The sequence below is a fragment of the Dermacoccus barathri genome (genome assembly GCF_015070805.1).
Lineage (GTDB): Bacteria > Actinomycetota > Actinomycetes > Actinomycetales > Dermatophilaceae > Dermacoccus > Dermacoccus abyssi.
In genome coordinates this window covers 171223-396511 of record NZ_JADCTK010000003.1, presented here as the reverse complement: position 1 = coordinate 396511, position 225289 = coordinate 171223, and the positions used below count along the sequence as shown (strand labels likewise).

Here is a 225289-nt window from a genome sequence, read left to right as displayed (position 1 = left end):
GAACGCGAAGGGTCCGATCCCGGACGACGCGCTGACCGCGAGCGGCAGCGGCGTCGACCCGGACATCAGCGTCGTCTACGCCCGCTGGCAGGCACCACGGATCGCCGAGGCCCGCGGGATGAGCGTCGCCGACGTCGAGAAGATCATCGACGCCCACATCGAGAAGCCGGCCCTGGGCTACCTCGGCGGCAAACGGGTGAACGTGCTCGACCTGAACGTCGGACTCGCGCAACGCGCCGCTCGCTGAGCGGGCGGAAACCGCGACGGCAGAAGAAGATGGACGCATGACACGAGGCACGCTGCGCATCTACCTCGGCGCGGCCCCCGGCGTCGGCAAGACCATGGCGATGCTCGCCGAGGGCCGACGCCGGGCCGAGCGGGGGACGGACGTCGTCGTCGGTTTCTGCGAGAACCACGGGCGCACCGCGACGGCCGCCGCGCTCGAGGGCCTCGAGGTCATGCCGCGACTGCGGCGCGAATTCCGGGGCGCGATGCTCGAGGAGATGGACCTCGACGCCGTGCTCCGGCGCGCGCCGCAGGTCGCGCTCGTCGACGAACTCGCGCACACCAACGTGCCGGGCGGGCGCCACGAGAAGCGGTGGCAGGACGTCGAGGACCTGCTCGCGGCGGGCATCGACGTCGTCTCCACCGTCAACATCCAGCACCTCGAATCGCTCAACGACGCGGCGTTCGCCATCACCGGCGTGCTGCAGCGCGAGACGGTGCCGGACGTCGTCGTCCGGCGCGCCGAGCAGGTCGAACTCATCGACATGGCGCCCGAGGCGCTGCGACGACGGATGGCGCACGGCAACGTCTACAAGCCGGAGAAGGTCGACGCGGCGCTCGCCAACTACTTCCGCCAGGGCAACCTGACGGCGCTGCGTGAACTGGCCCTGCTGTGGCTCGCCGACCGCGTCGAGGAGAGCCTGACGGCCTACCGCAGCGACCACGACATCGTCGGTACGTGGCCGACACGTCACCGCGTCGTCGTCGCCCTCTCCGGTGGGCGCGAGGGCGCGACGCTGCTGCGCCGCGCCGCCCGCATGGCCGCGCGCGGCAGCGGCGGCGAGATGCACGCCGTCTTCGTCGTGCGCGACGACGGCCTGCGCACCGCCGAGGCCGACGTCGTCAGCGGTCTGCGACGCCTCACCGAGGAACTCGGCGGGACGTTCCACACCGTCAGCGGGCCGGACGCGGCCGAGGCCGTCCTGCACTACGCGCGCGGCGTCAACGCCGACCAGATCGTCGTCGGCCTCAGCCGGCGCTCGCGGGCCCAGGCGATGCTGCGACCCGGCACGGGTGAGCGCATCATCGCCGGCTCGGGCGAGGACATCGACGTCCACGTCGTCACGCACGAGCTCGCGCACGTGGGCTCGTCGCCGACCGAACGTGAGGGGTTGTCGACGCGCCGCGTCCGGCTCGGCTTCCTCACCTCGGTGACCGCCCCTGCGCTGTTGAGCGCCCTGCTCGTGCCGCTGCGCTCCGGCGTCGGGTTGCCGCTCATCGTGCAGCTGTACCTGCTGCTCACCGTTGTCGTCGCGCTCATCGGCGGGATGGCGCCCGCGATCACGGCCGGCGTGCTGTCGTCCCTGCTCATCAACTGGTTCTTCACCCCACCCATCGGCACGCTGACGATCTCCGACCCGCAGAACGTCGTCGCGCTCGTGCTCTTCGTCGTCATCGGCGCCGCCGTCTCGCTCGTCGTCCACGCGAGCGCCCGCCGGGCCGCCGACGTCAGCGCCTCGCACCAGGAGGCGACGGCGCTCGCCGAACTCAGCCACACGATGCTGTCCTCCGCCGACCAGTTCGCGCTGCTGCTCACGCGCTCGCTCGAGATGTTCGACCAGGACGCGGCGGCCGTAGTGCGCACCCGCGGGCCGGGTCGCAGCGTCATCGCCTCGACGGACGGCTACAGCGACGTCGCCGCGCAGGCGCTACCGCGCGAGAAGACGACGGTCGAGCGCATCGACGACGAGCACGACCTCGTCCTCGTGGGGCGCCCCGTCCCCGCCGAGCGGCAGCGGCTGCTGGGGGCGTACGCGATGCACGCGGCGGCCGTGCTGCACCGTCGAGCGCTGCTCGACCTCGCCGAGTCGGCCGACACCCTCGCGCGCGACAACAAGGCGCGCACCGCGCTGCTGTCCGCCGTCTCCCACGATTTGCGCACGCCCCTGGCCGGCATCAAGGCCGCCGTCGGCAGCCTGCGCAGCGGCGAGGTGACGTTCTCGCCGGAGGACCAGGCGGAACTGCTCGAAGCCGTCGAGACGTCGGCCGATCGCCTCGATGCGCTCATCGGCAACCTGCTCGACGCCTCACGGCTGCAGACCGGCGCGCTCGTCGCGAACCCGCGCGAGATCGACCTCGCCGAGGTCGTCACACCCGCGGTGCGCGCCCTCGAGACACCCGATCGCGTCACCTGGCACCTCGACGACGCCGCGCGCCACGTCGTCGCCGACCCCGGCCTGCTCGACCGCGTCCTCGCGAACGTCCTCGAGAACGCCCTGCGTCACGGCGGCAGCGACGGCGTCGTCGTGACGACGAGTGCGCTCGGCCCGCGCGTCGAACTACGCGTCGCCGACCACGGCCCCGGCATCCCCGACGAGGCGCGCGAAGAGATATTCCGGCCTTTCCAGCGCTACGGCGACGCACCCGCGGGTGACGGCATCGGGCTCGGTCTCGCCGTCGCGCGCGGCCTGACGGAGGCAATGGGCGGCATGCTGGAGGCGGAGACCACTCCCGGTGGAGGTGTCACGATGGTCATCGTCCTGCCGGCCGTGGCGAACGCAGCGGGTGCGACGAGCGAGGCCGAGCCCGGCGCTGAATCGGAACCCGAGTCGGCGCCCGAGGCCCGGCCCCAGGACGCTGAGGCCGACCAGCCGGTCGATACCCGGTTCGCAGACGCAACCACGCGCGGTGACTCATGAATGAACGAGTGCTCGTCGTCGACGACGACCCGACGATCGCGCGGACGCTGCGCATCAACCTCAAGGCGCGCGGCTTGGACGTCGAGACCGTCGGGTGCGGCCTCGATGCGCTCAGCACGTGCGCAGACGCGATGCCCGACCTCGTCGTCCTCGACCTCGGCCTGCCCGACCTCGACGGCGTCGAGGTGCTGCGCCGACTGCGTCAGAGCTCGAGCGTGCCTGTCATCGTGCTGTCGGCTCGTCAGGAAGCCGATGACAAGGTCGAGGCGCTCGACGAGGGTGCCGACGACTACGTGACGAAACCGTTCGGCATCGAGGAGCTCATGGCGCGCGTGCGGGCCGCGCTGCGGCGAGGCGGCGCCGAACCGTCCGGCCCGGCGCCCGTCGTCACCGCGGACTTCTCGCTCGACTTCACGACGTACGAGGCGAGCGGGCCGACGGGGGCCGTCCACCTCACGCCGACGGAATGGCGCCTGCTCGCCGAACTCGCGCGCCACCGCGGGCGCGTCGTGCCGCACGAGCAACTGCTGCGCGCCGTGTGGGGGCCGCAGTACGGGCGCGAGTCGAACTACCTGCGCGTCTACTGCGGGCAGCTGCGTCGCAAGCTCGAACCCGAACCGTCCCGCCCGCGCTGGATCGTCACCGAACCCGGCATCGGCTATGTGCTGCGCTGACGCGCCGCGCAGGGCTCGTCAGTGCGCCTTCGCCGTCAGCGTGATGAGTGTCGCCTCGGGACGGCAGGCGAAGCGCACGGGCGTGTACTTGTTGTGTCCGAGCCCGGCGGAGACGTGCAGCCACGCCGCGTCGTCGGGCGCGGCGGACGACGGCAGCGCGGTGCGGCGCCGTTCGCGCGCCGTAGCCTCCGAGCGCGAGACCGAGTCGTTGTGCACGCGGTGGGCGTCGAGGACGTCGAAGCGCTCGCCGATCTCGGCGGCGGAGTCGAGGGGCGAGCCGCCCGGTGCGAGCGCACCCGGCCCGATCGGCACGGCCCGCGTCGAGTCGACGCCGGACGCGCCGGGCCACCAGCGCGAGACGCCCTTGACGCGCGAGGTGTCGAGGTCGCAGTTCGTCACGAGCGCGCCGTGGAACGGCACGCACAGCTGCCCGCCGTGCGTGTGACCGGCGATGACGGCGTCCGCGCCGTCGGCCGTCATCGCGTCGAGCACGCGCGTGTACGGCGCGTGGACGACGCCGATCGTCGCGGCCACCTCACCTCGGCGCGACGCGGCCTCGTCGGCGACCTGCGCGTAGTCGTCGTACTCAAGATGCGGATCGTCGACGCCGACGAGTTCGAGCGGAACCCCCGCCACCTCGACTCGCTCGCGTCGATGGGTGAGGTCGAGCCATCCGCCCCCGGTGAACCCGGAACGCAGCGGCTCGACATCGAACCTGCCCACGCCCATCTCCTCGCCCTTCGCGTGCGAGTCGTCGAAGTAGCGCAGCGGGTTCTTCAGCTTCGGGTAGAAGTAGTCGTTCGAGCCGAAGACGAACGCGCCGGGGAACGCCATGAGCGGTTCCATCGCGCGCAGCGCCGATGGGATGGCGTCCTCGTCACTGAGGTTGTCACCGGTGTTGATGACGAAGTCGGGCTCCAGACGGGCCAGCTCGCGCACCCACTGAATACGTCGCTCCTGACGCGGCACGATGTGAAGGTCGCTCACGTGCAGCACCCGTAGCGGAGCACTGCCGGGCGCGAGCACCGGCATCTCGAACCGGCGCAACGCGTACCAGTTGCGCTCGACGAGCGTGCCCCACGCGAGTGCCCCGACGCCTGCGGCCACCGCGCCTGCGGCGGTGCGGAGGGCGGCGTTCGAGGTCGAGGGGCGGTGAAAACTCATGCCGGGATTCTCTCACCGGGGTGAAAGAATGGCCCCATGAGCGAATCCTTCAAGGCCCGACTGCAGAGCGACCTCACCGACGCGATCCGTGAGCGGGACGGCGTGCGCAGCTCCACCCTGCGGATGGTGCTCACGGCCGTCTCGAACGCGGAGGTGGCCGGCAAGGAGCACCGCGACCTCACCGACGACGAGGTCATGGCCGTCGTCGTCAAGGAGGCGAAGAAGCGCCGCGAGGCCGCCGACGCGTTCATCGGCGCCGGGCGCACCGAGCTCGCCGAGAAGGAGCAGGCCGAGCTCGCCTGCCTTGAGGGCTACCTGCCCAAGCAGCTGTCCGACGAGGAGATCGACGCCGTCGTGGCCGAGGCCGTCGCCGCCACCGGAGCGTCCGGCATGAAGGACATGGGCAAGGTCATGGGCGTCGTGAAGCCCAAGATCGGCGACCAGGCCGAGGGTGGTCGCGTCGCTGCCGCCGTCAAGAAGGCTCTTGCCTGACGCACGCTCCTGGATACGCGCGAAGGCCCCGCACCGATCGGTGCGGGGCCTTCGTGGTTTCGGCCGGTCAGGCGCTGCGGTTGATGCCGGCAGCGACCTCGTCGGCGCGAGCCATCTTGAAGAGCGTGGTCCACGACTTCACGTCAGGGCGACGGCGCAGCAACGCGCGACGCTCACGTTCCGTCATGCCGCCCCAGACGCCGTACTCGGTGCGGTTGTCGAGCGCGTCCGCGAGGCATTCCGCGACGACCGGGCAACGCTGGCAGATCACCTTCGCCGTCTGCTGAGCAGCCCCCTTGGCGAAGAGATCGTCCGGCGCGGTGGCCGCGCACTGGGCGCGAGCCGCCCAGTTCTCGTCCCAGACGGGCGTCTGGGTTTCCTCGGTCATGATCGTCATCTGTGCCTCCCCTGTTGGTGCGGATGACGCTGTGGCGTAGACCACGTCGTTGTTGAGCTATACGCAGACTAGGCAAAGTTACTGACGAGTTTCCATATCCTCGGTGTGCTAAATCGAAGTAGTACATCCGTGACGGGCCCCCTGGGATCGGGTCGGGCACGCCGCACCTGCCTCGCCGAGATTCTCAGGTGACCCCGATACTCTGGCCAGTATGCGTGGAAAGCCCTCTGCCGCAGCGGTCCGTCCGGCTGCGAAGAAGAAGCGCCGGAGCAATTCGACGACGAGCAACGTCCTCAGTCTGCTCGGCGCCTTCGTCGCGACCTCTGTGGCCCTCGGTCTGCTCCTGGCAGGCGTTCTCCTGCCGGTCACCGGCATGGGTGGCGCGGGCGTCAAGAGCGGCGTCAAGATGTTCAACAACATCCCGTCCGAGTTCGCCGAGAACGCTCTGAGCCAGCAGTCCAAGATCCTGGCGAAGGACGGCAGCGTCATCGCGACCCCGTACGACGAGAACCGCATCGTCGTCGCGAGCAGTGCCATCCCGAAGGTCATGAAAGACGCCCAGGTGGCCATCGAGGACGAACGCTTCTACCAGCACGGGGCCCTCGACAAGCGGGGCATCGCGCGAGCCATCGCGTCGAACCTGTTCTCCTCGAGCACCCAGGGCGCCTCGACCCTGACGCAGCAGTACGTCAAGGTGGCTGCCCAGCGTCAGGCGCTGGAAAGTGGTGACAAGGAGGCCGCCAAGGAGGCGGTCGCCCAGAGCGGTGCGAAGGCTTACATTCGCAAGCTCAAGCAGCTCAAGTACGCCGTCGACCTCGAGAAGACGCACACCAAGGACCAGATCCTCACGAGCTACCTCAACCTCGTCTACTTCGGTCAGCTCCAGTACGGCGTCGAAGCGGCATCGCGCCACTACTTCGGGCACCCGGCCAAGGACCTGACGATCGCCGAAGCGGCCACGCTCGCCGGTGTCGTCAACCTGCCGGACGCCACCAACCCCGTGAAGAACCCCGAGGCGGCCGTCAAGCGTCGCAACATCGGTATCCAGAAGATGATCGACCAGGGCTTCATCACGGAGGCACAGGGCCGCAAGGCGATCAACTCGCCGCTCAACCTCAAGCTCGAGGAGAACTCCTCGGGTGGTTGCGCCACGAGCAAGTACCCCTACTACTGCGACTACGTGACGCAGTGGATTGCGCAGCAGCCTGCCCTCGGCAAGACGCGCAAGGAGCGCCTCGGCAAGCTTCGTACCGGCGGCCTCGTCATTCAGACGTCGCTCGACCCGAAGAAGATGGCCGCGCTCGATGCGAACCTCAAGAAGCGCGTGCCCGTCGAGAACGGCGCCGACGTCCAGGCCGCCGGCGTCATCATCGAACCCGGCACGGGCTACGTCGAGGCCATGGCGCAGAACACGAAGTACTCCGTCGCGGGTACGGATTCGTTCAACACCTCGGTCAACTATCCGCGCTCCGGGTTCCCGATCGGATCGACGGCGAAGATCTTCGCCATCGTCGAGGCCATGCACCAGGGCCGCGCGGTCGACTCGACGGTCAACGTTCCTCGCATGAACAGCACCAAGGAAGGGCGCCCGGTCTACAACTTCACCTCGCAGAACTTCCCGGGCAAGTGCGGTCAGGGCCGCGGCGTGTGGTCGGTCGGCAACGACCACCAGGTGCCCGCCGGTCCGATGTCCTTGTCCAAGGCCACGGCTGAGTCGGTGAACACGGCGTTCGGTGTGCTCGTCGCTCAGCTCGGTCCGTGCAATGTCCGCGACGCCTACAAGCGTCTCGGCGTCTATGCGTCCGACTTCAAGAGCGGCGGCTGGTCCGAGATCAACCCCGACCCCTCCTCGATCGTGCTCGGCTCCGGTTCGTCGAGCCCGGTCATGATGGCGAACGCCTTCGCCACTGTCGCGGCCGACGGCAAGTACTGCGCACCGCGCCCGGTCATCTCGATCAAGCAGGCGAACGGTCGCCCGGTGAAGCTCGCGCCGAACCCGTGCAAGCAGGCCATGCCGGCCGAAGAGTCGCGCGGAGTCGCCAAGATCTTCAAGTCGGTTCTCGGCCAGGACGGTACGGCCAAGTCGGCTGCTCTTGCCGAGGGGCGTCAGGCCTTCGGCAAGACGGGTACCGTCGACGGCTCGTTGCACACCTGGTTCGTCGGTTCGACCCCGCAGTACTCGACGGCGATCTGGGTCGGACGCGGTGGCGAGAACACCAACCCGATCAAGAACGTCACCATCGGCCCCAAGCACGTCGGTAACTTCCTCTACGGTGGCGACATCGCCGCGCCGGTGTGGAAGGAAACGATGGACGCCATCAGCAAGGGTCTTCCGAAGAAGGCGTTCCCCGAGCCGGGCTCGGGCGTCATCAAGGGCGATCAGATCACCGTCCCGCAGCTCAAGGGTCGCAGCGAGGCGGATGCGAAGGCCGAACTTGCGCGTCTGAAGCTGCAGGCCACGGTGGTCAAGCAGGACTCGGGCGAGGTCTCCTCCGGCCAGGTCTGGAAGACCGATCCCGCAGCTGGTCAGAAGATTGGCGAGGGCAAGAAGGTCACTCTGTACATCAAGCCCTGACCGGCACGAGCGAAGCCCGCTCCACACGAGATGTGGGGCGGGCTTCGTCGTCCCCGAACAGGGTCTGCGGGCTACGGTGGGGGCATGCAGAAATGGGAATACTTCACCGCGCCGATCATGATTCACGCGACGCAGCAGATCCTCAACAACTTCGGTGAGGACGGCTGGGAGCTCGTTCAGATCGTTCCCGGCCCCGACGGCAACGGCCTCGTCGGCTACTTCAAGCGTCCGAAGGCCTGATCGGCGATGGCTCAGGTCGAGCAGAACCTCGCGAAGCTCGGGCTGGAGGTGCCCGAGGTTGCCAAGCCGGTGGCTGCCTACGTCCCCGCGCTGCGTGAGGGCAACCTCGTCTACACCTCGGGTCAGCTGCCGATGGTGGCGGGTAACCTCGCCGCCACGGGCAAGGTCGGTGCCGACGTCACGCCTGAGCAGGCGGCCGAACTCGCGCGGACATGTGCCCTCAACGCCATCGCCGCCGTCAAGAGTGTCGTCGGTGACCTCGACACGGTGACGCGCGTCGTCAAGGTCGTCGGCTTCGTGGCCAGCGACCCGGCCTTCACCGGTCAGCCCGGCGTCATCAACGGCGCCTCCGAGCTGCTCGGTGCGGCCTTCGGTGACGCCGGTGTCCACGCCCGTTCGGCTGTGGGCGTCGCGGTGCTCCCGCTCGACGCTCCGGTCGAGGTCGAGATCACGGTCGCCGTCGCCGACTGATGAGCGACATCCCGAGGCAGCCTCGCGACTTCCCGATCGGCCCCTTCGCCAAGGCAGCCGAGCGCTGGTTCGACGACACGCAACCGCGCCCGGAGCCGACGGTTCCGGCGCAGGCCGCCACCGTCCTGTTGGTGCGCGGTGAGCCCGTCGAGGTGTTCATGATCGAACGCGCCGCGACGATGGATTTCGCGCCGTCCACCTGGGTCTTCCCGGGTGGACGCGTCGACCCCGCCGACCTCGGCGTCGACGACGCTCCGGCGCACCGCCTGCGCAGCCCCGCGGGTGGCGAGCAGGCGTGGGCCGATCGGCTCGGCGTCGGGCACGACGAGGCGCTCAGTGTGCTCGTGTGCGCGTTGCGCGAGCTGTTCGAGGAGGCCGGAGTGCTTCTCGCGTCCGAGGGGGACGGCGACGCGATCGTCGACGTCGCCACCGACGAGTGGAGGGCGCGCCGCACTCAGGTCGAGGCTCACGAGGTCTCGTTCACCGAGGCTGCTGCAGGCCTGACGCTGCGTGGAGACCTCGTCGAGGCCGTCGACCGGTGGATCACGCCCGCGTTCGAGAGCCGCCGCTTCGACACCTGGTTCCTCACGGCGCTGCTGCCGGACGGTGCCACTGCCGATGCCGTGTCGCGTGAGTCGCAGCGAGGTCAGTGGGTTCGGCCCGAAGCCATGCTGGCAGAAGCCGAGGCTGGGCGAGCCCGCCTCCTGCCCCCGACGCGCACGGCGCTCGAGCGCCTCTCCCGGGCGACGAGTGCCACCGAGGCGCTCGAGCAGGCACGCGGCTTCCACTTCCTCCCCACGCGCCCCGAACTGCTGAAGGGCCCCGACGGGCCCTACCTTCACGCGGAGGTGAACCTGTGACCGATCAACTCGACCGACTCCCCAGCGGCGTGCGACACCTGCGCTGCGACAACCCCGGCCCGATGACGCTCACCGGCACGAACACGTACGTCATCGCCCTGGAGGAAGCTTCGGGCGGAGACGGCTCGCTCGTCGCCGTCGTCGACCCGGGGCCCGAGGACGCCGGCCACCGTGACGCGATCATGGACGCCGTGCGGGGCGCCGAGGCCACGCGTGTCGTCGTGCTGCTCACCCATCACCACGACGACCACGAGGGCGGTGCGAGTGCGCTCGTCGAGGCGCTTCGTGGGCACGGCCTCGCGGTCGCGTTGCGTGGCGGCTCGGGTGGCGACGCCTTCGCCGACGGCGAGATGATCGGCGACCTCCAGGTTCTGCTCGCGCCGGGCCACACGCGCGATTCAGCCGCCTTCGTCCTCCAGCGCGACGGCGTCGACGTCCTCTTCAGCGGCGACACGATTCTCGGCGAGGGCAGCAGCTTCGTCGCCTACCCCGACGGCGACCTCACGGCCTATCTCGCGACGCTCGACGCCCTCATCGCGCTCGTCGCGCAGGCGGGGGAGCGAGTCGTCGTCCTGGCGCCGGGGCACGGACCTGTCGGAGCCGACGCCGCTCCCGTCGTCGAGCGGTACCGCGCCCACCGCCAGGAGCGCCTCGACGAGGTGCGGACCGTGCTGGCCGACGTCGACTCCGAGAATGGCGACTCGCCGGCGCAGGGTGACGAGCTCGTCGGCGCCGTCGTGGACGGCGTCTACAGCGACATCGGCCCGCAGCTGCGCCCGGCGGTGGAGGCCGTCGTCAAGGCGCAGCTGGCCCATCTCGGCCGCCTCTGAGAACAGCCCGACGACACAGCGAAGCGCCCGTCCCCCGCAAGGGACGGGCGCTTCGCTGTCAACCGAGGTGAGTGCGGCCTCAGCGGGCGCGGCGCTGAAGGCGCTCGACGTCGAGCAACGTCACGGCGCGGGCCTCGAGCTTGAGCCAGCCGCGGCTGGCGAAGTCGGCCAGAGCCTTGTTCACGGTCTCGCGGGAGGCGCCGACGAGCTGAGCCAGCTCCTCCTGCGTGAGGTCGTGCGCGACGAGGACGCCGTCGTCGACCTGACGGCCGAAGCGGCTCGCGAGGTCGAGCAGAGCCTTGGCGACACGGCCGGGAACGTCGGTGAAGACGAGATCGCCGAGCGCTTCGTTCGTGCGACGCAGGCGGCGAGCGATGGAGCCGAGCATCTTGACGGCCACGTCGGGGCGCGACGAGACGAACTCGGTGAGTTCGGTGTGACCCAGCGCTACGAGGTCGGTGCCGGCGACGGCCGTGGCCGTGGTCGTGCGGGCGCCCGGATCGAAGAGGCTGAGCTCGCCGAACATCTCACCCGGGCCGAGGATCGCGAGCAGGTTCTCGCGACCGTCGGGGGAGCGGCGGCCGAGCTTCACCTTGCCGGAGGTGATGATGTACAGGCGGTCGCCCTCCTCCCCTTCTTCGAAGAGGATGTCGCCGCGCTCGATACGGGCGCGCGACATGCGCTGCAGAAGGGCCTGGGCGTCTTCGTCCGTCAGCGCGGCGAAGAGGGGAGCTTGACGCACTACTTCAATGTCCACGCCTCCATCCTGCCACGTTTCGGGTGACGCTCCACACAGTTCACTTCCAGGAAAGCGCGGAAAAAGGCGCTCGTTCGTCCAGCAGATGAGGTGCTCGGTGGTGTCGGTGGGGCGTTCTAGGGTGTGGGCATGACCTCCGAAACCGTGACGCCGCCGAAGCGGGCCGCGCGCGTGCCCGAGACCGCCACGGGGCGGGTGCGTCAGGCACGCCGCATCTACCGCAGACTCGTGGAGCAGTACCCGTACGCGCGAGCCGAACTCGACTTCGAGTCGCCGCTCGAACTCCTTGTGGCCACCATCCTCTCGGCGCAGACCACAGACGTCGGGGTCAACAAGGTCACGCCGGTGCTCTTCCGTCGCTACCCGGACGCTGCGGCACTGGCGTCGGCGGAGCCGAGCGAGATGGAGGAGATCCTGCGTCCCACCGGCTTCTACCGGGCGAAGACGCGCTCGGTCATCAAGCTCGGTCAGGAACTCGTCGAACGTTTCGACGGCGAGGTGCCGGGCAAGCTCGCCGACCTCGTGACGCTGCCGGGCGTCGGACGCAAGACCGCCAACGTCGTGCTTGGCAACGCGTTCGGTGTTGCGGGCATCACGGTCGACACCCACTTCGGGCGCCTCGCGCGCCGCTTCGGCTGGACGACGTCGACCGACCCGGTCGCTGTCGAGGCCGAGGTGGGCGAGATGTTCCCGCGCAAGGACTGGACAATGCTCAGCCACGTCGTCGTCTTCCACGGCCGACGGATCTGCCACGCCCGCAAGCCCGCATGCGGCGTTTGCCCGGTGGCGCAGTGGTGCCCGTCCTTCGGTGACGGCGAGACCGACCCGGACAAGGCGCGCGCCCTGCTCAAGTACGAACTCGCGGCCCCGAAGGGTGGTGAGGCGCCGGTGCCGCTGCTCGTCGACGGGGGAGTGCCCGACGCCTCCTTCTCGACCGGGCATCGAGGAACGCCGGTCGTGCCACGTCACTCCGGTGCAGGGGCGCAGGGCGAGGCCCGATGAGCGTGCCGGTGGGCGACGCCACGCCTCCGCCCTGGCTGGACACGGTGCTCGACGCCGGTCGCCGCGGCGACCTGTGCGCGGGGTGGCCGCGTCCCGAGCAGGGCTCCAAGGCCTCTGCCATCCTCATGCTCTTCGGCCCGAACGACGACGGCGGGGAAGACGTGGTGCTCACCGAGCGAGCCACCAACCTGCGCAAGCACGCGGGGCAGGTGTCCTTTCCCGGTGGTGGGGTCGAACCGCAGGACGTCACGTTCACCGACACCGCGCTGCGTGAGGCCAACGAGGAGATCGGGCTCGTGCCCGAGGGCGTCCACGTCATGGGTGAACTGCAGCCGGTCGCGTTGCCCGTGACGAACTACGAGGTCTGCCCCGTGCTCGCCTGGTGGAACGTACCGTCCGACATCTCGGTGCTCGACCCCGTCGAGGTCGCTCGCGTCGCGCGCATCTCCGTCCGCGATCTCGTTGACCCGGCGAACCGCCACACGGTCACACACCCGCGCGGCTTCAAGGGGCCGGGGTTCGAGGTCGACGGTTTCTACATCTGGGGCTTCACGGCGTTCGTGCTCGACGCGGTCCTGACCACCGGGGGCGTCGCGCGCTCGTGGAACCGCGACGACGAGCGTCAGGTGCCCGATCGCTTCCTCAGCTGAACGCCCGGCCGGGAACATGAGGAAGGCGAACATGACGAAGGCGGCCCACCCTCGAGGGTGAGCCGCCTTCGTGCGGCAGGTCAGAACGTCACTTGGCGGGCTTGATGGCCGCGACGGTCTTCTGCGCGTTGTCGATCGTCTTGACCGGCTTGCCCTTGACCTTCTTGATCGACTTGATACCGACGAGGGCGAGGATTCCGGCGACGAGCGCGAGGATGCCCGCGACGATGAGGAAGCCGGCCCAGTTCGGCCAGTCGAGAACCTCCGAGATGGCCCAGGCGAGGGCCGTCAGGAGGAAGCCGACGAAGAACAGGGCGACGACACCGGCGGCAGCGAGCATGCCGCCACCCTTGCCGGCCTTCTGCACGTCAGCCTTGATCTCAATCTTCGCCAGGTCGATCTCGCCCTTGACGATGTTCGAGAGGTCAGCGGAAGCGTCCGAAACGAGCTGACCGAGCGTGCGCTCGGAGCCCCGGGGGGTGTTGAGGGCCATGGTTATCTCCTGTTCAGCAGGCGGCGTCACCTCGTCGAGGTGGCGGCCGTCCGTCGCATCACACGTTTTCTATTCGATGGACACACTACCGATATCGGCCGATTCGCGCCTACCGGCTCCTCGGTTCGGTGCGGTTCAGGCCGGTTCGGGCCGCTGGTAGACGTCCGGCACACCGTCTCGGTCGGCGTCGCGCGTCTCCTCTTCCTCGATGCGGCGGTAGATGCGGTTGCGGCGTCCGAGCACGATGCTCGCGAGGAGCGCGGACAGGAGGCTGCCGAGCAGCACGCCGACCTTGACGTGGTCGTCCTTGACGCTTCCGGTGCCGAACGCGAGCTCGCCGATGAGGAGGCTGACGGTGAAGCCGATGCCGCCGAGGAGGCTGAGGCCGAACACGTCGGCCCACGAGAGGTTCTCGTCGAGCTTGGCCTTCGTGAACTTGCTGACGAGGAACGTGCTGCCGAAGATGCCGACGACCTTGCCGAGCACGAGGCCGGCGATGACGCCGAGCGTGACGGCGTCCGCAAGCGTCTCGGTGATGCTCGTGCCGACGACGGTGACGCCGGCGGAGAAGAACGCGAAGACCGGCACGGCGAACCCTGCCGAATAGGGGCGCAGACGGTGTTCGATGCGGTGGGCGAGGGCGTGCTTGCCCTTGACCGGAACGACGAGGCCGAGCAGCACGCCGGCGATCGTGGCGTGAACGCCGGACTTGTACATGAAGACCCACGCCACGATCGCGAGCGGCGCGAGGAGCGCCCAGTGCTTGATGCCGCGCTGGGTGAGGAAGCCGAAGACTGCCACAACCGCGATCGAGGCGAGCAGCCAGCCGAGCGAGAAGCCCTTGCTGTAGAAGATCGCGATGATCGTGATGGCGATGAGGTCGTCGACGACGGCGAGCGTCAGGAGGAACGAACGCAGCGCCGTGGGCAGGTGCGAACCGATGACGGCGAGCACCGCGAGGGCGAACGCGATGTCCGTGGCGGCCGGGATGGCCCACCCCTTGAGCCCTTCGCCGCCGGCTGCGGCGTTGATCGCGACGTAGACGAGCGCAGGCATTGCGACACCACACGCGGCAGCGATGACGGGCACTGCGGCGGCTGCCGGGTTGCGCAGGTCGCCGGCGACGAACTCGTGCTTGAGTTCGAGCCCGACGACGAGGAAGAACACGGCGAGCAGGCCGTCGGCGGCCCAGTGCGCCACCGACATGTTGAGCCCGAGGAAGTCGGGGCCGATGTGCGCGTCCCGCAGGGCCTCATAACCGTCACGCCAGGGCGAGTTCGCCCAGACGATCGCGGCGACCGCAGCGGCGAGCAGGATGAGGCCGCCGATGGTCTCGGTGCGCAGCAGTTCCTTGACGCGCTGGGCCTCGGGCCACGTGCCGCGGGTGAAGAGGCGGCGGGTCAGCCGTCCTGCGACGGCGACGGGGGCGACGTGCGCGGCTTCCTTGAACTCTTCGAAGCTCGGCTGTTCGTCCTTCATCGGCGGAAGGCTGTTCTTGTGGCGCTTGGCCATGGTGAATCTCCTCGGGCAGGGGTGGTCGTCGTCATCCGCGCCTCACGCGAACGGCCGACCAGACTTCCCGGCACACCGTCCACGATTTTACCGGCTGTCGTCGTTCTCGCGAAAAGATGCGCGGGCGGGGCGCCTGCCCCACCCGCGCATCGTCGGATCGCTCTGCGGCTTACTTCTTCAGACCTGCCTGGATCTTCTCCATGACGCTCGGGTCGGCGAGCGTCGTCGCGTCACCGGCCTCGCGGCCCTCGGCGACGTCCTTGAGCAGGCGGCGCATGATCTTGCCCGAACGTGTCTTCGGCAGCTCGTCGACGACGAGGATCGTCTTCGGCTTCGCGATGGCGCCGATCTGCTTGCCGACGTGCGTACGCATCGCCTGGACGAGCTCCTCGCGCTTGTCGTCGTCAGCGGCCTGGTCGCGAGCCTCCTCGCGCAGGATGACGAAGGCGCACACGGCCTGACCGGTCGTCTCGTCGGCGGCACCGACGACTGCGGCCTCCGCGACGGCGTCGTGCGAGACGAGCGCCGACTCGATCTCCGACGTCGACAGGCGGTGGCCCGAGACGTTCATGACGTCGTCGACACGACCGAGCACCCAGATGTTGCCGTCCTCGTCACGCTTCGCGCCGTCACCGGCAAAGTACATGTCCTCGAAGCGCGACCAGTAGGTGTCCTTGTAGCGTTGCAGGTCGCCCCAGATGCCGCGCAGCATCGACGGCCACGGGTCGCGGATGACGAGGTAGCCGGTCTCGCCGTTGCCGACGGACTTGCCCTCCTCGTCGACGACGTCGGCCGTGATGCCGGGCACCGGCGCCTGGGCCGAACCGGGCACGAGCGACGTGACGCCGGGCAGGGCCGACATCATGATGGCGCCCGTCTCCGTCTGCCACCACGTGTCGACGATCGGCGCCGAACCCCCGCCGATGTTGTCGCGGAACCACATCCACGCCTCGGGGTTGATCGGCTCACCGACGCTGCCGAGCACACGGACCGACGACAGGTCGTACTCGGCGGGGATCTCCTTGCCCCACTTCATGCACGTGCGGATGGCCGTGGGCGCCGTGTAGAAGATCGAGACCTTCTTGTTCTGCACGATCTCCCACCAGCGGCCCTGGTGCGGGCTGTCCGGCGTGCCTTCGTAGAGCACCTGCGTGACGCCGTTGGCCAGCGGGCCGTAGACGATGTAGCTGTGGCCGGTGACCCAGCCCACGTCGGCGGTGCACCAGTAGACGTCCTCGCCCGGGTGCACATCGTGAACGACGGCGTTCGTGTAAGCCGCCTGCGTGAGGTAGCCACCTGTCGTGTGGAAGATGCCCTTCGGCTTACCTGTGGTGCCGGAGGTGTAGAGGATGAAGAGCGGGTGCTCCGAATCAAAGGCCTCGTACTCGGTGGCGGGCTCGGCGGCCTCGAGGGCGTCGTCCCACCAGACGTCCTTGTCGGTCATCTCCGTCTCTTCGCCGGTGCGCTTGACGACGATGACCTTCTGCACCGTCGTCTCGCCGCTGACGGCCTCGTCGACGGCGGGCTTGAGAGCGCTCGGCTTGCCGCGGCGGTAGCCACCGTCGGCCGTGATGACGACCTTGGCTTCGCCGTCGGCGATGCGCGTGCGCAGCGCGTCGGAGGAGAAGCCGCCGAAGACGACGGAGTGCACGGCGCCGAGGCGTGCGCAGGCCAGCATCGAGATGACGGCCTCGGGGATCATCGGCAGGTAGAGGGCGACGCGGTCGCCCTTCTCGACGCCCGCCGCCTTGAGCGCGCCGGCAGCCTTCTGCACGAGTTCGGTGAGTTCGGCGTACGTGATGTCGCGCTCGTCGCCGGGCTCACCGACGAAGTGCAGCGCCACGCGGTCACCGTTGCCGGCCTCGACGTGACGGTCGGCGCAGTTGTAGGCCACGTTGAGCTCGCCGCCCACGAACCACTTGGCGACGGGGGCCTCGCTCCAGTCGAGCACCTCGTCGAAATCCTTGGCCCAGGTGAGGCGCTCGCGCGCCTGCTTGGCCCAGAACGCCTCGCGGTCGGCGTCGGCCTCTTCGTAGAGCGACTTCTGCCCGACGGCCTGCTCGCTGAACTCCGGGCTCGGAGGGAAGGGGCCGTACTCTTCGGCGGTCTCGGACATGTCTTGTCTTCCTTCCGTCGGCTTCGACCACGCCGAAACGAGGCGTAGGTCACAACACTTGGCTGCTTTTCTACCCCATCGTCGCGTGGGGTTGGGAAGTCGGGGGTGGATACTCGCCGGTAGTTTCCGTCGGCGTCCAAGTACGCTGATGCCCATGCCCGGCACCCTCGAAGCTCTGCAATCGCTCGCGACGATCCCCGAGGTCGAGGCAGGCCTCACGCGAGCCCGCGAGGCGTGCACCCAACTGCGCTGGCACAACGCGTTGCGCCGGCGTACGGCGCAGGCCGCCGCCGAGTCGCGCGTGCGTGGCGCCCGGGCCGGCGCGGCGCTGGAGGGCGCCGAGGTCTCCGTCGATGTCGTGCGTGAACTCGTCATGGGGATGACCGAGTGGCCGCCCGAGCCGGACCCGCTCGAGCGAGTGCTTCGTGCGAGTGTTCAGGGGACGCTCGAGAGTGAGCACGTTCGTTCGATCATCCTGTCGTCGCCCGCGCAGGCGTTGGCGCGTCTGCACGTGGCCGCCGGTTCGCAACTGCTCTCCGCCGACGAGGTGGGGCGTCCGCGGTCGCCGGGGGAGACGTGCGAGGAACTCGTCGAGGCCGGCCCGGCGTGCGACCCGCTCGACCTGCCGGGGCGTCTGGCCGGGCTGTACGAGGTGGTGGCGTGTCACGAAAAGGTGCCGGCCCTCGTCGTCGGGGCCATTGCGCATGCGGAGATCGCCGTGATGCGTCCGTTCGTGCGCGGAAACGGTGTGGTGGCACGGGCTTTCGAGCGCGCACTTGTGCAGGCGTGTGGGCTCGACCCGACAGGTGTGGCCGTGCCCGAGGTGGGCTACCTGCGTGAAGCGAGCGCGGGATATGCGGGTGCCCTGGCCGCCTATGCCTCGGGAACGCGCGACGGTGTGGCCCTGTGGCTGCAGTTCAGCGCGGGGGCACTGGAGCGGGGCGCCGCCGAAGGAGGCGCCATTTCGGACGCCGTTTTGGCCGGCCGTCTGCGATAAGAACAAATAAAAAACGTCCGGCGAGTCGGTTTCTCATTTATCGAACCGTTGATACTGTATTGGCCGGGTATGTGCGGGCCGGTTGCAACGCGTGGCCACTCATGGCACATTAGGAGCGTGCGCTCCCTCCGGGTCGAGCGCTGACGTGCATACCGCACCCCCAAGGGTATGCACGTAAAGACAGCCCCCACCGTCCCCCCGGTGGGGGTTGTCGTATGTCCTGCCTCTACTCCCGTGCGGCCGCGTGGCCTCCGGACGGGTCCGTCGTCCACATCTGCGACGCGGTGAGCGCCGTTTCAGTAGTTCAGGCGGCCTCGTCCACAAGATCGTCCGACGCGTCATGGACGGTGTCGAGGTGGTGGGCCGACGCTGGCGTGCATGGACGAGTTCGACGCCGACTTCTTCGGCCCATCAGCCCCCGACGAGGTGGGCAGCGAGCGCGGCGAACTGCGCCGGATCGGGGTGGTCTGCCCTGACTCAGCTGCCGACGCCGCCTACTTCGCCTGTGCCGTGGCACGGCATCTCGCACGGTCTCGAGGCACGGATCGAACGGCGCGGGACCACGGCCCGGTCGTCCTCGTCGACGGCCAACCGGGCACTGGTGGTCTCGACGTCGTTCTCGACCTCGACCGTGAGGCGGGCGCACGCTGGGACGCGCTGCGAGGCGCAGGCCCCGACATCAACGCGCAGAAGCTCCTCGCCGCACTGCCGGAACGTGACGGGGTCCGGGTGCTCTCGCACGGACGAGGTGCACCCCGTCTTCACGATCGCCTCGTGCGGAGCGCGGTGCTGGGGGCGCTCGCGGGCGAAGCGGCGTGGTCGGTCGTCACGTTGGCGCCCCACGAGCCCGCAGAACCGACGGAGTGCGACGTCATCGTCCTCCTCGTGCGCGGAACCGTGTGCTCTATGGCAGCCGCCCAGCAGTACGTCGACAAGCTGGACGGAGAGCTCATGCCGGTGCTCGTCACGCTCGAGGCCGACGCTCGGGCCCGTGTGGCACTCGGCGAGTCGCTCGATCTGGAGGTCGTGACGTCCGGGCCCACCCGGTGGCGTCTGGGGCACCGAGCAGCCGACGACGTGCTTGCCGGTCGCTGGCCGGGCGAGGACGAGCGGACGATGACTCGCCTCGTTCAGGATGTGGTCATCTATGTCCGCTCGCGTGGTCGGAGCATGGCATGGGCGTAGCAGAAGGCATGTGGAAGGAGATCTACGCCGGACGGGCACCGAGTGCTGCGGCGCTCGAGGCGATCGTCGATGCGGACGCTCCCGTGTACTCACGAGCGCAGACCTCGGTGCTGGGGGAGCGCCTCGGAGCTGACGTGCTCGGGGCCGGCCCGCTCCAGGGTGTCATCGAGATCGAGGGAGTCACCGACGTCCTCGTCAACGGTTGTGACGGGGTGTGGATCGACCGCGGAGAAGGCCTCGAGGAAGTCGGGGTCGACCTCGGGGACGCGGAGGCGGTGAGGCGTCTCGCGGTACGGCTCGCCGCCGTGGCCGGGCGGCGGCTCGACGACGCGAGCCCGTTCGTCGACGCCGTACTGCCCGGCGGTGCTCGGTTGCACGCGCTGCTGCCACCGCTCGTCGAAGGTGCCGCCCACCTCAGCCTGCGTGTGCCGGCGAAGGAACGACCGCTGCTCGAGGACCTCGTGCGGCTCGGGAGCGTTTCCTCCGAGGTCGAGAGCCTGCTCACGCGACTTGTGACGAGCCGAACGGCCTTCGTCGTGAGCGGAGGCACGGGAACCGGCAAGACGACACTGCTGGGCGCAATGTTGGCCCGCGTGCCGATCTCGGAGCGCATTCTGCTCGTCGAGGACGTCCGTGAACTGTCGGTGGCTCACCCTCACGTGGTGCGGCTCGAAGCACGACGTCCGAACGTCGAGGGCGTCGGCGAGGTCAGCCTCACCACGCTCGTGCGCCAGTCGTTGCGGATGCGCCCGGATCGCATCGTCGTCGGCGAGGTACGTGGCGCGGAGGTGCGCGAACTCATGTCTGCGCTCAACACCGGCCACCAGGGTGGATGCGGCACCGTGCACGCCAACGCGCCACGTGACGTCCCCGCCCGGTTCGAAGCGCTCGGCGCGCTGGCCGGGTTGAGCCCCGAGGCCGTGCGTACGCAGTTGCGCTCCGCGCTCCGGGTCGTGGTGCACCTCGAGCGATCCGGCGGGCTACGTCGGGTGGGGAGCATCGGGGTCCTCGACGGCGATCACCGCGGCCTCACGGTGCGCAGCGCCTGGAGAGGTGGGCGCCGTGGTGAGGCGTGGGACGAACTCGGCGCGCTCATGGACGGAGCGGCGTCATGACGTGGCCGTCCGACACCGCCCTGTGGTGGTGCGCGCTCGCGCTCGCAGTCGCCGTTGGGCTGTGGCCCGCCCCGAGATGGCTCGCGCTGACGCCCACCCCGCGAACCGGGTCGCGCTTCGGTCTGCTCGCTCGTAGTGATCCCCAGGCCGAATGTCTCGCCGTTCTGGATGCGCTCGGTGCCGTTCTGCGAGCCGGTGCTCCTACGTCGAATGCTGTCGAGCTCGTTGTCGCCCCCTACGCAGACGGGGGCACCCACTCGAGCCAGGGGTGGCAGCGGTTGCGTCACGCGGTCCGCTCCGGTGGAGATCTCGCGGACACCTGGCGCGGACTGGGCGTCATGTGGAGGCTGCCGGCGTGCGCTGACATTGCGGCGGCGTGGGAGATGTCCGATCGACACGGGTGTCCGCTGGCCGACGCCGTGACGAGTGCGGCAGCGGACCTACGGGCACGCCGTCGCCACGATCGAGCCCTGGAGGCAGCGACCGCGGGCGCTAAGGCCACGATGGGTGTCCTCGTCCTCCTGCCAGTTCTGGGCATGGCGCTCGCGTGGATGCTCGGCGTGGATGTCTTCGAGATCTACAGCGGCACATCGGGCCTGCTCACCCTGTGGCCCGGGTTGGCCCTCTTGTGGGCCGGCGCCACCTGGTCGCAGCGCATGGTTGCCTCGGCTCTCAAGCCTCCGGCGGTGACGCCGTGATCGCCCTCACACTGGTTCTTCTCGCCGTTGGCGTCTGGCCCGCTCGGCCCCTGACCGAACGTGCCTTCGGTGCATCCCGGCGGGAGGCGAAGCAACGCGACACGGTCGAGGAGTCGCCGATGGTCGTCGCCCACGCGATGGACCTGCTCGCCCTGGCGCTCGCGGGTGGAGCCCCCACCGTCGCAGCCCTCGAAGCCGTGTCCGCGGCAACCGGACCGGGCGTCCGCGAGCCGCTGGCCCGTGTCGCTGCCGCGATGCGCTGGGGCGTCGACGGAGACGGTGCCTGGGCCGGCGCCTCCTCGGCCTGGCGTCCGGCCGCAGGAGCCTTCGCGCTCGCTGCTCGGGCGGGAGCTCCGCCGTCCACCCTTCTGCGGCGGGCCGCTGATGACCTGCGCGTCGGCGAGAGCGAGCGCATCGCTGTCGCCGGAGCTAAGGCCGGAGTCCGCATCGTCCTGCCGCTCGGTTTGTGTTTCCTGCCCGCCTTCGTCCTGCTCACCGTCGTCCCCCTCGTCATGGGTCTCGTCGAACCCCTCGGCTGACACCTGGCATCGGGCACCCCCGAACCCCGCCGGAACCCCGGCGGCGCGCCCTCCGGCGCACCACTCGAAAGAACTCAACCCCTGAGGAGATCGCCATGATCGCTGTGACCCGTCGTACCCGTAACGCCCTGCTGCGCCGCTGGCAAGCGGCCGCCGAACGCGCCGAGGCCGGCATGTCCACGGCCGAGTACGCGGTGGGCACCATCGCCGCGGTTGCTTTCGCGGCCGTGCTCATCGCCGTCGTGAAGTCCGCGACCGTGCGCTCGGCCCTCGAGGGCATCATCTCGTCGGCTCTCTCGACCCGCTGACGTGACGATGACACGAGCGCGCCGCAGGCACGGAACGCACGAACGTGACGGCGAATCGGGCATGGCAACAGCCGAATTCGCCGTGGCCTTGCCTGCGGTTGCGCTCGTGCTCGCCTTCGTCGTCGGTCTTGCCCAGTTGCTGCTGCTGCACCATCGGGCGTGGCATGCCGCGTCCGTGGGCGCGAGGGTTGCCGCCCGGGCCGAGAGCGACGATGCCGTGCGCGCGGCCGTCCGCCAGAGCGGTGTCTCCGGAGCCACGTCGATCACGCGGAGCTCGCAATGGGTGCGCGTGGCCGTCTCCGTTCCCGCTCCACGCGGGTTCGGGTGGGCGCTCGGCGACATCACCGCCGGCGCGGTGGCTGCCGCAGAACGCGGGGACGAGGGTGACGCTGCGAACAGCTCGGGAGGCTCGCCGTGACCGGGCGGTCCGCGCGGGGTCGCACGCGTCCACTGCGGGCTCGTGAACGCTGGTTGAGCCGACTCGGCCGGGTGCGAGACGGTCACGTCGGGGGAGGTCAGGGATCTCCGAAGGCCCGGAACGACAGCGGCTCGGTCACGGTGACGATGCTTGGCGTCATCGTCGTGCTCGTCCTGCTCGCCGGTGTGATCGTCACGTACGCGCGCACCGCGATCGACACCGAGCGCACCCGCCTCGCGGCCGATCAGGCAGCACTCGCCGCGGCCAGTGTGCTGCTCGGCTCGTCGGCGCAACCGGGGTCGTCGCCCTGCGCCCTGGCCGCCACGACGGCCGAGCGCAACGGTGCGCGCGTCACGTCGTGTGTCGTGCGCTCGACGTCGGTGCAGGTCGCGGTCACGCGCGCCGCGCCGCTCGGACGCGAAGCACGCGGTCTCGCCCGCGCCGGCGCCCCCGAGGGGCGTGGACCATGACGCGCGCAGCGAATCGCCGCCAAGGTGTGAGTTCGGCCCGGTGTGTGACCGGCGCCGCTCACAGATCGGACCAGAGCTCACATCCTGCGTCGAGCACGGGGCCAGCCACGCGTCAGTTGGCCGGGTCGTCGTAGGCGTCGCGCAACAACAGGTTGAGCAGCGCGATCGCACCCTGCTTGTCGAGTGGGCTGTTGCCGTTGCCGCACTTCGGCGACTGGATGCACGCCGGGCAGCCCGACTCGCACCCGCACGTCTCGATCGCTTCCTTCGTCGCCGTCAGCCACTCCGTAGCTCGCGCGTAGGCGCGCTCGGCAAACCCCGACCCGCCGGGCAGAGCGTCGTAGACGACGACCGTCGGCATGTCCGTGTCGGGATGCAGCGCCGTCGAGACGCCGCCGATATCCCACCGATCACCCTGCGCCACGAGCGAGATGAGGCCGATCGAGCAGTGCTCGGCGGCGTGAAGGGCCCCCGGGGCCACGTCGGGGGTGATGCCTGCATCGGCGAGCTCGTCCTCGGGCAGGGTCCACCACACGCCCTTCGTCACGAGGGTGCGCTCCGGCAGGTCGAGCGGGTGCTCGCCGATCACCTCCCCCGACGGCAGACGCCGAAGGAAGGACGTGACGCGTGTCGTCACCCGGATATCGCCGTAGTGCAGCGTCGCAGCGCCCCACTCACGGCTGGCGCTCGAGCCGATGATGTCGAACGCGCTGACGGAGCGAGCGGCCGTCGACCACCCGGGGTTGCCGCGCACGACGTGCGCGCTGCCGTCCTCGAGGTCCAACTCCGTGGAGACGTACGAGACGCCCTGGTGCACGTAGACCGCGCCCTTGAAGACGCTCGAGTGCGCCCGTTCGCCGTCGACCGTTCCGAGCACTCGGCCGGTGCGCGATTCGACGATGCGCACGTCGTCGCCACCCTCGCCGCGCAGCGACACGTGGTCGCCGGGGCGGTCGTCGCGGGCCCAGTACCAACCGGTCGGGCGCCGCCGCAGGACGGCGCGCTCCACGAGCGAGTCGACGAGCGGCCACATACCCGGCCCGAAGAGGGCCTCGTCGTCCTCGGTGAGAGGCAACTCGGCGGCCGCGCACGCGAGTTGCGGAGCGAGGACGTACGGGTTCGTCGGGTCCATCACGGTGGCCTCCACCGGACGGCCGAAGAACACGTCGGGGTGGTGGACGAGGTAGGTGTCGAGCGGGTCGTCGGCGGCCACGAACAGGGCCAGGGCGTCGCGCCCCGACCGTCCGGCCCGGCCCGCCTGCTGGTGCAGTGACGCCACGGTGCCCGGCCAGCCGGCGAGGAGCACGGCGTCCAGTCCACTGACGTCGATGCCGAGTTCGAGCGCGCTCGTCGCGGCGATGCCCCGCAACGTTCCCGTGCGCAGTCCGCGCTCGAGGGCGCGGCGCTCCTCGGGCAGGTATCCGCCGCGGTACGCGGCCACGAGGGATTCGTCGAGCCCCTCGTTCCACAGCCGCTGACGGGCCATGTCGGCCACCACCTCGACGCCGACCCGCGAGCGCGCGAAGGCGAGCGTCTGTACCCCGGAACCGGCGAGTGCGCCGAAGAGGTCACCGGTCTCTGCCACGGCGCTGCGGCGGCCGAGATCGTCCGTGACGTCGGCTGAGGAATCGGCGGGGTCATCCGAGCCGCGAGCTCCGTCGAGCGCTGCCGAACCCTCGTGCTCGGCCTCCGCGCCGGGCGGAGGCCCGGGCTCCCACAGGCCGAACGTCAGCGCCGGGCGCGGCGAGCCGTCGTCCGTGACGGCGGTGACGTCGAGCCCCGTGAGCGCGCGAGCGTGCCTGGCAGGGTCGGCTGCTGTCGCCGAGGCGAGCACGAACGTCGGCTCGGCCCCGTAGCGGGCCGCGATACGCCGCAGCCGTCGCAGCACGCCGGCCGTGTGCGCCCCGAAGACACCTCGGTAGATGTGGCACTCGTCGATGACGACGAGTCGCAACGAGCGCCAGAACATCGACCACCGTTCGTGCGCGGGCAGCATCGAGTGATGGAGCAGGTCGGGGTTGGTGAGGATGACGTTGGCGTGGTCGCGGATCCAGCGTCGTTCGTCGGGCGGGGTGTCACCGTCGAGGGTGGCCAGGCGCGCGCCCGGCACGGCGAGGGCTTCGAGGCGGGTGCGCTGATCGGCCGCGAGCGCCTTCGTCGGCGACAGGTAGAGACTCGTCGCGCCGCGCAGGGAGGCGAACATCGAGGGGGTAGCCGGGTCGAGCGCTCCGGTCGCCGCGGACAGCATCGGCACCTGGTAGGCGAGGGACTTTCCCGACGCAGTGCCCGTCGCGACGACGACGTGCTCGCCGGCCATCACCCGAGCGATGGCCTCACTCTGGTGCGACCAGAGTTCGTGGATTCCGGTGCCCTCGAAAGTCGACCGCACGAGAGCCGGAACAGAGTCCGGCCACGGCGCCGTTACGGCCTCGCGAGCGGGCCGTCGACGTACGTGACGCAACTCCCCGGTGCCCTGCCCGGCGAGGATGTCGAGCATCTGATCCGGGGAGCGACGGGCGTCGTACGTCATCGCGAGCGTCCCTCCCCAGAGCCCAGAAGCGGTGCCGGGCGTTGACTTTCGGTGGCCAGATGACAAACTAACGCTCGACGCACCCCTGCCAGACCACGACCGAACAGGAGGGTCGCGCACGTGGACCTCAAGGTGAACATGCATCGCGAAGGTGACGTGGTCGTCGTTGCCTTCGACGGTGAGGTCGACGTGTACACGGCACCCACGGTGCGTGACGCGATCTCGAAGGTACTCGCGGCCGGGCACCACAACATCGTGGCCGACCTGCGTGACGTGGGCTTCCTCGACTCCACCGGTCTCGGCGTCCTCGTGGGACGCCTCAAGGCCGTCCGCCTGCTCGAGGGACAGATGCGCGTCGTCATCACCAACCCCCACGTGCTGCGCAACTTCAAGATCACCGGCCTCGACAACATCTTCGCCATCGACACGGACGTCGATTCGTCGGTCGCCGCCATCTCGGCCTGAGCCGCGCCGCGTTCGACCGGAGACGGCAACGCCATACTGGGGGGCATGTCTTCCCGGATGCCCGTCCCCGACGCAGAAGCCACCGACCTCGTCGAAGCGCTGAGAGACGACCTCGTCGTCGCCGACTACACCGTCGAGCACGTCGCAGAGCTTCTCGGCCCGGGCGCGTCCGCCGCGTTGCACCGGGAGCAGCCTCTCCCCGCGCGTCGTGCCCTCGCAAGCAGCGACGACCCGGTGGCCACGATGGTCCGCTTCTTCACCCTCGGCGAGACCCACACCCTCGACGCTCTCGACGCGGCCTTCCCGTCGCTACGGGCCAAGGGACTCGAACGTCTCGGTCTCGCGGTTCCGGCCGACTCCGGGCTGCGCTCGGCCGTCGACCTGCGCCCCTACGGCGACGAGAACTCCTCGTGGTGGCTCGCGTCCGACCTGTCGGAGCTCGCGACGGGCAGCGTCCTCGCCACCGATCACGTGCTCGGCATCGGCGGTGCGTCCACGACGCTCGCGCGGTGGACCCCGCGCCGTGAGGTGGCCTCTGCTCTCGACCTCGGCACTGGCTGCGGCGTCCAGGCCGTTCACCTCGCGGGGCACGTGCAGCACATCGTGGCCACCGACCTCGCGACGCGTGCCCTCGACTTCGTTCGTTTCAACGCCGCCCTCAACCGTCTGCCGCTCGAAGTGCTCGCCGGCTCGATGCTGGAGCCCGTCGCAGGTCGCCGCTTCGACCTCGTCGTGAGCAACCCGCCCTTCGTCATCACGCCACGCGCCGAGGGTATGCCCGGCTACGAGTACCGCGACGGTGGCGCTGTGGGTGACGCCGTCATCCGCGACCTCGTGCGTTCCGTGGGTGATCACCTCGAGCCCGGCGGTATCGCACAATTCCTCGGTAACTGGGAGATGAGCGAAGGTCACGGGTTCGAGCAGGTCTGGACCGAGTGGCTCGAGGGCACCGGGCTCGACGCGTGGGTCGTCCAGCGCGAGGTTCAGGATCCGTTCGAGTACGCCGAACTGTGGGCTCGTGACGGCGGCGCCGGCGTCAACTCACCCGAGTACGGTGCGATGTACGCGGCGTGGCTCGACGACTTCGCCGCGCGGGGTGTCGAGAGCATCGGCTTCGGCATCGTGACGCTGCAGCGGCCCGAGACCGAGCGCGATCCCTTCGTCGACCTCATGGACGAGCGCGGCCCGGTGGCATCGGCCATGGGTCCGACGATCGACGCCGGGCTGCGAGCCCGCTCCTGGCTGGCCCAGACGAGCGACGATGACCTCCTCGACGGCACGTGGCAGGCCGCACCCGACGTCACCGAGGAGCGCCACACGAAACCGGGCGCGGACGACCCGAGCGTCATCATGATCCGTCAGGGCGGTGGGCTGGGCCTTGCGATTCAGGCCGACACCGTGCTCGCGGCGTTCCTGTCGGTCTGTGACGGCTCGATGAGTGCCCGCACCGCGCTCGTCGCCATCGCCTCGCTCGTCGGTGTGCCGGACGACGAGGTCATCGCCGGGACGCTGCCGTTGCTGCGCCGGCTCATCGCCAACGGGATGCTCGAACGCGTGCAAGGCTGACCGGCGGCGCCGAGAGCCCGCAGGACGAGCGACGGCCCCGCCCTCGATGTGAGGAGCGGGGCCGTCGGCCGTGCTTGAGGTGATCAGTCGACCGAGACCTTGACCGACTTCTCGGCGATCTGGGTGCCGTTCTTCTTGTAGGTCACCTTGTAGTCACCCGAGACGCGCATCGGGACGTAGACGGCGACCGTGGCGCTGTCTCCGTCGTTGAGGTTGCTCGACGGGAGCGACTTCGTCTGCGACTGCTGACCGTTCGAGACGGTGTAGCTGTACGTGGCGCCCTTCTCGTACTTCGTGGCCAACGTGACCCACAGCTGCTGACCCTTGTAATCGGCCGTGATCTCCTCGTGGTCGGAGCCGCAGAAGCGGGCCGTGCCGTTGTAGGCGATGTCCTTGATGGCGCAGGCGCGGACGGCGTTCGTCGAGGCGTAGTTGCCGAGCTCGCTCGACGAGAGACGCTTTGACGACGAGGAGCCGTCAGAGCTCGGGCTGTCAGAGGAGCTGGGGCTCTCGGACGACTCTTCCGACGACTCCTCGGAGCTCGGGCTCTCGGTGGAGCTGGGGCTCTCCGACGACTCTTCCGACGACTGCTCCGACGAGCTGGGCGACTCGCTCGACGACTGGGACTGAGTGGACGAGCCGGAGCTCGACTCGCCCTCGGAACCGACGTTCATCGTGCAGCCTGAAAGGCCGACTGCAGCAGCGAAGGTGAGCGGCAGTGCCTTGCGAATGAGTGACATGGGATTCCTCCTTGTGGGCGGTGTCAACTGCTCTTGTGACGGAGCCCAGAGGCGTTCGGTTCCATGTTTTTTCGAGGCGTTCACCCTACACCTCGGAAAAAGTTCTGAATCCCCTGGGCATCTGAGAAGCACAGTACGTCCTCGCGGGTGCCCCTGGTGTGGTTTGCCACCCAATGTTCTTGCGGAAGTTCGAGGTTCGTCGCCCACCCGCCGCACCTCAGTCGAGCTGCCAGCTCCGCTTGCTCAGCCCGTGCCAGAAGCCGTCGATGCTCGTGCGTGATACGGCGCTCGCGGCTCCGTCGGGGTTCGCCGCGCCGAGGGCGACGTAGAGCGGAGCCCAGTGCTCGGTGCGCGGGTGCGCCTCGTGAGCAGCCGGGGCCTTGTGGATGAAGTCGAACAACGCGTCGAGGTCGCCGCTCGCCATCGTCTCCGCAGCCCAGTGGTCGAACTCGACGGACGGCGACGGGGCGGGCGAATCCGTCACGGGGTTGAACCACGACAGGTTGTGCGTCGTGAACCCCGAACCGACGACCAGGGTGCCCTCGTCACGCAGCGGCGCGAGCTTGCGCCCGAGCTCGAACAGCTCACGCGGGTCGAGCGTCGGCATCGACATCTGCAGGACGGGAACGTCGACGTCTGGGAACATCTCGACGAGCGGCACGTAGGCGCCGTGGTCGAGGCCGCGCGAGGTGTCCTGGTAGATCGGGGTGTCGGGCGTGCCGAGGAGGCGCGCCACGGATTCGGCGAGCTCCGGCGCCGCAGGCGCGTCGTAGGTGACCTCGTAGTACTTCTGCGGAAAGCCCCAGAAGTCGTAGACGAGGGGTGCACCGGTCGTCGAGGAGACGGTGACGGGGGCGTTCTCCCAGTGCGCCGACACCATGAGGATCTGCTTCGGCTTGGTGAACGTGCCTGACCACGAAGCCAGTTCGCGAGTCCACGTCGCGTCGTCGGCGAGCGGCGGAGCACCGTGGCTCAGGTAGAGAACGGGCGGTCGCGAGTCGTGCGAGGGCGGCGTGGCCACGGGCGATGTCATGACGGTGCAACACCGTTGAGCGTTCAACTGTTCCACCCTCAGGCAGGGACGGCGTGTCGTCCGGGCGGTCGGCCTGTTTGGGCACTCGGGGGCGTCGGGTACGGTCATAGCGATCGCACTGGGGCGGCGCCGACGAATCCGGCGCCCGCGCGATCGACAGCAAAGGAGTAACACGTGTCGTCAGGCCGCAAACTCGTCATCGTCGAGTCGCCGAACAAGGTCAAGAACATCGCCGCGTACCTGGGGGACGAGTACGTCGTCGACGCCAGCGCCGGCCACATTCGTGATCTGCCCACGCCGAGCGAACTCCCGGCCGACATGAAGAAGGGGCCGTACGGCAAGTTCGCCGTCGACGTCGACAACGGCTTCGACGCGTATTACGTCGTCGACGCGGACAAGAAGAAGAAGGTGGCCGAGCTCAAGCGGGCCCTCAAGGACGCCGACGAGCTCTACCTCGCCACCGATGAGGACCGCGAGGGCGAGGCCATCGCGTGGCACCTGTACGAGACGCTGAAGCCGAAGGTGCCCGTCAAGCGCATGGTGTTCCACGAGATCACCAAGGAAGCCATCCAGCGCGCCGCGAACAACACGCGCGACCTCGACATGCAGATGGTCAACGCGCAGGAGACGCGCCGCATCCTCGACCGCCTCTACGGCTACGAGGTCTCGCCGGTGCTGTGGCGCAAGGTGCGCCGCGGGCTGTCGGCCGGTCGTGTGCAGTCGGTCGCGACGCGCATGGTCGTCGAGCGTGAGCGCGAGCGCATGGCGTTCCGCGCAGCGTCCTACTGGGACGTCGAGGGCGAGTTCGAGGCCAAGGCCGGCCAGTCGTTCGTCGCCAAGCTCAGCTCCGTCGACGGCGAGCGCGTGGCCTCCGGCCGCGACTTCGGTGACGACGGTGTGCTCAAGAGCAAGGGCGTGCGCCACCTCGACGGCGCTGCCGCCGAGAAGATCGCAGAGTCGACGCGTTCGTCGCACGCGAGCGTTTCCGCCGTCAGCGAGAAGCCGTACTCACGCAAGCCGAGCGCGCCGTTCATCACCTCGACGCTGCAGCAGGAGGCGAGCCGCAAGCTGCGCCTCGGCTCGAAGGACACGATGCGTGTCGCGCAGCGCCTCTACGAGAACGGCTACATCACCTATATGCGTACCGACTCGGTGACGCTGTCGGAGTCGGCCATCAGCGCTGCGCGCCAGCAGGCACGCGACCTGTACGGCGCCGAGTACGTGCCGGACGCGCCGCGTCGCTACGCGGGCAAGGCAAAGAACGCGCAGGAGGCCCACGAGGCGATCCGTCCCGCGGGTGACCGCTTCCGCACGCCGGCGCAGGTGGCCGGCCAGCTGCGCGGCACCGAGTTCGCGCTCTACGAACTCATCTGGAAGCGCACCGTCGCCTCGCAGATGGCTGACGCCAAGGGCTCGACGGCTTCGGTGAAGCTCACCGTGCCGGTCGAGAGCTCCGGCGTGGCCAAGCAGGCCGAGTACTCGGCCAGCGGCACCGTCATCACCTTCCGCGGCTTCCTCGCCGCGTACGAGGAGGGTCGCGACGCCGACCGTTACTCCAACGACGACTCGGAGCGTCGCCTGCCGAAGCTCTCCGAGGGCGTTTCCCTCGACGTGCTGCGCGCCGAAGCGCTCGGCCACGAGACGTCACCGCCGGCCCGCTTCACCGAGGCCACCCTCGTCAAGGCGCTCGAGGAGCGCGGCATCGGCCGCCCCTCGACGTACGCCGCCACCGTCGGCACGATCCAGGACCGTGGTTACGTGCGAACGCGCGGCAGTGCGCTCATCCCGACGTGGCTCGCGTTCGCCGTCACGAACCTGCTCGAGACGCACTTCCCGAGCCTCGTCGACTACGACTTCACCGCATCCATGGAGGAGGGCCTCGACCGGATCGCCGCCGGTGACGAGGAGCGCGCCCGCTGGCTGTCGCGCTTCTACTTCGGTGACGAAGGCGCATCGGCCGAGGGCCTGCGTCAGCTCGTCGACGACCTCGGCGAGATCGACGCCCGCGGTATCTCGACCATTCCGATCGGTGAGGGCTACGTCGTGCGCGTCGGCCGTTACGGGCCGTACGTCGAGCAGGACGTGCCCGAGGGCGTCGACCCGGCCACGGGCGAGGTCAAGGACGGTGCGGACGCGCAGGCCGCTGCGTCGGCGACGCCGCGCCGCGCGTCGATCACCGACGAGATCGCGCCGGACGAGATGACGCCGGCGAAGATCCGTGAACTGCTCGAAGCGGCCGACGACGACGGACGTGTGCTCGGACAGGACCCGGAGACGGGCCGCGACATCGTCGCGAAGGCCGGTCGTTACGGCCCGTACGTCACGGAGGTGCTGGCCGACGAGGCCCCCGCCGCCGACGAGAAGCCGAAGAAGAAGGCTGCCAAACCGAAGCCGCGCACGGCGTCGCTGTTCAAGGACATGGACCTCGCGACGATCGACCTCGAGACCGCGCTCAAGCTGCTCTCGCTGCCGCGCGTCGTCGGCGTCGTCGAGGAGAAGAAGACGGCTGACGACGGCACGGAGAAGACCGAGAAGGTCGAGATCACCGCGCAGAACGGCCGGTACGGCCCCTACCTCAAGAAGGGCACCGACAGCCGCTCGCTCGAGACGGAGTCGCAGCTGTTCTCCATCACGCTCGAGGAGGCCGAGGCGATCTACGCCCAGCCGAAGCAGCGTGGGCGTGCGGCCGCGAAGCCGCCGCTCAAGGAGTTCGGCGCCGACCCTGCGTCGGGCAAGCCGGTCGTCGTCAAGGACGGTCGCTTCGGTGAGTACGTCACCGACGGCGAGACCAACGCGACGCTGCGCAAGGACGACGACGTCGAGACCCTGACGGCCGAGCGCGCGTTCGAACTGCTCGCCGAGAAGCGTGCCAAGGGGCCGACGACGCGCAAGAAGGCAGCGAAGAAGTCGACCAAGAAGACCGCCAAGAAGACGACGGCGAAGACAGCCACGAAGAAGACCGCTGCCAAGAGCGCGGCGAAGACGGCCGCCAAGAGCACGTCGAAGACGGCCAAGAAGGCCTGAACCGAACGTCACGACGAAGAGGTCGCCTCCCCACTCGGAGAGGCGACCTCTTCGTTCGCTCTGACGGAAGGTTCAGCCGTTGAGCAGCGCGGCGATGCGTTCGAGCGAGGTACGGGTGGCGTCAGCGTCGCCGTCCGGGGTGCCGGCGTCGGTGAACAAGTGACCGCGGCCGGGCACAACGATGTCCTCGAAGGACGCCCCCGAGGCCTCCACCGCGTCACGCAGCGCCGCAACGTCGGGTTCGTCGATCCAGTGGTCCTCGGCGTAGCGGTGCACCTGCACGGGCACACCGTTCCACTCACCCTGGGGCGGAGCCACGCTGTGCAGGAGGAGAGTGGCGCGGGCGTCGGGCCGTTTCGCGGCGAAAGCCTGTGCGAAGAACGCGCCGAGGGAGAAGCCGCCGAGAACGGCGTCCTCAGGCAGCCCATCGAGGTAGCCCTTTGCGCGCTTCATCAGCGTGGGAACACCGACCTCGTCGCGGTAGGCAATGCCGTCGCGTTCGGAGTCGAAGACGTGGCCGTCGTAGTAATCGGGGGTCTCGACGGTGTGCCCGAGGTCGCGCAGGTCGGCAGCGAACTCGTGGACGGCCGGGCGCAAGCCGAGTGCGGAGTGCAGGAGCAGGACGTGTGCCATGTGTTCACCGTGGCACATTCGGGCACCGCACAGGCAGATGTGACAGAACGAGGCGCATGGACACCGGGGAACGAACCGAGACGGCGGGCGCCACGCGCAGGGCCGATCTTCTGCTCGCCGGAGCGGCTGCCGTCGCTGCGGCCGGGTGGGGCGTCGTGGCCGTGACGGTCGTGGGCTTCACCCTCGGCACGGACTTCGGCCTCGGCACTCAGGCTGACGGGCGCTTTTCCGGGGGTGAACTCGCCCGCTCGGCGCTGTGGGTCGCCGTGCCTTGCGCACTGGTGGCGTGGGTTCTCGGATTCGTGTCGCTCCGCTCCACCCGCGGTGCGAGCGCGGGCGGACGCGTGCTGTCGATGGTGCTCTGGACGGCGGCGAGCCCGGTCATCTGCGCGCTCGTGTTCACCGGGTGGCTCGCGACCGGATCGTCAGACGGAGGAGGCCTCACGGCGATCGGTCTCGGGATCGGAATGAGTGCTGCTGGGGTGGCGATGTGGTGCGTCACCCTCGCACCGCTCGTCGTCGCGTTGGTGGTCCGGGGATCGCTGCGTCGTCACCCCGTCACGCAGGAGGAACCCGGTGCCGACCCGTCATCTCCCCAGACAACCGGGGCGACAGCAGGCCCCTGAGCGTCCGGTCGGATGGCTCGGCTGCACCCGGGGCGGACGGTTGCGTCCCCTCCGACGTGCGTGTCTGAACGAGCCGCGGCGGCTGTTCGTCACCGAACCGTTGTGGAAACGCACTCGTTCGGCCTTCGTCGCCGGTGAACAATGTCGCCGTGGGAACGGGAACGAAGACCGAGCAGCAGACTGCTCGCACGGCGCCGCTGAGCGCCGACCTGACGAAGGCCGCCGCCATCGGTGTCGGCACCGTGGCGGCGAGCAGCGTCGTCGGGGTGCTGTGGCTCCTCGTCGTCCTCCTGGCGGGGCAAGCGGGTGCGTTCGGCGACGGCCCGTCGGGTGACGGCTGGAGCGCCGGCGCGGTCTTCATCGCTGCGGCCTGGATCGTCGGCGTGCATGCCCTCGCCGCAACGGGCCTGGCGCTGGTGGCGCTTCGGCGTTCGGCCGGGTTGTCGCTCGGCGACCGTGTCACGGCGTGCCAGCTGTGGTGCGCGCTGAGTCCCGTCGTCTGGACGCTCGTGTCGGTGGTTCGCCTCGGCCTCCGAGACGGCGCGTGGTCCGCGGCCCTCATGTTCGGTGTCATCGGAACGATCGGCAGCATCATGCTGTGGTTCTTCGTGCTCGCACCGATCTTTCTTCACGCCATCGCCAAGCCACTCCTGCGGCGCGATGCCGCGACCGGCGTGACGCCTCCCAGCTACCGGGGGTCGGTCTACGGCCTCGACGAGGAGGCCGAGGACGCCGAGATCGGCTACGCGCAGTGACTTTCCGCGCCCGTGTTTGACCCTCACGCTGCGTGAGGCGGTGGGGTGGTGACATGACCGACGACCTGTTGACGGTGGGCCAAGTGGCCGAACGCTTCGGCGTCACGGTGCGCACCCTGCACCACTACGACGCGATCGGCCTCGTCACGCCGAGCGAGCGCAGTTGGGCCGACTACCGGCTGTACTCGCCGGGCGACGTGCAACGTCTCGCCCGCGTCGTTTTGCTGCGGCGTCTCGAGATGCCACTGGCGGACATCGGCGCCGTGTTGGCGGACGACGATGCGCTCACCGAGCAGCTTCGCCGACGCAGGGAGGCGGTCATCGCCAGGCTCGACGAGCTGAACGGGCTCGTGCGGGCCATCGACACCGCATTGACGAAGGAGGAACCGATGAGTGACTACGCCATCACCGAAGCCGAGATGAAGGAGATCTTCGGCACCGGCTACGACGAGAGCTACGACGCGGAAGCCGAGGTCCGCTGGGGCGAGACCGACGCGTACAAGGAGTCGCAGCGCCGCGCGAAGTCGTACACGAAGGAGCAATGGGTCCGCATCAAGGCCGAGGGCGACGCCGTCATGGAGCGGTTCGCGCAGGCCAAGCGTGACGGCGCGGAACCGGGCTCCGAGCAGGCGGACGCCGCGGTCCAGGCGCACCGCGACCACATCGAGACGTGGTTCAACGACGTCCCGCTGCCGATGCTGCGCGGCATGGGTGAGATGTTCAGCGCTGACCCGCGGTTCGCGAAGACCTACGACGACGTCGAGCCCGACCTCGCGCCGTACGTCACCTCGGTGATCACGGCCTACTGCGCCAAGCGGGGTGTGGACGAGAACTGCGGTTCGTGAATTTCTCGGGCGCGGGGTGAGGGCGGACCTCCGCAGGCGTCGGGTGCGGGAGGGCGCGGCGGCGCCTTGCGTCGCGAAGCGGGGTGGTTGAGGTGCCGACGAGGCGGTCAGGAACGGTGTGTCCTGACGTGTCGGGCCGCCGCGACCGAGCGGCGATCCGGCGTTGTCCGTGCGCCTCGGTAGGGTGTGCGCATGGCTGACGACGTGCGTGACGAGGAACTGCTCGCTTCCGTGCCCGGCGCGGCCTGCGATGGTGTCAGTGGCAGCGCACGCGCAGGTCTTTTCGTCACGTTCGAAGGCGGTGACGGCGCTGGCAAGACGACGCAGATCACGCTCGCCCAGGCCTGGCTCGAGGAGCAGGGCCACGCCGTCGTCACGACGCGCGAGCCGGGCGGCACCGAACTCGGTGTCGCGATCCGGCAGCTCATCCTCCACGGCGACCACGTCGCGCCCCGCGCCGAGGCGCTGCTCTACGCGGCCGATCGGGCTCACCACGTCGAGACACTCGTGCGCCCGGCGCTCGAACGCGGCGACGTCGTCCTGCAGGATCGCTACATCGACTCGTCCATCGCCTACCAGGGCGCGGGCCGCGCGCTCGACGCCGCCGACATCGAGTCCATCTCACGCTGGGCCACCACCGGCCTCACACCCGACCTCACGGTGCTGCTCGACGTCGACCCGGCTGACGGCCGCGCCCGCCGTGGTGGCCGCGGCGGCGAAGACCGGCTCGAACGCGAGGCTGACGACTTTCACGCGCGCGTGCGCGAACACTTCCTCGCACTCGCCGCTCGCGACGGGGAGCGTTACCTCGTCCTCGACGCTTCGCTGCCGCGTGAGGACATCGCAGCTGCGGTTCTCACCCGACTCGAACAGACCTTGGCGGCGCGTCGATGAGCGTGCAGGCGCCCGAGGTGCGCTCCGTTCCCGGCATTGGCGAAGGCGTGTGGCGTGACCTCGTCGGTCAAGACGACGCCGTCCGCACACTCTCGGAGGCTATCGCCGACCCCCGCCGCATGACGCACGCGTGGCTCCTCACCGGCCCGCCCGGCTCGGGGCGCTCCAACGCGGCCCGCGCGTTCGCCGCCGCGCTCGAGTGCCGACAGGGCGGGTGTGGTGAATGCCGCGAATGCCGCACCACGTTCGACGGTTCTCACGCCGACGTCCAGATCGTCTCGACGAAGGGTCTGACGATCCAGGTCCGCGAGGCCCGCGATCTGGCGCTCGCGGCACAGTCGTCGCCGTCGGTGGGGCGCTGGCGCGTCATCGTCATCGAGGACGCCGACCGCCTCACCGAACGCGCCGCCGACGCCCTGCTCAAGGCCCTCGAGGAGCCTGTGCCGCGCACCGTCTGGCTGCTGTGTGCGCCGAGCGTCGAGGACGTCATCGTCACGATCCGCAGCCGGTCTCGTCACGTGCGCCTGCGCATCCCTCCGGTCGAGGCGGTGGCCGAACTTCTCGTGCGCCGCGACGGAGTCGACGTGGCCATGGCCACGTACGCGGCCCGCGCCGCGCAGTCGCACATCGGCATCGCCCGCCGACTCGCGCGTGACGAAGGCGCTCGGATCCGCCGACGGGAGACCCTCCTGCTCGCCCTGTCCATCCGCGGGCTCGGTGACGCACTCAAGGCCGCCGCCGACCTCGCGTCGATCGCCGAGGACGAATCCGGCGCGTCGTCGGGGGAGCGCAACGCCCAGGAGAAAGCGAAGCTGCTCGAGCAGTTGGGCGCCGACACGTCGGCGAGAACCCAACCCCCGCACGTGCGTTCGGCGATCAATCAGCTCGAGAAGGAGCAGAAGACGCGGGCCACGCGATTCGCGCGTGACGTCGTCGACCGTGCCCTCATCGACCTCGCCTCGATGTACCGCGACGCCATGGTCGTGCGCTGGGGCAAGCCGGTCGACCTCGTCAACGCCGACATCGTCGGTGAGGTCGAACAGCTCGCGCGGGCGCTGACACCCGAGCAACTTCTGCTCGCCCTCGACGCCATCGCCACCGCACGCGAACGCATCGCCGCCAACGTGCCGCCTCTGCTCGCGCTCGAAGCCATGTGCATCGCGCTCGAACTTCCCCTGTGATGCCCCAAGGAGACCCCATGACCCGACGCGCCACCCCCCGCTCGCTGCGCACGGCCCTCGTGGCGGCTGCTGCACTGACGCTGGTGGCCGGCTGCAGCTCGTCGTCGTCGCACTCCGAGGCAACCGGGGCGGGCAGTGCCACCACGTCGGCGTCGAAGGCTGGGCCCGCTCCGTCGGGTCTGCAGTCGTTCTACTCCCAGAAGCTCGAGTGGGAGAAGTGCGACGAGGGTGAGTGCGCGAAGCTGCGCGTGCCCATCGACTACGCCAAGCCGAGCGGTGCCACGATCGAGATCGCGGTCAACCGCCAGAAAGCCACCGGCACGAAGAAGGGGTCGCTCGTCGTCAACCCGGGTGGACCCGGCGCCTCGGGTGTCGACTATGCCGCGGCCGCCGACAGCATCGTCAGTTCGGGCGTGCGCGAGAGCTTCGACGTCGTGGGCTTCGACCCGCGAGGCGTTCAGCGTTCGGCGGCCATCACGTGCGTCGGCGACGCCGAGCTCGACGATCTTCTCGGTGCCGATCCGTCACCCGACAACGCGGCAGAGCAGAAGGAATTGCTCGCCGCCGACAAGTCCTTCGCCGACGCCTGCAAGAAGAACGCCGGCCCGCTGCTCGGCCACGTCTCCACCGAGGAGGCGGCCAAGGACATGGACGTTCTGCGCGCGGCCCTCGGCGAGGACAAGCTCGACTACCTCGGAAAGTCGTACGGAACGTTCCTCGGAGCTTCCTACGCCGAGCAGTTCCCGAAGAAGGTCGGGCGCATGGTGCTCGACGGCGTGCTGCCGCCCGACCTCACGATGGCCGAGCTCAACGCCGGACAGGCCAAGGGATTCGAAACGGCACTGGACGCCTACCTCGCCTCCTGCACGAAGGAATCCGACTGCCCCCTCGGTTCGGAACCGGCGGCCGGCAAGAAGAAGCTCCAGGAGTTCCTCGCGGGCCTCGACGACAAGACCGTTCGCGCCGAGGGTGACTCGCGCATCGATCGACTCACCGAGGGGTGGGCCGTCAACGGCATCGCCGCGGGCCTCTACGACGAGGCCAGCTGGCCGGGCCTCACGGATGCGTTGCGCGGGGCGATGAACGGTGACGGGACGCTCTTACTCGCCTCGGGCAAGCAGTACGCCGAGCGCAACGACGACGGCACCTACAACGGCAACATCATGCAGGTCATCAACGCCGTCACCTGCCTCGACCGCCCGGCCCCGACGGGCGGCGTCGCGACGTACGAAAAGGAAACGAAGGCGCTCGCCAAGGACGCCCCGACCTGGGGCTCGCAGCTCGCCTGGGCCGGCGCCATCTGCGCGGACTGGCCGGTCAAGGCCACGGGTGAGGCCAAGTCGGTCAAGGCGGCGGGCTCCGGACCGATCGTCGTCGTCGGCACGACCCGCGACCCGGCCACGCCGTACGAGTGGAGCGAGCGCCTCGAGAAGCAGCTCGAGAACGGGCGTCTCGTGAGCTACGACGGTGACGGTCACACGGCCTACGGCCGCGGCTCCGAGTGCGTCGACTCGGCCATCGACTCCTACCTGCTCGAAGGCAAGAACCTTCCGGAGAAGACCACCTGCTGAGGGCCGTCCTCCGGCTCTTTTCGCGACACCCGTTCGACGGGTGGGCGAGCGCGTGGAGGGCCCCCGCAATTCGCGTTCGCCTTCGTCCTCGTGTAATGTTTAGCCTCGCTGCCGGAGATCCTCCGAGCCCCAGCGGTGCCGCTTTAGCTCAGTCGGCCAGAGCGTCTCACTCGTAATGAGAAGGTCGTCGGTTCGATTCCGACAAGCGGCTCAGCGCACGAAAGCCCCCAGGTCTCACCTGGGGGCTTTCGTCATGTCGGGGCAACCGCCTCCGTCCCTGCGGCGAAGCTCACGCCTTCGCGGCGAGCGAGACGCCGATGACGGTGAACACGCCACCCACCGCGCCGTCGATACGGCGGGCTGCGCGGCGATAGCCGTTCGCGACGCGTTCGCCGGACGCAATCCACGCGAGGCTCGCGAACCACGCGAACGCGACGCCGACGATGGTGGCGAAGACCTCGAGCTGGGCGAGCAACGGCGAACCGTGCGGCACGATCGAGGCGAGCAGGGCGCCGAAGAAGACGAGGGCCTTCGGGTTGGCGACGTTCGTCACGAGGCCGATGCGGTACGCCTTCCACACGCTGCGGGTCGCGAGGGGTGCTGACGCAGCGGCCGCATTGGCTGCGGGAGTCTCGCCGTCGTCATTGTTGCTGCTGCGGCGCAGGCTCCACAGGATGCGCAGGCCGTACCCGATGAGGAACGCCGCGCCCAGGTAACGCACGACCTTGTAGGCGGCCTCGTACTGGGCGAAGACCACGGCGAGGCCGGTGAGGGCGAGCACGACCCACAGGGCGATGCCGGTCGTCACGCCGGCGGCGACGAACAAACCTTTACGGCGACCCGAGATTGCCGAGGTGCGCATGACGGCGAGGAAGTCGGGCCCGGGGGAGGCGACGGCGACGATCCAGGCCGACAGCAGGGTGAGCCAGGTGGCGAGGGACAAGGGTGCTCCTTCTGGGTGATCAGCCGAGCGTGGGCGTGGCGAAGACGAAGTGCATGTCGGCACCCTCGGGGCCGGCGATGTAGCGGTGGGGGGCGTCCCCGGGGAACGCGACGAGGTCGCCGGGCTCCAGATCAACGGGGGCGTCCGTGGGGCCGGCCTGCAGCGAGCCGCTCACGAGGACGATGTGTTCGACCGTGCCGGGGGTGTGCGGCACGCCGTCGAATACGTCGCCGGGCGGCATGTGCAGACGCCAGATCTCGAGGCTGCGGCCTCCGCCGACGCGCGCGAGGAACTGACGGGTGAACTCGTCGTGCGGTGCGGGTTCGGCCCGCACCACGGTGACCTGGCCGGTGGGCTGAACCGTCAGCAGGTCGGTGAGCGGGATGCCGAGGGCTCGCGCCAGGGCGTCGAGTGTGTCGAGCGTGGGGTTGCCGCGCCCCGCCTCGAGGTTCGACAGGGTGCCCTTGCCGAGGTCAGCGCGTCGCGCGAGCTCGGTGAGGGAGAACCCTCGCTGCTCGCGGCGCAGCTTGATCTGCGCTCCGACGCGTTCGCTGAGGTAGGCCATGCGTTCACTGTAGCGAACGTTAAGTTCGACGAATAGTGCGATTTGTGTGTGATGGATCTTGTCGCGGGGCGTGTTGGCACCTCAGTCGGCGCCCGACATGAAGCGGCCCTCCCACGAGCCGTCTTCGTGGCCCGGGGAGGGTCGCCGCAGCGCCGTCAGCCGCGCAGGCTGGGGAAATCCTCGTCGCGGAACTCGCCCTCGGGCCGCTCGTCGGCGTCGGCCAGCTCGTTCTCGCGACCGCGCAGTTCGACGCGTCGAATCTTGCCCGAGATCGTCTTCGGCAGTTCGGCGAACTCGAGGCGACGCACCCGTTGCCACGGTGCGAGGCGCTCGCGCGCGAACGCGAAGATGCTCTCCGCCGTGGCCTCGTCACCCTCCTGCCCGTCGACGAGGACGAGGTAAGCCTTCGGTACGGCGAGGCGGACGGCGTCGGGGGCCGGCACGATGGCTGCCTCGGCGACGGCCGGGTGTTCGATGAGCACCGACTCCAACTCGAACGGGCTGATCTTGTAGTCGCTCGCCTTGAACACGTCGTCGGTGCGCCCGACGTAGCTGATGTAGCCCTCGTCGTCGATCGTCGCCACATCACCCGTGTGGTAGAAACCGCCCTCCATCGCCTCGGCGTTGCGCTTCTCGTCGCCGAGGTAGCCGGTCATGAGCGAGAGCGGCCGGTCGGACAGGTCGAGGCAGATCTCACCCTCGCCGGCGCCTTCGACGCGCTCACCCGTCATTGGGTCGACGATGACGACCGGGATGCCCGGCAGCGCCCGGCCCATGGACGCCGGCTTCACCGTGGAGCCGGGGGTGTTGCCGACGGACGCCGTCATCTCGGTCTGGCCGTAGCCGTCGCGGATCGTGAGACCCCACGCCTTCTCCACGCGGGAGATGACCTCCGGGTTGAGCGGCTCGCCCGCGCCGATGAGTTCGCGCAGCGATCCCTTGCCGCCCGAGAGGTCGGCGTTGATGAGCATGCGCCACACCGTCGGCGGGGCGCAGAACGTCGTCACCTCGCGGCTGCTCAGCTGCTCCAGCAGGGCGCCAGGGGAGAAGCGCGTGTAGTTGTAGACGAAGATCGTCGCCTCCGCGATCCACGGCGCGAAGAAGCACGACCACGCGTGCTTGGCCCACCCGGGGCTGGAGATGTTGAGGTGCACGTCGCCCGGTTCGAGACCGAGCCAGTACATCGTCGACAGGTGGCCCAGCGGGTACGAGGACTGCGTGTGCTCGACGAGCTTCGGCCGGCTCGTCGTGCCGGACGTGAAGTAGTAGAGCAGCGGGTCGCTCGGCGCGGTGCCCGGGTGATCGAGCGGGGTGGCGCCCTCGACGTTCGCGTAAGCGGCGCGCATGTCCTGCCAGCCCTCGCTCTCGCCAACGGAAATGCGCGTGTACGTGCCGGGCACGGAGGAGAACTTGTCGGTGTCCGCAGCGTTCGCGATGACGTGCTTGACGCCGCCGCGCTCGATGCGGTCGACGAGATCGTTCGGCCCGACGGCCGTCGTCGTCGGCATGATGATGGCGCCGAGCTTCATCGTGGCGATCATGATGTCCCACAACTCCACCTGGTTGCCCAGCATGACGATGACGGGATCGCCGCGCGTGACGCCCTGCTCGGCGAGCCACGCACCCACCGCGTCGGAGCGGCGCGCCATCTCGTCGAACGTCACCTGCTGTGAGGAGCCGTCCTCCTCGACGATGACGAGCGCCTTCGCGTCCTTGCCGCGCGCAACGACGTCGAACCAGTCGTGGGCCCAGTTGAACCGGTCGCCCAGGTCGGGCCACGTGAAGGAGGCGACGGCCTCCTCGTGCTTGCCGCGCAGGGCGAGTAGCTCGTCGCGAGCCTGGCGGTAACGGGTGGTGGCTACGTTCTCGCTCATGTGCGGCACCTTGCCAAAGCGGGCGGGGGTTACGGGCGAGTACGAGTCAGTGCGCGTGAGGTGGGTCACAGCGCTAGGCGCTCAGAGCCAGCCGTTCTCGTCGGCGATGCGCAGGGCGTCGGCTCGCGTGCGCCCACCGGTCTTGCCGATGATCGACGACAGGTGGTTGCGCACCGTTCCCTCGGAGAGGTGGACGCTTCGCGCAATGTCGGCCACCGTGCCACCGTCCGAGGCCGCCTTGAGGACCTCCGCCTCACGAGCGGTCAGCGGCGACTCGCCGAAGGCCAGGCTGTCCGCCGCGAGCTGCGGATCGACGACGCGCAACCCTTCGTTGACGCGGCGCACAGCGTCGGCGAGCTGCGTAGCCGGGGTGTCCTTGACGACGAAGCCCTGCACGCCGGCCTGCATGGCGCGGCGCAGGAACCCCGGCCGTCCGAACGTCGTCACGACGAGAACCCGCACCTCGGGCATGGCCCGGCGCAGCGCGGCGCTCGCGGCGATGCCGTCCATGCCAGGCATCTCGACGTCCATGAGGACGACCTCGGGTCGGTGCTCCCGGCAGGCGTCCACGACCTCGTCACCGCGTCCGACCTGCCCGACGACCTCGAGGTCGTTCTCGAGGTCGAGCAGGGCGGCGAGTGCGCCGCGCACCATGGCCTGGTCGGCGATGAGCAGGCGAATCGTCATCGGGTCTCTCCGTTGTTGCGGGGTGGGGCGCCGACGGTGAGTCGGAACCCGTCGGACGTGTCGACGGCGACGCTCGCGCCGACGGCCTCGGCGCGTTCGCGCAGCCCGGCGAGGCCGTTGCCCGAGCCGGCAGCAGTGCCGGGTGTCGCGTCGGAACCGCGTCCGTCGTCGGCGACGACGAGTCGGGTCGGTTCGATCGTCATCGTGCACCGACTCGCGCCGGAGTGGCGGATGACGTTCGTCGTCGCCTCCCGAACCGCCCAGGCGAACAGTTCACGCAGGTCGGGGGAGACGGCGTCGACGCTCATGGGCATGTCGGCGCGAACTCCGGCGTCGGTGAGTGCCGTTCGGGCGCGGGCGATCTCACCCGAGAGAGACATCTCCCGGTAGCCCGAGACGGTGGTGCGCACGTCGGCCAGAGCGCTGCGCGAGAGCTGCTCGAGTTCGGCGATCTGTTCCTTCGCCTTGGCGGGGTCGAGGTCGACGAGCTTGCCGGCGAGTTCGGCCTTCATCGTGATGACGGTGAGGGAGTGGCCCAGGATGTCGTGCAGATCGCGGGCCATCCGGTTGCGTTCCTCCTGCACCCGCAGGAGCGCGGCGTCCTCGCGGGCGACCTCGGCCTCACGCCCACGCGCGGCGGAGAACGCCCCGAGGCCGGCTGCCGCGCCCGAGGCGAGGGCGGCGAAGAGCAGTCCCGTCTCGAGCGGCTTGCCGGTCAGAGACGGCGACAGCGCGTACGTCGCCGCGCACAGGGAGAGAGCCAGCGTGGCACCCACTTTGATGGCGCTCCCGAGCGCGAGCACCACCACGCAGTAGGGCAGGAGGGCGAACGCGCTCTGACCGAGCAGCGGCGCGGCGGCGAGCATTCCGCCCGTCATGACCATCGCGACGAGGCCGGTGATGCTCTGTTCCGTCGTCGTGAGGGGGCGCCCGCTCCACATGCGCCGCATGATGCGGGTTGTCTGAACGCCGTAGAGCAGGCCTCCGGCGATGAGGATGCACGCTCCTGCGGTGCGTCCGCCCCCTGCGGTGATGTTCGAGGTGACCGGCTGGACGAGGAAGATGAGCCAGAAGACGACCCACAGCCAGGTCGTCGCGCTGAGGCGTTCGGACCGCGGGCGCGACGGTTTCTGCGTCGTCGCTTCGGGCGTCGTCACGCCGTCCTCCTCGCTCGTCACCTCGGACCGTCGGTGGCTCACACGCGCTGGGTGTCGCGTCGGAAGCACCACGCGGCACCGAACACGAACACGCAGGCCCACACGACGAGGCTGATCGCCCACGAGGCGTGGAACGCGGAGAAGCCCCCCGCGTGGTCGAGGCTCAGCGGCCACTGCGCGGCCTTGCCGAAACCGTACATCGGGGTGAACGACGCGATGCGGTCGAACGTCGTGCCCTCGTCGATCGGGAAGAAGATGCCGCCGAGCATCGACATGAGCACGAGTAGCCCGCCGAGGTACTGCATGGCGCTGTCGCTGGGCAGGAGGTAGCCGATGAGCAGACCGAACGCGGCGAACACGAGCGAGCCCGCGACGACGACGGCCCCGGACAGAGCCCAGGACATCGGGTCGGCCTTCGCCATACCGGAGATCGCGCCGGTCGCAAACGTCACGCCCGTCGCGATGGTCGACATGACGAGCGCCGCGAGCATCTTGGCGACGATGTAGCTCACGGGCCGCAGTGGCGTGAGGCGCAACTGACGACTCCACCCGAGGTCACGCTCGACGGCGACCGCCGCACCCGCGCTCGTCGCGGCCATGATCGCGCCGTAGAGCGCCATGTTGACCATGACGCTGGCGCTCACGTTGGCCGTCATGTCGGCGCCGAGCTTCTGGCTCTTCTGCGGGATCGAACTGGAGATGAACAGGAACATCGCGATGGGGAAGACGAGGGTGAAGGCGATGCTCTGCTTGTTGCGCAGAACGCGCAGGAACTCGAAGCGCATCAGCCCAAGGTCGAGAAGGCGCGCCCGTGCGGGGCGCCGTCCTGTGATGTCGAGGGTTGTCATGACGTGGCTCCCTGGGTTCGGTTCGACTCGGTGGATCGAGCGTCGGTTTGCGAGGACGTGAAGGAGACGAAGGCGTCCTCGAGGCCGCGTGCGGTGATTTCGAGGTCGTGGGCGTCCGTGTTCGCGAGGAGGTGACGGGCTGTGGCGTCGGAATCGCCCGTGACGAGGTGGAAGCGCTCCCCGGTGCCTTCGAGCGTCGTGACGCCCGGCAGGGCGCGCAGCGCGGCGAGGGCGTCGTCGCTCGCCTGCGGCAAGGTGAAGCTGACGCGGCGTCCGCCGGCCCGGGCGCGGATCTCGGCGGCACCCCCGTCGGCGACCACTTCGCCGTCACGCACCATGACGACACGGTCGGCCCAGTCGTCGGCCTCCTCGAGGTAGTGCGTCGCGGACAGGATGGTGCGGCCCCGTTCGGCGTCGGCGCGGATGGCCTCCCAGAACGAACGACGCGCGTTGACGTCCATGCCGGTCGTCGGCTCGTCGAGGATGAGCAGTGCAGGATCGGGCACGAGCGCCATCGCGAAGCGAACCCGCTGCTGCTCGCCGCCGGAGCACTTGCCGACCCTGCGGTCGGTGATGTTCTCGATGCCCGCGGTGGCGAGGACCTCGTCGACGGGGCGCGGCTGCGCGAACAGGTTGGCGGTGTAGGCGACGGTCTCGCGGACGCTGAGGTCCTTGAGCAGCCCACCCGTCTGCATGACGGCGGAGACGAGGCCGCGCGCCACGGCGTCGCGGGGCTCCAGGCCGAACACCTCGGCCGTGCCGGACGTCGGTTCGGCGAGGCCGAGGATCGTATCGATGGTGGTGGTCTTACCCGCCCCGTTCGGGCCGAGGAAGGCCACGACCTCACCGGGACGGACGTCGAGATCGAGCCCGCGGACGGCCTCCACGGGGCCGTTATTGCCGCGGAACGTCTTCGTGACCTCGCGCAACGTGATGGCTGAAGGTGTGCTCACGCCTCCAGGCTGTCGCGAGCAGGGCGAACCGCCTTCGCCCGAACGTCACGAGGTGCCCGTGACAACTGTCATGACGCGCCGTGGCCCGCGACGTGTGAGTGACGGCCCGGTCTGTGACCGGCGCAGCTCACACAGCAGGCCGGAGCTCACAGATTGTGCGTTGTTGTCGCCACGGACCGCCCGCGCAGGTCAGCCATGATCGGCGGCGCCGCCGCGGCCAGCAGGACGAGCGCGGGCACGAGCAAGGAACGGAACCCCGCGACGCCGTAGAGCGCCACCCCGAGGACGCCCCCGACGAAGAACGCCGTGACGACGCTGAGGTGGAGGCGCAGCTTGGCGGTGTCGGCGCGCACCGGGTCGGGGTCTCCCGGCGTGTTGCGGTAGAGCAGTTTGCCCAGGGCGATGCCGATGTCGGTCACCATGCCCGTCACGTGCGTCGTGCGGATCGTCGCGTTCGACATCTTCGTGATGACGGCGTTCTGCAGCCCCATCGTGTACGCCAGCACGGCGATGAACACCTGGGGCCGCAAGGAGCCGTGGAGGAATTGCGCAAGCGTCGCGAAGACGAGCACGAGCACCGCCTCGAAGGCGAGGATCACGGCGAACCGGCTGCGCAGGCGCCGTCGTCGGGCCCGGTTGAAGGCGATCGCCGTCGACGCCGCGCCGAGAACGAAGAGCGTGAACGCCTCGAAGCCGAGTGCCACCAGCCGCCATTCGCCCCGCGCGACCGAGTGCGAGATCGCGGCGGTGATACCCGTCATGTGCGAGGTGTAGACGTTCGTCGCGATGAAACCGACGCCGTTGAGCATGCCCGCCATGAGCGCGAGGAGCAGCGCGAGGTCGCGGTTCGCCCGGTCCGTGCGTTCGGGGCCCGCGGCCCTCGCAAGGACGCGCAATAGACCGGGCATGCTCGCCAGACTAAGGGCCGAAGGGGATGTGCGCGGTCAGTCGCGCACCGGACGGCGTGCGAACCAGGCGGCCAGCACGGCGCCAGAGACGTTGTGCCACACCGAGAACACGGCGGACGGCAGAGCGGCCAGCGGCGAGAAGTGCACCTTGGCGAGTGTCGCGGCGAGCCCCGAGTTCTGCATCCCCACCTCGAAGGCGAGTGCGCGCCGGGCCTTCGCGTCGAGGCCGGCGAGACGTGCCGCGAGGTAGCCGAGGCCGAGGCCGAAGCCGTTGTGCAGCAGCACGGCGAGGAACACGATGCCGCCGACGGACGCGAGCTTGCCGGCGCTGCCCGCGACGACGATGGCGACGATCCACGCGATGACGACCGCGCTGGTCCACGGCAGGGCCGGCGCGATGGCGCGCACACCGGCGTCCTTGATGACGAGGCGCACGACGACACCGAGCACGATCGGCACGAGCACCGTCTTGACGATGTCCACCATCATCGAGCCCGCGTCGACGTGGAGGTAGGAACCGGCGAGCAGGGCCGTCAGCGCGGGCGTGACGACGGGCGCCACGAGCGTCGAGACCGTGGCCACCGAAACGCCGAGTGCAACGTCACCCTTCGACAGGAACGTCATGACGTTCGAGGCCGTACCGCTCGGCGCGCAGCCGACGAGGATGAGGCCGACGGCCAGTTCGGGGGAGAGCGACAACGCGTGCGCGATGACCCACCCAGCGCCCGGCATGATGACGTAATGCGCGGCGAGGCCGATGAGCACGGCCCAGGGGCGGCGCAGCACGGCCGCGAAATCCTGCGGCGTGAGGGTGAGACCCATCGTGAACATCACGACGCCGAGCAGGTAGGGCACCCACTGCGCGTGCGGCGTGAAGATGTCGGGCTGGTTGTAGCCCCACAGCCCCGCGAGGACGACGACGATCGGCAGAGCCGTCACCGCGATGAGCGCCGCACGACGCTGCTTCGGCGTTTCGACGGCCTCGGCTCCTGACGTGGAGGCCGTCGAGGACGGTGCTTCGCTGCGGTCGGAGACCATCGTCATCCCATCGGTTGTCGGGGCCCGCCCCGAAGCGGCGTGCGCTGATGGCGTCGGGAGCACCTCCCGAACGTGCCGGGCGCGGTGAGACGCCGACGCGAGAATATCGGAAGCCGAATTAAAGTGAAGGCGTCATGACGAGCACGCCCGCCTCCGCACCCCGCCTTCTCGCGCCGCTCGGCGGACGCCGCGCATGGGCGATCTGGACGGCGGCCGTCGCCGTCTACGTGCTCGCCGTCTTCCACCGCACGTCGCTCGGGGTCGCCGGCATCATGGCGGCCGAGCGCTTCGGCATCAGCTCCTCGCAGCTCGCCACGTTCGCGATGGTCCAGCTGCTCGTCTACGCCGCGATGCAGGTGCCGGTCGGCGCGGCGCTCGACCAGTACGGCTCACGCATCCTCCTCGCAGCCGGCGCCCTGACGATGACCGCCGGCCAGGCCGCGTTCGCCTTCGCCCACACCTTCGCCGCGGGCCTCGGCGCTCGCGTTCTCGTCGGCATGGGCGACGCCATGATCTTCGTCTGCGTGCTGCGCATCGCAGCCTTGTGGTTCCCGCCGATGCGGGCGCCGCTCGTCACGCAGATCACTGGTTTCGCGGGCCAGATCGGTGCGTTGCTCGCGGCCGGTCCGCTCGCAGCAGCATTGCACTCCGTGGGATGGGAGACGACGTACCTGGTCGCCGCCGGCCTCGGCATCGTGCTCGGGCTCGTCATGTGGTTCGTCGTCGTCGACAGCCCGAACCTCGACGAGGAGCGCGACGCCGTGCGCCTGCGCGCCGTCACACGGGCACTCGGTGAGGTGTGGCGCGAACCCGGCACGAAGCTCGGGCTGTGGAGCCACTTCACCTCACAGTTCGCCATGAACGTCTTCGTGCTCCTGTGGGGCTTCCCGTTCCTCACCAAGGGCCAGGGCCTCTCGGAGGCCACGGCGAGCACGCTGCTGTCGCTCATGGTCGCGACGATCATCGTCGCCAGCCCGATGCTCGGCATGTTCACCGCGCGCCGCCCGCACCGCCGCTCGGTGGCCGTCATGGTGCTCATCGGCGCCGCCATCACGCTGTGGACGGTGGTGCTCGTCTGGCCCGGACGAGCACCGCTGTGGCTGCTCGTCCTGTTGTGCATCGTCGTCGCGCTCGGCGGCCCCGGGTCGATGGTCGGCTTCGACATGGCTCGCTCGTTCAACGCGCCGACGCGTCTCGGCAGTGCGAACGGCATCGTCAACGTCGGCGGGTACGTGGCGTCGGTGACGTGCATCGTCGGTATCGGCATCGTGCTCGACCACGTCGCCCCGGGCGGCCCGGCCACCTACGACGTCGATTCCTTCCGCGCCGCGATGAGTGTGCAGTACCTCGTGTGGGCGTTCGGCTTGGCCATGATGTGGCACTACCGCAGGCGCACGCACGACGTCGTCCTCACCGACGACGCGTACACGCACCTGCGCGCGGGCGTGCCGCGCAAGCGTCGCGAGCGCGACTGAACCTCAACAGATCAGGACGCGGGCTTCGCGTCGCATTTGTCGCCGAGCGCGCTCATCGTCTTCGTGACGCGCTGGTAGGCCTCGGGGTTCTGCGTCGGCGTCGCGAGCTGCACCTCGTAATCGCCGATGCGCACGTGCGTCGGTGAGTAGGTGAGCTTCTGCGCGAGCTTGCCGTCCTTGCCGCGGCTGAGAGCGACGTCGACGATCATGCCGTCCTGCGTCGCCGGCTTGAGCGAGGGGTTGACGCTCGGGCTCTGATTGCTGATGAAGTTGCCCATGCCGTAGACGACGTACTTGCCGTTGATCTTCTCGCAAGGCTGAGCGACGTGGACGTGCGTGCCGAGGATGAGGTCCACCTCCGGTGACTCGAGGAGCTTCTTGGCCAACTCCCGCTGCTCCGGGCTCGCGTCCGAGCTGTACTCCGGGCCCCAGTGCATGCTGAGGACGACGACGTCGGCGCCGTCGGCCTTCGCCTTGCGCGCGTCGGCGAGGATGCCCTCGGCCTTGACGACGGGGAACTGCCAGTACTTGAACCACGGCAGATCCGCGGGCACGTGCGTGTTGGACGCGGCCTCGTTGCCCGTCGTGTACGAGTAGGCGAGATGGGCGACCTTGAGACCGTCCACGTCGTGGATGACAGGCTTCTGCGCGTCGGTACGCTCCGGTGTGGGCCCTTGGTTCTTGAGGCCGGCGTCGTCGAGCACCTTCTTCGTCGACGCGACGCCCGCGAGGCCGCGGTCGACGACGTGGTTTCCGACGCGGTCGCAGCCGTCGAAGCCGGTGCGCTTGAGCGTGCCGGCCACCTCGTGCGGCACGTTGAACGACATCGTCGCCGGAATCGAGAGGTTCGTGTTGTCGACCGACAGCGGCGTTTCCATGTGGCAGATCGCGAGGTCGAGGTCGCTGATCGGCTTCTTCACCGCGGCGAACATCGGGTCGAAGTCGTAGCCCGACCCACCCGCGTTGGCCTTCGCGCGATCGCGCACCGGTGTGTGGATGAGAATGTCGCCCGACCCTCCGATGTGAACGACCTGACCCTCTTTCAGTGCCGAGCCGGGTGCCGACGACGACGCGGACGACCTGCCGGCTGACGGCGTCGCGCCGCCGGTCTCGTCGTCACCCGAACTGCACCCTGTCGATGCGACGAGCAGCGTCGTCGCCGTGATGATGCTCCATAGCGTTCTCCCCATGAGGCCACGGTAGGTCGCCGACCCGCGGCCATGACGGTTTGCGCACCCCCGTTTGCGTGATCGTCATCTTGGGGATGGCATCCCCGAACGAAGCGCCGGATGCGACGACGCCGGGCCGCCCCCTTGCTCAGGGGACGACCCGGCGTCGCCAACGCTGCCGACCGGTGGCTCAGGCCTCCGGCTTGTCGGCCTGGCTGTCGCCCGGCGCCTTGTCGATCGAGCGGATCGTCTCGTCGGCGGAGTGACCCGGCATCGCCCAACGGGCCGTCGTCATGCCCTCGGCCTTCGCGCGCTCCAGCGCGTCCTCGACGGTCTTGGCGGCGTCGTCCGCGCCGATCCAGTGCGACCCCTCCTCGACTGACTTACCCGGCTCGAGCGCCTTGTAGGTCTCGAAGAAGTGCTGCATCTCGCTGAGCGTGAAGTCCGAGATGTCCTTGATGTCCGTGACGTGGTCCTGGCGGGGGTCACCCGCGGGGACGCACAGGATCTTGTCGTCGCCACCGGCCTCGTCGACCATCTTGAAGACGCCGATCGAGCGCGCACGCACGACACAGCCGGGGAACGTGGGCTCGTCGATGAGCAGCAGCGCGTCCAGCGGGTCGCCGTCCTCACCGAGGGTGTCCTCGATGTAGCCGTAGTCGGCCGGGTAGTGCATCGCCGTGAAGAGGATGCGGTCCAGACGGATGCGACCGGTCTCGTGGTCGATCTCGTACTTGTTGCGCGTGCCGCGCGGAATCTCGATGGTGACGTCGAACTCCATGGTTCGTGGCCCTCCGATAGCTGGTGTAATAGTCCCTGCTCAGTGTTCCGTACTGGGACGGCGAATGGGAAACGAGGGTGTCGATGTCGGCGAAGAAGTGGGCGAGCGCTGGGCTCGTCGTCGCACTTCTCGGCGGGTACGCCACCCTCGACACCTTCGACGTGGCACCCGGCGTGCTCACGCTCGAGCGAGGCAACGAGCCGCGAACCGTCACCCACGACGGCACGACGTACGAGCCGGTGCGCGGGGTCTCCTCCGCACCCGCGCTACCCGCCGCCGCGAACGGCCCGGCGCCGTCGGCCGATGCGGTCAAGAGGAGCGTCGAGACGTCCCGAAAGAGCACGTGGCTGGGGCCGACGACGGCCGTCACGGTGCGGGACGCCGACACGGGTGAGGTTCTCTACGAGCACGATTCGAACAAGGCGACCACGCCCGCGTCCGTGACGAAGCTGGCGTCGGCGTTCGCCGTCGCTCACAGCGACCTTCCGCTCGAGAAGGGGCTGAAGACCCGCACCACACTGAGCGGGACGACCCTGACGCTCGTCGGCGGCGGCGACATGGTTCTCGCGCCGGGTGCGGGCGACGGCTCCAAGATCGCCGGGCACGCAGGGCTCGGCGATCTCGCTGTGTCGACGGCGGCGCAGCTGAAGAAGCGCGGCCTGACGTCGGTCACCCTCGACACGAACACCTCCTACGCCGACGGCCCCGACACGGCGAAGGGGTGGGAGGAAGGCTTCCTCTCCTACGGGTTCACCGCCCGCATCTCCACGCTCGCGCTCGCGGACGACCGCGCCGACAACCGCACGCCGGCCGTGGCCGACCCGACGAAGAACGCCGCCGACGCGTTCACGCGCGAACTCGCAAAGCGCGGCATCAAGGCCACCTACGGCAGGAACGTGAAGACCGCGACGAGCGGCACGGAGCTCGCGTCCGTGGAATCGGCTCCTGTGCTCGACCTGCTCGGGCTCGCACTGCAGGACTCGGACAACGCGATGACCGAATCCCTCGCGCGCCAGGCCGCGGCAGTCGAAGGAGTCCACGGCGACAGCACGGTTGTCGGAACCTGGGTGACGACGAAGTTGAAGGACGCGGGTGTCGACGTCTCCGGTATGAAGCTCGCCGACGCGAGCGGTCTCTCCAAGGGGACGACGCTGCCGGTGCGCATCATCGGCGACATCCTGTCGCGAGCCACGAGCGGCAAGGATGCGAAGTACGCGGAGGTCGTCTCGCGGCTGCCGGTTTCGGCGTGGAACGGAACGCTGCACGACCGCTACACGCGTACCGAGTCCGAGGCCGGCGCAGGCCTCGTGCATGCGAAGACGGGCTCGTTGACGGGCGTCTCGTCGCTGGCCGGTGAACTGCGTACGGTCGGTGGTCACCGTCTCGTCTTCGCCGTGACGACGAACGGTGACTTCCCCGAGGGGCCGGTGGGCGCGAAAACGGCCGTCGACCACCTCGTCGCCCAGTTGACGACATTGAAGTGATCGACGGCCGTTCGTGCGTGGCCCCCGAGGCGAGGGTCAGCCGCGGCGGCGGCGAGTGGCGAAGGCTCCGGCTCCGATGAGACCGGCTCCGGCGAGGGCGCCGACGCCCCAGACCGTCGAGTTGTCACCGTCGTTGTAGTCGGTGTTCACCTTCGGGCCCTCCGAGGCCTTCGGCGCGGAATCCTGCGCGGGGGCAGCGCCCGACTTCGTCGGCGTCGAACCCGTGGGGGCCTGCGGCGTCGTGGTCGAGCCGCCGTTCGTGGCACCGGGGATCGTCACGTTGACTGATCTGCTGATCTGCTGACCGGCGCCGCCGGTGCAGACGGTGGCGTTCAGCGTCACCTTGTAGGTGCCCGGGCCGGCGAAGCGGAAGGTGGCGGGGTCACCGGTCAGCGCCGACGTGTTCATCGGCACCGAACCCGACGTCGTGCAGGCGGCAACGCCGCTGTCACCCGCCGCATTGCCGGTGATCTGGGTCGCACCCTTGGGCGCCACCAGGCTGAAGCTCATGGGCAGGGCCACTCGTTCGCGCTTCCCCCCGATGAGCATCTCGTGCTGGGTGCCGGTGAGGTAGGGCGTGAGCGTCGCGGTGTTGCCCTTGACGGTGTAGCGGATGTGCGGGGTCACGCCGACCTTGGCCGGCGTGGTCGTCGTCTTACCGTCGGCTCCGACGGTGACCTTGTACTTCTTCGTCAACCCGTCGTTGCCCGTGGTGCCGCAGTAGTAGCCGGTGACCGTGATCGTGTACGTTCCCGGCTTCGCGTAGGTGTGCTTGAGGCCCGTGACCTTGTCCTTGAACGTGGTCGTCTCACCGGACGAAGCGCAGGTCGAGCCGCCCATGCCGTCGCCTCCGGTGACCGGCGTACCGTCGCCGTAATCGATGTCGAAACCCGCGGACTCACCGTCCGAGTAGGCCTTGCCGTCGGCCATCTTCATGAACTGGGAGCCCTCGCCGAGGTAGGTGAGGGTGACCGTGTTTCCACTGACCTTCGTGGTGATTTCCACGTTGATGCCGGGAACGTTCGTACCTGCGTGAGCCGGAGCGGCGAGGGCCATGATTCCCACGGCGGACGCGGCAGCGACGGTGGGGGCCATGCGCGATGTGCGGAACATGATGACTCCTTGGGTTGGGAGCGGCGCCTTGTGCGTCGGCTACAGGAGTGAGACGTGGATCACCTCCGTCGAGGTTCCGCCGACTGACGATCTTCTTTCCCACAATCGATCGACACAGACCGGAAACCTGTGTGATTCCGGGGGTGTCGGGGGTTCGCGCTAGCCTGAGATTCATGGCAGACCGCACCTACATCGACTGGCGATTCGCGCGATCGTCGGGCCGCCGACTGAGTACGGCAGGGCCCCGGCTCGAGGCGAACGAGATGGCCGAGGTCGTTGCCGAGCTGCGTGACGCTGCCATGCGTGCGCACGATCCGGTCGCCGAAACGGCGCAGCTCGGCACAGATGGTGACCTGGGGCCGGTGCGCATCGTCGACAGGGCCACGTGGATCGACGTCAATGTCGTCTCGCTCGAGGGCATGCTGGCGCCGGTCGTCGACAAGATTACGGCCAAGCGCCTCGCCGGACCGGTTTCCCGCGCGGTGACGGCGAAGGTCAGTGGCGGCGAACTCGGCGGCCTCATGGCGTTCATGTCGAGCAAGGTGCTCGGCCAGTACGACATTGCACCGGGTGGCACGCCGTCACTCATGCTCGTGGCCCCGAACGTCGTCGCGGTGGAACGCGAACTCGATGTCGACCCCCACGACTTCCGTCTCTGGGTGTGTCTGCACGAAGAGACCCACCGGGTTCAGTTCACGGCCGTGCCGTGGCTGCGCGAGCACGTCGTGAGCGGAGCCCGCGATCTCCTCGTCGAGATGGCGCCCACGCCCGAGGAGGTGGCCGAGCGCGTCGGCGAGATGGCCAAACGGCTGCCCGAGGTTTTCCGCGAGGGCTCGATGGGCCTCACGGATCTGTTCGCCACGCCGGAGCAGCGTGAACGTATGGCCCAGCTGACGGCCGTCATGTCGTTGCTCGAGGGGCACGCCGACGTCGTCATGGACGACGTGGGTCCGCAGGTCGTGCCGAGCGTCGAGACCATCCGTGCCCGGTTCGGTGAGCGTCGTGACGGACTCGGCAATGTCGATCGCCTGCTGCGCCGCCTCATGGGACTCGAAGCGAAGATGCGTCAGTACAAGGACGGTGCGGCGTTCGTGCGATCGGTGCAGAGCAAGGTCGGTGTCGACGGATTCAACGCTGTGTGGGCAGAACCGGTCAACCTGCCGACGCCCGCGGAGATCCAGCGCCCGCAGCTGTGGGTCGAGCGCGTCCACGGCTCCCTGTTCAAGTAGGTCATCTTCCATGCCCGGCCCCCATCCCGCTGTCGCGCTGACGCGCCTCGCCGTTCGTCACGGGCTGCGGCGCACTTTCGCGCGTCACAACCCGCGCCACGGAGTGCCGCGCGTCGTCGTGGGCGTGAGCGGGGGAGCCGATTCCCTTGCGCTGGCAGCGGCGCTCGCGTTCGAGGCGCCCAAGCAGGACGTCGAGGTCGACGTCGTCATCGTCGATCACGGGCTGCAGAAGGCTTCGGCCGAGGTGGCAGCTCGAGCGGCGAACGCGTGCACCGAGAAGCTCGGGTACGCGCCGGAGCGGGTGCGTGTCGTGCGGGTCGAGGTCGACGCATTGTCCGCTGACGGGCCCGAGGCCGCCGCCCGCATCGCTCGTCACGAGGCGCTCCTGAGCGTGGCCGACGAGGTCGGTGCCGCGCGCGTCGTCCTCGCTCACACGGCCGACGACCAAGCCGAACAGGTGCTTCTTGCGCTGTTGCGGGGCAGCGGAACCACCGCCCTCGCCGGCATGCGCCCCGACCGTGACGGTCTGCTGCGCCCCTTCCTTCTCGGCTCCGACGTCGTGCCCGGCGGCCCTGTCACCCGGGAACACACGGAAGCGGCCTGCGTGGCACTCGATCTCGAGCCGTGGCACGACCCCCACAACGACGACCTGCGCTACGCCCGCGTCCGGGCCCGGCGAGCACTCGGCCTGCTCGAACGCGACCTCGACGCCCCGACGCTGCGCCGCAGTCTCTTCCGGAGCGCGGCCGCGGCCGGTCGTGACGCCGACCTGCTCACCCGCCTCACCGACGAGGCCCTCACCCGTCTCACCGGAACCCCGGACGAGACGCAGTGGCCCGCGCACTGGCCGGTCGAAGCGCTCGGCACACTCGACCCCGCGCTGCGCATCCGTGCCCTGCGTCGGTTGCTCGTGCTGCACGGTGCACGCTCGAGTGAGCTCGCTCAACATCACCTCGCCGACGTCGAGCGACTGCTCGTCGCCTGGCACGGTCAGGGCCCGATCGACGTGCCCGGCAACGTCGTCGTCAGCCGAATCGGGGGCGAGGTCGTCATCGGCCCGCGCAATGTCGGACAATGACTGAAGCACGCCACGTGGGCGTGCCCGCATCGAGCATGAGTCGCCACGAGCACAAGGAGCCTTCGATGGACTCTTCCCACATGGGAAACGACCTCGAGAACGTGCTGTTCACCGAGAAGCAGATTCACCAGCGTCTGGACGAACTCGCCCAGGACATCTGGCGTGACTACGAGGGCAAGGACGTTCTGCTCGTCGGCGTGCTCAAGGGCGCGATCCTCGTCATGGCCGACCTCATGCGCGCCCTTCCGGGCAGCGTTCCCATGGACTGGATGGCCGTCAGCTCCTACGGTTCCGGCACGAAGAGTTCCGGGGTCGTGCGCATCCTCAAAGACCTCGACACCGACATCACGAACAAGCACGTGCTCATCGTCGAGGACATCATCGACTCGGGCCTGACGCTGAGCTGGATCCGCAGCAACCTCGAGTCGCGCAGCCCCGCGTCCGTCGAGATCTGCACGCTGTTGCGCAAGCCGGAGGCCGCGAAGGTCGAGATCGACTGCAAGTACGTCGGTTTCGAGATCCCGAACGCCTTCGTCGTCGGCTACGGCCTCGACTTCGACGAGAAGTACCGCAACCTGCGCGACATCGGCACGCTCGCCCCGCACGTCTACTCCTGACCTGCGCATCCGATCGACCCGTCCGCAGGCATCGGTGTGCGCATGTTCGGAACAACCGGCGCACACCACACGTTGACGACGTGTTGACACGCATTCTCGACGAGAGGATCGGGGCCCGCCCCGCATCACATGAACGGTAAGAAGCTCCTCCGGGCCCCCGGCCTGTGGATGATCGTGGCGCTCGGTGCTGCCCTGCTCTTCTACATGGCGAGCAACATCGGCGGGTACTCGCGCATCGACACGTCCCAGGCTGTGTCACTCATCAACAGCGACAAGGTCGAAAGCGCCAAGGTGACGCCCGACAGCGTCAGCCTCACGCTGAAGCAGAAGCAGGACATCGGCAGCCTCAAGGGCGTCGAGCGGGTCGAGGCCGACTACGTCGATGCTCGTGGCGAGCAGATCGTCAACGCGCTCAACGCTCACCAGCCGCCCAAGGGCTTCACCGACGACCCGCAGCGCCAGGGCATCTTCGTCAGCCTGCTGATGAACCTGCTGCCCATCCTGCTGCTCGTCGGTCTGTTCTGGTTCTTCATGAGCCAGGCGCAGGGCGGCGGCTCCAAGGTGATGCAGTTCGGCAAGTCGAAGGCCAAGCTGCACAGCAAGGACATGCCGACGACGAAGTTCGCCGACGTCGCCGGTGCCGACGAGGCCGTCGAGGAACTCAAGGAGATCAAGGACTTCCTCGCCGACCCGGAGAAGTACGAGCGCATCGGCGCCAAGATTCCGCGCGGTGTGCTGCTCTACGGTCCTCCCGGAACGGGTAAGACGCTCCTCGCGCGCGCCGTTGCCGGTGAGGCCAACGTGCCGTTCTACACGATCTCCGGCTCCGACTTCGTCGAGATGTTCGTCGGTGTCGGTGCGAGCCGTGTGCGTGACCTGTTCACGCAGGCCAAGGAGAACTCGCCCGCGATCATCTTCGTCGACGAGATCGACGCCGTCGGTCGTCACCGTGGCGCCGGCCTCGGCGGTGGCCACGACGAGCGCGAGCAGACGCTCAACCAGCTGCTCGTCGAGATGGACGGCTTCGACGACCGCACGCGCGTCATCCTCATCGCCGCGACGAACCGCCCCGACATTCTCGACCCGGCGCTGCTGCGCCCGGGCCGCTTCGACCGTCAGATCGCCGTCGAGGCCCCCGACATGGGCGGGCGCCACCACATCCTGCAGGTGCACGCACAGGGCAAGCCGATGGCCAAGGACGTCAACCTCATGTCGGTCGCACGCCGTACGCCGGGCTTCTCCGGTGCGGAGCTCGAGAACGTGCTCAACGAGGCCGCGCTGCTCACGGCGCGCACGAACGGCACGATCATCACGAACGAGGCACTCGACGAGGCCATCGACCGCGTCATGGCCGGCCCGCAGAAGAAGTCGCGCCCGATGAGCGCCAAGGAGCGCAAGGTCACCGCGTACCACGAGGGTGGACATGCGCTCGTCGCCGCGGCGATGAACAACACCGACCCGGTCAGCAAGATCACGATCATGCCGCGTGGCCGCGCCCTCGGTTACACGATGGTGCTGCCCACCGACGACAAGTACTCGACGACGCGCAACGAGCTGCTCGACCAGCTCGCCTACGCACTCGGCGGTCGCGTCGCCGAGGAGATGGTCTTCCACGACCCGTCCACCGGTGCGAGCAACGACATCGAGAAGGCCACGAGCATTGCCCGCAAGATGGTCACGCAGTTCGGCATGAGCGAGAACGTCGGCGCGGTGCACCTCGGCAACTCCGGCGGTGAGGTCTTCCTCGGTCGCGACATGGGCGGCAACAACCGCGAGTACTCCGAGGACATCGCTTCGGTCATCGACCGTGAGGTCCGCAAGCTCATCGAGGCGGCGCACGACGAGGCGTGGCGGGCTCTGGGCAACAACCGCGACATCCTCGACGCGCTCGTGCTCGAACTGCTCGAGAAGGAGACCCTCGAGGCCGAGCGTCTCGCCGAGATCTTCGCGAACGTCCGCAAGGAGCCGAAGCGCGACGTGTGGCTCTCGAGCGCCGACCGTCACGTGAGCACCCGTGGCCCGGTCATGACGCCTGCCGAGGAGCGTGCGCTCGCGGCGGGCAAGAACATCGACGACAACGAGCCCAAGGACGAGGTCACCCTCTACCCGCCGCAGCCGCCGGCCGGCCCCGGAACGCAGGGGCCCACGGACACGGATCCGGGTCTTGGCTGACACGAACGCCGTGCCGAGCGGCGAGGTCGACCTTCCGCGGATCGAGGCTGCGGTTCGGGAGATCCTCACCGCCGTCGGTGAGGACCCGGATCGTGAGGGTCTGCTCGACACCCCAGCCCGGGTGGCCCGAGCCTACGCGGAGACCTTCGTCGGCCTGCGCCAGACACCGGCCGACGTGCTCGACAAGACGTTCGACGTCGAACACGAGGAGCTCATACTCGTGCGTGACATCGAGGTCTACTCCACGTGCGAGCACCACCTCGTGCCGTTCCACGGCGTCGCGCACGTCGGTTACATCCCGTCGGCTTCCGGGCGCGTGACGGGCTTGTCGAAGCTCGCGCGCCTCGTCGACGTGTACGCCAAGCGTCCGCAGGTGCAGGAGCGCCTCACGACGCAGATCGCGGACGCCCTCGTCGAGCACCTCGACGCGCAGGGCGTCATCGTCGTCATCGAGGCCGAGCACCTGTGCATGTCGATGCGCGGCATCCGTAAGCCGGGTGCGCGCACCATCACGTCCGCGGTGCGCGGGCAGCTGCGCAACACGGCCACGCGCGCTGAGGCAATGAGCCTCCTCATGGGCAAGTGACGACGATGTCCTCGTTGCCACGACCGGGTGCGTCCGGGCGCCCGCTCGTCATGGGTGTCGTCAACGTGACGCCCGATTCGTTCAGCGACGGCGGGCGCTGGTTCGACACCGCGGCCGCCGTGGCGCACGGGCAGGAACTGCTCGAGCAGGGCGCGGACATCCTTGATGTCGGCGGTGAGTCGACGCGCCCCGGCGCGAAGCGCCCCGACGAGGACGAGGAACTGCGCCGGGTCGTTCCCGTCGTGCGTGAACTGGCCGCCGCGGGCGCGTGCGTCAGCGTCGACACGATGCGCGCGAGTGTGGCGGAGGCCGCCGTGGAGGCGGGTGCCGCCGTCATCAACGACGTGAGCGGGGCCCTGGCCGACGCCGCTATGCCGAGCGTGGCTGCCCAGACCGGGGCGGCGTTCGTCGCGATGCACTGGCGGGGGCACTCGGTCGACATGCAGCAGCGCACCGTCTACGCCGACATCGTCGCCGACGTCGTCGCGGAGCTGACGACGAGCGTCGAGACGCTGCTCGAGGCAGGGGTGGCCCGCGAGAAGCTCGTCGTCGATCCCGGTTTCGGGTTCGCGAAGACGGGCGAGCAGAACTGGGAGCTGCTCTCGCGCATGGGGGAGTTCGACGTACTCGGCCTGCCGGTGCTGTGGGGCACGTCGCGCAAGACGTTCCTCGGACGTGTCGGGCGCTCGCCAGCGCTGGTGACCGAGGACGGCGCCGTCCAGCCTGCGGAGCGTGACGACGCGACGGCCGCGACCAGCCTGCTGGCAGCCCAGCACGGTGCTTGGGGTGTGCGCGTTCACGACGTTCCCTCGACGCTCGCGGCCCTCGATGTCGCTGTCGCAGCGGGGCAGATCGGCGTTCTGGGGCGCTCGTCGCGCCGCGGCTGAGCGCGACCAACGGCATGACGAAGCAGCGGAAGGTAGGGCGATGAACGACACGATCACACTCACGGGTCTCGCGATCAGCGCACGCCACGGAGTGCTCGACTTCGAGAAGCAGATCCCGCAGCCGTTTGTCGTCGACCTTTCGCTCGAAGCCGACTTGGCGCCCGCGGGGCGCAGCGACGACCTCACCGCCTCGCTGTCGTACGCCGACGTCGCGGCGCGCGTCGTCGAGGTGGCGAGCGGTGAGCCCGTCGACCTCATCGAAACCCTCGTCGAGCGCATCGCCGACGTCTGCCTCGAGTGGCCCTTCGTCGAGGCCGTGGACGTGACGGTGCGCAAGCCGCACGCGCCCGCTGGGGTTCCGTTCACCCCGACCACGGGCGTCATGGCTGGGCCCGCTGTGTCGGTGCGCCGCGAGCGACGTCGTGCGGTCGTCATTGCGATGGGAACGAACCTCGGGCGTCGGGTGGCGACCATGCGTTCTGCGCTGGAATCGCTGCGCGCTCTCGACGGTCTCGACGTCGTGCACGTGTCGCCGCTCGTCGAGACCGACCCGGTCGGTGGCGTCGAGCAGCCTGACTATCTCAACGCCGTCGTCGTCGGTTTCACGCGCCTCACGGGGGAGCACCTGCTCGCCGAACTGCATCGCATCGAGGCCGAACACGGCCGTCGACGCGACGTGCGTTGGGGTGCGCGCACCCTCGACCTCGACATCATTTCCTTGGGCACGCCGGGGGAGTCGGACGAGGTGCGTGCCGGTGGCGAGCGTGACGGTGTGACGGCCGGCGTCGCGGAGGCGTCGAAGTCGCCGCTGGCGTTGCCGCATCCGCGAGCCCACGAGCGGGCGTTCGTCGTCGTGCCGTGGTGGCAGGCGGCGCCGTGGATGACGCTGCGGACTCCCGCGGGTGTTGTCGCGCTCGACGGCCACGTGCGCGCGCTCGACGTCGCGGGGGTACGTCGCGGCCCGGCGTGGGACGCCGAGGAGTACCTCGACCTCGAAGGAGGCCTTCGATGAAGCCGCTTGCACCGCGCTCCGCGCTGATCGCGGGCGTCGTCGTCACGGCGGCGACGGCGCTCGCCATGCAGCTCGTGCGCAACGGCGGGAACGCGCTGCCGCAGCACAGCTGGTGGGAGATGCTGCTCGTCGTCGCGCTCTCGGGGGCGCTCGTGGCGGGCGGGTGGCGCGTGCGCGACCAGGTGCGCACACGGACGAAGGCAAAGCGCGAGGCCGACGCCCGACTTCGCGCGGGCCAGGATGAAGCACTGGCCCGCAGCGCTGCGGCCGGCGTCATGCAGGGCCACGAGGGGCTGAGCGCCGACACGGCGCGTCGCGTCGTCGTGTTCTCACAGGCGGCGGCAATCGGTGGTGCGGTGCTCACGGGCTGGTACGCGGGGCAGGCCGTCGTGCAGTTCGGACGCCTGCATATCGCGTCGGTACGCTCCGCGGTGATTTTGCTCGGCGCGCTCGTCGTCGCGTCGGTGGTGCTGTCCGTGCTCGGTTTCGTCGTACAGAAGTGGTGCACGATTCCCGACGACGAACGCTGACCCGGCAACCACTTCGTTCACGGCCCCGCGCCCGCCACCGAGCGCGCGGCTCACGGACCGAGCCGCACGCCTTGATGGCAGGTTTGGCTGAAGATGGCGCCGATGTCGCCCGCATCTTCAACCAAACCCACCATCTTTGATGGCGGGGACAAGCATGAGGGCCGCCCCGGGAAGCTCCCGGGGCGGCCCTCGCCGTGCGTCAGTTGTGATCAGCCGCGGCGGCGACCGACGACGACAGCGCCACCGAGTGCAGCGATGCCGGCGGCAGCGAACGCGAAGCCGGCGAGGTTCGTCGGCTGCGACATGTCGGCGTAGTCGGTCTCGACCTTCGGGCCCATCGTCGTGCTTGGCGAACTGGACGGCATCGGCGACGTCGTCGAGGAGTCCGTGGGCTCCGAGGTGGGCGTCGTGGGCTCACTCGTCGGTGTCGTCGGGTCCGTCGTCGGCGTGGTGGGGTCGGTGGTCGGCGTCGTCGGGTCCGTAGTAGGTGTCGTGGGGTCGGTGGTCGGCGTGGTCGGGTCCGTCGTCGGAGTTGTCGGGTCCGTGGTGGGGGTCGTCGGATCCGTTGTCGGCGTGGTGGGTTCCGTCGTCGGGGCGCCGCCGACCTGGATCGTGCCGATCGTCGTGTCCGCGCCAGCGGCGGCCTTGCAGCCGATGTGGAGAACGAAGCCGGAGTCCGTCGTCAGCGTGGCGGTGAAGCTGCCCGCCTTGACGGCGAGCGCACCGGCCGTCGTAGGCGCCGTGAACGACTGGCCGGAGCCCTTCGCCACCGTGGTGAGGTTGCCCGACGCCGGAACCGGCGTGTTCGCGACCGTGAGCTTCGCGGTGCCGTCGGTGTCGCCGACCGAGTAGTTGGCCTCCGAGGTGCCCTCGACCGTCTTGATGTTGAGCGAACGCATCTGGGCTGTTGCGTCGTCACCCGTCGTCACGTTGGCCGTGATCGAAGGTGCCGGAACCGTGGCGCCGGGCTCGACGCTCGCGGGCAGGTCGGTCGTCATCGACACGGTCCACGGCTGCTGGAACATGATGCCGAGGTCGGTGACGGAGCAGGAGTAGTTGACGGTCTTCGTTGCCGCGGACGCACCCTGCGAACTGGCGAGCGCGAAGGCGCCGCCGGCGAGGGCGAGGCTCAGTGCACCGGCACCGGCGAGGCCACGACGGGCGGCAACAGGCGCTGCGTGACGGGGGGAGGGCTTGCTCATGGGAGGACTCCTCAGGCGTTTATCAGGGACGTATTGCCCGGTGAAGGGTTGCGGGCAACACGTGCCCTACCGTTGAGAGTAGAGCGTTGTGACCTGCTTCACAGTCAAAACGGGCAATGAGGTTACGCCGACGTAAGCGACGAGGGTTCGGCCGATGCGCCTCGATCCAGAGGATGCACCCTGCCGTGGGCAGAATCCTCCGCAGGCTCTGGGTCCTACCAGTCGCAAGGGCTGTTCCTACTTGCCGATGTCCCTTGCTCCAAGGAGAAACACCCCGCGGCTGGCAGAACCCTCCGCAAGCTCCGGGCCCTACCAACCGCAAGGGCTGTTCCTACTTGTCGATGTCCCTTGCTCCAAGGAGAAACACCCCGCGGCTGGCAGAACCCTCCGCAAGCTCCGGGCCCTACCAACCGCAAGGGCTGTTCCTACTTGTCGATGTCCCTTGCTCCAAGGAGAAACACCCCGCGGCTGGCAGAACCCTCCGCAAGCTCCGGGCCCTACCAACCGCAAGGGCTGTTCCTACTTGTCGATGTCCCTTGCTCCAAGGAGAAACACCCCGCGGCTGGCAGAACCCTCCGCAAGCTCCGGGCCCTACCAACCGCAAGGGCTGTTCCTACTTGTCGATGTCCATTGCTCCAAGTGAGAGCACCCCGGGCGTGCCGGAAGCCGTCCTCGCTGCGCTGCGGCGATTCCCAGCACGCCCAAGGGCTGCACTCACTTGTCGATATCCCCAACCACAAAGAACATCGACCCCAAAATCGCCACCATGTCCGCGAGGAGCTCGCCCTCCATCACCTCGCCCAAGCAACTCATGTTGTTGAACGAGGCCGACCGCAGCTTCAGACGCCATGGCGTCTTCTCGCCGCGCGACACGAGGTAGTACCCGTTGAAACCGAGCGGGTTCTCCGTCGCCGCGTAGCCCGAACCCTCGGGCACCTTGAGCACCTTCGGCAGTTTCACGTTCACCGGGCCCTGTGGCAGCGACCGCAGCTTCTCGATGCACGCATCCGCGAGGTCGAGCGAGACGTGCGTCTGGTCGAGCAGCACCTCGAGTCGCGCCAAGGAATCGCCCTCCGGGCGCGTGATGACGCGGCCCGGGCTGCCCGGGGAGAACAACTCGCCGTAGGCGAGGTAGGGGTCGTCGCGGCGCAGGTCGACGTCGACACCCGCGGCGCGCGCGATCGGCCCCGAGATGCCGTACTGCTCCACCATCGCCGGCGTGATGACGCCGACGCCCTTCGTCCGGGCGTTGAGGATCGGGTTGCCGACGATGAAGCTCTCGATCTCCGGCATGCGACGGCGCACCGTCGCGACGGCCTCGGCGGCACGGTCGAGCCAACCTGCGGGGATGTCGTCGCGCAGCCCGCCGATGCGGTTGAACATGTAGTGCAGGCGGCCGCCGGCGATCTCCTCCATGACGGCCTGCAGTTCCTCGCGCTCGCGGAACACGTAGAACATCGGCGTGATAGCGCCGAGCTCCAACGGGTACGAGCCGAGGAACATGAGGTGGTTGAGCACCCGGTTCAGTTCGGAGAGCAACGTGCGCGTCCACGTCGCGCGCTCGGGCACCTCCATGCCGAGTGCCCGCTCGACCGCGAGGCACACGCCGATCTCGCTGCTGAACGCCGAAAGCCAGTCGTGACGGTTCGCCAGCACGAGGATCTGCCGGTAGTCGCGCACCTCGAACAGCTTCTCCGCACCGCGGTGCATGTACCCGACGATCGGTTCGCACTTCGTGATCCGCTCGCCGTCGAGGGTGATGCGCAGGCGCAGGACACCGTGCGTGGCCGGGTGCTGCGGGCCGATGTTGAGCACCATGTCCGACGTCGCGAGACCCCCGGCTCCCATGCCGACCGTCAGTTCGCGCGCGCTCGTAGACATGCGGTCAAGTCTGCCAAAGCGGGACGGCAGTCGTCGGGCGCGCCACGCGCCGGACGGCGGGCGGTCGCCGAGGCGGGCGGTGCGTCGGCGGCGCAGGGGAACCAGGTGCGCTGACGCCGCCCTCGCACGAAGAGTCCTACACCCCGGGCGTTGAGGTGCGCGCGGGGCGTCCTGTCCCTTGTGTCCTCATGTCTCGCCCCGTAGCGACGAAGGTGCGCACCGTGCTCGTCGCACGGTGCGCACCTTCGAGCCGATCAGGAGCGGGCGGCCTCGCGCAGAGCGGTGGCGCCGCCGACGTGCTCGTCATCGACGACGGCCGCCTGGGCTTCGTCGAGCCAGCGCGTCACCTCTTCGTCGTGCTCGGCGGCGACGACCGGTCCGAAGGCCTCGGCGTGACGCGACTCGTCGACGCGCACGAGCACCACGCCGCCGACGATGAACAGTCCGCCGACGGCCTGCACGAGCGTCGGCACCTCGCCGACGATCATCCACGCGAACGCGACGGCGAAGAGCACCTCGAGCAGCGAGATGAACGACGCGACCGTGGAACCGAGCACGCGTGCGGCGTAGATGCCGGTCGCGTAGGCGATCGCCGCCGCGATGACGGCGAGGCCGAGCACCGGAACCCAGAACGGCACGTGGCTGCTGGCGAAGGCGACGTCCTGCGTGCTCACCGCGGTAGGCAGTGCCTGCACGGCGCAGATTGCGAGCAGGATGAGGGCGCCGACGACCATGCCGCCACCGGCGAGCGCGATCGAGGGGAGGCTCGACTCGTCGTCACTGGCGATGATGAAGTACACGACGAGGCACAGCGCCGCGCCGAAGGCCCACGCGACGCCGACGAGGTCGACCGTGAGGCCGCTGAACACGTCGAGAACGAAGAGTAATCCGACGATCGCGGCGAGCATTCCTGCCACGGTGAGGCGACGCGGGGTGCGGCCGTAGCGGGCCCACGCCCAACCGACGAGCAGCACCGGCGCGAGGTACTCGATGAGCAGCGCCACGCCGACGCTGACGTGGGTCACGGCGTTGAAGTAGAAGAGCTGGCAGCCCGCGACGCCGAAGATGCCGTAGAGGACGATCGGCTTCCAGTTCTCCGCCACCGTGTGCCAACGACCGCGCAGGGCGAGCGCCGTCGGAACGGCGAGCACGAACGCTGCGATGGTGATGCGGGCGGCGACTGCCGTCACCGGCGTCCAGCCGGAACCGAGCAGCGCCTTGGCGAAGGAACCCGACGTTCCGAATGCCGCACACGAGACAATGGCGACGATGAGTCCCATGCTCGTATGTGACATCGCACCTTCGCGTCGGCCGAATCGCTTGCGGGTCGGAACGGGAACGGGGTGGATGTCGTGCGCGACCTGGGTGGGAGCCATGGGAACACCTCCAACTCTCGTGTAAGTGGTAAAAAGTACGTTGAGCGGTTACATTAAGTCGTCACGAGGTCAGGAGTCAAAATGGCGTTTGGTCATGACACGGAGGATTCGCTGCTGTCCGCAGCGGCCCTCGTCAACACGTTGACTCCGGAGGACTCGCTCGAAAACGTCGGGGATCTCGACGAATTCGTGCGCAGCTGGGCCTACACGGGTGCTCACACGCACACCCGAGCGGAGCTCGACGAGGTGCGTGCGCTGCGTCCCCGCTTCCTCGAAGCGTGGTCGATGTCACGTGACGACCTCGTCACGTTCGTCAACGACGTGCTCCTCCAGAACGAGGCCCTGCCGCAGCTCGTGCGCCACGACGGGTGGGATTATCACCTCCACGCGACGCCGTCCGACGCGCCGCTCGCGAGCCGCATCGCGGTAGAATCGGTCATGGCGTTCATCGACGTCATCCGCGCCGACGAACTCGAACGACTCAAGATGTGCGCCGGCGACTGCGGGGGAGTGCTCGTGGATCTGTCGAAGAACCGCTCACGCCGATACTGCGATCGCGGCTGCGGCAACAGGGCCAACGTCGCGGCCTACCGTGCGCGCCAGGCTGCGGCGGCCGAAACCGACTGAAGCCTGCCGAAGGTCAGCGGATCTCGCGCACCCACCAGAAGAACGCGCCCAAACTGTCGGGGCTGACGGCGGCCGCCAGCGCCGAACGCACCGCCAGCCGTTGCAGGTAGGCCGGGGGGTCGGTGTGCGCCAAGTCGAGCGGCACCGGCTCGAGGGGCTCCTCGCCGAACAGATCGAGCATGACGGCGCGCTGCGTCGTCACGTGATCGGCGTCGAGGGAATCGACGGCCACGTGGGCCGTGACGTCGCACGAACCGTCCGGGATCGGAGTGCACTCGGCGCCTTCGCGGAACCCGGTGAGTGTGCCGAGCGGTGGCCGCGTCGCGCTCGTGTGGCCGTAGTCCACACCGACGAGAACGCTGCCCGGCGTGGCGTGGCGTGACACGTTCTCGATCAGGTTCGACCACGCGCGGTCACGGGTGAGGCCGACCTCGACGCGCTCGCCGGGAAGGTGGGTCTCGGCAGCGTCGGGGCCGGGAGACGACGTGGCGTCCGAAGTATCGTGCTGCGGCCGCCACCAGCGTCGGACCCAGTCGAGCTCGGGCTCGGTGAGCGGCTCGCGGACTGACTCAGTGCCGTCGTGTGCGACGAGAACGCTGCGCAGGACGCCGTCGTCGTCTGCTTCGGCGACCGTGCACGGCACGACGTCGAGCCACTCGTGAGCGACGACGAGCGCGCGGCGTCCGTCGAGGAAATCGAAGTCGGGAACGGCGGCCGCACCCGGTGACTGCACCCACGCGATGCGGTCGCTCACGGCGTCCGGCCGAGCGACGACATCGACGCCGACGAGCTCGAGCGACGGGTCAGCGAACCGTGCGAGAGCCTCGAGGAGTTCACCGCGCCCGCATGCGAAGTCCACGACGACCTCGGCGTCGCAGCGCTCGGCGTAGGCGAGCACCGCCTGAGCCAGCACATCGGCGACGCCGGGAATGCCCTGCGCCGAGGTGGCGAAGTGGCCCGCCGGCCCCTCGTCGCGTCGATAGAAACCGGCTTCGCCGTAGAGCGCATCGTGCCAGGCGTCGAACCAAGGCCGGGGGTGGGTGCTCACGCTCCCATTGTCGCGATGTTTCCTCAAGAACGCGGCACCCGTGCCGCGGCGCCCGCTCATCATCGGGAGAATGGGCGGGTGCCGATCATCGATGTCGACGAGTTCGTGAGCCGCACATCGCGCGAACCGGCCCGCCGCGTTCTCGTCGCGGGCACTTCCGGCTCCGGGAAGACAACCCTCGCCGCCCGCATCGGCGACGCGCTCGGCATCGAACACGTCGAGATCGACGCTCTCTTCCACGGCCCGAACTGGACCCCGCGCGCCACCTTCCTCGACGACGTCGAGCGCTTCAGCGCAGGCGCGGCCTGGGTCACCGAATGGCAGTACAGCCAGGTGCGCCCGCTCCTCGCGCAGCGCGCCGACCTCGTCGTCTGGCTCGACCTGCCGCGCCACGTCGTCATGCGACAGGTCGTCGCGCGCACGGTGCGACGGCGTCGGCACCGCGAGGAGCTGTGGAACGGCAACGTCGAAGCCCCCCTGCATGAGGTTTTCACCGACCCCGAGCACATCGTCCGGTGGGCCTGGGCGACGCACGACCGCAACCGTAGCCTCGTCCAGGAGATGGCGAGAGCGCGCCCCGGCCTCCCGATCGTCAGGGTGCAGAACCGCACGGACGCCGCCCGCCTCGTCGACGCGTTGTGATGTTGCCTGCGTAACGAGGCGCCGGTGCCGCGGCGCCCGGTCAACATCGGGGATGCGGATCGCAGGTAGCGTGGGGCGAGTGAGTGAAATGGGGTCGCCGAGCCTTCGCGTCGGCGTCATCGGTGCCGGACGCGTCGGTGCCGTCCTCGCTGCCGCGTTGCGCAAGGCCGGGCACGAGGTCGTCGCGGCGTCCGGCGTCAGCGACGCGAGCCGTGAGCGCGCCGAGGCGCTGCTGCCCGCCGTGCCGCTCCTCCAGCCACAGGAGGTCGCCCAGCGTGCCGACCTGCTCCTGCTCACCGTCCCCGACGACGAACTGGCACCGCTCGTCGCGGGACTCGACTTCCCGGGCGCTCTCGGCGCCCGCATCGTCGTTCACACGAGCGGTGCGCAGGGCCTGGCCGTGCTCTCCCCGGTCGTCGAGGCGGGCGGCGTGCCCCTCGCCATCCACCCGGCGATGACGTTCAGCGGCACCGACGCCGACCTGCCGCGCCTCTCCGGATGCCCCTTCGCCGTCACGGCGATGCCCGACCACCGCATGGTCGCGGACGCCCTCGTCCTCGACATCGGCGGGGAGCCGTTCACCCTCGACGAGGCCGACCGCACGCAGTACCACGCAGCGCTCGCACACGGCTCGAACCACCTCGTCACCCTCGTCGCGCAGGCCGCCGAACTGTTGCGCCGCATCGACGTCGACGACCCCGGACGCCTCCTGCGGCCGCTACTCGAAGCCGCCCTCGACAACGCCCTCGAGCGTGGCGACAAGGCCCTCACCGGCCCCGTCGCCCGTGGCGATGCGGGCACGTTGACGCGTCACCTCGCGATGCTCGATGCCCTCGCAGCCGACGGTGTCGCCGGCGACATCCCGCCCACCTACCGCGCCCTCGCGCTCGCCACGGCCCGCCGTGCGGGATCGCGCGGGGCGCTCACCCCGATCCAGATCGACGCCGTCCTCGGCGTCCTCGACCCGCCCGATGTCGCGGGCCCCTCCGACACCACCGAACCGCCAGCACCAGGAGAACCCCTATGAGCGCACCCGTCGTCGCCCACACCCGAGCCGAGTTCGCCGACGCCCGAGCGAAGCTCGACGGCAGCGTCGCCGTCGTCATGACGATGGGCGCCCTCCACGAGGGCCACGCCACCCTCATCCGTGAAGCACGCGCCGCCAACGACAACGTCATCGTGACGATCTTCCTCAACCCGCTGCAGTTCGCCGCTGGTGAGGACCTGTCTCGTTACCCGCGCACGCTCACGAGCGACCTCGAGATCTGCGAGCGAGAGGGCGCTGACCTCGTGTTCGCCCCCAGCCCCGACGTCGTCTACCCCGACGGCGAGCCCGGCGTCCGCATCTCCGCCGGCCCGCTCGGCACCGTTCTTGAGGGCGCATCGCGCCCCGGTCACTTCGACGGCATGCTCACCGTCGTCAACAAGTTGCTCAACATCGTCGGCCCGACCCGCGCCTACTACGGGCAGAAGGACGCGCAGCAGCTCCTGCTCATCAAGCGCATGGCGCGCGACCTCGACATGCCCGTCGAGATCGTCGGCGTCCCGACGGTGCGCGAGCACGACGGCCTCGCCCTCTCCAGCCGCAACGTCTACCTCAGTGAGCACGACCGCGAGGTGGCCCTGTGCCTGTCGAAGGCACTCAAGGCCGGGGAAGCTGCACGCAACTCCGGCCCGGCCGCCGTTCGGCGTGCGGCCCGTGAGGTGCTCGTGCATGAGCCGCTCGCGCTCGTCGACTACCTCGTGCTCGTCGACCCGGTGACGCTCGAACAGGTGCCCGAGTACTTCCGCGGAGAGGCACTGCTCGCCGTGGCCGCGAAGGTGGGGACGACGCGCCTCATCGACAACATTCCGCTGGTCATCGGCGGCGATCGCTGACGTGGGCGCCCGCCTCGGAGCGGGCATCCGTAGAATGAAGGCTCCGAGCGCCGCGCTCGGATTCGACGAAAGGACGTGAAGTCGTGGACACCCTGTGGCCGGCCATTCAGACGCTCGTGCCGTCCATCGGCATCCTCGGTCTCTTCTACGTCATCATGCGCCACATCATGGAGGGCGACCGCCGCGAGCGCATCGCCCAGCAGCAGTGGGAACGTGATCACGACCTTGCCAAGGGCACCGTCGCGCCGAAGGAAGCAGACGCAGTTCTGCAGAATGCGCACCTTCCCAAGTCTGCACCTGGAACGATGGATAGCCGAATTGATCGCTCGGTCGATCGTGATAATTAGATTTTCGTTTTTCTTAACCCTTTCGTTAGGCTTGCCTTGTTGAAGTGACCGAGCGCAGTGCTCGGCGCAATGAAATGGCCTGAAGGGGTGCACAACATGGCGCAGCGTGTACACGTGACGCTCGAGGACGACATCGACGGTTCAGAGGCCGCGGAGACCATTCAATTCGGTCTCGACGGCGTCAGCTACGAGATCGACCTCTCTGACGCGAACGCCGCGCAGTTGCGCGACTCGCTCTCGAAGTGGGTCGGGCACGCGCGTCGTGTCGGTGGCCGCAAGCAGCAGGCTCGCGCGACGTCAGCTCGTAACGATCTGAACGAGATTCGCGAGTGGGGTCGTGCGAACGGTTACAAGGTCAGCGACCGTGGTCGCGTTTCGGCCGACGTTCTCAAGGCGTTCGACGCCGCCAAGGGCTGAACTGAACTCGGCGAACAAACCAAAGGGCTCGTCATTTCATCCAATGGCGGACCATTTGGTTTGTTTTATCCTCTTTTCAGGATGTCCATAGGATCTTCCGAGTGCATTCTGTGATCGAGCACCTCGTCGAGATCGATCTGTTCCAGAGTTCCGGGGCTGTCCGCCGCGTTGCTGATCTCGTCCCACGTGCGCGGCAGCGCAACGAAGGGCCGGTTCCTTCCGCGCAGTGACCACGGCGTGATGGTCGTCTTCGCCGCCACGTTCTGCGACCAATCGATGAATACCTTTCCCGGGCGTAGGGATTTGGTCATCTTGGCCGTCACGAGATCAGGTTCGAGCTCGGTGAGTTTCTCCGCGACGACGCGGGCGAACTCGCGGGCCTCGTCGCTCGAGCGTTTCCCGTCGAGGGCCGCGTAGACCTGCATCCCCTTGCTGCCCGAGGTGACGGGTACGCAGGCCCACCCGAGGGAATCGAGCAGGTCCTTCATGACGAGGGCCACGCGCGCGCACTCGTCGAGGCCCGCGGGTGCGCCGGGGTCTAGGTCGAGCACGAGGCGATCGGGAGCCCGGCGCTCGCCGTTCTCCCAGCGCCACTGCGGCGTGTGGAACTCGAGCGACGCGAGATTGGCGAAGTAGGTGAGCGCCGCCGTCGAGTCGACGAAGGGGTAGCGCACGCCGTCGATGTCGTGCGCCGTCAGCCACGTGGGTGCGCCGCCGGGCACGTTCTTCTCGAAGAAGTTGAGGTCGCCCACGCCGTGGGGGAAGCGGACGCGCGTCACGGGGCGCCCGGCCATCTGCGGCAACAGGCGCGGTGCGACAGCCGCGTAGTAGTGCAGCACCTCGCCCTTCGTCGTCTCGGTGGCGGGGTAGAGGAGCTTGTCGAGATTCGTCAGCTTCAGGCGCCGCCCGTCGACCTCGGCGACGGTGACCGTCGGTTCGTCAGCCACGCGCACCTCCGATGTCGAGGCGCAGACCCTTGTAGGACGGCTGACGCAGGCGCCCGCCGGCGCTGCGGCCGAGGTGGGTGACGTCGACCGTGATCTCCGGGCGCACCCAGTGCGTGCCCTCGAGGTCCTCGGGCGGCAGGTCGTCGGCGGTGAAGGGGCACTGTGGCATCGGCGTGAGCCACTCGAGCAACGCCCGACCGCTGGAGGCGGAGAAGCCGGTCCCCACGCGGCCGCGGTAGCGCAGGCCGTCGTCGGTCACCTCGCCGACGAGGATCGCACCCACCTGCGCGAGCGAACCCGCGACCGGCCGCCAGCCTCCGACGACGAAGGTGTCAGCCTGGCGATGGACGCTCTTGAGCCACTCCTCGCTGCGCACGCCGGGTCGGTACGGAGCGTCGACGCGCTTGCTCACGATGCCTTCCACGCCCTGTTCGAGCGTCGCGGCGAAAAGGGCCGCGCCGTCCTCGTACGCCTCCGGCACCTCGACGGCGACGCCGTCAGCCACGCCCGCCCCCTCGAGCAGGGCGCGCCGGGCGCTCCACGGCATCGTGACGACCTCGTGGCCGGCGGCGCGCAGGACGTCGAAGGCCATGAACCGCACGGGGGTTCGGGCCATGCGCCGGGCGTCCTCGGGCGAGGTTGCCGACATTCGCGAGCGGCTTCCTCCGGGAGCGAGCCGGTGCATCACCGTGCGGAAGTCGGGTGCTCCGTCGACGAGGGCGACGATCTCGCCGTCGAGCACGATGTCGTCGAAGTCGGCGAGGTGCGAGCCGGTGATCTCGGGGAAGCGAGCCGTGGCGTCGGCGCCGGACCGGGTGGCGATGCTCACCTCGCCGCCGCTCACAGTGACGATGGCGCGAATGCCGTCCCACTTCACCTCGTGGCGCCACGACGGCCCCGTCGGCGGCGCTGCTGCGGGTGAGGCGAGCATGGGGCGCATAGGCTCACCCTAGACGCGGTGTGCGGGCCACACGCAGCCCGCGAGGAAAGGACGCCATGCGAGCCATCTGGAAGGGCGCGGTCAGCTTCGGCCTCGTCAACGTGCCGGTGCGGTTGTACTCCGCCACCGAGAACCACGACGTTCAGTTCCGTCAGGTCCACGCCGAGGACGGCGGGCGCATCAAGTACCAGCGGGTGTGCAGTCTCGACGGCGAGAAGGTGGCCTACAGCGACATCGCGAAGGGCTACGAGACCGACGAGGGTCAGATGGTCGTGCTCACCGACGCAGACCTCGCCGAGCTGCCCCTGTCGACGAGCAAGGAGATCGCCGTCGACCGCTTCGTGCCGGCCGAGCAGATCAGCCCGCTCGTGCTCGACAAGGTCTACTACCTCGAACCCGACAAGGCCGCGATCAAGCCGTACGCCCTTCTGCGCAGCGCGCTTGAGGAGAGCGGCCGCGTCGCCGTCGTGACGGTGGCCATCCGCACGCGCGTGACCGTGGCGGTGTTGCGCGTTCACGAGGACACCCTCGTGCTGCAGACGCTGTTGTGGCCCGACGAGGTGCGCGAGCCCGACTTCGCGGTGCTCGCCGAGAAGAGCGAGGTCACCGACGCCGAGCAGGCGATGGCCGCGATGCTGGTCGAATCGCTCTCGGGTGACTTCGACCCGAGCGCCTACGAGGACGAGTACGAGCAGGCCGTCAAGCAGCTCGTCGAGGCCAAGCTCGCCGGGGGAGAGGTCCACGAGCCCGAGGCCGAGAAGGAGGAGAGCGCCGAGGTCGTCGATCTTCTCGCGGCTCTGCAGGCCAGCGTCGACCGGGCGAAGAAGGCGCGCGGCGAAGCGGTCTGACGCTGCGGCTCGCCGGTCGCGACTCCGCTACTCGACCGGGCGCAACACCCCGTCGGCGAGCATCTGGACGAGGGCCTCCTGCACGAGGGCCGTGGTGTCCGGGTGGTCGCCGAGCTCCGCGACGCACTGCGCCGTGAGCTGCTCGAGGTCGCGCGGCTCGGCGCTCGCGTCCCACACGAGTGTCGCGAGCCCCGACATCCGCACCGGCGTCGCGCCGAGCAGAACGATGGCCTCCATGACCTCGTCGTCGACGAGGGCGTCGACGAAACGTGCGCGCTCGACCTCGAGGCCCTCCGCCACTCGATCGGGGTCGACGGGAAACTGCTCCGGCGGAAGGTAGGGCGAGGTGTCACCCCACGCGCCGGGCACGTGGCGCCAGAACGGCTCCAGCGGTTCGAGCGCGAGGGCCCTCCGCAGGAGGTGCTCGGTCTCGGCGATTTCGCGGTAGTGCATCTCGTGGATGCCCCCACCCCCCTGGGCGAGCCGCGCGAGGACGTCGAGCGAACCGGGAATCTCCGGCATGGCCGACGACTGAGGGAGAACCTGAGCGAGGCCGTCGAAGAGATGAATGTGCTCCAGGCGGGCGATGTCGCCCGACGCCTCCTCGCCACGCTCGCGGACGAGAACGACGAGCGGTCCGAGCGTCAGCGGCCCGGCCGGAGGGAACGCGAGCCCCACCTCGCCAGGGTCGTGCTGTGTCTTCTCGTACGGCTTGCTGGGGTCGATGACGACCGACAGCGGCTTCGGGTAGGGCATGACCGCGCGGGCCTCGCCGATGATGAGCGACTCGTCGCTGACGTAGCCGTAGCCGCGGGAGCAGAAGTGGCGGGTGGCCGTCGTCTTGCCCGTACCTGATGCGGCGACGAGCCCGGCGACTCGGCCGGTCTCCGGCTCCGCGACGCCGCCGGCGTGCAGCATGACGAACTGGGCTGCGCGGCGTCCGATTGCCTCGCGGGTGATGCTCGTCGTGAGGTTGTAGTCGGCGATGTGGTCGTCCGATTCGCCGTCGGCGCCGCGCGTGACGGTGAGGGGCTCGTCGTTGAGCTCGGGCGCGCCCGGCAGCGGCCCGATGTCGCGCTGGGCAGGCGAATCGGGCAGACACCACGCCCACTGCGAACGGATCGACTCCGCTCGCTCCGCGGGCACGTCGACATCGACGTCGAGGCCGAAGACACGGAGGCGGAGCGTGACGGTTTGCACGTCGGCCAGCGTAACGACGAGGCGAGCCGCGACCCGGTTGGTTTCACGCATCAAACCCACACAGGACATCGGGCTCGGTTCCGCCCACGGCGAACGCGTGCCACTTCCGGCGTCGATTCGGAACAGGATGACGGATCGAGGCGTTGGCAACGTCGAAGCCCGGCGAGCCTCGAACGCGCGAAACGTGCGATCTCGGCGCTCCCGGCTAGCATCGAGTGAGATCTCGGCATCGAGGAGATGACATGTTCGAACGGTTTACCGACCGTGCCCGCCGTGTGGTGGTGCTCGCGCAGGAGGAAGCGCGCATGCTCAACCACAACTACATCGGCACGGAGCACATCCTTCTGGGCCTCATCCACGAAGGCGAAGGCGTTGCCGCCAAGGCGCTCGAGTCGCTCGGCATCTCCTTGGACGCCGTGCGTGAACAGGTTCAGGAGATCATCGGCCAGGGGCAGCAGACGCAGTCCGGCCACATTCCCTTCACGCCCCGCGCGAAGAAGGTTCTCGAGCTCTCCCTGCGTGAGGGGCTGCAGCTCGGCCACAGCTACATCGGCACCGAGCACATCCTGCTCGGCCTCATCCGCGAGGGTGAGGGCGTTGCCGCGCAGGTCCTCGTCAAGCTCGGCGCAGACCTGTCGACGGTGCGCACCACCGTCATCCAGCTCCTTTCGGGTTACCAGGGCAAGGGTGAGCCGGCCGGTGCCGGCGTCGGCGCGTCGTCGTCCGGCCCCGCCGAGGGCACGCCCGCGGGTTCGACGGTGCTCGACCAGTTCGGTCGCAACCTGACGCAGGCCGCCCGCGAGGGCAAGCTCGACCCGGTCATCGGGCGCGAGAAGGAAATCGAGCGCGTCATGCAGGTGCTGTCGCGTCGTACGAAGAACAACCCGGTGCTCATCGGTGAGCCCGGTGTCGGTAAGACGGCCGTCGTCGAGGGCCTGTCCGCCGCGATCGTCGCGGGCGACGTGCCCGAGACGCTCAAGGACAAGCACGTCTACTCGCTCGACCTCGGCTCGCTCGTCGCCGGTTCCCGCTACCGCGGTGACTTCGAGGAGCGCCTCAAGAAGGTGCTCAAGGAGATCCGCACGCGCGGCGACATCATCCTGTTCATCGACGAGATCCACTCCCTCGTCGGCGCAGGTGCCGCCGAGGGTGCGATCGACGCCGCGTCGATCCTCAAGCCGATGCTCGCCCGCGGTGAGCTGCAGACGGTCGGTGCGACGACGCTCGACGAGTACCGCAAGCACATCGAGAAGGACGCCGCGCTCGAGCGTCGTTTCCAGCCGATCCAGGTCAACGAGCCGTCGATCCCGCACGCGATCGAGATCCTCAAGGGTCTGCGTGACCGCTACGAGGCACACCACCGCGTGACGATCACCGACTCCGCGCTCGTCGGCGCCGTCAACATGGCCGACCGCTACATCACCGACCGGTACCTGCCGGACAAGGCGATCGACCTCATCGACGAAGCCGGCGCTCGCCTGCGCATCCGTCGCATGACGGCTCCGCCGGAGTTGCGCGAGTTCGACGAGAAGATCGCGCACGTGCGTCGCGAGAAGGAATCGGCCATCGACGGCCAGGACTTCGAGAAGGCCGCCTCCCTGCGCGACGACGAGCGCAAGCTCGTCGAGGAGAAGGAAGCCAAGGAGAAGGCCTGGAAGGCCGGCGACCAGGACGTCGCGGCCGTGCTCGACGAGGAGCTCGTCGCCGAGGTTCTCGCCGCGTCCACCGGCATCCCGGTGTTCAAGCTGACCGAGGAGGAGTCCTCGCGACTGCTGCGCATGGAGGACGAGCTGCACAAGCGCGTCATTGGCAACGACGACGCCATCAAGGCGCTGTCGCAGGCCATCCGTCGTACGCGTGCGGGGCTCAAGGACCCGCGTCGTCCCGGTGGTTCGTTCATCTTCGCCGGCCCGACCGGTGTGGGTAAGACCGAGCTCGCCAAGTCGCTCGCCGAGTTCCTCTTCGGTGACGAGGACGCGCTCATCACGCTCGACATGTCCGAGTACGCGGAGAAGCACACCGTCTCGCGTCTGTTCGGTTCGCCCCCCGGCTACGTCGGGTACGAAGAGGGCGGCCAGCTGACGGAGAAGGTGCGTCGCAAGCCGTTCTCGGTCGTCCTGTTCGACGAGGTGGAGAAGGCTCACGCCGACATCTTCAACTCGCTGCTGCAGATCCTGGAGGACGGTCGCCTGACCGACAGCCAGGGCCGTGTCGTGGACTTCAAGAACACCGTCATCATCATGACGACGAACCTGGGTACCCGCGACATCGCGAAGGGCGTCACGCTCGGCTTCGCAGCCGGCAACGACCAGCGCAGCAACTACGACCGGATGAAGGCGAAGGTCTCGGAGGAGCTCAAGCAGCACTTCCGCCCCGAGTTCCTCAACCGCGTGGACGACACGATCGTGTTCCCGCAGCTGTCGCAGGAGGAGATCGTGCAGATCGTCGACCTCATGGTCGCGAAGCTGGACGAGCGCCTCAAGGACCAGGACATGGCGATCGAGCTCACGCAGACCGCCAAGAACCTGCTCGCCAAGCGCGGCTACGACCCGGCTCTCGGTGCTCGTCCGCTGCGTCGCACGATCCAGCGCGAGATCGAGGACCAGCTGTCGGAGAAGATCCTCTTCGGCGAGCTGTCCAAGGGCGACCTCGTGCTCGTGGACGCCGACGGTGAGGGCAAGGACGCGAAGTTCACGTTCTCCGGCACGCCGAAGGCGCTCTCGGAGCACACGCGAGCATCCGACCAGGTCGACACCGACATGAAGGGCGCTGTCCCGTCGTCGGACGACCTGTCCGGTCCGATGGACTTCGGCGGCCCGGTCGGTGGCAACACCGGCGGCGGCGAGGGCACGGCCACGGCCTGACGCTCTCGCTGAGCTGACAACGAAGCGGCGGCCCGCTTCCCTTCGGGGAGGCGGGCCGCCGCTTCGTCGTGTGCTGGGGGCGCTCTCAGCTGGACTGTTGTGGCTGCAGGCGCGTCATGACGTCACGGATGACGGGGGTGTCGATGCCGTGACGCTCCCCGGCGCGCAGGAGGGCGCCGCCGATGGCGTCGATCTCCGTCGGACGGCCGGCTTCGGCGTCGCGCAGCATCGAGGACTTCGCGGCGTCTCCGAGCGCGTCCGCCAGCTGTCGGGCTCGTTCGTCGAAGCGGGCGCCGCACTCGGCGTAGCTCACGAGGGCGGCTTCGTCGATCATGGCTTCGAGCTCGTCGGCGTGTTCCGTGCGCACGACGCCGATGGGTGCGCGGTTCACCGTCGTCGACAGGGCGAACGGGCCGAGGAAGGAGAGCTTGGCCCAGAGCATCTGCGCCTCGTCGTCGAGGACGCGAGCGCCGAGACCGATCGCACTTAGTGTGGCGGCGGCTTCGTCGAGGCGGGCGTGGTCGGTGGTCGAGCTCGCCAGGTCGATGTCGGCGAACGAACTGGCGTGCTCCACGATGCCCGGCCGCGGGCGCGTGGCCTCCACGCGGATGACCCCGCCCGTCACCTGCCCGGGGGAGTAGCGCTCGCGCAGGAGCGTCATGTGGTCGACGCCGTTGAGCAGCGGGACGATGAGCGCGTCACCGATGGCGTCGGGGTCGAGGCGTTCGAGCGCCGCCTCGAGGCTCGTGGCCTTGACGGTGACGAAGACGAGGTCGGCGGGCTCACGCAGCGTCGTGTCGGCTTCGACCGGCGCGGTGAAGTGGCCGAACTGCGCACTGCTGACGGCGATGCCGTCGCGGCGCAGAACGTCCGCCGTCGACTCGGACGCGAGGCACGTGACGCGTTGCCCGGCGCCCGAGGCGAGGGCCGCGATGAGGCCACCGACACCGCCGGGGCCGAGGACGACGATGTGCTGGGGTGAGTTCTCCACGGGGTGCCTGGCGCTTTCCGACTCGGGGGCGTGAGTCTCTCGATCCAATCACGGCGAACCCCGCGTTCGGCGGCGTCGTAGGCTGAAGGAATGACCTCCCCGCAGTTGCGCAACGCCCGCACGCCCGATGTGCGGGGCATTCGGACGCTCGTGGGGCCGTACGTCGAGTCGAAGGCCATCGTCGACAAGCCCGTCGTGTCGTACTTCGAGTCGCTGTCGGAGTTCGTCGTCGTCGAGCTGGACGGCGAGATCGTCGGCTGCGGCGCCCTGCACGTCATCTGGGAGAACGTGGCGGAGGTTCGCACGCTCGCGGTGTCGCCGACGGTCAAGGGCCGTGGCATCGGCTCGATGATTCTCGACGAGCTCGTGCGCCGCGCCCGCGCCGTCGGCGTGAGCCGCGTGTTCTGCCTGACGTTCGAGACGGCCTTCTTCGGTCGCCACGGTTTCGTCGAGATCGAGGGTGCGCCCGTCACGCGCGAGGTGTACGCGGAGTTGCTGCAGTCATACGACGAAGGTGTCGCCGAGTTCCTCGACCTCGATCGGGTGAAGCCGAACACGCTCGGCAACACGAGGATGCTGCTGCAGCTCTGAGGGGTGTGTCCTTGTCCTCTGGCGTCGACGCCGGCCCAGCGCTGTGCGCCGGGCCGGGCCGGGTCAGTGGCCGGTGACGCGGAGGGCGTCGACGATCTGCCGAGCCCGCTCCATGGTGTCCACGACGACGCCGTAACGGCGAGCGTCGCTCGTCACGATGTCGACGCGAGCCTGCCCGCCGGTGTTGAGGCGCACGCCGCCGGATGAGTTCTCCCGGCCGACGACGAACCAGTTGAGGGCGCCGTGGTTGCGACCGTCGTCGGGGTGGGCCTCGGCGGATGCGATGTCCCGCAGCGGAATCGAGCGACGGTAGAACGGAGCGCGCAGCGTGACGTGCGTGCGGTCGGCGTCGACCTCGACGACGACCTTCTGGCCCATCGACGCGACTCGGTTCCCGAGGGCCGTGATGCGAAGCGCAGCAGGCTCGTTCATGTCGACAACGGTACGAGAACGGGTGGGGAAGCAGGTCAGTACAGCCCACTGTGCGGGCGAACCGATCAGGCGTGGAGGACACTGGAGCAGTGAACGTGACGATCGCGGGTGACGACGCCACGCGTCGGCAGGTGTACCGCGTGCGATGCCGTTGGTTGCCGTGGGAGCCGGGCACACCACGCGTCGCCGAACTGCTTCTGGGTTTCGTCGCAAGAGCGACACCAGGAGTCTCGGTGGGCTCTCCGGCGATGCAGGGGCGGTCGTCCTGGTTGTTCTCCTCGTGCCTCTAGTCGTGGCGGCAAGTCTCGTCATGGGCGAGCTGGCACTGCTGCTCCTGACTCTTCCGCTTCTGGCCCTTTGGCGCGTCCTTCTGCGCCGGCCGTGGCCGGTCTACGTCGCGCGCAACGGCGGAGTGATTCACGTCGAGCGGGCGTCGACGTTCACGGCGGCCCGCAAGCGCCGGAACGAGATCGCTGCAGGCATCGCGAGCGGTACGTGGCAGGCGTTTGCGCCGCAGCCGCGTCACTCACGGGGAGCCGAGGGGGCGAGCGGGCCGGTGAAAGATCGTGACTCAACCGGAACCGATCCGGGGGCTTGGCCGCCGTGGGGGAGTCCTACGGTGAGGTGACGTCGGCCCGCGTGCGACCGGTACGTCGTTTCACCCACCTCCGTTCGAAGGACACCTCATGGTCCACTTCCTGGCAGCCGACGCTGCCGAGCCGCTCTCGAGCGCGTCGTCCGGGCAACTCGCGCTCGCGGCGCTCGCGGGCATCGCCGTCGTCGTCCTCGGCATCACCGCCGCCAAGCTGCACCCGTTCCTCGCGCTCATCCTCGGAAGCGCGGCGCTTGCGCTCGTGGCGTGGGTGCCCGGCGAGGCCGCAGTGAAGAGTTTCACCACCGGGTTCGGCACGACGGTCGGCTCGGTCGGTCTGCTCGTCGCGCTCGGCGCCATGGTCGGCCAGCTGCTCGCGGACTCCGGCGGCGGCAACGCCATCGTCGACAAGCTCGTCTTCGGCGTGAAAGCAGCCGCGCTGCCGTGGATGATGGCGCTCGTCGCGGCCATCATCGGTCTGCCGATGTTCTTCGAGATCGGCGTCGTCCTCCTCATCCCGGTGGTTCTCTCAGTCGCGCGCCGCGCCAAGCAGCCCGTGCTGCTCGTCGGCATCCCGGCGCTCGCAGGCCTCTCGGTGCTCCACGCACTCGTGCCGCCGCACCCCGGCCCGGTGGCTGCCATCGAAGCGGTCAAGGCCGACACCGGCCGCACCCTGATGTTCGGCGTGCTCCTCGCCATCCCGACGCTCATCATCGCGGGCCCGCTGCTCGCGCGTCTCATTGCCCGACTCGTGCCGGTGGACGCTCCCGCCGAACTCGCTGCTGACGCAGGTTCGCCCGGTGCGGCCGTCGGGGACTCCGACCTGGCCGAGGAGTCGGCGGACGGCAAGGCCGCCTCGCCCGCCACGAAGCGCCCTTCGTTCGGCGCGGCCATCGGCTGCATCCTGCTGCCTGTCGTGCTCATGCTGCTCGCATCGATCACGGAGATCTTCCTGCCCGACTCGGGCACGTTCCTCACCGTCGTGAAGTTCTTCGGCACGCCGTCGGTGGCACTCATGCTGGCCGTGCTCGTCGCCCTGTTCGCGCTCGGTAAGGGCAGCGGGATGTCGCTCGCGACCGCCAACGGCGTCATGAGCAACGGCCTGCCCGCCGTCGCCGGCATCATCCTCATCGTCGCTGCCGGTGGTGGTTTCAAGACGCTGCTCGTCGACGCCGGTGTCGGCAACGTCATCAAGGAATGGGCCGAGGGCAAGAACCTTTCGCCCCTGCTCATGGCGTGGCTCGTCGCCGTCGGTATCCGTCTCGCGACGGGTTCGGCGACGGTCGCGACCATCACTGCGGCCGGCATCGTCGCGCCGATGCTCACCGGCCTCGACGCCAACCAGCTCGCCCTCGTCGTGCTGGCCATCGGGTGCGGCTCGGTGTTCTTCAGCCACGTCAACGATGCGGGCTTCTGGCTCGTCAAGGAGTACTTCGGGCTCACGGTCGTCCAGACGCTCAAGTCGTGGTCGCTCATGGAGACCGTCATCTCCGTCGCGGGCTTCGCGTTCTGCGCCATGGCCTGGATGCTCGTGTGAGCTCCGGGTCTAGGGTGAGCCGTATGACTTCTCCCAGTGCACCGCAGTTCGTCATCGTCATGGGCGTCTCCGGCTCCGGCAAGACCACCGTGGCCGAGGGTCTCGCGGAGCACCTGGGGTGGACGTACGTCGAAGGCGACGACCTGCACCCCGCGGCGAACGTCGAGAAGATGCGCAACGGCATCCCGCTCACGGACGAGGACCGCTGGCCGTGGCTGCGCAAGATCGGTGAGTGGATCGACGAGCACGAGGGCGAGGGCAAGAGCGCCGTCATCACGTGCAGTGCGCTCAAGCGCACCTACCGCGACCTGCTGCGCGAGGGGCGCCCGGGCGTGACGTTCTGCCACGTCGACGTGTCGCGTGAGGAACTCGAGCGCCGCCTCGCCGAGCGCAAGGGTCACTACATGCCGGCGTCGCTCCTGCAGTCACAGCTCGACACGCTCGAGGAGCTGAGCGAGGACGAGCCCGGCGTCATCGTCGAGTCCACGGGCGGCCAGGAGGCCGTGCTCCGCGAGGTGCTCAAGGCGCTGAACCTCCACGGCGAGGGCTCCGCCACCTGACCAACGCTCTGGTTGGCTGAGTTCGTTGCGGTTGGTGACGGTGCACCGTCACCAACCGCAACGAACGTCACCGGCTAGGCGTGCCCCGGCAGGGCGAACGAGTCGTCGCCCACGAGGTCGACGAGCCCGTCGGCTACGAGCGAGTCGAGGCAGCGCTCACGCTGCACCTCGTCGTCCCAGACCTGACGCAGGTCGTCGTGCGGCACCGCGCCGTCACGCTCGCGCAGGACGGCGAGCAGTTTGCCGCGAACCATGCGATCCGTGCCAGCCCAGGCCTGTCCGCGTCGTGCGGGGCCGTCGTACGCCGGAGCGCCGGCCTGCTGCCACGCGCACAGGTCGAGGACCGGGCACTCGCCGCAGGCAGGCGCCTTCGCGGTGCACATGACCGCACCGAACTCCATCGACGAGGCGTTCCACAACACGTGGTCCTCATGCGGGAGCAGTTCAGCGGCCAACGCCCGCTCGGCAGCGCTGAGGCTGGGGCGCGGGAACTGAACGCCGGTGACAGCGCGCGCTTCGACGCGTCGGATGTTCGTGTCGATGACAGGAATGCGCTCCCCGAACGCGAACGCCGCCACCGCGGCTGCCGTGTACTCGCCGACACCCGGAAGCGCGAGCAGTTCTTCGGACGTGGACGGCACGTCGCCGTCATGTCGCTCGACCATCGCGACGGCCGCCGCGTGCAGACGTAGCGCCCGGCGCGGGTAGCCGAGGCGGCCCCAGTGACGGACGGCGTCGCCGGCGGGTGCGGCCGCGAGGTCCGCGGGCGTGGGCCAGCGAGCCATCCACTCCTGCCACAGCGGCGCGACGCGGGTGACGGGAGTCTGCTGGCTCATCACTTCGGAGAGGAAGATGCCCCAGGGCGTCGTGCCGGGCTCACGCCACGGCAGCGGGCGCGAGTGGGCGAGGAACCAGTCGTTCAGCCGGACGACGAGGGCGGTGCTCACGCGCTCAGACGTAGCGTTCGAGGATGCTGCTCTCGGCGAGGCGGGAGAGCCCCTCGCGCACAGCGCGTGCGCGGGATTCGCCGACGCCGTCGACCTGAAGCAGGTCGTCGAACTCGGCACCGAGCAGAGCCTGCAGGCTGCCGAAGTTGTCGACGAGGCGCTCGATGATGGCGCCCGGCAGGCGCGGCACCTTCGACAGCAGGCGGTATCCGCGAGGCGTGACGAGCGCGTCGAGGGAGTCGCCGACCACGGCGAAACCGACGGCGCGGGCGTTGGCGGAGATGTCGATGAGGTCCGCGGAGCTGAGGGCGGCGAGGTTGGCGTCGGCCTGCTCGAACGTGAACCCGTCACGGGCCGAGGCGAGGTAGTCGCGGATGACGAGCTCCCGGTCGTCACCCAGGGAGCCGACGAGTTCCTGCAGCTGCAGGTCGATGAGGCGGCCGTCGGTACCGAGTTCGACGACGTACTCGGAGATCTCGTCGTTGATCCGGCGCACCATCTCGAGGCGCTGGAGCACCTGGGCGACATCGCGCACGGTCACGAGGTCTTCGATCTCGAGAGCGGAGAGCGAGCCGGTGACCTCGTCGAGACGCTTCTTGTACCGCTCGAGCGTCTGCAGGGCCTGACCGGCGCGCGACAGGATGGCGGGGGAACCCTCGACAACGTGACGCAGGTTGCCGACGTAGACGGCGATGATCTGCATCGACTGGCTCACGGAGATGACGGGGTAGCCGGTCTGCTTCGCGACGCGCTCGGCGGTGCGGTGACGCGTGCCGGATTCGCGGGTCTCGATCGAGCTGTCCGGCACGAACTGGATGGCGGCGCCAATGATGCGTTCGAGACCCGACGAGACGACGATGCCGCCGTCCATCTTGGCCAGCTCGCGAAGTCGCGTGGCCGAGAACTCGATGTCGATGGGGAACCCCCCCGTGGAGATCGAGTCGACCACGTCGTCGTGCCCGACGACGATGAGTGCGCCCGTGCGGCCACGCAGGATGCGCTCCAGGGCGTCACGCAACTCCGTGCCGGGGGCGATGGCCGCGAGGGTCTCCCACAGGAGCGTCTCGTCGGAACGCTCAGCCACGCTCTTCTCCTTCACACCGGGCGGTGAATCACCATGTTGAACATAACGTGCCGAGGCGGTTCGGACGCACGTCGTGACACCTTCGTGACGTGCGTCCGAGGCCGCGTTCACCGGACGGTCAGGACGTCCACAGACCGTAGGACTCGCCGAGGTTGCGGATCTTCTGGGCGCGGGCCAGACGCGGGGCGTAGCTGCCGTCACGCGAACCGCCGCCGTGCTCGTGCTCATCGAGCAGTTCGGCGGCCCACTTGATCTCGGTGTCGCTCGGGGCGAGGCCGTGGTTGATCGTGTCGGTCTGCTCGGCGCGCAGCGTCAGCTTGCCGGTCATGCCCATGCTCTGGGTGACCTTGCAAGCCTCGAGGAGCGCGTCGTCGGAGTCGGTCAGCGTGGGACCGTCGATCGGGCCGGGCAGCTGGCCGACGCGGGAGGCCACGACGAGCTTGGCGCGCGCGTAGGCCAGAGCCATCGGGTCGTCACTCGCGCCGGTGTCACGACGGAAGTCGCCGACGCCGAAGGCGAGGCGGAACGTGCCCGGGGCCGAGGCGATGGCCGTGGCGCTCTCGACGCCGAGGGCCGATTCGATGAGCGCGAGCACCGGGGTGCCGGCGGCCAGGCGCATGGCCGTGAGCGTGACGTGCTCCGGCTTCTCCGTCTTGGCGAGCATGACGCCGCGCAGTCCGGGTACGCCGTGGAGCGCCTCGAGGTCGTCGGCCCAGTACTCGGTGTTGATGTCGTTGATGCGCACCCAGCCGGTCATGCCGTCGCGCAGGGCGTTGACCACCGCGTCACGGGCGGAGGACTTGTGCTCGGCCGGCACCGCGTCCTCGATGTCGAAGATGACCGAGTCGGCCTCGGATGCCAGAGCGGTATCGAACAGCTCGGGCTTCATGGCGCTGGCGAGCAGCCAGCTACGGGAAAGGGTGGCCGGGAGGGCGGCCGCGCGGGCATTGCGTCCGGAAAACACGTCTTGTTTCGTTCCTCAGTCGTCGTCGGTTTCGTCCGCGCGGCCGGAAAGGCGCGCTCGACGTACATCACCCTAAGGGTCGGCGGGGCGTACTCCGCAGTACGAATGGGCGGCGGTGGACACGTTCGCGTGTCGGAAGAGTCAGCCGGGGGAGGGCGCCGCGTCGGCATCGGCCGACGGATGGGATGCGGAGGAGGCCGTGCCGACAGCGCGCATGGCCGAGCCGAGGTCGGCGCATTCTGCGATGCGCATGCCGGCCGGCGGCTTCTCGGTGCCGAGCGAGCCGGCAGGGATGATCGCCTTGTCGAAGCCGATGCGTGCGGCCTCGGCGAGTCGACGCGCGACACCGCTGACAGCCCGGATGTCGCCGGAGAGCCCCACTTCTCCAACGGCGATGAGGCCACCGGGTAGCGGCTTCTCCTGCGCCGAGCTGAGCAGCGAGAGCGCGACGGCGAGGTCGGCCGCGGGCTCCGTCAACCGCGCGCCGCCGACGGTGGAGACGTAGCAGTCAGCCCGGCTGACAGGCGCGCCCGCGCGGCGCTCGAGAACGGCGAGGATCATCGCGGTGCGCGAAGAATCGACGCCCGACGTCGTGCGTCGCGGCGACCCGCCGGCCGACGGTGCGACAAGGGCCTGCACTTCGGTGACGAGCGGCCGACGGCCCTCGAGCGTCACGGTCACGCACGTGCCCGCGACGGGTTTGTCGCGGGCCGTGAGGAACAGCGAGCTCGGGTCGGCGAGACCCTCGATGCCGCCGTCGGACAGGTCGAAGCAGCCCACCTCGTCGGTGGGGCCGTACCGGTTCTTCACGGCGCGCACGAGACGCAGCCGCGAGTGGCGTTCGCCCTCGAAGGTGATGACGACGTCGACGAGGTGTTCGAGCAGACGCGGGCCGGCGATGGAGCCGTCCTTCGTCACGTGCCCGACGAGCACCGTGGAGATGCCGCGCGCCTTGGCCACCTGGATGACGGCGGCGGCCACCTCGCGTACCTGCGAGACGTTGCCCGCGCTGCCCTCGATCTCGGCGCTCGCGATGGTCTGGACCGAGTCGATGACGAGCAGGGTGGGGGAGACGGAGTCGATGTGGGCGAGCACGGTGGCGAGGTCGGTTTCGCTCGCGAGGTAGAGCGTGTCGGCCACGGCGTCGGTGCGGTCGGCGCGCAGACGTACCTGAGCAGCGGATTCCTCGCCGCTGACGTAGAGCACCTTCGCGCCCGTACGCGCGGTGCGGGCGGCGACGTCGAGCAGCAACGTGGACTTGCCGATGCCGGGCTCACCCGCGACGAGCATGACGGCCCCCGGTACGAGCCCCCCGCCGAGGACGCGGTCGAACTCGCCGACGCCTGTTGTCGTGACGGCGGCACGCGTGGCGTCGACGTCACCGATCGGCTTGGCCGGGTTCATCACCTTCGCGGCCGGCTGCGTGCGCACGGCGACGGCGCCCGTCTCCTCGACGGTTCCCCACGCCTGGCACTCGCCGCAGCGGCCGACCCACTTCACGGTCTGCCAGCCGCACTCGGTGCACCGGTACGTCGGTCGCTTCGAAGCCTTGCTTGCCATGGCTCAAACCCTAGAGGCCGGCACTGACAACCCCGTCGTGACGAGGTGGTGCCGGTGGTCGACCGACCGGGCGAGCGACGAGCACGATGTCTTGATCTCGTGCACCAACTCCGGACGTCGGCCGGGGTGGCCGCCACACGCGTCGTCGCGGACAAACCCCCAACCTTGGGAGTTTCACGGCCAACGGTCGCTGCTTCGGCCGAAAAACTCCCGACGTCGGGCGTTCCACATCCCAGCGGCGACGCCTGCGCGGAGCCTCAGCGCCCCTCGGCCTCCAGCGTCGCGGGGTGGACGTAGAGCGGCAGCAGGTCGCGACCCGCCGGTGTCACGGCCAAGGCCCGGGCGGCGGCGAGGTGTGCATCGCAGTACCCGGCGAGGACGTCGTAGGCCTGCTTGCCCATGAGTTCGACGAGTTCGGGCTTCTGCGAGACGTAGACGGGGTCGGCGCCGATGTGCGCCTCGGAGTTGCCCGAGCAGTACCAGTCGAGATCGTGACCGCCCGAGCCCCAACCGCGCCGGTCGTACTCGGCGATCGTCGTCTCGAGGTACTCCTCGCCGTCGGGCAGCGTCACGCGCCGGTACGAACGGCGGATCGGCAGTTGCCAGCACACCTCGGGCTTCAGCGTCCACGGCTCGACGCCGGTCGCCCACGCCTTCTGGTGCAGCGCGCACCCGAGCCCGGGGGCGCCGTTGTCGACGTCGTCGTCCCAGCCGTCCACGGCCTGGCCGAAGCCGGGCCGGTTGAGGAACACGCAGGCGCCCTCGACGACGCGTGTCTTGCGGTCACCTTCGTCGTCGGTCTCCACCCACCCGGCGTCTGAGACGATCTCGTCGTAGAACTGGACGTCGTCCGGCGTCAGCGTCGCGACGACCTCAGCCACGTGCTTCTCGTCCTCGTCACCCGTGAAGTGGGCGCCCAACACGCAGCACCCGAAGTCGGGCTTCGACGCGTCGATGCCCGCGCAGCCGGAACCGAACGTGCACGTCCAACTCGACGTCAGCCACGTGAGGTCGCACCGGAAGCGTTCGACCGCGTCGGGCTCGCTCGCCGGATCGTCGAACTCCACCCACGTGCGCGGGATCTCGAGGTCACATTCAGTCACTGCACGATCTTAGGTGGCGTGTTCGTCGCCTCGTCCGAGCAGAGCCGGAGCGGGCTGTCAGGGGCGGGCTCTACTGTGGTGACGAGCCGGCCCGCCCGGCCCCGGACGCCCGGCGAGCAGCGCGTTCGAACCCCGAAGCGAGGAAGGCATGCCGATGCGACGACGAGTGCGTGCGGGTGTCACCGCAGGCGTCCTCGCGGCGAGCCTCTTCGTGTCGGGTTGTGACGCCGTCCGTCACGTCCTGGATCAACAGGCGGAGCGGTCGCCGTCGCCCTCCACCACCCAGCCCGTCACCGACCCGGCGCAACGCGTGCGTCAGAGCGACCTCGAGACCAAGGTCGGCGCGGGCATGAACGCACGCACGTCGGGCGGCGCGATGATCGTCGCCTCCAACGGCACTCGGATACCGAACGGAATCGTGGAGGCCAGCGCCAAGGCGGCGTCGTCGGTTCGAGCTCTCGATCCGCAGGCCTCGAAGAATGCCCTCCTCGTCCTCGTGCCGCGCGACAACGCCGAGTTCAAGGAGTACACCGGCCAGGATCAGGCGTCCCAGTTGGCCAACACCGTCACCGGGGGCGGGCGCCTGCCGTTCGTCGTCATGAGTGACTGGACGGTGAAGAACCCCGACACGCTCACCACCCGCGAGACCCTCGCGCACGAGGCGTTCCACGCGCTCACGCTCGAGCAGCTGGCCACCGAGCGTCCGCTCTGGCTGCTCGAGGGGTGGGCCGAGTACGTGGGGCAGCGCACCGTGCCGCAGGCGCCCCACAAGCGAGATGACATCTCGCCCCACGTGCCGAGCGACGAGGAACTGCGCGGAGCGAACGCCGCGGACGCCTACTACACGGCCTTCACGTTCGCCCGGTACCTGCGCGACACCCACGGACACGACAAGGTGATGGCCTTCTACTCCGAGGCCGTGCGCACGAAGGAACCGCTGGAGGCCCTGCTGAACAAGCACTTCGGTAAGGGCCTCACGGCGCTGGAGTCCGGATACGCGGCCTGGTATCCGACGTTCCGCTGAGACCGATACCCTGCCAACCATGCGCCTCGGAGTGATCGACGTGGGATCGAACACGGTCCACCTCCTCGTGGTCGACGCCCATCCCGGGGCTCAGCCACTTCCTGCCACGTCCCACAAGCGTCTGTTGCGCCTGTCCGAGCACGTGACGGCCGACGGGCTCATCGACGACGAGGGCATTCGTGACCTCACGCAGTTCGTCGGTGAATGCGTCCAGATTGCAGAGGACCTCGGCATCTCCGAGCTCATGTCGTTCGTCACCTCCGCCATCCGCGAGGCACCGAACGGCCAAGCCGTTCTCGACCACGTGCGCGACGTTACCGGGCAGAGCCTGCGCGTCCTCACCGGCGAGGACGAAGCCCGCGTCACCTTCCTCGCCACCCGCCGCTGGTTCGGGTGGTCGAGCGGACGCCTGTTCGGCATCGACATCGGCGGCGGTTCGCTCGAACTCGCCACCGGCATCGACGAGACGCCCGACACCGCCATCAGCCTTCCGCTGGGTGCCGGCCGCCTCACGCGCACTCTCGACGGCGACCCGCCGTCGGCCCAGGACCTGCGTGCCGTGCGTGCCCAGGTGCGCACTCAGATCGCGTCGTCGGCCCGCACCCTGACGCGCTGGGGCACGCCCGATCGGTACGTCGGTACGAGCAAGACGATCCGATCGCTCGCCCGCATGTGTGGGGCGGCGCCGTCGAGCGACGGCCCGTTCGTGCACCGCAGCCTCGAACGCGCGGCGCTCGCCGACCTCGTTCCGCGCCTCGCGAGCATGACCGCCGAGGAGCGCACCTCGCTGCCGGGCGTCTCGCCCGAACGCTCGGCCCAGGTTCTTGCCGGCGCCGTCGTCATCGAGGCCACGATGGACATCTTCGGCGTCGAGCGCCTCGACGTTTGCCCGTGGGCCCTGCGCGAGGGCCTCATCCTGCGCCGCCTCGACGCCCTGGAGTGATGACGGTGCCCGCACCCATCCGCGTCGGCCTGTCGACGGCGTCGTGCTACCCGCTCGGCACCTCGGCGGCCTTCCGTATCGCCGCCGAGCTCGGTTACGACGGCGTCGAGGTCATGGTGTGGAACGAGGCGGCGAGTCAGGACCCCGAGTTCCTGCGGGATCTCGTCGAGCGCTGGGGTGTGCCCGTGTTGTCGGTCCACGCGCCGACGCTCCTGCTCACCCAGCGCGTTATGGGCAACGAGCCGTGGGGCAAGGTCGACCGCTCCGTGGCGCTCGCGCGTGACGTCGGTGCGTCCACCGTCGTCCTGCACCCACCGTTCCGGTGGCAGAAGGAGTACGCGACGGGCTTCGTCGAAGGTGTGGCGCAACGCGAACGCGAGCACCCGCAGATCCGCCTCGCCGTCGAGAACATGTTCCCGTGGCGGGCCCGGGGCCGCGAGGTTCAGGCCTACCTGCCGCACTGGGATCTGCGGCGCAACCACTACTCCCACACCACTCTCGACCTCTCGCACACGGCCACGTCCGGTAGCGATGCCCTGGCGCTCGCCGACGAGCTCGGTGACCGCCTCACGCACATCCACCTCGCCGACGGCTTGGGCTCGTACAAGGACGAACACCTCGTGCCCGGCCGAGGTAACCAGCCGTGCGCCGAACTGCTCCAGCACCTGTCCCGAACGGGCTTCAGCGGGGACGTCGTCGTTGAGGTCGGCACCCGGCGCCTTTCTGACGAGGACAGGCTCATCGATCTCGCCGAGGCCCTCGCCTTCGCCCGCCTCCACCTCGCCATCGGAGCGGGGGAGGCGTCCGCACCCTGAGGGCGCTGTGCCCCGTACACGCCGCCGAGTAGGCTTGAGCGAAATCGCGCTATGGAGACGACACCTTGCCATGGACCCTCGTTCACTGACACCTCGCCTTCCCGTCGCGACCTCGCGTGTACTGGCGCTGACGTCGCGGGGGCCGATCGCGCGTGCGGCCTCGAAAGTGCTCGTCGCGGGCGAGAGCGTCGACGACGCCATCCGCGTCACCGGTGAGGTGGTCGTCGGTGGCCAGCGCGTCTCGTGGATGCCGTTGCTCACCCACGCCGCAAGCCCGGACGACATCATCACCGCGCGTCAGGAGACGATCGGCGCCCTCAACTGGCTCGCCGCCGCGGGCACCGAGGCGCCCGACCTGACACTCGACGTCGCGACCTTCGGTGTGCTCGCGCCCGATGTCACGCCCGGCATCCTGCTCAACGCGCTGCGCGAGGTCGGTCAGGCGGCGCGCAACGCCGGCGTCAGCCTGACGCTCACCATCCCCGATGCCGCGCTCATCGAGGCCGTCCACGTTCTCGGTCACGAGCTGCGTCAGGACTTCCCGGAGGTCGGTATCGTCCTGCCGACGCGTCTTCGCCGCCTACCCATGGAGGTCTCCGACTTGGCGCGTGAGGGGCAGCGGGTGCGCCTCGCCACCGGTCGCCTCGACGCCGCGATCGGCCTCACGTCGGCGCGCGAGAGCGGCGCGGCCTTCGTCGACATCACGAAGCAACTGCTGGCCGGCGGCGCGCAGGTCAGCTTCGACACCGACGACGCGCTGCTGCTCGACATCGTGGGCTCGTTGGTGCAACGGTACGGAGCGGAAGGCGCCGAGGTCATCGCGCCCTTGGGTACCCAGAGTGCGCGTCAGCGCGAGATCGACACGCTCGCCACCCGCGTGCTCGTGCCCTACGGCCCCCGGTGGGTCGAGTACGTCGCGAACCTCGTGGCCGCGCGCCCCTCGCTGGCGCTGAGCCTGCCGAACCCCATTCGACGAAAGGGCTGATCCCCATGACCATCGCATTCATCGGTACGGGCAACATGAACGAGGCCGTCATGGCCGGGGCCCTCGCGGGCGGCTACGACGCCGCCGACGTCGTCGCCACGGCGCGCCGTGACGAGCGCATCAGCGCGCTCAAGGAGAAGTACGGCGTCGAGGCGACGAACTCCAACACCGAGGCCGTGGCGGACGCCGACACCGTCGTGCTCGGCGTGAAGCCGTACCAGCTCGACGACATCCTCACCGAGATCGGCGAGCACCTCACGAAGGACGCTGTCGTCGTCTCCTTGGCCGTCGGCCGCACGCTCGAGTCGATGGAGGCCAAGCTGCCCGAGGGCGTCGCCGTCGTGCGCGTCATGCCGAACACCCCCTCGATGGTCGGCAAGGGCATGCACGCCGTCACGCCGAACGAGGCGTGCACCGACGAGCAGTTGGCCCGTGCGAAGTCGCTCCTCGCGGCCTCGGGCGACGTCGTGACGGTGGCCGAGAAGGACCACGACGCCGTCACCGCCGTCTCCGGAAGCGGCCCGGCGTACCTGTTCTACATCGCCGACGCCATGGTCGAGGCAGGCGTTCTGCTCGGCCTCCAGCGTGACGTCGCTCACCGTCTTGCCGTCCAGACGATCGTCGGAGCGGGTGCGATGCTGGCCGAATCGGGCGACTCCCCGGTGCAGCTTCGCGAGAAGGTCTCGAGCCCCGGCGGCACGACGATCATGGCGCTCGCAGAGCTGGATCGACGCGCCGTACGGGCGGCCATGGTGGCCGCGATGCAAGCCTCGCACGACCGCTCGGCATCGATGAACTGACGCCGCGTCGCCTTCAGCCGATTCCCAGTTGTCGCCCGGCGAACTGTGTGCCCGCGATGTGATGCGGAAGGCGCTTCAAGAGGCCAAGCGACGTTCAAACGTGATTCGATATGGCCATGACTGCGTTGACTGTACGTACCCTCGGTGAAGACGAGTGGGAGACCTATCGCGACGTTCGCCTCAGCGCGCTGAACGAATCCCCTGAGGCGTTTGCGGCCACGGCGTCGGGTGAGAAGCAGATCGACGAGGACGAGTGGCGCTCGCGTATGCGCCGTTCGCGTCGCCTTCTCGCCGAGAACGAGGCCGGCGAGCGCGTGGGCATCGTCTCGTTGCGCATCGACAGCAGCGATGACGCCGACCAGCCCTACGGTGAGCTCTTCGGCCTGTGGGTCGCTCCCTCGCAGCGCGGCACCGGCGTGGCCGTCAACCTGCTCGAGGCGCTCCTCGAGCAGGCTCGTAAGGACAATCTCGGAGCTGTGCTGTACTGGGTCGGCACCGACAACGCCCGCGGTGTGGCCTTCGCGTCCGGTCACGGTTTCCGGCCGACCGACTACCGCCGTCCGATGAACCCGGCGTCCCCCGACACCGAGTCCACCGAAGAGATCGCCTTCGTCTACCCGATCACCACGGACCCGGAGCACGTTCCGAGCGCCGTCCTCGACTCGCGTCACTGACCGACATGGACGACACGGCCCTCGTCATCTGGGACCCCGCGCTCGTGGGGTACGACTTCGGTGAGAGCCACCCCATGAACCCTCTGCGTCTCGCCCTCACGGCGAAGCTCGCAGAGGGTCTCGGCGTTTTCGAGCACGTTCGTGTCGAAGCGCCGTCGCTGCCCGACGGGTCTGACGCCTTCCTCGAGACCGTTCACTCGCGTGAGTACCTCGACGCGGTGCGTGCGGCGTCGCAGAACCCGGCGTCGGCCGATCAGAACTTCGGTATCGGTACCGAGGACGACCCGGCGTTCGCGGGCATGCACGACGTGTCCGCGCTGATCGCCGCCGGCACGCTGCAAGCCGTGCAGGCCGTCCATTCAGGCGAGGCGCGCCACGCGGTCAACTTCACCGGGGGCCTGCACCACGCCATGCCCGACAAGGCGAGCGGTTTCTGCATCTACAACGACGCTGCGGTCGGCATCCAGTGGCTGCTCGACCAGGGCGTCGAGCGGGTCGCCTACGTCGACATCGACGTTCACCACGGTGACGGCGTCGAAAAGGTCTTCTGGAACGACCCGCGGGTGCTCACGATCTCGATCCACGAGTCGGGCACCGTTCTCTTCCCGGGCACCGGCTTCGCCCGTGACATCGGCGGCCCCGACGCCGAAGGCAGCGCCGTCAACATCTCCCTGCCGCCCGGTACCGGCGACTCCGACTGGCTGCGCGCCCTGCACGCCGTCGTCCACCCCGTCGTCACGGCGTTCAAACCGCAGTTCATGGTCACGCAGCACGGCTGCGACTCGCACTACTCCGACCCCCTCGCGCACATGGTGCTCACCGTCGATGCGCAGAAGATGGCGCACCGCTCTCTGCACGAACTCGCGCACGACGTGTGTGACGGACGCTGGGTCGCCCTCGGGGGCGGCGGCTACGAACTCGTCGACGTCGTGCCGCGCTCCTGGACGCACCTCACGGCCATCGCCGCCGACCGGCCCATCCCTCTCGAAACCGAGACGCCCGCCGAGTGGCGCGCCCACGTCGAGGAGATCACCGGCCGCACCGCGCCCAGCCGCATGGGCGACGGTGTGGCCGAGAAGGACGACGTCTGGTTCCAGTCCTGGGCTTCCGGCATGCACCCCGAATCCACCGTCGACCAAGCCGTCATGGCCACCCGCGAAGCCGTGTTCCCGCTCCACGGGCTGGACGTCTGGTTCGACTAGCCGCGTAGCGGCTCCCTTGATCCGATGTTGAGCGGGGGAGCGGGCACCGGTCCCGCGAATCTGAGGCAACATCGCGGGTAGTGAGCGGTGATCCGCTGCGAAAGCCGCAGCCCTCTTCGGTGACGTAACCACGCTGGAAGCGGACGCCCCGCAGCCCTGTCGCACCGAACTCGGCGACCCAGCCTGCGCGGTCGCAGAGTCGGAAGACGGGGCAAGGGAGCATGGCGATTTCGCGCGACAAATCGCCTGACGATAGGATGGTGCAGATATTCCCGTGGCCGGGCGTCCTCGTGGCGCCGCTGGTATTCATCGGCGAATGTCGGCCCGGGCATCGCCAAGGACACAAGGTAAGGAACGGTTCACTCATGGGCTCCGTCATCAAGAAGCGCCGCAAGCGCATGGCCAAGAAGAAGCACCGCAAGCTGCTTCGCAAGACGCGTCACCAGCGTCGCAACAAGAAGTGACCTGATCACTTCGAGCACTCGGGCCCCTCACGCACTCGTGGCGTGCAGGGGCCCTTGCGTATCGTCGAGGCGATAGGAATGCCCCGCGCCTCGCCCGAACAGCGTGTGCCGTGGACGTCGGCGCATATGAACGAGCGGTGACCAGGAGGTAGCTGTGAGAAGAATTACATTGATCGGCAAGCCCGGATGCCACCTCTGCGACGACGCCCGCGCCGTCATCGAGCGCGTGGCTCGTGAGGAGGGCGTCGAGTGGGAGGAGCTCAACATGCTCGACGATCCCGAGCTGGTCGCCCGCTATGCCGAGCAAATCCCCGTCACGCTGGTCGACGGACGCCAGCACGACTACTGGCGCGTCGATGAGAACCGGCTCCGCAAGGCACTGTCCGCGCCGCCGAGGGGCGCATAGGGACGAAGGTCCCTTGTCCAGTTCGGTGCCACGTTTGGGGCGCCATTCCGCCCTAAAGGGGGTCCGGTCGACTTTGTGAACGGTTGCACTAAGTCCTAAGCTCGGGGGGTCCTGCAGAGCCTTCTGCAGACGTTTGGTATACGCGCCGAGAGGCGCAGACGCCGACGAAAGGTAGCGCCGCCGTGAGCACCGAGCAGGCCGCAGCGCGCCGGGATATCCCGGACGCGACTGTGAACCGCCTACCGGTGTACCTCCGGGTGCTGCGCGAGGTGGCCACCGACGGCCACACCACCATCTCCTCCGAGACGCTCGCCGAGCAGTCCGGAGTCTCCTCCGCGAAACTGCGCAAGGACCTTTCCGCGCTCGGCTCCTACGGCGTGCGCGGCGTCGGGTACGACGTCGCCACCCTCGCCGGTCACATCACCGGAGCCCTCGGCCTCGAGCGGCAGTGGGCCGTCGCCATCGTCGGTATGGGAAACCTCGGCCGCGCGCTCGCCACGTACGGCGGCATCGGCGTCAAGGGTTTCGAGATCAAGTGGCTCATCGACGACGACCCGCGCGTCGTCGGTTCCGTCGTAGGCGGCCAGAAGGTCGTCCACTTCGACGCGCTCGTACCGCAGGTGGACGAAGGCGTCATCGGCGTCATCGCGACGCCGGCGCCGTCCGCCCAGCAGGTCGCCGATCGCCTCATCGCCGCGGGGGTACGCAGCATCCTCAACTTCGCGCCGGCGGTGCTCACCGTGCCCTACGACGTGCAAGTGCGCGGCGTCGACATGGCAACCGAACTTCAGATCCTCGCGTTTCGTGAACAGAACGCGCGAGGGCCACAGGGGGATCGCGAGATGAAGGAGCTCATGGCATGAGCGTCATTGTTCTGGGGCTTTCCCACCGCTCGGCCCCGCTCGCCGTGCTCGAGAAGGCCTCCCTCAACGCCGAGGGCCAGGCCGATCTGCTCGAGCGCCTCGGCAAGGGCGAGAACCTCACCGAGCCCGTCGTGCTGTCGACGTGCAACCGCGTCGAGGTCTACGCCGACGCCACGACGTTCCACGGTGCCGTCACCGAACTCGGCGACGCCCTCGCCGACGTCACCGGCATGCCGATGGCCGACCTGCGCGACTACCTCTACGTCCACTTCGACGAGCGCGCCGTCGCGCACCTGTTCAACGTCGCGGCCGGCCTCGACTCGCTCGCCGTCGGAGAGAGCCAGATCCTCGGCCAGATGCGCGACAGCCTGCGCGAAGGTCAGGAATCGGGCCGTATCGGCCCCGTCATGAGCCGCCTGGTGCAGCAGGCGCTGCGCGTCGGCAAGCGCGTGCACTCCGAGACCGGCATCGACTCCGTCAGCCGCTCGCTCGTCGAGCGGGCACTCGAACTGTCGGGCAACATGCTCGGTGACCTCACGCGGGTGCGCGCCGTCGTCGTCGGTGCCGGCGCGATGAGTTCGCTCGCCACGCACACGCTCGTGCGCCACGGCCTCGGCTCCGTCACCGTCGTCAACCGCACGTACGACGCGGCTCGTCGTCTTGCGGACGCCGCTGGGTGCGACGCGCGCCCCATCGAGGAGCTCGACGCGGCCCTCGCCTCCGCCGACCTCGTCGTGTCGTGTACGGGCGCCGTCGGTCACGTCATCGACGCGACGATGGCCGCCCGCGCCAACCCTGACGGCCACCCGCAGGTTTACATCGACCTCGCCCTGCCGCGTGACATCGCCGACGAGGTCGCGGCCGTTCGCGGCGTGGCCGTGCTCGGATTTGAGGATCTCGGCCCGCAGGTCGAGGGCCAGCCCGGCGCAGAGGCCGAGATCAAGGCGGTCCAGGACCTCGTGACGAGTGAGGTGGCCGACTTCGTCGTCGCCCGTCGCGCCGAGCGCGTCGCCCCCACGGTGGCGGCGCTGCGCGCGAACGCCGCGGAGATCGTCAGCGCCGAGCTGAACCGCCTCGAGACCCGCGTAGCCGACCTCGACGAGACCACCCGCGCCCAGGTACAGCTCACGGTGCACCGCGTCGTGGAGAAGCTGCTCCACACGCCCACCGTGCGCATCAAGGAGCTCGCCGGCCAGGGTGGAAACGTCGGCGAAAGTGACTACGCGGCAGTTCTTTCCACGCTTTTCGACCTCGACCCGGCGCAGACGCGCGTCGTGTCCGTCCCCCCGGAGCTGCCATGAGTACCCCCCGCCACGAGCGTCCGATCCGACTCGGAACGCGTCGTAGCCACCTCGCGGTGACCCAGTCGACCCACGTCGCAGACGCCCTGCGCGCTCGCGGTCACGAGGTCGAGCTCGTCGAGGTCACGACCGAGGGCGACATCAACCTGGCCCCGCTGGCCCAGATGGGTGGCACGGGTGTCTTCGCCGCCGCGCTCCGTCAGGCCCTGCTCTCGGGCGAGGTCGACATGGCCGTGCACTCCCTCAAGGATCTGCCCGTCGCACCCGAGCCCGGCCTCGTCGTCGCCGGCATCCCGACGCGTGAGGACCCGCGCGACATTCTCGTCGCCCGCGACGGCCTGACGCTCGGTGAACTGCCGGCGGGCGCCGTCGTCGGAACAGGCTCGCCGCGACGCGCGGCCCAGCTGCAGGCCCTCGGCCTCGGGCTGGAAATCCGCGACATCCGCGGCAACATCGACACCCGCATGGGCTTCGTGACCAAAGGTGAGATGGACGCCGTCGTCCTCGCTCGCGCCGGCCTGGCCCGTGTGGGCCGCACCGACGAGGCGAGCGAGACCATCGACCCGTTGCAGATGTTGCCGGCCCCCGGCCAGGGCGCGCTCGCGCTCGAGTGCCGCGAGGACGACGAGGTCACGCGCGCCGTGCTCGCCGAGCTCGACGACGCGGACACCCGCGCCGCCGTCACGGCCGAGCGAGCCGTGCTCGATGCCCTGGAGGCCGGCTGCGCCGCACCTGTCGGCGCCCTCGCCGAGATCGTCGAGGAGCCCGACGGCACCCTCGAGATCTCGCTGCGCGCCTTCGTCGGCGCCACGGACGGCTCCCTCGAGCTGCGCCGCAGCGAAGTCGGCCCCTACGACGATCCGCAGGGCATAGGCGAACGTCTCGCCCGCACCCTGCTCGACGACGGCGCGGCCGCCGTCATCCCCCCACGCGAACCGCGGCAGCAGACGCCGCGCGTCGAAACCACCACCGAATCGGAGCGATCCAAGTGAGCACCGCAGCCAAGCAGGCCGAGTCGGCCACCCGAGTCGCGTTCGTCGGCGCCGGGCCCGGCGATCCCGGCCTGCTCACGATGCGCGCGGCGCAGCTTCTCGCCGAGGCGGACGTCGTCGTCCTCGATCAGCTGTGCCGTGAGCAGTTCGTCGCCTCCCTCGTGAGCGACGGTGTGGAGTTCGTCGACGGCGGCTACGGCGAGGCCGGCACCGAACTGACCAACGCCAGCCGCGCGAAGCTTCTCGTCAAGGCCGCCAAGGCTGCGACGGAGGGCCACGGCGACGGGCGCGCCCTCGTCGTGCGCCTCATGGACGGCGACCCGGCCACCTTCCATGGCCTGGCCGAGGAGGCCGGCGCCTGCGCGAAGGCCGGCATCGAGTTCGAGATCGTGCCGGGCGTCTCGGCCGTCTCCGCGGTTCCCGCCTACGCGGGTGTGCCGCTCACCGACAGCAAGGCCCGCAACATCCACGTCGTCACCGCAGGCGACCCGAAGGTCGACTGGACGCGTTCGGTCGACGCCTGCACCACCGTCGTCGTCCTCGGCCAGGCCGACCTGCTGCGCGACTCGCTCGTCGAGCTGCGCGCTGCCGGCCGCCGTGGCAACACGCCGGTCGCGCTGACGCAGAACGGCACGACGATCACCCAGGAGACGACGACGCTGACGCTCGACGAGGTGCCCGCTGCACTGCGTCGCGCCGAGTTCGACGGGCCGGTCATGGCCATCGTCGGCTCGACCGTGGGCCACCGCACCTCCCTGTCGTGGTGGGAGAACAAGCCGCTGTTCGGCTGGAAGGTGCTCGTGCCGCGCACCAAGGAGCAGTCGGGTTCCATGACGCGCCGCCTCACCGAGTACGGCGCGAGCAGCGCCATCGTGCCGACGATCAGCGTCGAGCCGCCGCGTACGCCGGCGCAGATGGAGAAGGCCGTCAAGGGTCTCGTCACCGGCCGCTACGAGTGGGTCGGCTTCACGTCGGTCAACGCCGTGCGCGCCGTGCGTGAGAAGTTCGCCGAGTTCGGTCTCGACGTGCGTGCCTTCGCGGGCCTCAAGATCGCTGCCGTCGGTGGCGTGACGGCGGACGCTCTGCGCGAGTGGGGCATCGAGCCCGACCTCATGCCGAGCGGAGAGCAGTCGGCCAAGGGCCTGCTCGAGGTGTGGCCCGACTACGACGAGCAGCTCGACCCGATCAACCGCGTCTTCCTGCCGCGCGCCGACATCGCGACGGAGACCCTCGTCGCCGGTCTCGAGGAGATGGGCTGGGAGGTCGACGACGTCACCGCCTACCGCACGGTGCGCGCTGCGCCGCCGGCGCCCGAGGTGCGTGAGGCGATCAAGTCCGGCAAGTTCGACGCCGTCTGCTTCACGTCGAGTTCGACGGTGCGCAACCTCGTCGGTATCGCCGGCAAGCCGCACGCATCCACCGTCGTCGCGTGCATCGGCCCGGCCACCGCGAAGACGGCGGAGGAGCACGGTCTGCGTGTCGACGTTCTCGCGACCGAGGCCTCTGCGGCTGCGCTCGTCGATGCGCTCGCCGCTCACGGTCAGTGCCTCGCCGCCGCTGCGGCGGAAGCGGGGGAGAAGGTGCGTCGTCCCAGCGAGCGTCGCGGGGCGGCCCGTCGAAAGGTGAAGGCCTGATGAGCACGTACGACCTGCCGCACCGTCCGCGCCGCCTGCGCACGTCACCGGTCATGCGCAACATGGTGGCCGAGACGTCCGTGGCGCCGTCCGACCTCATCCTGCCGGTGTTCGTGCGCGAGAACGCGACCGAGAACACGCCCATCAGTTCGATGCCGGGCGTCGTGCAGCACACGCTCGACTCGCTCGTCGACGTCTCGAAGCAGGCGCGCGACGCGGGCGTTGCGGGCGTCATGCTCTTCGGTGTTCCGGAGACGAAGGACGCCCAGGGTTCGGGTTCGATCGACCCCGACGGCATCCTCAACGTCGGCCTGCGCGCCGTGCGTGACGCCGTGGGCGACGACCTGCTCGTCATGGGCGACCTGTGCCTCGACGAGTTCACCGACCACGGACACTGCGGCGTGCTCGACGCGCAGGGTCGTGTCGACAACGACGCGACGCTCGACATCTACGCGCAGATGGCCGTCGCGCAGGCTCAGGCGGGCGCTCACGCGCTCGGCCCGAGCGGCATGATGGACGGCCAGATCGGCGTCATCCGTGCGGCGCTCGACCTTTCCGGCCACGACGACGTCGCCGTCATGGCGTACTCGGCGAAGTACGCGTCGGCGGCTTACGGTCCGTTCCGTGAGGCCGTGCAGAGCTCGCTCCAGGGCGACCGCGCGACGTACCAGCAGGACCCGCGCAACCGCACGGAGTCGCTGCGCGAGGCGATGCTCGACGAGGAGCAGGGCGCCGACATGCTCATGGTGAAGCCCGCACTGCCGTACCTCGACGTGCTGTCCGACGTCGCCCAGGCCGCCACGGTGCCGGTCGCGGCGTACCAGGTCTCCGGCGAGATGGCGATGATCGAGGCGGCCGCCGCGAACGGCTGGATCGACCGCGAACGCATGATCCGCGAGACCCTCACCAGCATCAAGCGCGCCGGCGCGTCGATCGTCCTGACGTACTACGCGCTGGAGTTTGCCCGCGGCCTCTGACGCGCGGCGTTAGACACTTGAGGGGCTGATTTCTTCCCTTCTTGCGCGCAAGGGGTTCGATTGCGCACAAGAAGGGAAGAAACCTTCCCGAGTAGTGGTGGGCGCTGTCTCTCGTGCGGGATGCTCCCCTCGTCCCTGTGGATAACTTTCGAGCCGGATCCGCTCCGCGCGTCAGGCTGAGGGCATGGTCACCTCGAACCGACGCCACGAGAGTATGCTTTCCAGGCGAGCTGGTGCCGTCGCCACGCTGGACGGATGCTTGTTCACCGCCGCCGAGGCTCGTGCCGCCGGGCTGACGATCAACGATCTGCGCAGTGACGCTGTCGTCGCGCTCCGACGCAATGTCTACGTCACCGCCACGACACCGATCACCCTCGGGCTGCGGTGTGGAGCGGCGCTGCGCGTCACCAAGTCCGACGCGCGCGTCGCCCACGTCACCGCCGCGCGGCTGTGGGGCCTTCCCGTCCCGGAGACGGACCGACTCCATCTCAGCTACGAGCGAAGGCCGAATAAGACGCTCGTCGGCACAATCGCTCATCGGCATCCAGCAGGAAGCCTGGCGAGATCGGTGTTCGTCGCCGGTGTAGGACGTTTGCCGGTTTCCGACCCGACGGGCGTCGTCACCGAATGCGCCGACTCGCTGGGGCTCGTTGATCTCGTCGTCCTGGCAGATGCGGTGCTCAGCCGTCACGATGTCGATGCCGGGCCAGCCATTGATGTGTGGAACCACAGTGCAGGCCCGCATTCGGCAGTGCTGCGTGAGGTCGCCCGCCGCGCGCGGGAAGGCGCTGAGTCGCCACCGGAGAGCCGGACGCGCCTCCTTCTCGTTCTCGCGGGTTTGCCCGAGCCTGTTGTGCAACACGAGGCTTTCGTGGCCGGGCGGCGACGACGATTCGATCTCGCCTACCCCGAGCTCAAGATCGCCGTGGAGTACGACGGCTCCTACCACTACGCGAGTGAGGCACAGAAGCAGGCTGACATCGTGCGCGAGGATGAGCTTCGCTCCGCAGGATGGATCGTCATCCGGGTGGTTTCGGTCGGGATCTTCCGGGATCCGGCATCGACATTGGCTCGAGTGGCGGACGCGCTCACTCAGCGGGGTGTGAAAGTCGCACCCAACACCGCATGGCGGCAGCACTTCGTCCAGCTCGCGCCGATGGCGTGACACAAGTGGGGGTGTTTTCTTCCCTTCTTGCGCCTCGGGAGACCCCTTGCGCACAAGAAGGGAAGAAAACGCCCCTTGTGGTTGCTAGGCGCGGACGGCGACGCGCAGGTTCGGTTCCTCCCGCGCAGGCTCGGGGGAGAGGTCCCGGGCCGCTTCGAGGGCCTGGCGCAGGTCGGCGATGACGTCGTCCGGGTTCTCGAGACCGATCGACAGGCGCAGGACGTCCTCGCCGGGCTTCGCCTCGGACGCGACCGGTCGGTGGGTCAGTGCCGCCGGGTGCTGGATGAGCGTGTCCACGCCGCCCAGAGACACCGCATTGACGACGAGGCGCACGTGCTCCGCCACGGCGGCAGCAGCGTCGAAGCCGCCCTTGACCGCGAACGCCAACATCGCACCGGGTCCTGCCATCTGCCGTGCGGCGATGCCGTCGGGGTCGCCTCCGGGAAGCCCGGGGTAGCGCACCCACTCCACGAGGTCGTGCTCGGCAAGGAAAGCCGCCACCGGTCGCGCGTTGGCCTGCTGCTGCAGCACCCGGACCGGCAGGGTCTGCAGCCCGCGGTGCAGGTGGTAGGCGGACGTCGGCGCGAGCAGGCCACCCGTGATGGCACGCACCTGACGCAGCCGCGTGGCCCACTCCGTGCTCGTCGCGACGACACCGCCGAGCAGGTCGCCGTGCCCGCCGATGTACTTCGTCGCCGAGTGCAGACTGATCGCAGCGCCGAGCGCCAGCGGCTGCTGCAGCACCGGAGTGGCGAACGTGTTGTCGACGGCGACGGGCACGTCCCCCGCCTGGCGCGCCACGTCGGCGATGTCGATGAGGTCGATCGTCGGGTTGCCGGGCGACTCGATGAGCACAAGGCCCGTGTCTGCCTCGATCGCGTCCGCCACGGCATCGGGCGTCGTGAACGTCACGCGGGTGCCGAGCAGGCCGGTGGCAAGTAGGTGGTCCGTGCCGCCGTAGAGGGGGCGGACACCGACGATGTGAGGCTTGCCCGCCGCAACGCAGGCGAGCAGGACGGCACTGATCGCCGCCATCCCGGTCGAGAACGCGACGGCTTCCTCGGCGCCCTCCATCGTGGCGAGCCCGCGCTCGAAGCGGTCGACGTTCGGGTTCCACAGACGCTGGTACACGTACGAATCACCGGGGCGCGGGCGACCACCGGTTGCCATCTGCTCGTACGAGTCACCGCCCTGCGTCACGCCGGTGACGGGGTAGGTGGTCGACTGATCGATTCCTGCGACGTGCACCCCGAGAGCCGTGAGGTCTTCCCGGCCGGCGTGCACGGCGTTCGTCATGAGCGAAGAAGTGTGGTTCACATCACCTAGTGTGTGGAGTCCGCGGAATCGTGGCAATGACGCCGCCGATTCCCCGAAAAGAGGTGTGTCTGAGGTGGAAAGCACGAATTCCCGGTTGAGTTCGGCGGGTGACTCGCAGGTTCGACGACCGTTTCTCGGCCCCGCGTGGAGCCCTGACGCCTTCGATCGTCGGCTCGTCGAGCTACTTCTCGCGGACGGCCGGATGTCGAACGCCGAACTCGCGCGTCGGGTCGGCGTGCCGGAGTCGACGTGCAGCGGCCGGCTGCGCGTGTTGCGCGAGCGCGGCGTCATCGCGGGCGTCCATGCCGCCGTCGATCTCGGCTCGCTCGACGTGCCACTCGAGGCCATGATCGCGTTGCGCTTCACGGGCCACACGCGAGACGACATCGACGGTTTCCGTGCCGCCGTCGCCGACGTGCCGGGCGTTCTCGCGGCGTTCCACGTAACGGGGGAGAACGACTTCCTCGTCCACGTCTGTACGCAGTCTCCCGACGCCCTGCGCGACATCGTGCTCGACCACCTCGCGGTGCTGCCCGGCGTCGTGCACGCTGAGACGAGCCTCATCTACGAACGGATCCGCGGGGCTCGTCCACTGGGGTGATGCCCGCGACTGGGGTCGGCCGATGCCGCCACCAGCCCGCGGGCAACGCGAAAGGCCGCGACACCCAACGGGTGCCGCGGCCTTTTCGTGAAGGCGAAGATCAGGCCTTGACGAACTCGAGGTCCAGGTTGAGCTTGATCTTGTCGGAGACGAGCGCGTTGCCGCCGGGGGCCGCCGCGTCGAAGCTGAGGCCGAAGTCCTTGCGGTTGATCTCGCCGCGAGCCTCGAAGCCGGCGCGCAAGGCGCCCCACGGGTCGTCCGACGTGCCGTTGAAGTCGTAGTCGAACGTGACGGGCTTCGTGACGTCCTTGATCGTGAGGTCACCGGTGATGGTGTCGTCGTCGATCTTCGTGACCTTGAACGTCATCGTCGGGTACTTCTCGACGTCGAAGAAGTCGGCGCTCTTGAGGTGGCCGTCACGGTCGGCGTTGCGCGTGTTGACGGAAGCCGTCTGGACCGTGAACTCGAGCGTGGCGTCCTTGTGGTTCTCCGGAACCTCGGCGACGACCGAGAAGTCGTCGAAGAGACCGTTGACCTTGGTGACGACGAGGTGGCGAGCCGTGAAGCCGATCTCCGAGTGGTCGGTGTCGAGGTTCCAGGTGCCGGGGGTGATGTCGTTGAGAGAAGCCATGGTGATGGTCCTTCCGATTCGATGGGTGGTCGGTACGAGAACGACCGTACACACAGATAGTTGAACATTCAACTACACTGAGGAAACGCGCTCGGAAACAAGATGTTCATGCCTGAGCGTTGACACTGATCGAAGCGCGAATCGCGCCGCCTGAGAAAATGTCCGGTCACATGCCGGACGATGCGGCGCAGGGTCGACGGCGAAGAGACACGAAACGGACGGTGGGACGGATGACGAACGAAGCGCGTTGGCTCGACGAGGGCGAGCAGATCGCATGGCGTCACTACCTGCGCGCATCGCGCGCGCTCAGCTTGGCGCTCGATCGTGAACTTCTCGACCACGGCATGTCGCTGGCCGAGTACGAGATCCTCTCGATGCTCTCCGAAGCCGACGGCCGCCGTCTGCGCATGGGGGCGCTCGCCGACCTCGTCGTCCAGTCCCGCAGCCGCATCACCCACACCGCCACCAGGCTGCAGCGCCGTGGCTGGGTGGAGCGCGAGTCGTGCTCCAGCGATTCGCGAGGCGTCGAACTCGTCCTCACCGACGGTGGCTACGAGGCGCTTCTCCAGGCAGCGCCCGTTCACGTCGAGAGCGTGCGCCGCCACTTCGTCGACACGATGCCGCGCGAGCAGCTCCAGGTCGTCGGTGACGGCATGCGTCGCGTGCACGAGGAAATGGGCGGTCGGTAGGCCCGAGGCCCACCAAGGCTGTTGTCAGACGTCGATGGGAGAATGACGACATGAGTGGAAGCACCTCGAAGTCCGCAGAACTCCTCGCCCACGCACGCACGGTGACGCCCGGTGGCGTGAACTCGCCGGTGCGCGCCTTCCGTGCCGTCGGCGGCACGCCGCGGTTCATTCGCGAGGCGAAGGGGCCGTGGCTCACGGACGTCGACGGCAACCGCTACGTCGACCTCATCTGCTCGTGGGGCCCGATGATCCTCGGCCACGCCCACCCCGACGTCATGGCCGCCGTCCAGGACGCGGCCTCGCGCGGCTTCAGCTTCGGCACCCCGAGTGAGAACGAGGTTGCCCTCGCCACCGAGATCGTGCGCCGCGTGGAGCCCGTCGAGCAGGTGCGCCTCGTCTCCTCCGGCACCGAGGCAACGATGTCGGCCATCCGCCTCGCGCGCGGCGCCACGGGCCGGAGCAAGATCGTGAAGTTCGCAGGCTGCTACCACGGCCACGTCGACGCGCTGCTCGCCGCAGCCGGCTCCGGCGTCGCCACCTTCGCCCTTCCCGACACGGCCGGCGTGCCGAAGTCGAGCGCCAGCGAGACCATCGTCCTGCCCTACAACGACGTCTCCGCGCTCGAAGCTGCCTTCGCCGAGCACGGTGACGAGATCGCCGCCGTGATCACCGAGGCATCGCCCGGCAACATGGGCGTCGTGCCGCCCGCAGCCGGTTTCACGAAGGCGCTGCGCGACATCACGACCAAGCACGGCGCCCTGCTCGTCTCCGACGAGGTGATGACGGGCTTCCGCTGCTCCGCCGCCGGCTGGTTCGGCCACGAGGGCCAGCAGGGTGAGAGCGCCCCCGACCTGTTCACCTTCGGCAAGGTCATGGGCGGTGGCTTCCCCGCGGCCGCCTTCGGTGGCCGCGCCGACCTCATGGGCATGCTGGCGCCCGACGGTCCCGTCTACCAGGCGGGCACGCTGGCGGGTAACCCCGTGGCCACGGCCGCGGGCCTCGCCACGCTGCAGGGCTGCACCAACGAGGTGTATGCCCACCTCGACTCCACGGCGCACGCCATCGCCGACGCCGCCTCCGCCGAACTGACGAAGGCCGGTGTACCGCACACCGTGCAGTGGGCGAGCTCGATGTTCTCGATCTTCTTCCGCGACGGCGCGGTCACGAACTACGACGACGCGAAGGACCAGGACACCGAGGCCTTCTCGCGCTTCTTCAACGCAATGCTCGACCAGGGCGTCCACCTGCCGCCGTCGGCTTACGAGTCGTGGTTCGTCTCCGCGTCGCACGACGACGAGGCCGTCGCGCATGTGATCGACGCCCTGCCCGCCGCCGCGCGAGCCGCGGCCGCTTCCACAGACTCGGCTGCGACACTCTGACCATGACGAACGACGTCCCGCTTTCCCCGTCGACCGAGGCTCCCACCCCCACGACGAAGACGCTGGTGCACCTCGTGCGTCACGGCGAGGTGTTCAACCCGAAGAGGGTGCTCTACGGGCGCCTCGACGGCTACCACCTCTCCGAGCTCGGCCGTGAGATGGCCGAACTGACGAGCCAGTGGCTCGCTCCGCGCGACATCACCTACCTCGTCAGCTCGCCGCTCGAGCGTGCGCAGGAGACGGCCGCGCCGCTCGCCGAGAAGCTCGATCTGCCCGTCGTCCTCGACCCGCGCGTCATCGAAGCCGGGAACGATTTCGAGGGCCTGACCGTTGGATCGAACCCCAAGCAACTGCTCCAGCCCCGCTTCTGGCCGAAGCTCGTCAACCCGCTGCGGCCGAGCTGGGGAGAGCCGTACCAGGAGATCGCCGAGCGCATGTACACCGCCATCCTCGACGCCCGTGACGCCGCGGCCGGACACGAGGCCGCCGTCGTCAGCCACCAGCTGCCCGTGTGGACGGCCCGTCGCTTCGCCGAGGGCAAGCGCCTGTGGCACGACCCGCGATCGCGTGAGTGCACGCTCGCGTCGGTCACGACGATCGAGTTCACCGGTGACGAGATCACCGGCGTCCAGTACGCCGAGCCCGCGGGTCGCCTGCTGCCCAACTCGACACAGTCGGTGGGTGCCTGATGGCGCGCCGTGCCCGATCGCTCAAGGCAACCGCAGCGACGTCGCTCGCCCTTGCCGTCACCCTCGGTCTGAGTGCGTGCGGTAGCGAGCAGAACGACAGCATCAGCAAGCAGGCCCAAGCCGGAGACAACAAGGGCTATGTGGCCGGTGACGGTTCCGTCGAAGAACTTGCGGCCGCCAAGCGTGCCGAGCCCGTGAAGCTCACCGGCGAGACGCTGGACGGCAAGAAGTGGAACGTGGAGTCCGAGCGCGGCAAGGTCGTCGTCCTCAACGTGTGGGGTGCGTGGTGCGGCCCGTGTCAGGCCGAGACGCCGCACCTCGAGAAGGCGTGGAAGAACTACGACAACGCGAACAAGCCCGTCGTGTTCATGGGCCTCGACCAGCGTGACTCCGACGCCGTCGCCAAGTCCACGCTCAAGAAGTGGGGCGCCACCTACCCGTCGCTGAAGAACGACGACGGGCAGAACCTGCAGGGTCTGCAGCGCAAGGTCGTGGCCACGCCGACGACGCTCGTGCTCGACAAGCAGGGGCGCATCGCGGCACGCGTCTCCGGTTCCACCACCGAGACCACGGTGCGGAACATGGTCGACAAGGTGCTTGCGGAGAAGGCTTGAGCTCCGGCGTTGCGGCGCTCGCTCACCTGACGAGTTCCCCCGAACAGATCGTCGCGAACGGCGCGTTGCCGCTCGCGATCTTCTTCGCTGCGCTCGCGGGGGTCGTCTCATTCGCGTCGCCGTGTGTGCTGCCGCTCGTGCCGGGCTTCCTCGCCTACGTCACGGGCTTGACGGACGAGAAGCGACGCACCCGACTCGTGCTCGGCGCGTGCCTGTTCGTGCTCGGATTCTCCGTCGTCTTCGTCGGCATCCAGGCCGCCGTCAGCCTCGTCTACGACACGGTCGGAGCTCACCGCAGTCTGCTCACGCGCATCGGCGGCGTCGTCGTCATCCTCATGGGGCTCATGTTCCTCGGCGTCGTGGGCCAGCGAGGCTTCACGGTGCGCTGGCGCCCGGCCGCGGGCCTCGTCGGGGCACCGTTGCTCGGTGCCGCGTTCGGTCTCGGGATGGCTCCCTGCATCTCGCCGGTTCTCGGCACGCTGGTGGCGGCCAATACGTCCCTCAACGCGGACAGCCAGGGGAGGGCTCTGTTCCTCACCGTCTGTTACGCGCTCGGCATGGGCCTGCCGTTCATCCTCATCGCCGCTGGGTGGAGCCGTGCCGAGAAGGCGTCGAAGTGGCTTCGTGACCACCACCGTCCGATCCAGATCGTCGGCGGCACTCTCATGATCGCCATGGGCCTGCTCATGGTGAGCGGGCTATGGGAGGAACTCATGGCCCTCGTCCAGTCCAACCTCGTCAACCAGTTCGAAACGGTGATCTAGTGGCAGCCAAGAAGGCCCCGGGCAACAACGGGCCCGAGACCAGCGACGACGCAGCGAAGGGCGCAGCCGCCAAGAAGTCGCCGCGAGGCGGCGCGAAGGCCGGTGGCAAGTCCGGCACGTCGGGCAAGGCCGGCGCGAGCATCGGTGTCCTCGGCATGCTGCGCTGGTTCTGGCGCCAGCTGACGACGATGCGCACGGCGCTATTCCTGCTGCTGCTCGTGGCCATCGCGGCCGTGCCGGGCTCGATCTTCCCGCAGCGCTCGATCGACGCCACCCGCGTCACCCAGTACGAGCAGGACCACCCCGACCTGTTCCCGTGGCTCGATCGCCTCGGGATGTTCAACGTCTACAGCACGCCGTGGTTCGCCGCGATCTACCTGTTGCTCGCCGTCTCGCTCATCGGCTGCATCATCCCGCGCACCAAGGTGCACTGGAAGGCGATGCGTTCCGGGCCGCCGAAGATGCCGCGCAACATCAAGCGCCTGCCGGCTCACCGCAACGAGACGCTCGACGCCAGCCCCCAGGCCGTCGCGCAGGCCGCGCGCGAGGTTCTCCGACGCAAGCGCTTCAAGATCCGCAAGGACACGGGCGACCTCGAGGTTGCCTCCGAGGGCGGCATGCTGCGTGAGACCGGCAACCTGCTGTTCCACCTCAGCCTCGTCGGCATCATCGTCGCCGTTGCCGGTGGCCACGTGTGGGGTTGGCGCGGCGACGTCATCGTGCCCGACCAGAGTGGGTTCACCTCGACGATGACCCGCTACGACACCCTCAAGCTCGGCCCCTGGGTCGACCTCGAGGAGGATCTGCCCGACTGGTCGCTGAAGATGGACAGCCTCAAGGTCATCTTCGAGGACAAGGTCGACCCCACGAGCCCGCAGTGGGGGCAGCCGCGTGACTTCACCGCGGACGTCCACTTCAAGGAGTCGCCGGAGGCGAAGTGGCAGCAGGACCAGATCCGCGTCAACCACCCGCTCAAGGTCGGCGGCGGCGAGGTCTACCTCCTGGGTAACGGCTACGCGCCGAAGATCACGTACAAGGACGCAAAGGGCAACGTCCTGTACGACCAGTCGACGCCGTTCCTCGCCGTCGACAACCAGTACAAGTCGACGGGCGCGTTCAAGATCCCCGGGGCCTCGCCGGACCAGGTGGGTCTGTTCGGCTTCTTCCTGCCCACGGCCTACGTCGACCCGAACAAGGGCCCGAGCTCGGCCTTCCCGGACGCGAAGGCTCCCGCGCTCTACCTCGGCGTCTACAAGGGTGACCTCTACCCGAACGGCCGCCCGCAGTCGGTCTTCAGCCTCGACACCGAGAAGATGACGCAGGTCAAGGACGAGAAGGGCCAGCCCCTTCGTCTGCAGATCGCACTCGGTCAGACGGTGAAGCTGCCGAACAACATGGGTTCGGTCACCTTCGAGTCGGTGCCGCGTTGGGCGGGTCTCTCGATCCGGCACGACCCGGGCAAGCTGCCCGCTCTCATCTTCTCCGTCACGGCCCTCGCAGGCCTCGTGCTGTCGCTCATGATTCGCCGCCGCCGCGTCTTCGTCCGGGTGCGCCCGGCCTCGGACGCAGACGGTTCGGGCGCACCGCGTACAGTGGTGGAGATCGGTGGCCTCGCCAAGGGCGAGGACCCCAGGCTCGCTCTCGCGGTCGACGAAATCTTCGAACGCATCCAGGCTCGCGCCGTCACGACCGGAACGACAGGTAAGGCATGATGTCCGCTTTCGCCCTCATCGACGAGGCCAACAGCGCCCTCGCCCAGAACTCAACGTACGCCGTCTACGCCTCCGGGCTCGTCCTGACGTTGGCCATGCTGGCGTTCTGTGTCGACCTGGCACAGACCCCGGGCCGCAAGGAGCGTACCGGCGAAGCCGCTGCCCACACCGGGGACGAGGACGCCGCTGAGGGTGCATCCACGACCTCGAGCAGGGAGAAGTCGGCGGGCGGCGCCACGGCCGTCCTCGAGCGTACCGAGACCCACTCCTCCAAGCGTGACCTCGACGGCGACGGCGGGAGCGATCTTCCTGCCGACCCGGCACCGCGCAAGTGGGCCGGCACGGGCATGGCCCTGACGTGGCTCGGAACGGCGGCGCTCGTCCTCGGCATCGCGCTGCGCGGATTCGCCGTCGGTCGCCCGCCGCTGGGCAACATGTACGAGTTCGACCTCGTCGGCACCGCATTCCTGCTCGTGTGCTTCCTCGGCTGGAGCCTGCGCAAGGACGTGCGCTGGCTCGGTGCGTTCGTCACGCTCCCCGCCGTCCTCTTCATCATGCTCGCGGCCCTCGTGTACTACACCGAGGCGAGCAAGCTCATGCCGTCGCTGCAGTCGTACTGGCTGTCGATCCACGTGACGGTGGCAACGCTGTCGATCGGTCTGTTCACCATCGGCTTCGTCATCACCTGCCTCTACCTCGCGCAGCTCAACCGTGAGGAGAAGGGCAAGACGGGCGGCTTCCTCAAGGCCCTGCCGGATTCCAAGACCCTCGACCGTCTCGCGTACGGCGTGCACATCATCGCGTTCCCGCTGTGGATGTTCACGATCCTCGCCGGCGCCATCTGGGCCCAGGAGGCCTGGGGCACCTACTGGAACTGGGACCCGAAGGAAGTGTGGTCCCTCGTCATCTTCATCGTGTACGCGGCCTACCTGCACAGCCGTGTGACGGCCGGGTGGAGCGGTCGCAGGGCCGCCGTCGTCGTCATCATCGGCTTCGCCTGCATCCTCATCAACTACGGCGTCGTCAACGTGTACTTCGTCGGCCAGCACTCCTACTCGGGGCTCTGATCCATGGCACCTGTCGCGCGCTACACCGTCCTGCGCCTCCTCGTCTTCTTCGGCTGCCTCAGCGTCGGCTGGCTCGTCGGGCTCCGTGGTTTCCTGCTGCTCATCGTGGCGGCCATCGCCTCGACGGTCATCAGCTTCTTCGCGCTCAACCATTTCCGTCAGGAGACGGTCGACGTCGTGGAGAGCCGCGTCGAGCGTCGCCGCGAGCGCTCCAAGGAACTGCGCGAGGCCGAGGACAACGACGACGAGTGATCCTCCCTCAACTGGCGAAGGCGCCCCCTGGTTCTGTACGAACCAGGGGGCGCCTTCGTCAGTTCCGGCGCGCTGCGACGCGTCCGTTCATCACTTCAGTGCGTCATCGATGAGCGAGCGGAAGGCCTCGGTCGAATCGACGCTGACGCGCCGGCCGTCGAGGAAGAACGTGGGCGTGCCGTCGACGCCGGCCTTCACTCCCGCCTGGCGGTCCTTCTGCACACGAGCCTTCGTCGAGGGCCCGGCAACAGCCTTGTCATAGGCGGCCATGTCGAGGCCGAGTTCCTTTGCATAGCCGCGGAAGACCGCCGCCTGCGAGGTCTGCTTCTCACCCCATTGCGCCTGACGCTCGTACATCGTGGAGTACATCTGCTGCAGCTTGCCCTGTTGCGCGGCGGCTTCGACGGCGAGCGCAGCGTTCATGGCGTTCCTGTGACCCGGCATCGGGAAGTAGCGAATGACGAAGGTGACCTTGCCCTTGTAGTCCTCGCGCAACTGTTCGACGAACGAGTAGGCCTCGCGGCACCCCTCGCACTCGAAGTCGAGGAACTCGACGAGGACGGGGGAGCCGTCAGGAGACTTCTGCAGGCGGTGGCTGTCAGTGGCAACGACGTCGGCGGACGGCGGGGCCTTTGAGGAAGCGGTGGATGTGGAGGTGCCCGTACTTTGCTTCGGCGAGCGGTTGAGGAGGCTCAGGGATCCGACGACAGCGGCAACGAGAACGGCGACGAGGGCGATGGCGACAGCCGGCTTCTTCATGATCTTCCTTGAAGGTGTGGGCGTCGGGAATTACGCTAACACCTGATCATTCGTTCAGATGTTGAGGAGTCCTCGTGTCGCCGACTGTCGAACCGCTCGATGCGTGCGCCCCCGGGGCGGCCAGCACGTGCAAGGTCGCCCTGGCGCGGGAGGCACTTCCGCCGGACGAGGTGATCGAGGAGATCAGCGGCATCTTCAAGGTGCTGGGCGACCCCACGCGTGCGCGCCTGCTGTACACCTTGCTCGATGCGGGTGAACTGTGCGTCTGCGACCTCGCCGAGGCGACGCAGGTCGCGGAGACGACGGTCTCGCAGGCGCTGCGACTCATGCGATCGGCCGGGGTTGTCGTGAGGCGCAGGGCGGGCCGCACCGTGTTCTACCGCATCTCCGACGGGCACGTGCGGATGCTGCTCGACGTCACCCGCGCCCACATCGACCACGACGCGAGCGAGGCCTGACGTGGGCCACGGTCACTCGCACGGCCCCACGATCGCCGCAGGGGGCTCCGCGGCCGGACGCCATCGGTGGCGCCTGGCCGTCTCCTTCGGGTTGGTCCTCGCGTTCTTCGTCGTCGAACTCGTCGCCGGTCTTATGTCGAATTCGCTCGCACTCATCAGCGACGCCGGCCACATGGCGGCCGACGTCGTGACGCTCGGTGCGGCTCTCGTGGCCACCCGCATCGCAACACGGCAGGACACGACAGGGCAGCGGACGTTCGGTTCCTACCGCGCCGAGGTCTTCGCCTCCGGGTTCGCCGTCCTCGTCATGCTCGGGGTGTCGGTGTACATCGCCGTCGAGGCGATCGGACGCTTCGGTGCGCCGGGGGAGCCCGCGTCCGGCGTCATGCTTGTCGTCGGTGTGATCGGGCTCGTCATCAACGCCATCAGCCTCGTGCTGCTGCGTGCAGGGGCCAGCGAGAGCCTCAACGTTCGCGGCGCTTACCTCGAGGTTCTCGCCGACGGGCTCGGCTCCGTCGGTGTCATCGTCGCAGCGCTTCTCGTTCGCTTCACCGGGGCGACGTGGTGGGACACCGTGATCGCGTTGGCCATCGCGGCCTTCGTCGCCGTTCGTGCGGTGATACTCGGGCGCGAGGTGCTCGCCGTGCTCGGTCAGCACGCCCCGGCCGACGTCGAGCCGCGGGAGATGCTCGCCGCTCTCATGGAGCTCGATTCGGTCGAGGACGTGCACGACCTGCACGTCTGGCAGCTCACGAGCGGCATGAACGTGGCGACGGCCCACTTGGTCGCGCGTACCTCTGCAGCGCACGACGCGACGCTGCGTGAGGCCAGCGTGCTGCTGCGTGAGGAGTTCGGCGTCGAGCACGCCACGCTGCAGGTGGAAACGGACACGAAGCACTGCGAGGCCACCGACTGGTGACCTGGACAGACGACGAACGCCCGCTCCCATGAGGAAGCGGGCGTTCGTGCGTGTTGTCGAGATTCTCAGCTCATGAAGTGCGCGGCGAGGAGGCCCCCGCCGAGCAGGATGCCGTAGGCGAGCTGGAAACGTCCGGTGCCGGCGAGGGCGGGTACGAGGTCGCGGCCCGTGGCCCCGCCGAGAACACGACGCAGTGGCGGCACCGCGAGGACGAGGGACACGAAACCGGCGGCGGCGGGCAGGTGGTAGACGGCGCAGACGCCCACGGCGAGGGCCGCGACAGCCACCAGGGCGGCGTAGAAGATGCGCGTCGCGCGGTCGCCGAGCCGGACGGCGAGAGTGTTCTTACCGACCTCGGAGTCCGAGGGGATGTCGCGCAGGTTGTTCGTCACGAGGATCGCGCAGGCGATGGCACCGACGCCGACAGCGCCGGCGATCGCCGGAACGGAGATCTCCTTGGCCTGGGTGTACGTGGTGCCGAGCACTGCGACGAGGCCGAAGAAGATGAAGACGAAGACCTCGCCGAGGCCCTGGTAGCCGTACGGGTTCTTACCGCCGGTGTACTTCCACGCGGCGATGATGGCGGCAACCCCGACGAGCAGCAGCCACGGGGTGTTGGCCAGCGTGATGAGCGCGAGACCGACGAAGGCGGCCACGAAGAAACTGGCGAACGCGGCGAGCTTCACGTTGGACGGGTTCGCGAGGCCCTGACCGACGAGTCGAACGGGCCCCACACGGTCCTCGTCGGTGCCGCGGATGCCGTCGGAGTAGTCGTTGGCGTAGTTGACGCCGATCTGGAGGAAGAGCGCCACGAACAGCGCGAGCAGTGCGAAGCCGGCGTTGCCCCGGTCCAGCGCGTACGCGGCGCCGGTGCCCACGGCGACCGGTGCAACGGCGGCGGGCAGGGTGCGGGGGCGTGCGCCTTCGACCCATTGGTTGAGCGTGGCCATCCGTGTCTTTTTCTCCGTCGTATCGGCAAGGAAGCAGAAGTGCTAGCGCAAATTCTGCCACTGGTCATGGCGAGCGACGAACGCGCGATCCGGCTTGCCCACGCCCGTCAGCGGCAGGGCCTCCTCGTAGCGAACCAATCGTGGAACCGCATAGGGCGGCAACGACTTTCGGCACTCGATGAGCAGACGTTCGGAGAGTCCCTCGGTTGCATCGACGGCCGCGTCCGTGACGATTGCCACAGCGACGGTCTGGCCCCAGCGCTCGTGCGGGCGGGCGACGGCGACGGCGTCGCGCACTCCGGGAACGCGTTGGACGGCTTCCTCGACGACGCGCGGGCTCACCTTGTAGCCACCGGTCGTGATGACGTCGTCGATGCGTCCGGTGATGGCGAGGGTGCCGTCGAAGCTGCCGAGGTCGTCGGTGAGGAAGTGACGTGCGCCGGCCTCGTCGACGAACGTGGCGCCGGAGCGCTCGGGGTCTCCGAGGTAACCGGAGGCGAGCGTCGGGCCCGTGAGGGCGATGCGACCGACACCGTCGTCGTCGGGCTCGATGACGCGTACGCCGACGCCGTCCAGCGGGGTGCCGTCGTAGACGCAACCGCCGGAGGTCTCGCTCGAGCCGTACGTCGTGACGACGGAGAGGCCCCCCTCACGGGCCCGCTCCAGCAAGGCGCGGGGTGTGGCGGAGCCGCCGACGAGGATGCTGCGGTACCGCCGGGCCGCGGCGAGGGCGCGCGTGTGTGTTTCGTCGTCACCGTCGAGCAGGTCGCGCAACTGGGTGGGCACGAGGCTCGTGTGGATCGGCGAGAACGGGGGAGCGTTTCGGGCGACGAGGCCGGTCGCCTTCGTAAAGCCCTCGAGGCTCCAGGCGTCGAGGACGGTGGGCGTCGTGCCGGAGACGATGGAGCGGACGATCACCTGGGTGCCGGCGATGTGGTGGGGCGGCAGCGGCAGAAGCCACGTCCCGGCGCCGATGCGGTCATGGGTGGCGGTAGCACTCGCGACGAGAGCGCCGCGCGTCAGCATCGCGCGTTTGGGGGTACCGGTGGAGCCGCTCGTCGCGACGACGAGGGCGAGGTCGTCCGGTGCGGCGGCGAGTGCGGCGGCGTCGAACTCGGGTGCCGGGGTGCCCGCCTCGTACGGCGCGAGCGCCGGTCCCGCGCCATCGAGGGCGGCGGCGAGGGCCTCGTAGTAGCCGGTGATGTCGGCGCGGTCGACGGGGAACGGAACGAGCTCGGGCATGTCCTTCACCCTAGTCACGCCGGTCGGCGAGCCGCGCAGGGTACATGGTGACGGTTGGGGTTCTTGGTGACGCTTGACCGTCACCAAGAACCCCAACCGTCACCAACGATGGCGGGTCAGCCTCGTCGTCGGGCCTGACGCAGCGCGCCGATGAGCGTGATGACCGCTCCGATCGCGATGACGGCCCAACTCGCGAGGATCATCAGGCCGGCGCCGATGTTCGCCCCGATCACCTCGTCGTTGCGGTTGCTGTACTCGCCGAGCCCCCACAGGCACAGGCCGACGACGATGACGGCGACTCCGATACGGACCATGGCTCCCCTTCAGGCGTTGAGTTCATCGCCTGCGGAGGATCGCGCGGCGCACAGTTCTGACCGTACTCATCTGCAGCCCTCCACCGCGGACCTGAGCGCTCATTGTGGAGACCACGCGACACAATGAGCCCATGACGAATCGCAAGGTGGCAGTGGTGACGGGTGCGAGCAGCGGCATCGGGCGGGCCAGCGCCCGCGCGCTCGCGGCGAAGGGCTACGAGGTCGTGTGCGCGGCCCGTCGTCTCGATCGCATCGAGGAGCTCGCTCGCGAGATCGACGGCCGCGCCGTCCAGTGCGACGTGACGAACCGCGAGGACGTCGAGCGTCTCGCCGCCGAGGCCGGGCCCTGCGTCGACGTCCTCGTCGCGAACGCCGGGGGAGCGTTCGGCACCGACCCTGTGGCGAGCGCCGACCTCGACGACTGGCGTCGCATGTACGAGATCAACGTGCTCGGCACGCTCTCGACGCTCCAGACGACGCTGCCCGCCCTCGAAGCGGCGCACGGCGTCATCATCACGATCGGCTCGACGGCCGGGCTCGTCTCGTACGAGGGTGGCGGCGGGTACTGCGGCGTCAAGCATGCGGTGCGCGCCATGATGGGTTCGCTGCGCCTCGAACTGTTCGACAAGCCCGTGCGCGTGTGCGAGATCGACCCGGGCATGGTCAAGAGCGACGAGTTCGCGCTCGTGCGCTTCGACGGTGACGAGGAGAAGGCCGCAGCCGTCTACGCGGGAGTCGAGGCGCCCCTGACGCAGGAGGACATCGCGGACGCCGTCACGTACATCGCGGAGCTGCCCGAGCACGTCAACATCGACCAGATGGTCGTGCGCCCGCGCGCTCAGGCGGCCCAGCACAAGGTGTTCCGCACGTCCTGACCGGCGCGTCCGGCGCTCGGTCCGCCCGCCGAACTGCTCGGCGGGCGGACCCCTCTTCCAACGCGGCATGCCGCGGCTCTACGGTGGGTGAATGCGGCCCGATCGGTTGGCCGCATTCATGACTGATTGGGTCCACGCGTCGGCCCGAAGCGCTCTCAGGAGGTGGCTCGTTGTCGACCCCACGTCTGCGCACCCGGGGCGGCACAGCCCCCGCCGTGCTCATGGTCATCGGATCCTGCACGTCGCTGCAGTTCGGTGCCGGCCTCGCCGTCCAGCTCTTCCCGGAGATCGGCGCCGCGGGCGTGACGACGTTGCGTCTCGGCTTCGCCGCCATGCTCCTGCTGCTCGTCACCCGTCCGAAGCTGCGTACCTGGACGAAGCGGCAGTGGTTCGCCGTCGTCGCGTTCGGCCTGTCGTTGGCCGGCATGAACGGCCTGTTCTACGAGGCGATTGCGCGCATTCCGCTCGGTCCGGCCGTGGCCATCGAGTTTCTCGGCCCGCTCGGTCTCGCGGCGGTGCTCTCGCGCAAACTGCGCGACTTCGCGTGGATCTGCCTCGCCCTCGCCGGCGTCGCGATGCTCGGTCTCGACGACGTGGGCGGCTCGCTGGACCCGGTGGGCGTCGCGTTCGTGCTCGGCGCGGGTTTCTTCTGGGCCCTCTACATTCTGGCGAGCGAGCACGTCGGCTCGCTCCTCGACGGTGCGGGTGGTCTCGCGATGGCACTCGTCATCGGCACGCTCGCGATCATGCCGTTCGGTGCTCCCGGGGCTGTCGAGGGCCTCACGGACACCCACTTCTTCATGCTGGCGCTCGGCGTCGGCATGCTGTCGTCGGTCATTCCGTACGGCTTGGAACTCTCTGCGCTGCGTCTTTTGCCGAAGGCGGTGTTCGGGGTGCTGCTGGCGCTCGAGCCCGTCATCGCGGCGCTCGCCGGGTGCCTGTTGCTCGATCAGGGTTTCGGCATGGTCAGTGCTCTCGCTGTGGCGCTCGTCGTCATCGCCGGCGCCGGCTCCGCCATCACTGCGTCGCGCTCGGCCAGCACCATCACGCCGCCGGAGGACACCCCCGACGAGGTGACGGCGTCCGTTCACGCGTGACGCACCACGCCGAGGAGGCACCGATAGGCTGACCGGCGTGAATGACGAGACGCAGAAGCAGCCGGGCAACCCGTTCGACCCCACGGCCTGGAAGGTCGTCGAGGGGTTCGAGGATCTGACGGACATCACCTACCACCGCAGCGTCGAACTCGGCTGCGTGCGCGTGGCGTTCGACCGCCCTGAGGTGCTCAACGCGTTCCGCCCGCACACCGTGGACGAGCTGTACCGCGTGCTCGACCACGCGCGTCGCACGCCGGACGTCGGCGTCGTCCTCCTCACCGGCAACGGCCCCGGCCCGGAGGGCACCGGCAGCGCCGGCAAGTGGGCGTTCTGTTCGGGCGGCGACCAGCGCATCCGCGGCCGCTCGGGCTACCAGTACGCGGCCGACCACGACGGCGACCAGACGGCGACCGGCGTCGACGAACTACGCGTCAAGGCCGAGGGTGGGCGTCTTCACATCCTCGAGGTGCAGCGCCTCATCCGCACGATGCCGAAGGTCGTCATCTGCCTCGTCAACGGTTGGGCAGCCGGTGGCGGCCACAGCCTCCACGTCGTCTGCGACCTGACGATGGCCTCCCGCGAGCACGCGCGCTTCAAGCAGACCGACGCCGACGTGGGTTCCTTCGACGGCGGCTACGGCTCCGCGTACCTCGCGAAGATGGTGGGCCAGAAGTTCGCGCGCGAGATCTTCTTCCTCGGCCGCACGTACACGGCCGACGACATGCACCGCATGGGCGCGGTCAACATCGTCAGCGCGCACGACGAACTCGAATCGGATGCCCTCCAGGCGGCCCGCGAGATCATGAGCAAGTCGCCGCAGGCGCAGCGCATGCTGAAGTTCGCGTTCAACCTCTCCGACGACGGCCTCATGGGCCAGCAGGTCTTCGCCGGCGAAGCCACGCGCCTCGCGTACATGACCGACGAGGCTGTCGAGGGGCGCGACCAGTTCCTCGAGAAGCGCGACCCCGACTGGTCGGGCTTCCCCTGGTACTTCTGATCGGCATTTCGTACTGCCCTGTCGGACAAGCGAACTAGCGAGAAATCGACGCCGAGTGAGACATTGGAGCGGTGAGAGCATGGTGGTTGCTGGCCGTTGCGGTCGCGTGTGAGGTCTCCGGTTCGCTTGCCATGAAGGCGGCTGTCGATGTGCCTGCCTGGTACGTCCTCACCGCCGTCGGGTACACGGCGTCACTCGCTCTGCTCGCCCTCGTGCTGCGTACGGGAATGACCGTCGGCAAGGCCTACGGCATCTGGGGCGCCACGGGCGTCGCACTCACCGCCGTTCTCAGTGCCGCCATCTTCGGTGAACCTCTGACGCCCCTCATGGGCCTCGGCGTGCTCCTCGTCATCGCAGGTGTTCTGCTCGTCGAGTTCGGCTCGCACCCCAAGGCGAGCGACACGGTGGAGGCAGCGTCGTGAGGTGGGCTTACCTGGCGGTCGCCATCCTCTGCGAGGTGACGGCAACCCTTTCGCTGCGGCAGGCCACCGTCACCGGGCGTCGGCGCTGGTACGCCTCCGTGGTGGCGGGATACCTCGCCGCGTTCACCCTGCTCGCCCTGACGTTGGCCGCAGGCGTCCCGCTCGGCGTCGCCTACGGAACGTGGGCCGCCTGCGGCGTCGCGCTCACGGCGCTCGCGAGCCGCGTGCTCTTCGACGAGCCTCTCACCCGGACGATGTGGGTCGGCATCGGCTGCATCGTCGTGGGTGTGCTGCTCATCGAGCTCGGCGCCAGCGGCGCACACTGAGCCGGCTTTCCTCTCGCGGGGACAAACGCCAGTGTGGCGAGCCCGAAGGCATCGTCGCTCGCTGCGGTGCGGGGTCGGTCGAGCCGATCAGGCCTGCGTCCAGGGCGTCGTCATACCGAGAACCCGCGAGCCGTCGAGGTCGCCGAGCGACACCCCGGTGAACGTCGCGGCAGCGTCGCTCGTCTGCCACCGGAAGCGGTACTCGTCGGCGAGGGCCGCGCCCGCGATCGCCTCGCCGGCGCTCTCCGCCGACTGCGCGTTCGCGAACGCGCCCGCCGTGCGCGCGAGGTAGGCGTCGAGCTGTTCCTGATACGGTCCGCCGTCGATCTTCTCCACGTTGTCGACGAACTGGGTTGCCACGGCAGCCGGCTCGATGACGGAGACGCGAACGCCGACGTGAGCGGCGACGGTCGAGAGCGACTGCATGAAGCCCTCGACGGCGAACTTCGCGGCGCAGTACGCGTCGGCGAACGGCTGTCCGACCACGCCGCCGACGGAGGTGACCGTGACGATCGTTCCGCGTCGTGCCTCGCGCATGTGCGGGAGGACGGCCTGCGTCAGTGCGACGACGGAGAAGTAGTTCGTCTCCATCTGCTCGCGCACGGTCTCCATCGGCAGGGTCTCGGCGGTGCCGACGCATCCACGGCCCGCGTTGTTGACGAGAACGTCGATGCTGCCGTGATCGGCGACGACCTCGTCGACGAAACGGGCGTTCGCGGCATGGTCGGTGACGTCGAGTTCACGGATGTCGAGTGTGACGTCGGCGCCGGCCGCCGCCTCTTCGAGCGCGACGGCGCGCTCCTTCGAGCGGACCGTCGCGACGACGGTGCACCCCGCCTTCGCGAGGGCCACGGCGGCGTGCAGGCCCATACCGCTGGAGGTTCCGGTGACGACGGCGACGCGATTCATGCCCCCAGTGTGAGCCCTATCGGATCTCGCCGTCAGCGGCGTCCACAGGTGCCCCGGTCTGCGCCAGGCGCTGACGGGCCGTTGCCAGGCCCGGTCCGACCGGGACGGTGCCCAGCGCCTTCCCGAGGCCGAACTCGGGCATGTGGACGTACACCGACTCGTACCCCTCGGGCGGGCACACGTAGGTCTCGTGCCAGATGCCCACGTGTCCCTCGCGCCCGAGCTTGCGGAAGTCGCGCCACGGCTTGAGGTGGGGAGCGTCGGCGTCCGCGGCGAAGGCGTGAAGGTGTTCAGGGGAACGCCAGTATTGCACCGAGATCGTGGTGCGCCCGAACCACTGTTCGTGGTGGAGCAAACCGGCGTCCGGGTCCCGCACGAGGTGGTTCAGCATCCGGGGCATCGCGACGGCGACAGGCCCCCAACGGTCGGGGCGCCACAGCGAGTTGAAGCGCATGCCGATGAGGAAGACGGTGACATCGCCGTCCGTCGTCGCCGTCGTGCGAGCAGTGTTGATGGTCATGGCAGCCTCCGGTCGCCGGTTTCCGTAACACTGTTATAAAACGATGTTTTGTTACCGTCGTCAAGTGCCTCGACCCAAGACCTACGACGACGCCGACCGTGCGCGCATCGTCGAACGCGCTGCCCGTGTCATCGCGACGGAGGGCGCCTCGGGACTCTCGTTGCGCTCCCTTGCCGCCGACTCCGGCGTCTCGACCACGGCGGTCTACTCACTCATCGGGGGCAAGGACGACGTCATCGCAGCCGTCGTTCACGAGGCCACTCTGTCGTTCGCCACAGCGCAGGCGAATGCCGTCACGGGCGAGGATGCCCACACCGACTTCAGGCGTCTCGGCGTCGCCTACCGGGCATGGGCGATCGAGCATCCGAGCCTGTACGCCGTCATCTTCACCGGCCGCGCAGGCGGCGCCGGCGAGACGCACGAAGCGGCGGCATTCGAGCCCCTGCTCGACACCGTGACGCGATTGTTTGAGGCGGGGCGACTGCACGGCGACGACCCGCAGGCGGCGGCGCTCGCCATCTGGGGCTCGGTGCACGGCGCCGTGTCGCTCGAACTCGAACTGTGGCCCGATCAGCCGAAGGCGGAGTCGGCTCGCACGTTCGACGTCATGCTCGACGCCGTCGAACGCGCGTGGGTGCGCTGACGCGCTTCACGCGGTGCGGGTCGACGCCTGCGCTTCGCAGTAGTCGCGAAGCTGTGCGGCTTCGGCGTTCAGCTTCTTCTCGAGCAGCGGGCCGCTCATGGACGCGTTCACCTTGGCGAAGATGCTGTCCATGCGCAGCAGGAAGTCGACAGCGACGCGACGCTCGTCCACTTGGCGCAGCGGGTATTCGAACGTGACGCCGCCGCCGGTGGTCTCCGCGGAGTACGTGAGGCGCTCGTTCGGCTGGTAGTCGTGGATCGTGAGGCGCTGATTGTCGAAGCGCCACCAGGTCTGGGAGGCGCTGTACCGAGCGCCGGGCCCGGGGGCCGTCGTACCGTCCTCAGGTTTCACGCCGGTGAGGTCATCCATCCACTTCACCCAGTTCTGCGGGTCGCCGAGTGCGGCCCAGACCGTTGCGAGGTCCGCGTGAATGTCCTGCGTTGTCGAAAACTCCATGACGATTGCTCCCTGAGATGGTCGTTCCCCGATGACAAGAACCTAAATGCGTATGACGCGCCGTGACGCGGTCGAAGGCGTTGTTCACCAGAACGTCACCCGGACGGCGGCCGACCTCCCACGTGGTTCGACTGCGGCGCCTGTCTACGCTGACGGGATGACGTTCGATGCACGCGCCGCGCTGCTCGCCAAACGTGCCGAGACGACGCAGCGGCTCAAGGGGCTCGACGAGAGCTTCGCCGACATCGTCGAGTCGGTGCGCGACAGCAACCTCGACGACGAGCACGATCCGGAGGGCTCGACCGTGGCCGTTTCACGCGCCCAGGTCGCGTCGCTCGCGCAGGAGGGGCGCGAACAGCTGCGTGAAATCGAGGCGGCCCTGCGGCGTCTGGACGACGGCGCGTACGGCACCTGTGCCCGCTGTGGTGGGCCAATCGGCGATGCGCGCCTCGAAGCGCGGCCGACAGCGACGCTGTGCATCGGCTGCGCGCAGCAGGAGAACGCGAGCCCGCGCCGATGACGCCGGGCAGCCACGTTCGCACTGGAGCGGGCGTCGGGTTCCACGGGCCGCGCATCTGACCTGGTCCTAGGCTTTGATCATGGCGTTGCCCCCGCTCTCCGACCTGCTCGACGGCCTCAAGGTCGTCTCGCTGCCGCTCAACACGCGCTTTCGCGGCGTGCAGCACCGCGAGATCGCCTACATCGAGGGGCCGTGCGGCGTGGGGGAGTTCGCCCCGTTCCTCGAGTACGAGCCGGACGAGGCATCACGATGGCTCGCGGCCGCCCTCGAGGCTGCGTACGTGGGGTGGCCCGAGCCGGTGCGTGACGTCGTCGCCGTCAACGCCACCGTGCCGGCCGTCCCGGCGGCCGACGTGCCGCGGGTGCTCGCGCGCTTCGACGGCTGCTCGACGGCCAAGGTCAAGGTGGCGGAGAAGGGGCAGGCGCTCGACGACGACGTTGCCCGCGTCGCCGCGGTGCGTGACGGGCTGGGGCCCGAAGGCAGAGTGCGCCTCGACGCGAACGGCGGCTGGGGCGTCGACGACGCCGTCGCAGCCATCACGCGGCTCGCGGCCTTCGACCTCGAATACGTCGAGCAGCCCGTCATGCCGGTCGATGACCTGGCGCACGTGCGCCGAAGCCTCGCCGCATCGGGCGTCGACGTGCGCATCGCCGCCGACGAATCCATCCGCAAGGCCGACGACCCCCTGCGCGTCGTCGAACTCCATGCCGCTGACCTCGCCATCGTCAAGGTTGCACCGCTCGGCGGGGTGGCGGGCGCGCTGCGCATCGCGGAGGAGACTGGCCTGCCCATGGTCGTCAGTTCCGCGCTCGATTCGAGCCCCGGCATGGCGGCGGGCCTGGCGCTCGCGGCCGCACTTCCGGGGCTCGAGCACGCGTGTGGCCTCGGCACGATCAACCTGCTCGACGGCGACGTCGTCGAGCGATCGCTCGTGCCGGTGGGTGGCAACCTCACAGTCGCTCAGATCGACGACGCGCGTGCGCTCGACCCAGAACGCCTCGAGCGCTACCGGGCGAGCGCCGAGCGCGAGGCGTGGTGGCGCGAGCGCGTCGCCGCGAGCTACGAGGTGCTGGCCGCTCACTGAGCGAGCGAATTGACGGCGTGGGCATAGAGACGGAACCGTCGCTGTTGTCAGGAAGGACCAACACAATCGACCGAGGAGGTCCCGTGGCACACGTCGGAATCGTCGGAGGACACGGCAAGATCGCACTGCTCACCGCACCGCTGCTCGTCGAGGCAGGGCACGAGGTGACGTCCATCGTGCGCAACCCTGACCACGTGGGCGACGTCGAGGCGACCGGAGCCACAGCGCTCGTCGCCGACATCTCCGCCCTCAGCACCGAGGAGATCAAGGAGCTCTTCACCGAGCAGGGCTTCGACGCTCTCGTGTGGTCGGCCGGTGCCGGAGGAGGTGACCCGGAGCGCACCATCGCCGTCGACCGCGACGCCGCGATCCGCACGATGGACGCTGCGTCCGCCGTCGGGCCCGAGCGCTACGTCATGGTGTCCTACCTCGGCGCATCGCTCGATCACGGGGTGCCCGAGGACAACGACTTCCACACCTACGCCCAGGCGAAGGCGGAGGCGGACGAGCACCTGCGCGGCACGTCGCTGAAGTGGACGCTCGTCGGGCCGACGTCGCTGTCGCTGGACGAGCCGAGCGGTTCGATCGAGATCACGACGACGCCCGGCGACGTGAAGGCGTCGCGCGCCAACGTGGCCCGCGTCATCGCCGCGGTGCTCGCCGACGACTCCACGATCGGCAAGGCGCTGCCGTTCACCGACGGTGACGTGCCGATCGCCGAGGCCGTCGCCCAGGCGCCGGCGGCCGAGCGGCTCGCCTGAGTGGGCCAATGCCGAAGGCGCCGAACGGTATTCGTCCGGCGCCTTCGGTGTGTGGCGCGAGTCAGTCCTGCTGAACCATCTCGCGCACGAGGGCCTTCTGCAGTTTGCCCGTTGCCGTCTTCGGCAGGTCGCCCGTCACCTTGACGAGCTTGGGCACCTCGAAGGGCGCGAGGTGCTCGCGGGCGTACGCCACGACGCGATCCGGCAGTTCCTCCTCGGCCACCGAGCCGTCCGGCACGACGACGGCGCACACGGCCTCACCCCAGCGCGCGTGCGGCACGCCGATGACGGCGCACTCGGCGACACCGCCGAGTGACATCAGAGTGCGTTCGACGTTGAGCGACGAGACGTTCTCGCCGCCGGTCTTGATGATGTCCTTGAGGCGGTCGGTGAACCAGACGACGCCGTCGTCGTCGAGGTGCCCGACGTCGCCGGAGTGGAAGTAGCCGTCGGCGAACGCAGCTTCGTTCGCGGCAGCGTTGTTCCAGTACCCGAGGCAGACGTTGGGGGAGCGGTAGACGATCTCGCCCGTCTCGTTGCGCGCGTTGACCTGGCCTGCGGTGATCGTCGTGGCGAACACCGTGGGGGCCTGCGGGCCCCACGAATCCGCTGCGCTGTGACGATGCTCGGGCCACTGCATCGTCGTGGCCGGCACGACCTCCGTCTGACCGGAGCCGAGCAGCACGTCGGCGTTGGGGAACAGGTCGTCCGACGCTGCCAGGATGTGCGCGGGCATCGGAGCCATCGCGTAGATGGCTCGTCGGACGCTCGAGAGGTCACGGGCACGCTTCTTCTGTTCCGCGAGGCACGCGGCGAACATCATCGGCAGCATCGCGAAGTGCGTGACGTGGTGCTTCTCGATGGCATCGAGCATGCCATCCGCAGTGAACGACTTGCCAGCGAGCACCACCGTGCCGCCCATCCGCAGCGGTGGCATGGCGAGGGTGTTGAGGGCGGTGACGTGGAAGAGCGGCAACGCGATGGCCATGACGTTCGACTTCTCGCCCCACGGCTGGTCCGTTGCGAGCGCGTTGCTCAGCAGCGCGATGCTGACGGCGACGTGACTGGTCAGAACGCCCTTGGGCTTGGACGTCGTGCCGGAGGTGTAAAGGCACTGCACGGCGTCACGTTCGGGAACGATGACTTCGAGTGGTTCCGAGGGCGCGTTCTCGACAAGACCTTCCCACGTCGTCGACGTCACTCCGTCGATCTCGGGGGCCGGCGCTCCGAGCCCCACGAGGTGCGTGATGCCGGCACCGAGGGAGGCGATCTCACGGGCGCGCGGGAGCACCGCGGCGTCGCTGACGAGTGCGTGACACCCGGCGTCCTTCAGGATCCACACGAGGTCGGCGGTGGTGAGCAGGTAATTCAGTGGCAGGAAGACGAGTCCGGCGCGAGCGCACGCGAAGTACGTTGCGAGGAACTCCCAGGAGTTCGTCACCATGACGGCGACGGGCTCGCCCGTCTCGAGGCCCAGCGAGCGCAGGCCGTGACCGAGGCGGTCAGCGGTCTCGACGAGCGTGCGGAACGTGACTTCCTTGTCGCCGTCGACGATCGCAACCCGATCGGGAAAGAGCGCAGCGGTGCGCACGAGGTCGTCGCCCACGTTGACGCGGGTGGCCAGGTGGTGGTGGAGAGGGTCGACGAGGGACAGATCGGGTTTCATGGCGAGCCTTTCACTCTGTGACGCTGGGTGGGTCGAGGAACAGATCCAGCGCGAGGCTCTCGGCCTCACCGCCGTAGGGGGAGAGGTCGGTGATGCCGGCCGAGGCGAGCACCTCGTCGTCGATGAGGAATTGGCCTGTGCCGGCGTCCATCCCGCGGGTGAGGACGACGTGCGCGGCGTCGGCCATGATCTGCGGGGTGCGGCTGATGCGCATCGCCTCGTCACCGCCGAGGATGTTGCGCACCGCAGCGGTGGCGATGGTGGTGCGCGGCCAGAGACTGTTCACGGCGATCCCGGCTTCGCGTGCCTCCTCGGCCAGTCCGAGCGTCACGAGGCTCATGGCGTACTTCGCCATGGCGTAGCCCAGGTGGGAGCCGGCCCAGCGCGGCGCGAGATTGATCGGCGGTGACAGTGTCAGGACGTGGGCGCGATCCGATTGCTCGAGGTAGGGCAGGGCCGTCTTGGCCATGAGGAACGTGCCGCGGGCGTTGATGTCCTGCATGAGGTCGTACTTCTTCATCGGCAGGTCTTGCGTCAAGGACAGGTCAATGGCGCTCGCGTTGTTGACGACGATGTCGACGCCCCCGAATCGTTCGGCCGCCTGCTCGAAGACGCGGGTCACGTCGGCGTCGTTGCGCACGTCACCCGCGACGGCGAGGGCGCGCCCTCCCGCCTCCTCGACCGCAGTGGCAGCCGTGTGCACCGTCCCCTCGAGCGAGGGGTGCGGCTGATCGGTCTTGGCGAGCATGACGACGTTGGCCCCGTCACGCGCTGCGCGCAGAGCGATGGCCAAGCCGATGCCGCGGCTGCCGCCGGACATGACGATCGTGCGGTCCTTCAGGTTCGCTCCCACGGGTTTGCTCCTTCGGTGACGGGGGCGGAGGTGCGCCGGCGGCTCAGGCCGGCAGGCCGTCCTGGCGGGCGAGGACCTGCAGCATCACTTCGTCGGCTCCACCGCCGATGGAGACGAGGCGGGCGTCGCGGAAGAAGCGGGCCGTCCACGTGTCCTCGATGTAGCCGCCACCGCCGTGGAACTGCAGGCATGTGTCGGCGACCTCGCGGATGAGACGGCCGACCATGAGCTTGCCGACGGTCGCGGCGCGGGTGATGTCCTCGCCCGCGAGAATCGCCTCGCAGGCCTGCATGTTGTGACTGCGCACGAGTTCGAGCTGCGCCTGCAGCTCCGTCAACCGGAACGCGACGTACTGCTTGGAGGCCAAGGGGGAGCCGAAAACCGTGCGCTCGTGGAGGTACTGGCGGGTGAGGCGCAGGGCTCGGTCGCACTGACCGGTGGCCGCGTAGACGCCGTACATGCGCTCGGTGACGAACTGCTTCATCTGCTGCTGGAAGCCGCGCCCGGGTGTACCAATCGTGTTCTCGATCGGAACGCGGACGTTGTCGAAGGCGAGCAGCGTGGTGTCGGAACTGCGGTTTCCGAGCTTGTCCAGCACGCTGACGACCTCGAAACCTGGGATGTCGGTGGGCACGACGATCTGCGACATCCCGCGGTGGCCGCCCTCGTCGGATGTCCGCGCGAGCAGGCAGATCCAGTCGGCCTGAGCGCCGTTGGTGATGTACATCTTGCGCCCGTTGATCACCCAATCGTCCCCGTCTCGGCGGGCGCTCGTGCGCAGGGACGCGACGTCGGAGCCGGTGTCCGGCTCGGTGACGCCGATGGCGGCGACGTGCTCGCCGGCGATGGCGGGAACGAGGAAGCGCTGCTTGAGTTCCTCGCTGCCGAACTCCGCGAGGGAAGGGGTGGCCATCATCGTCTGAACGCCGATGGCAAGGGGAACACCTGCGGCGTGGGCGCCGCCGAGTTCTTCGGCCGCGACCATCTGGAAGCTGTGGTCGGCGTCGAGACCTCCGTAGGCCCCGTCGTACTCGATACCGAGCAACCCCTGCTCGGCGGCCTTGGCGAACACGTCGTGCGCCGGAAAACGCCCGGCCGCCTCCCACTCGTCGGCGTGCGGGTTGATGACGTCGTCGACGAAACGGCGGACGGACGAGCGGAAGTCGGCGTGGTCCTTGGTGAGTCGCATGACAGCACGCTAGGTCCGCCCTGAATCAAAAGCAAGCATGCTTGCTTGTTTATTTATTTCGACTGTGACATGTTCGTCGCATGACGCAGATGGAGAACGCGCCGAGCCCGGGAGGCCCCGAGGCTCGCCTGCGCGTCGGGAACTGTTCCGGCTTCTACGGCGATCGGCCCTCCGCCATGCGCGAGATGCTCGAAGGGGGCGACCTCGACGTTCTCACCGGCGACTACCTCGCCGAATTGACGATGCTCATCCTGTTCAAGGACCGCATGAAAGACCCGGCCGCTGGGTACGCGCGAACCTTCGTCGCCGCGATGAAACAGAACATGCGAACCGCCAAGGAGAAGGGCGTACGCATCGTCGTCAACGCCGGCGGGCTCAACCCCGCCGGGTGTGCGGATGCAGTGCGAGAACTCGCCGAGGGGGAGGGGCTCGACCTCGTCGTGGCCGTCGTCGACGGCGACGACCTCAGCGCCCGCGCCGGTGACCTCGGTCTCGGTGAAGGGGTTCTCGCCAACGCCTACCTCGGCGCGTTCGGGATCGCGGAGGCCTGCACAGCGGGTGCGGATGTCGTCGTCACGGGCCGCGTCACGGACGCTTCACTCGTCGTCGGCCCGGCGATAGCCCACTTCGGCTGGGGCCGTGAGCAGCTCGACGAGATCGCCGGCGCCATGGCGGCAGGGCACATCATCGAGTGCGGCACCCAGGCCACGGGCGGCAACTTCGCCTTCTTCGGCGAAGTCGCCGACATGACTCGGCCAGGCTTTCCCATCGCCGAGGTCGGCTCCGACGGTTCGGCCGTCATCACGAAGCACGAAGGCACAGGCGGTGCCGTCACGCGCGAGACGGTGCTGAGCCAACTGCTCTACGAGATCCAGGATCTTCGCTACGCCGGCCCCGACGCGGTGCTGCGCCTCGACAGTCTCGAGGTGAGCGAGGTCGGCCCCGATCGAGTGCTCGTCCGCGGTGCTCGCGGTGAACTGCCACCGCCGAAGGCCAAGGTTTCCTGCACGCGCCTCGGCGGATTCCGCAACGAGTTGGAGTTCGTCCTCACCGGCCTCGACATCGAGGCCAAGGCTGATCTCGTCAAGGAGCAGATGACCCACGCGATGACGACGCAGCCCGCCCAAGTGGAGTGGTCACTCGCCAAGACCTCTCACACGGACCCGGACACCATCGAGCGGGCCGCGTCGATCCTGCGCGTCGTCGCTCGAGATCAGAACGCCGTCGTCGTGGGCCGCGCCTTCTCGGCTGCCGCCGTCGACATCGCCCTTGCGAGTTACCCCGGATGCTTCCTCACCCGACCGCCGTCGGGAGGGAGTGCGTACGGCGTCTACACGGCTGGGTACGTCGATCAGGGCGTACCCAGTCATCGGGTCACTCTGCCGGACGGCCGACGCGTCACCATCGACCCGCCGCGCGAGACCGCACCGCTCGAGCCCTTGACCGAAGTCGGTGCCCGCCCGCCGTTGCCCGGCACTGCCGGCGCGACTCGCACCATCGAGCTCGGTCGAATCTTCGGCGCTCGATCCGGCGACAAGGGCGGCAGCGCCAACGTCGGGGTGTGGGCGCGCGACGACAACGCCTACGCGTGGCTGCTCGCCAATCTCACGGTCGAGGAGTTCAAGCGGCTGCTGCCGGAGACCGAAACCCTGAGCGTGACCCGCGTCCTGCTCACGAACCTTCGCGCGCTCAACTTCGTCGTCGAGGGAATCCTCGGCGAAGGCGTCGCCTACGGCGCTCGCTTCGACCCGCAGGCCAAGGCCCTCGGGGAGTGGTTGCGAGCCCGACACATCGCCGTTCCCGCCGACCTCGTCGGATCGTCATCGGAAGGAGACCTGTCATGGCCGTCTTGAAGAGTGTCGTCGACCCCGCGTCACCGGAGTTCGAAGCGAACTGCCGCGGGATGCAGAGCCAGCTCGACGAGATCGACGCAGTCGCCCAGCAGGTGGTGCTCGGCGGCGGTGAGAAGGCGCTCGCACGTCACGCGAAACGCGGCAAGCTCACCGCGCGAGCGCGCATCGAACTGCTGCTCGATCGTGACGCACCGTTCCTGGAGCTCGCCCCGTTCGCCGGTTACGGCTCGGACTTCGCCGTCGGCGGCAGCGTCGTCGGCGGTATCGGAGTGGTCGAGGGCGTCGAGTGCATGATCATCGCCAACGACCCGACGGTGAAGGGCGGAGCGTCGAACCCGTGGTCGCTCAGGAAAACCTTGAGGCTCCAAGACGTGGCACGAGAGAATCGTCTGCCCGTGGTCTCGCTCGTCGAGTCCGGTGGCGCGGAGCTGCAGACCCAGAAGGACATCTTCATTCCGGGCGGTGCCACCTTCCGCAACCTGACGCAGCTGTCCGCGGCTGGCGTCCCGACCGTCGCGATCGTGTTCGGTAACTCGACGGCCGGCGGGGCCTACCTGCCCGGCATGAGCGACTACGTCGTCATGATCGAGGAGCGCTCGAAGGTCTTCCTCGCCGGGCCGCCGCTCGTCAAGGCGGCCACGGGCGAGATAGCCGACGACGAATCGCTCGGCGGTGCGGCGATGCACGCGCGCACGAGCGGCCTCGCCGACTTCTACGCCGTCGACGAGCCCGACGCGATCCGGCTGGGCCGCGGCATCGTGCGTCGTCTCAACTGGCGCAAGCGTGGCCCCGCACCTGCCACGACGTCACCCGAGCCGCCGCGGTATCCCGAGGAGGAACTGCTCGGCATCGTGCCGCCCGATCTCAAGATGCCGTTCGATCCGCGCGAGATCATCGCCCGCATCGTCGACGACTCCGACTTCGACGAGTTCAAGGCTCTCTACGGCACGTCGCTCGTCACCGGGTGGGCGCAGCTGCACGGCTACCCGATCGGCATTCTCGCCAACGCCAGGGGTGTCCTGTTCAGCGAGGAAGCGCAGAAAGCCGCGCAGTTCATCCAACTGGCCAACCGCTCGAACACGCCGCTGCTGTTCGTTCACAACACGACCGGCTACATGGTCGGCACGCAGTACGAGCAGGCCGGCATCATCAAGCACGGCGCCATGATGATCAACGCGGTGTCGAACTCAACCGTGCCGCACCTGTCGTTGATCGTCGGAAACTCATACGGCGCAGGTCACTACGGCATGTGCGGGCGTGCCTACGACCCGCGGTTCCTCTTCGCCTGGCCGAGCGCCCGCTCGGCCGTGATGGGCGCCGCTCAACTCGCGGAGGTCGTGTACACCGTCTCCAAGGCGTCGGCGCGGAGCCAGGGCAAGCCCTTCGACGAGGACGGGGCGCAGCAGATCCGCGCCTACGTCGAGAAGCAGGTCGAGAGCGAGTCGTTACCGCTTGTCCTCTCCGGCCTCATCTACGACGACGGCATCATCGATCCGCGTGACAGCCGCACCGTGCTGGGGCTCTCGCTCTCGGCGATCCATTCCGGCCAGTACGAGGGCGCCGACAGCTTCGGCGTCTTCAGGATGTGAGGCAGCGATGACGACCATCACCAGTGTGCTCGTCGCCAACCGCGGCGAGATTGCCCGGCGTGTTTTCGCGACGTGCCGAGCCCGGGGCATCGACACCGTGGCCGTGTACTCCGACGCCGACGCGAACGCCCCCCACGTGCGCGAAGCGGACGCAGCCGTCCGGCTTGCCGGCGTGACGCCGGCGGAGACCTACCTGCGATCCGACCTCATCGTCGACGCGGCCCGTCGCGCGGGAGCGGACGCCGTCCACCCGGGCTACGGGTTCCTGTCGGAGAACGCCGACTTCGCGCGCGCCGTCATGGACGCGGGCCTGACGTGGATCGGCCCGCCGCCGGAAGCCATCGACATGATGGCGTCCAAGGTGGCCTCGAAGGCGATGATGGAGGACGCCGGTGTGCCCGTTCTCGAGCGCCTCCCCGTCGAGGAGATCACCGCCGACCACCTCCCGGTGCTCGTCAAGGCGTCCGCGGGCGGCGGCGGGCGCGGTATCCGCGTCGTGCGCGCCCTCGAGGAGTTGGAGGACGCCTTCGCGCGGGCCTCGCGTGAGGCCGAGAGCGCTTTCGGTGACGGCACCGTTTTCTGCGAACGCTACGTCGAGTCAGGCCACCACATCGAAGTGCAGGTCATGGCTGACGCCCGCGACACCGTCTGGGCCATCGGTGAACGTGAGTGCTCCGTGCAGCGTCGCCTCCAGAAGGTCATCGAGGAGGCGCCGGCGCCGCTCGTCGAACGCGTCGGCGGCGACATGCGCGAACGCCTCGCCACGGCCGCTCGGGATGCCGCTCGCGCCGCCGGCTACCGGGGTGCGGGCACCGTCGAGTTCCTCGCCGACGATCGGGGGAACTTCTGGTTCCTCGAGATGAACACGCGCCTCCAGGTCGAGCACCCGGTAACGGAGTGTGTGACGGGGCTCGACCTCGTCGGGCTGCAGATCGACTGCGCCGAAGGTGTGGCGCTCGGGGGCGACGAGCCTGTGATGCGCGGGTATTCCGTTGAGGCGCGCCTCTACGCGGAGGATCCGCTGACGGACTGGGCTCCGGCGAGCGGCACGCTCGAACTGCTCGAGGTGCCCTTCGTCGAGACGACGTTCACCCCGCCGGCGTCCGGTGGCATTCGCCTGGACGCGGGCGTGGAGAGCGGTTCGGAAATCGGCATCCACTACGACCCGATGATCGCGAAGGTCATCTCGTTCGCCGACGAGCGCGCCACGGCGGTGCGTCGTCTCGCGCAGGCCTTGCGCAGGGCGAAGGTCCACGGCCTCACGACGAACCGTGATCTGCTCGTGGCGACGCTGCTGGCGCCGGACTTTCTCGAGGGCGACTTCGACACACGCTTCTACACGATGCACCCGCCGCAGGACCTCGTGCCGGACGCCGGTCTGAACGCCGGGCTGGCGGCCTGCGTCAGCGCTCTCGCGGACCGGAGTGTCGACGCCTGGCGTGACGGGCCGACCGGTGGCTTCCCCGCGGGCTTCCGCTCCCTGGCGGGTGAGTACCAGAACCGGACTTACGCGATCGGCGACGAGTCGTTCGAGGTGCGCTACCGCGAGCGGCGCGGGCGGGTGGAGTTCGCCGAGCTTCCGGGCGGCATCGAATCGCTCGAGGTGCTCAGCGCCTCAGGCGGCGAGGTGCGCCTGCAGATCGACGGCGTCGTGCGCACGTTCCGTGTCGACCGCTATCGAGACGGCGCCACGGTCGTCGTCGACGGCGGCGCGCTCGGTACACGCACCCTCGCCGCCCAGCCGCGTTTCGTCGACGCTGCGAGCCGCCTCGCGGAAGGGGCGCTCACGGCCGTCATGCCCGGCGTCGTCACGAACGTGGCGGTCGAGGTCGGCCAGAGCGTCACGGCAGGTCAGCCACTCGTGTGGCTCGAGGCGATGAAGATGGAACAGTCCGTGACGGCGAGCGCTGACGGAGTCGTGAGCGCCCTTCACGTGAAAGTGGGCGACCAGGTCGAGCCCGGCACCGTGCTGGCCGTCGTCGATGCCGAGGCCGAGGGGGAGCAGGCATGAGCGAGAACACTCAGGAGCCGGTGGTGCGCTACGACGTTGCGGGCGGCGTCGCGACGATCACTCTCGACTCGCCGGCGAACCGTAATGCCCTGTCGCCTCGCCTCGTACACGAGCTCACCGAGGCGCTGACCAGGGCGGAGAGCGACGACACGGCGCGCTGCGTGGTCCTCACTCACACGGGGTCGACGTTCTGCGCGGGCGCCGACCTCACGTCGCCTCCGGTGCCGGGCGCGGAACGAAAGAGTCCGGCCGACGCGGTCACCGATCTCATGGTTGCCATGCTCGCTCACGACAAGCCGATCGTCGGGCTCGTCACGGGGCATGTCCGGGCCGGCGGGATGGGTCTCGTGGGAGCCTGCGATCTCGTCGTCGCGGGGCCGAAGGCGGACTTCGCCCTCACCGAGGTACGCCTGGGCCTGGCCGCCTCGATCGTCTCTATGACGATCCTGCCGCGTCTCGCCGGCCGGGACGCCGCGCGAGTGTTCCTCACCGGTGAGACCTTCGACGCCGCCCGTGCCGCCGAGCTCTCCTTCGTGTCGGCCGCTGCCACCACCGATGACGGTCTCGTGAGCGAGCTGAAACAGCTGACCGACGCGTTCGCTCACTGCTCACCGCAGGGCCTGCGGGAGACGAAGCGTCTGCTGAACGAGGAGATCCTGGTGCGAATCGAGCGAAAGCGGGCGAACCTCGGCTCACAGTCGATGCGCCTGTTCTCCTCCGACGAGGCACGTGAGGGCATCGCCGCTTTCCGTGAGAAGCGCCGCCCCGCGTGGGTTCTCGGCTGAGGCGATTCGCGCCTCCGGGCCCGTCCTGGCAGCATTCGAGGCCTCATGACTACAGAACCCAAGCAGGAGCGCAGCCGCCGCACGCGGCAGAGCATTCTCGACGCCGCGGTGGTCTCCCTGGCGAACCGGGGCTGGAACGAGACGACGGTCGGTCTCGTCGCGGCGGACGCGGGCACGAGCCGCGGCGCGCTGCAGCACCACTTCCCCACGCGTGAGGACCTGACGCTGGCCGCGCTGCACTACATGTTCGAGCAGCGCTCCCGACTCCTGCGGGAGTTTCGTACCCCCGAGGGTGTCGAGGGAGCCGAGAAGGTGGGCGCCGTCGTCGATCAGCTCGCCGAGCTGTTCACGGGCATCACTTTCCGTGCCGCGCTTCCGGTGTGGACGGCCGCAGCGGTCGACGATGACCTGCGTGATCGCGTTCTCGAGCTCGAGCGACGCTTCGGTCAGGACGTGCACGAGCGGACCATCGAAATGCTCGGCGCGGATGGGAGCGACCCGGCGGTGCGCCGGCTGGTCGAAGTAACTCTCGACCTCCTGCGCGGCCTGGGGTTGGCCAACATTCTCTCCGACGACTCGAAGCGTCGTTCGCGCGTGATCGAGACCTGGCTGCCGCATCTCACAGAGGGGCTCGACCTCCCCTGAAATAAAACAAGCAAAGATGCTTGTTTGGTGTCGGTTCTGGTGACAACATCGGCACATGAGTGAACTTCGCGACGTCACAGCAGCCTTCCTCACCCAGTGTGATGCGCTCGATGACGCCGTCGCGACACGTGACGACACCGACTGGCGCCGCGCGACGCCTGCAGCCGGTTGGGACGTTGCCGACCAGGTTGCCCACCTCGCGTGGACGGACGAGGTCGCCCTGCTGGCATGCGCCGACCCGACCCGGTTCCAGGAGTTGGTCGCCCAGGCGATGACGACACCCGACATCGTCGACCTCGAAGCACACCGGTGGGCGAGCAGGCCGCGCGCAGAACTCCTGGCGACATGGCGCGAGGGGCGGCGACGTCTCGTCGAGGCGTTGGAATCCCGCCCGGGCGACGCCGGTCGCATCCCGTGGTTCGGCCCGCCGATGTCGGCGCGCTCGATGGCCACCGCCCGGCTCATGGAGACCTGGGCGCACGCCCAGGACGTCTACGACGCACTCGGCCTCGCCCGTCCGACGAACGAGGGGCTCGGCGACATCGCTCACCTCGGGGTGCGAACGCGCGATTTCGCGTACGGGATCAACGATGTCCCACCGCCCACCGAGGAGTTTCGCATCGAACTGACCGACGGCGAAGGGGCGATTTCGACGTGGGGGCCGCCGGACGCCGCCGGCCGGGTGGAGGGTGATCTCGAGGAGTTCGTCCTGCTCGTCACCCAGCGTCGCTCGGCCGACGACCTGAACCTTCGCTTCGAGGGCGAGGCCCGCACCTGGGCCACGATCGCGCAAGCTTTCGCGGGCCGTCCCGGGCGTCGCGGCGCATCGTCATGAGCCTCGATCCGTGGACGACGCCAGAGCTCACGGCACTGCGCGAGAGCGTCACCCGATTCACGCGTGACGCCGTTCTGCCGCATCAGAACGAGCGGGAGGAGGCGGGGCTCCTGCCCCGTTCATTGTCGCAGGCAGCGGGACGGCAGGGCCTGATCGGCACCGGTTTTCCCGAGTCGGCCGGCGGACAGGGCGGTGGGCAGCGCGAGAGCCTCACGCTCACCGAGGCGTTCCACGAGGCCGGCGGTGCCGCGGGTACGTACGCGTCGCTGTTCACCGCAGGGATTGCCTGCCCCCACATCGTCGCCGCGGGTGATGCGGGCCAGATCGCCCGCTGGGTGGCGCCGACGCTGGCGGGCGAACTCGTCGGGTCCCTCGCCATCACCGAACCCAGCGGCGGTTCGGATGTCGGCAACCTGCGCACCACGGCGCGCAGGGACGGCGACGCCTACGTCGTCAACGGCTCCAAGACGTTCATCACGTCGGCCTGCCGTGCCGACTTCGTCACGACGGCGGTGCGCACCGGCGGAGTCGACCTGCCCGGCGCTCGCGGCATCTCCTTGCTCGTCATCGAGAAGGGTGCGCCCGGCTTCGCGGTCAATGGTCCACTCAAGAAGCTGGGGTGGCGATCGTCGGACACGGGGGAGTTGTCGTTCACCGACGTCCGCGTGCCCGCCGAAAACCTCGTGGGTCCGGAGAACGCGGGATTCGCGCTCATCGGTTCGGCCTTCGTGTCCGAGCGGGTGGCACTCGCAGCGCAGGGGTACTCGCAAGCGCAGCGCTGCCTCGATCTTGCGGTGGCGTGGGCGCGTGAGCGCCGGACGTTCGGCGAACCGCTCATCGCGCGTCAGAGCGTGCAGGACCTTCTGGCCCGCATGGCAGGGCGAATCGACGTCGCCCGCGTCTACACCCGACACGTCGTCGACCGGTACGAGGAGGGCGAGAGCGTCGAATCCCTGATTCCTGCAGTGTGTTTCGCGAAGAACACGGCCACGGAGACCGCCGAGTGGGTGGCGTCCAAGGCCCTGCAGCTCTTCGGTGGCACGGGTTACATGGCCGAGTCGGAGGTCGAGCGTCAGTACCGCGACGTGCGCATCCTCGGCATCGGCGGGGGCACGGTGGAGATCCTCAACCAGATGGCGGCGCGACGCCTCGGGTTCACGCGCTGAAGGTCGTCAGCCTCGATGTGCGATCGCCAGAGGTGAGGTCACAGGTGCGAGCGCAGGCGCTCGTGCAACTGCGGGTCGGCGGCGACGAGCAGCGGCGTCGGAGTGCGCTCGAAGCGCGGGTCGTAGTCGGTGCCGTCGGCGTAGGCGGAAACACCACCCGATTCGCGGATGAACAGCGCGCCGGGTGCGTGGTCCCAGGGCTTCGTCGTGACGTAGAGGATGTAGTCGGCGCCGCCGGAGGCGATCTGCGGGTAGTCGACGGCACAGCACACCCAGGAGAGCTTGAGCGGCGGCAGGCCGTCGAGCGACTCACCGACGCGGGTGGGGCGCGACGTGACGCCCTGGGCAACCTCGCCGACGGTGCGCGGGGCGATGCGCTCGCCGTTGCGGAACGCCCCTGCGCCCTTCTCCGCGACGTAGGCGACTCCGTGCTGCGGCTGCCACATCCAGCTGCGGACGACGTCGCCGCCGCGCATCTCGGCCACCATGACGCCGTGGTCGGGGGAGCCGTGGACGAAGTTCTTCGTGCCGTCGACCGGGTCGACGGTGAACCAGTGATCGGCGTGCTCGGTTCGGTCGAGGATGCTCGGGTCGGCGGCGACCGCTTCCTCGCCGACGATGAGTGCGTCCGGGTAGGCGTCCAGAAGGCGGGCGGTGATGGCGACCTCGGCCTCGCGGTCGGCGACCGTCACGAGGTCGCCGGGGTTCTTCTCCATGACCTCGTGTCGGGCGAGAGATTCGAATCGGGGGTTGATGAACTCGTCGGCGGCTTCTTGCAGCATGGTCAGGACGGCCTGGGTATCCACACGTCCGATCCTAGTGGCCCCGGTGGGCCCGCGATGTCGCCGTCGTGAGCGTGCAACACGGAACGACGGCCTCTCCCGAACCGTGTTGTATCGAGCGAAAAGGTCAGGCCCTCGAGAACCTTCTCGGGGGCCTGAGGTCGAGCCGCATAATGCGGCGAGGAAGTCAGTTCGTCGGGTCGTGGTCGATGATGTCGCCGGCTTCCTTGACGAGAGCCTTGGTGCGACGGCGGTGGGCGAACCACTCGTAGGCCATCGGCAGCACGCTTACGAGGACGATGGCCATGATGGCGATGTCGATGTTCTTGCCGAGGCCGGGGAAGGCCTTGCCGAGGAAATACCCGGCGAACGTGATGGAGAAGACCCACAGCACGGCGCCCACGGCCGACCACGTGAAGAAGCGCTTGCGCTCCATGTGGCTGGCGCCGGCAACGACGGTGATGAACGTGCGCACGATAGGCACGAATCGGCCGATGACGAGGGCCTTGTTGCCGTGCTTGTCGAAGAACGCGTTGGTCTGTTCAAAGTACTTCTTCTTGAGGATCTTGCCGTCGCGTTCGTACAGCGGTGTGCCGAGCAGGCGTCCGAGTTCGTAGCCGACGACGTTGCCAAGGAACGCCGCGATGCACAGCGCGGGCAGCGAGACGTAGAGCGGGATGTCGAAGCCGCTCGTCGCCGACGTCGCGGTGAACATGCCGATGGCGAAGAGCAGGGAGTCGCCGGGAAGGAGCGGGAAGAACAGTCCGCACTCGACGAAGACGATGGCGAGGGAGACCCAGAAGAACGCTCCGCCGAAGTGGCTGAGGAGGTAGTTCGGGTCCATGAAGTCGGGGCCGAGGGCATGCATCACGTCGTCGAGCGTACCGGGGTGGCCGGTGTGGGGCCTGTGAGCAACGCCGCGGCGGTGAGGGGCAAATGAGAGGTTCGCGCGGGCCGCCGGGGCGGCCACTACCCTTGATGCTCGTGGGTGAAGCGATCGAGGAACGTCCGGATCACGTCGTCGGGGTCGGACCGTGGCAGGGGCCGTGGCCGCTCGATGACGACGGTGAACTCGACGCTCGCTTCGACCCGGAACTCCTGCGTGACGGCGACCGCCGCAACGTCGAGGACCGGTTCCGATACTGGCGCCACCACGCCATTGTCAGGCACCTCGACGCGTCGCGGCACGACTTCCACGTGGCGGTCGAGAACTGGGAGCACGACTTCAACATCGGCTCCGTCATCCGCACGGCCAACGCGTTCAACGCCAAGGCGTTCCACATCGTCGGCCGGCGCCGCTGGAACCGTCGGGGCGCGATGGTGACCGACCGCTACCAACACGAGATGCACCACCCGTCGGTCGACGACCTGCTCATGTGGGCGGCAACTGCCGGCCCGGCTGACGCCGCGGGTAACGCGACGCGCATCCCCGTCTACGCCATCGACAACGTCGTGGGCAGCGTGCCCCTCGAGACGTTCTATCTGCCGCGCCACTGCGTCCTGCTGTTCGGTCAGGAGGGCCCTGGCGTCAGCGCGGAAGCGCTCGAGAAGGCCGACGCCGTTCTCGACATCGCGCAGTTCGGCTCGACGCGCTCGATCAACGCCGGCGCCGCGGCCGCCGTCACGATGCACGCCTGGATCCGTCGGCACGTGTTCGGCCAGCGCATCGGCGAATGACCCCGCAGTGTCAGTGTCCGAAAGCTGAGCATCGCTGCTCACTCCTCGGCCCGTCCGGCGCCGTAACGCCCACGTCCCTGTGGTGCGTGAAAGGATGAATCGGACGGCCGTGCCAGCACCCGGTACGGACCACGAACCGCAGATCGACAAGGGAGTGGACATGCCCATCGCAACCCCCGAGGTTTACCGCGAGATGCTCGACCGCGCGAAGCGTGAGGGCTTCGCGTACCCGGCCATCAACGTTTCGTCGTCGCAGACGCTGAACGCCGCCATCCGTGGTTTCGCCGAGGCCGGTTCGGACGGCATCATCCAGGTTTCCACCGGTGGCGCCGAGTACTTCTCGGGCCCCACGGTGAAGAACATGGTCACCGGCGCCCTTGCGATGTCGGCCTTCGCCCACGAGGTGGCGAAGAACTACGACGTCAACATCGCCCTGCACACCGACCACTGCCCGAAGGACAAGCTCGACAGCTTCGTCCGCCCGCTCGTCGACGCCTCGATCGAGCGCGTCAAGGACGGCGGTCAGCCGTACTTCCAGTCGCACATGTGGGACGGTTCGGCCGTTCCGCTCGAGGAGAACCTCGAGATCGCCAAGGAGCTGCTCGACAAGTGCCAGCAGGCGAACATCATCCTCGAGATCGAGGTCGGTGTCGTCGGCGGTGAAGAGGACGGCGTCGACAACGAGATCAACGACCAGCTGTACTCCACGCCCGAGGACGCCATCGCCACGGCCGAGGCTCTCGGCGCCGGTACCGACGTGTACTACATGACGGCCCTCACCTTCGGAAACGTGCACGGCGTCTACAAGCCGGGCAACGTCCAGCTGCGCCCGTCCGTGCTCAAGGACGCGCAGGACGCCGTCAAGGCCAAGTTCTCCGAGGCCGAGGACAAGCCGTTCCACCTCGTCTTCCACGGTGGCTCGGGCTCGTCGGAGGAGGAGATCAAGGAGGCCGTGTCATACGGCGTCGTCAAGATGAACGTCGACACCGACACGCAGTACGCCTTCACCCGCCCGATTGCCGGCTGGATGCTCGGCAACTACGAGGGCGTCCTCAAGATCGACGGCGAGGTCGGCAACAAGAAGCAGTACGACCCGCGCGCCTGGGGCAAGGCTGCCGAGGAGGGCATGGCCAAGCGCGTCGTCGAGGCGTGTGAGCACCTCGGCTCCGCCGGCAAGAGCCAGGGCGCCAAGAAGGCCTGACGCCTCACCCGAGTCGTTCGACGCGAGCGGCCCGTCCACGAACAATCGTGGGCGGGCCGCTCGTTTCGTTGTGCGGCGTTCAGCGGTGGAGGGCTGCCGCCAGAACGTCAGCGCGGGAACGCGGGCGGTCGGCTGCCGAGACGGGGAGGCCTGCGGCGTCGAGCAGGTCCGCCTGCCACGGTCGATCGAGCTGCGCGTGACGGAGGAGGTCGGCGTCGCCCAGGAGGGCGCCCGCATCGTCGCTGCCGGCCCACCCGGCGTCGAGCAGCGTGACGGTGTCGGCCCACTCCCACACGAGCGCCATGTCGTGGGTCGACAGGACGACGGTCGTGCCCGCGCCTTCGAGCCGCTTGAGACACGCGAGGAGAGCCGCGCATCCGGCGGGGTCGAGGCCGGCCGTCGGCTCGTCGAGCAGGAGGAAGCGCGGCTGCATCGCCACGGCGCCGGCGAGGGCGACGCGTTTGCGCTGGCCGTACGAGAGGTGATGCACGGGGCGGGTGAGCAGCTCGGTGATGCCCAACAGTTCAGCGGTCTCGGCCACCCGCGCACGGACGGCGTCGGGGTCGAGGCCGAGGTTGGTGGGACCGTAGGAGATCTCGGCGTGGACATCGGCGGAGAAGAGCTGATCGTCCGGATCCTGTAGGACGAGCTGCACGGCGCGGCGGTGGGCGGTGAGTGCTGTGCGCTTGAAGCTCAGGGGCGTCTCGTCGACGAGAACCTCGCCGGCGGTGGGCCGCAGGCTGCCGCTCAAGGTCCGCAGGAGCGTCGTCTTGCCCGCACCGTTGGCGCCGATGAGCGCGAGGCGACGGCCCGCCACGACCTCCACGTCGACGTCGCGCAGCACCCACGCGTCGCGGCCGTACCGGACGCTGACCCCGTGCAGGGCGAGCGCACTCATCGGGTCATCACCGCGACGACGCCGAGCGCGAGGACCACGCAAGCGCTGAGGCCGACGAACGGCACTGAGACGTTCTGCGCCCGGGGCGTGACGACGAGCGCGCCGTCGAAGCCGCGCCCTTCGAGCCCTTCGCCGAGACGCTGAGCCCGCACCCAGGCCGTTCGGAGCGTGGCGGAGAGTAGCGATGCGACGCTGGCCCGGGCGATGCGCGGCGACGCGTACCCGAGACGGGCCTCCTGCGTAGCCCGGACGTTGCCTGCCACGTCGAGGAGGACGAAGAGCATCCGGTAGACGAGGCCCGCGATCTCCACCATCGTCGCGGGCACCTTGGCGCGACGGGCCGCCGTCAGGAGGTCGGTCATTGGGGTGGTGAGGGCGAGCAGCATGAGGGCCGAGGCCGCCGCGAGTGAGCGGCCGACCGTCTCGACGGAACGCTCGATAGACGCCGGCGCCGACCAGAACGGGCCGAACGACCACACGGCGTCAGGAGCGGGGTGGCCGATCGACACCGCCGCCACGAGTGCCCCGAGGACGATGAACGTCACCGGCAGCGTGAGAACGCGGGAGGCGAGCCTCGGTTCGACGCGGGCGCCGACGAGGATCGCGACCAGGCAGACCACGACGACGGCGGCGTGGAGCCAGGGCGCCCGCGTCACCATCGCGACGACGAGCAGCCCGAGACTGAGCACCGACTTCTCGAGAACGGAGCGATCGCGCCACCTGTTGCTCCAGGCGGCGCGATCGACGGCCGGGCCGGGGCCCGTCCTGGCTCCCACGGTCAGCTGCTGTGGGTTGTCGACTCGGGGGTGCGTGCGGCGTTCTGCGGGGAGTCGTCGGCGTTCGGCGCCGTTTCCGTCGAACGCTTACGGCGCTCGCGGAACGTGCCGAGCACGAAGCCGAGAATGCCGGCGCCGATGGCGGCCTGCAGCGCGAAGAGGCCTGATTCGACCTCGCCGCCGGGCTGCTCCCAGATCGGCGAGAACCACGGCTCGTAGTCCTTGTTCGAGGCCTCGATCTGCTCGGAGGCAGCGGCGTCCGTTCCGCCGAACTCACCGCCGGAGTGGGTGCCCATGAGCAGGGCGATAGCGAACACGACGGCCGCCAGGGCGAGAAGTGCGACGTTCTTCCACACGGTCGAGCGCTTCATCGGGCACCTCCGGCGGGCGTGTTGAGGGTGTCGTCGGTCGTGGCGGGAGTGTCGGATTCGCCAGGCTCGTCGTCGAAGACATCGCGGCGGCCCTTGCCGAAGCCGAGGCCCTGCAGCTGCGGGCCCGCCCACGAACGCAGGGCGTTCATGAGGAGCACGCCGATGAGGCCCTCAACGATGGCGAGCGGAATCTGAGTGAGCGCGAACAGGCCGAGGAAGCGCGACCATGCGCCGAAGAAGCCGCTCTGGGCGTCGGGGAACGCGATGGCCAGCTGCGTGGCGGTGACGACGTACGTGGCCAGGTCGGCCAGGGCGACGGCGAAGAAGACGGCCACCGAGAACGGCGCCCGGCCCAGGAGACGGTAGGTGCCGTAGGCGACCCACGGCCCGACGATCGCCATGGAGAACACGTTGGCGCCCAACGTCGTCAGGCCGCCGTGCGCGAGCAGCAACGCCTGGAAGATAAGCACGATCGTGCCCAACGCGGCCATGACGGGTGGCTTGAAGATGACGGCGCCCTCACCCGTGCCCGTCGGGTGCGACGAACTGCCCGTGACCGACGGCAGCTTGATGGCCGACAGCACGAACGAGTAGGCACCGACGCCGGCGAGCAGGAGTTTGGAATCAGGGTGTTCACGCGTGATCTGCGTGATGCGGCGGACGCCGTGAACGACGAACGGCGCGGAGACGGCCGTCCAAGCGGCCGCGTGGAGGGGTGGCAAGAAGCCCTCGGCAATATGCATGGCAATGCACCTTCCCGGGATGACGCGTCCCGACAATGCTTCGCCCTCGAGTTCCTGACTCGCGGAAAACCCGCTCACAGTGGCGCGACCGTCCCGGACTCTCACCGGGTTCCTCGATCTTGAGGCGACGACGGGAGCCTAACAGCGGCGAGTTGCGCGGTGGGGGGAGTGGAGGGGGCTTCTTCGATGACGTGAGCGGTGTCACCGCCATGGACGATGTTGTCAGCGCTCGATGTTTGAATGGCGCCATGGACAACCTGCTCGGAATCCCCGAAACCAAGCTCGACGTCGACCCGGCCGCCGAGAAGCTCGACGCCGGCGTCCACCCGCGCGACGTCGCCCGCATGTACCCGGCCAGCTCGCTCGTGTGGGCCCAGCTCGCCGAGGACGCGCTCGACGACGGCGAGGCCGTCGAGGGGTACGCCTACGCCCGCACCGGCTACCACCGCGGGCTCGACTCGCTGCGCAAGGCCGGCTGGCGCGGCCAGGGCCCGGTGCCGTGGGAGCACGAGCCGAACCGCGGCTTCCTGCGTGCACTCGGCGCGCTGAGCAAGGCCGCCGGCGCCATCGGCGAAACCGACGAACAGCGCCGCTGCGCCGACTTCCTGCGCGACTCCTCGGCCACGGGCGCTCGCGAGCTCGGCCTCTGACCAGCTGACCGGGCCCTGGCGCGACGCGCGTTGGTGCTGTTCTCGATTCGTCGTCGAATTGAGGGAACCGAACACCGCGCGTCCGCGTCAGAGGTGTGCGATGGCGCGTTCAGGGAGCGTTCGTCTCCGGGGGACGAGCGAACGAGGGAACAGCGTGCGCATCGTCTGCCACCGTCCACGGTGGAAGGGACGAGGGGGACATGGCCGGGAGGGGTCATGTCCCCCTCGTCTGTCCTAATGTGGACGCGTGAACCGCCTCGCCGTCCTCGGCCTCGACGACCTTGCCGAACAGCTCTACCGCCAGGTGCTGCGCGATCAGGCGCGTCCCGCGTCCGTGTATGCCGCGCGCCTCAACCGGTCCACCGCCGAGATCGACGACGCCACAGAGGCGCTGCGCGCCATGCGGCTCGTCCGGATCAACGAGGAAGGGCTCGTCCAGGCCGACCACCCGCGCGCCGGCCTCGAGCGCATCCTCTCGGCCGAGGAGGCGCGCCTCGCGGAACGCCGCCGAGACCTCGCCCGGCTGCGTGACGCCATCGACGGATTCGCCGGCGACCACCGTGCCGGGCAGGAGCACTCGTTGTCCGACGAGCCCGCCCGCGAGTACATCGACGCCTCCGGCCTCGCCGATGTCATGGAGCACTTGGCCGCCTCGACGTCCGGCCCGATCCGCATGACGCACACCGACGCCGTCGCCTTCACGCCCGACGAGCAGCCCGTCCTGTGTCGCCTCGTCGAGGAGGGGCGCGGGCTCTACGGACTGCACGAGTTCGACGCCGCGAGCAGCCGCACCCTCGAGGTGGCCCAGTGGGCAGCCATGGGGGAGAGTCAGCGCCTCGCCAACCACATCCCGAACGAATTCGTCTGTTACGGCACCGATCTGGTGCTCGCCAACACCGAGTGGGGCGGTGACGAGGGCCGATACGCCGTGCTGCGGGATCCCGTCGTCGTGCGGGCCTTCGTCGAACTGTTCGACCGCCTCTGGGCAGCCTCGACCACCGTCGACGACGGCGTCGACACGACATCGGAGCGTCTCGTCGAGCTCATGCAGGCCGGCCTCAAGGACGAGGCCATCGCCCGCGTGCTCGGCGTCAGTCTGCGCACCGTCCGCCGTCGGATCGCCGCGCTCATGGACGAGTGCGACGTCGAGACACGCTTCCAGCTGGCGGTCGAACTGACCGAGCGCGGAATCGTCGGCTCAGGTCAGCGACGAGGCTCCGGAGCCTGAACGTCCCGATGCCGCAGTGAGCGTCATCACGGCCCCGACGAGGCGAGCGGGTACCCTTGGGCGGTAAGAGTCGACGCCCCGCGCGGGTGTGCCGCACGGCACGCGTCGCGCCCGAGGGCGTCGGCCCAGCAGCAACCAAAGGCAGTTGATCCGCATGCCGGCAATCGTGCTCGTCGGTGCCCAGTGGGGCGACGAAGGCAAGGGCAAGGCCACCGACCTCCTCGGAAGTCGCATCGACTACGTCGTGAAGTTCAACGGCGGTAACAACGCCGGCCACACCGTCGTCGTGGGCGGCGAGAAGTACGCCCTGCACCTGTTGCCCTCGGGCATCCTGACGCCGGGCGTCACGCCCGTCATCGCCAACGGCGTTGTCGTCGACCTCGGCGTCCTCTTCGAGGAGCTCGACGCTCTCGAGGCCCGCGGCGTCGACACGTCCAAGCTCGTCGTGTCCTCCAACGCGCACCTCATCCCGCGTTACAACAAGGTCATCGACCAGGTGTCCGAGCGTTTCCTCGGCCAGCGCAAGATCGGCACCACCGGCCGCGGCATCGGCCCCACGTACGCCGACAAGATGAACCGCATCGGCATCCGCGTGCAGGACATCTTCGACGAGTCGATCCTGCGCCAGAAGGTCGAAGCGGCGCTCGAACTGAAGAACCAGCTGCTCGTCAAGACGTACAACCGCCGCGCCATCGAGGTCGACGAGGTCGTCGAGGACCTGCTGCAGTACGCCGAGCGCCTGCGCCCCATGGTGGCCGACACGTCCCTGCTCCTCGGCAAGGCACTCGACGCCGACGAGGTCGTCCTCTGCGAGGCCGGCCAGGCCACGCTGCTCGACGTCGACCACGGCACCTACCCGTACGTGACGTCGTCCAACGCCATCTCCGCGGGCGCCTGCACCGGCGCCGGCATCCCGCCCACGCGCATCGACCGCGTCATCGCCATCCTCAAGGCGTTCACCACGCGCGTCGGCGAGGGGCCGTTCCCGACCGAACTGCACGACGAGGTCGGTGACACCCTCCGCGAGATCGGCCACGAGTTCGGCACGACGACCGGCCGCCCGCGCCGCGTCGGCTGGCTCGACGTCGTCATCGGCCGCTACGCCGCACGCGTCAACGGCGTCACCGACTTCGTCGTGACGAAGCTCGACAACCTCGACACCTTCGACGAGATCCCCGTCTGCGTCGCCTACGAGGTCGACGGCAAGCGCTTCGACGAGATGCCCGAGAACCAGACCGACTTCCACCACGCGAAGCCCGTCTACGAAATGCTCCCCGGCTGGAAGCAGGACATCACCGGCTGCCGCACCTTCGAGGACCTGCCGGAAAACGCGCAGAAGTACATCCTCTTCGTCGAGGAGCAGATCGGCGCACGCATCTCCGCCATCGGCGTCGGCCCTGGCCGCGACGAGATCATTCAACGCCACGAGCTGGTGTAATCCCTCGCCCCGTCTTCCGGCGAAGGCCCCCGAACTGCGAGCAAGCTCGCAATTCGGGGGCCTTCGCTCGGTGCGACAGGGCTTCGGGCCGTGAGGTCGGGCGCGGGGCTCGCACCGGCTTCGCAAGCTCAGCCGCTGCTTCGCGCCGCGCTCGACCTCACGGCGTCCGCTTCCCGCGTGGTGCCGTTCTGGGGGAGGGTATCGGCTTTCGTTGCTGCTCGGACGTGACCTCGTCCGCGTCTTCGGGACATGGCCTGCGTCGCGTCGGGTCGGGTCGGTCCGAATTGGGATGTTTTCTTCCCTTCTTGTGTCCAAGACGTCTGCTTGCGCGAAAGAAGGGAAGGTCTCTTCCCTCGTGGTGTGCAAGGCGCTTGCTTGCGCACACGTGGGGAAGATTTCTGCGCTTGTGGTGGGCGGGGCATCCGGTCGCGCAAAAGAAGGGACGATTTCGGGTCCGTGATCAGTGAGCGCGACGGCGCCGGGCGGCCAGGCGGCGCACTCCGACGACGGTGAGTCCGAGCATCAACCCGAGCCAGGCAGCGGGCGCACCGACCTCGAGCGCCGCAAACCACGCCGTCGGCGTATATGTCCTGAGCCCGACGGCGAGCCCGACCACTGCGCCGAGAGCGCCGAGTCCTCCGCTCAGGATCGCCACGAGTCGAGCGTCGTTCCGCGAGAAGCCGGGTGAGGGGTGCGTCGGCCGCGTCGTACCCGAGGTGACGTGCTGTGACATGGCGTTCCGCCCTTCTCCGCAAATTTGAGCGGTTGCTCAATTGCTAATGAAGCAGCCGCACTCACCCAGCGTCGTCTCCGTGCGGCCGTCGTCACGATCGTCGGACGGCGCGGACTCGCGTCCGTCACGGCGCGATCCGTGGCGGCCGAGGCAGGCGTCAACCAGGCGCTGATCTTCTACCACTTTGGCACCCTGGGCGACCTCGTCGCGGCCGCCTACCGCGAGTCCGTCGACGAGGCGCTTGAGCGGTACCGCGAGGCCCTCGCCTCGGCCCACGGGCTCGGCGAGGTGCTCGACGCGGTGGAGGCCGAACTCGGCACCGACCGCGCTGACGGCGGCGCCGCGCGCATGGCTCAGCTCCTCGCCGCTGCGGGGCAGGACGAGGCGTTGGCGAAGCTGGCGCGAGAGTTGCTCGGCGAGTGGCGCACGGTCGTCGGTGAGGCGGTCGAACGAGCGATGGTCGACAGTCCCGTCGAGGGGCTCGTCTCGCCCGCGAGCGTCGTCGAGGCGGCCCTGTCGGCAATGCTCGGCGCAGTGCTCGTCGACGGCGCCCAACCGGGCGTGCTGTCGAACTCGTTCGCCACACTGCGCGAACTCGACCGAACCCTCGCGCGGTTCTCCCGGCTGCCCTCACGTGCCGTCCGGTCCATCATCGCGCCGAAGTTCGCATCGGGCGCTCCGAACCACCCCTCTCGGTAGGCTGACGACGTGGCGCGCGAGAAAACACGACTTCAATTCGGCAAGTACAACGGCGACGAGCACTGGGGCAGTGAACTGGAGATCCTCGGCCAGGACGCCAACGGCCTGTGGCTCGGCGGACGCAAGGGCACCGAGGTGAGCAAGCCCGGCACGAGCCAGAAGGTGCCGTGCCACCACGTCGTGCTCATTCCCGACGAGCAGTGGTGGGTCGCCACGTTCAACGCCGAACCCGCCGGGCGCAGCCGCACGATCGAGGTCTACGTCGACATCACGACGCCGACCACCGTCAACCAGGGCGAAGCCTTCACGCTCGACCTCGACCTCGACGTCATCAAGCGGACGACGGGCGTCGTCGAGATCGACGACGAGGACGAGTTCGAGGCGCACGCGCACGACTTCGCCTACCCGGCACGGCTCGTCACGGCTGCTCGCGAAGCGGCCGACGCCGTCCGCTCGATGATCGAGAACGGTGAAGCGCCCTTCGACGGCTCCCACCGAGCCTGGCTCGCCAAGATCTGAGCCGAGCACGCCCGCTCGACGCCCTCGGCGCTGGGCAGGCTTCCCTGCGGTTGGGTAGTCACTGCCTCGGCCCAATCGCAGCAAACTCCGCCCAACGGCATGAGGTGACCCCTCCGTCGCCAAACGCGCCGAAACCCGGTCGAGCCACCGCGTCGCCGCCCTCTAAACTGGCCGGGTGACTACTGTGCTGCCGCCCGACGCCGACTGGGTTTCCCGACTTGCCGACGAGACGATCGCCGAGGCCGAACGCCGCGGCACGAAGGTCGTCGTCGCCTCCGGCATCAGCCCCTCTGGCCCGGTGCACCTCGGCAATCTGCGCGAGGTCATGACCCCGCACCTCGTCGTCGACGAGATCCGCCGCCGCGGCGTCGAGTGCGAGCACATCATCAGCTGGGACGACTTCGACCGCTACCGCAAGGTGCCCAACGTCCCGAACGTCGACGACTCCTGGCAGCAGTACATCGGCATGCCGCTCACGCGCGTGCCGGCGCCGAAGGGTTCCAGCGCGTCGAGCTGGGCCGAGCACTTCCGCACCGAGTTCGAGGCCGGCCTCGACGCCCTCGGTGTCGTCTACCGCGGCATCAGCCAGACCGAGCAGTACACGTCCGGTGCCTACACCGACGAGATCCTCTTCGCGATGAGCAAGCGCGACGAACTCGACGCCATCCTCGCCCGCTACCGCACGCTTCCCAAGGACGACGCCGCTGCGAAGCCCGTCAAGGGTGGCAAGAAGGCGCCCGTCCTGTCGGAGGAGGAGCAGGCCGCGGCGGCCGAGGCCGAAGAAGGTTCCGGTGCGGCCGGTGAGGACGACGGCGGCAGCTCGAGCGGCTACTACCCGTACAAGCCCTACTGCTCGAAGTGCGGCACCGACTTCACCACCGTCACCGCCTACGACGACGAGACCACCGACCTCACCTACACGTGCCGCTGCGGCCACGAGGAGACGGTCGTTCTGCGCGAGCACCACAACGGCAAGCTCGTGTGGAAGATCGACTGGCCGATGCGCTGGAAGTACGAAGGCGTCGTCTTCGAGCCCTCCGGCGTCGACCACCAGAGCCCCGGCAGCTCCTTCGTCGTCGGCAAGGACGTGGCACCCATCTTCGGGTGGGAGCGTCCCCTCGGCCCGATGTACGCCTTTGTGGGCATCAAGGGCATGGCGAAGATGAGCTCGTCCAAGGGTGGCGTGCCGATTCCCACCGACGCCCTGACGATCATGGAGCCCGCGCTGCTGCGCTGGCTGTACGCGCGCAAGAAGCCCAACCAGAGCTTCACCGTCGCGTTCGACTCCGACGTGCAGCGCATGTACGACGAGTGGGACGCGCTCGTGGCCAAGGTGGGCTCCGAGAAGGGCCAGCCCGGTGACGTGGCTGCGCTCGTCCGCGCCTCGACGACGGCCGAGGGCGAGCTGCCCTCCACGCCGCACCCGGTGGCCTACCGCACCCTCGCGAGCATCAACGACATCACGACGGGCGATGAGGAGCAGACGCTTCGCATCGTCGGCAACCTCGACCCGGCGAACGCGCCGTCGAGCCTCGACGTCCTGCGTCCGCGCCTGAGCTGTGTGGAGCGCTGGGTCGAGCGGTACATGCCCGACGACGAGCGCACTGTCGTGCGTAAGACGAAGGACGAGGCAGGCATTGCCGCGGCCACCGACTCGCAGCGCGAACAGCTTCGGATCCTGCTCGACGGCAAGGACGTCGACGGCGCCGAGGGCCTCGGCCGCATCGAGGACGCGTGGACGCTCGACGGACTCACCACGCAGGTCTACGGCGTGCCGAAGGTGCAGGCGGGCAAGGACGCGAACTTCCGCCCCGACCGCAAGGCCGACCCCGAGACGGCCGCCGAGCTCGGTGCGAGCCAGAGGGAGTTCTTCAAGCTGCTCTACAACCTGCTCATCGGCAAGGACACGGGTCCGCGCCTTCCCACGCTCCTGCTGGCCGTCGGCCCGCAGCGTCTGCGCGAACTCGTCACGCCCTGATCGAGCCGTGACGAAGCCCGCTCACCTCACGAGGTGAGCGGGCTTCGTCATGTCGTGCCTACTTCGTCGGCGCGCTCGAGTAAACGCCGTCCTTCGTCATCGACGGGATCAGCTCGTCGATCGTGACGAGGGTGTAACCCTGCTTCTGCAGCTCGTCGACGATGCCGGGCACGGCCTTCGCCGTCGACGGGTGAATGTCGTGCATGAGGACGATGGCGCCCGGGTGCGCGCCGTCGACGACGCGCTTCGTCGTCGTGTCGGCGTTGCGGTTCTTCCAGTCCTCGGTGTCGATGTCCCACAGGACGAAGGGGGCGCCGGCGTGCGGCGTCGCCTCGGTGTAGGCGCCGTAGGGCGGGCGGACGGCGACCGGGTCACTGCCCGTGATCTTCTTGAGAACGTCGGTGGTGCGGGTGATCTCGCTCGTCACCTGGGCGTCGGTGAGGGTGGTGAACTGCGGGTGCGACCAACTGTGGTTGCCGACTCCCATGCCGAGCTTCACCATGCGCCGCACGGTGGCGGGCGCGGCCTGGACGGCCGGGCCGAGGGTGAAGAAGGTGGCGCGCGCTTTCTTCTTCTCGAGGGTGTCGAGGATCGAGTTCGTGTACGGGCCCGGGCCGTCGTCGAAGGTCAGCGCGATGCACTTGGCCTTGGTGCAGTCGGTCTTCTTGCCGGCGTTCTCCGGCTTGGTGGTGGACGTCGACGGCGCCGGTGACGTACTCGACGCCGGGCTCTTCATCGCGGCCTCGCGCACGCGGCGCCCGTCGTCGGAGAGGTAGCGCTCCGGGTTCTTCACCGTGGCGTAGTGCTGCCCGGCCGACATGGGCCCGATCGTTCCCTCGGCGACGGCGGCGACGAGGGTGCCGTCGGGGGTGAAGCTGACGTCGGTGAAGACTTCCTCGGGTGTGGCACCTTCGAACGGCTCGCCGCCGCCGTTGACCTGCACGGCCTGACGTTCGATTTCCTTGATGAGGGCGGCGCGTTGCGAGTCGTCGATGAGCTGGAGCGAGGTGAAGGTGGAGTCACCGTCGCCGTACAGCGTCGTCGAGGTGGCCGCAGAATCGGCTGCCGTGACGGTGTGTCGGAGCCGGATGCCGTACAGCCCCGAGGCGTTGACGACGGGCTCCCACACGACCGTCATGCCGGAACGCGGCCCCGAGTACGTGCCGACGTAATCGCGACGCCAGCTCTGGATCTGGCGCTCGAGCGCTTCGGAGAGCTTCTCCGATCCCGGGAGCGCGGGCCACTGTGCCGAGTAGCGGGGGGCGTTCCACGAGCTCTCGGCACGAACGTCGGAGGCGTCGAGTTCGAGCTTCACCGGCGACACCTTGGGCGCCGACGAGGAGACGCTGACGCTCGGCTTCGCCGAGGCGCCCTTCGAGCCCGACGACGAGCCGGACGGGTCGTCCGTCGTGCACCCCGCAACAGCAGTGGCAACCACGAGGGCGAGGGCAGCGAAGCGACGAGACGTTCTCACGGCGCAATCATTCCACCGTCACCTCGGTGGCGGCTGGACGGGAAGGGAGTGTCGCCCGAGACCGGCCACGCCCGATCGGGCACCCTGCGGACCGAGGGGTTCGTTTCTCCTGCAAACGGCCCGACGTTGTCGGTGGCGTCTCCTAGAGTTCGGGGCGTGCTTCGTTCTCGCTCCCGCATTGCCACCTGCTCGTTGTTTCTCTCGGCGGCCGTGCTGGGCGTGACGGGGTGTGGCTCGCTCGACTCTTCGCCATCACCGTCGGATGCCTCGACCACGAGCAGCACTGAGACGCCTACCGCCGAGACGTCGTCGACGAGCGATGCTCCGTCGTCCACACCGACCACGTCGGATGACGCCCACGAGTCCGGCAACTCCAGCGACGCGTCGAGCGACCCGAGCAGCACGTCAGCGGCCGAAGGGGCGGACGGCGACCGCCGCGGCATCGGTGCGGGCACAGGCGCGGGGCCGCTGTACGACGTCATGGGTATCTCGGACGGGGACACCATCAAGGTGCGCATCAACGGGGTGAAGGAGAGCATCCGCATCATCGGGCTCGACACCCCGGAGACGCGTAAGCCGAACACGCCGGTGCAGTGCTTCGGCAAGGAGGCGAGCAGCAACATGCAGTCGCTCGTGCAGAGCAAGCAGGTTCAGCTCGAGGCCGACCCGAGCCAGGGGGAGCGCGATCGGTACGGGCGCCTGTTGCGCCACGTCTTCGTCGGCGGTTCGACCAACGTCGCGCTCGCGCAGATCGAGGGCGGGTTCGGCAAGGAGTACACCTACGACGGGCCGTACGCGCACCGGCTCGAATACCTGGCGGCGATGAACCGGGCGAAGACGGCGAAGCGTGGCACGTGGGGGCCGCCGTGCAACGGGTTCCACGAGGGGCTCGCCACCACGGCGCCTGCGCAGCCGGCACCTACCGCCTCCGCGCCTGCGGTGAAACCATCGGCCGCCCCGTCAGCCTCGACGAGTGAGCCGGGCGCCTGCGCGATCAAGGGCAACATCAACTCCGACGGCGAGAAGATCGCTCATCGCCCGGGCGACTCGGCGTACGAGCGCACCAAGATCTCGACGGGCAAGGGCGAGCGCTGGTTCTGTTCCGAAAGCGAAGCTCTCGCGGCGGGGTGGCGCATGGCCCGCGCCTGAGCGCTTCCTGAAAAGTTCCTGGCGAGTAACTGAACCAATTCCCTTGTGGTGTGGCACAGTTCACAGCGGTCGCAACCGGGCGGCCCGAATCAGGAGGATCTTCGTGAACCACACCTTCATGCGTAAGGCCGTCGCCACGTGCGCGGCTACCGGAGCCGCGGCAAGCTTCGCGGTGTTGTCGGCACCGGCTCAGGCTGCGCCGCCCGTGCCCTCCGAACCCCTCCCTTCGCCGACGTCCTTCGTCGTGCTTCAGGCGGGAAAGGGCACCGACAAGGCAACCGCTGCAGTGAAGGCGGCGGGCGGCACTGTCGTTCAGGAATGGCCGCAGATCGGCGTCGTCATCGCTCAGGCCTCCGACGGCGCCTTCGACGACAAGGCGCGCAAACGTCCGGGCGTCGTCGCAGCTGGTCCAACGCGCGCCATGAGCGCCCTCGCGGGAGCGGGCAACGTTGTCCCTGACGGCGAAGTGACGGGACTGGGCCCCGGAACCTCCGGTGGCGACGACACGAAGGAAGCCCTCAACGCGGACCAGTGGGACATGCGTCAGATCGGCGCCGACAAGGCCCACCGCAAGACCGACGGCAACCGGGCGATCACCGTCGGCGTCCTCGACAGCGGAATCGAAGCCGATCACAGCGATCTCGCGGCCAACGTCGATCCCTCTCAATCCGTGAGTTGCAACGACCGAGGGGTGCCGAACACCAACCCGAAGGCCTGGCAGCCCACGACATCCGACCACGGAACACACGTCGCCGGCACCATCGCGGGTGCCCGCAACGGCACGGGTATCGTCGGCGTCGCGCCGAACGTCAAGCTGGCAGCGGTCAAGGTCGTCGACGACGACGGGTACATCTACCCCGAGTACGCGATCTGCGGCTTCGTCTGGGCGGCTGACAAGGGCATGGAGGTGACGAACAATTCGTACTTCATCGACCCGTACTTCCTGTGGTGCAAGGCGGACCCCGAGCAGCGACCCGTCATCGAGGCCGTGAATCGTGCACTCAAGTACAGCGAGAAGAAGGACGTCGTCAACGTCGCCGCAGCAGGCAATTCGGGCTGGGATCTGTCGAAACCCATCACCGACACCGGCAGCCCGAACAACTCCGATGACCCGCAGCCGCGTGAAACGGACCACCGCTGCTACGACATCCCCGCCGAGGCCGGCAACACCGTTGCGGTGTCCTCGGTCGGCCCCACGGCTGTGAAGTCCTACTTCTCCAACTACGGTCGCGGTGTCGTCGACGTGGCCGCACCGGGTGGTGACAGCCGCGTTCCCGCTGACACTCCGAGCAAGAACGGGCGCATCCTGTCCACCGTTGTCGGCGGTGGCTGGGGCTACAAGCAGGGCACCTCCATGGCTTCGCCGCATGCGGCGGGCGTCGTGGCGCTGCTGCGCGGCACGCAAACAGGCCTCAACGCCAAGCAGACGATCTCCACCCTGAAGCGCCAGGCGAACCCTCTTGCGTGCCCCGAGTTCTACGACCAGGACCGTGACGGCGTGAACGACGCGACGTGCGAGGGCAAGAAGCAGGGCAGTGGTTACTACGGCGCTGGGCTCGTCGACGCGTTCAAGGCGGTTGGTGGCTGACGTCCTCCTGTTCGTTCGCATCGGCCCGACCTCGCGTATTGCGGGGGCGGGCCGAGCGATGAACGGCGGGTGTTCGGCGTCGGCGTCCGCCACTAGCATCGCGTCCATGAGCGAACACCCCCTCGACGTCCTCTTCGCAGCGGCCCGCGACGGTGAGAGCGTCGTCGTTCCGCCCGGTTGGGGACAGGGCCGCGCCACGTTCGGTGGCGTCGTCGCGGGCGCGATGCTCAGCCGCGTTCTCGCTGCTGTGGGCCTGCCGGAGCAGGACGTGCGGGCCATGACGATCAACTTCGCCGGTCCCGTCGAAGCCGGTGACGCGCGCGTCACGGCCGAGGTGCTGCGTCAGGGCAAGTCCGCGACGCAGGTGGAGGCCCGTGTGACGCAGGCCGACGCCTCGGGCGTCGAGTCGGTGCGGGCCGTCGCGCTCGTGACGATCGGTGCGGCGCGCCCGTCGTCGCTCTCCCTCGCGGCGTCACCGCTCGGCAAGGACCTTCCCGAGCACGACTCGCTCACGCCGATCCCGTACATCGAGGGCGTCACGCCCGAGTTCATCGCGCGCCTCGACATGCGCCTGGCCAAGGGCCACGGACCGTTCAGCGGCGGCGCCGACGGCGACATGCACGGCTACATGTGCTTCCGCGAACCCACCGACGACTTCGGGCTCGCCCACCTCGTGGCACTCGTCGACTGCTGGCCGCCCGCAGCAGGACAGATGCTGACCAAGGTCGTCCCGATGTCGACGATGACGTGGACGATGGACTTCGTCGCGCCCGTCACCGGAACCGGCGCCGACCGCTGGTGGTACGAAGTCACCACCGATGCCGCTCACGACGGCTACGGCCACACGGCCGCCCGGGTCTACACGGCGAGCGGCGAGCCCGTCGTCGTCAGCCGCCAGACGGTGGCCGTCTTCGGCTGAGTCCAGTCTGCGCGGCCTTGTCGCGTGGCTGACTCGCAGGATTCTCGCTTCGCTGCGGTCCTACGATCCATGTGCGCTCGGCGGCATGGTGTTTTTGGCGCGCCTTTGTCGCGTGGCTGACTCGCAGGATCCTCGCTGCGCTGCGGTCCTACGAGTCAGCCACGCTCGGCGGCGCGCACGTGGTGGTGGATGACCTCGTCGATCACGAAGCGCAGGAACTTCTCCGAGAACTCCGGGTCGAGGCCCGACTCGGTCGCCAGCGCGCGCAGCCGCGCGACCTGACGCTCCTCGCGCGACGGGTCTGCCGGCGGCAGCTCGTGCGTCGCCTTGTACTCACCCACGGCCTGCGTGATGCGGAAGCGCTCGGCGAGCATGTGGATGATCGCCGCGTCGATGTTGTCGATGCTGCGCCGGTAAGCGCCCAGCACCTCGTCCGACGTGCCGGCCACAGAACTGTGTGGCGAACGCCCGCCGTCGCTCGGCGGCATGGCGGGCTCGGGGGTGGTCGTCATGGCAGGGCCCTTCGCATCTGGGTCAGCGGACGTCGAGCACCGTCATGCGATGCGCGGCACGAGTCAGCACAACATAGAGAACCCGGGCGCCGCCAGGCGATTCCGCGGTGATCTCATCGGGGTCGACAACGAGCGTCGCGTCGTACTCCAGGCCCTTCGTCGACATCGGGTCGATGACGACGACGCGTCCCGAACGTCCGTCGAGTTCCTCGAGAACCTCACGCCACTTCGCAGGAGCGATGACGGCGACACTGCCGTCGACCTGCTCGAGCAGCGTGGCGACCTCCGAGCGGGCCTGGGCGAGAACGTCGTTCGGGGACACCGTGACCGACGTCGGGTGATTGCCGGTCTCGCGAACGGCCTGCGGGATGTCGGCGTCCGGCACGTAGCGGCGGATGAGCTCGGCGGCGAAGTCGAAGATCTCGCGCGCGTTGCGGTAGTTCGTTGTCATGTGGAAGCTCTGACGCTTCTTGGAGCCGAACGCTTCGTCGCGCGCCGCAGTGGCCTCTTCGAGGTCCGGCCACGACGCCTGCGCGAGGTCGCCCACAACGGTCCACGACGCGTAGCGCCCGCGGCGGCCGACGGCCCGCCACTGCATGGGGGAGAGGTCCTGCGCCTCGTCGACGAGCACGTGGCTGTACTCGTCCGCGCGCGTCAGGCGTCCGGCGAGCAGGCGCTCACGGGCATCCTTCGGCGTCACCTCGTAGCCGACGTCGTGGCTCTGGCGGCGCGAACCGGTCACCTCGACCTCGGTGACGCCGTAGTCCGAGAGGCTCTCGAACTCCTCGATCTCGTAGAAGCCGCGTTCCTCACGCTGGGCCTCCGGCACCTCGGCGAGGCGCGCGAGCAGGTCGTCGACGAGGGCGACGTCGGCCACGGACCACTCACCGGTGGCGAGGGCGGCCTCGAACGAGCGGACGAGCTCGGCCTGTTCGGCGTCGGTGAGGACGCCGCGGGCGAAGCGCGCCAGGCGGCCTGCATCGGTGAGCCACAGGAGCACCTGACGCGGGTCGATCGGACGCCACCAGTCGGCGACGAACGCCTCGACGTCACGGCTGTCCTCGAACCGATCGATGAACTCGGTTCGCTCCATGTTCGTGTGCGTGCGCACCTGATTCCATGCGGCAGAAGCGAGTTCGCTGACAACATCGCTCGGGTCGCCCGCGAGCTTGTTGTGCTGATGGTGAGAGAGCAGGCGGCCGCGGATGCGACGCAACGTCGACTCGTCGAGGTTGACGGCGAGGCCCGCGACCATCGCGCGCAGGCTCCCCGGTGCGTCGGGCGCCACGTCCTTCGCCGCGCGCGAGAGCACCGTGCGGATGCTGAGCGTGCCCTTGATGCGGGCGGCCTCCGGGGTGTCGAGGCGCGTTGCCGTCATGCCGCCCACGACGTCGCCGAGGGCTCGGAGAGCGACGGAGTCCTCACCGAGTGAGGGCAGCACGCGCTCGATGTAGGCGGTGTACGCGGACGACGGGCCGACGACGAGGATGCCGCCCGACTCGAAGCGGCGGCGATCGGAGTAGAGCAGGTACGCCGCGCGGTGCAGCGCGACGACGGTCTTGCCCGTACCCGGGCCTCCCGTGATGAGGGTGACGCCGCGCGCGTCGGCCCGGATGGCCTCGTCCTGGTGACGCTGGATCGTGGCGACGATGTCGCGCATCTGCGCGCCGCGCGAACGGGTGAGCGCCGCCATGAGCGCGCCGTCGCCGACGACCGTCATGCCCTCGGGCGCCTCGACGACCATGAGGTCGTCCTCGACACCGAGCACGTTCGCGTCGCGGCAGCGCAGCACGCGGCGGCGCACGACGTTCTCGGGCGCCACTGGCGTCGCGCGGTAGAAGGGCGACGCCGCTGGGGCGCGCCAGTCGATGACGAGGGGCTCGTACTCGTCGTCACGCACGCCGAGGCGGCCGATGTAGCGCACCTCGAGGTCGTCGCCGGAGCCGGTGGAGACCGAGCCGGAACCGTCGGAGCTCATCGCGTGGTCCATGTCGAGGCGTCCGAAGACGAGTCCCTCGAACTGCTGCTCGAGAGTGGCGCGGCGCTTGCCCGCGGAGAACATGAGGGCGTCGCGTTCGAACAGGCCGGCCTTCTCCTCGTCGCGCATGTCGCCGGAGCGGCTCGCGCGCCCGCGCGCGAGACCTTCGCTCTCGACGAGCTGAACGCGCTCGCCGGCCTTCGCCAGTTCGGAGTACACGCGATCGACGTGCGCCTGTTCGTGCGCGATCTCGTGCTTCACCTCGTCGGGCAGTTCTTCGTGCGAACGTGTGCCCTGAGCTGTGCTCACGCAGTGTTTCCCATCGCCGTGCGGTCCGTTCACCCTCGCAGGGTGGCACTCCAGCTTAGTCGTCGCTCGGTGCGCGATCACGCCCCGCCCGGCGCCCGTCTCACGTGCGCCTGTGCGGCCCGCTCGGGTCGAGCGACGTCAGCCCTGTGCAAGCAAGTACTCACGCGGCGCACGACCGACCTTCGCGCCCACTCCTGCCGCGGAGCGGACCTCTTGGAGAGCTCTGGCCCGAATCCCCTCTGTCGACTATAATCGACACATGTTCGAGGTTCTCACCACCCAGGACTTCGATCGTTGGCTGCGTCGGCTGAAGGACAGGCAAGGCCGTCTGCGGATCTTGGCCCGTCTCGATCGTCTGAGCGCCGGCAACCTCGGCGATGCGAAACCGGTCGGTGGCGGCGTCCTGGAGCTGCGTCTCACCTTCGGCCCCGGATACCGGATCTACCTGACGCGCCGAGGTCAGCAGGTGGTCCTGCTGCTGTGCGGCGGGGACAAGTCCACCCAGACCGAGGACATCGCCAAGGCGCGGCAACTGGCCAGCGCTTGGAACACGCAGGAGGGGCACGATGACTGAGACCTACACCCGATTCGACGCCGCGAGCTACCTCGAGAACATCGAGGACGTAGCCGGCTACCTGCAAATCGCCCTCGAGGAGTCTCACGAGGACCCGACCGCGGTGCCCCGCGCTCTGGGGGTCATCGCCCGGTCGGGCAACATGAGCGAACTCGCCCGCCGGGTCGGCATGAGCCGCGACGGCTTGTACAAGGCCCTGTCCGACCAGGGCAACCCCACCTGGACGACTGTGCTGAAGGTGAGCGAGGCGCTCGGGCTTCGCCTGTCGTTCGAGGCTGTCGCCTGACCCACGCGTGCTTCGCCGCGTAGCAGGGCCCTTCAGGTGTCTTCATGGCGGCGCTGGCCTCACTCGACGCCTCACGTCCCGGCTCGAGGGTGCGAGTCCAACGAGGCTGGCGAGGTGGACGGCTGGAGCGATCCTGTAGGCCGTCACCGCCTTCACTCGTGTAACGGATCGCCCATTTCGCGGCGGTTCTCCACGACACATCACAAGCGTTCCGCGGCGCGAGTGCCACCCGTCCGATGATCATCGGGCCAGACACAAGCGGGTACGGACTGTGAGAGCGGTGTTGGAGCGGGCAGCGTGGGCACTGAAGGCCTCCCGGCGTGGTGTGGGAACCAGACACTCCAATGGCACCTAGCGAGGCCTTCGTTTGTCACCCGATCAGATCATCCTGCGTCGCCGCTTCTCAGAGACCGAACCAACGTTCCTGGTCTTCACAGCTAGGCGCAGCAGACTGGGACCATGCCGGGCCATTCTGTCTCCCTCGCGAACCACCTCGCTGCCGGGTGTCGCCACTCTGTGGGTTTGTGCAGTGACGGCACGGTGGTCGCGTCCGGGGGTGATTCCGCCGGCGAAGGGGCCGTGGGCGGGTGGAGCGACATCGTGGCCGTAGCGGCGGGGAACGTGCACGCGTTCACCAACACCGGCAAGTCTCACACCGTGGGTCTGAAGTCTGACGGCACTGTTCTCGCCGTCGGTTGGAACGGGAACGGTCAGTGTGATGTCAGGTCGTGGAACAGTATTCGAACTGTTGCTGCCGGGTGGCGCTTCACGTTGGGCGTCTGTCAGGACGGGACTGTCGTTGCGACCGGCCGAAGCACGGAGGGCCAGGCGGCCGTCAATGAATGGTGTGGGGTCACGGCTGTGACCTGCGGTGATTGGCACTCCGTCGGAGTGACGACCGCCGGAACGGTTCTTGCTGCAGGGAACAATCGAGCGGGGCAGTTGGACGTGGTCGGTTGGCGGGATGTGGTCGGGGTCTCGGCGGGCTACCTCCACACGCTTGCGTGCACGGTCGACGGAAGCTCGTTGGCTGTTGGGGCGAGAAGCAGCGGAGTCGACATCGTCCTGACGTGGCGAAACGTCGTCCAGGTGTCCGCAGGCAGTCACCACAGCGTGGGGCTCACCGGCTCGGGGCGAGTCTTGGCCGCCGGTTCGAATAGCCACGGCCAGTGCGATGTCCAGGATTGGCGGGATGTCATCGCCGTGGCCGCGGGCGCCCGTCATACCCTCGGGCTCCGAGCGGACGGGGTCGTGCTCGCGACGGGCAGCGACGAGCATGGTCAGGGCAACGTCGGGAGCTGGCCGCACTTGCTCTGATCCAATGCGCGCTCAGACGGCGAACCGTGCGTCGGAACAAGACGCCGTGTACCTTTCCCGCAGGCTCAGGTGTTGCGATCTTGACAACGAGCCCTGCGATGTTCGTCGCACGGACGCCCGCGCGCTCTGCGGGCCCACCTACGCCCCGTTCGGTCGCGGGCAGCGCCGGTAGGGTTGGGCGCATGAAGACACTCGTCGTCGGTACGGGCGCGCGCGAGCACGCGATCGTCAGGGGTCTGGCCGCAGACCCGCAGGTCGAAGCCGTCCTCGCAGCGCCGGGAAACCCCGGAATCGCGCAGATCGCTGACTGCCGACCGGTCGATGCGAACGACGGCGACGCCGTCGCGGCGCTCGCGCAGGAGGTCGGGGCCGACCTCGTCGTCATCGGGCCCGAGGCGCCGCTCGTCGCGGGCGTCGCTGACGCGGTGCGGGCTGCAGGAATCGACACGTTCGGCCCCTCCGCCGAGGCCGCTCGCCTCGAAGGTTCGAAGTCGTTCGCCAAGGACGTCATGAACGCCGCGAACGTCCCCACTGCGGGGGCTCACACCTGCACCGATCTGGATGCCGTCGCTGCAGCGCTCGACGCGTTCGGCGCCCCGCACGTCGTCAAGGACGACGGGCTCGCTGCCGGCAAGGGCGTCGTCGTCACTGACGAGCGTGACGAGGCGCTTGCCCACGCGAAGGCCTGCCTCGACGCGGGCGCGACCGTCGTCATCGAGGAGTACCTCGACGGCCCGGAGGTCTCCCTCTTCTGCATCACCGACGGCACGAGTGTTGTTCCCCTGCAGCCAGCGCAGGATTTCAAGCGCGTCGGCGACGACGACGCCGGCCCGAACACCGGTGGCATGGGCGCCTACTCGCCCCTCGAGTGGGCGCCGCACGATCTCGTCGACGAGATCGTGCGCTCCGTCGCGCAGCCGACGATCGGCGAGATGGCGCAGCGCGGCACCCCGTTCGCGGGTGTGCTCTACGTGGGCCTCGCGCTGACGTCGAAGGGTCCGAAGGTCGTCGAGTTCAACGCGCGCTTCGGTGACCCGGAGACGCAGGTCGTGCTCGCGCGGCTCGTCACCCCGCTCGGCCAACTACTGCGCGCGGCCGCACGCGGTGAACTGGTCGACTTCCCGGCGCTGCAGTGGCGCAACGAGGCCGCGGTCACCGTCGTCGTCGCGAGCGACGGGTACCCGGCTCAGCCCAAGACCGGCGACCCCATCAGCGGGCTCGAGGACGTCGATGGCGACGGCTCGCGCGCCGGTGGCGGCGCCTACGTCCTGCACGCGGGCACGAAGGCCGGCGACGACGGCACGCTCGTCTCCTCGGGGGGCCGCGTGCTCTCCGTCGTCGCCCTCGGCGCCGACCTGGGCGAGGCCCGCGAGGTGGCCTACGCGGGCGTCGAGAAGATCGACCTGCCCGGCTCGCACCACCGCAGCGACATCGCACTCAAGGCCCTGCGCGGCGAGATCACCGTCTGAGCCTCACGCCCACACCCTCGACGAACCCGCACCGCTCCAAGGAGAGTCCATGACCGACGCCCCGAACCTGCCGGGTTACGCGCACGTCTACTCGGGCAAGGTGCGTGACCTCTACGCGCCGCTCGACGACGCGGGCAACCCGCGCGACGACCAGGTGCTGCTCGTCGCGAGCGACCGCATCTCGGCGTTCGACTACGTCCTGTCGACGCCGATTCCGGACAAGGGCGCGGTGCTGACGCAGCTGTCGCTGTGGTGGTTCGAGCAGATGGCGGACCTCGTGCCCAACCACGTCATCTCCACGGACGTGCCGGAGGCAGTCGCCGGGCGCGCGGTGCTCGTCGAGCGTCTCGACATGGTGCCGCTCGAGGCGATCGCCCGCGCCTACCTCACCGGTGGCGGGCTGGCCGAGTACCGCGAGACGGGTTCGGTGTGCGGGGTCGCGCTGCCCGCGGGGCTCGAGGAAGCGTCGAAGCTGGACGAGCCGGTCTTCACGCCGACGTCGAAGGCCGAGCTGGGGGAGCACGACGAGCCCATGACGTATGACGAGGCCGTCGATCTCATCGGTGCCGAGCGAGCCGAGGAGATTCGGGACCTCACCGTCCGGATCCTGCAGCGCGGCAACGAGATCGCGTCCGAGCGCGGCATCCTCATCGCCGACACGAAGGTGGAGTTCGGGGTTCGCGCCGACGGCACGCTCGTGCTCGCGGACGAACTGCTCACGCCCGACTCGTCCCGCTTCTGGCCGGCCGACGACTGGCAGCCTGGCCGCGCACAGAACAGCTTCGACAAGCAGTTCGTACGCGACTGGCTCACCTCCGACGCATCGGGCTGGGACAAGGCGAGTGGCGAGGAGCCGCCGGCGCTGCCGGCCGACGTCGTCGAGGCCACCCGCGCCAAGTACGTCGAGGCGTACGAGAACCTCACGGGTCGCATCTTCGCCTGAGCCCCGGGACGCACGAAGCGCGGGCGCCCTCCACCGGGTCGCCCGCGCTTCGTGTGTCTGCTGCGCTCAGCCCGTCTGTCCGACGAAGCCGCTGCTGGGTTCCCAGTGCTCCGGTGCCGCGCCGAGCTTGACTCGGAAGTCGCCGCTCTTGGCGCCGGTGACGGTGGGTAGGCCGTTGCCGACCACGACGCGACCGGTGGAGTCGTGGCACACGGCGCTGAAACCGACCGGGCCGATGTCCTCGGGCGCCTTGAACGTGCCCGTGATGAGCGGCCAACGGCCCTCGTGGCCGTCCTTCGTCACCTTGACGTTGCGCACCGAGATGTCGTGGGAGTTCTCGTCCTCGGTCACCTTGGTGATCTTCATGCGGACCTTCTTCGCGCCGGCGGGGGCTTTGCTGATCTTGTTCGAGACCTTCGTCATTCCGGTGCCCGAGCCGACGTTGATCTTGTCCTCGGTGGTTTCGAGAACCTTGCCCGCGGAGTCGAGGAGCTCGTACTGGATCGTCGCCTCGCCCGGCCCCGTGCCGTCCACCTTCCAGACGCTGTAAAGCTTGGCGTAGCCGGAGTCCTTCGATGCCTTGTACCCGCCGGCCATGACGACCTTCGCGCTCTTGAGGACCTCGCTGCTCGGCACCTTGATCGTCTCGGGGGCGTCCGGACGGGCGCCCGTGGGCCCGGAGTTCTCACTTGCCGCGGAACCGCTTGAGGAGGTGCCTTCCGACGACGGGCTTGCCGACGAGGATGGGCTGTCGGACGAACTGTTGTCGCTCGACGTGGAGGACTCGCTCGCCGTAGAGCTCGAGGTCTTCGACTCGGATGCGCCCCCACCGGCGGAGGTTTGTTCGGGGCCACATGCCCCGAGCGCGAGCGTGGAGGCAACGCCGGCCCGGCGGAGGACGGGCAACCGGCCTCTGGCAGGCTCGCTCGACGTCGCAGAACTGGCTCGTCGGTGGGACAGCGAGCCCGATCTCGCCGTCGGGCGGAGGCTGCCGCCCCCGTACACTCGGAAGGGCAAAAGGTTCGCCTCAGCCAGCCAACGACGCCCACGCCGGTGTCAAAGAAAACCTGCAGGAGTTAACCCATGGGCCACGTCGTCGTCGACGTCATGCTGAAGTCCGAGATCCTCGACCCCCAGGGTCAGGCCGTCGCCGGTGCGCTCCCGCGCCTCGGTTTCGAGCAGTTCACCGACGTGCGCCAGGGCAAGCGCTTCGTCCTCGAGGTCGAGGGTGACGTCACCGAAGCCCACCTCGCCGCGGCGCGCGACGCCGCCGACAAGCTCCTGTCGAACCCGGTCATCGAGGACGTCATCAGCGTCCACGACCTGGCCGACGAGGACGCCCGATGAAGATCGGCGTCATCACCTTCCCCGGTTCGCTCGACGACCACGACGCCAAGCGCGCCGTCCGTCTCGCAGGCGGAGACCCGGTCGACCTGTGGCACGGCGACGCTGACCTCAAGGGCGTCGACGCAGTCGTCGTCCCCGGCGGATTCAGCTACGGCGACTACCTGCGCTGCGGCGCCATCGCGCGCTTCGCGCCGGTCATGGAGAAGCTCGTGCCCGCCGCGCAGGGCGGCATGCCGGTGCTCGGCATCTGCAACGGCTTCCAGATCCTGTGCGAGTCCCACCTCCTGCCCGGCGCGCTCATCCGCAACGAGCAACAGAAGTTCTTCTGCACCGACCAGGTGCTTCGCGTCGAGAACGCCTCCACCGCGTGGACGAACGACTTCGAGCAGGGCGCGGAGATCACCATCGCGCTCAAGAACGGCGAGGGCTGCTTCGTCGCCGACGCCAAGACCCTCGACGAACTCGAGGGCGAGGGGCGCGTCGTCTTCCGCTACCTGCACGGCAACCCGAACGGCTCCTACCGCGACATCGCCGGCGTGACGAACGAGCGTGGCAACGTCGTCGGCCTCATGCCGCACCCGGAACACTGCGTCGAGAAGGGCTTCGGCCCCTCGACCGACGGCCTGGCGTTCTTCACGAGCGCGATCAAGGCGCTCGCGAACGTCTGAGGGGATACGAGAACACATGAGTGACCTGAGCATGACGCCCGAGCCCGGCCACGAAGCCGGCGCCCGCGAACACCACACCGACAGCAACCAGATCATCGCTGCTCCCAAGACCGACGGCCTCGACACGGTGACGAAGGCCGAGGCCTCGCCCGACGTCGAGCAGCCGTGGGCGGAACTCGGCCTCAAGGAGGACGAGTACGCCCGCATCCGCGAGATCCTCGGCCGCCGCCCGACAAGCGCCGAACTGGCCATGTACTCCGTGATGTGGAGCGAGCACTGCTCCTACAAGAGCTCGAAGGTGCACCTGCGCCGCTTCGGCGACCTGCCGAGCGAGACCCCGCGCGGCAAGCAGCTCGCCGGCATCGGTGAGAACGCCGGCGTCATCGACATCGGCCAGGGCTGGGCCGTCACCTTCAAGGTGGAGTCGCACAACCACCCGAGCTACATCGAGCCCTACCAGGGCGCGGCCACCGGCGTCGGCGGCATCGTGCGCGACATCATGGCCATGGGCGCGCGCCCGATCGCCGTCATGGACCCGCTGCGCTTCGGCGCCCTCGACCACCCCGACACCGCCCGCGTGCTGCCCGGCGTCGTCGCCGGCATCGGCGGGTACGGCAACTGCCTCGGCCTGCCGAACATCGGCGGCGAGGTCGTCTTCGACGACTGCTACCAGGGCAACCCGCTCGTCAACGCCCTGTGCGTCGGCAAGCTGCGTCACGAGGACCTGCACCTCGCGAAGGCTGCGGGCAAGGGCAACAAGGTCATCCTGTTCGGCGCCAAGACGGGCGGCGACGGTATCGGAGGCGTCTCTGTTCTCGCCTCGGAGACGTTCGACGCCGAGGGCCCGGCCAAGCGTCCGGCCGTTCAGGTCGGCGACCCGTTCGCCGAGAAGGTGCTCATCGAGTGCTGCCTCGACCTGTACGCCGCGGGCGTCGTCGAGGGCATCCAGGATCTCGGTGGCGCGGGCCTCTCGTGTGCGACCTCCGAGCTGGCCTCGGCCGGTGACGGCGGCATGCGCATCGAGCTCGACCGTGTTCCGCTGCGCGACAGCTCCCTTCGGGCCGAGGAGATCCTCATGTCCGAGTCGCAGGAGCGCATGATGGCCGTCGTCGAGCCGGAGAAGCTCGACGAGTTCATGGCGATCGCGAACAAGTGGGACGTCGAGGCCACCGTTCTCGGCGAGGTCACGGACGGCGAGCACCTCGTCATCACGTGGCACGGCGAGGTCGTCGTCGACGTTCCGCCGCGTTCTGTTGCTCACGACGGCCCCGTCTACGAGCGTCCGCTCGCGCGCCCTGACTACCTCGACGCACTGCAGTCCGACTCCGCGTCACTGCTGACGCGCCCGTCGTCGGGTCACGAGCTGCGCGAGCAGCTGCTCGCTGTGCTCGGTTCGCCGAACATCGCCGACAAGTCGTGGATCACCGACCAGTACGACCGCTACGTCATGGGCAACACCGCGCTCGCGATGCCGGACGACGCGGGCGTCGTGCGCGTCGACGAAGCCACCGGCCTGGGCGTCGCCGTTTCCACCGACTGCAACGGACGCTTCACGAAGCTCGACCCGTTCATCGGCTCCCAGCACGCCGTCGCCGAGGCGTACCGCAACGTCGCGGCCACGGGTGCGACGCCGCTCGCCGTCTCCGACTGCCTCAACTTCGGTTCGCCGGAGGACGCGGGTGTCATGTGGCAGTTCAGCCAGGCGGTCGACGGCATCATCGAGGCGTGCCGCTCGTTCGGTACGCCGGTGACCGGCGGCAACGTGTCGTTCTACAACCAGACCGGTGACGTGGCCATCCACCCGACCCCAGTCGTCGCTGTGCTCGGCGTCATGGACGACGTCAGCAAGCGCACGCCGTCGGCATGGAAGGACGCTGGCCTCGCGCTCTACGTCCTAGGCGAGACGCGCGACGAGCTGAACGGCTCCGAATGGGCGGGCGTCGTGCACGGCCACCTCGGTGGCACGCCGCCGCAGATTCACCTCGACAACGAGAAGGCACTCGCCACCGTCCTCATCGACGGTGCGCGTGACGGCCTGTTCGCCTCGGCGCACGACCTCTCGTCCGGTGGCCTCGCGGTCGCACTGGCTGAGGGTGCGGTGCGTCACGGTGTGGGTGCGTCCATCGAGTTCGAGCAGGGCAACGCGTTCGTCTCGCTGTTCTCCGAGTCGGCCGGACGTGCACTCGTCGCTGTTGCGCCCGAGCACGTCGAGGCCTTCGAGGCCATGGCCGGTGGGCACGGCGTGCCCGCGACGAAGATCGGCGAAACGGGCGGGGGAGCGCTCGCCGTCGGCGACCTGTTCTCCGTGCCGGTGGCCGAGCTCGCCGAGACGCACCAGGCGCCGCTGCGCAAGGTCTTCGGCTGATCGACCGAACGAAAGCGGCGGGCCGGTTCTTCGGAACCGGCCCGCCGCTTCGTTGTGCGCGGTGGGAGCGTCACACGATCAGCAGGGGGAGAGGATCAGCCCGAAGCCGCGCAGCAGGTGGACGGCGGCCAGGGCGAGCAGGATGGCAACCAAGCCCGCGCGCAGCGCCACCGGCGGCTTGTCCGCAAGGCGCTGGACGGTCGGAGACCACGTCACCCAGGCGCAGACACCGAGAGCGATCGCAACGAAGAAACCGGTCAGATCGACGGACGAGCACGAGGTGACCTCGCCGTTGTGAGTTTGCGTTGAGGTCTGACTGAGTTTGACGCCGAAACCGAGCAGACCGATGGCCAGACCGACCCAGAACGCGTTGGGGACGGCATTGAGGTTCGGCGTGGTCCGGGAGGGTGCGTTCGGTGACGTCGTCATCGGTCTCATTCCTTCATCGGCGATCTGAAAGCGTTGCGGGGCAGGTTCTGTGGCCACGCTGAGGGCGAGACGCACCAATCGGCCATGTGGTTCCACCGGACCGTGCGAGCGTCGGATCTCGTCCCGATCCGCGGTGGGCGCTCTGTCGATGGGCTGCTGCCGACGAGTATGGTCGGACCATGCCTGCGATCGTCGAAGCCCTGCGTGAAGTTCTGCCCGCCGACGTCCTCGTGACCGACACTGACGTCATCGCGTCCTACGCCCATGACGAGGCCGAGTGGGCGCCGTTCGGCACCCCCGCCGCCGTCGTGCGACCGACGACGTCCGAGCAGGTTCAGCAGGTCGTGCGGGCCTGCCTCCAGCACGATGTCGCCGTCGTGCCGCGGGGCGCCGGAACGGGCCTGTCCGGTGGGGCGAACGCGCTCGACGGCTGCGTCGTCGTCAGCCTCGAGAAGATGAACCGCATCGTCGAGATCAACGCGACGGAGCGCCTGGCGGTCGTGCAGCCCGGCGTCGTCAACGACCACCTGCGCGCCGCTGCGGGCGAGCAGGGCCTGTGGTACCCGCCGGACCCGGCCTCCGCGCCGTGGTCGACGATCGGCGGCAACTGCGCCACCAACGCCGGCGGCCTGTGCTGCGTCAAGTACGGCGTCACACGCGACTACGTCCTCGCCCTCGAAGTCGTCACCGGTACAGGCGAACTCGTGCGCGTGGGACGGCGAACGGCGAAGGGCGTCGTCGGCTACGACCTCGTCGGCCTCATGGTCGGCAGCGAGGGAACACTCGGCATCATCACCGAGATCACCGTCAAGCTGCGCGCGGCCCGCGCACCCGAGACGACGGTCGTCGGGTTCTTCCCGGACGTCGTCTCTGCCGGTGTCGCCGTCCAGGGCGTCGCGGACGCCGGAATCGCTCCCTCCGCACTCGAACTCGTCGACCAGGTGTGCCTCAAGGCTGTGGACGACTGGAAGAACATGGGCCTGCTCGACATGTGCTCCGAGCACCTCGAGGGCAAGAGCGAGGGTAGGGGCGGCGCTGCCGTTCTGCTCGGCCGCATCGACGACCCGGGCGCCGTCGGCGAGCAGGAGGCCACCCGCATGGTCGACGTGTTCACCTCCGCCGGAGCGAGTTTCGCCGCCCGCTCGACGAGCGAGGAGGAAGCGGAGACGTTCTTCGCGGCGCGCCGCCTGGCCTACCCGGCGCTCGAACGCCTCGGCGACACCCTCACCGAAGACGTCTGCGTGCCCAAGGCCGAGGTGCCCGGCATGCTCTCGCGCATCGAGGAGATCGCCGCGAAGCACGACACCGTCATCGCCAACATCGCGCACGCCGGCGATGGCAACCTCCACCCGCTGCTCATCACCGAGCCCGGCGATGACGCCGCCCGCGAACGCGCCCAAGCGGCGTTCGCCGAGATCATCGACGCCGCCCTTGCCGTCGGTGGCACCGTCACCGGCGAGCACGGCGTCGGCCTGCTCAAGATGCCGGGGCTCGAGCAGGAGCAGACGGGTGTCGTCATCGACATGCAGCGCGCGATCAAGCGCGCACTCGACCCGAAGGGCATCTTCAACCCGGGCAAGGTCTTCTCGGCCTGACGGCAAGCCGCGTGCCGGGGGTCACCGCTGGCGCAGCGCGGTCATCTCTCCGACGGCAGGACGTCTCGGCGGGTCACTGAAGCCGAAGCCGCACGCGGTGAGGTCCGTCAGGTTGCCGAGTGGCCGTCCTGTGTAGGTGCCGGAGACGGCCGTGATGACGCGCTCGCCGCGCGCACAGTGGTGCTCGCGGCGGCCGTCGCGTAGGCGTCCGACGGCGTACACCGCGCGAAAGCTCGGCACACCGAGCGACAGGACGCGCAGCATGATCTCGGTGAACCAGGCGAACCCGCGCGTCTCGGTCACGGATGACGGGAGGCGTGAGATGACGGCCCCGCGGCGCGTCGGGCTACCCAGCGTGAGGGTGAGACGTGACAGCGGTGGCCCCTCGACGGGATCGACCTCGACGGCCCATTCCTGCCCCGCCTGCGCGATGCGGACGTCAGCAAGGACGACGTTGTCGATGTCGTGGAGCAGCCGCACGTCGTCGGCGAGGATCTCGCTCTCCACGTAGAGGGTTCGGCAGCCGTCGGCCTCCGCGACGAGCAGGCCGCACCACGAGCCGAACGGTGATTCGTCCCAACACGAGGCGACGAAGCGCTCACCACTCGTCGTGGCGAACGACGCGAGCCGGCCGCGGTAGCGCTGGAGATCCGCGGCGCGGTGACGAGGCAGCGGGATTCGTGATGCGAGTTCACGCATTGGCGCGGCGCCGACGATGGCGCGGCTGGCACGACGGGCACCAGAACAGGTTGCGACCCGCGAACTCCTCGAGCGCAACGGGTGTGCCGCACACCAAACACGGTTGACCGGCCCGGCGGTAGACGTAGACCTCGCCTCCGTGCTTGTCGACGCGCGGCTCGCGCCCCATCGCCTCCGGCGTGTGCTCGGGTCGCACGGTGTCGATTCGACCGTCACGCACACCGAGTGGCATGAGGGCGACGAGGTCGGCCCAGATCGCGTCGAACTCCTCGCGCCGTAGGAACGTGCCGGGCATCTTCGGGTCGATGCCGTGACGGAACAGCACCTCGGCTCGGTAGATGTTGCCGACGCCGGGAAACACCTTCTGATCCATGAGGAGCGCCGCGACGGGCGTGTTCGTGCGTCGCACTCGAGCCCAGGCACGTTCGGGGTCGGCGTCACCGCGCAGGGGATCCGCGCCGAGCTTCGACGTGATCGTGTCGACCTCTTCGGGCGTGCGCAGCTCGCAGACGTTGGGCCCCCGCAGATCCATGACGACGCTGCCGCGCGGATCATCGTCCGTTGCGGAGACACCGAGCCGCCACCGGATGGCGCCCGTCGCCGGCACGTCGGCCGGTTCGATTCCTTCGGTGAAGAAGAACTTGCCGAGCAAGCCGAGATGGATGTTGACGCGCTCGTCCATGCCCTCGAACCCGACGAACATGTGCTTGCCCCACGCCTCGGCCGCGTCGAAGACGCGCCCGTCGATGCGAGCAGCACTGTCGCTAAATCTTCCCTGCGGGGAAGAGGATTCAACGACACGTCCGGAGAACTGGTCGTTGAGAATGCCGGCGATTCGGTGGGTGACGTGGCCTTCGGGCATCAGATGACCTTTCGTGAGCGAGCGAGGCGCGTCATCGCACCCGCCACGCGCCGAGTTCGGGTGGGACGGGGGATCGTTCGGCATCTGTCGTGAAAGCTGGCGCACCGCGGAAGAGTGAGGTGAGCTCAGCGCCCGCGCGGACTCCCGTCGGGAACATGGCACGAGCCGCGCTTCGTCGAATCGTCGCGACGTCGAGGGACGATTCCGTCCGTGTCGCAGCGAGAACGACATTGCCGAACCGACGGCCCTTGAGCACTTCCTGGGCCCCGACGACGACGGCGTGGGGGAGCCGCTCGACGAAGGTTGCCGCGGCTCGGCCGGTCCAGGCGAAGCCCGGCTCGTCGGACAGGTTCGCGAGCAGCACACCGCTCGGCTTGAGCACTCGCGCCACGTCGTCGGCGAACGCGGGGGAGACGAGCTCCGCGGGCACACGCCCGTCCGCAAACGCGTCGAGGACGATGACGTCCGCCGACTCGTCCTTAAGATCGCGCACGCCGGCTGCGCCGTCGACGCCGCGCACACGGATGCGGTGGCTGCGTGGAAGAGGCAGCTCACGGCGCACGGCCTCGGTGAGTTGGGTGTCGGGTTCGAGCACGATCTGCGGTGAGCCGGGGCGCGTGGCTTCGACGTAGCGCGCCAGGGTGAGCCCGGCGCCGCCGACGTGGGTGACCCCGAGCGGTGCGGGAGCCGGCGGCGCGAGAGCGTCGACGAGCATCGCGAAGTGTTGGACGTACTCGAACTCGATGGAGGTCGGGTCGTCCGGGTCGACGTGCGACTGGGGATGGCCGTCGCGCATCACCGTCACGCCGCCGCGATCGTCGCGCAGGAACTCGAAGCGATCGTTCGTCGGTGCGGACGGCGCGGGGTCGGGGGAGGAGCGACGGCGGGCCATGCCCCAACTCTAGGTCGGTGGGCTCGCTTGCCTCGTCCTGCGTCGAGGTCTGGCGCAGCGCAAGCCTGCCCGCGCTACCCGTGGCGGGTCTGTCGGAGGGGCCGGGTGGACACCGTTCTAGGATCAACGCCATGCCACCTCGTCGACGTATCGACCCCGCTGCGGGCCGCGAGGCCGTCCTCACGTGGGCGCTCGACCCCGAGGCCGCGACGCGACCCGTCACCGCGACCGCCGTGCGCTACACGCTCGAGGAGCTGGGCATCCAGGCACCCGGGCGCACGGTCGAAGTGCGTGTTCCGCCGTTCGGGGCTGTGCAGTGCGTCGCGGGCCCGGTGCACACGCGAGGCACCCCGCCGAACGTCACCGAGACCGACGCGGCGACGTGGCTACGCCTCGCGACCGGTCGCCTCACGTGGGCCGAGGCTGCCGCAGGCGGGAAGCTGCGCGTCTCCGGTCAGCGCGCGAATGTTTCTGCCTACCTGCCGATCGTGCCGGTCATCTGACCGTCCGACGCCCCGTTCACCGCTTCCGCGCGCGGCTACTGCGCCACATGACGACGCCGCCCGCCCCCAGCAGGGGACGGGCGGCGTCGTTCGTGCGTCGGGTCAGCGCTTCGAGGCGTCCCAGTGGCGGAACATCGCAGCCTTCGCGGCGTCCTCGCTCGTGAACCACACCTCGGCCTCTGTCTGCTCGTAACCCGGGCTGTCGGGCGTGTGGAACAGCATCGAGTCGGCGTTGCCCTTGATCGTGAACTCGGGCGACGGCGCGGAGCCGTCCTCGTTCGGCTCGGCCGAACCCGGGCCGAACGGGCCGTCCTGCTGGCCCGCCGAGCTCGCGTGGTCGGGCTCGCCGTCGTTCGAGTCACCCTCGTCCGTGCCGGCCACGAGCGTCTGCTCGTCGGACTCCGACTGCGACGACGAAGCCTCGTCGGTGGCGCTCGCGGAGCGGCTCTGCGAGTCGTCCGAGACGTCGGCGGAGGCGGAGAACTCGTCGCTGCTCGTCTCCTGGACCTCGCCGATCTTGGCGGGGGCCGCGTCCTCCGGCGTCTTCGGGGCAACACCGCTGTCCTCGACGACGGCATTGTCGGAGGCGGCGAGCTCGTCGTCCTCACGCTCGAGCTCGACGTCGTCGGCCGACGGCTCCCCGGTGGCACCGGCGTCAGCCGCGTCGCGGGCCTCGGCCGACTCGGCAGCCGACGTGTCGACCTCCGACGATCCGGACGCGTCGCCGCCATTCGCGGCCTGCGCTTCGTCCGACGACGTCGTGTCAGCAGCCTCGGTTGCCGCGTCGGAGTCGTGCGTGCGTCCGGCTGCGACGGCGGCCGCTGCCGCAGCGCCGCCACTCACACCGGCCGCAGCGACAGCCGCGCCCGAGGCGCCTCGCTCGTCCTTCTCGGACGAAGCATCGGCGTCATCGGCGGGGGTCTCGGAAGCGGCCTCGGTGTCAGCCGCGGAAACCTGCTCCGGCTCGGTTTCGGACGACGTGTCGGCGTCGACCGAAGCTGCGTCGCTCTGGCTCGACTCAGCCGCGGCCTCGGTGCTCTCGGAGGCGGGCGCGTCGGGCGTCTCCGCGTTCTGAGCCGGGGCGCTGTCGAGCTGGTCGAGCGGCAGGGGCTCGGTGCCCCAGTCGTCGCCACCCGAGCTCGCGGGTGCTGCCGCAGCGGCCGGAGCCGATGCGGAATCGGAGCTCGAAGACGCAGACTCGGTCGAGTCCTCGGACTCACTCTCGGACGCCGCAGCATCCGGTGCACCTGCAGCGTCCGATGCGGGAGCCTCGTCCTCGACGGCATCCGTGGAGGCGTTGGCAGCTGCGTCGCCCGCGGCGGTGTCGTCGGCTGCCGCGCCCTGCGAGGACGTCTCCGGGGAGGCAGCTTCCGTGTCATCCGACGCCGCGTCGCTCGACGGCTGCTCCGACGCCTCAGCGGGCGACTCGGCCGGCTCGGACTGCGCCGCGGGAGCGTTGTCGAGGTCGGCCAGGGCCGGGGGCTCGGTGTTCCAGTCGTCCCCACCCGAACCACCGGAGCTCGCAGCGGCGGCAGTGGCCGCCGTGGCCGTCGCAGCAGCCGCAGCCGGCGCGACGCTGCTCTTCTCGCCCTCGGACTTCTCGGTCGTTTCCTCAGCGTCGGACTCGTCGCTCGAAGCGGGCTTCGTCTCCTCCGCTGTGGCCTCCTCAGCGGGAGCCTTCGAGTCGGACTCAGCCGACTCGGACGGTGCTTCGCTCGTCGACTGCGTCGAGGTCTCGGCGGACGACGCAGCGGGAGCGCTGTCGAGGTCCTCCAGAGCGGGGGGCTCGGTGGCCCAGTCGTCGCCGCTCGAGCTGGCCGGCGCAGCGGCAGCCGGCTTCTCGTTCGCCTCTGACGACTCCGGGGCCTCACTGGTCTCGGCCTTCGGAGCCTCTGCGTCACTCGGCTCGGCGGGCTTCGTCGCAGCCTTCTCGTCGTTCGCCGGCGCGGCCGGAGCGCTGTCGAGGTCCTCGAGAGCCGGCGGCTCGGTGGCCCAGTCGTCGCCACCCGAGCTCGCGGCGGCGGCAGGCGCGACAGTGGGATCCGTGTCGGTAGCCGCCTCCGAGGAAGCCTGCGTCTCCGCGGGCTTGTCCTCGCTCTTGGCTTCGACAGCGGCCGAGTCGTCGAGGGCCGGGGGCTCGGCATCCCAGTCGTCGCCCGACGAAGCGGCGGCAGGAGCAGCCTCGGCCTTGCTCTCGGACTTCGGCTCGGCAGCCGACGAGTCGTCGAGAGCCGGGGGAGCAGCGTCCCAGTCGTCGCCGGAGGACGCAGCCGGAGCGGCTTCGGTCTCGGCGGGCTTGCTCGCGGTCTTCGCGGACGCGTCGTCCACGGCCGGGGGCTCGGCGTCCCAGTCGTCGCCCGACGAGGCGGCCGGAGCCTCGTCCGTCTTTGCGGTTTCCTTCTCGGCAGCCTTTGCCGAGTCGTCGACGGCGGGCGGGGCTGCGTCCCAGTCGTCGCCGGCCGCCTGCGCCTCGTCGTTCTTCTCGGTGTTGGCCACCGGGGCCGGAGCGGCGTCCCAGTCGTCGGAGCCGGAAGTGTCGTCGTCCTTCGAGGAGGCGGCAGCAGCCGCACCCGCGGCACCGACAGCGCCAGCCGCGGCGGCGGTCTTGCCCTTGCCGTCCTGCTTCTTCGCGTCCTTGCCGGAGATCTCGTCGACCTCGGCCTTCGCAGGCTCGGCCCTGTCGGCGTCCTGCTCGGCCTTCGAACCGGCCGTCTCGATCTCGTCGGACTCCCCGTCCGTTGCCTCGAGGGTCTCCGGCTCCTCCTCGGAGCCGATCTTGTTCTTGCCGCTCACGCCGTGGATGCCGACAGAGCCACCCTTCTTCGGGTCGCGCATCAGCAGCCATGCGATACCCGCCAAGGCGAGGAGCACGACGAGGAGGATCAGCCACTTCATGGTTCGTCCCATCGATGATTGAGCAATGACATACCTACCGGCACCTTACCGCCGGGTCACTTCGCGTGGCTGGCTCCTCGGCGCAGCCGTTTCCTGGGCGTGACGCGGCTGCAGCGCCCGTGCGCCGCGTTGCTACCGTTGGCATCGTGAGATCACGCAACGCGAAGAAGCCCGCCGCCGTCGCCGACCAGCGTCCGGTGCAGGGCGAGGACGGTATCCCGCTCGCACGGGTGAGCCGTTCGCCGCGCATCCTGCCGTTCGTCCTCACGGGCCTTGTGCTGGGTGTCGTCGTCGGTCTCGTCATCGCCATTGCCGGCGGTGAGGGCGGCAACTACACGGAGGGTTCCACCCTCGGTTACTTCGCCCTCCTCTTCGGTGGCATCGGCGCCCTCCTCGGTGGGGTCGGCTTCGCCCTCGCCGACAAGCGCGCCCAGCGCTGACGGCAACGGCGCCCCGAACCTCCGAAGGCCTGAGACCGCCGTCTCAGACGCTCGTCCGCACCGGATAGCCGGCGCGTGAAACAATGACGCGGTGACACGCGGTGACGGAAAACTCACGCACGATCTCCTCCCCGGCGAGAAGGGGCCGCAGGACGCTTGTGGCGTCTTCGGCGTCTGGGCCCCCGGCGAGGACGTCGCGAAGCTGACCTACTACGGGCTGTACGCCCTGCAGCACCGCGGGCAGGAGTCCGCGGGCATCGCCACGAGCGACGGGCGAAGCATCCTCGTCTACAAGGACATGGGCCTCGTCTCCCAGGTATTCGACGAGACGAACCTCGCCTCCCTCAAGGGCCACCTCGCCATCGGTCACTGCCGGTATTCGACGACCGGCGGTTCGACGTGGGAGAACGCCCAGCCGACGCTCGGTGACACGGCCAAGGGCACGGTCGCGCTCGCGCACAACGGCAACCTCATCAACTCCGCCGAACTGCGCGAGACGCTCGAGGACATCCACGGCGAGCTGGGCAACACCCAGGGCGAACTGCGTCGCGGCAACACCACCGACACGGCCCTCGTGACGACGCTGCTCGGCTCGCACCCCGAACTCTCCCTCGAGGAGACCGCGCTCAAGGTGCTCCCGCAGCTGCGTGGTGCGTTCTGCTTCACCTTCATCGACGAGAACACGCTGTACGCCGCGCGCGACCCCCAGGGCATCCGCCCGCTCGTCATCGGTCGCCTCGACCGCGGCTGGGTCGTCGCGAGCGAGACGGCCGCGCTCGACATCGTGGGCGCCAGCTTCGTGCGCGAGGTCAACCCCGGCGAGATGATCGCCATCGACTCCGACGGCCTGCGTTCGACGATGTTCGCCAAGCCCGAGCCGAAGGGCTGCGTCTTCGAGTACGTCTACCTCGCCCGCCCCGACACGACGATCAGCGGTCGTGAGGTCTACGAGAGCCGCGTCGAGATGGGCCGTCAGCTGGCCCGCGAGTTCCCCGTGGACGCCGACATGGTCATGCCGACGCCCGAATCCGGCACGCCGGCGGCCATCGGCTACGCCGAGGAATCCGGCATCCCCTACGGCATGGGCCTCGTGAAGAACGCCTACGTCGGGCGCACCTTCATCGCGCCGAGCCAGACGATCCGTCAGCTCGGCATCCGCCTCAAGCTCAACCCGCTCAAGCCGATCATCAAGGGCAAGCGCCTCGTCGTCGTCGACGACTCGATCGTGCGCGGCAACACCCAGCGTGCGCTCGTGCGGATGCTGCGCGAAGCCGGTGCCCTGGAGGTGCACGTGCGCATCTCCAGCCCGCCCGTGCGCTGGCCCTGCTTCTACGGCATCGACTTCGCCACGCGTGCCGAGCTCATCGCGAACGGTGCCAACGTCGAGGAGATCTGCACGTCGATCGGTGCCGACTCCCTCGGCTACATCAGCCCCGAGGGCATGATGGCGGCCACCCAGCAGGAGCCGGAGAACCTGTGCTCCGCGTGCTTCACCGGCGAATACCCGGTCGAGCTGCCGTCGTCCGACCGCCTCGGCAAGAACCTGCTGGAACTGCAGCTTCCCGTCGAGTTCGCCGGGGCCGACCCCACCGACGTCGGCACGGCCGACCTCGCCCGCACCAACCCCGACGGCGTCTCGCCGCTGGCCGGTGGCGGCGCGGTCGACCCGTCCCGCATCTCGCACTGACCGCCGACACGCCCCCACGAAGGACGAACGACACATGACGCAGAACGAGGCCATCACCTACGCCGGAGCCGGTGTGGACGTCGAAGCCGGTGACAAGGCCGTCGAGCTCATGAAGGAGTCGGTCAAGCGTGCGCAGCGCCCCGAGGTCCTCGGCGGCCTGGGCGGGTTCGCCGGGCTGTTCGACGCCTCGGTGCTCGGCGGAATGATGCACCCGATCCTCGCGACGTCGACCGACGGTGTGGGCACGAAGGTGGCCATCGCGCAGGCACTCGACAAGCACGACACGATCGGGTTCGACCTCGTCGGCATGGTCGTCGACGACATCGTCGTGTGCGGCGCGGAACCGCTCTACATGACCGACTACATCGCCACCGGCAAGGTCGTTCCCGAACGCATCGCCGCGATCGTCTCCGGCATCGCTGCCGCGTGCCGCCAGGCCAATGTCGCTCTCATCGGCGGCGAGACGGCCGAACACCCGGGCCTGCTCGCCGAGGACGAGTACGACGTCGCGGGCGCCGCCACCGGCGTCGTCGACAAGAAGGACCTCATCCTGCCCGAGTCCGTGCGTGAGGGTGACGTCGTTCTGGGCCTCGCCTCGAGCGGCATCCACTCCAACGGGTACTCGCTCGTGCGCAAGGTCTTCTCCAGCGCCGGTTGGGGCTACAACAAGAACGTCGAGGAGTTCGGCCGCACGCTGGGGGAGGAGCTGCTCGAACCGACGCGCGTGTACGCCGCCGACCTCCTGCGCCTCATCCGCACGGACGGCGTCGACATCCACGCCCTCTCCCACGTCACGGGCGGTGGGCTCGCGGCCAACGTGGCGCGCGTCCTGCCCAAGGGCATGGGTGCACGCATCGAGCGTGCTACGTGGACGCCGCCCGCGGTCTTCGACGTCGTCCAGCGCGTCGGCAACGTGCCGCAGAGCGACCTCGAGCGCACGCTCAACATGGGTGTCGGCTTCGTGGCCGTGCTGCCCGCGGAGCAGGCCGCCACGGCCGTCGAGGTCTGTGAAGAGATGAACCTGCCGGCGTGGCGCATGGGCGAGATCGTCGCCACCGATCGCCTCGACGCCGCCGAAGCCGAGGTGGTCTCCGGCGCCAAGGGCGTCGACGCGGGCGCCTGTCAGATCGTCGGCGACTACGCCTGAGCTTGTCGCGGCCGACGCCGACCTGCCGCTTCCACCGAGGGGCGAAAGCGGACGGCGTCGGACGTGACGAGGGCATGACGAATGCCTCCGACCCCGAAGGGTGGGAGGCATTCGTTCACATCAACTCAGATGCGGGTTGAGCTACGAGAGGTGGACGCTCAACGGTCGCCCGACGCCCACGTGTCGTACTCGTCGTACTCGTCGCCGTCGTTCACTCGGTCAGCCGACGAGTCTCGAGCGTCCGACGTGCTGCGCGAAGCGCGCAGTTCACGCTCCAGCGCCCTCAGGTCGGTGTCCGGAGTCGAGTACTTGAGCTCGCGAGCAACCTTGGTCTGCTTGGCTTTGGCCCGGCCGCGCCCCATGGCGAGACCCCCTCTGTGTTTGCCAGGGCGGCCCCCATCGGTCCATGCACGCGGCATCGACCTCAGGAGGAGGGCCCTGGGGATCCTAAGTTTCTGTCGTGGGGGTAACGCTACCTCAGAACAGGGCCGGAACGCCCATCGGGTCGCCCGTCTAGGACGCGCTCTGACCGCGTCAGCCCGGCGCTGACGCGGTGGTTCGCCCTGCGCGAACGCGCCGGTGGGTCAGCGGGGGTCGTCCTTGGTGCGCTTGCGCATGACGAGGAACGTTCCCGCGACCGCCGCAGCAGCCGCCACGGTGCCTCCGATGACGAACAGGGGCATGTTGTCGCCGGGCTCGTCCGTGGTCGGGGTCGACGGGCCCTTCACCGTCGACGAGGACGCGGGGGAGCTGGGGTCGACGGGCTTGAGGGTGCCCGGCGCCTCGGAGCCGTTGGAGGTGCCCGTCGACGTCGAGGAGTTCGCCGCGCCCTTGAGCGTGAACGAGTACGAACCGCTGATGGGGTGACCGTCGGAGGAGGTGACCCGCCACGTCACGGCGTACGTGCCGTTGCCGGTCGGCTCGAACGGCACCGTCACGCGCTGACCGTCCGCCTTCGGCGTCCCCTGCTTGGTCTTGCCGTCCGGCCCCTTGACGGCGATCTGGCTGCCCACGTCGAGCACGGGCGCACTGAACGTCAGTGTCAGCCGCTGCGGAGCCGACGTGACGGTGGTGCCGGCGGCCGGCTGAGCACCCGTGAGGGAGTCGTGCGCGGACGCGGCGGGGGCGCTCGCGAGAGCGATGAGCGCTGCGGCGCCGGGGATGAGGGCGCGAGAGGTACGTGCGGTCATGCCCCCATTGTGGCGCGGCGGCGCAGAGTATGGGCTTCCGGGCCTAGTGTTGCGTGTCATGGTGGAGCGCTACACGACGATCGCCCGCGCCGTGCAGGCCGAGATCGAGGCCAAGAGGTCACGTTTCCTGTGCGACCTCGTGCCGGTGGCGAGCGAGGACGAGGCTCGTGCCGTCGTCGAGAGGGCTCGCAAGGAGCACTGGGACGCCCGCCACCACTGCAGCGCGTTCGTGCTCGGGCCGGCCGCCGACATTCGGCGCTCCAACGACGACGGTGAGCCCTCCGGCACGGCAGGTACCCCGATGCTCGACGTGCTCACCGGCGCCGACCTGACGGACGTCGTCGCCGTCGTCACCCGGTGGTTCGGCGGCACGTTGCTCGGCACGGGCGGCCTCGTCAAGGCCTACTCCGACGCCGTGCGGGCGGCGCTCGACGAGGCGCATCTCGTCCACTACGAGCGGCAGGTGCGACTGACCTGCCAGGTGACTCTCGCGGACGTCGGGCGCGTGGAGAACGCGCTGCGCGCGGCGGGTTTCGTCGTCGCCGACGTCGACTACGCCACGCACGCGGCGGCCGGGTGCGCCGGCCTGGAGGTCGCTGCACCGTCGGATGCGCTGGGGCGCGCCGACGCGGCTTTGGCGGAACTCACGTCCGGCGAGGCGTCGTTCGAGCGGGTCGGGCAGACCTGGGCGGCGAAGGGCTGACCAGCGGTCCGCCCGCCCGCGCGGACACCCGAGGGAAGTGCAGGTGAGACGAGGGTGGCGCCTGGCGTCGGCGTGGGGGAAGGTGAAGGCATGAGCACGCCCAAGCTGAGCACCCAAGAAACGTACGATCTCGACCGCGCGCACGTGTTCCACTCGTGGTCCGCGCAGGGATCCCTCGACCCGATGGTCGTCACGCGCGCGCAGGGGACGCGCCTGTGGGACGGCGACGGCAACGAGTACCTCGACTTCACCGGCCAACTCGTCTTCACGAACATCGGCCACCAGCATCCGCGCGTGGTCGAGGCGATCCAGGAGCAGGCGGCCACGCTGTGCACCATTGGCCCGAGCAACGCCAACGACCGTCGTTCGCAGCTCGCGTCGATGATCTCCGACCTGCTGCCCGACAACCTCAACAAGGTTTTCTTCACCAACGGTGGCACCGAGGCCAACGAGCACGCCGTGCGCATGGCCCGTGAGTCCACCGGTCGGCGCAAGCTGCTTTCTGCCTACCGCAGCTACCACGGGGCGACGGCGCAGTCGATCCACCTCACCGGTGAGCAGCGCCGCTTCGCCAACGACAAGGGCGCGAGCGAGGTCGTGCACTTCTTCGGCCCGTTCCTCTACCGCAGCGAGTTCTTCGCCGAGAGCCCCGAGCAGGAGTGCGAGCGCGCCCTCGCCCACCTCGAGCGCACCATCCAGATGGAATCTCCCGACGCGTTCGCGGCCCTCGTGCTCGAGCCCGTCATCGGTTCGGCGGGCATCATTCCGCCGCCGGCCGGCTACCTCGAGGGCGTTCGCGAGATCTGTGACCGCTACGGCATCGTCTTCATCGCCGACGAGGTCATGGCCGGCTTCGGCCGTACCGGAAAGTGGTTCGGCCACCAGCACGCCGACGTCGTGCCCGACCTCATCACGTTCGCCAAGGGCGTCAACTCCGGTTACGTGCCGCTCGGCGGCGTCGTCATCAGCGACGCCATTGCCGGACACTTCGACGAGCGCGCCTACCCGGGCGGCCTGACGTACTCCGGTCACCCGCTCGCCTGCGCTGCCGGCGTCGAGACGATCGCCACGATGAAGGACGAGGGCATCGTCGACAACGCCCGCCGCATCGGCGAGGACGTGCTCGGCCCGGGGCTGGCAAAGCTCGCCGAGACTCACGGCATCGTCGGTGACGCGCGCGGCGTCGGCGTCTTCTGGGCCCTGGAGCTCGTCGAGGACGCGGAGACGAAGAAACCCGCCACGGAGGCTGTCGCCACGGTGGCTGCCGCTGCGAAGAAGAACGGCCTGCTCGTCATCGCCGCGGGCAACCGCCTGCACATCGTGCCGCCGTGCACCGTGAGCGACGACGAGATCTCGACGGCGCTTTCGATTCTCGACGAGGCGCTCGGCTCGCTGGGCTGACGCTCGCTCGACGGTTCTGCGCCGTCTCGTGCCCTTCGGGGTGCGGGGCGGCGCAGTTCGTCGTCCCGGGGAGCGTCGAGCGTGGAGAGGTCGTCGGGCAAGACCTTGGGGAAACGGAGAAGCCCCCGAGTGTGAACTCGGGGGCTTCCTCGGTGGAGCGTGGCCAGAGACGGGGTCGAACCGCCGACCTAGCGATTTTCAGTCGCTCGCTCTACCAACTGAGCTATCTGGCCCTTGGGAAAGGGATGGCGACCCCGACGGGACTCGAACCCGCGACCTCCGCCGTGACAGGGCGGCGCGCTAACCAACTGCGCTACGGGGCCTTGGAATAAGGCCGATTTGTGCTGGTATCCCCAACGGGATTCGAACCCGTGCCGCTGCCGTGAAAGGGCAGTGTCCTAGGCCGCTAGACGATGGGGACATGCGCAAATCATCGAGCTTTGCTTTGCGATCTTCACCTCTCGGCGCCGCTCGAACTTGCGTAACTTTAGTACACGTCTCGGGGGCATTGCAAAACGGCCCGATCTGCCCGGAATCTCAGGGAATCTCCTTGCGAGCGAACGCCCGGACGCGGTCGGCCGGCCACGTCGTGATGACCCGTTCAAGGGGTACGTCGAGCCGCTCGATGCGTTCGGCGCCGTAGGCGAGGAAGTCGAGCTGGCCGGGGGCGTGGGCGTCGGAGTCGAGCGAGAAGTAGCACCCGGCGTCGAGAGCCTCACGGATGAGGTCGTCCGGCGGGTCACAGCGCTCGGGGCGCGCGTTGATCTCGACGGCGACACGGTGCTCGGCGCACGCCGCAAAGACCGCCTTCGAATCGAACGTCGACGGCGGCCTCGTGCCGCGCTCACCCTCGACGAGGCGGCCCGTGCAGTGCCCGAGGATCGTCGTCGCGGGGTTCTCGATCGCCCCGAGCATCCGCTTCGTCATGGCTGCCGGGCCGGAGCGCAGCTTGGAGTGCACGGACGCGACACGGACGTCGAGCTTGGCGAGTATCTCGTCGCTCTGGTCGAGGCTGCCGTCGTCCTTGATGTCCACCTCGATGCCCTTGAGCAGTTCGAAGTCGGTTCCGGTGGAGGCCACAGCGTCGTTGAGGGCTTCGATGACGCCGAGCTGCTTCGTGAGGCGTTCGGCCGACAGGCCGTTCGCGACGCGCAGCGAGGGCGAGTGGTCGGTGAGCACGAGGTACTCGCGTCCGAGGCCGATGGCGGCCATGACCATCTCGTCGATGGGGGAGCCACCGTCACTCCAGTCGGAGTGGCTGTGGCAATCGCCCCGCACGGCCTTCATAACGTCCTGCCCGCCCTCGACGAGGAACTCCGGGCTCGACTCCTCCAAGGTGGCGAGGTACTCGGGCGTCTCGCCGTCGAGTGTCTGCGTGATGACGGCGAGCGTCGTCTTGCCGATACCGGAAACGTCGCCGAGCGTGCCCGCGGCGTGTCGGGCGCGCACCTCGTCGTCCGACAGCTTCGCGAGGGCGCGTGAAGCCCCTCGGAAGGCCTTGACGCGGTACGTTCCGGCGCGTCGGCGCTCGAGGAGGAAGGCGATGCGATCGAGCGCCTCACGGGGGGTGGGCACGGTGTCCATGCGAGTGAGCCTACGTGGGGTGCAAGCCCCCGCCGGGTCGTCTGCCTCGGCGCGGACGGGCCACTCACGCTCGGGCAGGCACAATGGGTGCGTGAGATCGTGGTCCCTTGTCATCGTCATCGTCGTGCTCTGCGCGCTGGTCGTGTACCTGCGCAGCAAGATGCGCGAGGGCGTGACCCGGTGGGCTGCCGAGCGCCTCGGCGGGGGAGCAGCACGCGCTAGCGCGAAGGCACTCCTGTGGTACGGATCGGCCAGTGCTGCGGCGATTGCCGTCCTCATCGCCGGTTACGTTGTCGCGCGCGCAGGTGGGTCCGTGGCGTACCTGCGGTTCGTCGCAGCGTTCCTCGTTTTCGTGCTCTTCGTCCCGGTGGCGACGCTCGGCGCCCCGAAGCTCACCAAATGGCAGAAGAACTTCGGGCGACGCCTGCACGAAGCAGGCGCCGCCCGAGAGGCCGCGGAGGTGTTCGCGCGCGTGGCGCGCGTCTTCTCAGTGGTCGGTGTTCTGTGCGGCGTCGGCGCCGTTCTCCTGGTCGCTCACCACACGCCGTGACGGGTCGCCCGCCTCGATCTGAGTGGACTGCGACGTGGAGCTCTGCTCGTTCGAGCCGAGCGGGTTCGCGAGCGTCGACTCGAGGGCGGGCTTCGGCATGGCCTTCTCCTGAAGCTTCGCCGTCGAGTTCTGGATCGCCTTCGTCACCCAGGGGCCGGCGAGGCTGACGACGGCCGCGCCGGCCGCCATCCACAGGCGCGGGTTACGCACGCCGCGCTTGACGAGCATCTTCTCGACGGTCTTGTCGACGCGCAGCGCGAGGCCCGACGTCACGAGCGCCATGCCGGCCGACGAGGCCGAGACGAGGTTGGCGCCTGCGCGCGAGGCGGGGCGGCCGTCGACGAGGTTGATCGTGTCGTCGGTCTTGCCGGCGATCTGGGATCGCGCCGGGCGACGGTCACCCGCGACGGCGGCACCTACGGCCGTCAGGGTGTTCGACATCGCGACGCCGCGACGCACCCAGCGGGGGAAGCGGGCGGGCCGGATGTAGGTCGTCGCCGCAGCGGTGAGAGCCGTGACGGCGGCTTGGCCGAACTGGGATTCGAGTGCGGGCACGGAGAATCGAGGCATGGTGTCAGCCTAGTTCGCGCGAGTGCCCGCGCAAGCGTCAGTTGGCGTGCGTGGTGCGTGAGAGGAGGCGCTTCGCCCCGACGGCGAGGACGAACGCGAGCGTGGTGGCGGCGAGCGTCACCTTGAACGCGGGGGCGACGCCGCCTTCGTCGACGAGGCGACCGGCGAGGGCGGCGCCTGTCGCGTAACCGAGACCGGTGGCGCCGGCGAGCAGCGTCATCGCCGTAGCTGTGCGCGAACGGTGCGTGATGAGTTCGCCGAGCGTGAACGTCGTGATCATGTACGGCGCGATGGCGAAACCGAGGATGACGAGCTCTGCGGCGAGCAGCGTGAGGTTGTCGACGGCGAGCAGCGGCAGGGAGAGAATCCACATCGCTGTGGCGAACAGGAGCAGACGCTTGGGGTGGTTCGGCGCCTTCGTCAGGCGGCCGAGGGCGATTCCGGCGCTCACCGAACCGATGCCGAGCAACGCGTGGAACAGACCCGAGCTCTCGGGGTGCCCGGCGAGTTGAGTGAGCAGCGTCGTGCCCGTCTGGATCGAGCCGAACAGGTTGCCGATGAAGAACTGCGCGGCGACGAGGACCGTGAAGGCCGCGGTCCACAGCGGGGCCTTCGACGTGCCGACGGGCGTCGGCGCGAAGCGGCTGCTCGGGTGGCGGGCGAACTGGATGCCAAAGAGGCCGAGTAGCACGGCGGCGGCGAGGAGAGGCGCCCACGTGCCGAGAGCTGCCGCGGCGGCGCCGACGAGCACCGGGCCGACGACGAAGGACGCTTCGTCGGCTGCACCCTCGTAGGAGAAAGCGGTGCCGACGAGCCGGTCGTCGGCCTTGCGACCCACGATGATGGGGCGCCACCGTACACGGGCCAACTGGCCGACCTGCGGCAGGACGAACCCGGTGAGGGCAGCGACGACGGCAGTGGCGACCCAGTGAAGGTCGAAGTAGCGCGTGGCCACGGTGGCGAACAGACCGATCGTGCCCGCCACGCACTGGAACATGAGGACGCGCGACTGGCCGTGACGGTCGGTGAGCGACCCGAACCAAGGGGCGCCGATCGCGTTGCAGACGGCGAGCGCGCCCGCGCAGATTCCGGCCTGGGTGTAGGACTTCGTCGTCGTCGCGACGAGCAGCAGCGTGCCGAGCTGGGACATGGCCAGGGGCAGGCGTGCGATGAAGGCGACGACGATGTAGCGGTACCCGGTCAGCCCGAATAGCCCTGAATAACCCACTGCCGTACTCACCGCGCAAGTGTACGGGCGCGGACGACGGGGGCCGTCACCCTCGGGTGCCGCCTTGAGGGTGCTGAACGCAAGAAGGGGTGGATTCTTCCCTTCTTGCATCGAAACGACGGCCTTGGGCACACAAAGGGAAGAAATCGTCCCTTCGCGTGCGGACGTTCTCGCTCAGCGCGGCGAACCCCACTGATCGCCGAGGCCGCGCTACTGATTCGGAGGTGGGGCGTAGGCGCCCTGGTGCGGCGGAGCGTCGTGCCACTGGGGTGGGTAGCTTGGCCCGCCGTGCGCGCCGTCCCAGGCCTGACGCTGCTCGGGCGTTTCCCACCCGCGCTCCTCCGGGGTGCCCTGTGACATCCCGGAGTGACCGACGTTCGGCGGCACAGGGCTCGCGTTGATCTGCTCGACGTAGCGCTTCGCCGCGCCCCACCCGGCGATGGACTCGTCGTGACGACGGTCGTCCACCGTCACCCGGACCGGCACGCGCGCTCCGCCGAGGCTGCGCACGAGCAACACCGGGAGCGCGAAGAGCCACTGCAGCAGACACTCCGCGAGGAAGAACGGCAGGATGAGCAGCGCTGGCACGAGCCAGGGCAGCACGAGAATGAACATGAAGCAGCCAATGGCGGCCGAGATCGGGTCGTCACCGCCAGTGCGGCCGTCCGTCGGTACGCGGTCCCACAACCTCGCGTTGAGCGCGCGCGTTCGGCTACGCCACGGCAGCCACAACCGGCGCGCCTTGTGCCTCTGAGCCACGTCGTCCCTCCCTGTCATCGAGCACGAGCAACCTGGTGTGGCCCTCGCGATCTGGTTCAGCCTAGGTCCGACGCAGCCGAACGCTCGTCGGCCCCACGATGTGGTGGGCGTCCCCGACCGCGTCGGCCCCCGGGCCGGCTGAAATGCTCGCGCGGCGTGAGCGGTGGCGGGGCTACGCTCGACGCCGTGCTTCTTCGCCTTCTGCGCGAGCGCCTCGCGCCCTACCGCGGCCTGCTCGCGGGCATCATCGTCGTTCAGCTCGTCAGCGTCCTGACGTCGCTGTACCTGCCCAACCTCAACGCCGACATCATCGACCGCGGCGTCGTCACCGGCGACACCGACTACATCTGGCGCACCGGCGGATGGATGCTGCTCGTCAGCTTCGTCTCCGTCATCGCCTCGATCAGCGCGGCCTGGTTCGCCTCGCGCACGGCCATGAGCGTCGGGCGCGACCTGCGCAGCCGCGTGTTTCACACCGTGCTCGGGTTCTCCTCGCGCGAGGTCGGCCAGTTCGGCGCTCCGTCGCTCATCACGCGCTCGACGAACGACGTGCAGCAGGTGCAGATGCTCGTACTCATGGCCTGCAACCTCATGGTCATGGCGCCGATCATGATGATCGGCGGCATCACGATGGCGCTACGTCAGGACGTCGGGCTGTCGTGGCTCGTCGTCGTGTCCGTGCCCACCCTCGCCGTGCTCATCGGGCTCATCGTCGTGCGCATGGTGCCGGGCTTCCGACTCGTGCAGGAGCGCCTCGACGTCGTCAACCGCGTCATGCGAGAGCACCTCTCGGGCATCCGCGTCATCCGTGCCTTCGTGCGGGAGCCGCACGAGCTCGAGCGCTTCGGGGAAGCGAACGACAACCTGGCCCGCGCGAGCCTGCGCGTCGGCAACCTCATGGCGCTCATGTTCCCGTCGGTCTTCCTCGTCATGAACGTCTCGACCGTCGCCATCTGGTGGTTCGGCGGGCACCGCGTCGCCGCCGGAGACATGCAGATCGGCGCGCTCACCGCGTACATGACCTATCTCATCCAGATCCTCATGGCCGTCATGATGGCGACGTTCATGTTCGTCATGATCCCCCGCGCCTCCGTGGCCGCGGAGCGCATCGGCGAGGTGCTCGGGACGTCGCCGTCGGTGGTGCCACCCGCCGACCCGCAGCGCCCAACCGAGAGCCATGGCGTTGTCGAACTCGACGGCGCGACGATGTGCTACCCGGGCGCCGACGCGCCGGTGCTGCGCGACATCACGCTGCGCGCCGAGCCCGGAACGACGGTCGCGATCGTCGGCTCGACCGGTTCCGGCAAGTCGACCCTGCTCTCCCTCGTGGCCCGCCTCATCGACGTGACGGACGGGGCGGTGCGCATCGACGGCGTCGACGTGCGCGACCTCGACCCCGAGGCCCTGTGGGGCCGCATCGGCATCGTGCCGCAGCAGGCCTACCTCTTCAGCGGCACCGTCGCGACGAACCTGCGCTACGGCAACCCGGACGCGACCGACGACGAGCTGTGGCAGGCCCTCGAGATAGCCCAGGCGCGTGACTTCGTCGAACGCATGGACGGCGGCCTCGACGCCGCGATCGACCAGGGCGGCACGAACGTCTCGGGCGGCCAGCGTCAGCGCCTGTGCATCGCCCGCGCGCTCGTCGCGTCGGCGAACATCTACCTCTTCGACGACTCCTTCTCCGCACTCGACGTCGCCACGGACCGGCGCCTGCGCGAGGCCCTCGCACCCCACGTGCGGCACGCGACGGTCTTCGTCGTCGCGCAGCGCATCTCGAGCATCCGTGACGCCGACCAGATCCTCGTCCTCGAGGACGGCGCCGCCGTCGGGTTGGGTACTCATCACGAGTTGCTCGAGAGCTGCCCGGAGTACCGGGAGATCGTCGAATCCCAGCTCGGTTCGCGGGACGCGGCATGAGCGCCCCTGCAGGACGCGGCGCCCCCGCGAACGCGCAGCGCGGCCCGGGCCACGGCCCCGGCGCCGGAATGGCGCCCGCCGCCAAGACGATGGACTTCAAGGGCTCGTCCCTGCGCCTGCTCGGACTGCTGCGTCCCCACCGCCTCAAGGTGATCGCGGTGCTCGTGCTCAGCGTCGCCTCCGTCGCGATGAACGTGCTCGGCCCCCGCATCCTCGGTAAGGCCGTCGACGCGATCTTCTCCGGCTCGGTTTCGATGCGCCTGCCCACCGGGCAGACCAAGGAACAGGTCGTCGCCGGGCTGCGCGCCTCGGGCAACACGAAGTTCGCCGAGATGGTCAGCGCCATGGATCTCGTGCCGGGTCAGGGCATCGACTTCGGTCACGTGGGTCGGATCCTGCTCGCCGTCCTCGGCCTGTACATCGCGGCATCGCTGTTCCAGGTCGTCCAGGCGCGGCTGCTCAACTCGCTCGTGCAGCAGACGATGAAGAAGCTGCGCGCCGACGTCGACGCCAAGCTGACGCGCGTACCGCTCGCCTACGTCGACGGCCGCCCGCGCGGTGAACTCCTTTCGCGCGTGACGAACGACATCGACAACGTCGGTCAGTCGATGCAGCAGACGATGAGCCAGCTGCTCGTCTCGATCTGCACCGTCGTCGGCGTCGTCGTCATGATGTTCACCGTCTCGTGGATGCTGACGCTCATCGCGCTGCTCACGATCCCGCTCGTCATGCTCGTGGCGAGCCGCATCATGAAGAAGTCGCAAGGTCACTTCATCGCGCAGTGGCAGCACACGGGTGAACTCAACGGTCAGATCGAAGAGGCCTTCAGCGCGCACGCCCTTGTCAAGGTGTTCGGCCGCGGCCCGCAGGTCGAGGCGGCCTTCGACGATCGCAACGAGAAGCTCACCGACGTCAGCCGACGGGCGCAGTTCCTCTCCGGCCTCATGATGCCGATCATGATGTTCGTCGGGAACCTGCAGTACGTCGTCATCTGTGTCGTCGGTGGTCTGCGTGTGGCGTCGGGGCAGATGACGCTCGGTGACGTCACCGCGTTCGTCCAGTACTCGCGCCAGTTCACGCAGCCGGTGACGCAGATCGCGTCGATGGTCAACCTCCTGCAGTCCGGCGTGGCCAGCGCCGAGCGCGTCTTCGAGGTGCTCGACGCGCCCGAGGAATCGCGCGATGAGCCGGGCAAGCTGCCGCGCCCGACGCAGGGGCGCGTTGCCTTCGACGGCGTCGCGTTCGGCTACACGCCCGAGCGGCGCCTCATCGACGGTCTCGACCTCACCGTGGAGCCGGGCCAGACCGTCGCGATCGTCGGGCCCACCGGCGCGGGCAAGACGACGCTCGTCAACCTGCTCATGCGCTTCTACGAGATCGACGCCGGCCGCATCACGCTCGACGGCGTCGACATCCGCCACGTGCCGCGCCGCGAACTGCGTGAGCGCCTCGGCATGGTGCTGCAGGACAGCTGGGTCTTCCACGGCACGATCCGCGACAACCTGCGCTACGGCAACCTCGACGCCACTGACGACCAGCTCCAGGCGGCGGCCGAGGCCACCTTCGTCGACCGTTTCGTGCGGTCGCTGCCCGACGGCTACGACACGATCATCAGCGACGACGGCGCCAGCCTCTCCAGCGGCGAGCGTCAGCTCATCACGATCGCGCGGGCGTTCCTCGCCGAGCCGGACGTGCTCATCCTCGACGAGGCCACGTCGTCGGTCGACACGCGCACCGAGGTGATGCTGCAGCAGGCCATGGCGGCGCTGCGCCGCGACCGCACGAGCTTCGTCATCGCCCACCGTCTCTCGACGATCCGCGACGCTGACGTCATCCTCGTCATGGAGAACGGCGACATCGTCGAACAGGGCTCGCACGACGAACTGCTCGCCGCGCGCGGCGCCTACTGGCGGTTGTACGAGGCACAGTTCGCCGGGGCGGCGCAGACCGACACGGACGAGGGAATTGCAGCGGACGTGCGACCGGCCTGACGGGAGCCGGATGATTCCGGCGTCGTCGTCCGCATGCTTCGGCCGGGAAGACCGCCCCGACGTTCTCGAGGGTCAGGGCGGTCGACGGCATCTCAGCCCCGGGCGTGCTCCCACGCGCCGCGCGTGTACTGCGCCGGATACGGGGTCTCGCGCCACGGCAGCCCCAGTTCGGCGGCGGCGCGAAGCGGCCAGTACGGCTCGCGCAGGCCTGCTCGTCCGATGAGGACGGCGTCGGCGTCGCCCTCGGTGAGGATCGCCTCGGCCTGCGCGGGCTCCGTGATGAGTCCCACGGCTCCGGTCGCAATATCGGCCCCGCGTCGGATCTCGGACGCGAACCGCACCTGGTAGTTGGGGCCGACGGGGATGTCGGCGGGCACGTTGCCGCCGGTGCTCGTGTCGACGAGGTCGACGCCGACGGACTTGAGCTCGCGAGCGAGGCGGACGGTCTCGTCGATGTTCCAGCCCGTCTCGGCCCAATCGGTGGCCGAGACCCGCACGAAGAGCGGCTTCGCCTCCGGCCAGGCCCCGCGCACCTCGGTCGCGATGCGTAGCAGCAGACGGGTGCGGTTCTCGAAGGAGCCGCCGTACTCGTCGTCACGGCGGTTGGAGGCAGGGGAGAGGAACTCGTGCAGCAGGTAGCCGTGCGCTGCGTGGAGCTCGACGACGTCGAAACCGGCCTCGTCCGCGCGTCGGGCGGCGTCGACGAAGGCGTCCACGACGTCGTCGATGTCGGCGAGCGTCATGGCGCGGGGCGTTGCGTAACCGTCGAAGGCGACCGCGGACGGGCCGATGGCCTCCCAACCGCCTGCGTCGACGGGCACGCTGCCGGAGGGCTCACCCGCGAAGGGGCGGTAGGTCGACGCCTTGCGTCCGGCGTGCGCGAGCTGGACTCCGATCTTTGCGCCGTTCGCGTGGACGGCGTCGACGACGCGGCGCCATACGGCCATCTGGTCGTGGTTCCACAGGCCGGCGTCCTGGGGGCTGATGCGCCCCTCGGGCGCGACGGCGGTGGCCTCTGTCAGCACGAGCCCGAAACCACCGACGGCGCGCGTCGCGTAGTGGACGAAGTGCCACGCGGTCGGGATACCGTCGCACGCCTCGCAGCTGTACTGACACATCGGCGTGAGCCAGATGCGGTTGCGGAACTCGACGTCGCGCAGGGTGAGGGGTTCGAACAGCTGGGGCATGCGGGGGCCTTTCGTCAGGATCGGGCGCGGCCACGGACCGCGCCTCGTGGGGCCCATGCGACAACGGTGGTTAGGGACGCGATATTTCCTCGGCCCGTTGTCCTGGCCGCGAACCGCTCCGTCAGAACGCCGCCGATACCTCGCCGCGCTTGACGTCGGCGCGCCATCGCGTGAGGAACGCGGCACCGGCGGCGTCGTTCGTCAGCGCCGGATCGGGCGTGACCTCGACGGGGTAGGTGCGCTCGAGCAGGCCGTCGGCGGGGCGAACGTCGCCGTGGTGCACGACGAATCCACGCTCGTGCAGACGATCAGCCATCGCGTAGTCGCTGCGAGAATCGCCGAGGGTGCGCCACTCGCGCGGGGTGATGTCGAGACCTGCGAGGTAGGCGACGGCCTTGTCGGCGCCGACCTGTTTGCCCGTGCCGATGTGCTCGACGTCCGTGGAGATGATGGTCGGGTCGATACGCAACGCCACGCCGTCGCTGTTGTTGAGGGCCGTGCGGTCCTCCCACGCGACCCCGATCTCCTGCTGGGCGAGGAAATCCCAGATGCGCTGCTCGATCTCGCGTTGGCGGCGGGCGTAGAGGTCGAGGTCGATGCCCTGGTTGGCCTCGAAGCTGACCATCGCCTTCTTCGTCGCGTCGAAGAACATGCTGTCCTCGAAGTCAGGCGCGATGCTGCGGCAGAACTCGGCCAGGCCCGTGGGAACGCGCAGACGCTCGTCGACCTCGAGGTCGTCGCCGGCTCCTTCTGCGTGCTCGGCCTTGGGCACGAACCACGTGGAGCCCTTCTCGCACACCGCGAGGACGACCGCGTCGTCCGGTAGGCCCGCACTGACGAGCGCGGGCATCACGGTGCGCGCGACGAAGACATCGGAGCGACCGGTGTTGAACACGAGAGGGATGCCCGCCCGGGCCATCGTCACGAGGTCATCTGCGATGGATGCGATCGCGATCGTGCGCGTCACCGGGCTCGCGACGGGGCCGTCGACGTCGAGCAGGAGCGCGTAGAGGGGCTTGGAGGTCATGGATGCAGTCTGGCACCACGCACTGGCAGGGCATCACGCCCCACAGGTTCGGTTAATGGTGATTAACTGGATTCGGATGTGAGGTGGATCTCACGGCCACATGGTCCCGTGCCGCCCGAAGTCTTCGAGTGCAGGAGGAGAAGTGGACAAAGTCGTGGCGTCTGCCGCGGAAGCGGTCGCGGACATCGGAGACGGTGCGTCGCTCGCCGTCGGAGGATTCGGCCTGTGCGGCATCCCGAGCGTGCTGATCGGCGAGCTGCACAAGCTCGGTTCCAAGGATCTCGCGGTCGTCTCGAACAACTGCGGCGTCGACGACTGGGGCCTCGGGGTTCTACTGCGCGACAAGCGCCTGCGTCTCGTCACCGCCTCCTACGTCGGCGAGAACAAGGAGTTCGCGCGCCAGTACCTCGAGGGCGAACTCGAGGTTCATCTGACGCCACAGGGAACGCTGGCGGAGAAGCTGCGCGTCGGCGGCGCCGGTATCCCGGCGTTCTTCACGGCCACGGGCGTCGGCACGCAGGTGGCTGACGGCGGCATGCCGTGGAAGTACGGCGCTGATGGCCAGGTGGAGAAGGAATCGCAGCCCAAGGAGACGCGTACCTTCGGCGAGGGTGACGACGCCAAGGACTACGTGCTCGAGGAGAGCATCGTCACCGACTTCGCGCTCGTGCGTGCGGCCAAGGGTGACCGTCACGGCAACCTCGTCTTCAACCTGTCTGCCCGCAACTTCAACCCGCTGTGCGCCATGGCCGGCAAGACGGTCATCGCCGAAGTGGAGGAACTCGTCGAACCCGGCGACATCCACCCCGACGAGGTGCACCTGCCGGGCATCTACGTGCAGCGGGTGGTGGAGCTGACGAAGGAGCAGTCGGAAGACAAGCGGATCGAGAAGCGCACGACCCGCGATGCGGAAGGTGGCGCGAAGTGAGTAGGCGAGGGTTCGCGGGGCGAGCGTTCGACCATGAGTACGAGAAGCGCACGACCCGCGATGCGAAAGGTGGCGCGAAGTGAGTAGGCGAGGGTTCGCGGGGCGAGCGTTCGACCATGAGTACGAGAAGCGCACGACCCGCGATGCGAAAGGTGGCGCGAAGTGAGTAGGCGAGGGTTCGCGGGGCGAGCGTTCGACCATGAGTACGAGAAGCGCACGACCCGCGATGCGAAAGGTGGCGCGAAGTGAGTAGGCGAGGGTTCGCGGGGCGAGCGTTCGACCATGAGTACGAGAAGCGCACGACCCGCGATGCGAAAGGTGGCGCGAAGTGAGTAGGCGAGGGTTCGCGGGGCGAGCGTTCGACCATGAGTACGAGAAGCGCACGACCCGCGATGCGGAAGGTGGTAACTGACATGGCGTGGACACGTGAACAGATGGCGGCGCGAGCCGCGACGGAGCTGGCCGACGGCGACTACGTCAACCTCGGCATCGGCCTGCCGACGCTCGTGCCGAACTACGTCGACGATGACGTCGAGCTGGTGCTGCAGTCCGAGAACGGTCTCCTCGGGGTGGGCGCCTACCCCACGGATGAGGCAGTCGACCCCGACCTCATCAACGCGGGCAAGGAGACGGTGACCCTGCGTCGTGGCGCGTCGATCTTCGACTCTGCGACGTCGTTCGGCATGATCCGTGGCGGCAAGGTGGATGCGGCCATCCTGGGCGCGATGCAGGTGTCGACGAACGGTGACATCGCGAACTGGATGATCCCCGGCAAGATGGTCAAGGGCATGGGCGGCGCGATGGATCTCGTGCACGGTGCCAAGAAGGTCGTCGTCCTCATGGAGCACTGCGCGAAGGACGGTTCGCCGAAGATCCTGCCCGAGTGCACGCTGCCGATCACGGGCCTCGCCGTCGTCGAGCGCATCATCACGGACCTGGCCGTCATCGACGTGACGGACGATGGGCTCGTGTGTATCGAGCTGGCCCCCAACGTCACCTTCGACGAGGTCGTCGAGAAGACGGGCGCGCCGCTCAGCGCCGGGGTGGGCATTGCCTGACGTTTCGCGGCCCCGCGCGGGCTTTCCTGTGTGCCAACGATGTAGCGTGAAACCAGGAGGTGTTCGTTCATGGGAACGTGGAATTACGTGGTGAACCAGCAGCAGTTCACCGACCAGTACGGAGAGGGTGCCGCGGTGCGGTACGCCGCGGTCATCGGAGACATTGCCGCGCGGATGACACCGGGTGATCGTGAGGGTGCTCTGGAGATCGTCAACGCGGCGTTCGACGAGCACGGTTTCGACATGCCGGAGATGATGCGCGACAAGATCGCCGAGAACCTGACGCTGGCGGAGCACGACCGCGTCGTCATCAGCGACGAGTTCGACAACGTCATCGCCGAGCACTCGCTGCCGAGTGACCGCGAAGCCCTCGACGAGGAGGACCGTCCTCACATCGATCCGGAGAGCGACTCGCGCCCGACGTACAGCTGACGTCGGTCAACGCCTGACTGCGGAGCACCCACGCCGGGTGCTCCGCAGTCGCGCGTTCCGGTCGGTCGTTGCGCGAGCCGCGCGCAACGACGACGCGGCGGGGCGTTGTGCGCGGGTGTGGCCCGTCGGGCTAGGCTGGCCCACGCGCTGCGCGAACTCGCCGGCGCCAGGGCCTTTAGCTCAATTGGCAGAGCTGCGGACTTTTAATCCGTAGGTTGTGGGTTCGAGCCCCACAGGGCCCACCCCACGCACAAGGCTCGAACCCTTGCCAATGGAATCGTTGGCTCGGGTTCGGGCCTTGTCGTTGTCCTGAACCCAGTTGAGCGCGTTGGCGTTCACTTCGGGGTCGAGGAGCATCTCGAAGGGGCGGTTGTTCTCGACGCGAAGCTCGCCGTCTTCGTCGATGTAGACCTTGGTGAAGAAAGCTTGATTGCACAAGCGCCGGTTGGCGTCGTCGCACCGCTGGTAGATGTTGGCGCAGTCGGCCAGCAGGTTCAACGCGACGTCAAGATGGACACGAGCGTCGGCGTAGTCACCGTGGTGGGCGTCGATGCGCCGGTTGAGGTTGTCGAGTTCGCCGAGTATGCGGTCTTGTTCTCGTTTGAGCACCGGCAGCGGCACGGCGTCGGAGTAGTGGGCTTGCATGAGCCGATCTTGTTCGTGTTCGAGCCGGGCGCGGTGCTTGGTCAGGCGTTCGAGTTCATCGGTCTCTGCGGCCATGAGCCGGTCGAACTCGTGGTGGAGCATCCCGGACAAAGCATCGCGCTGTGCGGGGCTGATCTGCACCCGGGCGTAGTAGTCCTCGATGAGCTTCTCGACGTCCTCGATCAGAATCGCCCCTCGCGTGCAGTCGGTGCGCTTGGAGTGCCGTCCGGAGCACACGAAGTAGCAGTAGACGTTGCCGTGGCGGTTCTTGGCGTTGGACACGATCAGCCGGGACGCACACTGTCCGCAATAGACGGTGCCCTTGAGGTAGTGGTCATGGACCTGGGTCGCCTCGGCAGCACTCTTGTGGGCCGTGAGGACGGACTGGACCTGGTACCAGACCTCAGGCGGGACGAGCACGGGGTGGGTCCCCTTGTAGCGGGTGCCGCGGTAGACGACATCGCCCTTGTAGTAGGGGTTGTCAGCAGTCGATGGACCGAGGAGACCGCCAGCGGCTTCGGTGGCCGCTTCGGAGTGGGGACACTGACCAGGCCACGGGAAGTGAGTTCGTCATGAAGCTGGCTGACGGTCCAGTTCCCCAAAGCGTAGGCCTTGAACGCCCACTCGATCAGGGGGGGGCGCGTTCGGGGTCGAGTTCGACGGTCCGGACCTCGCGGCCCTGGTCGTCGCGGACGCGGACGTTGAGGTAGCCGATGGGGGCTTTGCCAAGGGTGCCACCGCCGATTGCCTTCTGTGTCATGCCTTTGGTGACCTCGGTAGCGAGGTTGCGGGAGTAGAACTCCGCAATGGTCGCCATGATGCCGTGCAGCAGCATGCCCGAAGGAGTCTCGTCGATGTTCTCGGTGGCCGAAACCAACATGACCCCGGCCTGTTGGAGGGCAAGGTGGATGGTCACGTCGTCGGCGCGGTTGCGGGCAAGCCGGTCGACCTTGTGGACGATGCAGTAGGCGACTTTGTTGGCCTTGACGTACTGGATCATTCGCATCAGGTCGGGCCGGTCGGCGGACTTCGCTGAGGCTCCGGCGTCGACGAACTCTTCGATGATGGTTGCACCGAGCTGGCCGGCCTTGCGGCGCACGGCCTCACGCTGGGCGGGTATGGAGAACCCTTCGTCGGTGCCACCCTTGGACGCCTGTTCACGGGTGGAGACCCGCAGATAGGAGATGGCGGCTGCCGTGCTGGTGGGCGGGTCGATCAGGCTGGCCGCCGGATCAGCAGCAGGAGTTGTTGCGGTGGTCATCGGGTCCTTACCTCTCACGCGATTCGTCCTCGCGCCCCCGGATGCCTGGGAGTGGATGTTGGTCGTGAGAGCAGCCATCGGTGTGGCTGTAGGACGAGACCCGACGGGGTCACGGTGCGTGTTGCCCGCCGTGGCGGGGTTTAGGACCACAACACCCCGCGTGCGCGAGGCTTTGCTGATTTCATTCTACCAACGGCCCTGCGCCACTCGCTGTTTCGCCGGTTGGTGCGGCCGGGTCACGGTAGGTCTCTGGTGCTTTGGCGGCGCGGCGGTCGGCGCGGCTGCGGCCGGTCTCCTGCAAGGTCAGCCGGATCAGCACCTCGGCGAGCTTGTGCAGGTCGGCTTGGTCGCGGTATCCCGCGCGCACCGAGAACGACCGCTCCTCGTACCGGCGCCGTTCGGTCTTCTTCACATAGCCGCCCATCAGTCCCGCACCTCCCCGGTCACCGGGTCGACATCGATATCGTGGTCGTCGTCCAGGATGGCGTAGGACTCATCCTCGGCCTCCTGACGCTTGCGAACCTGAGTTTGAACGAACTGCACGAACTCGGCGTCACGGTCGGCGATCACCAGGATCGATGACCGAGGACATGCGCCAAGCACTCGATGAACGACGCGAGTTGATCGAGCAGCGGGCCGACGTTGTGCTCGGTATCGCCCTCGACGAGAAAGCCACGTGGACGAAGGCACTCGGGACGCCACCTGGTGATCCGCGCAAGGCGCTGAGCTGGCGGCGCCATGCCCGCACTGTGGCTGCCTACCGCGACCGCTATGGCATCACCGATGACACACCCCTGGGCACGGCGGCCGTGACAACCGCACAGAAGATCGACGCTGCCCGAGCCCGCAGTGCACTTGAGCGAGCGGGCGAAATCGCCCGCGGGAGCAGTGCCCGCGCGGAGCGCAGGGTCGTGCGCAGAGAACAGGGACGAACGCTATAGCGTAACTCTAAGAGGGCAAGGCGCACCCGAAGGCGTCGATAGGCTCGAACTACGGTACTTGGGCCGTCCGGGTTGGGATATCTCGTCGCGGGCAGGGTGCGAGTTCGACTCGAACCGTGGCTCACCGCAGCTCGCTGCGCGAGCCGATCAGGGGTCTCCGCACTCTCGCGACGGTAGGGTGAGACCAGTGATGGACTGTGCCCCAGGAGGTGAACGCATTGACGCAGGAGTCGTCGCATAGCGCTGCTGGCCAAGCCCTCGGATACGTCCACCAATGCATGTGGGCACTCGTTGAACTAGGAAAGCGCGCCACCTCAGAGCCAGCGGCTCAGCTTCGGCTCGAAACCTTGGATGATATCGAGTTTGATAGTGCAGGTTCACCTACAGAACTTCTGCAGACGAAGCATCACACACGCGGCGGCGGTCCGCTCACAGCTCAATCAGTTGACCTCTGGCGAACTCTGAATGTCTGGATGGACTTGCCTTCGGCCGACACGCTCGTGCTACGCCTGGTCACCACCCGGACACTCAGTGAAGAGTCAGGCCTGATTCGCCTTCGTGACGGGGAGAACCGTGACACTTCGGTAGCGCTCAACGAGTTGTTAGATGCGGCAAGTACATCGACGAGCAGGACCACTGATAAATGGCGTCAGAAGTTCCTTGACCTCGACGAAACTGCCAGGGTTGAGTTGGTAGATCGAATAATCATTGACGATGGATCGCTGCCAGCAGCCCACATCGACAAGGAACTGGTCCGAACCTTCCGGTATGCATACCCAACCGGACGAGACGAAGTCTTCCTTCACCTCCTCAAAGGATGGTGGTCAGGTGTCTCGGTGCGACTCTTGAGCAGGACGCTGGAGGCTGTGACTGGTCAAGACTTGATCGTGCAAGTCACAGAGATTACAGACCAACTTAAGAGCGACACCTTGCCCGTCGATCCACTCGTCATGCAAGAGCATGACGAGTCGATCTCTGATCTATATAAGGATCGGCCGTTCGTGCAGCAACTCCTCTGGATCGCGCTAGAAGACAACCGTCTTTGGAAAGCGATCCGGGACTATCATCGATCATTCACTCAACGCTCTTTCTGGCTTCGCCACCAACTTCTGGCGGAGACTGAACTTGACCGGTTCGCCTTTCGCCTTCACGACGAGTGGGAGCAAACCTTCGACTCGCGAGTAGCAGCCATGAGACGGGAAGGGCGGACCGACCACGACGTAGTCGGCCAAGAAATCCTAGAGGAATTGGCGCGAGAGTCGCGGGCCCGTCTGCGGGACCGCTTTGACGAGCCCTGGTTCAACCGTGGAATGTTCCACGCACTCGCCGATGGTGAGCTGGGGTATCGGGTTGGCTGGCATCCCGAATTCGAGTCGAAGCTGGAGGAGATGCTTAGCTATGTCTCATCTACCTGAAGCGCCGGCTTCACCTCCAGCCCGCCCGCCAGAGGCCGTGGCACTCTTCAACACCGTCCTGACCTCGGAGCTGCTTGTGAACGCCTGCTGGGCGAAAGCCCAACAGGGCACTACCGGTCTCGCGTGGCCCGCTGCTTACCTCATCTTGCCGCTCACTCTTCACCCGGAGACACGAGATAGTCTGCCCCGTGATCGACGGATCACCCTCGCTCGTTGGGCTGTACGAAATCACGATTTGCTCGCGGACATGGAATATCGAGTGGCGAACATGGCACTGCCGACCAAACGAGCCATCCGCCACGGCCTCCGAGCCGGGCGACTCGGACTTGAGGGAACCAACCTTGTTGCGCTTGCTAGGCCGAAAAGTGCCACGTCGCAATGGCCCACAGAACTGAGTGCTTCTGTCAAAGCAGCTCGTTTTTGCGGACAATGGTTCAACGCCATTGAGACGCACATGGCGTTTGAACTACTCGGGATCGGAGGCTAATCGTGCACATCGTATCCCTGGGAGTGTTCAATGAGTCGGGGCGACGTCGTGATGTCGAGTTCCGTCTGGGTGCTCTGAATATCCTGACTGGGAAGTCGAAGACCGGTAAGTCTGCGATACTCGACATCGTCGAATACTGCCTCGGAAGAAACACGGTAACAATTCCGACTGGAGTCATTAGCGATCACGCTTCCTGGTACTACGTGATCGTCCAGTTCGCGGATGAACGCGTGCTGATCTGTCGGCCGAACCCGGAGGGTGCCAGCACTCATCGGGCGATGGTTCGTACAGGCGGTCTCGACCTCGCTGCGCCTATGTTCGACGAACTCGAAGTCAACGCTGACACCAAGGTCGTGAAAGACACACTCACCGAACGACTCGGAATTGACTCCTTTACCATCGATCCCGAGGGTGGCTCTCTCAGACAGTCCTACGACGTCTCAGTCCGACAAGCACTCTTCTACTGCTTCCAGAATCAAGGGGAGATTGCAAGTCGTGACGTGCTCTTTCACCGACAGGTGGAGAACGACATCAAGACAACGATCCGCGACACACTTCCGTACTTCCTCGGTGCAGCGACGCCTGAGCAAAGTGCCGTGCGGCGCCAACTTGTAGCAACACGTAGAACTTTGCAACGAACCCAAAACAGCATCCGCGCTGCGGAAGCAGACCTCGACCAGCAGGACAGCCGAGTCACTCACCTGATTGAGTCTGCGGTCAGCCTCAACGTGCTGCCTGATGATGCAGGGATCAGCGCCAGAGAAGGACTACGCGCGCTGTTGGAAAGCATCTTGGCCTATCGATCCGACAGTGTATCTGCCGAAGAGTTGGAGGACTCGCGCCGAAGGAGAGAGCTCACGGAAGAAGGGCGAACGATCCGGACTCGAATCCGTGAAGTTGACGATCAACTCGAACTGCTTGGCAAATTACAAGACGAACAGACTGACTCGCAGGCCGAAGGCCAGTACCAGGCTGACAGGCTTCGCGCGCTCGACCTGCTCGTCCCGAAGTCTGCGCTGACCGGCGGAGACGTGGGGGTTTGCCCGCTGTGCGATCAAGGTCTAGACCACCCAGATGAGACCGTTGATGAGTTGCGATCGCTCCTGAACGCTCTGGAAACTCGCCTCGAAGCGTCGAAGGGGATCTCCTCTCGACGCCAAGCGACAATCGAACGTCTGGCGGCGAGCCGCGAACCGCTCGTGGAAGCACTCCGAGAAAACGTCGTTGAACTCGATGCCGTTGCTCAACAAGAAGCTGCGATCGCAGCGGGCCGTGAGCGACGCGAACGAATCGCATTCCTTCAAGGCCGGGTCAGCCAAGAACTTGAACGAGGTGTCGACATCGCTGCTGACCTCGCTGAACTGCGAAACGCTGAACGCCGGTATCGCGGACAGCTCGCGCGGCTGGAAGACATGAGTGAGCGGGACGATCCCGCTGCTGCTCTTCGTACCGCCATCGACTCGGTGTCTGAACTGATGACGGACTATGCGCGCTACCTTCAGCTAGAGGGCTCCGAGCATCACGTCCACCTTGATCCAGTTGAGCTGACCGTAGCCGTTAAGCGACCCGGAGGCCGCGTCCCACTTGGCCGCATGGGAAGCGCTGAGAACTGGGTCGGCTACCACCTCGTCGCTCACCTCGCCCTCCACCACTGGTTTGCGACGAACGGTCGACCTGTTCCGCGGTTCCTCATGCTCGATCAGCCGACGCAGGCATTTTTCCCGGAAGAGGTCGTTGATGCTGCTGAAGATGAGAACGCCGACTGGGAAGCAGTCCGGAGACAGTTCACATTGATGCGAGATGTCGTAGCGGTGCTTGCCGGTGACCTCCAGGTCATCGTGTGTGACCACGCGAACCTCGCAGACGACTGGTTCCAAGAGGCAGTCGTCGAAAACTGGCGAAACGGTGTCGCTTTCATCCCCACCGACTGGCTGGAGGAAGAATCGGGATGAACGCCAGAGCGACAGGTGCTCCTGCTCTACGGAAGCGGCTGTGGTCGACCGGGCTGGCTCGCGGCGAAGGCAAACGGTAGACGGGTCTGCACCTTCTACCCTGTGTATGGCTATCGCCGTTCGCGATTCTCCTAGAATGCTCGCCCCGAAGCGGGGTTCCATCTGTCTTTGCGCGGGCGTACATTAGTACACGAGGCAGGTTCTTCTCATTTGCGGGTCCTTCGGGACGACCCATCACCGGCGCTCATACACGTACTGCCTCCTCGCCGGAGACACACGTGTGACGAGAGGCCTGCCATGATCCGCCTGATCTGGACGCTCAGCGCCAACACCGGCTACTACCTGCGCCGCTATATGCCCACCAACCGGCTGCTCGACGCGATCCGACGCCGCCACAATCTGAAGTGGGGCATCCCCGTGATGCTTCTCGCTGCGCCCTACCTGCTAATCGCTAGCATCTGCACCAACGCCCTCGACCAGGGCGCCCCAAACTGGCTGAATCTAGTGGTGTTGTGGTCGGTGTGGATCTCGATGAAGTTCACCATCATGGGACCAGTCAGCTTCATCCTCCTGATCCACGCCCGGGTTCAGGAAGCCCTCGCCCAGCGCCGCGTTCCGGCCCGCCCAGCGCACAAGCCGTTTCAGCGAGCCGTCGCGAACTGACCATGGAGGTCGCGCCATAGCACACGATGAGTTAGCCCTGGCAGTTGCCTCCTGCGCCTGATGCTTGCGCGGCGTGGCTCTCGTCGCCACCTGCTCTCGGCATGACACGATGAACTTGTGTCGAAAGTTGAACGAGAGGAGCGACACCTATGCGGCTGTCGACCATCGAGTTCAACGGCTACAAGCGCCTCGATCGGGCCTCGTGCAACGTTGACGGCCACACGATCGCTTTCATCGGTCCCAACGAGTCCGGCAAGAGCAGCGTCCTCCAGGGCTTGGCGTGGCTGACAGACAACGATCGCGATGATCCTGCTCTGTCTCTACGCGAGCAGAACCGCCGGACGCGGCCAGACTCAGACACCCTCGTCGTGCGCGCACGCTACCGGCTCGATCCTGACGACCTCGAAGCCCTACGCGACCTCAACATCGACCCCAGCGCACCGATAGATGCCAAGACGGTAACCGACTTCCGGTTCTCCCGACGCAAGGACGGCGGGCACGTCACCGGAGTCTTCACGACCGTCACCCGGAACCGCGTCCCGTTCGCGAAGGCATTCGACGCTTTGTCAAAGGTCGAACTCGCTCGCACTGACGCCCGTGACCTGCTCGACGAACACGATGTGGAGGACCTCGAAGCTGTTATCCGTGAGGCGCAAGTGGCTATCGATCCGGATGACCTGGAATGGAATACGGAACGGGTCGCTGGCTGCCAAGATGCGCTCACCCGCTTTCAATCGGCGATCGAACAGATCAGCCAGATCGATGTGCGTTCGGCAAAGCTTACAAAAATTCGGAGCAATGCCGAGAAGGCCCTCGGGCTCTTCCGAGCGGCCGCTGAGGCAGGTGAACTCGCCGATCCGACTGACAGCATGCGGGGTCTACTCGCCAGGAGGGTTCCGAAGTTCGTTCTGTTCAGTGACGACGATCGCGATCTGGCTGAGTCATACAACCTGAGTGACGAAGCAGTGCGTTCACAACCACCAGCACCGCTTCGGAACCTTCTGACCGTCGCAGGCACTACCGCCGAGGAAGTATGGAGCGCCATAGTCAGCGGCGATCCTGCGACGATGCGAACCCTGGGACGCCGCATGAACGAGACACTGAGTTCACGTCTCGAACCAATGTGGACTCAGTCGAAACTCACGATCGAACTCGCACTGAACCAAGGTGGGATTCTCGAAGTCAACATCCACGAGCTGGACAGCCCAGACTTCACAGTCACTCCGATCGCCGAACGAAGTGACGGCTTGCGCACGTTCCTTGGCCTGGTGTGCTTCCTGATCGCCGCGGACCTGGAAATCCCTCCCGTCCTCATGATCGATGAGGCCGAACGCAACCTCCACTACGACGCCCAGGCCGACCTCGTGCGGGTGCTGACGCGAGAACTACAGGTCCACAAGGTCATCTACACCACGCACTCTCCCGGCTGTCTGCCGCTCGACCTCGGAACAGGTATCAGAGTGGTGGCGCGGAGGCCCGACGACCTAGCCATCAGCACTCTTGAGAACAACTTCTGGACCAAGGCGGAGCCAGGCTTCTCGCACCTGCTGTTCGCGATGGGCGCCGAAGTTGCTGCGTTCTCGGCGTTCCGGCGAGCCGTCCTGGCGGAGGGAGTGAGCGAGATGATCCTGCTCCCGACGCTGCTCAGGAACGCCACAGACGGATCGCAACTCGACTTCCAGGTGGCATTCGGGCTCTCGAATCTCTCAGCCCCACGGGCAATCAGCTCCGTGGCGCTCATCACCACGTTCCTCGTGGACGGAGACCAGTCGGGCAACGACAAGAGGAAGCAACTCGTCGCAGCCGGAGTGCCCAAGGGTCACGTCTTCCAATTGCCGAAAGGAAAAGCGATCGAAGACCTCGTGGATCGTGCGACGTATCTAGACACAGTCAACGAGTTCCTGGCCGAACAGGACAAGAGCATCCCCTCGGGCGCACTGGCGAAGAACACGACAATCGCCAAGGCCGTGGATGACTACGCGAAGACTTACCTCTCCATGCCGGGCGGCGTCAGCCACAAGATCATCGCTACCCGGCTCGCGCTTCTCGGTGAAGACCTACCTCTCAACGCGGTCGGGCGGCGATTCCTCTCCGACCTGAGACCGAAACTCGAAGACGCCTTCCAGCACGCGTACGTGCTCACGCAGGAGGACGACTGACGAGGCGAATCACATCGTCGCTCGTACCCGACGTCCGCTCGGACGGATCGCGACACCGTGGGTCGCAAGCGCACGACGCACCACCTGCTGGCTGACCCCGAACCGCAATCCCACCTCCAGCAGCGTCAGGCCTCCGGCGTACAGCTCGACCGCTTCGGCGAGGTGGCACTCATCGAGCCCCCGCCGGCGTATCGGGACCGACCGGCGGACGAGGTGCGCCGCCGCTGTGCGGCGATGAATGCTGAACCGCTCACCGAGTTCCACCAGCGTCGCACCCGCCTCGTACAGGGCCACCAGTTCATCTACCTGCGCCGGGCTCAGAAAGGTTTGAGCCATCCCAACCGCACGGACCATCCGCCCCCGCGAGTCCACCACAGACGGCTCCAACGGTCTCCGACTCTGCTGGTAAACACCCCGCGACCTGCGCGAAGCCACAGTTTTCAAGGCCGGAAGGGGTTCTCGAACTCTCTACGGAGGTCCACCGACCTGACAGAGTCGATGGATCAGATTCATCGACACCGACGAGACCGCGAGCCTCGGCAGCGGTGGGGTCGTGGGTGCCGAACACATTGGGGGCACGATGACTCATCTCGAGTGCTGTGGGCACATTTCACGCCGTACCCTGCTCGCGGCAGGCGCGGGGGCGGGGCTGCTGGGGGTGGCAGGATGGTCACCTGTCTCGGCGGCAACCGGTGACTCCAAGTTGCCGAACAAGGGCGACTCCCGGTACTCGGTGAGTCACTACTCCATCGGTGACACCGTTCGCACCGGCGCCAGCGGCACACATGCCCGGGTCTACGGAGCGACGACGATGACGTGTCGCGCCGAGGTCGCGACGACATCACTTCTCATCGACTTCGCGCTCGTACCGAAGAGCGTCACCGTGAACGGTGTGAGCAAGCCGTTCAAGGCGGCCGGAACGCGGTATCAGTGGTCGATCACGGGCGTTTCTCTGGCGAAGGGGCAGTCGTTCACGCTCCAGGTCAGGTACGACGACATCCCCTGGAACCGGGTTCTCCTCAACCGAGGTACCCGTGGCGTCATCGAGAACGGCACCGTGACGACGTTCTCCGGTGAGCCCGAGGTGGCCGTGTTCTGGTACCCGAGCAACGACCGCATCGACAACAAGGCCACGTACGCGATCAGCATCTCGACGCAGAAGGGCAACCAGATCATCGCCTACGGTGCGCCTGCCCCGCACACCTTCGGCGACGGCAGCATGGTCAACACGCGCATCGTCATTCCGGAGCGGGTCTCGTCCTACAACCCCGGGCTCACCGTCGGGCCTGGTCTCGCCGTGAAGCGCGGCAAGCTCACCGCGGCAGGCGTGAGCGTCCCGTACCTGTACGCGGGCATGGCGAGCGTCCCGGCCAACCTCGTCACCCACACCGCGAAGTCCCTCGACTACTTCGCCCGGTTGTACGGCCCGTACCCGTTCTCGCAGTCCGGTGGGCTGACGCTGACGAACTTCCCCGTCGGTGGCCAGGAGCAGGTCGGTCTCGTCCAGTACAAGCGTTCGCTCGTCGACGGTTCTCCGAGTTTCATCGCGCACGAGAACGCGCACATGTGGTTCGGCAACTCCGTGACGGCCAAGGACTGGCGTGACGTCATGTTCATCCACGAAGGTCTCGCCGTCCTGCTGCAGAACGACTACGCACGTCACGCGGGCATCGCGGGGGCCTACACGCCCGTGAAGTCGACACTTGCGGGAAGCAGCGGGCCGGAGTACCTCGCGACGAGCCGCTACAACTACGTCTACGGCGCGCAACGCGCCATCCGCTACGCCATGGACCGCTCGTACCTGCGCGAGAACGCGCCGCGTCACACAGCGTTCCTCAAGGAGCTCGCCACGACGTATCGCCACGCGAACATCACCCGTGGGCAGTTCAAGGCGCTGGCGCAGAAGCACTCGCCCGTCAGCCTCGCGCCGGTGTGGGCGGACTACGGAATCAGCGGTTAGCTCGGGTCGGGGGCGCGCTCGTTCAACCCGCAGGCACGATCAGTCGTCCGCGGGGGAGCGCTCTGCCCACGTTTGCGGTCGCAGGTCGAGTCGGCGAAGCAGCTGTGCGTTGAGCGCCACGACGACCGTCGAGGCAGACATGAGGACGGCACCGACGCTCATCGGCAGCACGAACCCGACGGGTGCGAGCACGCCCGCAGCCAGTGGCACCGACACGAGGTTGTAGCCGGCGGCCCACCACAGGTTCTGCTTCATCTTGCGGTACGTCGCGCGCGACAACTCGATGACCGAGAGCACCGAACGCGGGTCGGAACTCGCGAGCACGACGCCCGCCGACCCGATCGCCACGTCCGTTCCCGCGCCGATCGCGATGCCCACGTCGGCCTGCGCGAGAGCCGGTGCGTCGTTGACGCCGTCGCCGACCATGGCCACCTTCCGCCCCTCGCCCTGGAGTTCGCTGACCTTCGCAGCCTTGTCCTCGGGGCGTACGCCGGCAAAGACACGGTCAATACCGAGCTCGTCCGCCACGTGGTGCGCGACGGCCTCGGCGTCACCGGTGATCATGACGACCTGCGCGCCTCGAGCGTGAAGGGCATCGATCGCGTCGCGGGATTCCGTACGCACGGCGTCGGCCAACTTCAGGGCGCCGATGATCTCGCCGTCTGCGAGGACGTGGAGGATGATCGCGCCCTCGGTACGCCACTCGTCGGCGACGGGCAGCTCGCGGGCGCCCTTCTGTTCGAGGAGGTGCGGCCCACCCACCTCGACGACGGCGCCGTCGATGTCCGCGCGCACTCCGACGGCCGGTGACGAGGTGAAGTCGCCGCCGCGCGGAACGTCGAGCCCGCGTTCGTCGGCCGCTGCGACGATGGCCCGCGCGAGGGGGTGCTCGCTGTCCGCCTCGGCCGCGGCGGCCAGCCGCAGGACGTCGTCCTCGCTGCGGCCCTCGACCGCTTCCACGCCCGTGACGGTCGGTTCACCCTTCGTCAGCGTGCCGGTCTTGTCGAACAGCACGGTGTCGACGGTGCGCATCGACTCGAGCGCCCGGCGATCGGTGACGAGCACGCCGGCACGCGCCGCGCGCTCCGTCGCGATCGAGATGACGAGCGGGATGGCAAGGCCCAGGGCGTGCGGGCAGGCGATGACGAGCACCGTGATGGTGCGGATGACGGCCTCGTTGGGGCGGTCGGCGACGAACCACACGATCGCCGTGAGAACGGCCGCGCCGAGGGCGTACCAGAACAGCCATGCGGCGGCCTTGTCCGCGAGCAACTGCGCACGCGACGAGGAGTTCTGCGCCTCGCTCACGAGCTTGCTGATGCCCGCAAGTGTGGTGTCGTCGCCCGTTGCCGTGATCTCCACGCGCAGACCGGAATCGGTGGCCACGGTGCCCGCGACGACGGCGTCGCCCTTCTCCCGACGCACCGCGCGCGACTCGCCGGTGACCATCGACTCGTCCATCGACGCGCTGCCGTCGACGATGCGCCCGTCCGCAGGCACCGAGGCGCCGGGGCGGACGATGACGACGTCGCCGACGACGAGGTCGTCCGGGGCAACCGTGACGACGCGGTCGCCGTCGACCTTCTCGGCCTCATCGGGCAGCAGTGCGGCGAGGGAGTCGAGTGCCGAGGACGTCTGCGCCAGCGAACGCATCTCCACCCAGTGGCCGAGCAGCATGATGACGACGAGGAGCGCGAGTTCCCACCAGAACGACAGCTCGTCGTCGAGAACGCCGAGGCTGGCACCCCAGGACGAGACGAACGCGACAGTGATCGCGAGAGCGATGAGCAGCATCATGCCGGGCTTGCGCGAACGCACCTCGCTCACGGCGCCGGACAGGAACGGCTTGCCGCCCCAGACGTACATGACGGTGCCGAGTGCCGGCGCGATCGCGCGCGTCCAGCCCGAATCGGGCAGCGAGTAACCCACGAGGTGGGCGAACATCGGGTCGAACGCGATGACGGGGATCGCGACGACGCTCATGATCGCGAACAGGCGCCGGAACATCGCGACGTGGTCGCCGTGGCCCGCGTGGCCTCCGTGCCCTGAGTGGTCGCCGTGTCCTGCGTGATCGTTGTGGCCAGATGTCTCGGGTTCCATTCACTCCTCCTCACGAGCTACACCGCCCCGCACCCCTGCGCCGGGCGGAGCTGCATTCCTCACTCGCGTCAACTTATACCCCATGGGGGTATATTCCGAGAAGGTGAAGCCACGACGCATCAACGAAAGATCCCCCGGCCGAATCGGAGCCGGGGGATCTCACGCAATGCACATCACTCGATGACGCGGATGAGCTTCTTGTTGAGGAACTCCTCGATGGCGTAGCGGCCGAGTTCACGGCCGAAGCCGGAGCGCTTCACGCCGCCGAAGGGCAGTTCTACGCCGTCGGCACCGACGCCGTTGACGAAGACCATGCCGACCTCGAGCTGATTGGCGATGCGCTCGGCCTGCTCGGAGTCCGTGGTGAAGACGTACGAGCCGAGGCCGAACGGGGTGTCGTTCGCGAGTTCGACGGCCTCCTCCTCGGAGCCGACCTTGAAGACCATGGCGACCGGGCCGAACAGCTCCTGGTAGTAGGCCGGGTTGTCCTTCGTGACGCCCGTGAGGACACCTGCGGGGTAGTAGGCGCCGTTCGCGTCGACGTCGTCGTTCTCGGAACCGACGAAGGTCGCGCCGCCGCTCACGGCCTCGTCGACCTGGGAGGCGAGGTTGTCGCGCGCCGCGACGGACGACAGCGGGGAGGCGCCCGAGGTCTCCTTCATCTTCTCGGTGAAGGCGGTGACGAACTCGTCGTAGAGGCCGTCGGCGACGATGAAGCGCTTACCGGCGTTGCACGCCTGGCCGGTGTTGTAGGCGCGCGCCTCGACGGCGGCCTGGACCGTGGCGTCCATGTCGTCGGTGCTGAGGAGGATGAACGGGTCGGAGCCGCCGAGCTCGAGCACGACCTTCTTGAGGTTGCGTCCGGCAATCTCGGCGACGGCGGAGCCGGCGCGCTCGGAACCGGTGAGCGAGACGCCCTGGATGCGCGGGTCGGCGATGATGTCGGCGCACTGCTCGTTCGTGGCGTTGAGGTTGACGTAGGCGCCCGTGGGGAAGCCGGCCTCGGAGAAGATCTGCGCGATCGCGGCTGCCGACTCGGGGCACTGCGGAGCGTGCTTGAGGATGATCGTGTTGCCCGCCACGAGGTTCGGGCCCGCGAAACGGGCCACCTGGTAGTAGGGGAAGTTCCACGGCATGATGCCCAGCAGCGGGCCGATGGGGAAGCGGCGGATGAGGGCGCTGCCCTCGCCGTCGAGAAGGTCGATCGGCTCGTCCTTGAGGAACTCGGTGCCGTTGTCCGCGTAGTAGCCGAGGATGGCGGCCGAGAACTCGACCTCCTCGACGCACTCCGCCGTCGGCTTGCCCATCTCGCGCTCGATGATGGCGGCAAGCTCGTCGGTGCGCTCGGCGAACAGCTCGGAGGCGCGCTTCATGAGCGCAGCGCGGTCGGCGACGCTCGTGGTGCGCGACCAGCTCTTATAGGCGGACGACACGGCGTCCAGGGCGCGCGAGACGTCGGATGCATCGGCGGTGGGGTAGGTCTCGACGACGTTGCCGTCATGCGGGTCGGTGACGGCGTACTGCGAGGTGCTCATGATTCTCCTCGGTTGGGGATGTGATCAGCCTCAGTCTGGTGGGTGAGGCGGCCTCGATCGGCTCTCGCGCTCACCCCATTTCTACCGGGTTGCCCCGCCGCCGGTGGATGAAACGACGGCGGGGCAGGTGCAGATCGGCCGGGGCGGCGTGCGTCAGCGGAAGGCGGGCAGGCCGGTGAGCGCCTGGCCGACGACGAGCGTGTGCATCTCGACGGTGCCCTCGTAGGTGAGAACCGACTCGAGGTTGTTCGCGTGCCGGATGACCGGGTACTCGAGCGAGATTCCGTTCGCGCCGAGGATGGTGCGCGCGGTGCGGCAGATCTCCATGGCCTCGCGCACGTTGTTGAGCTTGCCGAGGCTGATCTGCTCGGGACGCACGGTGCCCGCGTCCTTGCGACGCCCGAGGTGCAGGGCGAGCAGCACGCCCTTGACGTACTCGAGCTCCATGTCGGCCAGCTTGGCCTGCGTCAGCTGGAAGCCGCCGATCGGCTTGCCGAACTGCTCGCGCTCCTTCGAGTAGTCGATCGCCGCTTCGAGCGACGAACGAGCCGCGCCCATGGCGCCCCAGACGATGCCGTAGCGGGCCTCGTTGAGGCAGGAGAGCGGACCCTTGAGGCCGATGACCTCGGGGAAGACCGCGTCCGCGGGCAGGCGCACACCGTCGAGGACGAGCTCGCTCGTCACGGACGCGCGCAGCGACATCTTGTGCTTGATCGTGTTCGCGGAGAAGCCGGGGGTGTCGGTCGGCACCACGAAGCCGCGGATGCCCTCGTCGGTCTGCGCCCACACGACGGCGACATCGGCGACAGAGCCGTTCGTGATCCACATCTTGCGGCCGTCGAGCACCCAGTCGTCGCCGTCACGACGCGCGCGTGTGCGCATCGACGCGGGGTCGGAGCCGTGGTCGGGCTCGGTCAGGCCGAAGCAGCCTATGGCCTCGCCGGCGGCCATGTTCGGCAGCCACTGCTGCTTCTGCTCCTCGCTGCCCCAGCGGTGGATCGCGAACATCGCGAGGGAGCCCTGGACGGAGACGAGCGAACGGATGCCGGAGTCCGACGCCTCGAGTTCGAGGCAGGCCAAGCCGTACGCGGTGGCGCTCATGCCGGGGCAGTCGTAGCCCTCGAGGTGCATGCCGAGGAAGCCGTTGCGGCCGAACTCGCGTGCGAGCTCGCGCACGTCCGTGAGTTCACCCGCTTCGAACCACTCCGCGACGTACGGGTCGACCGTCTTCTCGCAGACGGTGCGAACCGTCGCGCGGATCGCCTTCTCCTCGTCGCTCAGCAGGTCGTCGATGCCTGCCAGATCGCGCGGGTTGAGCGGGGGCATCTTCTTCGCAGTGGACATCAGGCTTCCTTTTCGTCGTGGTCGTCGTTCGTGCGCTGGGGCAGGTCGGGTGGTGGCGTCGCAGGTTGGGTCCTGCTGCGCGAGTAAGTGATCGGGTGTCGAACCTGACGCGGGTGCTCCGGGCCGAGGTCGAGCGTCGGCTGGAGGCCGAGACGCTCGGCCAGGTCGATCGCCGACGCGATGTCGCCGACGACGCCGGCCGGAACCCCGACCTCGCCGAGGCGGGCCGCCCACTCGTCGGCCGACGCGGCGGCCAGCGCGGCCTCCAACTCGTCGACGAGGTCATCACGGTGGGCAACGCGCTCGGGATTCGTCGCGAACCGCTCGTCGGTTGCCAGCTGCGGCACGCCGAGCACCTCGGTGAGCCGGGCGAACTGACCGTCGTTGCCGCAGGCGACAGCGAGCGGGCCGTCGCCGGTTTGCAGGAGCTCGTATGGCGCGATGGAGGGGTGCGCGTTGCCCATGCGCGCCGGGCTGCGGCCCGTCGCGAGGTAGGACGACGACTGGTTGACGAGCGAGCCGAGCAGGCTCGTGAGCAGCGTCACCTCGAGGTGCTGGCCGCGACCGCTGCGGCTGCGCTCGGTGAGCGCCGCGAGGATGCCGATGACGGCGTCCTTGCCGGTGAGCACGTCGACGAGGGCCACGCCGACCTTCATGGGCTCGCCCTCGGCGTCGCCCGTGATGCTCATGAGGCCGCCGACGGCCTGGACGAGGAAGTCGTACCCGGCCATCGAGGCGCCCTCGCCCGAGCCGAAGCCGGTGATGGAGCAGTAGACGAGCCCCGGGTTGGCTTCGGCAAGATCCTCGTAGCCGAGGCCGAGGCGTGCCATCGTGCCGGACTTGAGGTTCTCGACGACGACGTCCGCCTCCGCGGCGATCTCGCGAGCGACGGCGAGGTCCTCGGGGTCCTTGAGATCCAGGCCGATGGAGCGCTTGGTGCGATTGACGCTCTCGAAGTAGGAGGAGCCGTGCGTCGTCCACGGCGGACCCCAGTGGCGGGTGTCGTCGCCGACACCGGGGCGTTCGATCTTGAGCACCTGGGCGCCGAGGTCGGCCAGCGTCATGGTCGTCAAGGGGCCGGCGAGAACGCGGCTGAAGTCGGCGACCTTGATGCCGTCGAGCGGCGTTCCGCTCGAGCTCGGGGTGGCGGGGAAGTGTTCGTTCATCAGTTCATCCGTCCGTTGATCCGTCGCGGCAGGCCCCAGGGGTTGTCGTGGCGCAGGGCCGGAGGAAGCGCGCTGTCGGGCAGGTTCTGGAAGGTGACCGGCCGCGTGAAGCGGTCGAGAGCAGCGGCGCCCACGGACGTCGACGCCGGGGCGCTCGTCGCGGGCCAAGGTCCGCCGTGCTGCTGTGCCCACGTCCACGCGACGCCGGTGGGCCAGTCGTCGACCGTCACGCGGCCCACGGATCGGGCGAGGAGCGCTACGAGGTCCGCCGTCTCCGGGTCGTGCGGGCCGCTGCTCGCCACGGTGGCGACGAGGCTGCCCTGCAGCTGCGCGAGCAGGCTTTCGAGGTGGGCGCGGTCGGTGTACTCGACGACGAGGCCAACGGGGCCGAAGCACTCCTCGGCGAAGACGCTCTCGCGGGTGAACAGCTCGGCGGGAACGTGCACCACGGTGGGGGCGGCGGACCACCCGGCGCTTGCGCCGGAGCCCGTCCCGATGACCTGGCCGCCGGCGGCCTCGTAGGCCTCGACACCACGCGAGACCCCAGCGGCCATCGCTGCCGTGAGCATGGGGTGAACCTGCGTGGCGGACACCGCAGCGCCGAGCGCGTCCGCCAGGCCGGCGCCCTCCGGCGCGAGGAGGAGGCCAGGCTTGGTGCAGAACTGGCCGGCCCCGAGCGTCATCGACGAGACGAAGCCGGTGGCCACACGCCCGGGTTCCGCTGCGGCATCCGTCGTCACGACGACGGGGTTGACGGTGCCCATCTCGGCGAAGACGGGAATGACCTCGCGACGCTCGTTGGCCAGTCGCCACAGCGCGAGGCCGCCGTTCTGCGAACCGGTGAACCCGACGGCACGAACGTGGGGATCGAGCACGAGCTGCTTGCCGGCCTCGAAGCCGACGACGACGTCGAACACGCCTGCGGCCGCGCCGGCTGACGCAAGGGCGGACGTGGCGATCTCACCGAGTCGCACACTGAGCATGGGGTGGGCGGGGTGCGCCTTCGCGACGACAGGGCAACCTGCTGCGAGGGCCGACGCGGTGTCGTTGCCCAGGACGCCGAAGGCGAACGGGAAGTTGCTCGCGCCGAAGACCGCGACGGGCCCGAGGGACACCTGAACGCGGGCGAGGCTGGACGAGGCGTCGCCGGCCTCGTCGAGGGTGGCGCGCAGCCACGAACCTTCGGCGCACACGTCGGCGTAGAAGCGCAGCTGCGACGCGAGGCGCGCGACCTCGCCCCTGAGGCGGGTCTCGCCGAGCCCGGTCTCGCGGTCGGCGAGCCACACGAGCTCGGCTGCGGAGGCGTCGACGGCGTCGGCCACGGCCCGCAACATCTCGCGCCGCTCGGCGGGCGAGGTCTGCGCGAAGCGCTCCACGACAGCCCCGGCAGCGGCGACGACCTGCTCCACCTGCGCGGCCGACGTGTGTGCGATCGCGCCGTTGGAAGCCCCGGTGCGCGGGTCGAAGCTCGTGTCGCTCGCGGCGGATGCTCCTGCTTCGAGACGGGCGGTGTGACGCGCCCCGCCCGGCGATCCGGGAAGGTCGAACTGAGTCATGCTGACGTCCTTCGTTGCCTGAGTGAGCCGCAACGGCCTTGCGTGCCACGGTATGCAGTCCGGCTGCGCATGTAACTGGACGAATTGGCATGCCGGGACGTATTCATTCGACACAATGGATACTCGCGATGGCGCCCGAGGGGAGGAGCCCGATGAAACTCACGCTGCGCGCCCTGCTCGGGCGGGACGACCTGCGTCTGCGGCTGGTGAACGGCGATGCCCACACACCGTTGACGTGGGTGCACGGCATCGAGCTCTTGGACCCCACGCCGTACCTCAGCGGCGGTGAACTCGTCCTCACCACGGGGCAACGGCTTCCTGCGGAGCACGACGAGTGCCGCGCGTACGTCCAGCGCCTTGCAGCCCACGACGTCGGTGCGCTCGGCTTCGGCGTGGGTGTCGGGCACGACACCGTGCCGGACGCGGTGGCCCTAGCCTGTGTCGAGTTCGGACTTCCGCTGCTCGTCGTGCCCGAGCCCACCCCCTTCGTCAGCATCGTGCGCGTCGGCGCGGATTACGTGGCCGAAGCGGAACGGCGCGCGCTGCGTCACACGGTGGAGTTCCAGCGTCGTCTGACACGCGTCGCACTGCGTGATGGCACCGAGGCGGTGGTCAGTGCGGCCCGAACGTTCCTCGAGCGCCCCGTCGTGGTGCTCACCGCGGACGGCGCGGCCGTCGGCGAGGGGCCAGTCGTCGACGAACTATTCCACCTGCAGGCTGCGGGGCGCCTCCCGCGTGGTCGTCGTGTGCTCAGCACCGACGACGTGGAGGTGCACCCCCTCATCGGCCAGGCCCACGAGCACGGATGGTTGGCCACAGCGTCGACGCCGCCGCTCGGGCCCTCGGAGCGGTTCGCGCTCCAACACGTCGTCTCGTGCCTGTCGCTGCTCATGGAAACGCCGCAACGGCTGACGCAGCTCCGTGACGACCTGGGCAGGGCGTTGCTCCACCAGCTCGAGGAGGGCCGCGACTCCCCCGGGGAGTTGACCCACTTCGGCCTGTCTCCGGACACGGCTGTCGCCCTCGTCGCGTACCCCACCGCGACGGCGCGGCCCGACGTGTGGCGAGCACAGGCCGAACAGGCGTCGGCCGAGGCCAACGCCATCTTCCGCATTGACGGCGACGAACTCGTTGCCGTCGCTCCGAAGCCGATCACAGTGCCCGGGAGTCACCTCGGGCATGCGGGGTTGGGCGGTGACGCCGCGGGGGCGCTCGAGCGCGCGCGTTCTGCTGCGCGAGCCGCGCGGCGCCGCGGAGTGCCTGTTGTCGACGGCGAGGCAGCCCTTGACGTCGTTCTGGCCCAACCCGCGATAGAGCGCGCCGTCGACGCGTGGGCGGGGCCGGTGCTCCAGCGGCTCAGCGACGACGGATCGGAGTCTCTACGCGTCACGGTGACGGCCTTCCTGCGTCACGGTGGGTCGTTCGATGCGACGGCGCGGGAGCTGAAGGTCCACCGGCACACGGTGTCCTCGCGGGTGCGGCGGGCTCAGGAGGCGATGGGACTCGACCTCGCAGATCCCGACGTGCGCGCCCTGCTCTGGCTCGCCCTGGCGAGGTGAGCGCAGCGACATCCGTCGGTCCTCAGGAACCCTCGCGCCGAACGGGCAACGCCTGAGCGCTTTCGGAGGACGTTCCGGCGGACGACCCACCCGACGGCATTGCCAGCCGTTGCGCGTAGTGCGCGGTGCGATCCCGGATTTTGACGACGTAGTCCTCCGTCTCCGGGTACGGAGGGATGTCCTTGAACTTCTGCACGGCTCCGAAGCCGGCGTTGTAACCGGCGAGCGCGAGCTCGTACGGATGGCGGTCGTAACCGGAGTTTCGCGACTGCTCGAGCAGATGTTTCATGAACCGCCCCTGCGCGGCGATGGCGTCCTTCGGGTCGTAGACGTCACCGCCACGGCCGTAGGTCTCCCACGTGTCGGGCATGAACTGCGCCAGACCCTGCGCGCCGACGGAGGAGCGAGCCTGCGGGTCCCACTTGGACTCCGCCTCCAACTGAGCCGCGAGAACCGGTGCGGGAACGCCGGATTCACGAGACGCCGCCTCGATGTAGGGCGCCCAGCCGTTCGGCACCATGCGGGCGTCGAGCGGGCCGATCGGGTTGTCGAAGGACGACGGAGGACGCGGCTCCGGCTTGAGCGCGACGTACGCCTTCGCTGCGATGAACGGCAGCGAGAGCACGAGAAGCGTGATGGCGACGACCGTCACCCAGCGGGTCCGTGATGCGCGAGTCGCCGGCACATTTCCTCCTCGGCTCGGTGCGCGGGACGGGCCCGCTCGCCCCCATGGTGGCGGATCGACCTGACGTTTCACTGCACGTCAGAAAGCGGGCTCAGCGCGTGGCGCGCTCCAGAACGACCTGGGCGACCGCGAGATCCTCCCACGGCATCCCAACCGTCTTGAAGACGAGCGGACGGCCCGGGTCGAGTTCCGCGTCGCCGCGCACGACGTCCTTCATGAGGAGCAGGTCGTCGCGCGAGAGATCGCCGTCGGCGATGGCGAGCACGACGTCGCCTGCCTCGCGCAGGGCGGTCTCCACGTCCTCGACGACGACCTGCGCGCGGTCCATGAGAGCGCCGGGCACCTCGCGAGCGTCGGGGGAGTGCGAGCCCATGGCGATCACGACGACGTCGCGGCACACGGCGTCGGCGGAGAAGAGCGGTTCCTCGGCAGGGGTGGCGCACACGACGACGTCGGCTCGGGAGAGAACGGCGTCCAACTCGGGGCTACCGGCGGCGACGACCGAGCCACGTGAGATGACGTCGTCGCCCACGTTCTCGGGGGTGCGGCTGACGAAGGTGACGTCGGCGAACGGCTCCGAGACGACATCGGCGAGGGTGTCGACGTGCGACGTGCCCTGCGGGCCGGTGCCGAACACGACGAGACGCAGCGGGCCGTCGAAGCGCTCGAGCGCCGGGCGGATGCCGGCAACGGAGACGGCCGGGGTGCGCAGCGTCGTGAGGGCGGCGCCGTCGAGGACGGCGGTCGGCGCGAGGGTGTCGCCATCGAACATGAGGTAGCTGCCCTGGATGACGGGCAGGCCGCGTTCGGGGTTGTCGCGCCCGAGCGTCATCACCTTGATGCCGATGCCGGTGCCCACCTCCGACGGCATGAGGAGCAGCTGCCCCTTGTCGATCGGGTTGACGACGCGCGAGAGGTCGTCGGCCGGGTCGAAGCCCGCGACGAGCGCCGCGCTGAGCGCGTTCACGGCGTCGGCCGGCGACATGACGGAGAAGATGCGGTCTGCGTCGAGGAAGAGCATGGGCGCTATTCCACCACGACCCGCTGAGGTCGCGCCGAACGCGAGATCAGCGCGGATTCGGCCTTGTCGGTGCCTTGTGATTGGCTGGAAACATGACGACGACATGGCGTGACGAGGCCTCTCCGCAGGCTCAGGCCGACCTCGACGAGCTGCTCTCCGCAGCCCTCGGCGCGGCGATGGAACACCTCGAGAAGAACGGCGAGTTCTACCCCTTCGCCATGTCGGTCGACGGCGAACCCACGGTCGACGCCGACGGCGAGCCCACCGCCGCGAGCAGCGGTGTGAAGGCGCCCGACGTCGACATCGTCTTCGCCGACCCGGCTGCGCTCGGCGAGCAGCCAGAGCCAGAGGCGGTGCTCGCCGAACTGCGCCGCCTGCTCAAGGTGCGCGCGGAGAACGAGAACCGCACGGTTGCGCAGCGCGCCACGGCCATCGTCCTGCAGGTCGTCGTGCCGCAGTTCGGTGACGCGGTGCGCGTCGACCTCGAGCACGCCGAGCAGATCCAGCTCATGGTGCTCGCGCCCGTGCTCTCGAAGGGCAAGGCCCGCAAGCGCACCTTCGACTTCGGCGAGCTGCGCCTGTTGCCCGGCCAGCGTCACATCTGGTGATCCGGTGAACGATTCTTCCGATGCCTCCGGCACCGCCGGCGAGGCGGTCACACCCGGCCACGAGGATTTCGCCGGAGACTTCGCGGCCCAGGCCGACGCGGCCGCCCGCGAAGCGAACCCGAAGGTCAAGACCCTCACCCAGCGTCTACCCAAGACACCGGACGCCGACCGCGTCTACGAGGCGTTCGGCGCCTGGGTGGGCGATCGCGGCCTGAGCCTCTACCCCCACCAGGAAGAGGCCATCATCGAGGTGCTCGACGGCAAGAACGTCATCCTCGCCACCCCCACAGGCTCAGGTAAGTCGATGGTCGCCACGGCTGCGCACTTCGCGGCGCTCGCCGACGACCGCGTCAGCTTCTACACCGCGCCCATCAAGGCGCTCGTGAGTGAGAAGTTCTTCGCGCTGTGTGAGATCTTCGGCGCCGAGCACGTCGGCATGCTCACCGGTGATGCGTCCGTGAACCCGGACGCTCCGATCATCTGCTGCACCGCCGAGATCCTCGCCAACATCGCGCTGCGCGAGGGCAAGACCGCCGACGTCGGGCTCGTCATCATGGACGAGTTCCACTTCTACTCCGAGGGCGACCGCGGCTGGGCGTGGCAGGTGCCGCTGCTCGAGTTGCCGCAGGCGCAGTTCCTTCTCATGTCGGCAACCCTCGGCGACGTCACGCGGTTCGAGACGGACATGACGCGTCGCACGGGCCGCGAGTCGGTCACCGTCGCGGGCGCCGAACGTCCCGTTCCGCTCAGCTACTCCTGGTCGACGACGCCGCTCAACGAGACCATCGAGGAACTGCTCGAAACGCGTCAGGCGCCCGTCTACGTTGTGTTCTTCACGCAGGCCCAGGCTCTGGAGAACGCGCAGGCGCTCATGTCGCTCAAGGTCGCGAGCCGCGAGGATCGCGACAAGATCGCCGAGATGATCGGCGACTTCCGTTTCTCCTCGGGGTTCGGCAAGACCCTCAGCCGTCTCGTGCGCCACGGCATCGGCGTGCACCACGCCGGCATGCTGCCCAAGTACCGCCGCCTCGTCGAGACGCTCGCCCAGGCGGGCCTCCTCAAGGTGATCTGCGGCACCGACACGCTCGGTGTCGGCATCAACGTGCCCATCCGCACTGTCGTCCTTTCGGGCCTGACGAAGTTCGACGGCACCCGTCAGCGTGTGCTCAAGTCGCGCGAGTTCCACCAGATCGCAGGACGCGCCGGGCGCGCGGGCTTCGACACGAGCGGCTCGGTCGTCGTCCAGGCACCCGAGCACGTCATCGAGAACACGCGCAACCTCGCGAAGGCCGGCGACGACCCGAAGAAGCTCAAGAAGGTGCAGCGCAAGAAGCCGCCCGAGGGCTTCGTCAACTGGAGCGAGGAGACGTTCGACAAGATCGTCGCCAGCGAGCCCGAGCCGCTCGTGTCGCGCATGCGCGTCACGCACTCGATCCTGCTCAATCTCATTGCGCGCGAAGGCGACCCGTTCGTTGCCGTGCGCGACCTCGTGCGCGACAACCACGAGGACGCGAAGAAGCAGACCCGCCTGGCCAAGCAGGCCATCGGCCTCTACCGGGAGATGCTCGCTGCGGGCGTCGTGCGTCGCCTCGACGAGCCGCAGGCCGACGGACGCCAGGTCGATCTCACGGTGGACCTGCAGGACAACTTCGCGCTCAACCAGCCCCTCGCGCCGTTCGCGCTCGCGGTGCTCGACATGCTCGACCCCGACGAGGCAGCGCCTGCTCGCGGTGACGCCGAGCCGTCCGACGCTCCGGCGCGCACGACGCTCGCGCAGGACTACGCCGTCGACGTCGTGAGTGTCATCGAGTCGATCCTCGACGACCCGCGCCCGGTGCTCATGCAGCAGCAGTTCAAGGCGCGCGGCGCTGCCGTGGCCGAGATGAAGGCCGAAGGCATCGAGTACGAGGAACGCATGGAGCGCCTCGAGGACGTCACGTGGCCGAAGCCGCTGGCCGACTTCCTCGACGCCGCGTTCGAGACGTACGCGCAGACGCAGCCGATGGTCTCGATGTACGAGCTGTCGCCCAAGTCCGTCGTGCGTGAGATGTACGAGAACGCGTGGAGCTTCGGCGATCTCATCCGCTACTACGACCTCGCGCGCAGCGAGGGCGTCGTGCTGCGCTACCTCACCGACGCCTACCGCACGCTGCGTCAGACCGTGCCGGAGTCGAAGAAAACCGAGGAACTGGCCGACCTCATCGAGTGGCTCGGCGAAGTCATCCGCCAGACCGACTCGAGCCTGCTCGACGAGTGGGAGGCGCTCACGCACCCGAGCGACGGGCCCGTCACGGCGGAGAAGGCGCTCAAGCCGCGCCCGCTCACGGCGAACCCGCGCGCCATGAAGGTGGCCATCCGCAAGGCGATGTTCCGGCGCGTCGAGCTCGCCGCCAAGGACGACGTCGACGGACTTGCCGCCCTCGACAAGGCGGTCGCGGCGAGCACCGATCCCGCCACGGACATCGTCATGGACGCCGACGCGTGGGACGCCGACCTCGGCGCCTACTACGACGAGCACGACGAGATCGTTCTCGATGCCGACGCCCGCGGGCCGAAGATGCTGCGCATCACCGAGCACCCCGACAAGTGGGAGGTGCGCCAGGTCATCGTCGACCCCGACGGCGACCACGACTGGGGCATCGACGCGGAGGTCGATCTGGAGGCCTCGAACGAGGCCGGCGTGCCCCTCGTCGTCGTGGTGGGCCTCAACCGCCTCGACGGCTGAGGTCTCGACCCGCGCCGGCTCTCACCGGGGGTGACGCGGCACACCCGGACACGTGACCAGCTGCCTCGAAACCCGGGCGTATCCTCGAACTTTGGCGACGAGCGGCTGCCATCGGCCCGCTCGCGCCCAGACGCGACGAGGAGGATTCGATGACGCAGCCCGGCGGCTTGGCCCGCACGTTGAGCCACCGCACGATGCTCATGATCGGCCTCGGGTCGGCGTTGGGCACGGGGTTGTTCTTCGGATCCGGCGCGGCCATCGGTGTCGCGGGTCCCGCGGCCGTCGTCAGTTACGCCCTCGGCGCCCTGCTCATCGCCGTCATCGGCCTCGCCATGGCCGAAATGGCGACGGCGCGGCCCGAACCGGGCAGCTTCGGCGCGGCCGCCGGGCGCTACCTCGGCGAATGGGCCGGCTTCGTCTCACGCTGGTGCTACTGGGCGGCCAGCGTCATCGCCCTCGGCGGTGAGGTGGTCGCCGCGGGCGCCTACCTCACGTACTGGTGGCCAGACGTGCCGCTCGTCGTCTTCGTCGCGCTCGTCGGCCTGACAATCGTCGTCACCAACCTCCTGTCGGTCGGCTCCTTCGGCCGCGCCGAAGCAGCGTTCTCCACGCTCAAGGTGACGGCGCTCATCGCCTTCATCCTCATCGGTCTCGTGCTCGTCCTCTTCGGCGCACCGGGGCGCGCGGCCACGGGTTGGGGCAACCTCACCGAGCACGGCGGCTTCCTGCCCAACGGGCTCGAGTCGATCTGGCTGTCGATCGCCATCGTGATGTTCGCCTTCGTCGGCGTCGAGGTCATCCCGATCGCCGCCGCCGAGGCCGAGAACCCGCGCCGCAGCGTCCGCACCGCGATGCGTGCCCTCGTCGCGCGCCTCGGCCTGTTCTACGTCGTCGCCGTGCTGCTCATCGTCACGCTCAACGCCTGGACGGTGACCGCCTCGGCCAAGGGTCTCGAGGCCAGCCCGTTCGTGCGCGCCTTCGACGCCGTCGGCATCCCGGCGGCCGCGGGCGTGATGAACTTCGTCATCCTCGTCGCAGCTCTGTCGACCGGCAACGCGCAGCTCTACGGCGCGGGCCGCCTCGTCCACTCGCTCGCCGTCGACCGCCTCGCGCCGGCCTTCCTCGCTCGCACAAACATCAAGGGCGCACCCATCGTGGCGACGCTCGTCTCGGCGCTGGGGCTGCTCCTCGCCGTGTGGCTCGCCGAGACGGGTGTGGCCGACGCGTTCACGAAGCTCGTCTCCATCGCCACGTTCTCCGTGCTCATCACGTGGCTGCTCGCCCTCGCGAGCTACATCGTGTTCCGTCGGACGGGCGACGTGCACGGCAGCGTCCACCTGCCTGGCGGCGCGGCTGTCGCGGGGGCCGGCATCGCCGGGATCCTGGCGGTCATGGCCACTGCGTTCAAGGTGCCCGACATGCGTGACGCCGCCCTCGTCGGAGGCCTCTGGTTGCTCGCCCTGCTCGTGGGTTACGCCCTGACGCGCGGGGTGCGGCGCACCAAGGTCACGATCAGCTGACGCCGGAGGGTGGGCGAACTCGATTTTCGCCCCGTTTGGTGGTGGGCTAAGGGCATGAGTGTGCCTGTGACGTCCACCTACCGGTTCCAACTGCACGCCGACTTCACCCTCGACGACGCTCGGGCCCAGCTGCCCTACCTCAAGAAGCTGGGCATCTCGCACGCCTACTGTTCGCCGATCCTCGCGGCGGTGCCCGGCTCGGTGCACGGCTACGACGTCCTCGACCACACGCGGGTCAACCCCGAGATCGGTGGGCGGGAGGCCTTCGTCGCCTTCGCTGACGCCGCACACGAGATGGGCCTGGGCGTCATCGTCGACGTCGTGCCCAACCACATGGCCTTCGTCGCGCCCGAGTCGGGCAACCGCCCGCTGTGGGCGCTGCTCAAGGGCGGCCAGGACGCCCCGACGGCGCACTGGTTCGATGTCGACTGGGCGGCCGGTGACGGCAAGCTCGGCGTGCCGATCCTCGGCAACTCGCTCGAGCAGGAGATCGCCGACGGCGCCATCACGCTCGACCGCAGCGGCGACGAGCCCGTCATTCGCTACTACGAGCACGACTTCCCCGTCGCGGACGGCACCCTCAACGGCGTCTCTGAGGAACCGACGGGCGACGAACTGCGCTCCCTCCTCGAGGCCCAGCACTACCGCCTGGCCTTCTGGCGCGAGCGCGACACGGTGCTCAACTACCGCCGCTTTTTCGAGGTGAACGAGCTCATCGCCGTGCGTGTCGAGGAGACCGAGGTCTTCGACGCCACCCACGCGTTGCTGCTCGAGCTCCACCACGCCGGTCACATCGACGGTTTCCGCATCGACCACCCCGACGGCCTCGCCGACCCGCGCGGTTACCTCGCGCGCCTCGCGAAGGAGTGCCGCAAGGACACCCCGATCTGGGTCGAGAAGATTCTCGAGCCGGGGGAGGACCTGCCGAAGGACTGGGCGTGCGCGGGCACGACCGGTTATGACGCGATGGCGGCGATCACGGCAGCGCTCGTCGACGATGCGGCGGCACCCGTTCTCGACGAAGTGTGGCAGCGAGCCCTCGCCGAGGGCGACGCCCACGACGTCGACGAGGCAGCGGCCGACGCGAAGCGCTTCGTCGTCGAGAACGGCCTGGTGGCGGAGGTCGAGCGGCTCACCCGCCGCGCGAGCGAGGTGCGCCCCGACCTCGAGCGTGCCCGCCTGCGCGCCGCCATCGTCGAGCTGCTCGTCGCCGCGCCGGTGTACCGCGCCTACCTCGTCCCGGGTGAGCGTATGGACGCACGGGCGAAGGCCCACCTCGACGACGCCCTCGCGGCAGCGCGCGAGAGCCGGCCCGATCTCGTGACGGAGATCGACGCCCTCAAGCCCATCGCGCTCGTGCGCCCGACGGCCGGAGCCGACGAGTTCGTCGACACCGAGAGTTCGTCGGCCGACTTCGCCGTCCGTCTCCAGCAGACGTGGGGCCCGGTCATGGCGAAGTCGATCGAGGACACCCTCTTCTA

At 68.7% G+C, this 225289-nt stretch carries 219 protein-coding genes, 5 tRNA genes, 2 pseudogenes and 1 riboswitch (2 of these 227 running past the window's edge); of the genes and pseudogenes, 137 read left to right on the top strand and 89 right to left on the bottom strand.

Annotation, left to right across the window (positions count from 1 at the left end; translation table 11 throughout):
* The 3 genes in view from kdpC to IM689_RS07580 are tightly spaced (at most 37 nt apart) and all read left to right on the top strand, a layout consistent with a single transcriptional unit that may run on beyond the window.
* Window positions 1-247: the 3' portion of a potassium-transporting ATPase subunit KdpC gene (gene kdpC, locus IM689_RS07590; protein ID WP_144694304.1), read on the top strand. The gene continues 326 nt to the left of window position 1, outside the view; only the last 247 of its 573 coding nucleotides appear in the window; its start codon lies beyond the left edge, outside the window; the stop codon is at window positions 245-247.
* Window positions 248-284: 37 nt separating this feature from the next.
* The gene (locus tag IM689_RS07585; RefSeq protein WP_193643518.1) at window positions 285-2924 is read left to right on the top strand and encodes an ATP-binding protein; all 2640 of its coding nucleotides are present in this window, start codon (window positions 285-287) and stop codon (window positions 2922-2924) included.
* Window positions 2921-3598 (top strand): response regulator, encoded by a 678-nt coding sequence (locus IM689_RS07580; RefSeq protein WP_193643517.1) that lies wholly within the window; start codon window positions 2921-2923, stop codon window positions 3596-3598. The genes IM689_RS07585 and IM689_RS07580 overlap by 4 nt, the downstream gene beginning before the upstream one ends.
* Before the next feature lie 18 nt (window positions 3599-3616).
* Here IM689_RS07580 and IM689_RS07570 read toward each other — a convergent pair whose 3' ends face one another.
* A complete protein-coding gene (locus tag IM689_RS07570) occupies window positions 3617-4762 on the bottom strand; it encodes a metallophosphoesterase (RefSeq protein ID WP_227484587.1) in 1146 nt (381 codons plus the stop codon).
* Window positions 4763-4798: 36 nt separating this feature from the next.
* Here IM689_RS07570 and IM689_RS07565 point away from each other — a divergent pair, with 36 nt between their 5' ends.
* Entirely contained in the window at window positions 4799-5254 is a 456-nt protein-coding gene (locus IM689_RS07565) for a GatB/YqeY domain-containing protein (protein ID WP_047312495.1), read from the top strand.
* A gap of 67 nt (window positions 5255-5321) precedes the next feature.
* Here IM689_RS07565 and IM689_RS07560 read toward each other — a convergent pair whose 3' ends face one another.
* Entirely contained in the window at window positions 5322-5651 is a 330-nt protein-coding gene (locus IM689_RS07560; protein WP_047312494.1) for a WhiB family transcriptional regulator, read from the bottom strand.
* Between the two features lie 211 nt (window positions 5652-5862).
* Here IM689_RS07560 and IM689_RS07555 point away from each other — a divergent pair, with 211 nt between their 5' ends.
* The 5 genes from IM689_RS07555 (at window position 5863) to IM689_RS07535 (ending at window position 10627) form a co-directional block, all read left to right on the top strand.
* Window positions 5863-8226, top strand: a complete 2364-nt coding sequence (locus IM689_RS07555) for a transglycosylase domain-containing protein (RefSeq protein WP_193643516.1) — start codon at window positions 5863-5865, stop codon at window positions 8224-8226.
* 84 nt (window positions 8227-8310) lie between these two features.
* Window positions 8311-8466: a DUF4177 domain-containing protein gene (locus IM689_RS07550; RefSeq protein ID WP_118914533.1), complete on the top strand. Its 156-nt coding sequence runs from the start codon at window positions 8311-8313 to the stop codon at window positions 8464-8466.
* A 6-nt stretch (window positions 8467-8472) separates the two neighbouring features.
* The gene (locus IM689_RS07545) at window positions 8473-8937 is read left to right on the top strand and encodes a RidA family protein (protein WP_047312493.1); all 465 of its coding nucleotides are present in this window, start codon (window positions 8473-8475) and stop codon (window positions 8935-8937) included.
* Window positions 8937-9797, top strand: coding sequence for an NUDIX hydrolase (locus IM689_RS07540; RefSeq protein ID WP_052947109.1), 861 nt, complete (start codon window positions 8937-8939; stop codon window positions 9795-9797). The genes IM689_RS07545 and IM689_RS07540 overlap by 1 nt, the downstream gene beginning before the upstream one ends.
* On the top strand, window positions 9794-10627 hold the full coding sequence (locus IM689_RS07535) for an MBL fold metallo-hydrolase (RefSeq protein ID WP_319803834.1): 834 nt from the start codon (window positions 9794-9796) through the stop codon (window positions 10625-10627). Before IM689_RS07540 ends, IM689_RS07535 begins: the two co-directional genes overlap by 4 nt.
* Window positions 10628-10706: 79 nt before the next feature.
* Here the strand turns inward: IM689_RS07535 and IM689_RS07530 are convergent, their stop codons facing one another.
* Window positions 10707-11384, bottom strand: coding sequence for a Crp/Fnr family transcriptional regulator (locus tag IM689_RS07530; RefSeq protein WP_047312491.1), 678 nt, complete (start codon window positions 11382-11384; stop codon window positions 10707-10709).
* A 129-nt stretch (window positions 11385-11513) separates the two neighbouring features.
* Between IM689_RS07530 and nth the strand changes: the two genes are divergently transcribed.
* On the top strand, window positions 11514-12386 hold the full coding sequence (gene nth / locus IM689_RS07525; protein ID WP_193643515.1) for an endonuclease III: 873 nt from the start codon (window positions 11514-11516) through the stop codon (window positions 12384-12386).
* Window positions 12383-13036: an NUDIX hydrolase gene (locus tag IM689_RS07520; protein WP_193643514.1), complete on the top strand. Its 654-nt coding sequence runs from the start codon at window positions 12383-12385 to the stop codon at window positions 13034-13036. Before nth ends, IM689_RS07520 begins: the two co-directional genes overlap by 4 nt.
* An 88-nt stretch (window positions 13037-13124) precedes the next feature.
* On the opposite strand, the gene IM689_RS07515 is transcribed toward IM689_RS07520, so the two are convergent.
* The 3 genes from IM689_RS07515 to acs all read right to left on the bottom strand — a co-directional run bounded on the left by IM689_RS07515 (window position 13125) and on the right by acs (window position 17157).
* Window positions 13125-13529: a phage holin family protein gene (locus IM689_RS07515; protein ID WP_047312490.1), complete on the bottom strand. Its 405-nt coding sequence runs from the start codon at window positions 13527-13529 to the stop codon at window positions 13125-13127.
* A gap of 135 nt (window positions 13530-13664) precedes the next feature.
* Window positions 13665-15041 carry a Na+/H+ antiporter NhaA gene (gene nhaA, locus IM689_RS07510; RefSeq protein ID WP_227484586.1) on the bottom strand — a complete coding sequence of 459 codons (1377 nt, stop codon included), beginning with the start codon at window positions 15039-15041 and terminating at the stop codon, window positions 13665-13667.
* Window positions 15042-15210: 169 nt separating this feature from the next.
* The gene (acs, locus tag IM689_RS07505) at window positions 15211-17157 is read right to left on the bottom strand and encodes an acetate--CoA ligase (protein ID WP_193643513.1); all 1947 of its coding nucleotides are present in this window, start codon (window positions 17155-17157) and stop codon (window positions 15211-15213) included.
* A gap of 154 nt (window positions 17158-17311) precedes the next feature.
* On the opposite strand from acs, the gene IM689_RS07500 reads away from it, so the two are divergent.
* From IM689_RS07500 to IM689_RS07465, 8 genes are all read left to right on the top strand, one after another.
* Complete coding sequence (locus IM689_RS07500) at window positions 17312-18154, top strand: Fic family protein (protein ID WP_193643512.1); 843 nt, start codon at window positions 17312-17314, stop codon at window positions 18152-18154.
* Window positions 18155-18532: 378 nt separating this feature from the next.
* Window positions 18533-19339 (top strand): hypothetical protein, encoded by an 807-nt coding sequence (locus IM689_RS07495; RefSeq protein WP_193643511.1) that lies wholly within the window; start codon window positions 18533-18535, stop codon window positions 19337-19339.
* Window positions 19330-20454, top strand: a complete 1125-nt coding sequence (locus tag IM689_RS07490; RefSeq protein WP_227484585.1) for a TadA family conjugal transfer-associated ATPase — start codon at window positions 19330-19332, stop codon at window positions 20452-20454. Before IM689_RS07495 ends, IM689_RS07490 begins: the two co-directional genes overlap by 10 nt.
* Complete coding sequence (locus tag IM689_RS07485; protein ID WP_193643510.1) at window positions 20451-21152, top strand: type II secretion system F family protein; 702 nt, start codon at window positions 20451-20453, stop codon at window positions 21150-21152. The genes IM689_RS07490 and IM689_RS07485 overlap by 4 nt, the downstream gene beginning before the upstream one ends.
* A 119-nt stretch (window positions 21153-21271) precedes the next feature.
* The gene (locus IM689_RS07480) at window positions 21272-21691 is read left to right on the top strand and encodes a type II secretion system F family protein (protein ID WP_129664893.1); all 420 of its coding nucleotides are present in this window, start codon (window positions 21272-21274) and stop codon (window positions 21689-21691) included.
* Window positions 21692-21786: 95 nt separating this feature from the next.
* Window positions 21787-21999, top strand: coding sequence for a DUF4244 domain-containing protein (locus IM689_RS07475; protein WP_052947104.1), 213 nt, complete (start codon window positions 21787-21789; stop codon window positions 21997-21999).
* 61 nt (window positions 22000-22060) lie between these two features.
* Window positions 22061-22417: a TadE family type IV pilus minor pilin gene (locus tag IM689_RS07470; protein ID WP_156170382.1), complete on the top strand. Its 357-nt coding sequence runs from the start codon at window positions 22061-22063 to the stop codon at window positions 22415-22417.
* Window positions 22414-22887, top strand: a complete 474-nt coding sequence (locus IM689_RS07465) for an Rv3654c family TadE-like protein (protein WP_319803833.1) — start codon at window positions 22414-22416, stop codon at window positions 22885-22887. Before IM689_RS07470 ends, IM689_RS07465 begins: the two co-directional genes overlap by 4 nt.
* 112 nt (window positions 22888-22999) lie before the next feature.
* Here IM689_RS07465 and IM689_RS07460 read toward each other — a convergent pair whose 3' ends face one another.
* Window positions 23000-25417, bottom strand: coding sequence for a DEAD/DEAH box helicase (locus IM689_RS07460; protein ID WP_193643509.1), 2418 nt, complete (start codon window positions 25415-25417; stop codon window positions 23000-23002).
* 120 nt (window positions 25418-25537) lie between these two features.
* Here IM689_RS07460 and IM689_RS07455 point away from each other — a divergent pair, with 120 nt between their 5' ends.
* Together IM689_RS07455 and IM689_RS07450 are read left to right on the top strand one after the other, a co-directional pair.
* Entirely contained in the window at window positions 25538-25882 is a 345-nt protein-coding gene (locus IM689_RS07455; protein ID WP_047312485.1) for an STAS domain-containing protein, read from the top strand.
* Between the two features lie 45 nt (window positions 25883-25927).
* A complete protein-coding gene (locus tag IM689_RS07450; RefSeq protein ID WP_193643508.1) occupies window positions 25928-27448 on the top strand; it encodes a DUF7059 domain-containing protein in 1521 nt (506 codons plus the stop codon).
* 83 nt (window positions 27449-27531) lie between these two features.
* Here the strand turns inward: IM689_RS07450 and IM689_RS07445 are convergent, their stop codons facing one another.
* Both IM689_RS07445 and IM689_RS07440 read right to left on the bottom strand, forming a co-directional pair.
* Window positions 27532-28188, bottom strand: coding sequence for a hypothetical protein (locus IM689_RS07445; RefSeq protein ID WP_193643507.1), 657 nt, complete (start codon window positions 28186-28188; stop codon window positions 27532-27534).
* A 217-nt stretch (window positions 28189-28405) separates the two neighbouring features.
* Window positions 28406-29221, bottom strand: coding sequence for a dioxygenase family protein (locus tag IM689_RS07440; protein WP_193643506.1), 816 nt, complete (start codon window positions 29219-29221; stop codon window positions 28406-28408).
* A 174-nt stretch (window positions 29222-29395) separates the two neighbouring features.
* Between IM689_RS07440 and topA the strand changes: the two genes are divergently transcribed.
* The gene (gene topA, locus IM689_RS07435) at window positions 29396-32245 is read left to right on the top strand and encodes a type I DNA topoisomerase (protein WP_193643505.1); all 2850 of its coding nucleotides are present in this window, start codon (window positions 29396-29398) and stop codon (window positions 32243-32245) included.
* Between the two features lie 72 nt (window positions 32246-32317).
* Here the strand turns inward: topA and IM689_RS07430 are convergent, their stop codons facing one another.
* Window positions 32318-32878, bottom strand: a complete 561-nt coding sequence (locus IM689_RS07430; protein ID WP_193643504.1) for a dienelactone hydrolase family protein — start codon at window positions 32876-32878, stop codon at window positions 32318-32320.
* A gap of 56 nt (window positions 32879-32934) precedes the next feature.
* Here IM689_RS07430 and IM689_RS07425 point away from each other — a divergent pair, with 56 nt between their 5' ends.
* The 7 genes from IM689_RS07425 to IM689_RS07395 all read left to right on the top strand — a co-directional run bounded on the left by IM689_RS07425 (window position 32935) and on the right by IM689_RS07395 (window position 38961).
* Window positions 32935-33504 (top strand): hypothetical protein, encoded by a 570-nt coding sequence (locus tag IM689_RS07425; protein ID WP_193643503.1) that lies wholly within the window; start codon window positions 32935-32937, stop codon window positions 33502-33504.
* Between the two features lie 149 nt (window positions 33505-33653).
* Window positions 33654-34259, top strand: a complete 606-nt coding sequence (locus IM689_RS07420; RefSeq protein WP_193643502.1) for a hypothetical protein — start codon at window positions 33654-33656, stop codon at window positions 34257-34259.
* 53 nt (window positions 34260-34312) lie between these two features.
* Complete coding sequence (locus IM689_RS07415) at window positions 34313-35104, top strand: MerR family transcriptional regulator (protein WP_193643501.1); 792 nt, start codon at window positions 34313-34315, stop codon at window positions 35102-35104.
* 192 nt (window positions 35105-35296) lie between these two features.
* Window positions 35297-35998: a dTMP kinase gene (tmk, locus tag IM689_RS07410; RefSeq protein WP_193643500.1), complete on the top strand. Its 702-nt coding sequence runs from the start codon at window positions 35297-35299 to the stop codon at window positions 35996-35998.
* Window positions 35995-37179 carry a DNA polymerase III subunit delta' gene (locus IM689_RS07405; RefSeq protein ID WP_193643499.1) on the top strand — a complete coding sequence of 395 codons (1185 nt, stop codon included), beginning with the start codon at window positions 35995-35997 and terminating at the stop codon, window positions 37177-37179. The genes tmk and IM689_RS07405 overlap by 4 nt, the downstream gene beginning before the upstream one ends.
* Window positions 37180-37196: 17 nt before the next feature.
* On the top strand, window positions 37197-38750 hold the full coding sequence (locus tag IM689_RS07400; RefSeq protein ID WP_193643498.1) for an alpha/beta hydrolase: 1554 nt from the start codon (window positions 37197-37199) through the stop codon (window positions 38748-38750).
* Between the two features lie 137 nt (window positions 38751-38887).
* A tRNA-Thr gene (locus IM689_RS07395) sits at window positions 38888-38961 on the top strand.
* 78 nt (window positions 38962-39039) lie between these two features.
* Here the strand turns inward: IM689_RS07395 and IM689_RS07390 are convergent.
* The 9 genes from IM689_RS07390 to IM689_RS07350 form a co-directional block, all read right to left on the bottom strand.
* Window positions 39040-39693, bottom strand: coding sequence for a LysE family translocator (locus IM689_RS07390; protein WP_193643497.1), 654 nt, complete (start codon window positions 39691-39693; stop codon window positions 39040-39042).
* A gap of 19 nt (window positions 39694-39712) precedes the next feature.
* Window positions 39713-40258, bottom strand: a complete 546-nt coding sequence (locus IM689_RS07385; RefSeq protein WP_193643496.1) for a helix-turn-helix domain-containing protein — start codon at window positions 40256-40258, stop codon at window positions 39713-39715.
* A gap of 155 nt (window positions 40259-40413) precedes the next feature.
* On the bottom strand, window positions 40414-42132 hold the full coding sequence (locus IM689_RS07380) for an AMP-binding protein (protein WP_193643495.1): 1719 nt from the start codon (window positions 42130-42132) through the stop codon (window positions 40414-40416).
* Between the two features lie 81 nt (window positions 42133-42213).
* A complete protein-coding gene (locus IM689_RS07375; protein WP_193643494.1) occupies window positions 42214-42819 on the bottom strand; it encodes a response regulator transcription factor in 606 nt (201 codons plus the stop codon).
* Window positions 42816-43976, bottom strand: a complete 1161-nt coding sequence (locus IM689_RS15045; RefSeq protein WP_193643493.1) for a sensor histidine kinase — start codon at window positions 43974-43976, stop codon at window positions 42816-42818. Before IM689_RS15045 ends, IM689_RS07375 begins: the two co-directional genes overlap by 4 nt.
* Window positions 43977-44014: 38 nt before the next feature.
* Window positions 44015-44824, bottom strand: a complete 810-nt coding sequence (locus IM689_RS07365; RefSeq protein ID WP_193643492.1) for an ABC transporter permease — start codon at window positions 44822-44824, stop codon at window positions 44015-44017.
* Window positions 44821-45777, bottom strand: coding sequence for an ABC transporter ATP-binding protein (locus IM689_RS07360; RefSeq protein WP_193643491.1), 957 nt, complete (start codon window positions 45775-45777; stop codon window positions 44821-44823). The genes IM689_RS07365 and IM689_RS07360 overlap by 4 nt, the downstream gene beginning before the upstream one ends.
* A 146-nt stretch (window positions 45778-45923) precedes the next feature.
* Window positions 45924-46685, bottom strand: a complete 762-nt coding sequence (locus tag IM689_RS07355; RefSeq protein ID WP_193643490.1) for a YoaK family protein — start codon at window positions 46683-46685, stop codon at window positions 45924-45926.
* A gap of 36 nt (window positions 46686-46721) precedes the next feature.
* Window positions 46722-47729 (bottom strand): bile acid:sodium symporter family protein, encoded by a 1008-nt coding sequence (locus IM689_RS07350; protein ID WP_227484584.1) that lies wholly within the window; start codon window positions 47727-47729, stop codon window positions 46722-46724.
* 128 nt (window positions 47730-47857) lie between these two features.
* On the opposite strand from IM689_RS07350, the gene IM689_RS07345 reads away from it, so the two are divergent.
* Window positions 47858-49198: an MFS transporter gene (locus IM689_RS07345; protein ID WP_193643489.1), complete on the top strand. Its 1341-nt coding sequence runs from the start codon at window positions 47858-47860 to the stop codon at window positions 49196-49198.
* 11 nt (window positions 49199-49209) lie between these two features.
* Here the strand turns inward: IM689_RS07345 and IM689_RS07340 are convergent, their stop codons facing one another.
* Together IM689_RS07340 and IM689_RS07335 are read right to left on the bottom strand one after the other, a co-directional pair.
* Window positions 49210-50388 (bottom strand): CapA family protein, encoded by a 1179-nt coding sequence (locus IM689_RS07340; RefSeq protein ID WP_193643488.1) that lies wholly within the window; start codon window positions 50386-50388, stop codon window positions 49210-49212.
* 169 nt (window positions 50389-50557) lie between these two features.
* A complete protein-coding gene (locus IM689_RS07335) occupies window positions 50558-51148 on the bottom strand; it encodes an inorganic diphosphatase (protein ID WP_193643487.1) in 591 nt (196 codons plus the stop codon).
* Between the two features lie 83 nt (window positions 51149-51231).
* Between IM689_RS07335 and dacB the strand changes: the two genes are divergently transcribed.
* Window positions 51232-52632, top strand: coding sequence for a D-alanyl-D-alanine carboxypeptidase/D-alanyl-D-alanine endopeptidase (gene dacB / locus IM689_RS07330; protein ID WP_193643486.1), 1401 nt, complete (start codon window positions 51232-51234; stop codon window positions 52630-52632).
* A 36-nt stretch (window positions 52633-52668) separates the two neighbouring features.
* Here dacB and IM689_RS07325 read toward each other — a convergent pair whose 3' ends face one another.
* A complete protein-coding gene (locus IM689_RS07325; protein ID WP_193643485.1) occupies window positions 52669-53745 on the bottom strand; it encodes a hypothetical protein in 1077 nt (358 codons plus the stop codon).
* 173 nt (window positions 53746-53918) lie between these two features.
* Here IM689_RS07325 and IM689_RS07320 point away from each other — a divergent pair, with 173 nt between their 5' ends.
* From IM689_RS07320 to IM689_RS07285, 8 genes are all read left to right on the top strand, one after another.
* Entirely contained in the window at window positions 53919-54974 is a 1056-nt protein-coding gene (locus tag IM689_RS07320; RefSeq protein WP_193643484.1) for a zinc-dependent metalloprotease, read from the top strand.
* Between the two features lie 10 nt (window positions 54975-54984).
* Window positions 54985-56052 carry a tRNA lysidine(34) synthetase TilS gene (tilS, locus tag IM689_RS07315; protein ID WP_193643483.1) on the top strand — a complete coding sequence of 356 codons (1068 nt, stop codon included), beginning with the start codon at window positions 54985-54987 and terminating at the stop codon, window positions 56050-56052.
* A 65-nt stretch (window positions 56053-56117) separates the two neighbouring features.
* Window positions 56118-56669 carry a hypoxanthine phosphoribosyltransferase gene (gene hpt, locus IM689_RS07310; protein ID WP_193643482.1) on the top strand — a complete coding sequence of 184 codons (552 nt, stop codon included), beginning with the start codon at window positions 56118-56120 and terminating at the stop codon, window positions 56667-56669.
* Window positions 56670-56798: 129 nt separating this feature from the next.
* Window positions 56799-58841, top strand: coding sequence for an ATP-dependent zinc metalloprotease FtsH (gene ftsH / locus IM689_RS07305; protein WP_193643481.1), 2043 nt, complete (start codon window positions 56799-56801; stop codon window positions 58839-58841).
* Entirely contained in the window at window positions 58834-59427 is a 594-nt protein-coding gene (gene folE / locus IM689_RS07300) for a GTP cyclohydrolase I FolE (RefSeq protein ID WP_082128885.1), read from the top strand. The genes ftsH and folE overlap by 8 nt, the downstream gene beginning before the upstream one ends.
* Before the next feature lie 5 nt (window positions 59428-59432).
* Complete coding sequence (gene folP / locus IM689_RS07295) at window positions 59433-60314, top strand: dihydropteroate synthase (protein WP_193643606.1); 882 nt, start codon at window positions 59433-59435, stop codon at window positions 60312-60314.
* Between the two features lie 40 nt (window positions 60315-60354).
* Complete coding sequence (gene folK / locus IM689_RS07290) at window positions 60355-61326, top strand: 2-amino-4-hydroxy-6-hydroxymethyldihydropteridine diphosphokinase (protein WP_193643480.1); 972 nt, start codon at window positions 60355-60357, stop codon at window positions 61324-61326.
* A complete protein-coding gene (locus IM689_RS07285) occupies window positions 61323-61856 on the top strand; it encodes a DUF3180 domain-containing protein (protein ID WP_193643479.1) in 534 nt (177 codons plus the stop codon). Before folK ends, IM689_RS07285 begins: the two co-directional genes overlap by 4 nt.
* A gap of 209 nt (window positions 61857-62065) precedes the next feature.
* On the opposite strand, the gene IM689_RS07280 is transcribed toward IM689_RS07285, so the two are convergent.
* The 3 genes from IM689_RS07280 to IM689_RS07270 form a co-directional block, all read right to left on the bottom strand.
* Window positions 62066-63058, bottom strand: coding sequence for a DUF6801 domain-containing protein (locus IM689_RS07280; RefSeq protein ID WP_193643478.1), 993 nt, complete (start codon window positions 63056-63058; stop codon window positions 62066-62068).
* Window positions 63059-63772: 714 nt separating this feature from the next.
* Window positions 63773-64939, bottom strand: coding sequence for an NADH-quinone oxidoreductase subunit D (locus tag IM689_RS07275; protein WP_193643477.1), 1167 nt, complete (start codon window positions 64937-64939; stop codon window positions 63773-63775).
* Between the two features lie 254 nt (window positions 64940-65193).
* Complete coding sequence (locus tag IM689_RS07270) at window positions 65194-66315, bottom strand: EamA family transporter (protein WP_193643476.1); 1122 nt, start codon at window positions 66313-66315, stop codon at window positions 65194-65196.
* 81 nt (window positions 66316-66396) lie between these two features.
* Here IM689_RS07270 and IM689_RS07265 point away from each other — a divergent pair, with 81 nt between their 5' ends.
* The gene (locus IM689_RS07265; RefSeq protein WP_193643475.1) at window positions 66397-66942 is read left to right on the top strand and encodes a CGNR zinc finger domain-containing protein; all 546 of its coding nucleotides are present in this window, start codon (window positions 66397-66399) and stop codon (window positions 66940-66942) included.
* 13 nt (window positions 66943-66955) lie between these two features.
* Here IM689_RS07265 and IM689_RS07260 read toward each other — a convergent pair whose 3' ends face one another.
* Entirely contained in the window at window positions 66956-67990 is a 1035-nt protein-coding gene (locus IM689_RS07260) for an SAM-dependent methyltransferase (protein ID WP_319803832.1), read from the bottom strand.
* A 78-nt stretch (window positions 67991-68068) separates the two neighbouring features.
* Between IM689_RS07260 and IM689_RS07255 the strand changes: the two genes are divergently transcribed.
* The 5 genes from IM689_RS07255 (at window position 68069) to IM689_RS07235 (ending at window position 71274) form a co-directional block, all read left to right on the top strand.
* On the top strand, window positions 68069-68632 hold the full coding sequence (locus IM689_RS07255; protein WP_227484583.1) for a P-loop NTPase family protein: 564 nt from the start codon (window positions 68069-68071) through the stop codon (window positions 68630-68632).
* Between the two features lie 88 nt (window positions 68633-68720).
* On the top strand, window positions 68721-69659 hold the full coding sequence (locus IM689_RS07250; protein WP_193643604.1) for a Rossmann-like and DUF2520 domain-containing protein: 939 nt from the start codon (window positions 68721-68723) through the stop codon (window positions 69657-69659).
* Window positions 69656-70510 carry a pantoate--beta-alanine ligase gene (gene panC / locus IM689_RS07245; RefSeq protein WP_193643473.1) on the top strand — a complete coding sequence of 285 codons (855 nt, stop codon included), beginning with the start codon at window positions 69656-69658 and terminating at the stop codon, window positions 70508-70510. The genes IM689_RS07250 and panC overlap by 4 nt, the downstream gene beginning before the upstream one ends.
* Before the next feature lie 83 nt (window positions 70511-70593).
* Window positions 70594-70857, top strand: coding sequence for a hypothetical protein (locus IM689_RS07240; protein WP_047312459.1), 264 nt, complete (start codon window positions 70594-70596; stop codon window positions 70855-70857).
* Between the two features lie 96 nt (window positions 70858-70953).
* On the top strand, window positions 70954-71274 hold the full coding sequence (locus tag IM689_RS07235) for a histone-like nucleoid-structuring protein Lsr2 (RefSeq protein WP_193643472.1): 321 nt from the start codon (window positions 70954-70956) through the stop codon (window positions 71272-71274).
* Between the two features lie 65 nt (window positions 71275-71339).
* Here the strand turns inward: IM689_RS07235 and ligD (IM689_RS07230) are convergent, their stop codons facing one another.
* Together ligD (IM689_RS07230) and ligD (IM689_RS07225) are read right to left on the bottom strand one after the other, a co-directional pair.
* Entirely contained in the window at window positions 71340-72221 is an 882-nt protein-coding gene (gene ligD / locus IM689_RS07230; RefSeq protein ID WP_193643471.1) for a non-homologous end-joining DNA ligase, read from the bottom strand.
* Window positions 72214-73161, bottom strand: coding sequence for a non-homologous end-joining DNA ligase (gene ligD, locus IM689_RS07225; protein ID WP_193643470.1), 948 nt, complete (start codon window positions 73159-73161; stop codon window positions 72214-72216). The genes ligD (IM689_RS07230) and ligD (IM689_RS07225) overlap by 8 nt, the downstream gene beginning before the upstream one ends.
* 56 nt (window positions 73162-73217) lie before the next feature.
* Here ligD (IM689_RS07225) and ku point away from each other — a divergent pair, with 56 nt between their 5' ends.
* Window positions 73218-74009: a non-homologous end joining protein Ku gene (ku, locus tag IM689_RS07220; RefSeq protein WP_047312457.1), complete on the top strand. Its 792-nt coding sequence runs from the start codon at window positions 73218-73220 to the stop codon at window positions 74007-74009.
* Window positions 74010-74036: 27 nt separating this feature from the next.
* Here the strand turns inward: ku and IM689_RS07215 are convergent, their stop codons facing one another.
* Window positions 74037-75209 (bottom strand): hypothetical protein, encoded by a 1173-nt coding sequence (locus IM689_RS07215; protein WP_193643469.1) that lies wholly within the window; start codon window positions 75207-75209, stop codon window positions 74037-74039.
* Between the two features lie 242 nt (window positions 75210-75451).
* Between IM689_RS07215 and IM689_RS07210 the strand changes: the two genes are divergently transcribed.
* The gene (locus IM689_RS07210; protein ID WP_047312456.1) at window positions 75452-78073 is read left to right on the top strand and encodes an ATP-dependent Clp protease ATP-binding subunit; all 2622 of its coding nucleotides are present in this window, start codon (window positions 75452-75454) and stop codon (window positions 78071-78073) included.
* 85 nt (window positions 78074-78158) lie between these two features.
* Here the strand turns inward: IM689_RS07210 and IM689_RS07205 are convergent, their stop codons facing one another.
* Window positions 78159-79064, bottom strand: coding sequence for a ketopantoate reductase family protein (locus tag IM689_RS07205; RefSeq protein ID WP_193643468.1), 906 nt, complete (start codon window positions 79062-79064; stop codon window positions 78159-78161).
* A gap of 90 nt (window positions 79065-79154) precedes the next feature.
* Here IM689_RS07205 and IM689_RS07200 point away from each other — a divergent pair, with 90 nt between their 5' ends.
* Window positions 79155-79655 carry an amino-acid N-acetyltransferase gene (locus tag IM689_RS07200; RefSeq protein WP_118915065.1) on the top strand — a complete coding sequence of 167 codons (501 nt, stop codon included), beginning with the start codon at window positions 79155-79157 and terminating at the stop codon, window positions 79653-79655.
* Window positions 79656-79718: 63 nt separating this feature from the next.
* Here the strand turns inward: IM689_RS07200 and IM689_RS07195 are convergent, their stop codons facing one another.
* Window positions 79719-80087, bottom strand: coding sequence for a hypothetical protein (locus tag IM689_RS07195; protein ID WP_118915063.1), 369 nt, complete (start codon window positions 80085-80087; stop codon window positions 79719-79721).
* A 686-nt stretch (window positions 80088-80773) separates the two neighbouring features.
* Here IM689_RS07195 and IM689_RS07190 point away from each other — a divergent pair.
* Window positions 80774-82216, top strand: a complete 1443-nt coding sequence (locus IM689_RS07190; RefSeq protein WP_187037262.1) for a GntT/GntP/DsdX family permease — start codon at window positions 80774-80776, stop codon at window positions 82214-82216.
* 23 nt (window positions 82217-82239) lie between these two features.
* Window positions 82240-82776: a gluconokinase gene (locus IM689_RS07185; RefSeq protein ID WP_129664984.1), complete on the top strand. Its 537-nt coding sequence runs from the start codon at window positions 82240-82242 to the stop codon at window positions 82774-82776.
* 74 nt (window positions 82777-82850) lie between these two features.
* Here IM689_RS07185 and IM689_RS14675 read toward each other — a convergent pair whose 3' ends face one another.
* From IM689_RS14675 to IM689_RS07165, 5 genes are all read right to left on the bottom strand, one after another.
* Window positions 82851-83723, bottom strand: a complete 873-nt coding sequence (locus tag IM689_RS14675) for an HhH-GPD family protein (RefSeq protein WP_319803831.1) — start codon at window positions 83721-83723, stop codon at window positions 82851-82853.
* Window positions 83724-83727: 4 nt separating this feature from the next.
* Window positions 83728-84807, bottom strand: coding sequence for a DNA integrity scanning diadenylate cyclase DisA (disA, locus tag IM689_RS14670; RefSeq protein ID WP_047312449.1), 1080 nt, complete (start codon window positions 84805-84807; stop codon window positions 83728-83730).
* Between the two features lie 118 nt (window positions 84808-84925).
* Window positions 84926-85771: an HpcH/HpaI aldolase/citrate lyase family protein gene (locus tag IM689_RS07175; protein ID WP_047312448.1), complete on the bottom strand. Its 846-nt coding sequence runs from the start codon at window positions 85769-85771 to the stop codon at window positions 84926-84928.
* Between the two features lie 141 nt (window positions 85772-85912).
* The gene (gene radA / locus IM689_RS07170; protein WP_193643466.1) at window positions 85913-87331 is read right to left on the bottom strand and encodes a DNA repair protein RadA; all 1419 of its coding nucleotides are present in this window, start codon (window positions 87329-87331) and stop codon (window positions 85913-85915) included.
* Between the two features lie 257 nt (window positions 87332-87588).
* Window positions 87589-88434: a hypothetical protein gene (locus IM689_RS07165; RefSeq protein WP_193643465.1), complete on the bottom strand. Its 846-nt coding sequence runs from the start codon at window positions 88432-88434 to the stop codon at window positions 87589-87591.
* Between the two features lie 148 nt (window positions 88435-88582).
* On the opposite strand from IM689_RS07165, the gene IM689_RS07160 reads away from it, so the two are divergent.
* The 15 genes from IM689_RS07160 to IM689_RS07090 all read left to right on the top strand — a co-directional run bounded on the left by IM689_RS07160 (window position 88583) and on the right by IM689_RS07090 (window position 102679).
* Window positions 88583-89458 (top strand): hypothetical protein, encoded by an 876-nt coding sequence (locus tag IM689_RS07160; RefSeq protein ID WP_193643464.1) that lies wholly within the window; start codon window positions 88583-88585, stop codon window positions 89456-89458.
* A 19-nt stretch (window positions 89459-89477) separates the two neighbouring features.
* Complete coding sequence (locus IM689_RS07155) at window positions 89478-90401, top strand: Ppx/GppA phosphatase family protein (protein WP_047312443.1); 924 nt, start codon at window positions 89478-89480, stop codon at window positions 90399-90401.
* Window positions 90401-91216 carry a sugar phosphate isomerase/epimerase family protein gene (locus IM689_RS07150; RefSeq protein WP_182434773.1) on the top strand — a complete coding sequence of 272 codons (816 nt, stop codon included), beginning with the start codon at window positions 90401-90403 and terminating at the stop codon, window positions 91214-91216. The genes IM689_RS07155 and IM689_RS07150 overlap by 1 nt, the downstream gene beginning before the upstream one ends.
* 70 nt (window positions 91217-91286) lie before the next feature.
* Entirely contained in the window at window positions 91287-92201 is a 915-nt protein-coding gene (locus tag IM689_RS07145) for a hypothetical protein (protein ID WP_193643463.1), read from the top strand.
* A gap of 5 nt (window positions 92202-92206) precedes the next feature.
* Complete coding sequence (gene proC / locus IM689_RS07140) at window positions 92207-93001, top strand: pyrroline-5-carboxylate reductase (RefSeq protein ID WP_193643462.1); 795 nt, start codon at window positions 92207-92209, stop codon at window positions 92999-93001.
* Window positions 93002-93117: 116 nt separating this feature from the next.
* Complete coding sequence (locus IM689_RS07135) at window positions 93118-93675, top strand: GNAT family N-acetyltransferase (RefSeq protein WP_193643461.1); 558 nt, start codon at window positions 93118-93120, stop codon at window positions 93673-93675.
* Window positions 93676-93680: 5 nt separating this feature from the next.
* Window positions 93681-94877 carry an acetoin utilization protein AcuC gene (locus IM689_RS07130; protein ID WP_193643460.1) on the top strand — a complete coding sequence of 399 codons (1197 nt, stop codon included), beginning with the start codon at window positions 93681-93683 and terminating at the stop codon, window positions 94875-94877.
* A gap of 365 nt (window positions 94878-95242) precedes the next feature.
* Complete coding sequence (locus IM689_RS07125) at window positions 95243-95341, top strand: 30S ribosomal protein bS22 (RefSeq protein WP_003792170.1); 99 nt, start codon at window positions 95243-95245, stop codon at window positions 95339-95341.
* Between the two features lie 163 nt (window positions 95342-95504).
* Entirely contained in the window at window positions 95505-95747 is a 243-nt protein-coding gene (locus tag IM689_RS07120; protein ID WP_369798813.1) for a glutaredoxin family protein, read from the top strand.
* A 182-nt stretch (window positions 95748-95929) separates the two neighbouring features.
* Complete coding sequence (locus IM689_RS07115; protein ID WP_193643458.1) at window positions 95930-96610, top strand: redox-sensing transcriptional repressor Rex; 681 nt, start codon at window positions 95930-95932, stop codon at window positions 96608-96610.
* Entirely contained in the window at window positions 96607-97911 is a 1305-nt protein-coding gene (locus tag IM689_RS07110) for a glutamyl-tRNA reductase (RefSeq protein WP_193643457.1), read from the top strand. Before IM689_RS07115 ends, IM689_RS07110 begins: the two co-directional genes overlap by 4 nt.
* Window positions 97908-98903: a hydroxymethylbilane synthase gene (gene hemC, locus IM689_RS07105; protein WP_193643456.1), complete on the top strand. Its 996-nt coding sequence runs from the start codon at window positions 97908-97910 to the stop codon at window positions 98901-98903. Before IM689_RS07110 ends, hemC begins: the two co-directional genes overlap by 4 nt.
* A gap of 80 nt (window positions 98904-98983) precedes the next feature.
* On the top strand, window positions 98984-100537 hold the full coding sequence (locus IM689_RS07100; protein ID WP_406565489.1) for a bifunctional uroporphyrinogen-III C-methyltransferase/uroporphyrinogen-III synthase: 1554 nt from the start codon (window positions 98984-98986) through the stop codon (window positions 100535-100537).
* Window positions 100537-101514 (top strand): porphobilinogen synthase, encoded by a 978-nt coding sequence (gene hemB / locus IM689_RS07095; protein ID WP_193643454.1) that lies wholly within the window; start codon window positions 100537-100539, stop codon window positions 101512-101514. Before IM689_RS07100 ends, hemB begins: the two co-directional genes overlap by 1 nt.
* 184 nt (window positions 101515-101698) lie before the next feature.
* Window positions 101699-102679: an endonuclease domain-containing protein gene (locus tag IM689_RS07090; RefSeq protein ID WP_193643453.1), complete on the top strand. Its 981-nt coding sequence runs from the start codon at window positions 101699-101701 to the stop codon at window positions 102677-102679.
* An 84-nt stretch (window positions 102680-102763) separates the two neighbouring features.
* Here the strand turns inward: IM689_RS07090 and IM689_RS07085 are convergent, their stop codons facing one another.
* Window positions 102764-103975, bottom strand: coding sequence for a trans-sulfuration enzyme family protein (locus tag IM689_RS07085; RefSeq protein WP_193643603.1), 1212 nt, complete (start codon window positions 103973-103975; stop codon window positions 102764-102766).
* Between the two features lie 94 nt (window positions 103976-104069).
* Here IM689_RS07085 and IM689_RS07080 point away from each other — a divergent pair, with 94 nt between their 5' ends.
* Window positions 104070-104597 carry an Lrp/AsnC family transcriptional regulator gene (locus IM689_RS07080; RefSeq protein WP_319803830.1) on the top strand — a complete coding sequence of 176 codons (528 nt, stop codon included), beginning with the start codon at window positions 104070-104072 and terminating at the stop codon, window positions 104595-104597.
* Between the two features lie 100 nt (window positions 104598-104697).
* Here the strand turns inward: IM689_RS07080 and IM689_RS07075 are convergent, their stop codons facing one another.
* Entirely contained in the window at window positions 104698-105228 is a 531-nt protein-coding gene (locus tag IM689_RS07075; protein WP_193643452.1) for a YceI family protein, read from the bottom strand.
* Between the two features lie 230 nt (window positions 105229-105458).
* Between IM689_RS07075 and IM689_RS07070 the strand changes: the two genes are divergently transcribed.
* From IM689_RS07070 to IM689_RS07035, 8 genes are read left to right on the top strand one after another with little or no spacing between them, the layout of a single operon-like run.
* On the top strand, window positions 105459-105917 hold the full coding sequence (locus IM689_RS07070; RefSeq protein ID WP_193643451.1) for a MarR family winged helix-turn-helix transcriptional regulator: 459 nt from the start codon (window positions 105459-105461) through the stop codon (window positions 105915-105917).
* 50 nt (window positions 105918-105967) lie between these two features.
* On the top strand, window positions 105968-107296 hold the full coding sequence (gene hemL, locus IM689_RS07065) for a glutamate-1-semialdehyde 2,1-aminomutase (RefSeq protein ID WP_193643450.1): 1329 nt from the start codon (window positions 105968-105970) through the stop codon (window positions 107294-107296).
* A gap of 2 nt (window positions 107297-107298) precedes the next feature.
* Window positions 107299-107985: a histidine phosphatase family protein gene (locus IM689_RS07060; RefSeq protein ID WP_193643449.1), complete on the top strand. Its 687-nt coding sequence runs from the start codon at window positions 107299-107301 to the stop codon at window positions 107983-107985.
* Complete coding sequence (locus tag IM689_RS07055) at window positions 107985-108599, top strand: TlpA family protein disulfide reductase (RefSeq protein WP_006944694.1); 615 nt, start codon at window positions 107985-107987, stop codon at window positions 108597-108599. Before IM689_RS07060 ends, IM689_RS07055 begins: the two co-directional genes overlap by 1 nt.
* Complete coding sequence (locus tag IM689_RS07050; protein ID WP_193643448.1) at window positions 108596-109363, top strand: cytochrome c biogenesis CcdA family protein; 768 nt, start codon at window positions 108596-108598, stop codon at window positions 109361-109363. Before IM689_RS07055 ends, IM689_RS07050 begins: the two co-directional genes overlap by 4 nt.
* On the top strand, window positions 109363-111075 hold the full coding sequence (resB, locus tag IM689_RS07045; protein WP_319803829.1) for a cytochrome c biogenesis protein ResB: 1713 nt from the start codon (window positions 109363-109365) through the stop codon (window positions 111073-111075). The genes IM689_RS07050 and resB overlap by 1 nt, the downstream gene beginning before the upstream one ends.
* Window positions 111075-112142: a c-type cytochrome biogenesis protein CcsB gene (gene ccsB / locus IM689_RS07040; RefSeq protein ID WP_193643446.1), complete on the top strand. Its 1068-nt coding sequence runs from the start codon at window positions 111075-111077 to the stop codon at window positions 112140-112142. Before resB ends, ccsB begins: the two co-directional genes overlap by 1 nt.
* A gap of 3 nt (window positions 112143-112145) precedes the next feature.
* Entirely contained in the window at window positions 112146-112394 is a 249-nt protein-coding gene (locus tag IM689_RS07035; RefSeq protein ID WP_193643445.1) for a DUF4229 domain-containing protein, read from the top strand.
* Window positions 112395-112484: 90 nt separating this feature from the next.
* Here IM689_RS07035 and IM689_RS07030 read toward each other — a convergent pair whose 3' ends face one another.
* A complete protein-coding gene (locus tag IM689_RS07030) occupies window positions 112485-113153 on the bottom strand; it encodes a DsbA family protein (protein WP_193643444.1) in 669 nt (222 codons plus the stop codon).
* Window positions 113154-113227: 74 nt separating this feature from the next.
* Between IM689_RS07030 and IM689_RS07025 the strand changes: the two genes are divergently transcribed.
* Window positions 113228-113611, top strand: a complete 384-nt coding sequence (locus tag IM689_RS07025; RefSeq protein WP_193643443.1) for an ArsR/SmtB family transcription factor — start codon at window positions 113228-113230, stop codon at window positions 113609-113611.
* Between the two features lies 1 nt (window position 113612).
* The gene (locus IM689_RS07020) at window positions 113613-114530 is read left to right on the top strand and encodes a cation diffusion facilitator family transporter (protein WP_193643442.1); all 918 of its coding nucleotides are present in this window, start codon (window positions 113613-113615) and stop codon (window positions 114528-114530) included.
* A 65-nt stretch (window positions 114531-114595) separates the two neighbouring features.
* On the opposite strand, the gene IM689_RS07015 is transcribed toward IM689_RS07020, so the two are convergent.
* The 3 genes from IM689_RS07015 to IM689_RS07005 form a co-directional block, all read right to left on the bottom strand.
* Window positions 114596-115480 carry a 1,4-dihydroxy-2-naphthoate polyprenyltransferase gene (locus IM689_RS07015; protein WP_193643441.1) on the bottom strand — a complete coding sequence of 295 codons (885 nt, stop codon included), beginning with the start codon at window positions 115478-115480 and terminating at the stop codon, window positions 114596-114598.
* 42 nt (window positions 115481-115522) lie between these two features.
* Window positions 115523-116722, bottom strand: a complete 1200-nt coding sequence (locus IM689_RS07010; RefSeq protein ID WP_193643440.1) for an AMP-binding protein — start codon at window positions 116720-116722, stop codon at window positions 115523-115525.
* A 116-nt stretch (window positions 116723-116838) separates the two neighbouring features.
* Window positions 116839-117036 carry a hypothetical protein gene (locus IM689_RS07005; RefSeq protein WP_193643439.1) on the bottom strand — a complete coding sequence of 66 codons (198 nt, stop codon included), beginning with the start codon at window positions 117034-117036 and terminating at the stop codon, window positions 116839-116841.
* Between the two features lie 131 nt (window positions 117037-117167).
* Between IM689_RS07005 and IM689_RS07000 the strand changes: the two genes are divergently transcribed.
* From IM689_RS07000 to IM689_RS06980, 5 genes are all read left to right on the top strand, one after another.
* Complete coding sequence (locus IM689_RS07000) at window positions 117168-117911, top strand: SDR family NAD(P)-dependent oxidoreductase (RefSeq protein WP_193643438.1); 744 nt, start codon at window positions 117168-117170, stop codon at window positions 117909-117911.
* A 170-nt stretch (window positions 117912-118081) separates the two neighbouring features.
* Window positions 118082-119008 carry an EamA family transporter gene (locus IM689_RS06995; protein ID WP_227484581.1) on the top strand — a complete coding sequence of 309 codons (927 nt, stop codon included), beginning with the start codon at window positions 118082-118084 and terminating at the stop codon, window positions 119006-119008.
* Window positions 119009-119045: 37 nt separating this feature from the next.
* Entirely contained in the window at window positions 119046-120005 is a 960-nt protein-coding gene (locus tag IM689_RS06990; RefSeq protein ID WP_193643437.1) for a 1,4-dihydroxy-2-naphthoyl-CoA synthase, read from the top strand.
* Window positions 120006-120076: 71 nt separating this feature from the next.
* Complete coding sequence (locus tag IM689_RS06985) at window positions 120077-120427, top strand: DMT family transporter (protein WP_193643436.1); 351 nt, start codon at window positions 120077-120079, stop codon at window positions 120425-120427.
* Window positions 120424-120753, top strand: a complete 330-nt coding sequence (locus IM689_RS06980; protein ID WP_193643435.1) for a DMT family transporter — start codon at window positions 120424-120426, stop codon at window positions 120751-120753. The genes IM689_RS06985 and IM689_RS06980 overlap by 4 nt, the downstream gene beginning before the upstream one ends.
* 87 nt (window positions 120754-120840) lie before the next feature.
* On the opposite strand, the gene IM689_RS06975 is transcribed toward IM689_RS06980, so the two are convergent.
* Complete coding sequence (locus tag IM689_RS06975; RefSeq protein ID WP_193643434.1) at window positions 120841-121662, bottom strand: SDR family NAD(P)-dependent oxidoreductase; 822 nt, start codon at window positions 121660-121662, stop codon at window positions 120841-120843.
* A 16-nt stretch (window positions 121663-121678) separates the two neighbouring features.
* Entirely contained in the window at window positions 121679-122182 is a 504-nt protein-coding gene (locus tag IM689_RS06970; protein ID WP_193643433.1) for a DUF4188 domain-containing protein, read from the bottom strand.
* A gap of 64 nt (window positions 122183-122246) precedes the next feature.
* Between IM689_RS06970 and IM689_RS06965 the strand changes: the two genes are divergently transcribed.
* Complete coding sequence (locus tag IM689_RS06965; protein WP_193643432.1) at window positions 122247-122825, top strand: TetR/AcrR family transcriptional regulator; 579 nt, start codon at window positions 122247-122249, stop codon at window positions 122823-122825.
* Window positions 122826-122831: 6 nt separating this feature from the next.
* Here the strand turns inward: IM689_RS06965 and IM689_RS06960 are convergent, their stop codons facing one another.
* The gene (locus IM689_RS06960; protein ID WP_193643431.1) at window positions 122832-123281 is read right to left on the bottom strand and encodes an SRPBCC family protein; all 450 of its coding nucleotides are present in this window, start codon (window positions 123279-123281) and stop codon (window positions 122832-122834) included.
* 157 nt (window positions 123282-123438) lie between these two features.
* Here IM689_RS06960 and IM689_RS06955 point away from each other — a divergent pair, with 157 nt between their 5' ends.
* The 3 genes from IM689_RS06955 to IM689_RS06945 all read left to right on the top strand — a co-directional run bounded on the left by IM689_RS06955 (window position 123439) and on the right by IM689_RS06945 (window position 125646).
* Window positions 123439-123801 carry a TraR/DksA family transcriptional regulator gene (locus IM689_RS06955; RefSeq protein ID WP_129665039.1) on the top strand — a complete coding sequence of 121 codons (363 nt, stop codon included), beginning with the start codon at window positions 123439-123441 and terminating at the stop codon, window positions 123799-123801.
* 79 nt (window positions 123802-123880) lie between these two features.
* Complete coding sequence (locus IM689_RS06950; RefSeq protein WP_193643430.1) at window positions 123881-124885, top strand: o-succinylbenzoate synthase; 1005 nt, start codon at window positions 123881-123883, stop codon at window positions 124883-124885.
* A gap of 83 nt (window positions 124886-124968) precedes the next feature.
* Window positions 124969-125646, top strand: coding sequence for an SDR family oxidoreductase (locus IM689_RS06945; RefSeq protein ID WP_193643429.1), 678 nt, complete (start codon window positions 124969-124971; stop codon window positions 125644-125646).
* 61 nt (window positions 125647-125707) lie between these two features.
* Here the strand turns inward: IM689_RS06945 and IM689_RS06940 are convergent, their stop codons facing one another.
* From IM689_RS06940 to IM689_RS06930, 3 genes are read right to left on the bottom strand one after another with little or no spacing between them, the layout of a single operon-like run.
* On the bottom strand, window positions 125708-127312 hold the full coding sequence (locus IM689_RS06940; protein WP_193643428.1) for a class I adenylate-forming enzyme family protein: 1605 nt from the start codon (window positions 127310-127312) through the stop codon (window positions 125708-125710).
* A 10-nt stretch (window positions 127313-127322) separates the two neighbouring features.
* Window positions 127323-128165, bottom strand: coding sequence for an SDR family oxidoreductase (locus IM689_RS06935; protein ID WP_193643427.1), 843 nt, complete (start codon window positions 128163-128165; stop codon window positions 127323-127325).
* A gap of 43 nt (window positions 128166-128208) precedes the next feature.
* Window positions 128209-129354 carry an acyl-CoA dehydrogenase family protein gene (locus tag IM689_RS06930; RefSeq protein WP_193643426.1) on the bottom strand — a complete coding sequence of 382 codons (1146 nt, stop codon included), beginning with the start codon at window positions 129352-129354 and terminating at the stop codon, window positions 128209-128211.
* 80 nt (window positions 129355-129434) lie between these two features.
* Here IM689_RS06930 and IM689_RS06925 point away from each other — a divergent pair, with 80 nt between their 5' ends.
* The 7 genes from IM689_RS06925 to IM689_RS06895 are packed head-to-tail and all read left to right on the top strand — an operon-like array spanning window position 129435 to window position 138238.
* On the top strand, window positions 129435-131207 hold the full coding sequence (locus IM689_RS06925; protein ID WP_227484579.1) for an acyclic terpene utilization AtuA family protein: 1773 nt from the start codon (window positions 129435-129437) through the stop codon (window positions 131205-131207).
* Window positions 131195-132796 (top strand): acyl-CoA carboxylase subunit beta, encoded by a 1602-nt coding sequence (locus IM689_RS06920; protein WP_193643425.1) that lies wholly within the window; start codon window positions 131195-131197, stop codon window positions 132794-132796. The genes IM689_RS06925 and IM689_RS06920 overlap by 13 nt, the downstream gene beginning before the upstream one ends.
* 7 nt (window positions 132797-132803) lie before the next feature.
* Window positions 132804-134807, top strand: a complete 2004-nt coding sequence (locus IM689_RS06915; protein ID WP_193643424.1) for an ATP-binding protein — start codon at window positions 132804-132806, stop codon at window positions 134805-134807.
* Window positions 134804-135592 carry an enoyl-CoA hydratase family protein gene (locus tag IM689_RS06910; RefSeq protein ID WP_193643423.1) on the top strand — a complete coding sequence of 263 codons (789 nt, stop codon included), beginning with the start codon at window positions 134804-134806 and terminating at the stop codon, window positions 135590-135592. The genes IM689_RS06915 and IM689_RS06910 overlap by 4 nt, the downstream gene beginning before the upstream one ends.
* Before the next feature lie 45 nt (window positions 135593-135637).
* Window positions 135638-136237: a TetR/AcrR family transcriptional regulator gene (locus tag IM689_RS06905; RefSeq protein ID WP_129665055.1), complete on the top strand. Its 600-nt coding sequence runs from the start codon at window positions 135638-135640 to the stop codon at window positions 136235-136237.
* Window positions 136238-136292: 55 nt separating this feature from the next.
* Complete coding sequence (locus tag IM689_RS06900; protein ID WP_193643422.1) at window positions 136293-137072, top strand: TIGR03084 family metal-binding protein; 780 nt, start codon at window positions 136293-136295, stop codon at window positions 137070-137072.
* The gene (locus tag IM689_RS06895) at window positions 137069-138238 is read left to right on the top strand and encodes an acyl-CoA dehydrogenase family protein (protein WP_193643421.1); all 1170 of its coding nucleotides are present in this window, start codon (window positions 137069-137071) and stop codon (window positions 138236-138238) included. Before IM689_RS06900 ends, IM689_RS06895 begins: the two co-directional genes overlap by 4 nt.
* 38 nt (window positions 138239-138276) lie before the next feature.
* Here the strand turns inward: IM689_RS06895 and IM689_RS06890 are convergent, their stop codons facing one another.
* Entirely contained in the window at window positions 138277-139044 is a 768-nt protein-coding gene (locus IM689_RS06890; RefSeq protein ID WP_129665061.1) for an inositol monophosphatase family protein, read from the bottom strand.
* A 163-nt stretch (window positions 139045-139207) separates the two neighbouring features.
* Window positions 139208-139888 (bottom strand): DedA family protein, encoded by a 681-nt coding sequence (locus IM689_RS06885; RefSeq protein WP_047312407.1) that lies wholly within the window; start codon window positions 139886-139888, stop codon window positions 139208-139210.
* Window positions 139889-139998: 110 nt separating this feature from the next.
* Between IM689_RS06885 and IM689_RS06880 the strand changes: the two genes are divergently transcribed.
* Both IM689_RS06880 and fbaA read left to right on the top strand, forming a co-directional pair.
* Window positions 139999-140697, top strand: a complete 699-nt coding sequence (locus IM689_RS06880; protein WP_227484578.1) for a TrmH family RNA methyltransferase — start codon at window positions 139999-140001, stop codon at window positions 140695-140697.
* A gap of 94 nt (window positions 140698-140791) precedes the next feature.
* Window positions 140792-141898, top strand: a complete 1107-nt coding sequence (fbaA, locus tag IM689_RS06875; protein WP_264674276.1) for a class II fructose-bisphosphate aldolase — start codon at window positions 140792-140794, stop codon at window positions 141896-141898.
* A gap of 79 nt (window positions 141899-141977) precedes the next feature.
* On the opposite strand, the gene IM689_RS06870 is transcribed toward fbaA, so the two are convergent.
* Genes IM689_RS06870 through IM689_RS06855 form a run of 4 tightly spaced genes read right to left on the bottom strand, consistent with a single transcriptional unit; the run spans window position 141978 to window position 144686 of the window.
* Window positions 141978-142796: an energy-coupling factor ABC transporter ATP-binding protein gene (locus tag IM689_RS06870; protein ID WP_193643419.1), complete on the bottom strand. Its 819-nt coding sequence runs from the start codon at window positions 142794-142796 to the stop codon at window positions 141978-141980.
* Entirely contained in the window at window positions 142793-143572 is a 780-nt protein-coding gene (gene cbiQ / locus IM689_RS06865; RefSeq protein ID WP_193643418.1) for a cobalt ECF transporter T component CbiQ, read from the bottom strand. The genes IM689_RS06870 and cbiQ overlap by 4 nt, the downstream gene beginning before the upstream one ends.
* A gap of 2 nt (window positions 143573-143574) precedes the next feature.
* Window positions 143575-143943 carry an energy-coupling factor ABC transporter substrate-binding protein gene (locus IM689_RS06860; RefSeq protein ID WP_129665071.1) on the bottom strand — a complete coding sequence of 123 codons (369 nt, stop codon included), beginning with the start codon at window positions 143941-143943 and terminating at the stop codon, window positions 143575-143577.
* Window positions 143940-144686 (bottom strand): energy-coupling factor ABC transporter permease, encoded by a 747-nt coding sequence (locus IM689_RS06855; protein WP_082128877.1) that lies wholly within the window; start codon window positions 144684-144686, stop codon window positions 143940-143942. Before IM689_RS06855 ends, IM689_RS06860 begins: the two co-directional genes overlap by 4 nt.
* Before the next feature lie 34 nt (window positions 144687-144720).
* A riboswitch (cobalamin riboswitch) is annotated at window positions 144721-144844 on the bottom strand.
* 90 nt (window positions 144845-144934) lie between these two features.
* Between IM689_RS06855 and IM689_RS06850 the strand changes: the two genes are divergently transcribed.
* The 3 genes from IM689_RS06850 (at window position 144935) to IM689_RS06840 (ending at window position 148002) form a co-directional block, all read left to right on the top strand.
* Window positions 144935-145336, top strand: a complete 402-nt coding sequence (locus IM689_RS06850) for a DUF3151 domain-containing protein (protein ID WP_118914182.1) — start codon at window positions 144935-144937, stop codon at window positions 145334-145336.
* A 247-nt stretch (window positions 145337-145583) separates the two neighbouring features.
* Entirely contained in the window at window positions 145584-146564 is a 981-nt protein-coding gene (locus tag IM689_RS06845; RefSeq protein WP_193643417.1) for a response regulator transcription factor, read from the top strand.
* Between the two features lie 154 nt (window positions 146565-146718).
* Complete coding sequence (locus IM689_RS06840; RefSeq protein ID WP_047312399.1) at window positions 146719-148002, top strand: adenylosuccinate synthase; 1284 nt, start codon at window positions 146719-146721, stop codon at window positions 148000-148002.
* Between the two features lie 460 nt (window positions 148003-148462).
* On the opposite strand, the gene IM689_RS06835 is transcribed toward IM689_RS06840, so the two are convergent.
* A complete protein-coding gene (locus tag IM689_RS06835) occupies window positions 148463-148735 on the bottom strand; it encodes a hypothetical protein (protein WP_193643416.1) in 273 nt (90 codons plus the stop codon).
* A 24-nt stretch (window positions 148736-148759) separates the two neighbouring features.
* Between IM689_RS06835 and IM689_RS06830 the strand changes: the two genes are divergently transcribed.
* From IM689_RS06830 to lysS, 3 genes are all read left to right on the top strand, one after another.
* Entirely contained in the window at window positions 148760-149434 is a 675-nt protein-coding gene (locus IM689_RS06830) for a TetR/AcrR family transcriptional regulator (protein ID WP_227484577.1), read from the top strand.
* 9 nt (window positions 149435-149443) lie between these two features.
* Entirely contained in the window at window positions 149444-149953 is a 510-nt protein-coding gene (locus tag IM689_RS06825; RefSeq protein ID WP_193643414.1) for a DUF402 domain-containing protein, read from the top strand.
* A 175-nt stretch (window positions 149954-150128) separates the two neighbouring features.
* A complete protein-coding gene (lysS, locus tag IM689_RS06820; RefSeq protein ID WP_319803828.1) occupies window positions 150129-151931 on the top strand; it encodes a lysine--tRNA ligase in 1803 nt (600 codons plus the stop codon).
* Between the two features lie 58 nt (window positions 151932-151989).
* Here the strand turns inward: lysS and IM689_RS15040 are convergent, their stop codons facing one another.
* Window positions 151990-153405 (bottom strand): polysaccharide deacetylase family protein, encoded by a 1416-nt coding sequence (locus IM689_RS15040; protein ID WP_193643413.1) that lies wholly within the window; start codon window positions 153403-153405, stop codon window positions 151990-151992.
* A 156-nt stretch (window positions 153406-153561) separates the two neighbouring features.
* On the opposite strand from IM689_RS15040, the gene IM689_RS06810 reads away from it, so the two are divergent.
* The 3 genes from IM689_RS06810 (at window position 153562) to IM689_RS06800 (ending at window position 157061) form a co-directional block, all read left to right on the top strand.
* Window positions 153562-154554: a thermonuclease family protein gene (locus IM689_RS06810; RefSeq protein ID WP_319803827.1), complete on the top strand. Its 993-nt coding sequence runs from the start codon at window positions 153562-153564 to the stop codon at window positions 154552-154554.
* Between the two features lie 103 nt (window positions 154555-154657).
* A complete protein-coding gene (locus IM689_RS06805; protein WP_319803826.1) occupies window positions 154658-156142 on the top strand; it encodes a S8 family peptidase in 1485 nt (494 codons plus the stop codon).
* Between the two features lie 106 nt (window positions 156143-156248).
* On the top strand, window positions 156249-157061 hold the full coding sequence (locus tag IM689_RS06800) for an acyl-CoA thioesterase (protein ID WP_193643412.1): 813 nt from the start codon (window positions 156249-156251) through the stop codon (window positions 157059-157061).
* A gap of 155 nt (window positions 157062-157216) precedes the next feature.
* Here IM689_RS06800 and IM689_RS06795 read toward each other — a convergent pair whose 3' ends face one another.
* Together IM689_RS06795 and IM689_RS06790 are read right to left on the bottom strand one after the other, a co-directional pair.
* Complete coding sequence (locus IM689_RS06795) at window positions 157217-157549, bottom strand: chorismate mutase (RefSeq protein WP_047312604.1); 333 nt, start codon at window positions 157547-157549, stop codon at window positions 157217-157219.
* 46 nt (window positions 157550-157595) lie between these two features.
* Window positions 157596-159860, bottom strand: coding sequence for a HelD family protein (locus IM689_RS06790; RefSeq protein WP_193643411.1), 2265 nt, complete (start codon window positions 159858-159860; stop codon window positions 157596-157598).
* Window positions 159861-160119: 259 nt separating this feature from the next.
* Between IM689_RS06790 and IM689_RS06785 the strand changes: the two genes are divergently transcribed.
* The gene (locus IM689_RS06785) at window positions 160120-160434 is read left to right on the top strand and encodes a type II toxin-antitoxin system RelE/ParE family toxin (RefSeq protein ID WP_193643410.1); all 315 of its coding nucleotides are present in this window, start codon (window positions 160120-160122) and stop codon (window positions 160432-160434) included.
* The gene (locus tag IM689_RS06780; RefSeq protein ID WP_047312394.1) at window positions 160427-160720 is read left to right on the top strand and encodes an addiction module antidote protein; all 294 of its coding nucleotides are present in this window, start codon (window positions 160427-160429) and stop codon (window positions 160718-160720) included. Before IM689_RS06785 ends, IM689_RS06780 begins: the two co-directional genes overlap by 8 nt.
* Window positions 160721-160832: 112 nt before the next feature.
* On the opposite strand, the pseudogene IM689_RS14660 reads toward IM689_RS06780, so the two are convergent.
* A pseudogene (locus IM689_RS14660) lies at window positions 160833-160964 on the bottom strand (leucine zipper domain-containing protein); the annotation flags it as partial.
* A 215-nt stretch (window positions 160965-161179) separates the two neighbouring features.
* Here IM689_RS14660 and IM689_RS06770 point away from each other — a divergent pair.
* The 3 genes from IM689_RS06770 to IM689_RS06760 all read left to right on the top strand — a co-directional run bounded on the left by IM689_RS06770 (window position 161180) and on the right by IM689_RS06760 (window position 164449).
* The gene (locus IM689_RS06770; RefSeq protein ID WP_193643409.1) at window positions 161180-162037 is read left to right on the top strand and encodes an RCC1 domain-containing protein; all 858 of its coding nucleotides are present in this window, start codon (window positions 161180-161182) and stop codon (window positions 162035-162037) included.
* A 182-nt stretch (window positions 162038-162219) separates the two neighbouring features.
* Window positions 162220-163506 carry a phosphoribosylamine--glycine ligase gene (gene purD, locus IM689_RS06765; protein WP_193643408.1) on the top strand — a complete coding sequence of 429 codons (1287 nt, stop codon included), beginning with the start codon at window positions 162220-162222 and terminating at the stop codon, window positions 163504-163506.
* Between the two features lie 49 nt (window positions 163507-163555).
* Window positions 163556-164449 carry a phosphoribosylaminoimidazolesuccinocarboxamide synthase gene (locus tag IM689_RS06760; RefSeq protein ID WP_193643407.1) on the top strand — a complete coding sequence of 298 codons (894 nt, stop codon included), beginning with the start codon at window positions 163556-163558 and terminating at the stop codon, window positions 164447-164449.
* A 66-nt stretch (window positions 164450-164515) separates the two neighbouring features.
* On the opposite strand, the gene IM689_RS06755 is transcribed toward IM689_RS06760, so the two are convergent.
* Both IM689_RS06755 and IM689_RS06750 read right to left on the bottom strand, forming a co-directional pair.
* A complete protein-coding gene (locus IM689_RS06755; RefSeq protein WP_193643406.1) occupies window positions 164516-165085 on the bottom strand; it encodes a hypothetical protein in 570 nt (189 codons plus the stop codon).
* A 49-nt stretch (window positions 165086-165134) separates the two neighbouring features.
* Complete coding sequence (locus IM689_RS06750) at window positions 165135-165305, bottom strand: hypothetical protein (RefSeq protein WP_193643405.1); 171 nt, start codon at window positions 165303-165305, stop codon at window positions 165135-165137.
* Window positions 165306-165532: 227 nt separating this feature from the next.
* On the opposite strand from IM689_RS06750, the gene purS reads away from it, so the two are divergent.
* From purS to purL, 3 genes are read left to right on the top strand one after another with little or no spacing between them, the layout of a single operon-like run.
* On the top strand, window positions 165533-165796 hold the full coding sequence (gene purS / locus IM689_RS06745) for a phosphoribosylformylglycinamidine synthase subunit PurS (RefSeq protein WP_047312388.1): 264 nt from the start codon (window positions 165533-165535) through the stop codon (window positions 165794-165796).
* A complete protein-coding gene (gene purQ, locus IM689_RS06740; protein WP_193643404.1) occupies window positions 165793-166464 on the top strand; it encodes a phosphoribosylformylglycinamidine synthase subunit PurQ in 672 nt (223 codons plus the stop codon). The genes purS and purQ overlap by 4 nt, the downstream gene beginning before the upstream one ends.
* A gap of 16 nt (window positions 166465-166480) precedes the next feature.
* Window positions 166481-168829, top strand: coding sequence for a phosphoribosylformylglycinamidine synthase subunit PurL (gene purL / locus IM689_RS06735; protein ID WP_227484576.1), 2349 nt, complete (start codon window positions 166481-166483; stop codon window positions 168827-168829).
* A gap of 78 nt (window positions 168830-168907) precedes the next feature.
* Here the strand turns inward: purL and IM689_RS06730 are convergent, their stop codons facing one another.
* A complete protein-coding gene (locus IM689_RS06730) occupies window positions 168908-169258 on the bottom strand; it encodes a hypothetical protein (protein ID WP_193643403.1) in 351 nt (116 codons plus the stop codon).
* Between the two features lie 179 nt (window positions 169259-169437).
* Between IM689_RS06730 and IM689_RS06725 the strand changes: the two genes are divergently transcribed.
* Window positions 169438-170853: an FAD-binding oxidoreductase gene (locus IM689_RS06725; protein WP_193643402.1), complete on the top strand. Its 1416-nt coding sequence runs from the start codon at window positions 169438-169440 to the stop codon at window positions 170851-170853.
* A 21-nt stretch (window positions 170854-170874) separates the two neighbouring features.
* Here IM689_RS06725 and IM689_RS06720 read toward each other — a convergent pair whose 3' ends face one another.
* Genes IM689_RS06720 through IM689_RS06710 form a run of 3 tightly spaced genes read right to left on the bottom strand, consistent with a single transcriptional unit; the run spans window position 170875 to window position 173306 of the window.
* The gene (locus IM689_RS06720; protein WP_193643401.1) at window positions 170875-171552 is read right to left on the bottom strand and encodes a hypothetical protein; all 678 of its coding nucleotides are present in this window, start codon (window positions 171550-171552) and stop codon (window positions 170875-170877) included.
* Complete coding sequence (locus tag IM689_RS06715) at window positions 171545-172414, bottom strand: Fpg/Nei family DNA glycosylase (RefSeq protein ID WP_193643400.1); 870 nt, start codon at window positions 172412-172414, stop codon at window positions 171545-171547. The genes IM689_RS06720 and IM689_RS06715 overlap by 8 nt, the downstream gene beginning before the upstream one ends.
* A 31-nt stretch (window positions 172415-172445) precedes the next feature.
* Window positions 172446-173306, bottom strand: coding sequence for a spermidine synthase (locus IM689_RS06710; protein ID WP_193643399.1), 861 nt, complete (start codon window positions 173304-173306; stop codon window positions 172446-172448).
* A gap of 131 nt (window positions 173307-173437) precedes the next feature.
* Here IM689_RS06710 and IM689_RS06705 point away from each other — a divergent pair, with 131 nt between their 5' ends.
* Window positions 173438-173809 carry a sterol carrier family protein gene (locus tag IM689_RS06705; protein WP_193643398.1) on the top strand — a complete coding sequence of 124 codons (372 nt, stop codon included), beginning with the start codon at window positions 173438-173440 and terminating at the stop codon, window positions 173807-173809.
* A gap of 102 nt (window positions 173810-173911) precedes the next feature.
* On the opposite strand, the gene IM689_RS06700 is transcribed toward IM689_RS06705, so the two are convergent.
* Complete coding sequence (locus tag IM689_RS06700) at window positions 173912-176704, bottom strand: sunset domain-containing protein (protein WP_193643397.1); 2793 nt, start codon at window positions 176702-176704, stop codon at window positions 173912-173914.
* A 146-nt stretch (window positions 176705-176850) separates the two neighbouring features.
* Here IM689_RS06700 and IM689_RS06695 point away from each other — a divergent pair, with 146 nt between their 5' ends.
* From IM689_RS06695 to purM, 3 genes are all read left to right on the top strand, one after another.
* Complete coding sequence (locus IM689_RS06695; protein WP_193643396.1) at window positions 176851-177144, top strand: hypothetical protein; 294 nt, start codon at window positions 176851-176853, stop codon at window positions 177142-177144.
* A gap of 91 nt (window positions 177145-177235) precedes the next feature.
* Entirely contained in the window at window positions 177236-178831 is a 1596-nt protein-coding gene (purF, locus tag IM689_RS06690) for an amidophosphoribosyltransferase (RefSeq protein ID WP_118913416.1), read from the top strand.
* Between the two features lie 34 nt (window positions 178832-178865).
* Window positions 178866-179978 (top strand): phosphoribosylformylglycinamidine cyclo-ligase, encoded by a 1113-nt coding sequence (purM, locus tag IM689_RS06685; protein ID WP_193643395.1) that lies wholly within the window; start codon window positions 178866-178868, stop codon window positions 179976-179978.
* A gap of 158 nt (window positions 179979-180136) precedes the next feature.
* On the opposite strand, the gene IM689_RS06680 is transcribed toward purM, so the two are convergent.
* Entirely contained in the window at window positions 180137-180340 is a 204-nt protein-coding gene (locus IM689_RS06680) for a DUF3073 domain-containing protein (RefSeq protein ID WP_047312377.1), read from the bottom strand.
* A gap of 222 nt (window positions 180341-180562) precedes the next feature.
* Window positions 180563-181168 (bottom strand): copper resistance CopC family protein, encoded by a 606-nt coding sequence (locus IM689_RS06675; RefSeq protein WP_193643394.1) that lies wholly within the window; start codon window positions 181166-181168, stop codon window positions 180563-180565.
* A gap of 58 nt (window positions 181169-181226) precedes the next feature.
* On the opposite strand from IM689_RS06675, the gene IM689_RS06670 reads away from it, so the two are divergent.
* Window positions 181227-181871, top strand: a complete 645-nt coding sequence (locus IM689_RS06670) for a YigZ family protein (protein ID WP_193643393.1) — start codon at window positions 181227-181229, stop codon at window positions 181869-181871.
* A 90-nt stretch (window positions 181872-181961) separates the two neighbouring features.
* Window positions 181962-183272, top strand: coding sequence for an aspartate aminotransferase family protein (locus IM689_RS06665; RefSeq protein ID WP_193643392.1), 1311 nt, complete (start codon window positions 181962-181964; stop codon window positions 183270-183272).
* A 160-nt stretch (window positions 183273-183432) separates the two neighbouring features.
* Here the strand turns inward: IM689_RS06665 and IM689_RS06660 are convergent.
* From IM689_RS06660 to IM689_RS06645, 4 genes are all read right to left on the bottom strand, one after another.
* Window positions 183433-183505: transfer RNA gene (locus IM689_RS06660), tRNA-Phe, on the bottom strand.
* 13 nt (window positions 183506-183518) lie between these two features.
* A tRNA-Asp gene (locus tag IM689_RS06655) sits at window positions 183519-183595 on the bottom strand.
* Between the two features lie 22 nt (window positions 183596-183617).
* Window positions 183618-183693, bottom strand: a tRNA-Glu gene (locus IM689_RS06650).
* 116 nt (window positions 183694-183809) lie between these two features.
* On the bottom strand, window positions 183810-184856 hold the full coding sequence (locus IM689_RS06645) for a PHP domain-containing protein (RefSeq protein WP_193643391.1): 1047 nt from the start codon (window positions 184854-184856) through the stop codon (window positions 183810-183812).
* 91 nt (window positions 184857-184947) lie between these two features.
* On the opposite strand from IM689_RS06645, the gene IM689_RS06640 reads away from it, so the two are divergent.
* A complete protein-coding gene (locus tag IM689_RS06640) occupies window positions 184948-185406 on the top strand; it encodes a hypothetical protein (RefSeq protein ID WP_193643390.1) in 459 nt (152 codons plus the stop codon).
* Here IM689_RS06640 and IM689_RS06635 read toward each other — a convergent pair.
* The 3 genes from IM689_RS06635 to IM689_RS06625 form a co-directional block, all read right to left on the bottom strand.
* Window positions 185344-185976, bottom strand: coding sequence for a hypothetical protein (locus tag IM689_RS06635; protein WP_193643389.1), 633 nt, complete (start codon window positions 185974-185976; stop codon window positions 185344-185346). The two genes, IM689_RS06640 and IM689_RS06635, sit on opposite strands and share 63 nt — an antisense overlap.
* A 37-nt stretch (window positions 185977-186013) precedes the next feature.
* Window positions 186014-187216 carry an MFS transporter gene (locus tag IM689_RS06630; protein ID WP_319803825.1) on the bottom strand — a complete coding sequence of 401 codons (1203 nt, stop codon included), beginning with the start codon at window positions 187214-187216 and terminating at the stop codon, window positions 186014-186016.
* Between the two features lie 198 nt (window positions 187217-187414).
* The gene (locus IM689_RS06625) at window positions 187415-187963 is read right to left on the bottom strand and encodes a hypothetical protein (RefSeq protein WP_193643387.1); all 549 of its coding nucleotides are present in this window, start codon (window positions 187961-187963) and stop codon (window positions 187415-187417) included.
* 186 nt (window positions 187964-188149) lie between these two features.
* Between IM689_RS06625 and IM689_RS06620 the strand changes: the two genes are divergently transcribed.
* Window positions 188150-189883 carry an ABC transporter ATP-binding protein gene (locus IM689_RS06620; protein WP_193643386.1) on the top strand — a complete coding sequence of 578 codons (1734 nt, stop codon included), beginning with the start codon at window positions 188150-188152 and terminating at the stop codon, window positions 189881-189883.
* A complete protein-coding gene (locus tag IM689_RS06615) occupies window positions 189880-191874 on the top strand; it encodes an ABC transporter ATP-binding protein (protein ID WP_319803824.1) in 1995 nt (664 codons plus the stop codon). Before IM689_RS06620 ends, IM689_RS06615 begins: the two co-directional genes overlap by 4 nt.
* 92 nt (window positions 191875-191966) lie before the next feature.
* Here the strand turns inward: IM689_RS06615 and IM689_RS06610 are convergent, their stop codons facing one another.
* Window positions 191967-193061: an NADH:flavin oxidoreductase/NADH oxidase gene (locus IM689_RS06610; RefSeq protein WP_193643385.1), complete on the bottom strand. Its 1095-nt coding sequence runs from the start codon at window positions 193059-193061 to the stop codon at window positions 191967-191969.
* Between the two features lie 121 nt (window positions 193062-193182).
* Window positions 193183-194088, bottom strand: coding sequence for a hypothetical protein (locus IM689_RS06605; protein WP_193643384.1), 906 nt, complete (start codon window positions 194086-194088; stop codon window positions 193183-193185).
* Window positions 194089-194230: 142 nt separating this feature from the next.
* Between IM689_RS06605 and IM689_RS06600 the strand changes: the two genes are divergently transcribed.
* From IM689_RS06600 to IM689_RS06585, 4 genes are all read left to right on the top strand, one after another.
* Complete coding sequence (locus IM689_RS06600; protein ID WP_193643383.1) at window positions 194231-195016, top strand: CoA transferase subunit A; 786 nt, start codon at window positions 194231-194233, stop codon at window positions 195014-195016.
* Between the two features lie 413 nt (window positions 195017-195429).
* Complete coding sequence (locus tag IM689_RS06595; RefSeq protein WP_193643382.1) at window positions 195430-196074, top strand: CoA transferase subunit B; 645 nt, start codon at window positions 195430-195432, stop codon at window positions 196072-196074.
* Between the two features lie 69 nt (window positions 196075-196143).
* Window positions 196144-196506 carry a hypothetical protein gene (locus tag IM689_RS06590; protein ID WP_193643381.1) on the top strand — a complete coding sequence of 121 codons (363 nt, stop codon included), beginning with the start codon at window positions 196144-196146 and terminating at the stop codon, window positions 196504-196506.
* Window positions 196507-196675: 169 nt separating this feature from the next.
* Window positions 196676-196748 (top strand) — tRNA-Lys (locus tag IM689_RS06585).
* Window positions 196749-197361: 613 nt separating this feature from the next.
* Here IM689_RS06585 and IM689_RS14885 read toward each other — a convergent pair.
* The 4 genes and pseudogenes from IM689_RS14885 to IM689_RS06570 form a co-directional block, all read right to left on the bottom strand.
* Window positions 197362-197433 (bottom strand): annotated as a pseudogene (locus tag IM689_RS14885) (hypothetical protein); the annotation flags it as partial.
* 346 nt (window positions 197434-197779) lie between these two features.
* Window positions 197780-198412: a recombinase family protein gene (locus tag IM689_RS14650; RefSeq protein WP_227484574.1), complete on the bottom strand. Its 633-nt coding sequence runs from the start codon at window positions 198410-198412 to the stop codon at window positions 197780-197782.
* A gap of 181 nt (window positions 198413-198593) precedes the next feature.
* A complete protein-coding gene (locus IM689_RS06575) occupies window positions 198594-198836 on the bottom strand; it encodes a hypothetical protein (protein ID WP_193643380.1) in 243 nt (80 codons plus the stop codon).
* Window positions 198836-198982 carry a hypothetical protein gene (locus tag IM689_RS06570; RefSeq protein ID WP_193643614.1) on the bottom strand — a complete coding sequence of 49 codons (147 nt, stop codon included), beginning with the start codon at window positions 198980-198982 and terminating at the stop codon, window positions 198836-198838. The genes IM689_RS06575 and IM689_RS06570 overlap by 1 nt, the downstream gene beginning before the upstream one ends.
* 8 nt (window positions 198983-198990) lie before the next feature.
* Between IM689_RS06570 and IM689_RS06565 the strand changes: the two genes are divergently transcribed.
* From IM689_RS06565 to IM689_RS06545, 6 genes are all read left to right on the top strand, one after another.
* Window positions 198991-199353: a hypothetical protein gene (locus tag IM689_RS06565; protein WP_193643613.1), complete on the top strand. Its 363-nt coding sequence runs from the start codon at window positions 198991-198993 to the stop codon at window positions 199351-199353.
* Window positions 199354-199700: 347 nt separating this feature from the next.
* On the top strand, window positions 199701-200768 hold the full coding sequence (locus tag IM689_RS06560; RefSeq protein WP_193643379.1) for an ABC-three component system protein: 1068 nt from the start codon (window positions 199701-199703) through the stop codon (window positions 200766-200768).
* Complete coding sequence (locus IM689_RS15130) at window positions 200683-201255, top strand: three component ABC system middle component (RefSeq protein WP_406565487.1); 573 nt, start codon at window positions 200683-200685, stop codon at window positions 201253-201255. The genes IM689_RS06560 and IM689_RS15130 overlap by 86 nt, the downstream gene beginning before the upstream one ends.
* 2 nt (window positions 201256-201257) lie before the next feature.
* Complete coding sequence (locus IM689_RS15035) at window positions 201258-203207, top strand: DUF3732 domain-containing protein (protein ID WP_193643378.1); 1950 nt, start codon at window positions 201258-201260, stop codon at window positions 203205-203207.
* Between the two features lie 297 nt (window positions 203208-203504).
* On the top strand, window positions 203505-203870 hold the full coding sequence (locus IM689_RS06550) for a sulfate permease (RefSeq protein ID WP_193643377.1): 366 nt from the start codon (window positions 203505-203507) through the stop codon (window positions 203868-203870).
* A gap of 149 nt (window positions 203871-204019) precedes the next feature.
* Entirely contained in the window at window positions 204020-206029 is a 2010-nt protein-coding gene (locus tag IM689_RS06545; RefSeq protein WP_193643376.1) for an AAA family ATPase, read from the top strand.
* A 9-nt stretch (window positions 206030-206038) separates the two neighbouring features.
* Here the strand turns inward: IM689_RS06545 and IM689_RS06540 are convergent, their stop codons facing one another.
* Complete coding sequence (locus IM689_RS06540) at window positions 206039-206323, bottom strand: hypothetical protein (RefSeq protein ID WP_319803823.1); 285 nt, start codon at window positions 206321-206323, stop codon at window positions 206039-206041.
* A gap of 364 nt (window positions 206324-206687) precedes the next feature.
* Here IM689_RS06540 and IM689_RS15030 point away from each other — a divergent pair, with 364 nt between their 5' ends.
* The gene (locus IM689_RS15030) at window positions 206688-207989 is read left to right on the top strand and encodes a M1 family aminopeptidase (RefSeq protein WP_193643375.1); all 1302 of its coding nucleotides are present in this window, start codon (window positions 206688-206690) and stop codon (window positions 207987-207989) included.
* A gap of 39 nt (window positions 207990-208028) precedes the next feature.
* On the opposite strand, the gene IM689_RS06530 is transcribed toward IM689_RS15030, so the two are convergent.
* The 5 genes from IM689_RS06530 to IM689_RS06510 all read right to left on the bottom strand — a co-directional run bounded on the left by IM689_RS06530 (window position 208029) and on the right by IM689_RS06510 (window position 215690).
* Window positions 208029-210089 carry a heavy metal translocating P-type ATPase gene (locus tag IM689_RS06530; protein ID WP_193643374.1) on the bottom strand — a complete coding sequence of 687 codons (2061 nt, stop codon included), beginning with the start codon at window positions 210087-210089 and terminating at the stop codon, window positions 208029-208031.
* A gap of 173 nt (window positions 210090-210262) precedes the next feature.
* Window positions 210263-211624 (bottom strand): NAD-dependent succinate-semialdehyde dehydrogenase, encoded by a 1362-nt coding sequence (locus tag IM689_RS06525; protein ID WP_193643373.1) that lies wholly within the window; start codon window positions 211622-211624, stop codon window positions 210263-210265.
* A 153-nt stretch (window positions 211625-211777) separates the two neighbouring features.
* Window positions 211778-212968, bottom strand: coding sequence for an acyl-CoA dehydrogenase family protein (locus IM689_RS06520; protein WP_193643372.1), 1191 nt, complete (start codon window positions 212966-212968; stop codon window positions 211778-211780).
* On the bottom strand, window positions 212968-214134 hold the full coding sequence (locus IM689_RS06515; protein ID WP_193643371.1) for a CaiB/BaiF CoA transferase family protein: 1167 nt from the start codon (window positions 214132-214134) through the stop codon (window positions 212968-212970). Before IM689_RS06515 ends, IM689_RS06520 begins: the two co-directional genes overlap by 1 nt.
* Window positions 214134-215690 (bottom strand): aldehyde dehydrogenase family protein, encoded by a 1557-nt coding sequence (locus tag IM689_RS06510; RefSeq protein WP_193643370.1) that lies wholly within the window; start codon window positions 215688-215690, stop codon window positions 214134-214136. Before IM689_RS06510 ends, IM689_RS06515 begins: the two co-directional genes overlap by 1 nt.
* Before the next feature lie 152 nt (window positions 215691-215842).
* Between IM689_RS06510 and IM689_RS06505 the strand changes: the two genes are divergently transcribed.
* Window positions 215843-217249, top strand: coding sequence for a PucR family transcriptional regulator (locus tag IM689_RS06505; RefSeq protein ID WP_193643369.1), 1407 nt, complete (start codon window positions 215843-215845; stop codon window positions 217247-217249).
* Between the two features lie 22 nt (window positions 217250-217271).
* On the opposite strand, the gene IM689_RS06500 is transcribed toward IM689_RS06505, so the two are convergent.
* Window positions 217272-217934, bottom strand: a complete 663-nt coding sequence (locus IM689_RS06500; RefSeq protein ID WP_193643368.1) for a lytic transglycosylase domain-containing protein — start codon at window positions 217932-217934, stop codon at window positions 217272-217274.
* A gap of 91 nt (window positions 217935-218025) precedes the next feature.
* Window positions 218026-218955 (bottom strand): ornithine cyclodeaminase family protein, encoded by a 930-nt coding sequence (locus tag IM689_RS06495; protein WP_193643367.1) that lies wholly within the window; start codon window positions 218953-218955, stop codon window positions 218026-218028.
* A 92-nt stretch (window positions 218956-219047) separates the two neighbouring features.
* Between IM689_RS06495 and IM689_RS06490 the strand changes: the two genes are divergently transcribed.
* The 4 genes from IM689_RS06490 to treY form a co-directional block, all read left to right on the top strand.
* The gene (locus IM689_RS06490) at window positions 219048-219563 is read left to right on the top strand and encodes a hypothetical protein (RefSeq protein ID WP_129665522.1); all 516 of its coding nucleotides are present in this window, start codon (window positions 219048-219050) and stop codon (window positions 219561-219563) included.
* Window positions 219564-219567: 4 nt separating this feature from the next.
* Window positions 219568-222288, top strand: coding sequence for a DEAD/DEAH box helicase (locus IM689_RS06485; RefSeq protein ID WP_193643366.1), 2721 nt, complete (start codon window positions 219568-219570; stop codon window positions 222286-222288).
* A gap of 149 nt (window positions 222289-222437) precedes the next feature.
* On the top strand, window positions 222438-223808 hold the full coding sequence (locus tag IM689_RS06480) for an amino acid permease (protein WP_193643365.1): 1371 nt from the start codon (window positions 222438-222440) through the stop codon (window positions 223806-223808).
* Between the two features lie 54 nt (window positions 223809-223862).
* A protein-coding gene (gene treY, locus IM689_RS06475; protein ID WP_227484571.1) for a malto-oligosyltrehalose synthase crosses the window boundary here: on the top strand, window positions 223863-225289 show its 5' portion. 1237 nt of this gene lie beyond the right edge of the window; only the first 1427 of its 2664 coding nucleotides appear in the window; its start codon is at window positions 223863-223865; its stop codon lies beyond the right edge, outside the window.

Coding starts and splice junctions, on each gene's coding strand:
- IM689_RS07495 (WP_193643511.1), top strand. CDS start 18,533: ATGGACGAGTTCGACGCCGACTTCTTCGGCCCATCAGCCCCCGACGAG.
- IM689_RS06780 (WP_047312394.1), top strand. CDS start 160,427: ATGACTGAGACCTACACCCGATTCGACGCCGCGAGCTACCTCGAGAAC.
- IM689_RS07415 (WP_193643501.1), top strand. CDS start 34,313: ATGACCGACGACCTGTTGACGGTGGGCCAAGTGGCCGAACGCTTCGGC.
- radA (WP_193643466.1), bottom strand. CDS start 87,331: ATGGCAAGCAAGGCTTCGAAGCGACCGACGTACCGGTGCACCGAGTGC.
- IM689_RS06610 (WP_193643385.1), bottom strand. CDS start 193,061: ATGCCCCAGCTGTTCGAACCCCTCACCCTGCGCGACGTCGAGTTCCGC.
- IM689_RS07125 (WP_003792170.1), top strand. CDS start 95,243: ATGGGCTCCGTCATCAAGAAGCGCCGCAAGCGCATGGCCAAGAAGAAG.
- IM689_RS06665 (WP_193643392.1), top strand. CDS start 181,962: ATGAGCACGCCCAAGCTGAGCACCCAAGAAACGTACGATCTCGACCGC.
- IM689_RS07000 (WP_193643438.1), top strand. CDS start 117,168: ATGACGAATCGCAAGGTGGCAGTGGTGACGGGTGCGAGCAGCGGCATC.
- IM689_RS07340 (WP_193643488.1), bottom strand. CDS start 50,388: ATGGGGAGAACGCTATGGAGCATCATCACGGCGACGACGCTGCTCGTC.
- folK (WP_193643480.1), top strand. CDS start 60,355: ATGAACGACACGATCACACTCACGGGTCTCGCGATCAGCGCACGCCAC.
- IM689_RS06565 (WP_193643613.1), top strand. CDS start 198,991: ATGACCGAGGACATGCGCCAAGCACTCGATGAACGACGCGAGTTGATC.
- IM689_RS07355 (WP_193643490.1), bottom strand. CDS start 46,685: ATGCCCGGTCTATTGCGCGTCCTTGCGAGGGCCGCGGGCCCCGAACGC.
- IM689_RS07460 (WP_193643509.1), bottom strand. CDS start 25,417: ATGACGTACGACGCCCGTCGCTCCCCGGATCAGATGCTCGACATCCTC.
- IM689_RS06710 (WP_193643399.1), bottom strand. CDS start 173,306: ATGGCCCGCCGTCGCTCCTCCCCCGACCCCGCGCCGTCCGCACCGACG.
- IM689_RS07270 (WP_193643476.1), bottom strand. CDS start 66,315: ATGGCTCCCACCCAGGTCGCGCACGACATCCACCCCGTTCCCGTTCCG.
- IM689_RS07110 (WP_193643457.1), top strand. CDS start 96,607: ATGAGCGTCATTGTTCTGGGGCTTTCCCACCGCTCGGCCCCGCTCGCC.
- dacB (WP_193643486.1), top strand. CDS start 51,232: ATGTCGGCGAAGAAGTGGGCGAGCGCTGGGCTCGTCGTCGCACTTCTC.
- IM689_RS07585 (WP_193643518.1), top strand. CDS start 285: ATGACACGAGGCACGCTGCGCATCTACCTCGGCGCGGCCCCCGGCGTC.
- IM689_RS07285 (WP_193643479.1), top strand. CDS start 61,323: ATGAAGCCGCTTGCACCGCGCTCCGCGCTGATCGCGGGCGTCGTCGTC.
- IM689_RS06905 (WP_129665055.1), top strand. CDS start 135,638: ATGACTACAGAACCCAAGCAGGAGCGCAGCCGCCGCACGCGGCAGAGC.
- ftsH (WP_193643481.1), top strand. CDS start 56,799: ATGAACGGTAAGAAGCTCCTCCGGGCCCCCGGCCTGTGGATGATCGTG.
- IM689_RS06970 (WP_193643433.1), bottom strand. CDS start 122,182: ATGACCATCAACACTGCTCGCACGACGGCGACGACGGACGGCGATGTC.
- IM689_RS06490 (WP_129665522.1), top strand. CDS start 219,048: ATGACGACGACATGGCGTGACGAGGCCTCTCCGCAGGCTCAGGCCGAC.
- IM689_RS07190 (WP_187037262.1), top strand. CDS start 80,774: ATGGTCCACTTCCTGGCAGCCGACGCTGCCGAGCCGCTCTCGAGCGCG.
- fbaA (WP_264674276.1), top strand. CDS start 140,792: ATGAATCGGACGGCCGTGCCAGCACCCGGTACGGACCACGAACCGCAG.
- hemB (WP_193643454.1), top strand. CDS start 100,537: ATGAGCACGTACGACCTGCCGCACCGTCCGCGCCGCCTGCGCACGTCA.
- nth (WP_193643515.1), top strand. CDS start 11,514: ATGACCTCCGAAACCGTGACGCCGCCGAAGCGGGCCGCGCGCGTGCCC.
- IM689_RS06720 (WP_193643401.1), bottom strand. CDS start 171,552: ATGCGTGAACTCGCATCACGAATCCCGCTGCCTCGTCACCGCGCCGCG.
- IM689_RS07325 (WP_193643485.1), bottom strand. CDS start 53,745: ATGTTCCGCACATCGCGCATGGCCCCCACCGTCGCTGCCGCGTCCGCC.
- IM689_RS07365 (WP_193643492.1), bottom strand. CDS start 44,824: ATGACAACCCTCGACATCACAGGACGGCGCCCCGCACGGGCGCGCCTT.
- IM689_RS06860 (WP_129665071.1), bottom strand. CDS start 143,943: ATGAAGCGCTCGACCGTGTGGAAGAACGTCGCACTTCTCGCCCTGGCG.
- IM689_RS07570 (WP_227484587.1), bottom strand. CDS start 4,762: ATGAGTTTTCACCGCCCCTCGACCTCGAACGCCGCCCTCCGCACCGCC.
- IM689_RS06940 (WP_193643428.1), bottom strand. CDS start 127,312: ATGAAACCCGATCTGTCCCTCGTCGACCCTCTCCACCACCACCTGGCC.
- IM689_RS07035 (WP_193643445.1), top strand. CDS start 112,146: ATGGCACCTGTCGCGCGCTACACCGTCCTGCGCCTCCTCGTCTTCTTC.
- IM689_RS07385 (WP_193643496.1), bottom strand. CDS start 40,258: ATGGCCTACCTCAGCGAACGCGTCGGAGCGCAGATCAAGCTGCGCCGC.
- IM689_RS07195 (WP_118915063.1), bottom strand. CDS start 80,087: ATGAACGAGCCTGCTGCGCTTCGCATCACGGCCCTCGGGAACCGAGTC.
- IM689_RS07320 (WP_193643484.1), top strand. CDS start 53,919: ATGGCAGACCGCACCTACATCGACTGGCGATTCGCGCGATCGTCGGGC.
- IM689_RS06645 (WP_193643391.1), bottom strand. CDS start 184,856: ATGGACACCGTGCCCACCCCCCGTGAGGCGCTCGATCGCATCGCCTTC.
- IM689_RS06730 (WP_193643403.1), bottom strand. CDS start 169,258: ATGACGACGTCACCGAACGCACCCTCCCGGACCACGCCGAACCTCAAT.
- IM689_RS07185 (WP_129664984.1), top strand. CDS start 82,240: ATGACTTCTCCCAGTGCACCGCAGTTCGTCATCGTCATGGGCGTCTCC.
- purD (WP_193643408.1), top strand. CDS start 162,220: ATGAAGACACTCGTCGTCGGTACGGGCGCGCGCGAGCACGCGATCGTC.
- IM689_RS06525 (WP_193643373.1), bottom strand. CDS start 211,624: ATGAGCACCTCGCAGTACGCCGTCACCGACCCGCATGACGGCAACGTC.
- nhaA (WP_227484586.1), bottom strand. CDS start 15,041: ATGGCCAAGCGCCACAAGAACAGCCTTCCGCCGATGAAGGACGAACAG.
- tmk (WP_193643500.1), top strand. CDS start 35,297: ATGGCTGACGACGTGCGTGACGAGGAACTGCTCGCTTCCGTGCCCGGC.
- IM689_RS07440 (WP_193643506.1), bottom strand. CDS start 29,221: ATGACATCGCCCGTGGCCACGCCGCCCTCGCACGACTCGCGACCGCCC.
- IM689_RS07085 (WP_193643603.1), bottom strand. CDS start 103,975: ATGACGAACGCCGTGCACGCCGGCCGGGAAGACCTCACGGCTCTCGGG.
- IM689_RS07375 (WP_193643494.1), bottom strand. CDS start 42,819: ATGACGATTCGCCTGCTCATCGCCGACCAGGCCATGGTGCGCGGCGCA.
- IM689_RS07430 (WP_193643504.1), bottom strand. CDS start 32,878: ATGGCACACGTCCTGCTCCTGCACTCCGCACTCGGCTTGCGCCCGGCC.
- IM689_RS14650 (WP_227484574.1), bottom strand. CDS start 198,412: ATGACCACCGCAACAACTCCTGCTGCTGATCCGGCGGCCAGCCTGATC.
- IM689_RS06785 (WP_193643410.1), top strand. CDS start 160,120: ATGTTCGAGGTTCTCACCACCCAGGACTTCGATCGTTGGCTGCGTCGG.
- IM689_RS07145 (WP_193643463.1), top strand. CDS start 91,287: ATGGACCCTCGTTCACTGACACCTCGCCTTCCCGTCGCGACCTCGCGT.
- IM689_RS07010 (WP_193643440.1), bottom strand. CDS start 116,722: ATGCCCGAGCTCGTTCCGTTCCCCGTCGACCGCGCCGACATCACCGGC.
- IM689_RS06480 (WP_193643365.1), top strand. CDS start 222,438: ATGACGCAGCCCGGCGGCTTGGCCCGCACGTTGAGCCACCGCACGATG.
- IM689_RS06840 (WP_047312399.1), top strand. CDS start 146,719: ATGCCGGCAATCGTGCTCGTCGGTGCCCAGTGGGGCGACGAAGGCAAG.
- purM (WP_193643395.1), top strand. CDS start 178,866: ATGACGCAGAACGAGGCCATCACCTACGCCGGAGCCGGTGTGGACGTC.
- IM689_RS06670 (WP_193643393.1), top strand. CDS start 181,227: ATGGTGGAGCGCTACACGACGATCGCCCGCGCCGTGCAGGCCGAGATC.
- IM689_RS06975 (WP_193643434.1), bottom strand. CDS start 121,662: ATGAATCGCGTCGCCGTCGTCACCGGAACCTCCAGCGGTATGGGCCTG.
- IM689_RS06705 (WP_193643398.1), top strand. CDS start 173,438: ATGCCACCTCGTCGACGTATCGACCCCGCTGCGGGCCGCGAGGCCGTC.
- IM689_RS06700 (WP_193643397.1), bottom strand. CDS start 176,704: ATGAAGTGGCTGATCCTCCTCGTCGTGCTCCTCGCCTTGGCGGGTATC.
- IM689_RS07580 (WP_193643517.1), top strand. CDS start 2,921: ATGAATGAACGAGTGCTCGTCGTCGACGACGACCCGACGATCGCGCGG.
- IM689_RS07235 (WP_193643472.1), top strand. CDS start 70,954: ATGGCGCAGCGTGTACACGTGACGCTCGAGGACGACATCGACGGTTCA.
- IM689_RS07555 (WP_193643516.1), top strand. CDS start 5,863: ATGCGTGGAAAGCCCTCTGCCGCAGCGGTCCGTCCGGCTGCGAAGAAG.
- hpt (WP_193643482.1), top strand. CDS start 56,118: ATGGACTCTTCCCACATGGGAAACGACCTCGAGAACGTGCTGTTCACC.
- hemC (WP_193643456.1), top strand. CDS start 97,908: ATGAGTACCCCCCGCCACGAGCGTCCGATCCGACTCGGAACGCGTCGT.
- IM689_RS06855 (WP_082128877.1), bottom strand. CDS start 144,686: ATGCATATTGCCGAGGGCTTCTTGCCACCCCTCCACGCGGCCGCTTGG.
- folP (WP_193643606.1), top strand. CDS start 59,433: ATGTCCTCGTTGCCACGACCGGGTGCGTCCGGGCGCCCGCTCGTCATG.
- purQ (WP_193643404.1), top strand. CDS start 165,793: ATGAAGATCGGCGTCATCACCTTCCCCGGTTCGCTCGACGACCACGAC.
- IM689_RS06545 (WP_193643376.1), top strand. CDS start 204,020: ATGCGGCTGTCGACCATCGAGTTCAACGGCTACAAGCGCCTCGATCGG.
- IM689_RS06615 (WP_319803824.1), top strand. CDS start 189,880: ATGAGCGCCCCTGCAGGACGCGGCGCCCCCGCGAACGCGCAGCGCGGC.
- IM689_RS06835 (WP_193643416.1), bottom strand. CDS start 148,735: ATGTCACAGCACGTCACCTCGGGTACGACGCGGCCGACGCACCCCTCA.
- IM689_RS06750 (WP_193643405.1), bottom strand. CDS start 165,305: ATGTGGCCCCGAACAAACCTCCGCCGGTGGGGGCGCATCCGAGTCGAA.
- IM689_RS07500 (WP_193643512.1), top strand. CDS start 17,312: ATGCCCGGCACCCTCGAAGCTCTGCAATCGCTCGCGACGATCCCCGAG.
- IM689_RS06680 (WP_047312377.1), bottom strand. CDS start 180,340: ATGGGGCGCGGCCGGGCCAAAGCCAAGCAGACCAAGGTTGCTCGCGAG.
- IM689_RS15130 (WP_406565487.1), top strand. CDS start 200,683: ATGGTGAGCTGGGGTATCGGGTTGGCTGGCATCCCGAATTCGAGTCGA.
- IM689_RS07400 (WP_193643498.1), top strand. CDS start 37,197: ATGACCCGACGCGCCACCCCCCGCTCGCTGCGCACGGCCCTCGTGGCG.
- IM689_RS07490 (WP_227484585.1), top strand. CDS start 19,330: ATGGGCGTAGCAGAAGGCATGTGGAAGGAGATCTACGCCGGACGGGCA.
- IM689_RS06920 (WP_193643425.1), top strand. CDS start 131,195: ATGGCCGTCTTGAAGAGTGTCGTCGACCCCGCGTCACCGGAGTTCGAA.
- IM689_RS07475 (WP_052947104.1), top strand. CDS start 21,787: ATGATCGCTGTGACCCGTCGTACCCGTAACGCCCTGCTGCGCCGCTGG.
- IM689_RS07015 (WP_193643441.1), bottom strand. CDS start 115,480: ATGGCCACGCTCAACCAATGGGTCGAAGGCGCACGCCCCCGCACCCTG.
- IM689_RS06895 (WP_193643421.1), top strand. CDS start 137,069: ATGAGCCTCGATCCGTGGACGACGCCAGAGCTCACGGCACTGCGCGAG.
- IM689_RS07250 (WP_193643604.1), top strand. CDS start 68,721: ATGGGGTCGCCGAGCCTTCGCGTCGGCGTCATCGGTGCCGGACGCGTC.
- IM689_RS07405 (WP_193643499.1), top strand. CDS start 35,995: ATGAGCGTGCAGGCGCCCGAGGTGCGCTCCGTTCCCGGCATTGGCGAA.
- IM689_RS07520 (WP_193643514.1), top strand. CDS start 12,383: ATGAGCGTGCCGGTGGGCGACGCCACGCCTCCGCCCTGGCTGGACACG.
- IM689_RS06530 (WP_193643374.1), bottom strand. CDS start 210,089: ATGGAACCCGAGACATCTGGCCACAACGATCACGCAGGACACGGCGAC.
- IM689_RS06795 (WP_047312604.1), bottom strand. CDS start 157,549: ATGCCGCCGAGCGACGGCGGGCGTTCGCCACACAGTTCTGTGGCCGGC.
- IM689_RS07030 (WP_193643444.1), bottom strand. CDS start 113,153: ATGAAGAAGCCGGCTGTCGCCATCGCCCTCGTCGCCGTTCTCGTTGCC.
- ligD (WP_193643470.1), bottom strand. CDS start 73,161: ATGCGCCCCATGCTCGCCTCACCCGCAGCAGCGCCGCCGACGGGGCCG.
- IM689_RS06910 (WP_193643423.1), top strand. CDS start 134,804: ATGAGCGAGAACACTCAGGAGCCGGTGGTGCGCTACGACGTTGCGGGC.
- IM689_RS06595 (WP_193643382.1), top strand. CDS start 195,430: ATGGCGTGGACACGTGAACAGATGGCGGCGCGAGCCGCGACGGAGCTG.
- ku (WP_047312457.1), top strand. CDS start 73,218: ATGCGAGCCATCTGGAAGGGCGCGGTCAGCTTCGGCCTCGTCAACGTG.
- IM689_RS07160 (WP_193643464.1), top strand. CDS start 88,583: ATGCCGATGCGACGACGAGTGCGTGCGGGTGTCACCGCAGGCGTCCTC.
- IM689_RS07445 (WP_193643507.1), bottom strand. CDS start 28,188: ATGTCACTCATTCGCAAGGCACTGCCGCTCACCTTCGCTGCTGCAGTC.
- IM689_RS07075 (WP_193643452.1), bottom strand. CDS start 105,228: ATGGCTTCTCTCAACGACATCACCCCCGGCACCTGGAACCTCGACACC.
- IM689_RS07275 (WP_193643477.1), bottom strand. CDS start 64,939: ATGTCTACGAGCGCGCGCGAACTGACGGTCGGCATGGGAGCCGGGGGT.
- IM689_RS07090 (WP_193643453.1), top strand. CDS start 101,699: ATGGTCACCTCGAACCGACGCCACGAGAGTATGCTTTCCAGGCGAGCT.
- IM689_RS07135 (WP_193643461.1), top strand. CDS start 93,118: ATGACTGCGTTGACTGTACGTACCCTCGGTGAAGACGAGTGGGAGACC.
- IM689_RS07380 (WP_193643495.1), bottom strand. CDS start 42,132: ATGAGCGAGAACGTAGCCACCACCCGTTACCGCCAGGCTCGCGACGAG.
- IM689_RS07335 (WP_193643487.1), bottom strand. CDS start 51,148: ATGGAGTTCGACGTCACCATCGAGATTCCGCGCGGCACGCGCAACAAG.
- IM689_RS06960 (WP_193643431.1), bottom strand. CDS start 123,281: ATGGAGTTTTCGACAACGCAGGACATTCACGCGGACCTCGCAACGGTC.
- proC (WP_193643462.1), top strand. CDS start 92,207: ATGACCATCGCATTCATCGGTACGGGCAACATGAACGAGGCCGTCATG.
- IM689_RS06605 (WP_193643384.1), bottom strand. CDS start 194,088: ATGACCTCCAAGCCCCTCTACGCGCTCCTGCTCGACGTCGACGGCCCC.
- IM689_RS07560 (WP_047312494.1), bottom strand. CDS start 5,651: ATGACGATCATGACCGAGGAAACCCAGACGCCCGTCTGGGACGAGAAC.
- IM689_RS06915 (WP_193643424.1), top strand. CDS start 132,804: ATGACGACCATCACCAGTGTGCTCGTCGCCAACCGCGGCGAGATTGCC.
- IM689_RS07350 (WP_227484584.1), bottom strand. CDS start 47,729: ATGACGATGGTCTCCGACCGCAGCGAAGCACCGTCCTCGACGGCCTCC.
- IM689_RS07070 (WP_193643451.1), top strand. CDS start 105,459: ATGACGAACGAAGCGCGTTGGCTCGACGAGGGCGAGCAGATCGCATGG.
- IM689_RS06520 (WP_193643372.1), bottom strand. CDS start 212,968: ATGTCCACTGCGAAGAAGATGCCCCCGCTCAACCCGCGCGATCTGGCA.
- IM689_RS06900 (WP_193643422.1), top strand. CDS start 136,293: ATGAGTGAACTTCGCGACGTCACAGCAGCCTTCCTCACCCAGTGTGAT.
- IM689_RS07480 (WP_129664893.1), top strand. CDS start 21,272: ATGGTCGTCGCCCACGCGATGGACCTGCTCGCCCTGGCGCTCGCGGGT.
- IM689_RS06870 (WP_193643419.1), bottom strand. CDS start 142,796: ATGAGTGCGCTCGCCCTGCACGGGGTCAGCGTCCGGTACGGCCGCGAC.
- IM689_RS06515 (WP_193643371.1), bottom strand. CDS start 214,134: ATGAACGAACACTTCCCCGCCACCCCGAGCTCGAGCGGAACGCCGCTC.
- purS (WP_047312388.1), top strand. CDS start 165,533: ATGGGCCACGTCGTCGTCGACGTCATGCTGAAGTCCGAGATCCTCGAC.
- IM689_RS07150 (WP_182434773.1), top strand. CDS start 90,401: ATGACGGTGCCCGCACCCATCCGCGTCGGCCTGTCGACGGCGTCGTGC.
- IM689_RS07005 (WP_193643439.1), bottom strand. CDS start 117,036: ATGGTCCGTATCGGAGTCGCCGTCATCGTCGTCGGCCTGTGCCTGTGG.
- IM689_RS07550 (WP_118914533.1), top strand. CDS start 8,311: ATGCAGAAATGGGAATACTTCACCGCGCCGATCATGATTCACGCGACG.
- IM689_RS06760 (WP_193643407.1), top strand. CDS start 163,556: ATGACCGACGCCCCGAACCTGCCGGGTTACGCGCACGTCTACTCGGGC.
- IM689_RS06725 (WP_193643402.1), top strand. CDS start 169,438: ATGCCTGCGATCGTCGAAGCCCTGCGTGAAGTTCTGCCCGCCGACGTC.
- IM689_RS07130 (WP_193643460.1), top strand. CDS start 93,681: ATGGACGACACGGCCCTCGTCATCTGGGACCCCGCGCTCGTGGGGTAC.
- hemL (WP_193643450.1), top strand. CDS start 105,968: ATGAGTGGAAGCACCTCGAAGTCCGCAGAACTCCTCGCCCACGCACGC.
- IM689_RS07485 (WP_193643510.1), top strand. CDS start 20,451: ATGACGTGGCCGTCCGACACCGCCCTGTGGTGGTGCGCGCTCGCGCTC.
- IM689_RS06590 (WP_193643381.1), top strand. CDS start 196,144: ATGGGAACGTGGAATTACGTGGTGAACCAGCAGCAGTTCACCGACCAG.
- acs (WP_193643513.1), bottom strand. CDS start 17,157: ATGTCCGAGACCGCCGAAGAGTACGGCCCCTTCCCTCCGAGCCCGGAG.
- purL (WP_227484576.1), top strand. CDS start 166,481: ATGAGTGACCTGAGCATGACGCCCGAGCCCGGCCACGAAGCCGGCGCC.
- IM689_RS06510 (WP_193643370.1), bottom strand. CDS start 215,690: ATGACTCAGTTCGACCTTCCCGGATCGCCGGGCGGGGCGCGTCACACC.
- IM689_RS06930 (WP_193643426.1), bottom strand. CDS start 129,354: ATGCGACTCACCAAGGACCACGCCGACTTCCGCTCGTCCGTCCGCCGT.
- IM689_RS06505 (WP_193643369.1), top strand. CDS start 215,843: ATGAAACTCACGCTGCGCGCCCTGCTCGGGCGGGACGACCTGCGTCTG.
- IM689_RS06955 (WP_129665039.1), top strand. CDS start 123,439: ATGACGTTCGATGCACGCGCCGCGCTGCTCGCCAAACGTGCCGAGACG.
- IM689_RS07280 (WP_193643478.1), bottom strand. CDS start 63,058: ATGAGCAAGCCCTCCCCCCGTCACGCAGCGCCTGTTGCCGCCCGTCGT.
- IM689_RS06635 (WP_193643389.1), bottom strand. CDS start 185,976: ATGCCTCGATTCTCCGTGCCCGCACTCGAATCCCAGTTCGGCCAAGCC.
- IM689_RS06850 (WP_118914182.1), top strand. CDS start 144,935: ATGGACAACCTGCTCGGAATCCCCGAAACCAAGCTCGACGTCGACCCG.
- IM689_RS07545 (WP_047312493.1), top strand. CDS start 8,473: ATGGCTCAGGTCGAGCAGAACCTCGCGAAGCTCGGGCTGGAGGTGCCC.
- IM689_RS07345 (WP_193643489.1), top strand. CDS start 47,858: ATGACGAGCACGCCCGCCTCCGCACCCCGCCTTCTCGCGCCGCTCGGC.
- panC (WP_193643473.1), top strand. CDS start 69,656: ATGAGCGCACCCGTCGTCGCCCACACCCGAGCCGAGTTCGCCGACGCC.
- IM689_RS06800 (WP_193643412.1), top strand. CDS start 156,249: ATGAGCGAACACCCCCTCGACGTCCTCTTCGCAGCGGCCCGCGACGGT.
- tilS (WP_193643483.1), top strand. CDS start 54,985: ATGCCCGGCCCCCATCCCGCTGTCGCGCTGACGCGCCTCGCCGTTCGT.
- IM689_RS07265 (WP_193643475.1), top strand. CDS start 66,397: ATGGCGTTTGGTCATGACACGGAGGATTCGCTGCTGTCCGCAGCGGCC.
- IM689_RS06495 (WP_193643367.1), bottom strand. CDS start 218,955: ATGCTCTTCCTCGACGCAGACCGCATCTTCTCCGTCATGTCGCCGGCC.
- IM689_RS06925 (WP_227484579.1), top strand. CDS start 129,435: ATGACGCAGATGGAGAACGCGCCGAGCCCGGGAGGCCCCGAGGCTCGC.
- IM689_RS07060 (WP_193643449.1), top strand. CDS start 107,299: ATGACGAACGACGTCCCGCTTTCCCCGTCGACCGAGGCTCCCACCCCC.
- IM689_RS06880 (WP_227484578.1), top strand. CDS start 139,999: ATGCTCGTGGGTGAAGCGATCGAGGAACGTCCGGATCACGTCGTCGGG.
- IM689_RS07470 (WP_156170382.1), top strand. CDS start 22,061: ATGGCAACAGCCGAATTCGCCGTGGCCTTGCCTGCGGTTGCGCTCGTG.
- IM689_RS07565 (WP_047312495.1), top strand. CDS start 4,799: ATGAGCGAATCCTTCAAGGCCCGACTGCAGAGCGACCTCACCGACGCG.
- IM689_RS06575 (WP_193643380.1), bottom strand. CDS start 198,836: ATGGGCGGCTATGTGAAGAAGACCGAACGGCGCCGGTACGAGGAGCGG.
- IM689_RS07055 (WP_006944694.1), top strand. CDS start 107,985: ATGGCGCGCCGTGCCCGATCGCTCAAGGCAACCGCAGCGACGTCGCTC.
- IM689_RS06885 (WP_047312407.1), bottom strand. CDS start 139,888: ATGCATGCCCTCGGCCCCGACTTCATGGACCCGAACTACCTCCTCAGC.
- IM689_RS06715 (WP_193643400.1), bottom strand. CDS start 172,414: ATGCCCGAAGGCCACGTCACCCACCGAATCGCCGGCATTCTCAACGAC.
- IM689_RS07155 (WP_047312443.1), top strand. CDS start 89,478: ATGCGCCTCGGAGTGATCGACGTGGGATCGAACACGGTCCACCTCCTC.
- IM689_RS07100 (WP_406565489.1), top strand. CDS start 98,984: ATGCGCGCGGCGCAGCTTCTCGCCGAGGCGGACGTCGTCGTCCTCGAT.
- ccsB (WP_193643446.1), top strand. CDS start 111,075: ATGTCCGCTTTCGCCCTCATCGACGAGGCCAACAGCGCCCTCGCCCAG.
- IM689_RS07200 (WP_118915065.1), top strand. CDS start 79,155: ATGACCTCCCCGCAGTTGCGCAACGCCCGCACGCCCGATGTGCGGGGC.
- IM689_RS07540 (WP_052947109.1), top strand. CDS start 8,937: ATGAGCGACATCCCGAGGCAGCCTCGCGACTTCCCGATCGGCCCCTTC.
- IM689_RS06950 (WP_193643430.1), top strand. CDS start 123,881: ATGGCGTTGCCCCCGCTCTCCGACCTGCTCGACGGCCTCAAGGTCGTC.
- IM689_RS06550 (WP_193643377.1), top strand. CDS start 203,505: ATGATCCGCCTGATCTGGACGCTCAGCGCCAACACCGGCTACTACCTG.
- IM689_RS07450 (WP_193643508.1), top strand. CDS start 25,928: ATGTCTTCCCGGATGCCCGTCCCCGACGCAGAAGCCACCGACCTCGTC.
- IM689_RS06675 (WP_193643394.1), bottom strand. CDS start 181,168: ATGACCGCACGTACCTCTCGCGCCCTCATCCCCGGCGCCGCAGCGCTC.
- IM689_RS06770 (WP_193643409.1), top strand. CDS start 161,180: ATGCCGGGCCATTCTGTCTCCCTCGCGAACCACCTCGCTGCCGGGTGT.
- IM689_RS07210 (WP_047312456.1), top strand. CDS start 75,452: ATGTTCGAACGGTTTACCGACCGTGCCCGCCGTGTGGTGGTGCTCGCG.
- IM689_RS07515 (WP_047312490.1), bottom strand. CDS start 13,529: ATGGCCCTCAACACCCCCCGGGGCTCCGAGCGCACGCTCGGTCAGCTC.
- IM689_RS07425 (WP_193643503.1), top strand. CDS start 32,935: ATGGACACCGGGGAACGAACCGAGACGGCGGGCGCCACGCGCAGGGCC.